The organism is Streptomyces sp. NPDC001536 (assembly GCF_042894505.1).
GTDB lineage: Bacteria > Actinomycetota > Actinomycetes > Streptomycetales > Streptomycetaceae > Streptomyces.
The window spans coordinates 57,286-281,027 of the sequence record NZ_JBIAVQ010000006.1 but is presented as its reverse complement, the minus strand read 5'-3'; the positions used below and the strand labels follow the sequence as shown (position 1 = coordinate 281,027).

Genomic DNA, 223,742 nt, shown 5'->3' with positions numbered 1-223,742 from the left:
AGGTCCCGCAGCGGTTCCCACTCCGCGTGCCAGGCCCCGGCCGGCCGTTCGTCCTCGGCGGCCAGCGACCCGTACAGCGTGGCCGCGAGCTGCGGCGCCCGCCGGGCCGCGGCCGCGATCAGTGTGGACCGTACGGGATTCGCCTTGTGCGGCATCGCCGACGAACCGCCGCCGCTGCCTTCGGCGACTTCGGCGATCTCGGTACGGGCCAGCGTGAGCACATCCGTGGCGACCTTCCCCAGCGCCCCGGCCGCGAAAGCCAGACATCCGGCGAGATCGGCGATCGGGGTGCGCAGGGTGTGCCAGGGGAGCTCGGGCGCCCGCAGGCCGAGTTCCCGCGCGTACGCCGCCGGCAGCGCGGTCGGATCGGTGGCCCCGTACGCGCCGAAGGCCGCCAAGGTCCCGGCCGCACCGCCGAGTTGGGCGGGCAGCGAGTTCCGTACGGCCGTGACCCGGTCCCGCGCGTCCAGCACCAGCGAGCGCCAGCCGGCGGCCTTCAGCCCGAAGGTCGTCGGCACGGCGTGCTGGGTCAGGGTCCGTCCGGGCATCGCGGTGTCCCGGTGCTCGGCGGCCAGCCGGGCCAGCGCCGCCTCCGTGCGCCCGAGGTCGGCGCGGACCAGGTCGAGGGTGCGCACGGCGACCAGCACCGTCGCCGTGTCCACGATGTCCTGGCTGGTCGCGCCCCGGTGGACGTACGGCCCGTACTCCCCGCCGACCGTCTTCGTGAGGTCGGCGACGAGCGGGATCACCGGGTTGCCGCCCGCACGCGCGCGTACGGCGATGTCCCGGGCGTCGAAGTCCCCGGACCGGGCCGCCGCGGTGACCGCCGTGGCGGCCTCCTCGGGAGCCAGGCCCAGCGCCGCCTGGGCGCGGGTCAGCGCGGCCTCCGCGTCGAGCAGGGCCCGCAGATACGCGGAGTCGCTCGTCGCGGAGGCGGCGGGGGAGCCGGCCCACCCGGGGGCGAGCAGACCGGCGTCGGGTTCGGCAGATGTCACTGGAACTCCAGGAAGACCGTCTCGCCTTCGCCCTGAAGGCGGATGTCGAAACGGTAGGTCCCCTTGCCGTCATCCGTGGCGACGAGCGTGTTCCGGCGCGCCTCGTCCACCTGGGAGAGCAGCGGGTCGGCGGCGAGCGCCGCGTCGTCGCCCGGCAGGTAGATCCGGGTGTAGAGGTGCACGAGCAGCCCGCGCGCGAAGACGCACACGCTGATGTACGGCGCGCTCCGCCCCCGGGCACCCGGCCGCAGCGTCCGCGCGGACCAGTGGCCGTTGGCGTCCGTCTGGACGCGCCCCCAGCCGGTGAACTCCACGCCGTTGCGCCCCAGGAAGCCGCCGCTCGCCGGGTCGCGCCGCATCGAGCCGTCGACCGTCGGTACGTTGCCGTCCGGGTCGGCGCCCCACAGCTCCACGAACGCGTCCGGCAGCGGGTTGCCCTCGCCGTCGTAGACGTAACCCTGGAGCGCGATGGTGTCGGGGTGGCCGACGGGGGCGATGTCGCCGCCCCCGGGGAAGGGGAGGGCGTGGCCGTAGAAGGGCCCGACCGTGTGCGACGGCGTGGGCAGCACCGTCTCGGGGCGGCTGGTGTCGATCTTCGTCATGGCAGGTCAGCGCCCTTCTTCGATCCAGGTGGCGTTCGGGCCGTCGAGCACGATGTCCCAGTGGTAGCCCATCGAGAACTCCGGCACCGACAGGTTGTGGTCGTACGTCGCGACGAGGCGCTGGCGGGCCGCGTCGTCCGTCACCGACTGGATGATCGGGTCGTACGGGAACAGCGGGTCGGCCGGGAAGTACATCTGTGTCACGAGCCGCTGCGTGAACGCCGTGCCGAAGAGCGAGAAGTGGATGTGCGCGGGGCGCCAGGCGTTGAGGTGCTGACGCCACGGGTACGGGCCCGGCTGGATCGTCGTGAAGTGGTAGTGCCCGTCGCCGTCGGTCAGGGTGCGGCCGACGCCCGTGAAGTTCGGGTCCAGCGGGGCGTCGTGCTGCTCGCGCTGATGGGCGTACCGGCCGGCCGAGTTGGACTGCCAGATCTCGACCAACTGGCCGCGCAACGGACGCCCGTTGCGGTCGAGCAGCCGCCCGGAGACGGTGATCCGCTCCCCGATCGGCTCACCGTTGTGCTGGCGGGTGAGGTCGTTGTCGATCTCGGTGATGTCCCGCTCCCCGAACGCGGGGGAGTGCAGCTCCACCAGCTCCGGGTCCTTGGACACGTCGATCGTGATCGGCGGCTGCTTGGGGTGGCGCAGGATCGAGGAGCGGTACGGCGCGTAGTCGCGACGAGGCTGATGCTCGACGGGGGCGCCGTCGGCGACCCGCTTCTCGTAGGCGGCGTGCTCGGCGGCGATTTCCTGGTCGATGTCGTGCTGGGTGAGAGTCATGAGGAGTCCCGTGGAGTCTTAACGTTCGAGGACGAGGGCGAGGCCCTGGCCGACGCCGATGCAGAGGGTGGCTACGCCGACTCCGCTGCCCTGGCGGGCGAGTTGGTGGGCGACGGTGCCGGCGAGACGGGCGCCGGAGGCGCCGAGCGGGTGGCCGAGGGCGATGGCGCCGCCCTGCGGGTTGAGGATCGCGGGGTCGAACTCGGGCCATTCGGCGACACATCCGAGGACCTGGGCGGCGAAGGCCTCGTTCAGTTCCAGGACTGACAGGTCCTCAAAACCCTTTCCTGCCTTGGCGAGTGCCCGGTTCACGGCCTCAACCGGGGCGAGCCCGAAGTAGTCCGGATCGACGGCGTTCACGCCGGTCGCGGAGACTCGGGCAAGAGGTTCCCGCCCCGTGGCCCGCAACCCCTCCTCGTCCACCAGCAGCAGTGCCGCCGCACCGTCGTTCAACGGCGAGGCGTTGCCCGCGGTGACCGTCCCCCCGTCCTTACGGAAGGACGGCTTCAGCTTCGCCATCGCGGCCAGCGAGGCGTCGGCCCGTACGCACTCGTCGGCACCGAAGACCACCGGCTCGCCCTTGCGCTGCGGGATCGACACGGGCGCGAGCTCGGCGTCGAAGAGCCCGGCCTCCTGCGCCTTGGCCGCCTTCCGGTGCGAGGCCAGCGCGAACTCGTCCTGCTGCTCACGCGTGATCTTGTGCTTGTCGGCGATCAGCTCGGCGGACTCGCCCAGCGGGATGGTCCACTGCGGGTCCATCTGCGGGTTGACCATGCGCCAGCCCAGCGTGGTCGAGTACAGCTCGGTGTGCCCGGCGGGGAAGGCCCGGTCGTTCTTGGGCAGGACGTACGGCGCCCGGGTCATCGACTCCACACCACCGGCCACGGCGACGGAGGCGTCCCCGGCCGCGATGGCACGGGCCGCCTGGATCACCGCCTCCAGGCCGGACGCGCAGAGGCGGTTGACGGTCACACCCGGGACGGACGTCGGCAGACCGGCCAGCAGCGCGCCCATGCGGGCGACGTTGCGGTTCTCCTCGCCGGCGCCGTTGGCGTTGCCGAAGTAGACGTCCTCGATGCGGGCGGGGTCCAGGTCCGGCGTACGGGCGACGAGTTCGCGGATGGCGTGGGCGGCCAGGTCGTCCGGGCGCACCGAGGACAGGCCGCCGTTGTAGCGGCCGACCGGGGTGCGGACCGCGTCGACGATGTAGACGGGCTTCACAGCAGTTCCTCCGCGACGGTCAGCTTGGCGTCGGTCTTGGCGATGACCTCGTCGACGAGGACTCCGGGGGCGACCTCGGTCAGCACGAGCCCCTCCGGCGTCACGTCGATCACGCCCAGATCGGTGATGACCCGGTTCACACACGCCTTGCCGGTCAGCGGCAGCGCGCACTCCTCCAGGATCTTGGCGGAGCCGTCCTTGGCGGTGTGGGTCATGACCACGATGACGGTGCGGGCGCCGTGGACGAGGTCCATCGCCCCGCCGATCCCGGTGATCATCTTGCCGGGGATGGCCCAGTTGGCGAGGTCGCCCTTGGCGGAGACCTGCATGGCGCCCAGGACGGCGACGTCGATGTGGCCGCCGCGGATCATCGAGAAGGACAGCGCCGAGTCGAAGAAGGAGGCGCCGGGCAGGACCGTGACGGTCTCCTTGCCGGCGTTGATCAGGTCCGGGTCGACCTGGTCGTCGGTGGGGTAGGGGCCGGTGCCCAGGATGCCGTTCTCGGACTCCAGGATCACCTCGACCCCGGACGGGAGGTAGTTGGGGATCAGCGTGGGCAGGCCGATGCCGAGGTTGACGTACTGCCCGTCCTCAAGCTCGCGCGCGGCCCGCGCGGCCATCTGCTCGCGTGTCCAGGCCATCAGTTGCTCACCGTCCGCTGCTCGATCCGCTTGTCGATGGCCTGCTCCGGAGTCAGGGCCACCACCCGCTGCACGAAGATCCCCGGCAGATGCACCGCGTCCGGGTCGATCTCGCCCGGCTCGACGAGCTCCTCGACCTCGGCGATCGTGATCCGCCCGGCCATCGCCGCGAGCGGGTTGAAGTTGCGGGTGGACTTGTTGAAGACGAGGTTGCCGTGCCGGTCGCCCCGGGCCGCCCGCACCAGCGCGAAGTCGGTGCGGATACCGCGCTCCAGCACGTACTCGGTGCCGTCGAACTCCCGCACCTCCTTCGGCGGTGAGGCGAGCGCGACGCCGCCCTCACCGTCGTAGCGCCACGGCAGTCCGCCCTCGGCGACCTGGGTGCCGACCCCGGCCGGGGTGAAGAAGGCGGGGATGCCCGCGCCGCCGGCGCGCAGCCGCTCGGCGAGCGTGCCCTGGGGGATCATCTCGACCTCCAGCTCGCCGGACAGGTACTGCCGTGCGAACTCCTTGTTGGCCCCGATGTAGGAGCCGGTCACCCGGGCGATACGGCCCGCGGCGAGCAGGACCGCGAGCCCGGACTCCATGGCCCCGCAGTTGTTGGAGACCACGCCGAGGCCGCTGACCTCACGCTCGTACAGCGCCTGGATCAGCACGTTGGGCACCCCGCTGAGCCCGAAGCCGCCGACGGCGAGTGTCGCGCCGTCCGGCACATCGGCCACCGCCTCGGCGGCGGTGGCGACCACCTTGTCCATGCGTGAAGCTCCATCTCGCTGATTAATCAGGGCACTGAGCATTTCCGTGAAGTTTCCTTCACGCTGCCACCGGACGGGGGCGACGTCAAGACCCAGGAGAAATGTGAGGTCAGGAGCGTGAGCGAGGTTGCAGACAGTCTGTGACTCGCCGGGTATCGTTCAGTGCACTTACGAATACGACCTCAGGAGCGCACATGGCCGCGGTGGATCTCACCACCCACCCCGGGCACCTGGCCCGGCGGCTCCAGCAGGCGCACTACCTGCTGTGGAACACGATGGTCTCGGAGGAGATCACCTCGCCGCAGTTCGCGGTCCTCAACGCGCTCGTCGCCGAGCCGGGTCTCGACCAGCGCACGGTGGGGGAGCGGGTGGGCCTGGACCGGTCCACCATCGCCGAGGTGATCAGCCGGCTGGGCCGCCGCGGACTGGTGGACAAGGTGCGCGACCCGCAGGACGGCCGGCGGTTCCTGCTGCGTCTGACCGAGGACGGGCTGCGCACCCACCGCAAGCTGACCGTGCGCACGGCCCGGATGAACCAGGTCTTCCTGGCCCCGCTCTCCGCCGAGGAGCAGTCCGTCTTCTTCGAGCTGATCCAGCGGGTCTCGGACGCGGCCGAGGGGCTCCGCAACCCCGCGGAACCCCTCGTCGCCCAGCGCTAGGCCTTGGCGAAGACCACCCAGACCTGCCCCTTGGCGAAGTTCACCGGGTCGCCGTCGCTCGTCGTGAACGTCGTACCGTCCGTCGCCTTCTCGCGCTTCCAGTCGACGCTGTACGCCTTTCCGTCGCGCAGCACCTTCGCCTTCCCGGAGCCCACCGTCTCGGTGTACGGCGTGTTGTTGCCGAGGAAGTCGTGGAAGTCGGACTTGCGGACCTTCACGTGCTGCACGACGACCGTCGCCGGGGCGAGCCGCTTGCCGGCGGTCGTCACGGAGGGTGTGCCGTCCATCGAGACCAGATAGCGGTCGCGGTCGGCGGACCAGGTGAACCGGAAGGTGGCCGCCGGGTAGCGCACGGTCTCCGAGGTGTCCTTCGTCCCGCCGGACGGGGCGGCGCCGTAGGTGAAGCCGGTCGTCAGGGCGTCCGCGCCCGGAACCGAGGGCATCAGGCGGTCCGGGCGCAGATAGAGGTTGTGCGGGGCGGACTTGCCGGTGCCCCGGTAGTAGGCGCCGGACGTCCTGCCGGGCGTCTGCGGGTTCAGCGGCGCCTTGTCGATCAGCGGCATCAGCTTGCCCTGGGCGCCGGAGAAGGCGAGCGTCGGGTGGTCGAACTGGCGCAGCAGCTCCAGATCCGACTCCCGGGCGCTGCGCACCGGTCCGATGACCTTGGGGAGCTTGGTCGCGTACACCGCCATCAGCCGGCTCAGTCCGCCCTCGACCTGCTCGGCGTAGATGATGTCCGCGGAGTCGGTGCCCGTGTGCGGACGCGCCGCCCGAACGTTGTCGATCTTCACGGCGAGCGCCGACTCACCGGTCAGCCCGCTCTGCGAGGGGTCCTGGTTCGGGGGCTGCGGGGTCTGGTCCTGTTCCGCTCCTCTTCCGTCGTCGACCGGGCCGGGCTGGTTGGTGCCCGTGCAGCCCGCCGCCAGGGAAACCGTCAGTGCGGCGGCCAGGAGCGCCGCCGTAGTCATGGCGCGTCGTGTGCGCGCCCCTCGTCCCATGCCCACCGTCGCCACCCAAGTCTCGTTTCACTGATTGTGCGCTTATGTGTTCATTGGTGGCCATACCCGGTCGGGTTTGATCGGTCGAGGTGAATAACTCTGAGGAGCGCGTCGCTACGCCGAGCGGCCCACAGCGCGGTTCGCGGGAGGCGCTCCGGGTACCCGGAGCGCCTCCGCAGAGGCCGAAGGGAGTGCCGTGATGAAGGCAGTGACCTGGCAGGGAAAGCGGGACGTACGGGTGGAGGACGTGCCCGATCCGGAGATCCAGGAACCGACGGACGCCGTCATCCGCATCACCTCCACCGGTCTGTGCGGCTCCGACCTGCATCTGTACGAGGTGCTCACCCCGTTCATGACGCCGGGCGACATCCTCGGACACGAACCGATGGGCATCGTCGAGAAGGTCGGCGCGGGTGTGCCGGATCTCAAGGCGGGCGACCGGGTCGTGGTGCCGTTCCAGATCGCCTGCGGCAACTGCTGGATGTGCCTCAACGCGTTGCCGACCCAGTGCGAGACCACACAGGTCACCAGCGAGGGCATGGGCGCCGCCCTGTTCGGCTACACCCGTCTCTACGGCGCGGTCCCCGGCGCCCAGGCCGAGTACCTGCGCGTCCCGCAGGCCCAGTACGGCCCCATCAAGGTGCCAGAGGGCCCGCCGGACGACCGCTTCGTCTACCTCTCGGACGTGCTGCCCACCGCCTGGCAGGCCGTCGCCTACGCGGACGTCCCCGAGGGCGGCAGCGTCGCCGTGCTCGGCCTCGGACCGATCGGCGACATGGCCTGCCGGATCGCCCAGGTGCGGGGCGCGGGACGGGTGTTCGGGGTGGACCTGGTGGACGAGCGACTGCGCCGGGCACGCGCGCGTGGTGTGGAGACGTACGACCTGAGGAGCTTCGACAGCGAGAAGGAGCTCGTCCAGGCCATCCGTGACGAGACCGACGGCCGGGGCCCCGACGCGGTGATCGACGCGGTGGGCACCGAGGCCCACGGCAGTGCCGCCGCCCGGCTGGCCCAGCAGGCTTCCGCCCTGCTGCCGCGCAGGATCAGCGGACCGTTCGCGGAACGGTTCAGCGTCGACCGGCTCGCCGCCCTGCACACGGCCATCGAGCTGGTACGCCGTGGCGGCACGATCTCCCTGTCCGGCGTCTACGGCGGCATGGCCGACCCGCTGCCCATGCTCACCATGTTCGACAAGCAGCTCCAGATCCGGATGGGCCAGGCCAATGTGCGGCGCTGGAGCGACGAGATCATCCCGTATCTGACCGACGAGGACCCGCTCGGCGTCGACGACTTCGCCACCCACCACGTGCCGCTGTCGGACGCCCCGCACGCGTACCAGATGTTCCAGAAGAAGCAGGACGGCGCGGTGAAGGTGCTGATGCGGCCCTAGGTCCAGGTGCGTCAGCCCAGGATCTCGTTCAGGTCGTACCTGACCGGCTCCTCCAGCTGCGCGTACGTGCAGCTCTCCGGCTCCCGGTCCGGGCGCCAGCGGCGGAAGCGGGCCGTGTGCCGGAACCGTACGCCGTTCTCCATGTGGTCGTACGCCACCTCGGCCACCCGTTCCGGCCGGATCGGCACCCACGACAGGTCCTTCTTGCCCGACCAGCGGCTCGGCGCCCCGGGCAGCCGGGCGCTCTCGTGGGCCGCCACGTCCGCCCAGGCCGCCCAGGGGTGCCCGGCGGCGTCCTCCATGCGCAGCGGCTCCAGCTCCGCCACCAGTTCGGCGCGCCGCTTCATCGGGAAGGCCGCCGACACGCCCACGTGCTGGAGGGTGCCGTCGTCGTCGTGGAGGCCGAGCAGCAGGGAACCGACGATCGGGCCGCTCTTGTGGAAGCGGTAGCCGGCGACGACCACGTCCGCCGTGCGCTCGTGCTTGACCTTGAACATCGCGCGGTCGTCCGGGAGATAGCGCAGGGTGAGCGGCTTGGCGATGACCCCGTCGAGGCCCGCCCCCTCGTACTGCTCGAACCACCGCTGGGCCACCTCGATGTCCGTGGTCGCCGGGGCCACGTGCACGGGGGCCGTCGTCCCGGCCAATGCCGTGGTCAGCAGCTGTCTGCGGTCGCTCAGCGGCACGTCCAGGAGCGACTCGTCCCGCAGGGCCAGCAGGTCGAACGCCACGAAGGAGGCCGGGGTCCGCTCGGCGAGCGTGCGGACCCGGGAGGCCGCCGGGTGGATGCGCTCGGTGAGCGCGTCGAAGTCCAGACGGCCGTCCCGCGCGATCACGATCTCCCCGTCCAGCACACAGCGCTCGGGGATCCGGTCCTGGAGTGCGGCCACCAGCTCGGGAAAATACCTGGTCAGCGACTTGCCGGTACGGCTCCCCAGCTCGACCTCGGCCCCGTCGCGGAACACGATCGCCCGGAACCCGTCCCACTTCGCCTCGTACTGCATGTCCGGCGGGATCCTCGCCACCGACTTGGCGAGCATCGGCTTCACGGGCGGCATCACCGGCAGATCCATGCTGTCGATTCTGCGCCCACACTGCCGTATACGCCCGGTGTGCGAGGTTTGCGAGGTGCGCCTACCGTGGCTCGCATGGGTGAAGCGGTGGAACTGGAGGTCGGCGGCCGGACCGTCCGCCTGTCCAGCCCGGACAAGATCTTCTTCCCGGAGCGCGGGTTCACCAAGCTCGACCTGGCCCGCTACTACCAGGCGGTCGCCCCCGGCATCCTGCGCGCCCTGCGCAACCGCCCCACCACCCTGGAGCGCTACCCGGACGGCGTGAGCGGCGAGTCCTTCTTCCAGAAGCGCGCGCCGAAGAACATGCCCGACTGGATCCCGACCGCCCACATCACCTTCCCGAGCGGCCGCAGCGCCGACGAGATGTGCCCCACCGAGGAGGCCGCCGTCCTGTGGGCCGCCCAGTACGGCACGCTCACCTTCCACCCCTGGCCGGTACGGCGCGACGACGTCGACCGGCCCGACGAACTCCGTATCGACCTCGACCCGCAGCCCGGCACGGACTACGACGACGCCGTGCGCGCCGCGGGTGAACTCCGGGGCGTGCTGGAGGAGTTCGGCGGACTGCGCGGCTGGCCGAAGACCTCCGGCGGACGGGGTCTGCATGTGTTCGTGCCGATCGAACCCCGCTGGACCTTCACGGAGGTCCGCAGGGCCGCGATCGCGGTGGGCCGGGAGATGGAACGGCGGATGCCGGACCAGGTGACGATCAAGTGGTGGAAGGAGGAGCGCGGCGAGCGCATCTTCATCGACTACAACCAGACCGCCCGGGACCGGACCATCGCCTCCGCCTACTCCGTACGACCCCGCCCGCACGCCCCCGTCTCCGCACCCCTGCGCTGGGACGAGGTCGGCGAGGCGCACCCCCAGGACTTCGACCTCGCGACCATGCCCGCGCGCTTCGCCGAACTCGGCGATGTGCACGCGGACATGGACGATCACGCCTTCTCGCTCGACGCGCTGCTGGAACTGGCCCGCCAGGACGAGCACGACCACGGTCTGGGCGACCTGCCGTATCCGCCCGAGTATCCGAAGATGCCGGGGGAGCCCAAGCGGGTGCAGCCGAGCCGGGCCAGACACGACGACACGTGACGGTGGGTCAGCCGCGGGCGGGCCGCTGGATAACAGGGTGCGGCCCACCGTCACCGCGGTGGGCCGCACCCCCTGGCCGTCACTGGAGAGGAGGGCTCACAACTCCTTGATCCGGATGTCCCGGTAAGAGACCACGTCCGTCGTGCCGTGCACCTGGAGTCCGAGGTAGCCGGAGGCGAACCGTCGCCCGTCCGTGCCCGGGTCGTCCGAGCGGGGCGGGGTGAAGTCCTGGCCGCCGATGTTGTCGAACTCGTTGATCAGCACACCGTTGCGGTAGACCGAGTAGTGCTGGTCGACCACCCGGATCTCGTAGTCGTTCCAGGTGCCCTTCTGGGTCACCCCCGCACCGGCCAGGCCCACGCGGTCGAAGCCGTAGACCGAGCCCGTCTTGTACATGTCGCCGTCGGGCCGGTCCAGGACCTGCACCTCGTGCCCGTACTTGATGGCGACCCACTCCGGCCGTGACTCCTCCGGATGGTCGTGGACCCACGGGAAGCGCACGAACACACCCGAGTTGGCGTTGCCGGTGCCCGGCGCGTCGTCCCGCCACTGGAGCCGCAGCGAGAAGTCGCCGTACTTGCGCTCCGGGAACCACAGCATGCCGAGCCCGGCCTTCGTGGTGCCGGAGGTGATCGAGCCGTCGCCGTTCAGTGCGAACGAACCGCCGCCCACCTGCTGCCACTTGGCGAACGACTCCGCGCTGCCGTCGAGGATCGTCCGGTAGCCCTCGGTCTGTCCGGGCTTGCCGATCCCGGACTGCCGGGCGGCCTTCTGGATGGCGTTGTACTCGCGCTGGTCGACGACCCCTTCCTTGAGGAGCTTGTCGAGGACCGTCTTCACGTGCTTGACGAACAGCGCGTGGGAGGTCCACTCCTTCTCGTCCTCGATCAACTCGTTGATACGGCAGCGGCTGTTGGTGAGCCGGTTGGGCACACCCGAGTCGATCTCGCCGACGATGACCGTCAACCGCTCGTCGAACTCCGGGCAGTTGGGGGCCGGGACCTGGCTGGACACGACGGTGAAGGTCACCGTGCGAGCGGCGGCGGTGTTGCCCGCCTTGTCGGTGGCGCGATACGCCAGGGTGTGGGTGCCCGCACGGTCGACGATCACCGGTGTGGTGTAGGCGATGTACGGTCCACCGTCGATCGAGTACTCGATCCGGTCGACACCGGACCCGCCGTGCTCGTCCGCGGCGCTCACGGTCACCTTGGCATTGCCGACATAGGCCCCGCTCGAATTCTTCGTGCCTTCGACCGTCACGCCCGTCACCGGCGGTGTGGTGTCCGGAGTCGGTGTCGCGACGACCGTGAACCGCACGCTCTTCTCGGCGGCGACGTTCCCCGCCTTGTCGGTGGCCCGGTAGCGCACGGTGTGGGTACCGACCTGGTGCACCATCACCGGTGCGGTGTACGCCTGCCAGGCCCCGTCGCCGACGGCGTACTCGATGGTGTTGACGCCGGAGCCGGTGTCCGAGGCGGACACGGTCACCGTCGCCATGTCGAGGTACGCCCCGTCGGCGTTCTGCTCGCCGGTCACCGTCGCCGAGGTGTCCGGGGCGGTGGTGTCGTCGGAGGCCGGCGGGACGACCGTGAACTGGACGCTCTTCTCGGCGGAGACATTGCCCGCCTTGTCGAGCGCCCGGTAGCGGATCCTGTGGCTGCCGACCTGGTCGACGACGACCGGGGTGGTGTACGGCAGCCAGTCGCCCGTGTCGCCGACCGCGTACTGGATACCGTCGACCCCCGACCCGCCCTCGTCGTCCGTCGCGCTGATCGCGACACTCGCCGAGCCGACGTACTCGCCCTGCGCGTTCTGTGTCCCGGTCACCTGCGCCGCCGCCGTGGGCGCGGTGGTGTCCTCGCCGGTGCCCTCGGTCACGACCAGGATGCCCTGCATCTGTCCGTGGCCCGGGATCGTGCAGTGGTAGAAGTAGCGGCCCGGGGTGAGGGTGGCCTCGGCGGTGTGGCGGCCGTTCATGTCGTCGTTCGGGTTGGCGAGGATGTTGAGTTCCACATCGCTGTTGAACTCGGGGTCGCTCGTCACGAACGTCAACGTGTGCGGCATTCCCGTGGTGTTGCCGGTCGCCACACTGTTCTCGAACACGATCGTCGCCTGACCCGCCACCGCGGTCGTCGGCGCCGACGTGTACTTGGTGATGTCGTCGCCGGCCGTCCAGGTGAGCGTCTGGGCGGCGGCCGCCCGCTCCCCGGGCTGCTGGGCCGAGACGGGCGCCGTCTGCAGCCCGAGCATGATCAGTACGGCGGCCAGCAGGGCGGTCCAGATTCTTCGTCGCTGCGTCACCGAGCGGCCCCCCTCGCCAGCTGACCGGCGGCCGGAGTGGGCCCGCCGCCCTTGTAAGTGACGTGCCACAGCGCCGACTTGGTGTCCGAGGTGAAGAAGCCGCGGCCGTAGTCGAGCACGTACAGCGAGCCGTCCGGACCGAATTTCCAGTCCATGAGGTTCCTGATGCCGTCGTTGCCGATGGGCACGATCTTCTTCAACGACTCGGAGTGCACCGGCAGTCCACCCTCCCCGTGCGTCTTCGGGTCGGTGATGACGGCGTTGCGCGGCTGGTCGGCGTCGTAGAAGTCACCGACGAACCACTTGCCGTCCCAGTACGCAGGCCACTTGACCTCGCTGGCGCTCGCCGTGTCGTAGCGGTAGACCGGCCCGTTCATCGCGGCCTGCCCGCCACCCTTGAGCCACGGCAGCAGATACGTGGACTCCTCCTGCTTGTAGGAGGGGATGCCGTTCGCGTCGCGCGGGAAGTCCGGTGCGCCGCCCTGGGGCGAGTACCAGATGTTGTTGCCGGTGACCGGCGGGAGGTTGACGAGGCCGTCGTTGTTCGGGGACTCGTTCTTCGGGTGGTCGCAGTCGTACCAGCCCAGCGGCTTCGTCGGGTCGGGGAGGTTGCGGTCGCGGTAGGGCTGCTTGTTGCCCATGCAGTACGGCCAACCCCGGTTGCTCGCCTTGGTGATGACGGCGAACGTGTCGTACTTGGCCGGACCCCACGTCGTCGACGGCGCGGAGGCGTCCGGGCCGACCCAGCCGGCGTACAGGATGTCGGTCTTGCGGTCGACGAAGATACGAGCCGGGTTCCTGACCCCCATCACATAGATCTCGCCGCGGGTCTTCCCGCCGCCCTCGTCGGTCTCCTGCCCGGTGAAGAGGTTCCCGGCGGGCAGGGTGTACGTCCCGTCCGGCTCCGGATGGATGCGCAGGATCTTGCCGTTGAGGTTGTTGGTGTTGCCGGCGGTGCGCCGCGCGTCGGCGAAGGAGACGCCCTTGAAGTTGGGCTCCGGGTTGTTGCCCGAGTAACCGTCGCTGAAGCGGCTGGAGTTGTTGTCACCGGTCGCGATGTACAGGTTGCCCTTCGAGTCCCAGGCCATCCCGCCACCCGCGTGGCAGCAACTGTGGATCTGCACCGGCCACTTGAGCAGCACCTTCTCACTGCCCAGGTCCAGCTTGTTGCCGGCGAGGTCGAGCGTGAACCGGGAGACCCGCCGCTCGGCCATCCGCGTCTCGCGGTTGATCTGCGAGTGCGGCGTGTAGTGCAGATACACCCACCCGTTCTCCTCGAACCGAGGATCGAGCTCGATGCCGAGCAGGCCCTCCTCGACCTTGACCAGCTCGTCGCCGCCGCCCTTGTTGCCGAAGACCGTCAACGCCCCCGCGAGGGTGACCTTCTTGGTCCTCGGGTCGTAGACGTGGATCTCGCCCCTGCCCTTGCCGATGTCGGGGTTGTTCCAGTCGGTGACCACCGGCTGGGAGGAGTCGGCGCCGCCCCGGCCGATGTAGAGCACCCGGCCGTCGGGCGCGGTGACCAGGCCGTGCGGCTCGCCGATCTGGTCGTTCTGCCCGGCCTGGTTGGGCTGGGTGAGACGCTCCGCCTTGTAGTTTCCGGTGATGGTCGCCTTGCAGTCGGCCTGCACCAGCCGCGAGGTCCACAGCAGCGCGCCGCGCAGATGCGTACGGAAGTCGGTCTCGTCGTACGACGACACCGTGCCGCCCATGCCGGTGTAGAAGGACCGGCCGCCGTCGTAGTCACGGCACCAACTCACCGGATGGTCCCAGCCGTTCCTGCTCGCTCCCGGCTGGTACGTCGACTCGCGGACCCGGGCCACGGTGTGGACCTCGCCCGACGGGTTCTTGGTCCAGTTGAACCACTGGTCGGGCCGCTTCCACTGCACCGGGAGGTCCTTGGTCGCCGGATGCTGACGGTCCCCGACCTCGACAACCGCCCGCTGTACGGCCGTTGGGCTGGAAGCCGCCGGCCGGGCGCCGACCAGACCCGTGAACCAGTCCGAGTACGGCTCCGCGCGGGCCGCGTCATGGACGCCGACGAAACCGCCGCCGGCCTCCATATAGGCCTCCAGGCCGGCCTCCTGCTCCGGATCGAGGATGTCACCGCCGCCGGTCAGGAAGACGATCGCGTTGTAGCGCCCGAGCTTCGTCTCGTCGGTGAACACCGAAGCGTCGTCGGTGGCCTCGGTCCTGAACCGCTGGTCCGTCGGCCCGGACAGGCCGATCTTCTCGATCGTCTCGATCCCCGCGTTCACGACCGGCGACTCCTCCCCGGCCGCCGCGGAACCATGGAAGACCAGCACACGTACATTGGCGCCGCCCGGCGGCGACTTCACGGACATCGTTGTCAGGGGTGGCTCGGGAGCCGGACGCGCGCTGGCGGCGGGACCCGACAGCAGTCCGGCGACGACGACCCCGGCGGTCACGCCCGCCACGCCGACCCGTCTTCTCGCGCTCAGTCCTCGTAAGTGCATGGGCACCTCCTCGGTCACAGCAACAGCGCGATGGAAGCTAGACCTCTTTGCGCAACTCGCCAATACCTATGACCGAGTTGGGGCCAACTTTGTCCTGAGCGTGGAAAAACAGCGGAACGGCCGGTACCGTCTCACAGGTTCATCACAGGTACGTCTCCGCAAGTTCCGTATCAGGGTGGGGAGTTCCGCATGGACCGACGCGGGTTCAACCGACGAGTACTGCTGGGTGGCGCCGCCGTCGTGGGCAGCGGGGCCGTCGCGACATCGTTGTCGCTGGCACCGGACGCCGCGAGCGCCGACGGACCGGCCAGAACCGCCCCGGCCGGGGGCGAGGTGAGACACATCAAGCTGTACGCCGAGAAGCTCGCCGACGGGCAGATGGGCTACGGCTTCGAGAAGGGCAAGGCGACGATCCCCGGCCCGCTCATCGAACTCAACGAGGGCGACACCCTGCACATCGAGTTCGAGAACACCATGGACGTCAGGGCGAGCCTCCACGTCCACGGCCTCGACTACGAGATCACCAGCGACGGCACCAAGTTGAACAAGAGCGACGTCGAACCCGGCGGCACCCGCACCTACACCTGGCGCACCCACGCCCCCGGCCGCCGCAAGGACGGCACCTGGCGCGCGGGCAGCGCGGGGTACTGGCACTACCACGACCACGTGGTGGGTACCGAGCACGGGACCGGCGGCATCCGCAAGGGCTTGTACGGCCCGGTGATCGTGCGCCGCAAGGGCGACGTCCTCCCGGACAAGACGCACACGATCGTCTTCAACGACATGCTCATCAACAACAAGCCGGCGCATTCGGGGCCCAACTTCGAGGCCACGGTGGGCGATCGCGTCGAGTTCGTGATGATCACCCACGGCGAGTACTACCACACCTTCCACATGCACGGTCACCGCTGGGCCGACAACCGCACCGGCATGCTCACCGGCCCCGACGACCCGAGCCAGGTCATCGACAACAAGATCGTGGGCCCCGCGGACTCCTTCGGCTTCCAGGTGATCGCGGGGGAGGGCGTCGGGGCGGGCGCGTGGATGTACCACTGCCATGTCCAGAGCCACTCCGACATGGGGATGGTGGGGCTGTTCCTGGTGAAGAAGACGGACGGGACCATCCCGGGGTACGAACCGCACGAGCACGATCACTGACGGGAGAGGTCGAACAGGGTCCATTCCGTGCCGGGTTGCTCCTGGACGTAGAGGCGGGAGCCGCGGCAGACGACGCGGCGACGGCCGAGGGGGGTGCCGTCCGGGCGGGTGAGGCGGGTCGTCGCCAAGGGGTCGACTGCGGTGTCGGTGAGTCGGCCGGTGACGAGTCGGTCGTGAGCGTCGAGGGAGCCGCCGAAGAAGGCGACGCGCTCGCCGTGGACGAGGATGCCGTGGGCGGACCTCACTGGTGAGGTGCGGACGCGGGTCGGTCGGCCGTCCCGGACCTCAAGGAGGGGGAAGTCCGTGTACGGGTACACCCAGGCGGCACGGCGGTCCACGTTGAGGGCGTAACAGTCGACGATGTGGCGAGCTCCCGGGCCCGGCGAGTACGTCCACAAAGGCTCTCCCGTGCTGCTCCACCGACGTACGCCCGGTGCGCTCAGGCGATCGCCCAGGACGCCTTCGTCGAAGTACCCGATCCAGAGGTCGCCCGACGCGTCGGTCAGCAGATGCTGGATGCCGTCGCCGACACGGAAGGCCGACGAAGGGCGCCCCAGCGCGTCGAAGACCTGTACCTGGTCGTCGCCCGTGTCGCTGCGCGCGTCGGCGAGGACGAAGCCGCCGGCCGGCAGGGCACCGATCATCGGGTGACGTGACCCCACCGCACTCAGACGGGTCTCGTCCGCGTAGTCGCCCTCCACGGTGACCACCAACGCGTCGTACGGCCCGTGCCGGCTCCGCGCGCCGCAGAGCAGCCAGTGCGCACGCCCGAAGGCATCCACGGTGCTGTGCAGTACGGTCCGGTCGCGGTACGCGCGGGGCAGGCGGGCGTAGGAGGCCAGGCGGCGGTCAGCGGCCATGGGCCTTTCTCGTGGTCATACGGCGATGATCCGATCGTCCTGATCTCGCGGGCAACCGGTTTTCGGTCCCCCGAGAGCGCTCTCACGCCCTCCCCGGCCAGGGCTATCCTGATCCGCAACCACGAGGAGGGCCCCGAAGTGACCGAGACAGCGCCGCGTCCCACGCTGGAGGCCGTGGCCGAGCGGGCCGGGGTCTCGCGGGCCACCGTGTCCCGGGTGGTGAACGGTGGGGACGGGGTGCGGGAGCCGCTCGTCGAGCGGGTCCGGCGGGCGGTGGAGGAGCTGGGGTACGTGCCGAACCAGGCCGCCCGCAGCCTGGTGACGCGCCGGCACGACGCGATCGCCGTCGTCGTCGCGGAGCCGGAGACCCGGGTCTTCGCCGACCCCTTCTTCGCCCTGCAACTCAGGGGCATCAGCAAGGAGTTGACGGCCCACGACAACCAGCTGGTCCTGCTGCTGACCGAGGGACGCGACGACCACGCCCGGGTCGGCCGCTATCTCGCCGGCGGCCATGTCGACGGGGCGCTCGTCTTCTCCCTGCACCTCGACGATCCGCTGCCCGGACTGATCCAACGGGCCGGTATCCCGACGGTGTTCGGCGGTCGGCCCGGGTGGAGCGACGGCAGCCGTGACGTGGTGTTCGTCGACAGCGACAACCGGGGCGGGGCGCGGGACGCCGTACGCCATCTCGTGGGCCTCGGCCGTAGGCGTATCGCGCACATCACCGGCGCCCTGGACCAGACGTCGGCGGTGGACCGGCTGGAGGGGTTCCGGGACGTCATGGGGGACACCGACCCGGAGCTGGTGGTCGAGGGGGACTTCACCCCGGGCGGTGGGGAGCGGGCGATGCGGGAGCTGCTGGAGCGGCGCCCGGACGTCGACGCCGTGTTCGCCGCGAACGACCTCATGGCGTCCGGGGCGCTGCGGGTGCTGCGGGAGCGGGGGCGGCGGGTGCCGGACGACGTGGCCGTGATCGGGTTCGACGACATGCTGCCGGTGGCGGAGCAGACCGATCCGCCGCTCACGACGATCCGTCAGGACATCGAGGAGATGGGGCGGTTGATGGCCCGGCTGTTGCTGGGGACGGACGGCGCCGCGTCCAGCGTCGTGCTGAGGACGACACTGGTGCGGCGGGCGTCCGCCTAGGCGTTGTAGGCGCGCGTCTTGTCCAGCGTCAGCTCCAGGAGGGCCGTCCGGAAGCCGGGCACCGTGTCGTCGCCGTCCTCGTGCTCGTTCGGCCGGTCGGGCCAGCCGTCCTGGCGCAGCCGCTCCAGCAGACGGGCCCACTGCGCGGTCACATCCTTCGACGGCTGCTTTCCGAGATCCAGGAAGAAGCCGACGGAGCTGATGAACCGGGCCTCGACATCGGGCCGTCGGAGCTCGGCCGTCAGCAGGTCGTACGCTCCGGGCTCGTTGCGGTGGATCGCCCCGTCCACGCTCGCCACGCGCAGACCCGGGTCGGCCGATCCGGCCTTGGCCGCGAGCGCCGCGGAGGCAGCACGGGTGTCGGCCTCCGCGCGGCAGGGAATCGTGGCGAGTGCGTACGCCGCCGAGCGCACGACCTCGACGTCCGGGTCGTGCTCCATGGCCTCGATCAGGGCGGCGACGGCCCGCGACTCCTCAGGCTGTCCGGGAGCGATGGTGTCCAGCCCGGCGGCGGCGTTCGCCCGCACCAGCGGGTCGGGGTGACCGAGCGCCGCGAGGAACATTTCCACCGGTGGGTCGTCCAGGCGCCGGTCGGCGTGGAGCGACGGGTAGCAGCTCAGGACCTCGCTGAAGGTGAACGGATCCTGGTCCGGTACGCAGAGATCGTCGAGCGCCTCGCGGATGGCATTGTGCAGGCACACGTCGTTGTGTTCGAGCATGATGGCGAGGCTCTCCACGCCGAGTGCCACGCGATCCGGTTCGGCGCTCCCGCACAGGTCGAGTGCCTCCCCGATGCGCAAGGCGGCCAGCTGCCGATCCGCCCAGGTCTCGTCAGCGGGCCGTTCACAGTGGGACACCAGCAGCGCGTAGCGGTCGTCGCTCCGCGCCGGGAGCGCGAGTGCCCGCTCCAGCGTCCCCCGGGTCGCGTGTCTCGCCCGTTCGATGTCGTCCGCGGGGAGGGGATCGTAGCGGCGTACGGCGTCATGAAGCAGCTCGACGGTGACGCCGAACGTGACCACGTAGGTGAGGGAATCCGGGTCCGTCCCGGACAGCTCATCGGGCTTCCCGCCCTGCTCACGCACCCGCCGCAGTCGAGCACCCACTTCGGCGGCCAACTCGTCGTCGACGGTGTCCAGCGCGGCACCGGCCCCGAACTCCGCCAGCAGGGCGGTCCAGGCACGCACCAGTTCGACCGGTTCATCGACATGGGTGGCGAACATCCGCTCCACGCGTTCCCGCAGCGCCCGGTCCCGGCACACGGCATCGCAGAACGGCCCGGCGACAGCGTCGAACCAGAGGGGAGACGGCTCCCGATCCATCGCCTGCGCCAGCTCCCGAATCGCCCAGGCCGTGTCCTTCACCTGGGCGATCTCACCGGCGGCAGCCGCCCGCACCTCCGGTTCGGACGACCTCAGCCGTGCGGACAGCTCACGCTGCCGCTCCTGTTCTTTCCGAGCCCGGCGCTCGGTGAACGTCCTGAACATCCGGACAGACTAAGGGCGCTCACCGACCGGGCCTCCGTCAGCCCTGCCCCGGCACGCTCTTGATCACCGCGAACCGCGCCCCGTAGGGATCGGCGAGCTTGGCCACCCGGCCGACGCCCTCCACGTCCGTGGCGGGCATCCGGACCGTGCCGCCGAGCTCCTGCGTCTTGGAGACCACCGCGTCCGGGTCGGTGACCTCGAAGTACGGCAGCCAGTACGGGTCCGTCTCCCCGGGCGCCTCGGCCAGGGGCACGATGCCGCCGAACATGGCGTCCTCGGAGGCGCCGGCGGGATTGATGGTGGTGTACGTGCCGCCGGGGAAGTCGACGCCGTAGGTCTCCAGACCGAGGGCGGCGTTGTAGAAGAACGCGGCCGCGGGCTGGTCCGGTGTGTACAGCTCCAGCCAGCACAGGGAGCCGGGCTCCTGCACGACGTCGAGGCCCTTGTTCACGGCGGGCTGCCAGATGCCGAAGGAGACGCCCGCCTTGTCGGCGAGGATGGCCATGCGGCCCTGGTCCATGACGTCCATGGGCGGCAGCAGCACCGCGCCGTGCGCCTGCTCGGCGGCCTTCGCCGTGGCATCCGCGTCCGGAGTCTGGAAGTACACCGTCCAGGAGGGCGGGCCCTGCTCCGGAGGATTCTGCATACCGGCCGCGGCCGTCCTGCCGTCGAGCTGGAAGAAGCCGTAACCGCCGGCCTCGGGCGGCCCCGGCTGGAACCGCCAGCCGAACAGCGCGCCGTAGAAGGAAGCGGCGCCGTCGATGTCGGGGGTGCCGAGATCGAGCCAGTTCGGGGCGCCGGTGACATAACGGGTGGTGAGCATCGTTGCCCTCCTCTGAAGGGTCCCGTCCACTGCACTGCCGAGTCTCGCACCGCCCACTGACAATCGCCCCGTGCAGTGACCATCCGTGACGGGCAGGCCTCTCCCAGTTTTCCCGCGATTCCGCGCGCCGCCGTGCGCCACGCCGAGCGGCGGAGGACCATCAAGGCGGCCGGGGGCCTGCGAACGCGGCGTTGATCCCGCGTTGATCGAACGTTTTTCGCCGCCCGGCACGATCCTGAACATGCTCATCGAAACGATCACCCCGCCCGGCCTGGACTGGCAGGACGAGGCGTTGTGCGCGCAGACCGGTGGAGACTTCTTCTTCCCCGAGCCGGGCAGCTCCGTACGCGAGGCGAAGCGGATCTGCGGCCTGTGCCCGATCCGCTCCGCCTGTCTGGAGTACGCCCTCGACAACGACGAACGCTTCGGTGTCTGGGGCGGCCTGTCGGAGAAGGAACGCCTGGAGATCAGGCGTACGTCACACTGAACCGCCACGTCCCCGCCGGCACCCGCACGTCCTGGCCCGTCACGGCGAGCTCCCGCCCGTTCGCCTCGGCCGAGCGCACCTCGCCGAACGCGCACGGATAGACGAACCGCACCCCCTCCGGCGCCTGCCTGATGTCCACGGTCACCGTCCGCGCGGCCGGGTCGTGGGCGAGCCGGTAGCCGAACGGCGAGCCGAAGAGCGTCGGCGCCGCGTCCACGGTGACCCGTTCGTCTCCCGGCACCCAGTGCGGTCGTACGCCGGGAGCGATGTACAGGTGCGGGTCGTGGTCCTCGTCCGCCTCGAAGAAGAGGATGTCGCGGATCAGCAGCAGATACTCGGCGGCCGCCCAGCCGTGCGGGATGTCACCCATGTACCAGCGGCCGAACGGGACTTCGGCGAAGTCGGACGCCACCGGGTAGGCGTGCTGCTCGTTCCAGGCGCCCAGTGCCGCCGCGCGTCCGGCCGGGTGCGGGAAGCCCGCGTCGAAGATCCAGCCGAGCAGTTCGTCCATCCGTCCCGGATCACCGGCGAGCAGATACGCGTGCGCCAACTGCGTGGTCAGGTAGGGCCCGTACGCGTACCAGGCGGCGTCGTGCCGGAAGCCGCCGGTGACGAAGTGCGCGTACATGGTGTCGAGCGTGCAGCGGGCCGCCCGGTCGATGTCGTCGCCCAACTTGCTGCCCATGTGCAGGCGCAGCGGGTGGAAGTAGGCGGCCGCGCCGATCATCGTCGAGTCGAGCCGGCCGACATCACCGGGCCCGGCCGGGATGTACGTCTCCCAGGCCCCGCGCGCCCGCTGCTCACCCAGCACCCAGCGGATCGACTCGGCCGTGGCCCGCTTCAAGTCGTCGAAGGCACCCCACAGTTCGCCGGCCTCCGGCGCCCCGATGCGCTCGGCGAGCCGGGCCGCCTCGTAGAGTCCGGCCAGGCCCCAGAAGTCGTCCCAGTAGTGCGGCTTGTCGCGCTCGCCGAGGTGCTCGGCGCTCCAGCCGCTGTGCAGCAGGCCGTACTGATCGCGGTTGTCCCGCAGCCAGCGGGCCGCGTCGCGCACATACGGGACGTACAACTTGGCCCCGAACGCCGCCCGTCGGCCGCTCGTGCGGTCGAACCGGCCGATCGCCCACAGGGCTTGGCCGTTGCTGTCCCACTCGCGGTCGTCCTTCTCGTGCGGCCCGCCGTAGAAGCCGTACTCGGCACACGGACCGATCCGGCCCGTCCCGTGGTTGAACCTGAGCGGGTAGTGGGTGCCCAACTGCCGTTCGGCCAGGGCCGAGTCGCCGACGAGCGAGCATGCCGTCGCCTCGACGGAGGAGTCGCGGATCCAGAAGGAGTCGTAGACGGTCGGGCCGGGATGGATCTCACCGTGGTCGGACAGGATCAGGAGCTGCGAACGCGCCTGCCGGAACTGGTCGGTGAGGTGCGCCACCGGACGCGGCAGCCCCGGCTGGAGGCCTTGCCCGAGGAGCTTCGCCGTCCAGAAGTCCCGGTTGGCCGCCTCCAGTTCGGCGGTCGGCGTGCCCCTGAGCTCGGCGAGGTCGGCGGAGCCGGAGAACTGGTCCACGGGCAGGCGTACATCGATCTCGAAGACCTCGTCCTCGGCGATCCGGAACGGCCACGCGAACACCGCGCTGCACAGACCCGCCACCTGGTCCTGTGCCTCCACGGCGCCGTTCAGCTTGCCGCCGACGGCCAGGTCGTGGAAGGCGCTGCGGGTGAGGTACGCGTCCGGGTCGAAGGAGAAGTCCGTGTTGCCGTAGACCCCGTACTGCTCCGGCGCGGTGTCGAAGACCGGGCCCCAGCCGGCGTTGGTCTCCACCCGCTGTTCGTCCGGCAGATGACGCAGGAACGTCAGCCGGCGGTCGGTGATCTGCCGTCCGTTGCGGTCGTGCCGCTGGAAGCCGCTCGGTCCGGACGGCAGCACCGCCGCGCACAGCAGACCGGTGCGCTCCCGTCCCGTCGGACTGCCCACGGTCACCCGGGTGACGACCAGGTCCCGTTGGCTCGCCCCGACGGTGGCGGCGAAGGTGCGCTGCACGAACTCCACGTCGTCCGTGGTGCGGAACGTCGTCAGCACGACCGGCAGATGCGGTGCCTCCAGCCGCTGCTCCACCCGTCCGCTGTCCGGGAGTTGGGGCAGCCATGAGGTGCCCGTTGTCGGATCGTGCAGGAAGAACGAGAGGCTGTACTTGTCGTAGACCGGTTCGATCTCACCCGCCTGGCCGATCAGGGACTCCTGACGGTGGTCCTTGACGCCGACCATGTGCCAGTACCGGTACAGGGCGTTGGAGGCGAAGGCCGCCTCCTTGGACTCGTAGGTGCCGGAGTCGAAGTCGTCGCTCCAGCGGCGGAAGGCCTGCTGCGCCCACCAGGGCACGGGGTACGGGACCTGTTCCCGACCCGCCCAGGCGCGCCACATGACCTCGTAGAACATCCACTCATGGGTCTGGGCCATGGTGTGTCACCCCCTCCGGGCACCGTTGCACCGACGGGGCGTCCCGTAAATCGGTGCGACCGGCCATCGGGGGTGCGGTTAGGATCCGGGGGCGCGTCCGGACGTAGCGCAGAGGCAGGCGCACCGCCTTGCTCAGGCGGCCACGCCGGTTCGAATCCGGTCGTCCGGATGCGTGCGCGGGGTCCCGTAGAGCAGAGGCAGACTCGCCGCCTTGTCAGGGCGGATACGCCGGTTCGAATCCGGTCGGGCCCGCGGTACGGCGGTGACGGGCGGGGACGGCACAGAGGCGGGGCGATCATGGAGGCGGGACTGTCCGCTTCGGGGCACGAGGCGGTCAGCGAGGCGGAACTGGCCGCCTTCCACCAGGTGGTGGGCAAGTTGCGGGCTCTGCCCGTCGACGACCCGGTGCGGTTGCGCGCCGAGCAGGTCGCCGCCTCCTTCGCCCGCGACGGACGGCTGCGGCGGCGCAAGACGCGGGGCGCCGAGGCCTCCGCCGCCGACGCGCGGGCCATGGCCGCGACCGCTACCGGCGCGCTGAGCCGCCGCGAGGACGCGCCCCTGGCCGGGTCCGGCGACTCGGGTGTCTTCCGCAAGCCCCGCACCTGTTATGTCTGCAAGTCGCCCTATCGACACGTCGATGCCTTCTACCACCGCCTCTGCCCCGACTGCGCCGCCGACAACACGGCCCGACGGGCGCTGAGCACCGACCTCAGCGGTCGCCGTGTGCTGCTCACCGGCGGCCGGGTGAAGATCGGTTTCCAGCTGGCGCTGATGATGCTGCGCGACGGCGCGGAGGTCCTCGTCACCTCGCGCTTCCCGCACGACACCGCGCGCCGCTTCCGCGCCGAGCCGGGCAGCGAGAAGTGGCTCGACCGGCTGACCGTGCTCGCCGTCGACCTGCGCGACCCACGCCAAGTGCTGGGGCTGTGTGAGGAGTTGCGGAAGGAGGGCGAGCCGCTGGACATCCTCGTCAACAACGCCGCGCAGACCGTACGGCGACCGCCGGAGTCGTACGCGCTGCTCGCCTCCGGGGAGTACGACGGTCTGCCCGAGGGCGCGCGGCGGGCCCCCGGCTTCACGCCGATGCGGATGCTGGAGAGCGGTGCCGCCTCCCTTCCCGTCGCCCTGCGCGAGGCCGACGAGGCGGGGCTGCTGCCCGACCCGTCCCCGGAGAACTCCTGGTCGGCCCGGCTCGGCGCCCTCGACCCGGCGGAAGTGCTGGAGACCCAGCTCGTCAACGCCCTCGCCCCGGCGCTGCTGTGCGACCGGCTGCTGCCCCTGCTGCTCGCCTCGCCGCACCCGCGTCGGTACGTCGTCAATGTGACCGCGGTGGAGGGCCGTTTCGCCGTCCGCAACAAGATGGCCGGGCATCCCCACACCAACATGGCCAAGGCCGCCCTGAACATGCTCACCCGCACCAGCGCCGCCGAACTCGCCGAGCAGGGCGTCCACATGTGCGCCGTGGACACCGGCTGGATCACCGACGAGAACCCGGCGCCGAAGAAGGCACGGATGGCCCAGGCCGGGTTCCGCACACCGCTGGACGTGGTGGACGGGGCGGCCCGGGTGTACGACCCGATCGTGCGGGGCGAGGCGGGGGACCCCGTGTCCGGGGTCTTCCTCAAGGACTATCGGGAGGCGGAGTGGTGACCGAGGGAACGAGTGGCTTCGCCGGTGTTCCCTCCGTAGTGCCGCGGCCGGTGGCCGAACTCGCCCCGCTCCTCGACTGGTTGCGGGCCGGGCGCCCGGCCGGTGAACGGCTGGACTTCCCCGCCGGTACCGCGCTGCCCGACGGGCGGCTCGACCTGTGCAAGCAGGAGCTGGGTGCGGAGGGTGCCGCCCTGGTCGCCGAGGCGCTGGCGCAAGGACCCTCGCCCGTACGGCATCTGCTGCTCGGCACGGACGGTCTCGGCGATGCCGGGGCCGCCGTCGTCGCCGGAGCGAGCGAGGACGTCGAGACGCTCTACCTCGGCTGCAACGGGATCACCGCGGGCGGCGCCTGCCGGATCGCCGACCAGCTGCGGGCCTCGCCACAGGTCGTCACGGGGGTATGGCTCAAACGCAACCCGCTGGGCACCGGGGGAGGTCGTGCGGCGGCCGAACTCATCGACTCCGCGCGGTCGTTGCGCACCCTCGACCTCGTCCAGACCGGCCTCGACGCGGCAGGCGCCGTCGTCCTCGCCGACGCGCTGCTGGCGGCCGCCGGCAACGGGCGCCGTATCGAGCGGCTCTTCGTCGGCGGCAACCCGCTGGGGGAGGCGGGGGCGGAGGCGCTCGGCGCGGTCGTGGCGGCCGGCGCGATCGACGAACTGTACGTGTCCGCCGCCCGGTTGGGGGACGCGGGAGCCCTCCGCCTGGCCGAGGCGCTGGAGCGGGCGCCGCACGGACGACTCACCCGGCTCGCCGTCGCCAGCAACGGCGTCGGACCGCGGGCCGCCGCCCGGCTGGTGACGGCGGCCACCGCGGCCGGGGTCACCCTGCTGGACCTCGGCCGGGTACGCGCGGCGGCGGTCCTGGGCGCGGCCGACAACCACATCGACCTGACGGCAGCCGAGACGATGTCCGAGACCCTGGCGGCCGCCGAGCACCGTCTGACCCACCTGGTCCTCACCCACACCGGCATGCGCAGCCGCGAGGCCCACCGCCTCCTCGACACCGCACCCCGCGCCGTCACCGCCACGCGCTTCGTCCTGGGCCAGGGCATCGCCGCCAGCGTCAGACGCCGCCTGAACGCGCTCAGCGCACACCTTCCGCCACCAGCGGTCCCCGCCGACGTGGCCGCCGTACGGAGCGTGCACAGGACGGCCCCGCCCGACGCCTGAGCCTCAGCGCTTCCGCATCCCCACGAACACCTCCGTCCAGAACCGCTGCTGCCGCTCCGAGGCGCCCACGAGATAAGTCGCCCGCAGCTTCGCCGGCAGCAGGGCGACCAGGCGGGTCACCACCGCGCGGTGCTTCTTCAACTGGGACAACTCGGCGTTGGCGAGGATCTGGTGGACGACGTCGCTGTCGTCGCCGCCCTCGTCGGTGTGGGCGGCCGCCCGGCGCAGTCGGGCCTCCCACGCGTCGGCGTCCCGAGCGAGCTCGCGCAGGCCCGTGACCTGGTGGCCCTTCAAGCGGTCCATGAGGGCCGTGAGCGGAACCGGCGCGTACTCGCCGTCGCCCAGATAGACCGTGCCCATCTCCAGCGGCAGCCCGCGCCGGTGCAGTTTGATGAGCCGCTCCAGCGTGCGCTTGGTGATCCAGGCACGGCCCTCATCGTCGATGTCGTGCTTCCACCACTCCAGGACCGTCTCCGCGTCGGAGCCGTAGCGGGCGAGCAGCCACTCGTTGGCCGGGATGTCCTCCGGTTCGACGGTCAGCGAGGCCGTGAAGCGTGTCGCCTGGGCGATGTTGTTCCGGGACACCAGCAGCTTGCGGCCGAGGTGGTACGGCGGGTTCTGGACGGCTATCTGGGCGCGCAGGTTCTCGATCCGCCGCCCGGCCAGCGACCACTCCTGCGTGATCTCCATGAGCTTGGCGAACGCGGCCTTGTCCTTGGGCCGGTTGTACTCGTCCCACACGATCGCCTTCGGCTCCGGACCGGTGAAGTGCGCGGCGAGCAGATTCTCCAGGGTGCCGTCCGCCGACGGGATCGGCGCGCACAGGTCCTCGACGTTGGTCACCGGCAGCGAGAAGTACAGCGCGTCCCGGCCGAGCCCCTCGCGCACCGTCTCCCGCACCAGCTCCGTCTTGCCGCACCCCGGCGGGCCCTGGAGCAGCACCGTCCAGCGGTTGCGCAGCGCGGCGCGCACGACCTGCCGTACCGGGTCGGGGATCGTCGCCGGGTTGGCCACGCCCACCGACTCGGCGATCCGGTCCAGGATCTCGTGCGTACGGTCCTGCCCGGGCTTGCCGTCCGGGCCCGGCTCGGCCAGCCGCAGCCGCTCGCCGTCGACCAGGGGCAGGCCCCAGCGCAGCGGGAAGCCCTCCTTCGCGTTGGCCAGGATGTGGTCGAGGGTGCGTGGGGAGAGCCGCTCGCGCAGGGCGGGGGAGAGGGACGCCCACAGCGAGAACACCGGACGCAGGTCCCACGGGCGGTACTTGGCCGCCAGGTGCCGGCGCCAGGACGTGTCGTTGGCCGTGATCCGCAGGGTGACCATGCGGTCCAGGAGCGCGAGGTCACCGCGCCTTGACGAGGTCTCCGCGAGCGACTCGTTGTCGGTCAGGAACACCCCGACGCACCCCAGGGCCCGCAGATCGTGCTCGCCCAGCGTCCAGTCGCAGGCGATCTGCATCAGCTGCGACTGGATGGTGTCGCCCGCCTGGAGCGAGTCGTCGATGAGCAGCACGAACGGGGTGCCGGGCTTCAGCTGGCTCATCACCAGCTGGCGCAGCACCAGTTCGCCGGTGTGCGGATCGCGCACGGGCGCGTTGACGAGCAGGTCGTCGGGCGTCAGGTTCGCCGCCGGGACGTACACCAGGGCGGTGTCCGGGTGGGCGCGGGCGAGGTGGGAGAAGAACGTCGCCGTCTTGCCGATGCCGTGCTCGCCGAAGATCTGGCCCGTCTGGCCCATGTCGATCATCGCGTCGATGAAGGACTCGAGCCGCGAGAGGGATCGCACGTCCGTCGACTGCTGTGTCTGCGTGGTCATTTACCGCGTTCCCCTGGTCATTACCGCGATCCCGTGCTGACGCGATGGCAGTCCATCGCGGGTGTGTGCGTCTCGGGCCATTCGTCGCCGCCCTCCGTGATCAGCCAGATCCATTTGTCCGGCTCGGCGGGCGTGATCGTCGGCGCGTATCCGTCGGTGAGCATCACGACGGCGTCCGGGGTCTCGTCGAAACGGCGCCCGTTCACCTCCGTACGGCCCTCCACGTAGTCCGCGACGGCCTGGAAGCTCGTACCGCCACCGCCGTAGACCCGCTCGCCCGGCACGAAGGGCATGACCACGGCGTCGAAGGACAGCCAGTGCGCCTGAACGCCGTCGATCCCGCCCACGAGTTCGGTGAGCCAGGTGATCACGTGGTGCGGCATCGAGCCCGAGGTGTCGTACGCGATGACCAGCACCTTGTCCCGCACCGGGCCGCGCCGTGCCAGCATCGGGTCCTGGCCGAGGGCCGCGAGCAGGGCGCCGCGCTTCTTCGGGTACACCAGCCGCTCGCCGTCGCGCAGTTTGGAGCCGAGGACGTCGACCAGCCAGCGCTGCCACCAGTCGACCGTGCGCGTGCGCGTGGTCTCGCCGCGCAGCATGCCCGCGCCCAGGTTGCCCCAGATCCGGGCCGCCCGGGCGCTGCCGTCCTGGGTGCGGTCCATGAGGTCGAGCAGCTCCCGCTCCGCGCCCGCGTGCCCGCGTCGTGCCGCCAGCAGGGAGTTGAGCAGCGCGGAGGACGTCACGGCGTCGACGGTCTCCTGGTCGGCCGGGACAGGGGCGCCGTCCGCCAGGTGCACGCAGAGCCGGCGCTCCGGGGCCGGTGGGCGGTGCATCCGCTTCAGCTCGCCGTAGACCCGCAGGTCCGTCTCGGTGAACGTCTCGTAGGGCACCGGCTCCAGTCCGTGGGCCGTGAGGTCCGCGCGGTAGTGCTCGTACACCGTGCGCGGGTCGACGCCCGTCGGCCGGCCGTCCAGCAGCGGCAGTTCGCGCCTGCCGAGCCGGACCAGCGCCACATGGTTGATGGACGCCTCGGCGGCCAGTTCGAAGACCGGGTCGTCGCGCAGTTCCGGGTCGGCGAACAGATGGCGGTGCACGAGGTGGCGGGCCTCGTGGAACAGGACGAACTTGACGCCGTCCAGGCCGAGTTCGACGAAGAAGTCCGGGTTGAACAGCAGCAGACAGGTGCCGTCGCCGGACGCCACCACGGCCGCCGTGTCGATCGCGGTCGTCGGGATCTGGTGGTGGCACTTGGCGTACAGCCAGGACGCCACCGCCGACTGCGTCAGCCCGAAGTCCAGCAGCGCGGCCTCCTTGAGCCGCCGCGCCTCCGCCACGACCCCCGGATCCGCCGGGCGGTACGCCTCCAGTGCCCTGCGGTCGGCGAGGTCCACCACCGGGGGACGCCGCCCCCGCTCTCCGTACGCCATGTCGTGCCCCCCGTACTGACAAGCCCCCGTGCCTCATTGGTACCAGGACCCACTGACATCGGGCCAAGGCATTACGATCTGGCGTCAAGGGCGGGGTCGTAGCGCAGAGGCAGGCGCACCGGTCTCCAAAACCAGAACACGCTGGTTCGAATCCAGCCGCCCCGCCCCCCTAGGCGATGGCGCCCGCGGTCACCACCAGCTCGGGCGCGTTGCCGTGGAAGGTCTCCATCAGCTGGGCCAGCACCGCCCACGCCTCCTCACGGTCGCCCAAGTGCTCCCGGACGAGCGGGCGGAGCGTGTCCTCGGCCTCCCGGACACGGGCCGGGAACAGCGCGTGCCCCAGCGCGAGCACCTCCAGGACGCGGACGGCAGGCCCCTCGGACGTCACGTACTCGGCGGGACCGTCGTACACGCCTGCCTGGCGCAGCCGGTGCGTGAACTTGGCGTGCGCGCCGAAGGATTCGCGCACCAGGGGCGGGCAGTCCGGGCGCACGGAGAGCGCCCAGCGCGCGTAACCCGGCAGCGGACGCTCGCGGTCCGCCTCGCCGACGGTCCACCAGTCGTCCGGAGTGAGCACCATGGACGCGGCGGCGCGTCCCGCGGCCATCGAGTCGACCTCGCGCAGACTGCCGACGAGGCCATGGCGGACGTAGCTCTCGGGGATCTCGGGCTCCGCCCCCGGGAGGGCGCGGTCGACCCGTATGGTCCCGGTGCGACCGGGCCCGAACGGCACACCGCGCGCGATGGCCCTGCGCAGTCCGGAGTCGGTCGGGATGTACCGCCACACGACGGCGTTGAGGCCGGGATCGTCGTTCTCCAGGATCCACAGCGCCACCGAGGCCGGCAGATGCGGCGCCCATGTCCATGCCCGCCGCAACCGTTCCGCGGTGGCCTCGGGCCGCTCGGGCGCGGGCAGCCCGGTCCGTGCCCGTACCCGCTCGGCGGTCTCCCCGTCGACCAGGCCGAGCAGAAAGCCGACCGCCTGTTCCACCCTGCTGTTCTGCCGCATGGCGGCATGATGCCGCAGGCAGAAGCAGGCCCGCGCGGAAAATTTCTCCGCGCGGGCCTGCTCAGGTGCTCTTGGGAGACGTCAGCCGGCGGCGCGCGCCGCCATCCGCGCCTTGCGCGTGGCCAGCTTCTCGTCGAACTTGGACGCCTCCGAGTCGAGACCGCCCATGTACAGGCCGATCTCCTCCTGCGCCTTCTGTCCCTCGGGGCCGAGACCGTCGATGTCCATGACCTTCAGGAACCGCAGCACCGGCTGGATGACGTCGTCGTGGTGGATGCGCAGGTTGTACACCTCGCCGATCGCCATCTGCGCCGCGAACCGCTCGAAGCCGGGCATGCCGTGGCCGGGCATCCGGAAGTTGACGAGCACGTCGCGCACGGCCTGCATGGTCAGGTCGGGGGCCAGCTCGAAGGCGGCCTTGAGGAGGTTGCGGTAGAAGACCATGTGGAGGTTCTCGTCGGTCGCGATGCGCGCCAGCATGCGGTCGCAGACCGGGTCGCCCGACTGGTGGCCGGTGTTGCGGTGCGAGACGCGGGTCGCGAGCTCCTGGAAGGCCACGTAGGCGACCGAGTGCAGCATCGAGTGCCGGTTGTCCGACTCGAAGCCCTCGCTCATGTGCTGCATGCGGAAGGCTTCCAGCTTGTCCGGGTCCACCGCGCGCGAGGCCAGGAGGTAGTCGCGCATCACGATGCCGTGGCGGCCCTCCTCGGCGGTCCAGCGGTGCACCCAGGTGCCCCAGGCGCCGTCGCGGCCGAACAGCGAGGCGATCTCGTGGTGGTAGCTGGGGAGGTTGTCCTCGGTCAGGAGGTTCACCACGAGCGCGATACGGCCGATCTCGGTGACCTTCGACTGCTCCTTGTCCCAGGCCTCGCCGTCCTCGAAGAAGCCCGGGAAGTTACGGCCGTCGCTCCAGGGCACGTACTCGTGCGGCATCCAGTCCTTGGTGACCTTGAGGTGCCGGTTCAGTTCCTTCTCGACCACTTCCTCGAGCGCGTACAGCAGCTTGGCGTCGGTCCAGACGGAAGGGCTGCCGAGGTGAGGGGTGGCGATCGTCACGGGAACTCCAGGGGGACGTGTGACAAAGCTGAACAAACCGGCGAGCGGTTGCCGGATCCAGTGGAACTTACGAAAGCGTAGGCTACGAATCCGTAGGTTACGAGACCGTAGGTTAAGGACGCTGTAAAGATCCCTGATCAGCCCATGTTCCCGGGCGTGCCCAAAAGGCCCCAGGACCGCAGGTCCCAGGGCCGAACGGGTGATCCGCTCACTCGGTCAGGCGTACAGCTCCCGCATCCGGACCGAGAGGCATGTCACACATCCCTCGAGCTTCTCGAACTCGCTGATGTCGACGACGACCGGCTCGTGGCCGAGGTCGGCGAGCAGCTCCGTCGTCTTCGGCGCGCTCGCCGAGATGAGCAGTTTGTGGCCGCCGAGCAGCACGACATGGCCGCCGGCCTCCTCCGGCACCGACAGGAAGCGCGGGAAGAGCGAGGGCCGGTCCACCTTCGGGATGTGCCCGATCACCGTCCCGTCGGGCAGCGCCGTGACCGCCGACTTCAGATGCAGCACCTTGCTCACCGGCACCGCGACGACCCGCGCCCCGAGCGGCTCGAAGGCGGCCCGCAGCTGCTGCACGCCGGCCGCGTTGGTACGGCCGCCGCGCCCGACGTAGATCGTGTCGCCGACCTTCAGGACATCGCCGCCCTCCAGTGTGCCCGGATCCCACACCCAGTTCACCGAGCAGCCGAGCGAGGCCACCGCCTCCTCGACCCCGGCGGTCTCCGGGCGGCGGGACTCGGCGCCGGGCCGGGTGATGAGCGCGACGTTCTTGTACATGACGACCGTGTCCTCGACGAACACGGAGTCCGGGCAGTCGTCGGCCGGATCCACCTCGACCGTGTCCCAGCCGTGCGCGCGCAGCGTCTCGACGTAGGCCTCCCACTGCTCGACCGCGAGATCGAGGTCGATCTTCTCGCGCTCGATGTGCGTCACCAGGCCTTCGGCGAGGCGCGGACTGGGGCGGCGGACGAGGGCCTTCTTGCTGGGCACGAGGAACTCCGTAACGGCGGCAGGGACGGCACCCCGGAAAAGCGGCACCGGTCAGCCATCATGCAGGGCGGGCCCGCGCGCACAAAACCCCTGGCGCCAGGCTGTGGCCCTCCTGAGATACGCGGCGGTAACCGAGCCCGGCGCCGTGAGGGGCTCCTTCGGCGGGTGCGCGGGCGCCCGGGGTGCCCTCCCGGAAGAAGGGCACCCGGACCGCCGCGTACCCGGTTACCCGACCGCCTCCGGGCTGGTCTCCCGCAGTTCGCCGTCCAGCAGCAGCCAGCGGGTGATGCCGATCGACTCCAGGAACGGCAGGTCGTGGCTGGCCACGATCAGCGCCCCCTCGTAGGACTCCAGCGCCGTCGTCAGCTGCCGCACGCTCGCCATGTCGAGGTTGTTCGTCGGCTCGTCCAGCATCAGCAGCTGCGGCGCCGGCTCGGCCAGCATCAGCGCGGCCAGCGCCGCCCGGAAGCGTTCGCCGCCGGACAGGGTCGCCGCCCGCTGGTCGGCGCGGGCGCCCCGGAACAGGAAGCGGGCGAGCCGGGCCCGCACCCGGTTGTTGCTCGCGCCCGGCGCGAACCGGGCCACGTTCTCGGCGACGCTGAGCTCGTCGTCGAGCACGTCGAGACGCTGCGGCAGGAAACGCAGCGGCACATGTGCCGTCGCCTCTCCCGCCACCGGCTCCAGCTCCCCGGCGATCGTCCGCAGCAGCGTCGTCTTGCCCGCGCCGTTGCGCCCGATCAGCGCGATCCGCTCGGGCCCGCGCAGATCGAAACCGCCCTTCACCCGGGCCCCGTACGCCAGCTCCAGATCCATGAGCGTCAGGACGTCGCGGCCCGGCGGGACGGCGGTGAACGGCAGCTCGACACGGATCTCGTCGTCGTCCCGTACGGCCTCCACCGCCTCGTCCAGCCGCTCCTTGGCCTCGGCGAGCTTCTCCTCGTGCATGATGCGGTGCTTGCCCGCGGACTCCTGCGCCGCGCGCTTGCGCGCCCCCATGACGATCTTCGGCTCGCGCTTCTGGTCCCACATCTTCTGCCCGTACCGCTTGCGGCGGGCCAACTTCATCTGGGCGTCCGACAGTTCGCGCTTCTGCTTCTTCAGATCCGCCTCGGCGACCCGCATCATCCGCTCCGCCGCCTCCTGTTCGACGGCGAGCGCCTCCTCGTAGGCGGAGAAGGTGCCGCCGTACCAGGTGACCTCGCCGGAGCGCAGATCGGCGATCTGGTCGACCAGGTCCAGGAGTTCACGGTCGTGGCTGACGACGACCATGACACCGGGCCAGGACGCGACGGCCGCGTACAGCCGCCGACGGGCGTACAGATCCAGGTTGTTCGTCGGCTCGTCCAGGAGCAGTACGTCCGGTCGGCGCAGCAGCAGCGCGGCCAGCCGCAGGAGCACCGACTCGCCGCCCGACACCTCGCCGATCGTGCGGTCCAACCCGATGTCGCCGAGGCCGAGTTCACCGAGCGTGGCCAGGGCGCGTTCCTCCACGTCCCAGTCGTCGCCGACGGTCTCGAAGTGCTTCTCGGCCACGTCGCCCGCCTCGATGGCGTGCAGCGCGGCGCGCCGGTCGGCGATGCCGAGCGCCTCGTCGACTCTCAGGCCGGTGTCGAGCGTGACGCTCTGCGGGAGGTACCCCACCTCGCCCGCGACGCGCACGGCGCCGTCGGCCGGGGTGAGTTCACCGGCGATCAGCTTCAACAGGGTGGACTTGCCCGAGCCGTTGACGCCGACCAGCCCGGTCCGGCCCGGGCCGACGGCGATGTCCAGGTCCTCGAAGACGGGGGTGCCGTCGGGCCAGGTGAAGGAGAGGGAGGTGCAGGTGATGGAAGTAGACATACGGGCCTCGCGGTTGCTCGGTGCGACAGGGGGCAAACGCGTATCGAGACACCTGTGACCAAGGGGGAGAGTCAGACTCCGCGGGCATGAGAAGAGCCCTGCACCGGAGGACGGCTCGAACGCCGAGGTCGCACGCAGCGCACCCACACCTGTGGTGGGTGACGCGGTGTCTCAGGACCTCAGACGAGCAACGTCCTTCTCCAATCGACGGCAACAGGACCGTCATACACCGTAGGAGAGGGCCTGAAGGCTGTCAACGAATTAACGTGAGACCCGATCGCACCACGAGGAGGCCCCGTGCCCAACGGCTCGCTGTCGCTGCCGGCCCGGCTGTATCTGCTGGCCTGGGACACCACGAGGAACGAGCTCGCCGGCACCGCCCACCTGGTGCGGGCCGGTGCCCTCACCGAGCTGGCCCAGCGCGGTCTGCTCGTCGACGACGACGGCATCGCCACCCCGGTCGACATGGACTCCCGCACCGGGGACGCCGTCCTCGACGGGCTCCTGGAGCTCGTACGCGAGTCCCGGCCGCACCGGTGGCGCAGCTGGGTGCCGCTGCACGCGCGCGTGACGGTGGACGCCGTACGGGAACAGCTCGCCGCCGAGGGGTACCTGCGGGCGGACAAACGCCGGGCCCTCGGACTGTTCCCGACCGTCGAGTACGCCCTGGAACGCGTCGCCGTCGTGGACGCGCTGCGCGAGGAGACGCGACAGGTCCTCGAAGGGCCCGTGCGGCCCGCGGACGTCTCCGAGCGGGACGCCGCCGTCGCCGTCCTGGCGGCCGCGGCCGGGGTGATCGCGCCGGCCGCCCGCAAGGAGCGCGGACCGTACCCGGAGCGGCTGGCTGAGCTGTGGGCACGCGGCGGGGCGGCGGCGCCGGGACTGCGGAAGGTCATGGACGAGCTGGGCACGGCACTGACGGCGACCGGCGCGCCTACGGGGGTCTGAGGGCGGCCACCGGGAGAGGTCGCCAGTTCTCGGCACCCTGAGCGCCTTCACATCTCACGTCCATGTCGGATTCCTGCCAGACCCACCCCGGCACCCGCTGCTTGGCTGGACGTCATGACGAACCAGACCTCGCTCCGTGACCGCGCCCTCGCTTTCCACGCCCTGCACGTGCCGGGACGGCCGCTCGTCCTGCCCAACGCCTGGGACACCGCGAGTGCGCGTGTCGTCGAGGACGCCGGTGCAGCCGCCGTGGCGACCACCAGTGCCGGGGTCGCCTGGGCGCTGGGCGCGGCGGACGGTGACCGGGTGGAGCGGGAGCGGGCGCTCGGTGTCGTCGCGGACATCGCGGCCGCCGTCGGCGTGCCCGTCAGCGCGGACATCGAGAGCGGCTACGCCGGGGATCCGGAGGGCGTCGGCGACACGGTCCGCGCGGTGCTCGCCGCGGGCGCGGTCGGCGTGAACATCGAGGACGCGCTGTACGAGGAGGGCGCCGGTCCGCTGCGGGACGTGGCCGAACAGGCCGAGCGGATCGCCGCCGCCCGCGAGGCCGCCGACGCCGAGGGGGTGCCGCTGTTCGTCAACGCCCGTATCGACACGTTCCTGCGGGGCTCCGGAGACGTGGACCTCACCCTGGAACGGGCCGCCGCCTTCCGGGCCGCGGGCGCCGACGGGATCTTCGTCCCCGGGGCCGTCGACCCGGGAACCGTGAAGCTGCTCGTCGACGGCATCGACGGCCCGCTGAACATCTTGGCCGGCCCGGGCGCCCCGCCGGTCGCGGAGCTGGCCGCGCTCGGCGTCGCGCGCGTGAGCGCCGGTTCAAGCATCGCGCAGGCCGTGCACGCCCTGGTGCACCGCGCCGCGAGGGAGCTGCTGGCGGCGGGCACGTACGACTCGCTGGCGGCCGGCCTCGACTACGGCGGGCTCAACCAGCTTCTGGGGGCGGTGCGCTAGACACGCCCCCCGCAGGGCGCTAGGCGTCCCGCATCAGCTCCGCCAGCTGCTCGTCCAGGTCCAGCTGGAGATGCTCCAGCCCCACCGGCACCAACTCGGCCGTGGCCTGAAGGAACCGGCGCACCTCCCCGGAGCGCACATGCACGACGGCCGTGCCCTCGGGCGCGTGGAACTCCAGAACGGTGCGGTCGTACCCGTACGGCCGCACCCGCACGTCGCCGTGCCCCTCGGCGGTCTCCAGTCCCGCCGTGAGGAGCTCGCGGGAGAAGGTCCAGCAGACCTCCACACCCTCCAGCGTGGCCGGAGCCGGGAAGGTCATGCGCACGGCGAACGGATCGCGCCGGTCGTAGTGCAGCGTGGCGGGGATACTCGGCATCCGCGGCGCGGCGGCGACGAGACGGGCCTCAACGGGCTGCTCGATGACAGTGGACAACGCGTTGCTCCCTCGTGACGGCTGAACTGACTTCCGGGCGGATCGGGCTGGCACTGTTAGAGACGACGGAATCGGCCAATCCGTGTACACGAAAGTCGAGTGACCTCGGTCACCGTTTTTCATGCACGGAAGTGGCGCATGCCACCTTCCGTGCCGCGAAGGGCACTTGTGGCGACCGCCGCCCCGTCCGACGGCGGTCTGGACGGCCACGGGCGCGTGGACTAGCTTCGCCCGCCATGAGGCGCATGGGGAGCACGCGACGCACGCGACACAGGGGACGTACGGCCAGACGGCTCGCCGCGGGGGTGGCGTGCGCGGCGGCACTGGCCGCGCTGACGGCCGTACCCGCACAGGCGCAGCCGCAGCACCGGGCGCCGCACTGGGAACTCAAGGAGAGCGGGACCCCGGAGGTGCGCTTCCGCGGACTGTCGGCCGTCAGCCGGACCACCGCCTGGGTCTCCGGCACCCAGGGCACCGTCCTGCGCACCACGGACGCCGGCGCGACCTGGCGGAACGTCTCGCCGCCCGGCGCCGGCGAGCTCCAGTTCCGGGACATCGAGGCGTTCGACGCGCGCCGGGCCGTCGTGCTGGCCATCGGTGAGGGCGAGGCGTCCCGGGTGTACCGGACCGAGGACGGCGGGGCCACCTGGACCGAGTCCTTCCGCAACACCGACGCCCGCGCCTTCTACGACTGCCTCACCTTCTTCGACCGCAAGCACGGCCTGGCGATGAGCGACCCGGTGGACGGGAAGTTCCGCATCCTGTCGACGAGCGACGGCGGTCGCTCCTGGAAGGTGCTGCCGGACGACGGCATGCCCGCCGCACAGGAGGGCGAGGCCGGGTTCGCGGCGAGCGGGCAGTGCCTGGTGAGCTCCGGTCCGAAGGACGTCTGGCTGGCCACCGGCGGAGCGGCACGCGCACGCGTGCTGCACTCCTCCGACCGCGGCCTGACCTGGAGCGCCACCGACACGCCGATCCCCGCGGGCGACCCCGCCAAGGGCGTCTTCGCGCTCGCCTTCCGTGACCGTACCCACGGCCTCGCCGTCGGCGGCGACTACCGCCCCGACCAGGCATCCCCCCAGGCAGGTGCCGTGACCCGGGACGGCGGCCGCACCTGGCAGCCCTCGGCGACACCCCCGCCCGCCTACCGCTCGGGCGTCGCCTGGCTCCCGTACAGCCGCACCGCCGCCCTCGCGGTCGGCCCCGCCGGGACCGATCTGACGACGGACGGCGGCCGCACCTGGCGCACGGTCGACACGGGCTCGTACGACACCGTGGACTGCACCGCCGACCTCGGCTGCTGGGCGGCCGGCGAGAAGGGGCGCGTGGCCCGGCTGGAGAGCTGATCCGGAATGTGGGTACCCGGTCGCCGAGTGCGGAAGGAGTGAGCCCACATGCCACGTGGTTCGAGCCCGAAGAGGGAACGCCAGTACGAGCACATCAAGGAGAGCGCCCAGGACCGGGGCGAGAGCAAGAAGCGCGCCGAGGAGATCGCCGCGCGGACGGTCAACAAGGAACGCGCCCGCTCCGGGGAGTCGAAGACCGCGAGCCGCACCTCGACCCAGGACATGTCGTCCGGCAAGAGGGGCGGTCAGCGGTCCGGGAAGGGCTCCCAGGGCCCGACCTACGACCAGCTCTACGAGGAGGCCAAGCGCCGCAACATCAGCGGTCGTTCGGACATGAACAAGAGCCAGTTGCAGCGGGCGCTCGGCAAGTGACGCCTCAGGAGGGCGACTCGCGGTACCGCTCCAGCTCCGGTGCGGTCTTCGTGGCCGCGAACTCGGTGACGCGGTAGGCGCAGACGCCGGCCGTGACGAACGGGTCGGTCGCCGCGATCTGCTCGATCCGCGCGCGGTCCTCCGCGACGGCGAGGATCACCCCGCCGTCGCGGGGGTTCTTGCGCCCGGAGGCCAGGAAGACACCCCGCTCGTACTGTGCGTCGAGCCACGCCACATGTGCCTCCAGCACGGCGTCGACCTGATCGAGCGGGGCGGTGTAGGTCAGCTCCAGAACGAACATGATCGTGAGCCTACGCCGACGTACGCTCGTCCCACCATGAGGACCGTAAGCATTCCCGCGGGCTGGCCCGCGACCGAGGAGCAAGCCCGCGCCGTCCAGGACGAGTTGCGCACGAAGGTGGTGCTCGACGAGCCCGGCCCGCCGCCCGGCACCGGGCACGTGACCGGAGTGGACGTGGCCTACGACGACGAGCGGGACGTCGTGGCGGCCGCCGCCGTCGTGCTGGACGCGGCGACCCTCGATGTGGTCGCCGAGGCCACGGCGGTCGGCCGGATCTCCTTCCCGTACGTCCCCGGCCTGCTCGCCTTCCGCGAGATCCCCACGGTCATGGCCGCGCTGGACGCCCTCCCGTGCCCGCCCGGCCTGGTCGTCTGCGACGGCTACGGCCTCGCCCACCCCCGCCGCTTCGGCCTCGCCAGTCACCTCGGCGTCCTCACCGGCCTCCCCACGATCGGCGTCGCCAAGAACCCCTTCACCTTCACCTACGACGACCCCGACGCCCCGCGCGGAAGCGCCTCCCCGCTCCTCGCCGGCACCGAGGAGGTCGGGCGTGCCCTCCGCACCCGCGAGACCGTCAAGCCGGTCTTCGTCTCGGTCGGCCACCGGGTGAGCCTGGACAACGCCTGCGCCCACACCCTGGCGTTGACCCCGCAGTTCCGTCTGCCGGAGACGACCCGCCGCGCGGACTCCCTGTGCCGCAAGGCGCTGAAGGAGGCCACGCATGTTCGGAACCCGCAGGCCGAGCGGGCGGCGGCGGATCCCGAACGGAGTTGGGGGCGCACGCTGTACGAGCGGCAGGCCGATCCGGTGACCTGGGCGGGCCGTGTCCTGGAGGCGGCGGCGCAGGAGTGGGGCCGGACGCCGGAGATCGACGCCGCCCTGGAGCTGGCGAGCGACCGTGAGCGGTGGCACCAGGGGAGAGAGGTGTTCGGCGTGGTCCGTGGGCGCCTGTTCACCGGTGAGGAACAGCTCTCCGCGGAGCGGGAGTTGCTGTTCCGCATCGCCGAGACCGTCGCCAAGATCGCCTACAACGCGGCCGGGCCGCCGCCGTACTACGACTACCACGCGGGGTGGCAGATCGGCCCGCTCGCCCGCCGCGTCGCCGAGGCCACGCGGGATCCCGGCGCCCGCGATCGGATCGAGGCGGCGCTCGGACCGGCCGTCTGAGTACCCGATCTGAGTATCCGTACGGATGTGAGCGCCCCCTCATGATCGGCAGGCTGGGCCCCATGACGACGCACCGTATGCCCCGCCACCGCTCCCCGAAGCCGCTCGCCGACCCGAACCGCCCCGTCGAGCGGGCCGTGATGGCCGCGCTCGTCCTGGCCGTGCTCGCGGGGCTCGCGTGGATTTGCGGGATGATCTACACCGTGGCGACCTGGCCGCTCTAGGGCGCCGGCACCCGCCCTGTCAGCGGCTCTTGGCCACCCGGAAGACGATCCCCGCGCGCTGGAGCCGTTCGGTGAGCGCGTCACCCATCGCCACCACCGTGGTCACCTGGCCGGATGTCGGCGGAAGGTCGTCGAAGGCCAGGGACAGGGCCGCCTCGGCGAAGATCTTCGCCGTCTCGTCGTAGCCCGGGTCGCCGCCCGCGACCTCGGTGAACACCTGGCGGCCGCCGCCCTCGCCGACGAAGCGGATCCTGAACCAGCTCTTGGCGCGCTTCTCGGCGCCCGGACCGTCGCCGGGCTTGAGCCGGTCGGACAACCAGCGTCGCGCGGGCGGCAGTTGGGCCGCGGCGAAGAGCGCGCTCACGGCCGCCACCCCGCCCACGGCCACCGGCAGTCGCCGTACGGCCGCGTAGTGGCGGTAGCGGAAGTCGGGGCCGTAACGTTCCAGCGCCCGTGCCGACCGCCCCACGATCTGCGCGTCGATGGTCGGCAGCGGCAGCGCCCAGGCGCCGACCTCCCCGGCGAACCGCGGGGCGCCGTTCGGAGTGGAGGCCCGCCGTCCCACGAGCCGCGGCTCGTGCCGGGCGCGGTCCCGCGCGGCGGCGATCATCTGCCGCCCGCGCGCGAACTGGTTCAGCGCCGAGGCGAACGTACCGCCCGAGAACGTCGCGTCCGCCGTCACGAACCCGTCCACCCGCAGCGGCACGCCCTCCGGCAGCTGCCGGACCGTGAAGTAGGCGCCGAGGTCGTGCGGCACCGAGTCGAACCCGCACGCGTGCACCAGCCGTGCACCCGTCTCACGCGCGCGTGCGTCGTGCCGGACGTACATCCGGTCCACGAACTCCGGCTCACCGGTGAGGTCGAGATAGTCCGCCCCGGTCTCCGCGCAGGCCGCGACCAGCTCCTCGCCGTAGGTCACATAGGGGCCCACCGTCGTGGCCACCACGCGCGCGTGCTCGGCGAGCGCCCGCAGCGAGGCCGGATCGGACACGTCCGCCCGCAGCACCCCGACCTCCGCGCCGCCCGGCAGCCGCTCCCGCAGCGCCTGGAGCTTCTCCTCGCTGCGACCGGCGACGGCCCAGCGCAGTCCCTCGGGCGCGTGCGCGGCGAGGTACTCCGCGGTGAGCGTCCCCACGAACCCGGTGGCTCCGAAGAGCACGATGTCGTACGGACGGTCCGCCCTGTTCAGCCTGCTCATGACACCCCTCGGTTCCGCAGCACGCGCCGTTGTCGGTGGCCGAGGCTAGCGTGAGGTGTGCGGAGCCCGACGACGAGGCCGGAGGTGTGCGGTGGCCGTGCCCAAGAATGCCCTGAAGAAGTGGGAAAAGGTGCGCGCCTTCTCCCTCGGGATGCCGGGCGCCGTGGAGGAGTTCCCCTGGGGCGAGTCCGTCGCCAAGGTCAACAAGAAGGTGTTCGTCTTCCTCGGTGTCGCGGACGGCAGCTATCCGCTCGGTGTCACGGTCAAGCTCACGGACGACGAGGCCCATGCGCACGCCCTGACCTGCCCCGGCGCCGAGCCTGCCGGGTACGGCCTGGGCAAGGCGGGATGGGTGCGCGTCCCGCTGGAGGAGAAGGGTGCCCCGGCCGCGGAGCTGCTGTGCGACTGGGTGGAGGAGAGCTATCGCGTGATCGCCCCGAAGCGGCTGACAGCGGAGTTGGACGGGCGGTGAGAGGCTGATTGCGGCTGATTGTCTAAGCGCTTGCTCGTTCAGGTCTTGTGCCCAGTGGAACAGGTTCTTAGCATCACTGGTGTTACATCGGTTGTGTCACGCCAATGGGGGCTGCATGACAACGGCAACGACGCCAGGGCAGGGCCCGCTGACCGGCGTACGCGTGCTCGAACTGGCCGGCATCGGACCGGGCCCGTTCGCCGCCATGCTCCTGGCCGACCTGGGCGCCGACGTCGTCCGCGTGGACCGGCCCGGCGGCCCCGGGCTCGCCATCAAGGCCGAGTACGACGTCACCAACCGCAACAAGCGCTCGGTGATCATCGACCTCAAGGCCCCGGACGGCGCCGCCCGCGTCCTCGACCTCGCCGAACGCGCCGACATCCTGATCGAGGGCTACCGCCCCGGCGTCGCCGAGCGCCTCGGCATCGGTCCCGAGGCCTGCCACGCCCGCAACCCGGGGCTCGTCTACGGCCGGATGACCGGCTGGGGCCAGGACGGCCCGCTGGCCCGGCGCGCCGGCCACGACATCGCGTACATCGCCCTCACCGGCACCCTCGGCATGATCGGCAGCCCCGACGCGCCCCCGCCCGCCCCCGCCAACCTCCTCGGCGACTACGCGGGCGGCTCCCTCTACCTCGTCGTGGGCGTCCTCGCCGCCCTCCACCACGCGCGCGTGACCGGCACGGGCCAGGTCGTCGACGCCGCGATCATCGACGGCACCGCCCACCTCTCGGCGATGATCCACGGCATGCTCGCCGCCGGCGGCTGGCAGGACCGGCGCGGCGCCAACCTCCTGGACGGCGGCTGCCCGTACTACGGCACCTATGAGACGGCCGACGGGAAGTACATGGCGGTCGGGCCGCTGGAGCCGCAGTTCTACGCCGAGTTCGTACGCCTCCTAGACCTGGAGGAGCACGCCGAGGCCCGCAAGGACTGGACCCGCTGGGGCGACCTGCGCGAGGCCGTCGCCGCGCGCTTCAAGTCCCGTACCAGGGACGCGTGGACGGCCGCCTTCGACGGCACGGACGCGTGCGTGGCCCCCGTCCTGTCGCTGCGCGAGGCCCCGCACCACCCCCACCTCGCCGCGCGCGGCACCTTCACCGACCACGGCGGCCTCACCCAGCCCGCGCCCGCCCCGCGGTTCTCCGCGACCCCCACCGCCGTCCGCACCGGCCCCGCCCGCCCCGGCGCGAACACCGAGGACGTGGCACACGACTGGGACGTACCCGATCTCCTGAAGGGCCTCGACCTGGACGGCCCCGCAACGAAGGGCCTCGACCTGGACGGCCCCGCAACCAAGGGCCCCGATCCGGACGCCCCCGCACCGAAGGGCCTCGCATGAAGCGGCAGATCTTCGCCCCCGAGCACGACGCCTTCCGCGAGACCGTGCGCGCCTTCCTGGCCAGAGAGGTGCGGCCGTACTACGCCCAGTGGGAGACGGACGGCATCGTCTCCCGCGACGCCTGGCGCGCGGCCGGCAAGCAGGGGCTGCTCGGGCTCGCCGTGGACGAGGAGTTCGGGGGCGGCGGCACCACCGACTTCCGCTACAGCGCCGTCCTCGCCGAGGAGTTCACACGCGCGGGCGCCTCGGGGCTCGCCCTCGGTCTGCACAACGACATCATCGGCCCGTATCTGACCGGCCTGGCCACCGAGGAGCAGCGGCGGCGCTGGCTGCCCGGCTTCTGCGACGGCACCCTGATCACCGCCATCGCCATGACCGAACCCGGCGCAGGATCAGACCTCCAAGGCATCCGCACCCACGCCGAGGACCGCGGCGACCACTGGGTTCTCAACGGCTCCAAGACCTTCATCTCCAACGGCATCCTCGCCGACCTCGTGATCGTCGTCGCCAAGACGACCCCCGAGGGCGGCGCGCACGGCCTGTCGCTGCTCGTCGTCGAGCGCGGCATGGAGGGCTTCGAGCGCGGCCGCAACCTCGACAAGATCGGCCAGAAGGCCCAGGACACCGCCGAGTTGTTCTTCCGTGACGTGCGCGTGCCCAAGGAGAACCTCCTCGGCGAGCTCAACGGCGCGTTCGTCCACCTGATGACGAACCTCGCGCAGGAGCGCCTGAGCATCGCCGTCTCCGCGATCGCCGCCGCCGAGCACCTGCTGGAGATCACCACGGAGTACGTCAAGGAGCGCGAGGCCTTCGGCCGGCCGCTCGCGACCAAGCAGCACATCCGTTTCGAGATAGCGGAGATGGCCACCGAGTGCGCCGTCACCCGCACGTTCCTCGACCGCTGCATCGAGGATCACTCGAACGGGCAACTCGACGCCGTCCACGCCTCCATGGCCAAGTGGTGGGCGACCGAGCTCCAGAAGCGGGTCGCCGACCGCTGTCTGCAACTGCACGGCGGCTACGGCTACATGAGCGAGTACCCCGTCGCCCGGGCCTTCACCGACGGCCGCATCCAGACCATCTACGGCGGGACGACCGAGATCATGAAGGAGATCATCGGGCGTTCCCTGCTCGGCTAACCCTCGTTGAAAGGCTTTCCAGTGAGCACCGAAGCGTATGTGTACGACGCGATCCGCACCCCGCGCGGTCGCGGCAAGGCGAACGGCGCCCTGCACGGCACCAAGCCCATCGACCTGGTCGTCGGACTCATCCACGAGATCCGCGACCGTTTCCCGGGCCTGGACCCGGCCGCCATCGACGACATCGTGCTCGGCGTGGTCGGCCCTGTCGGAGACCAGGGCTCCGACATCGCCCGGATCGCCGCCGTGGCCGCCGGACTGCCGGACACGGTCGCGGGCGTACAGGAGAACCGCTTCTGTGCGTCGGGTCTGGAGGCGGTCAACATGGCCGCCGCCAAGGTCCGTTCCGGCTGGGAGGACCTGGTTCTCGCGGGCGGCGTGGAGTCCATGTCCCGGGTGCCGATGGCCTCGGACGGCGGCGCCTGGTTCAACGACCCGATGACCAACCTGTCCGTGAACTTCGTGCCGCAGGGCATCGGCGCCGACCTCATCGCCACCATCGAGGGCTTCTCGCGGCGGGACGTGGACGAGTACGCAGCACTGTCGCAGGAGCGGGCGGCGACGGCCTGGAAGGAGGGCCGCTTCGACCGTTCCGTCGTGCCGGTGAAGGACCGCAGCGGCCTGGTGGTGCTGGACCACGACGAGTACATGCGCCCGGGCACCACCGCCGACTCGCTCGCCAAGCTCAAGCCGTCCTTCGCGGACATCGGCGACCTGGGCGGCTTCGACGCGGTCGCGCTCCAGAAGTACCACTGGGTCGAGAAGATCGACCACGTCCACCACGCCGGCAACTCCTCCGGCATCGTGGACGGCGCCTCGCTGGTCGCCATCGGCTCGCGCGAGGTCGGCGAGCGCTACGGCCTCACCCCGCGCGCGCGGATCATCTCCGCGGCCGTCTCCGGCTCCGAGCCCACCATCATGCTCACCGGCCCCGCCCCCGCGACCCGTAAGGCGCTCGCCAAGGCCGGGCTGACCATCGACGACATCGACCTCGTCGAGATCAACGAGGCCTTCGCGGCGGTCGTCCTGCGCTTCGTGAGGGACATGGGCCTCTCGCTGGACAAGGTCAACGTCAACGGCGGCGCCATCGCGCTGGGCCACCCGCTCGGCGCGACCGGCGCGATGATCCTCGGCTCGCTCGTCGACGAACTGGAGCGCCAGGACAAGCGGTACGGCCTCGCCACGCTCTGTGTGGGCGGCGGCATGGGCATCGCCACCATCGTCGAGCGCATCTGACCCCCCTCCCGACGGATCACACGGAGCATCTCCCCATGAGCACTGAGTCCACCACCATCCGCTGGGAACAGGACCGGTCCGGCGTCGTCACCCTCGTCCTCGACGACCCCGACCAGTCCGCGAACACCATGAACCAGGCGTTCCGCGACTCCCTCGCCGTCGTCACCGACCGCCTGGAGGCCGAGAAGGACTCCATCCGCGGCATCATCTTCACCTCCGCCAAGAAGACCTTCTTCGCGGGCGGCGACCTGCGCGACCTCATCCGGGTCACCCCGGAGACCGCGCAGGAGCTCTTCGACGGCGGCCTCGCGATCAAGCGCGACCTGCGCCGCATCGAGACCCTCGGCAAGCCGGTCGTCGCCGCGATGAACGGCGCGGCCCTCGGCGGCGGTTACGAGATCGCGCTGGCCTGCCACCACCGCATCGCCCTCGACGCCCCCGGCTCCAAGATCGGCTGCCCCGAGGTCACCCTCGGCCTCCTGCCGGGCGGCGGTGGCGTCGCCCGCACGGTCCGCCTCCTCGGCATCGCCGACGCGCTGCTGAAGGTGCTCCTCCAGGGCACCCAGTACAGCCCGCAGCGCGCCCTCCAGAACGGTCTGATCCACGAGGTGGCCGCCACCCAGGAGGAACTGCTCGCCAAGGCCCGCGCCTTCATCGAGGCCAACCCCGAGTCGCAGCAGCCCTGGGACAAGCCCGGCTACCGCATCCCCGGCGGCACACCCGCCAACCCCAAGTTCGCGGCCAACCTCCCCGCCTTCCCCGCCAACCTGCGCAAGCAGACCAACGGCGCCCCCTACCCGGCCCCGCGCAACATCCTCGCCGCCGCCGTCGAGGGCTCCCAGGTCGACTTCGAGACCGCACAGGTCATCGAGGCGCGCTACTTCGTGGAGCTGGCGGCGGGCCAGATCTCGAAGAACATGATCCAGGCGTTCTTCTTCGACCTCCAGGCCGTCAACTCCGGCGCCAACCGCCCCAAGGGCATCGAGCCGCGCAAGGTCCGCAAGGTCGCCGTCCTCGGCGCCGGGATGATGGGCGCCGGCATCGCGTACTCGTGCGCCCGCGCGGGCATCGACGTCGTGCTGAAGGACGTGTCGGCGGAAGCGGCGGCCAAGGGCAAGGCGTACTCCGAGAAGCTCTGCGCGAAGGCGGTCTCCCGCGGCCGTACGACGCAGGAGAAGGCGGACGCCCTGCTGGCCCGCATCACACCGACCTCCGACCCCGCCGACGTCGCCGGCTGTGACGCGGTCATCGAGGCCGTCTTCGAGAACCCCGAGCTCAAGCACAAGGTGTTCCAGGAGATCCAGCACCTCGTCGAGCCCGACGCGCTGCTGTGCTCCAACACCTCCACCCTGCCCATCACCGTGCTGGCGGAAGGCGTGGAACGCCAGGCGGACTTCATCGGACTGCACTTCTTCTCGCCGGTCGACAAGATGCCGCTCGTCGAGATCATCAAGGGCGAGCGGACGGGGGAGGAGGCCCTGGCCCGGGCCTTCGACCTGGTGCGGCAGATCAAGAAGACACCGATCGTCGTGAACGACTCGCGCGGCTTCTTCACCTCCCGGGTCATCGGCCACTTCATCAACGAGGGCGTCGCGATGGTCGGCGAGGGCATCGAGCCGGCGTCCATCGAGCAGGCGGCGGCACAGGCCGGCTACCCGGCGAAGGTGCTGTCCCTGATGGACGAGCTCACGCTGACGCTCCCGCGCAAGATCCGCAACGAGTCCAAGCGGGCTGTCGAGGAGGCGGGCGGGGTGTGGCCCACGCATCCCGCGGAGGCCGTCATCGACCGCATGGTCGACGAGTTCGGCCGTACCGGGCGCAGCGGCGGCGCCGGCTTCTACGAGTACGGCGAGGACGGCAGGCGCGCGCGGCTGTGGCCGGGCCTGCGCGAGCACTTCACCAAGCCCGGCCACGAGATCCCCTTCGAGGACATGCAGGAGCGCATGCTCTTCTCCGAGGCCCTCGACACGGTCAAGCTCCTGGAGGAGGGCGTCCTGACGTCCGTCGCCGACGCCAACATCGGCTCCATCTTCGGCATCGGCTTCCCGGGCTGGACCGGTGGCGTCCTCCAGTACATCAACGGCTACGAGGGCGGCCTCCCGGGCTTCGTGGCACGCGCACGTGAACTGGCCGAGCGCTACGGGGACCGCTTCACGCCGCCGGCGCTGCTGGTGGAGAAGGCGGAGAAGGGGGAGCGGTTCGGGGACGCGTGACGGGGGTGCCGGCGGGGGCGTGAATCCTCGGGCCCGCCCCCGCCCGTACCGCTGAGCGACACGCCCCGCTTGCTCCCGGGGTGCCGGACCGCCGACGCTGACCTGCGAACCGGTCCCCGTCCCCACCGAGGAGCCCCCATGGGAACCCGTCCCGCCCTCGCCTTCCTGGACATCCTCCGCGGCGAGGGCGTGGACCGGGTCTTCGGCAACCCCGGCACCACCGAACTCCCCTTCCTGGCCGCGCTCAAGGAGACCGAGGACGCCCCCGAGTACGTCCTCGGTGTGCACGAGGGCGCGGTCGTCTCGATGGCGGACGGTTACGCGCGCGCCACCGGCCGCCCCGCCTTCGTGAGCCTGCACGTCGCCGCGGGCCTCGCCAACGGCCTCATCGGCCTCCTCAACGCCCGCCGCTCCCGCACCCCCCTCGTCGTCACCGCAGGCCAGCAGGACCGCCGCCACCTCCAGCAGGACCCGATGCTCTCCGGCGACCTCGTCGCCCTCGCGAGGCCCGCGGTGAAGGCGGCGTACGACGTTCAGCACGCCCGCGACCTGCCGTTGGCGTTACGCCGCGCCTTCGCCCTCGCCGTACGACCGCCCGCGGGCCCGGTGTTCCTGTCCGTCCCCATGGACGTGTTCGCCGAGGACACCGAGGTCGAGGTCCCCGCCCCCACCCCGGCACCCCCACCCGGACCGGCCCCCGGCATCGAACGCGCAGCCGTCCTCCTCGGCGGCGCCGCCCGCCCCGCGATCGTCGCCGGGGACGGAGTCGGCCGCGAGGACGCCGTCGCCGCCCTGGTCCGCGTGGCGGAGGCCTGCGGCGCGACCGTGCACCACCAGCCCATGGCCGACTGCCTGAACTTCCCGACCACCCATCCCCTCTACGCCGGGATGCTGCCGCCCCGCCACGACGCCATCCGCGCCGCCCTCGCCCCGCACGACGTGCTGCTGATCGCCGGCGCCCACGCCTTCACCCCGCACCACTACACCCCGGGCCCCGCCCTGCCGCCCGGCCTCACCGTCGTCCAACTCGACTCCGACCCCGACGAGAGCGGCCGCAACTTCCCCGCCGAGGCCGGCCTGGTCGGCTCCCTCGCGCCCTCCCTGCACCGCCTCGCCGGCCTCCTGCGCGAACGCGTCCCCGCCCACACCGCCAAGGGCCGCGTCCTGCGCACCGGCGAACGCCACGCCGTGGACCGCGACCGCGCCGAGTCCGCCGCCCGCGCCGCGTACTCCCCGGCCCCGCTCGCCCCCTGGGCCGCCGCCCACGCCGTGGCCCGCGGTCTGCCGCCCGGCGCCGCGATCGTCGAAGAGGCCATCACCGTAGGGCTGTTGCTGCGTCGTCTCGTACGCCTGGACCGTCCCGGCAGCTACACCCACACCGTCGGCGGCGGCCTGGGCTGGGGCATCGGCGCCGCCGTCGGCCGCGCGCTCGCCGAGCCGGGACGGCCCGTGGTCGCCGTACTGGGCGACGGCAGCGCCCTGTTCGGCCTCCAGGGACTGTGGAGCGCCGCACGGCAGTCGGCCCCGGTCCTGTTCGTCGTGATGGGCAACGGCGCCTACCGCACCCTCCAGGACACCTACGAGGCGATGGGCGGCCAGGGCCTGTGCCCCGGCACCGAACTGGGCCCCCTGGACTTCACCCGGGCGGCCGCCTTCTTCGGCGTCGACGCGGTCCGTGCCGAGAGCGCCGGGCATCTGCGCGAACTGGTCGCCGGGGCAGGGCAGTCGAAGGGGCCGCTGCTGGTCGACGTACCGCTGAAGCAGTGAGACCCCTGGCGGGGGGAACGACATCCGCGACCGAGGCGATGATCCGCCACTCACAGCGTCGCGCACCTTGCCACCCGCACACCCAAGCATCACCATTCGGTCCATGACGGACGACGGTCCTCTGCCCAAGTCGGTGCTGGCCCGCGGAGTGACACTCCTGCGTGCTTGCGGGGACTCCGGGACCGCCCTCACCCTCGCCGAACTCGCCCTGCGCACCGGGTTGCCCAAGCCCACAGCGCACCGGCTGATCGGCGAACTGGTCCGGCTCGGCCTCGTCGAGCGGACCCGCGCCGGCAGCTACCGCATCGGGCTCGGCCTGTTCGTGCTCGGACAGTCCGCGCCGGCCGTGTGCGAACTGCGGGACGCCGCACTGCCGTACCTGGGCGACCTGCACGAGGCCACCCACGAGAACGTCCACCTCGCCGTCCCGGACGGCACCGACACCCTCTTCGTGGAGAAGGTCACCGGCCGCCGCGCCACCCCGATCGTCTCCCGCACCGGCGGCCGCCTCCCCGCCCACTGCACGGCCACCGGCAAGGTCTTCCTCGCCCAGGACCCCCGCCCACCCCACCGCACCCTGCTCCGGCTGACCCCGCGCACCCTGGTCCTCCCGGGCCAGCTGGCCCGGGACCTGGCCCTGACCCGCGCCCGGGGCTTCGGCGTCAACCTGGAGGAGGCCGAGATCGGCGTCTCGGCGGTGGCGGCCGCGGTCTACGCCCACGACCGCGACCCCCGCCCGATCGCGGCGATCTCGGTGACAGGCGGCACCCGCCGCCTGGACGTGGACCGGGTGGGCGCGAGGGTCTGCGCGGCGGCAAGGGCTCTGACCCGGGCACGCGCTCCCTGCACCTCTCCGGTCACCCGGCCCCTGACGAAGACCAGCACCCTGTCGCACACCTCCGTCAGCTCCGCCAGGTCCGTCGAAGCGATCAGGACCGCCGCACCGCCCGCCGCCAACTCGCCCACGATCCGGTGCATCTCGCCCCGTACGCCGAAGCGTGCCCAGCGTGACGATGCACGACGGCAGCGCGAGCAGGGTCGTCACCAGCGCGTTGAACGCCCCGAGCACGATCCCGGTGAGCAGCATCACCGGTACCGCCGCCCAGGGCGACCAGCCGTCCCGTACGAGAAGCGCCCCGACGACCAGCACCATCGCGTAGGTGCCGCCCACCGACAGGTCGACCTCGCGCATGGCGAGCGCGAAGACCATGCCGCGGGGTCGCCCCGCAGCGTCGGCCCAGGCGGCCGCAGCGGCAACACGGGCGTTCCAGCGAGTGGAATGCGCTCTTGCCGGGCGCCTGACGGGTCATCACACTCGCCCCATGGAGACGCGTACCGCCCTGGTGACCGGAGCGGCACAGGGCCTCGGGCAGGAGTTCGCCGTCGCGCTGGCCGGGCGCGGCTACCGGGTCGCGGGCCTCGACCTCGTCCCGCAGCCGCAGACCGCGGGCCGGATCCTCGACTATGTGGAACTGGTGGGAGACGTCACCGACGAGGAGGTCGTACGGGCCGAACTGGAGCGTGCGATCGACCGGTTCGGCACCCTGCACGTCGTCGTCAACAACGCCGGCGTCTACCCGTCGAAGCCCTTCGAGGAGACGACCGCCGAGGAGTGGCGGCGCGTCCTGCGCGTCAACCTGGAGGCCCCGTTCCTGGTGACACAGGCCGCGCTGCCCTATCTGAAGGCGGCCCGGTGGGGCCGTGTCGTCAACATCGCCTCCGCGGCCGTGTTCACCGCGCCGCCCACGATGGTCCCCTACGTCGCCTCGAAGATGGGCCTGATCGGCTTCACCCGCGCGCTCGCCGCCGCGCTCGCCCCGTACGGGATCACCGTCAACGCCATCGCGCCCACCATGGTCCGCACCGCCACCGCCGAACGGACGGTCGGCGCCGACGGCGGCTTCGCGTTCGTGCGCGACCGCCAGGCCGTCGCCCGCACCCAGGAGCCGGCCGACCTGGTCTCGACGCTGCTGTACGTGGTCGACGAGGGCAGCGGCTTCCTGACCGGTCAGACCCTCAACGTGTCAGGAGGATCAGCCTACTTGTGAGGGGCCGGACGAGGCCGGGACCCATTCGCTGAGCTCCTCCCTCAGCGACCGCTGGAAGGTGGTCAGCAGCGCCTGCACCACGATCGGATGCATATGGGCGGACAGCGACTTCACGTCCCGCGTGTCCCGCTCCGAGACCTCCCCCCGGAACAGCTCCGCCAACTCGTGCGCCGCGGCCCGCGCATGCTCGACGAGCACACCGCGCGCCGCGAGGATCGACTCCAAGGACAGGGGGACGTCGAGCAGTTGGACTCCGAGCCGCAGCAGCCCCGCGTCGAAGTGGTAGCGGTCGCCGTCCGGCCGTACGACGTTCATCGCGGCCAGCCGCTCCACGTCCGCGTCGCCGAGCGCCCGCCCCGCCCGCTGCTCCAGCTCCACGCGGGTCGCCGTCTCCGCGGTGTCCGGTGCCCAGGAGGCCACGACCGCACGGTGGATCGCGAGGTCGTGCGGGCTCAGGTCCGGCGGCAGCTGACGCAGATACCGCTCGATCGCCGCGAGCGTCATCCCCTGGTGCTGGAGCTCCTCGATCAGCGCGAGCCGCGACAGGTGCTCCTGCCCGTAGTGCCCCACCCGCCGCGGACCGATGACCGGCGGCGGCAGCAGCCCCTTGGTGCCGTAGAAGCGGACCGTGCGGACCGTGACGCCCGCCCGCGCGGCCAGCTCGTCGATCGTGAGGTCGGTCGCGTCGATCTCGGTGGGTTCGGTCGTCATGTGCAGCAGTATCGCTGTCTCACCAGTGCTGTGAAACCTCGCGGGCACCCCTGATGACCATGCTCGGCGATCATGTGAGATGTGCCGCCCTGTGAGGTCCGCCACCGCGTGAGGGGTGCGGGACGGGGGAAGGTGGCCCCTTGGTCTGTGCCTCCACCGAGCGCACAGGCCATACGTACGTCCGGACACCCGAGCGCGATCCGCTCGGGCGCACCAGAGAGCGGTACCACTCGTGAGCAAGGACGCCGTGGACACGGCACAGGCCGCCCACCCCACCCCGGCGGCCGGGACCCCCGCGGACGCGGGCGACGCCGGTTACAGCAAGGACCTCAAGGCCCGCCACGTCAACATGATCGCCATCGGCGGCGCGATCGGCACCGGCCTCTTCCTCGGCGCCGGAGGGCGCCTCCACAACGCGGGCCCGGCGCTCGCGATCGCCTACCTCGTCTGCGGGATCTTCGCCTTCTTCGTGGTGCGCGCCCTCGGCGAGCTCGTCCTCTACCGCCCGTCGTCCGGTTCCTTCGTGTCGTACGCGCGCGAGTTCCTCGGCGAGAAGGGCGCGTACGTCGCCGGCTGGATGTACTTCCTGAACTGGTCGACGACGGGCATCGCCGACATCACCGCGATCGCGCTCTACACGCACTACTGGAGCCTGTTCACCGACATCCCGCAGTGGACGCTGGCCCTGATCGCCCTGGCCGTGGTCCTGGCGGTGAACCTGATCTCGGTGAAGATCTTCGGCGAGATGGAGTTCTGGTTCGCGATCATCAAGGTCGCCACGCTGGTCGCCTTCATGTTCGTCGGTATCTTCCTGCTGGCCACGCGGCACGAGGTCGGCGGCCAGACCCCGGGCCTGAGCGTGATCAGCGACAACGGTGGCGTCCTTCCGCACGGCCTGATGCCCGTCGTCCTTGTCATGCAGGGCGTGATCTTCGCCTACGCCGCCCTGGAGCTGGTCGGCGTCGCCGCCGGCGAGACCGCCGAGCCGGAGAAGGTCGTCCCGCGCGCGGTGAACTCGATCATGTGGCGGGTGGGCCTGTTCTACGTCGGCTCGGTGGTCCTGCTGGCCCTTCTCCTCCCCGGCTCGGTCTACTCGGCCGACGAGAGCCCCTTCGTCACCGTCCTGTCGAAGATCGGCGTCCCGGCGGCGGGCGACGTGATGAACCTGGTGGTCCTGACGGCGGCGATGTCCTCGCTGAACTCGGGCCTGTACTCCACGGGCCGCATCCTCCGCTCGATGGCCATGGCGGGCTCGGCCCCGAAGTTCACGGCGAGGATGAACCGCAGCCAAGTCCCCTACGGCGGCATCCTGCTCACCTGCGCGGTCTGCGTCCTCGGTGTCGGCCTGAACTACCTCATGCCGAGCCAGGCCTTCGAGATCGTGCTCAACGTGGCCTCCCTGGGCATCATCTCGACCTGGGTGATCATCATGATCTGCCACCTGGCCTTCGTCCGACGCGCCAAGGCCGGCCTCCTCACCCGCCCGTCCTTCCGCCTCCCCGGCAGCCCGGTCACCGAGATCGCCACGATCGCCTTCCTCCTGGCCTGCCTGGGCATGATGGCGAACGACCCCGAGGTCGGCCGCAAGACCCTCCTCCTCATCCCGGTGATCGCCGCGATGCTGGTGGCCGGCTGGTACGCCGTCCGCCGCCGGGTCACCGAGACGGCGGACCAGGAGCTGACCCGCATCACCGGATGACCCGGAGGCCACTGTCAGTGGCAGCGCCTACGGTGGCGTCATGTCGGAGATCACTTACATCCGGGGTGACGCCACCGCGCCGTCGGTGAAGGGCGTCAAGGTGATCGCCCATGTCTGCAACGACATCGGGGGATGGGGCAAGGGCTTCGTGCTCGCGCTGTCGCGCCGCTGGCCGGAACCGGAGAAGGAGTTCCGCGCCTGGCACCGAGAACGCGCCGGGAACGACTTCGCGCTGGGCGCGGTCCAGTTCGTGCGGGTCGAGCCCTACGTGTGGGTGGCGAACATGGTTGGGCAGCGGGGCACCCGCACGGGCAGCAAGGGCGTGCCGGTGCGCTACGAGGCGATCGACGCGGCACTGGAGAAGCTCGCGGCGAAGGCCACGGAACTGGGCGCCTCCGTGCACATGCCACGGATAGGGTGCGGGCTGGCAGGGGGCAAGTGGTCCCGCGTCGAGCCGCTCATCACCGAGCGGCTGGTCGGGAAGGGGATCGCGGTCACGGTCTACGACCATGGGGAGAGCCGGAGTTGAGCAGGCACACCGACGTCCTGGTACTGGGCGGCGCGGGCGTCGACACGATCATCTACGTACCGGAGCTCCCGCTCCCGTACGCCGACAGCTACATGATCGACTCCGGGATCCGCACCCGCGCGGGCCAGACCGGGGACTTCGTCTCCGTCGCCCTCAGCTCGCTCGGCCTGCGCACCCATCACCTGGACATGCTCGGCGACGACCCCGAGGGCGACCTGGTCCGGGCGTTGCACCGGGACCGGGGCATCGCGCTCACCGCCGTCCCGCAGCCGGCCGGGACAAAGCGCGCGGTCAACCTCGTAGGACCCGACGGGCGCCGCCTCTCCCTGTACGACGTGAGCCGCTCCCACCCGGAGGACCGGCTGCCGGAGTCCACGGTCCGGGCACTGGCCGAGTCGAGCCGGCACGCGCATGTCTCGATCACCCAGCCGTGCGCGCACGCCCTGCCCGTCCTGCGCGACGCCGGGGTCACCCTCTCCACCGACCTGCACGACTGGGACGGCGAGAACCCGTACCACGAGCCGTTCGCGTACACGGCGGACGTGGTCTTCCTCTCCGCCACCGCCCTGACCGACCCCGAACGCACCATGCGCCGCATCGTCGAGCGCGGCCGCGCCGAGGTCGTCGTCGCCACCGCGGGCGCCGAGGGCGCGTATCTGCTGGCCGACGGCGAGCTGACCCGGATCCCCGCGGTCACCCCGCCCGCGCCGGTGGTGGACTCCAACGGAGCGGGCGACGCCTTCGCGGCCGCCTTCCTGTACGGCAGGCTGACCGGCGAGCCGCCGCACCGGTGCGCCCTGTACGGCGCGGTGGCCGGCGCCCACGCCTGCACGGTGCCGTCGACGGAGACGGACGCGATCGACCGGGACGCCCTCCACACCCGTGTGGCCGGTTTTTTGTCCGCGGAGGAATCGGGTACCCGAACCGTGTGAGAAAGGTGCCCTGGCTCGGCACGCTGATAGTCCTGTCCAGCTGCGGACTGGTTCTCGGCGGTTGCGACAGTGCCGGACAGCGGGACTCGGCGGCCTCCACCGCGGCAGCCGCATTCGAGCGCCTGCTCAGCTCCGATGACGCCAAAGGCCTGTGCGAGGCACTCGCGCCGGAGACCCGCGACGCGGTGGAGGAATCCGGGAAAGCGGATTGCGAGAAGGCGGTCGCCGCCCAGGAAATACCCCTCGGCGGTGACATCCGCGGCACGGACGTCTACGGCAGACAGGCCCGAGTCGTCCTCGAATCGGACACGCTGTTCCTTTCGCGGTTCGCGGACGGCTGGAAGGTCGTCGCCGCCGGATGCACCCCTCGTGAGGGCCGGCCCTACCAGTGCACGCTCCAGGGAGGCTGAGGGCGTATGCGGATCATGTTCACGCTCTGTCTGGTCCTCGTCCTCGGCGGACTCGTCTATTTCAGCGCCGTGGGGCTGATGAACCGATGACCACGAGAACGCGCGGATTCCTCCGCGACAACGGACTGGGCCTCGGATTCGGCATCGCATTCCTGCTGGCTCTCGTGGGACAGGCCATCGCGGGCCACGCGGAGTTCAACAACCAACTGGCCACCGACGGACTGGCCCAGGTCGGATTCGGCGAATACCTCATGTCGTCCGACTTCGCCGTCGACGTGACGGAGAACTGGCAGTCGGAGTATCTCCAGTTCTTCCTCTACATCACCGCGACCGTGTGGCTCCTCCAACGGGGTTCGCCCGAATCGAAGGAAATGGACAAAGCCGGAACGGAGTCCGACAAGGCCCAGCAGGTGGGCAGATACGCCCACCGGTACTCACCGCGCTGGGCCCATGGGCGCGGACTGCGGCTGCACGTCTACTCGCACTCCCTCGGTCTGGTGATGGGCACGCTGTTCGCCCTGTCCTGGCTGTCCCAGTCGATCACCGGTGTCGCCGCCTACAACGAGGAACAGCTCCGGCAGCTCCAGGCGCCCATGAGCTGGGCCGACTACGCCGGTTCCGCGGACTTCTGGAGCCGCACCCTGCAGAACTGGCAGTCCGAGTTCCTCGCCGTGGCGTCCATGGCCATCCTGTCCGTCTACCTCCGCCAGCGCGGCTCGCCGGAGTCCAAGCCGGTCGGGGCGGCCCACACCTCGACCGGAGTCGAGGGCTGAGACGGACCGCCCCGCCATACTCGGGACCTAGTGCTCGTGCACGTCGTTCGTCGCGGCGATCTTCTTCCACGACTTCGGCTGCGCGGGGACCGCCCCGTCCGCAGCCGACCGGGCGATGGACGCGCCCGCGCCCGCCGCAGCGGGAGCCCCCGGCTTCGACGGCTGGAACAGCCAGGTGTCGAAGAGCGCCGACAGCGACTGCCCCGACACCTCCTCGGCGTACGTCCGGAAGTCGGCGACCGTGGCGTTGCCGTACGCGTACTTCTGCGGCCAGCCCTTCAGGACCGCGAAGAAGGCGTCGTCCCCGATCTCGTTGCGCAGCGCCTGAAGGGCCAGCGCGCCCCGGTCGTAGACGGCGATGTCGAACTGGTGCTCCGGGCCCGGGTCGCCCGGCTTCACCGTCCAGAACGGGTCGTCGGCCGGGTGCGAGGCGTACACGTAGTCCGCGATCTCCTGCGCCGTGCCCTCGTCCTCGTGCTCGGACCACAGCCACTGCGCGTACCGCGCGAAGCCCTCGTTGATCCAGATGTCCTTCCAGCCGGCGACGGAGACGAGGTCGCCGTACCACTGGTGGGCCAGCTCGTGCACGACCACGGAGGTGTTCGAACCGTTGGCGAACTGGCGCGGGCTGTAGAAGGGCCGGGTCTGGGTCTCCAGCGCGTACCCGGTGTTGGTGTTCGGCACATACCCGCCGAGCGCGTTGAAGGGGTACGGCCCGAAGTACCCGCTCAGCCAGTCGGCGACCTCCCCGGTCCGCTCGATGCTGGCCCGCGCCGCGCCGGCGTTGTCGCCGAGGTCCTTGCTGTAGGCGTTGACGACCGGGATCCCGCTGTCGGTCCGGCCCGTCGTGATGTCGAACTTCCCGACGGCCAGCGTCGCCAGATAGGTGGCCTGCGGCTTGTTGGACCGCCAGTTGAAGCGGGTCCAGCCGGCGCGTGAACTCGTCGACTGGAGCGTGCCGTTGGAGATGGCCTGGGTGCCGTCCGGGACCAGCACGGACACGTCGTAGGTGGCCTTGTCGAGCGGGTGGTCGTTGCTGGGGAACCACCACCAGGCGGCCTCGGGCTCGTTGGCGCCGACCCCGCCGTCCGGCGTGCGGTGCCAGCTGGTGAAGCCGTACGCCTGCTTCGACGACGGCACCCCGCTGTAGCGCACGACGACGGTGACGGCCGTGCCCTTCGCCAGCGGCGTCCTCGGCGTGATCTCCAGCTCGTGCTCGCCCGACGTGGTGAACGACGCCTTCGCGCCGTTGACCCGCACCTCGGCGACGTCCAGCAGAAAGTCCAGGTTGAAGCGCGACAGATCCTGGGTGGTACGGGCCAGGAGGGTCGCCGTGCCCTCCAGTTCGTCCGTCGCCGGCTGGTACTTCAGCCGCAGGTCGTAGTGCGAGACGTCGTATCCGCCGTTGCCGTAGGCCGGGTAATAGGGGTCGCCGATGCCCGGAGCGCCGGGGGAGAGGCTCGCGGCCGACGCCGGGATCGCCAGCAGGACGGACGCGGTGGCCAGTGCGCCGGGCGCGATGATTCTGCGGTGCACGAAAGCTCCAAGTCGTAGGGGCACGAAGTCTGTTCGGAGCCTATTCATCACCTGTGGGCGCAGTCGTGTCCACAGCCACCCCTGTCACACGATCGCCATTCGGCCGACATGAGCGAACCTCTCCCACGCACCTTTCCAGCCACTTCCCGCCTGCCCCGATCGGCCCTCTTTTGCACGGGAGTTGACCGCTGTACCGTCCGCGCCATGCCGATAAGCACGCGCTTCACGATCTGGAGACCGCTCGCGACCGCGGCCACCGCCGCCCTGCTGGCCACGTTCCTCACGCCGGCCGCCGCACACGGCGCCCCGCGAGAGAGCAAGCCCGTCTACTCGTACGAGAACGCGGTCCGTGAGGCCGTCTGGGTGGACACCGGACTCGACGGGGACGGCGACGGGAAGAACGACCGCGTGGCCGTCGACATCGTCCGCCCCCGCGAACTCGCCCAGCAAGGCCGCAAGGTGCCGGTCGTCATGGTCGCCAGCCCGTACTACTCCTGCTGCGGGCGCGGCAACGAGGGCCAGCGGAAGACGTACGACGCGAACGGCAACGTCGTCCAGATGCCGCTGTTCTACGACAACTACTTCGTGCCGCGCGGCTACGCCTTCGTCGGCGTCGACCTCGCCGGCACCAGCCGCTCCGACGGCTGCGAGGACGTCGGCGGCCGCGAGGAGGTCCAGTCGGCCAAGGCGGTGGTCGACTGGCTGAACGGCCGCGCCACCGCCTACACGAGCCGCACCGGAAGCGCCAAGGCCAAGGCCGGCTGGTCCAACGGGAAGACCGGCATGATCGGCAAGAGCTGGGACGGCACCGTCGCCAACGGCGTCGCCGCCACCGGCGTCAAGGGACTGAAGACGATCGTCCCGATCAGCGCCATCTCCTCCTGGTACGACTACTACTTCCAGCAGGGCGCCCCGCTCTACGACTCCGGCCCCGACTGGCTGGCCACCTACGTCAACAGCCCCGAGGCCGAGGCCAAGTGCGGAGCCGTCCAGCAGCAGCTCGTCGACGGCGCCCCGCGCACCGGCGACCGGACCCGCCTGTGGACCGAGCGGGACTACCTCAAGGACGCCTCCAAGGTGAAGGCGAGCGTCTTCGCGATCCACGGCCAGCAGGACCTCAACGTCCGTATGCGGCACCTCGGTCAGTGGTGGGACGCCCTCGGCAGGAACGGCGTCGAGCGCAAGCTCTGGCTCTCCCAGACCGGCCACGTCGACCCCTTCGACTTCCGTCGCGCCGAGTGGGTCGACACCCTGCACCGCTGGTTCGACCACGAACTCCTCGGCTACGACAACGGCATCGACCGCGAGCCGATGGCCGACATCGAACGCCACCCCGACCAGTGGGTCACCTCCAAGGTCTGGCCCCCGCGCGGCACGAGCACCGCGACCCTGCGCCCCGCCGACGGAACCCAGCCCGGCGTCGGCACCCTCGGACTGACCCGCGACCGCGGCACCGAGACCTTCACCGACGACCCGGCGCTGAGCGAGACCGACTGGGCCGCCCGGATCGACACGTCCACCCCCGAGAAGGCGGGCTTCACCACCGGCGCCCTCACCGAGGACCTGCGTCTGGCCGGCTCCTCGAAGGTCACCGTCACCGCCACCCCGACCACCTCGACGGCCCATCTCTCCGCCGTCCTCGTGGACCTGGGCCCCGCCACCATTCGCGACTACGCGAGTGCCGGCGAGGGCATCACCACGCTCACCGACCGCACCTGCTGGGGTGCGAGCACCGCCGGTGACAGCGCCTGCTTCAAGGAGACCCGGGCCAAGACCGCCGACGTCGACTACACCGTCGTCAGCCGCGGCTGGGCCGACCTCGGCACCTACGCCAACCCCGGCAAGGGCGTCCCGCTCACCCCGGGCAAGGCGTACACCATCACCCTCGACCTGGCCGCCACCGACCATGTCGTCCCGGCAGGCCACCGCCTCGCCCTGATCGTCGCGGGCACCGACAAAGACCTGATCGACCCGCCGTCGACCACCCCGACGCTCACGATCGACCTGTCCCGCACCTCGGCCCGCGTCCCGTTCGTCGGCGGCGCCTCGGCGTTCGCCCACGCCACGCAGGGCGCCGCCACCGCCGTACCGCAGACCGCGCCGCTCGACGGCGTGACGGCACCGCGGACCCTCCAGCGCGTACCGGGGGCGGGCCGATGATCCGAGCCCTGACCCTCACCACGGCAGCGCTTGCCGCGTCCCTGGTCGCCGTGCCGGCCCACGCGACCGAGGCCCCACCGCGCACCGGCTTCGAACAGTCCGACGGCGCCCGCTGGACCGGCGAGACGGAGGAGCGGGAATTCCTGGCGGCCGTCGACGCGGCGAGCGACCGGGTCTCCCTCGCCCGCATCGGCACGACGAAGCAGGGCCGCCCCCTCCACCTGGTCCGCCTCGGCAGGCAGGGCGCCCAGAACAAGGTGCTCCTCGTGTGCAGCCAGCACGGCGACGAGCCGTCCGGCCGTGAGGCCTGTCTCTCCAAGGTCCGCGACCTGGCGTACGCGAAGGACGCCGGTACCCGGCGCTTCCTGGACCGCACCACCCTGCTCGTCGTGCCCACCGCCAACCCCGACGGCCGGGCCGCCGACACCCGCGGCAACAGCGACGGCGTCGACATCAACCGCGACCACCTCGCGCTCCGGACGGCCGAGGGACGGGCCCTGGCCGCCGTGATCCGCGACCGACAGCCCGATGTCATCTACGACCTGCACGAGTACGGAGCCACGCCCCCGTACTACGACAAGGACCTCTTCGACCTCTGGCCCCGCAACCTGAACACGGACGAGGCGGTCCACGACGAGGCCGAGACCCTGTCCCGGGCGTACGTCCGCCCCGCCGCCCAGCACGCCGGGTACACCACCGGCACGTACGGCATCTGGACCGACCCCGTCACGGGCGATCCGATCAGACAGACCGCCGGTGACGGCCAGGAACGCATCCTGCGGAACATGTCCGGCATCAAGCACGCGGTCGGTCTGCTCATCGAGAGCCGCGTCGACGCGCTCGCGGACGTCGACGAGGCGACGAACAACCGGCGCCGGGTCGACTCCCAACTGGCCGCGCTGAAAGGCCTGTTCGGCTTCGCTGACGAGCGACGTGGCCGGATCGAGGCGGCGACCGGCAGAGCCCGCGTCGAGGGCTGGGCCGACACCGGACCCGTCTACGTCGGCGGCGCCGACAACGATCCGGCCGAACCCGCCGAGGTGATCCAGGACCCGCCCTGCGGCTACCGGCTCACCGACGCCCAGTACACGGAGGTCAAGGACGAACTCGCCCTGCACGGAGTGAGGACCAAGGGCACCTACGTCTCCCTTCGCCAGCCCCTGCGCGCCCTCGTCCCGCTGCTCCTCGACGCACGCGCCCCGTACCACCTCACGGCGGGGGAGCCCGACACCGACTGCTGAAGCGGCATCGATCACCGGCACCTGTGGTACTCCGTACCCATGGTTTTCGGGAAAAGGTGCCGCAAATGACGGAAGACTTGAAGAAGAGGGGCGGCCGGGAAGGTCCCTCGGACGTTCCCGGCCCCCACAGCACCGACCGCGTGGTGTTCGGCGTCACCGCCGTCATCACCGTGGCCTTCGTGATCTGGGGCTCGACGGCGACGGACTCGCTGGAGAGCGTCTCCACGAAGATGCTCAACGGCCTGATCCACAACGGCGGTTGGGCCTTCATGCTGGCGGCCTCCTGCTTCGTCGTCTTCGCCCTGTGGCTCGCGATCAGCCGCTACGGCCGCATCCACCTCGGCGCCGAGGGCGAGGAACCCGAGTTCAAGACCGTCTCCTGGGTCGCGATGATGTTCAGCGCCGGCATGGGTATCGGTCTGATGTTCTACGGCGTGAGCGAACCCCTCTCGCACTACACGACCCCGCCACCAGGCACCGACCCGGCCAACTCCGGCGAACGCATGGAGACGGCCATGGCCACCACCCTCTTCCACTGGACGCTGCACCCCTGGGCGATCTACGCGGTGGTCGGCCTCGGCATCGCCTACAGCACCTACCGCAAACGCCGCCGCCAGACCATCAGCGCGGTCTTCACCCCGCTCATCGGCGAGAAGCACGCCAACGGCACCGGGGGCCGGGTGATCGACATCCTCGCGATCATCGCCACCGTCTTCGGCTCGGCCGCCTCACTGGGCCTGGGCGCGCTCCAGATCGGCTCCGGATTCCAGGAGCTGGACTGGATGGACGACGTGAGCGAGGGCCTGCTCGTCGCCATCATCGCCGTGCTGACCCTGGCCTTCGTGGCCTCCGCGGTCTCCGGTGTGGAGAAGGGCATCCAGTGGCTGTCCAACACCAACATGGTGCTCGCGCTGATCCTCGCGGTGTTCGTGTTCATCGCGGGCCCCACGATCATCGTCCTCGACCTGCTGCCCACCTCGATCTTCGCCTACCTCGGCGACCTGCCCCAGCTCGCCGGCCGCACCGAGGCCAGCGGCGGCGAGGGCGTCGCCGACTGGCTCGGCAGCTGGACCGTCTTCTACTGGGCCTGGTGGATCTCCTGGACGCCGTTCGTCGGCATGTTCATCGCCCGCATCAGCCGCGGCCGCACCATCCGGCAGTTCGTCGGCGGCGTCATCCTCGTGCCCAGCACCGTCAGCCTGGTCTGGTTCGCCGTCTTCGGCGGTACGGCGATGAAGCTGAAGGAGGGCGGCGCGCTGCGCGGGGCCGACACGCCTGAGGGCCAACTCTTCGGAGTCCTCCAGGAGTTCCCCATCGCGACCGCCACCAGTCTGCTCGTGATGATCCTGGTCGGCATCTTCTTCGTCTCGGGCGCCGACGCCGCCTCCATCGTCATGGGCACGCTCTCCCAGCGGGGCGCGCTCGAACCGGGCCGCTTCGTCGTCGTGTTCTGGGGCGTCGTCACCGGCGCCGTCGCCGCCATCATGCTGCTCGTCGGCAGCGGCCAGGGCGACGCGCTCACCGGTCTGCAGAACCTCACGATCCTGGCCGCCGCGCCCTTCGTCCTCGTGATGATCGGCATGTGCGTCGCCCTCATGCGCGACCTGCGCCGCGACCCGGTCATCGTGCGCGGCGAGATGGGCTCCGAGGCCGTGGCACTCGCCGTGATCGAGGGCCACAAGAGGTACGACGGCGACTTCGAGATCAGGGTCGGCCCGGGCGCCGGCACGGAGACGGAGGGCGACCCGCTGGGCCACGACCACGGGTAGCTCCGCTGGGAGAGCGGTGATCAAGCCGCAGGCTGGTGGGGGCTGGTCGCGCAGTTCCCCGCGCCCCTTTGGGGCGCGGTGCCGCACCGGGATTCATCAGGACCGCTTGGACGGATTCAGGAGGAGGCGAGCGTCGCCGCCTCCTCCGCGCAGCCCCAGGCCACCGTCACCCCGGCCCCGCCGTGCCCGTAGTTGTGCACCAACACCCTTCCGCCCGGAAGTGTTTCGCGCTCCAGACGTACCGCGTCCCGCGCCGGCCGCAGCCCCACCCGGTGCCCCAGCACCCGCGCCCCCGCGATCTCCGGCCGCAGCGCCGCGCACCGCCGTACGATCGCCTCGGCCACCGCGGGATCCGGCTCCGTCGACCAGACACCGTCCTCCGCCGTGCCACCCAGCAGCAGCCGGTCCGTATGCGGGAAGAAGTACGCCATCTCCCCGTCGGCGCCGGTCGACACGACCCACGTCCGGATACCGGGATTCGCCACCACGACCAACTGCCCCCGCACCGGCTCCACGGAGACGTCCGGCACCAGCTCCCGCGCGCCGAGCCCGGTGCAGTTGACCACCACCGGTGCCCCGACCGACCCGAGATCGGACACCGTACGCGTCTCGATCGTCCCGCCCGCGTCCAGCAACCGCCGCCGCAGCCAGGGCAGATGGGCCGCCATGTCCACCAGCGGCAGCCGCGCCCACAGCCCCGCCCCGGCGTACTCCTCGGCCGTGGCCGCGCGCAGACCCGGCAGCCGCTCGCCCGCCCAGGCCCTGGCCTTGTCCAGATCCGCCTCGCCGAGTACTCCTTCGACCACGCGTACGCCGGTGCGCTCCGGGTCCGCCGCGAGCGCCTCGTACACCTCCAGCGAGCGCAGCGCCCACGCACGGGCCGAGGCGACCGGCTCGATCCGGTACGGCCACCACAGCGCCCCCGCAACCCACGAGGTGGTGCGCTCGACCGGATCCCGTGTCCACACCCGCACCCGCCTGCCACGCTCGGCGAGGACCACGGCCGTCGTCAGCCCGATCACCCCGCCACCGACCACCACGACCTCACCGCTCGGCTCACTGTCCACGCCGGGACGTTAGCGGAATGTCGCATGCCGTGCGCAGAGCGCGCTTGCTGCGGGAATACTCGCAGCATGTCTGCCGAATACGCGACCTTCGGCCTGGCACCGGCGATGCGTGCCGGTGGAGTCCTCGTCAACGGTGACTACCAAGTCCACCGGGACTTCGTGGACTTCATCGTCGACGGACGACCGCTGCTCTTCCAACTCTCCGACCTCGACGCCGTCTCCCCCCTGGCCTCCGACGTACCACCCTCGATCTTCACCGCCCAGGTCCGCAGCCTCCTGCTGGAGACGGACGCCCCGCTTCCGGACGGGCGCTTCGTCATATACGGCTGTCCCGAGTGCGAGGACCTCGGATGCGGTGCCGTCACCGCCGTCATCGAGAAGGAGCACGGCGACTTCATCTGGCGGGACTTCGCCTGGCAGACCGACGACCACGCCGACCTGGAGCTCAACGGCTACCACGGCATCGGCCCCTTCCGCTTCCGCGGTCCCGAGTACCGGCAGGCCCTGGACTCCCTGCTCGGCCCCGACTCCGCGAGCCCGCGCCGCCGCGTCCTGCTGATCGGCGCCCGCGTCGCCCTCCTCGCCAAGCTCGCCGCCGCCCTGCGTACCATCGGCATCGGCGCCGACATCACCCAGGACGCCGAGGGCGTGCCCGCCGACGAACTCCGCGCCTACGGCGCCGTCGCCTTCGGCCGTGCGGTGAGCCAGCAGGAACGTGCCGCCGTACGCCGTTCCTTCGAGCGCGCCGGCGTAGAGGTGGCGTACGTCGACGGCCTCGCCCCGATCGTCCCGCTCCTGGTCGCCCAGATCGAGCACGCCCTCGACCGGCGCCCGCAGGAACAGCGCCGGCTGACCCGGCTGGTCGCCGCCGACGGCGAGGCGGGCGTCGAGGTCACCTCGCCGTGCCGGGTGCGCCTCACGGCGTACCGCCTCGACCGGCTCCTGCGCACCCACGCCCAGGAGGTCTTCGACGGGGTCCTGGAAGCGGGCCGCCACCGCATCGCGCTGGACGCGAGGGCGGTGAAGGGGGAGTCCTTCGTGGTGGCGCGGACCTCGGGGAGCGTGCTGGTCGAGGCGATGGCGCACTGAGGGCCCCCGCCGCGACGGGGGCCCGGGGCGCTCAGGAGAACAGCAGGCGCCAGGTCAGCGGACCGGGGTTGCCGTCGGCGTCGCCGCGCAGCTCCTTGCGCGACTTCTGGAAGGCCCGCACGTTGAGCTGGTCCGCCTCACCCCACGTCGTGCTGGGGCCGACCTTGTAGTGGTCGCCGAACCCCTTCTTCACCAGCTGCTTGCCGAGCTGGAGCACGTACTTGTTCGAGGCGCCGCTCACGAAGTACTTGCGTCCCGGGAACGCGGGGACCTTGGGCTTGGCGGGCGTGGTGGTCGCGGGGGTGTCGTCGTCCACGTCCAGCTCGGCCTTGGCGTACTTGAGGAGCGCGGCGAAGTCGATCGCCCCCGGGTCGCCGTGGAGGTTCTCGACCACGTGGAGGTGCCCGCAGATCCCCTTGAACCCGTTCCACTCCGCGGCGGACATCCGGGCCCCGTTGCCCTTGCCGTACGAGCTCGGGTACGCGGGCCACTCCTTCGGCCCCGACAGCGGCACGCCGTGCTGCTCGTGCATCCAGGCCAGGAAGCCGGCGACGGCCTGGAGCGCCCAGTCCGGGGCCTCCGGCCAGTAGATGTGCTGCTGGCCCGCGGCCGCCCACTTCTTGTGCGTCTTGGGGTCGCAGGTGCCGACCAGCTCGACCTGGCACACGTTCGCGGTGTTGGTCTCCGCGCCGCCCCGCAGATTGACCAGCGCCCTGGACGAGGTCTCGATGTCGAAGTGCTGGAACCACTTCAGCTTCTTGGCGCCGAAGTCCGGCACCGCCGTCAGGTTCGGAGCGGAGCCACCGCCGCCGTAGCCGGGCAGGGTCCGGCCCTCGGTGGTGTGCAGGACGACGACGTTGACCTCCATCGGGTCGCCGCCGAAGTCGTCCTGGTACCAGTTCGCCCGGCTCGCGCCCGGGTAGCGCTGGGGACCCGTCTTCGTACTCATCGCAGAACTCCTGAAAAGGGTGACGTCGGTCTGGCGACCATGCGGTGCAAGGAAGTTGACCGTAAAAGTACGACCAACGGGGGGAGATCGGTGGGTGTTGCCGTTGCTTCGCTGTTGTCGCTTTGTTGTCCCGCCGGGCCGGGTGCGCGGTCCCGGCCCGATATCCGCGGGAAGCCCCCTCGGGCACCTCGCTAGGATCGGTCCCCTCATGACTGCAACCCTCGTCGCCAAGAATCTCGCCGCCGGCCACGGCGACCGCTCCCTGTTCGCCGGGCTCGACCTCGTCGTCGCGCCCGGTGACGTCATCGGGCTGGTCGGAGCCAACGGCGCGGGCAAGTCCACCCTGCTCAAGCTGCTCGCCGGGCTGACCACGCCGGAGGAGGGCGAGCTCCGTCTCTCCCCGCCGACGGCGAGCGTCGGCCACCTCCCGCAGGAGCCGGAGCGCCGCCCCGGCGAGACGGTCCGCGAGTTCCTGGCCCGCCGCACCGGTGTCACCGAGGCCCAGCGGATCATGGACGAGGCGACCCAGGCCCTGGTCGACGGGGCACCGGGCGCGGACGACGCGTACGCCACGAGCCTGGAGCGCTGGCTCGCCCTCGGCGGCGCGGACCTCGACGAGCGCGCCGAGGAGGTCACCGACTCACTGGGCCTGGCGGTGGACCTGGACCAGCCGATGACGTCCCTGTCCGGCGGCCAGGCGGCCCGGGCGGGGCTCGCGTCCCTGCTGCTCTCCCGCTACGACGTCTTCCTCCTCGACGAGCCGACCAACGACCTCGACCTGGACGGCCTGGAGCGCCTGGAACGCTTCGTGAGCGGCCTGCGCGCCGGCACGGTCGTCGTCAGCCACGACCGCGAGTTCCTCACCCGCACCGTCACCAAGGTCCTCGAACTCGACCTCGCGCAGGGACAGATCAATCTCTACGGCGGCGGCTACGAGGCCTATCTGGAGGAGCGCGAGGTGTCCCGCCGGCACGCGCGCGACGACTTCGAGGAGTACGCCGACAAGAAGGCGGCCCTCCAGGACCGGGCGCAGACCCAGCGCTCCTGGATGGACAAGGGCGTCAAGAACGCGCGCCGCAAAGCGGGCAACGACAACGACAAGATCGGCCGCAAGTTCCGCAGCGAGGCCAGCGAGAAGCAGGCCGCGAAGGCCCGGCAGACCCAGCGCATGATCGAACGCCTGGAGGTCGTCGAGGAGCCGCGCAAGGAGTGGGAACTGCGCATGGAGATCGCCTCGGCGCCGCGCTCGGGGTCGGTGGTGGCGACCCTGAGGGAGGCGGAGGTCCGCCGCGGCGACTTCGTGCTCGGCCCGGTGACCCTCCAGATCGACTGGGCGGACCGGGTGGCGGTCACCGGCGCGAACGGCGCCGGCAAGTCGACCCTCCTCGGCGCCCTGCTGGGCCGCGTCCCGGTCGACGCGGGCACCGCCTCCCTGGGCTCCGGCGTCCTGGTCGGCGAGGTCGACCAGGCCCGCAAGCTGTTCCACGGCACCGAGTCACTCCTGGACGCCTTCTGCGCCGCGGTCCCCGACACCGAACCGGCCGAGGTCCGCACCCTGCTGGCCAAGTTCGGCCTCAAGGCCCACCACGTCCTGCGCCCGGCGGCCACACTCTCCCCGGGCGAACGCACGAGGTCCGCCCTGGCCCTGCTCCAGGGCCGGGGCGTCAACCTCCTGGTCCTCGACGAACCGACCAACCACCTCGACCTCCCGGCCATCGAGCAGCTGGAGTCGGCGCTCGACGCCTACGAGGGCACGCTGCTCCTGGTCACCCACGACCGCCGCATGCTGGACGCGGTCCATGTGACCCGCCGCCTGGAGGTCGCGGACGGCAAGGTGACCGAACGCTAGGACCGGTGGCGCAGCAGCGCGCAGACGAAGTTCTCCTGCACGGCGCGCATCTTGCGCAGCAGGTCGGGCTTCTGGGCCTGGTTGATCTGGGTGGTCACCGAGAACGTCAGTGACCTCTGGCCGTCCGGCGTGGCCGCGATCAGCTGGGTGTAGCCGAGGGTGTTGCCGGTGTGCCCCAGCACCACGCCGCAGCGGGTGGTGTACCGGAAGACGGCGAGCCCCGCGTCGTTGCGCCCGGGCCCCTTGGGCTCGGAGTTGCCGGGGATCCAGTCGCGCTGCTGCTCCACGACATCGGGGCCGTACAGCCGCCCTCCCGCGTAACCGCGGATGAAGCGCGTCATGTCGGCGGGCGTGGAGACGATCCCGCCCGAGGCCCACACTCCGGACATGCCCAGGACCTCGCTCACGTCCTCGGGCGGGTCGGGCGGGCTCACGTCGTAGCCGTGCAGATACGGCTCCGGCATGCGGTAGCCCTGCGGCAGGCTGGTGTCGCGCAGGCCCAGCGGCCGGTACACCAGCTTGTGCAGCAGTTGTTCGTACGGGATGCGGGTGGCCGCCTCCGCCATCAGGGCCACGGCGATGTTGTCCGAGTTGGAGTACTCGTAACGGGAGCCCGGCGCGAACCGCAGGGGTTCGTCGGCGATGAAGTCGAGCAGCCTGCGGGAGTCGAAGCGGTGCCGGGGGTCGGCGAGGACGATCTCCAGGAACCCCTCGCTCCGCGAGTAGTCGGGCAGACCGCTGGTGTGGTGCAGCAGCTGGCGCAGTGTCACGGCGTGCCAGGCCTCGGGCAGGTGGGGCAGCCGCTGACCGATGGTCTCGTCGAGATCCAGGGTGTTCCAGTCGACGAGGGAGAGCGCGACCGCGCCGCTGAAGGCCTTGGCCGTACTGGCGATCCGCATGTGGTCGTGGGGCGCGGGCCGGCGACCGGTGTCGAGATCGGCGACTCCGGCCGTGATGACCCGGCTGTTCCTGCCGTCACGGAGCACGGCGATCGCACCGGGCGGACCGCCGGGCTCGTCGACCAGGTCCTCGAGCTGCTCCTGGAGCCCGGCGTCGGAGTGCGGTCCGGGAGGCGGGGCGGCGTCGGCGGCGGTCGGCAGCAGCGCGGCCAGACAGGCCGCGATCAGGCCGATCGCCACCTGGCGGCGACGGGTTCTCAGTGGTCGTACAGGCATGGGCTCTCCCGGACGGGGTCGGACGGACCCGCCCAGCTTCGCCCCGCCCGGATCGAGGGAGCCGCTTGAGCTACTGCACCTGGCGCAATGGGAAGGGGCGCGAAGCGCCCCTTCCCAGGGGCGCGGGGCTGTATCGACATGCGGCTCCGCCGCGCGAGCGCGACCAGCCACGACGGACCCGCAGCTTCCCCACAACCCGATCGGCGAAGCCGTCAGCGCTTGCCCTTCTTCGGATCGAGCAGCCCGGCCTTGCGCAGAGCATCCGCCATCGCACTGTTCGCCGGCGGCGCCGCCTGCCGCGACCCACCGCCCTGACCACCACGGCCACCACCCTGCCGCTGCTGGCCCTGCTGCCGCTGCTGAGGAGGACGCCCGCCCCGCTGCCGGCGCTCGCCCCCGCCATCCTGCTGACCCTGCGGAGCCGTCTCGTCGTCCAGCCGCAGCGTCAGCGAGATCCGCTTGCGCGGGATGTCGATGTCGAGGACCTTCACCTTGACGATGTCACCCGGCTTCACCACGTCCCGCGGGTCCTTCACGAAGGTCTTCGACAGCGCCGAGACATGCGCGAGACCGTCCTGGTGGACACCGACGTCGATGAACGCCCCGAAGGCCGCCACATTGGTGACGACGCCCTCCAGCACCATCCCGGACGTCAGGTCGGAGATCTTCTCGACGCCCTCCTTGAAGGTGGCCGTCTTGAACGCGGGCCGCGGGTCGCGCCCCGGCTTCTCCAGCTCCTTGAGGATGTCGCTGACCGTCGGAAGACCGAACGTCTCGTCGACGAAGTCCTGCGGTCGCAGCGACCGCAGCACACCCGTGTTCCCGATGAGCGCGGCGACCTCCTGGCCCGCCGTCTTCACGATGCGCCGGACCACGGGATACGCCTCGGGGTGCACGCTGGACGCGTCCAGCGGGTCGTCGCCGCCGCGGATCCGCAGGAAGCCCGCGCACTGCTCGTAGGCCTTCGGACCCAGCCGGGCCACCTTCTTGAGCTCGGTGCGCGCCTTGAACGGCCCGTTGGCGTCGCGGTGCGCCACGATGTTCTCGGCGAGGCCGGAGGTGATGCCGGAGACGCGGGCGAGCAGCGGGGCGGACGCCGTGTTGACGTCCACTCCCACGCCGTTCACACAGTCCTCCACGACCGCGTCCAGTGAGCGCGACAGCTTCACCTCGGACAGGTCGTGCTGGTACTGGCCGACACCGATGGACTTCGGGTCGATCTTCACCAGTTCGGCCAGCGGGTCCTGGAGACGGCGGGCGATCGACACCGCGCCGCGCAGCGACACGTCCATGTCCGGCAGCTCCTGCGAGGCGAAGGCCGACGCCGAGTACACGGACGCGCCCGCCTCGGACACCATCACCTTGGTGAGCTTCAACTCCGGGTGCTTGGTGATGAGTTCACCGGCGAGCTTGTCGGTCTCGCGGGACGCCGTGCCGTTGCCGATCGCGACCAGGTCGACCGCGTGCTCCTTGGCGAGCCGGGCCAGCTTGGCGATCGCCTCGTCCCACTTGTTGGCCGGGACGTGGGGGTAGATGACGTCGGTGGCGACGACCTTGCCGGTGGCGTCGACGACGGCGACCTTCACACCCGTACGGAAGCCAGGGTCCAGGCCCAGGGTCGCGCGCGTGCCGGCGGGGGCGGCGAGGAGCAGGTCGCGGAGGTTCGCCGCGAACACGTTCACCGCCTCGTCCTCGGCGGCGGTGCGCAGCCGCAGCCGCAGGTCGATGCCGAGGTGCACCAGGATGCGGGTGCGCCAGGCCCAACGGACGGTGTCCTTGAGCCACTTGTCGCCGGGGCGTCCGCGGTCGGCGATCTGGAACCTGTGGGCGACGATCCCCTCGTACGAGGAAGGACCCTCGGTCGCCTCCTCGGGCTCCAGGACGAGGTCGAGGACCTCCTCCTTCTCGCCGCGCAGCATCGCCAGGACGCGGTGCGAGGGCAGGTCCTTGAAGGGCTCGGCGAAGTCGAAGTAGTCGGCGAACTTGGCGCCCGCCTCCTCCTTGCCGTCCTTCACCTTGGCGGCGAGGCGCCCGCGCACCCACATGCGCTCGCGCAGCTCGCCGATCAGGTCGGCGTCCTCGGAGAACCGCTCGGTGAGGATCGCCCGGGCGCCGTCGAGCGCGGCCTGCGGGTCGGCGACGCCCTTGTCGGCGTCGACGAACGCCGCGGCGGCGGCCAGCGGTTCGACGGTCGGGTCCCCGAGCAGCCCCTCGGCGAGCGGCTCCAGACCGGCCTCCCGGGCGATCTGCGCCTTGGTCCTGCGCTTCGGCTTGTACGGGAGGTAGATGTCCTCCAGGCGCGCCTTGGTGTCCGCGCCGCGGATCTGCGCCTCCAGCTCCTCGGTGAGCTTGCCCTGCTCGCGCACCGACTCCAGGATCGCCGTCCGCCGCTCCTCCAGCTCCCGCAGATAGCGCAGCCGCTCCTCGATCGTGCGCAGCTGCGCGTCGTCGAGCATCTCGGTCGCTTCCTTGCGGTAGCGAGCGATGAAGGGCACCGTCGAACCGCCGTCGAGCAGTTCCACGGCGGCCCTGACCTGCCGCTCCCGAACGCCGAGCTCCTCGGCGATCCTTCCTTCGATGGATGCCACGAGGGGTGTCGTCACGATGCCGTACCGCCTTCTCACTGAGGTTGCGCGGCAATTGTGGCAGGTGGCACCGACAGCCGGGGATCAGGGCGCGGACATCAGGCCCGCCGACTCCGCGTGGAGCCCGAGGCACCGCCGAACAGCCGGGCCAGCGCCCGGAAGGGCAGCGTCACGACGGTGGCTATGGCGCCGCCGATCTGCCGGAGTACGTCTGCGATCGCTCGGAACACGAACTTCCCCTTTCATCGCCCGGCCACGTGACCGGGGGACTCCGGGTACCTCGCTGCCGTCCCGCCATGCATCCGGTTGCACAGGAGCGCCGCCCTCGGACCGCCGCACCCCCTGCCCGACGCTCACCCCTTGCCGATCAGATCCACCGGATACGCCCCCGCCGCCAACGCCGCCCGCGCGAATCCCGCCCCGAGTTCCGTCAGCCGTGCGACACCCGTGGCGCCGAGGTGTTCGTACGGTGCCCGGTCCAGGCGGTCCGTCTCGTCCTCGATCTCCTCGCGCAGCGCGGCGCCCCGCTCGGTCAGCTCACCGGCCTCGTCCAGCAGCCCGCGGTCCCGGAGGCGCGCGACCGCCTCGTCCCATTCGGCCTGGCTCCAGCCGCGCGTGGCGAGCACCCACTTGGGGCTCGTGCCCTTGCCGGTCGCCGCGTGGACCACCATGGCCTCCAGGCCGTCCAGCTCCGCCGCCGTCAGCACGGCGAGATGGCCGTCGCCCCGGTGCTCGCGCAGCAGGGTCGCGGCGTGGAAGTACGCCAGGTGCGGCTCCTCGGGCACCGGCAGGTCCGCGTGCGCCGAGTACAGCGGACGCGCACCGCGCGAACAGGCCTCGGTCGCGCCCAGCGCCAGCTTCGCTGCCTCCGCCATCTCCGGCGACGCCAGGGTCTGCGCACCGAGCAGCCGCCGCAGCGCCGCGTCGACGCCACGCACGCGTGCCGCGAGGACGTCCTCGGGCGAGGCCGTGGCCCAGACGGCGGGAACGTACCGGGCCACGAGCTCGTGCTTGTAGTTGGAGAACGTCGCCGTCACCGTCCCGGCGCCCACCGCCCCCATGGCGGCGGCCCGCACCGCGAAGTTCGCGGCCCTGGGGTGCGTGATCCCGATCCCGGCCAGCTCCTCGCCCAGCTCGGGCGCGAAGTAGGAGGTGGCGTGGAGGGAGTTGAGCACATTCGCGCAGCGGCGGACGGCCCGGAGCTCGAGGGGGGCGGTAGTCATGCCCGGCAGGTTACCAACCGCTTGGTATGCCCCTCTACGGCCGGGAAGGACGTGGCAGGAAAGGTGGGGTACTCGTCATTGCGGCCGTCGAAGGGCCCGCCCAGAATCGAGTGCATGACGCAGCGAACCGTCCTCGTCGTCCTCTTCGACGGGGTGCAGAGCCTTGATGTCACCGGCCCCCTGGAGGTGTTCGCCGGGGCCGAGACCCACACTCCGGGCACGTACCGCATCCGTACGGCCTCCCTGGACGGCGCCCCCGTGCGTACCTCCAGCGGCCTGACCCTCGTACCGGACCTGGCTCTCACGGACGCGTCCACCCCGCACACCCTCCTGGTCCCGGGCGGTCAGGGCACCCGCCGCCCCGACCCGTCCCTGATCGACTGGCTGCGCGGGAACGGACCGCGCGCCGAGCGCCTCGTCTCGGTCTGCACCGGCGCGATCCTGCTCGCCGCGGCGGGCCTGCTCGACGGTCGTCGCGTCACGACCCACTGGGCGTACTGCGACACGCTCGCCCGCGACCACCCGGCGATCGACGTCGAAGCCGACCCGATCTACATCAGGGACGGACCGGTCGCCACCTCCGCCGGTGTCACCTCCGGGATCGACCTCGCCCTCGCACTGGTCGAGGAGGACCTGGACCGGGACGTCGCCCTGACCGTCGCCCGCTATCTGGTGGTCTTCCTGCGCAGACCCGGCAACCAGGCCCAGTTCAGCGCCCAGCTGGCCGCGCAGACCGCGCAGCGCGAGCCGCTGCGGGAGGTCCAGCAGTGGATCACCGAGCATCCGGACGGCGACCTGAACGTCGAGTCGCTCGCCGCCCGCGCCCGGCTCTCACCCCGCCACTTCGCCCGCGCCTTCCAGGCGGAGACGGGCATGACCCCCGGCCGCTACGTCGACCGGGTCCGCCTCGAACACGCCCGCCGCCTCCTGGAGGACACCGCCGACGGCGTCGAGGAGATCTCCCGCGCCAGCGGCTACGGCACCTCCGAGACCATGCGCCGCGCCTTCGTGAGGGCCCTGGGCACACCCCCCGCTGAATACCGCCGCCGCTTCCACCCGGCAAGGGCTCATTGAGCCTCCCACTCCCCGCACCCCTTGAGACCGGTTCACTGCACGCGCCCAAGGGGCGCGGGGAACTGCGCGAACAACCACGAACCACCCGCAGTCGCCCGCGAAACAGAACCTCTCGAGCTCTTAGGCGTCCGTCCCCTCCGCCCACCGAAAGGCCCCCGATGCAGATCGCCATCGTCCTCTTCGACCGCTTCACCGCCCTGGACGCCGTGGGCCCCTACGAGACCCTCGGCCGCCTCCCCGACGCGGACCTGGTTTTCGTCGCCGAGCGGACCGGCCCCGTCCGCACCGACACCGGAACGCTCGCCATCACTGCCGACAAGCCCCTCGCCGAGGTGCCGGACCCGGACATCGTGATCGTTCCCGGCGGCCCCGGCCAGACCCCGCAGATGGAGAACGAGACCCTCCTGGACTGGCTGCGCGCCGCCGACGCAACCAGCACCTGGACGACGTCCGTGTGCACCGGCTCCCTGCTGCTGGCCGCCGCCGGACTCCTCGACGGCCGCCGCGCGACCTCGCACTGGCTCGCCCTGGACTACCTGAAGCGGTTCGGGGCCGAGCCCACGGGGGAGCGGGTCGTCTTCGACGGCAAGTACGTCACCGCGGCCGGCGTCTCCTCCGGCATCGACATGGGGCTCACCCTGCTCGGCCGGATCGCCGGCGACGAACACGCCCAGGCCGTACAGTTGTTGACGGAGTACGACCCGCAGCCGCCCTACGACGCCGGCTCGCCGGAGAAGGCCCCGGCGCACCTCGTCGAGGAGTTCCGCTCCAAGAGCCGGTTCAGCCTGACGTAGTCCAGGTGAAGCGCGGCTGCCTGCGCTCCAGGAACGCGGCGACGCCCTCCGCGGTGTCGCCGTTGCCGCGCGCCTGCTCGGCCCAGTGGCCGTCCCGGTCCGTGACCCCGCCCGCGAACTCCTTCGCCGCGGCCTGCGTCAACTGCGAACGGGACGCCAGGATCCGGGTGAACTCCACGACCCGCTTGTCCAGTTCGCCCTCCGCCAGCACCTCGTCGACCAGCCCGGTGCGCAGCGCCCGTTCGGCGTCGATCAACTCACCCGAGAACAGCAGGTACTTGGTGGTGGCCGGACCCACCAGCGCCACCAACCGCCTGGTGGAGGAGGCCGGATACACGATCCCCAGCTTGGCCGGGGTCACCCCGAACAGCGAGCCTTCCTGCGCGAACCGCAGATCGCAGGCGGCAGCGAGTTGCGAACCGCCGCCCACGCAGTGCCCGCGGATCGCCGCCAGCGTCGGCTTCGGGAAGGCCGCGAGGGCCTCCTCGGCCGCCCCCGCGAGCCCCTGCGCCTCGTCCGGCGACCCCCGCAGCGTGGAGATGTCGGCCCCGGCGCAGAACGTCCCGCCCTCGCCGGTCAGCACCAGGGCCCGTACGTCCGGGTCGGCGGCGAGGGTGTCGAGGAGCGGCGGCAGCGACCGCCACATCGCGGCCGTCATCGCGTTGCGCTTGGCCGGGTGGTGGATGACGACGGTGGCGACCGAATCGGTCACGCTGTACAGCAGCTGGGGCTCCATGGCCGGATGCTAACCGGTCGTCGTCCGCCGTCCCGAGGCGGCGCCCGAGGGCGACACACGGAGCGAAAAGGACGAGGCGGTCGCCAAACCCGTACAACCCGAATAGTTCGCGAACGCGGCACAAGTGGGACAGGAGCAGTCCCCTATTCGACCTTGTCATGCGGGGGCGATCACAAACGCTCGATATCTGCTGACTTCTGTTCAGTCATCCGGCGCGGAGCGACGCGTTACCAACACTCGACGTGTGGTGACAATCGAGCGCGAGGGTGGCGACCGGACGATGGACAACCATGGGCGCGGGTCCGGCCCACGCCCAGCAGCCGGTGAGGTCGAGGAGCCGGCGCCCGGCCCGCCCGGGCCACTGCCGTACGAAGGCGTCTGGCGGTTCACCGCCCCCGCCGTCGACGCCTCGGTGCCGCAGGCGCGGCACGCCGTGCGGGATCTGCTGCTGCGCCAGGGCGTACCGGTCTCGGACGACCTGGTGCAGGGACTCCTGCTGATCGTCTCCGAACTGGTCACCAACGCGGTGCGGCACGCGGCCCTGCTGTCGCCGATGCTCGCCGTGGAGGTCGCCGTCGGCGCCGAGTGGGTGCGGGTGTCGGTGGAGGACAACCACCCCTACCGTCCGACCGCCCTGGAGACCGACCACAGTGGTGAGGGCGGCCGAGGGCTGCTCCTGGTGCGCGAGGTCACCCGGGAGGCGGGCGGTGTCTGCGATGTCGAGCACACGGCGAACGGCGGCAAGGTGATCTGGGCCGCCCTGCCGCTCGCGCCCGTGCGGGTGTCGTAGGAGAAGCCGCCGTCACCAGCCCGCGGACGGGCCCGTCAGCTCCCTGACCGCGGGACGGGCCGCGTCCAGCACCGTCATGAACCAGGACGAGAAGGTGTCCTTGGCGTGCCGCTCCGCCAGCTCGGCGGGCGTCACGAAGACCGTCTCGCCGACCTCCTCCGGGTCCGGGCGCAGGGGTGCCTGCAACAGGCCGACGAAGAGGTGGTTGTACTCCTGCTCCACCAGGCCCGAGTCCGGGTCCGGGTGGTTGTAGCGGACCGTGCCCGCCTCGGCGAGCAGCGACGGGGAGGCGCCCAGCTCCTCGTACGTGCGCCGGGCCGCCGCCGCGAACGGCGCCTCACCCGGATAGGGGTGGCCGCAGCAGGTGTTGGACCACACGCCGGGGGAGTGGTACTTGCCCAGCGCGCGCTGCTGGAGCAGCAGCCGGCCCCGCTCGTCGAAGAGGAACACGGAGAAGGCGCGGTGCAGCTGCCCCGGCGCCTGATGGGCGGCGAGCTTCTCCGCGGTGCCGATCGTGACGCCGTCCTCGTCGACCAGTTCCAGCAGAATCGCGTCAGCTGTGCCGTTCGACGGACTGTGCGTCGCGGTGGCAGGTGTGATCGGCATACCCATCCTTCGCATCGGTTTTTCGCGCCCCAAGTCTGCCGCACAAATACGGCACTCCCGACAGTTGATCGTGCCCGGCGCGGCGGACGGGGAACCGTCCGGGGTGGCGCTGTGCGATGGAGGACGCGACCGGACACCGGATCGCTGCATTCCGCCGGAAACGCGCTTACGGGACTTTCCGCCGCGCCACAGGGCTCTCAGTGGCAGAGCTTCGCCTCGTGCTCCGCGTGCCCGACCGGCTCCAGCTGGAAGGTGCAGTGCTCCACGTCGAAGTGGTCGCCGAGGCAGCCCTGGAGCTCGTGGAGCATCTTCTCGTGACCGATCGCACTCAGCACGTCCGAGCGCACCACCACGTGCGCGGACAGCACCGGCATCCCGGAGGTGATCGTCCAGGCGTGCAGGTCGTGGACGTCCTGGACACCGTCGAGGGCCAGTATGTGGGCCCGTACGTCGTCCATGTCGACGTTCTTCGGGGCCGCCTCCAGCAGGACGTCGAGGGTCTCCCGCAGCAGCTTCCAGGTGCGCGGCACGATCATCAGGCCGATCACGAGGGAGGCGATCGGGTCGGCGGCCTGCCAGCCGGTGGTCAGGATCACCACCGCGGAGACGATCACCGCGAGCGAGCCCAGCGCGTCCGCCGCGACCTCCAGGAAGGCACCCCGCACGTTCAGGCTCTCCGCCTGTCCGCGCACCAGCAGCGACAGCGAGATCATGTTCGCGACCAGGCCGATGGCGCCGAACACGATGGTCAGCCCGCCCTCGGTGCCGGCGGGCGTGATGAACCGCTGGATCGCCTCGTAGAGGACATAGCCGCCGACGCCGAGCAGCAGCAGACAGTTGGCGAGGGCGGCGAGGATCTCCGCGCGGGCGTAACCGAAGGTGCGCTTCCCGCTCGGCGGGAGGCTCGCGAAGTGGATCGCCATCAGGGCCATGCCGAGGCCGAGCGCGTCCGTCGCCATGTGCGCCGCGTCCGCGACCAGGGCGAGGGAGTCGGCCATGACACCACCGACGATCTCGACCACCATGACGGCGAGCGTGATCGACAGCGCGACCCGCAGCCTGCCGCGGTACGCCGCGGTCGCCGTACCGCCGGCCGGCGCATGCGCATGCGCGTGATCGTGCCCAGCCCCCATGGAAGCCGCCTCCTACGTGTTGACCCGGAGCAGCCCGCCCGGGATCACAGTGAACTACGGGTGGGGGGTATGGGGCAACGCGGCACTGAACACCGTTGTCATGTGCCCTGACCTGCGGAAACGATCCGCAGGTCAGAACACTCCCGGTTCACTTGGCGTGGTGCAGCCGCCAGCCCTGCCACGCCGACTCGATCATCTCGCGCACCCCGCGGCGCGCGGTCCAGCCGAGCTCCTCGGCGGCCCGGGCGGCCGAGGCCACCGAGACCGGGGCGTCGCCGGGGCGCCGGGGCTCCACGACGGCGGGCCGCCGGTCGCCGGTGACCTCGCCGATGACGGTGACCATCTCGCGCACGGAGACGCCCTCGCCGCGGCCGATGTTGACGGTCAGGTCCCCGCTGCGGTCCCCGAGCCGTCGCGCGGCCGCCAGATGCGCCTCCGCCAGGTCGGCGACATGGATGTAGTCACGGATGCAGGTGCCGTCCGGCGTCGGATAGTCGTCGCCGAAGATCCGCGGGGCCTCGTCGCGGGTGAGCCGGTCGAAGACCATCGGCACGATGTTGAAGACACCGGTGTCCGCCAGCTCCGGCGTGGCCGCGCCCGCCACGTTGAAGTAGCGCAGGCACACCGTCGAGATGCCGTGCGCCTGCCCCGCCGCCCGCACCAGCCACTCGCCGGTGAGCTTCGTCTCGCCGTAGGGGTTCACCGGACCGCACGGAGTGTCCTCTGTGATCAGCTCCACATCGGGGTTGCCGTAGACGGCGGCGGACGAGGAGAAGAGGAAGCGCTCGATCCCGGCCTCGGCGACGGCTTCGAGGAGGGTGGCCAGTCCGCCGACGTTCTCCTGGTAGTAGCGCGTCGGCTGGGCCACGGACTCGGCGACCTGCTTGCGCGCCGCCAGGTGCACCACCCCGGTCACCTCGTGCTCGGCGAACACCCGCTTCAGCAGAGCGGCGTCCAGTGACGAACCCCGCACCAGCGGCACGTCGGCCGGCAGTCGTGCGGGGAACCCGGCCGACAGATCGTCCAGCGCCAGGACGCGCTCCCCGGCGTCCGTCATGGCCCGCGCCACGTGGGCCCCTATGTATCCCGCTCCGCCTGTGATCAGCCATGTCATGGTCGCCCACCCTATGCCGAGGCGAGGGTGGGCCCCGCAATGTCCCAGATGCCCGGTCCGCCGGCCCGCGGTTTGTGGGCGAGGGCCGTGATCACCCATGATGATCGCGGCAAAGGCCGGGGGAGACGGCGTTGATCAGCCCGTTAACGGGCGGTGAACGCGGGCTTCCCGGCATCCGATAGCCTCTGCCGACATGCCGCCCGGGCGCGCCGAGCCACGCCGAGGGGCGCCCCCACCATGCAGATGACCGGCGCCCCGCGTCGGCACCCAGGGAGTGAGTTCGGTTGTCGACCGCCATCCTCACCGGTCAGCCGGTCCCCGGATCGTCGATCGAGGGCGATCTGCGGTCGCTCGGCTTCGACGTCCGGGTCGCCTCGGACGCCGCCGACACCGAGACGCTCCTCGCCCAGGTCCCGGCCGACCAGCGGGTCGCCGTGGTCGACGCCCGCTTCGTGGGCCATCCGCACGCCCTGCGCCTCGGCCTCACCGACCCCCGCTTCGAGCTCGCCGCGATCCCCGGCGCGGTCACCGCCCAGCCGGCCGGACGTCAGGCCCTGACCCGTGCGATGGCCCGGGAGAGCAGCGCCGTCGGCGGGACGACGGGTGGGGGTGCCCCGGCGCGAGCGAAGTCGAGCGTGGGGGACGTCGACAGCCTCGCCGACCGCATCGTCACCGCGCTGGACACCGAGCAGGCCGGTGTCCACCACCCGGAGCTCGGCAGCCTGGTCGCCGTCGTGCCCGCCGACCCGCAGGCCCGCAACGAGGCACGGCAGGCCGTCGCGGACGTCGACGACGAAGCCGTACGCCTGAAGTCGGCCGTGAAGTCCCGTGACGGCTTCTTCACCACGCACTTCATCAGCCCCTACTCCCGCTACATCGCCCGCTGGTGCGCCCGCCGGGGCCTGACCCCGAACCAGGTCACCACCGCCTCCCTGCTGACCGCCCTGATCGCGGCGGGCAGCGCGGCCACCGGCACCCGGGCCGGCTTCATCGCCGCCGGCGTCCTGCTGATCGCGTCCTTCGTCCTGGACTGCGTCGACGGCCAGATCGCCCGCTACTCCCTTCAGTACTCCACGCTCGGCGCCTGGCTCGACGCCACCTTCGACCGGGCCAAGGAGTACGCCTACTACGCCGGTCTCGCGCTGGGCGCGGCCCGCGGCGGCGACGACGTCTGGGCGCTGGCGCTCGGCGCGATGGTCCTGCAGACCTGCCGGCACGTCGTCGACTTCTCCTTCAACGAGGCGAACCACGACGCCACCGCCAACACCAGCCCCACGGCGGCCCTTTCGGACAAGCTGGACAGCGTCGGCTGGACGGTGTGGGTGCGGCGGATGATCGTGCTGCCGATCGGTGAGCGCTGGGCGATGATCGCGATCCTCACGGCGGCCACGACTCCTCGTATCACCTTCTACGCGCTGCTCATCGGCTGCGCCTTCGCGGCGACCTACACCACCGCGGGCCGGGTGCTGCGGTCGCTGACCCGCAAGGCCCAGCGCACGGACCGGGCGGCACAGGCCCTGGCGGACCTGACCGACAGCGGGGCGCTCGCCCAGGTGTTCGCGCGCGTTCTGCCGGGCCGGCTCCCAGCACCGGCGCCGCTCCTCGCCGCCATCGGTGCCGTATGTCTCGTGCTGGCGGCCTGGCTCGACGGGCCGGGCTGGTCGGTCGTCGTGTGCGCCGCCGTGTACGTCCTGCTGTCCGCCGACGCCGTCTCGCACCCCCTCAAGGGCGCCCTCGACTGGCTGATCCCGCCGATCTTCCGGGCCGCCGAATACGGCACCGTCCTGATCCTCGCGGCCGAATCGGACGTGAACGGAGCCCTTCCTGCGGCTTTCGGGCTGGTGGCCGCGGTCGCCTACCATCACTACGACACGGTGTACCGCATCCGCGGCAACGCCGGCGCGTCCCCGGCCTGGCTGGTGCGCGCCATCGGGGGGCACGAAGGGCGGACGCTGCTCGTCACCGTCCTGGCCGCCGCGCTCACCGCCTCGCAGTTCACGGTCGCGCTCACGGCTCTCGCCGTGGCCGTGGCCCTGGTGGTGCTCGTCGAGAGCATCCGCTTCTGGGTGTCCTCCGGGGCGCCCGCCGTACACGATGAAGGAGAACCCGCATGATCGGCCTCGTGCTGGCGGCCGGCGCCGGACGGCGTCTGCGCCCCTACACCGACAGCCTTCCCAAGGCTCTGGTGCCGGTGGGCCCCGCGGGCATAGAAGGCGAACCCACGGTTCTCGACCTCACCCTCGGCAACTTCGCCGAGATCGGGCTGACCGAGGTCGCGATCATCGTCGGCTACCGCAAGGAAGCCGTGTACGAGCGCAAGGCGGCGCTGGAGGCGAAGTACGGCCTCAAGCTCACCCTCATCGACAACGACAAGGCCGAGGAGTGGAACAACGCCTACTCCCTGTGGTGCGGACGTGACGCCCTCAAGGACGGCGTGATCCTCGCCAACGGCGACACCGTGCACCCGGTCTCCGTCGAGAAGACGCTCCTTGCTGCTCGTGGCGAGGGCAAGAAGATCATCCTCGCCCTGGACGCCGTGAAGTCCCTCGCGGACGAGGAGATGAAGGTCGTCGTGGACCCCGACGAGGGCGTCCAGAAGATCACCAAGCTGATGGACCCCGCCGAGGCCACCGGTGAGTACATCGGTGTCACCCTGATCGAGGGCGACGCCGCCGCCGACCTGGCCGACGCGCTGAAGACGGTCTGGGAGACCGACCCCCAGCAGTTCTACGAGCACGGCTACCAGGAGCTCGTGAACCGCGGCTTCCGGATCGACGTGGCGCCGATCGGCGACGTCAAGTGGGTCGAGATCGACAACCACGACGATCTCGCCCGTGGACGGGAGATCGCGTGCCTCTACTGACCCGGCTCATCCCCGCTCCGGTCGTCGTCGACATCCGCCCGGGTGCCCTCGACGACCTGGTGGGCGTCCTCGCCGACGAGCGCATCTCGCACTCCGGCAGGCTCGCCGTCGCCGTCAGCGGCGGCTCCGGCGCCAAGCTGCGCAAGCGGCTCGAACCCTCGCTGCCCGGCGCCACCTGGTACGAGGTCGGCGGCGGCACCCTCGACGACGCGGTCCGGCTGGCCGGCGACATAAAGGCCGGCCACTACGATGCGGTCGTGGGCCTCGGCGGCGGCAAGATCATCGACTGCGCCAAGTTCGCCGCGGCGCGCGTCGGTCTGCCGCTGGTCGCCGTACCGACGAACCTCGCGCACGACGGCCTGTGCTCCCCGGTCGCGACGCTCGACAACGACGCGGGCCGCGGCTCCTACGGTGTGCCGAACCCGATCGCGGTCGTCATCGACCTCGACGTCATCCACGAGGCCCCAGCGCGTTTCGTGCGCGCCGGCATCGGTGACGCCGTCTCCAACGTCTCCGCGATCGCGGACTGGGAGCTGGCCAACCGCGTCAAGGGCGAGAAGATCGACGGTCTGGCCGCCGCGATCGCCCGCCAGGCCGGCGAGGCCGTCCTCCGGCATCCCGGCGGCATAGGGGACACCGACTTCCTCCAGGTGCTCGCCGAGGCGCTCGTGCTCAGCGGTATCGCCATGTCGGTCTCGGGCGACTCCCGCCCGTCCTCCGGTGCCTGCCACGAGATCAACCACGCCTTCGACCTGCTGTTCCCCAAGCGCGCCGCCGCCCACGGCGAGCAGTGCGGCCTGGGCGCGGCCTTCGCGATGTTCCTGCGGGGTGCCCACGAGGAGTCGGCGTACATGGCCTCGGTGCTGCGCCGGCACGGACTGCCGGTGCTGCCGGAGGAGATCGGCTTCACCGTGGACGAGTTCGTCCGCGCGGTGGAGTTCGCTCCGGAGACCCGGCCCGGCCGGTACACGATCCTCGAACACCTCGACCTCAAGCCCGACCAGATCAAGGATCTCTACGTCGACTATGTCAAGACCATCGGTAGCTGAACTCCGTCCGGTCGTGCACCCCGCAGGGGTCAAGGACCGGCGCAGCGGTGAGCACTGGATGGGGCGCCTCTACATGCGCGAGGTGTCCCTGCGGGTGGACCGCTACCTGGTCAACACCAGGGTCACGCCCAACCAGCTCACGTACCTGATGACCGTCTTCGGCGTCCTGGCGGCCCCGGCACTTCTCGTGCCGGGGATCCCGGGGGCCGTGCTCGGTGTGGTCTGTGTGCAGATGTATCTGCTGCTGGACTGCGTCGACGGCGAGATCGCCCGCTGGAAGAAGCAGTACTCGCTCAACGGCGTCTACCTGGACCGGGTCGGCGCCTACCTCACCGATGCCGCCGTGCTCGTCGGCTTCGGTCTGCGCGCCGCCGACCTGTGGGGCACCGGCCGGATCGACTGGCTGTGGGCCTTCCTGGGCACCCTGGCCGCGCTCGGCGCCATCCTGATCAAGGCGGAGACCGACCTCGTCGGTGTCGCCCGGCACCAGGCCGGCAAGCCGCCGGTCCAGGAGTCGGCGTCCGAGATGCGCTCCTCCGGCATGGCGCTGGCCCGCAAGGCCGCCGCGCTGCTGAAGTTCCACCGGCTGATCCTCGGCATCGAGGCGTCCCTGCTGATCCTGGTCCTGGCGATCGTCGACCAGATGCGCGGCGACCTCTTCTGGTCCCGGCTCGGCGTCGCGGTCCTGGCCGGTATCGCGCTGCTCCAGACCCTGCTGCACCTCGTGTCCATCCTCGCCTCCAGCAGGCTGAAGTGAGCGGCATGAAGGTCGGCGCGGTCATCATCACCATGGGCAACCGCCCCGACGAGCTGCGGGCTCTGCTCGACTCGGTCGCCAAGCAGGACGGCGACCGCGTCGAGGTGGCCGTCGTCGGCAACGGCTCGCCCGTCCCCGAGGTCCCCGAGGGCGTCCGCACGGTCGAGCTGCCCGAGAACCTCGGCATCCCCGGCGGCCGCAACGTCGGCATCGAGGCCTTCGGCCCCAGCGGCCGCGATGTCGACATATTGCTCTTCCTCGACGACGACGGCCTGCTCGCCAACCACGACACCGCAGAGCTGTGCCGCCAGGCCTTCGAGGCCGACCCCGAGCTCGGCATCATCAGCTTCCGCATCGCCGACCCGGACACCGGTCAGACCCAGCGCCGCCACGTCCCCCGACTGCGCGCCGCCGACCCGATGCGCTCCTCCCGGGTCACCACCTTCCTCGGCGGCGCCAACGCCGTACGGACGAAGGTCTTCGCCGAAGTCGGCGGGCTCCCGGACGAATTCTTCTACGCCCATGAGGAAACCGACCTGGCATGGCGGGCTCTCGACGCGGGCTGGATGATCGACTACCGGTCCGACATGGTGCTGTACCACCCCACGACCGCGCCCTCACGGCACGCGGTCTACCACCGCATGGTCGCCCGCAACCGGGTCTGGCTCGCCCGCCGCAACCTCCCCGCCCTCCTGGTCCCGGTCTACCTCGGGGTCTGGATGCTGCTCACGCTGGCGCGCCGCCCCTCGCGGCCCGCGCTGAAGGCGTGGTTCGGCGGGTTCCGGGAGGGCTGGAGCACCGCGTGCGGCCCCCGCCGGCCGATGAAGTGGCGTACGGTGTGGCGGCTGACCCGACTGGGCCGGCCCCCGGTCATCTGACAAGCTCGAAACCGAGCGCACCACCGGGCCCGACCCAGGACCCCGGTTCATGCCCCCAGCCCGCACAGGCTGCGCATCTCGAGGACGAAAGTTTCCACTGGTGAGTGAGACAACGCATGACGGCGGAGTCACGGTGACCGCGCCTCCGTCGCCCGACGAGGGCCTCACGGCGGCACAGCTCGCCGACAAGTACGGGCTGTCCGTGAGCGGCGCCCGCCCCTCGCTCGTCGAGTACGTCCGCCAGCTCTGGGACCGCCGTCACTTCATCCTCGCGTTCTCGCGGGCGAAGCTGACCGCCCAGTACAGCCAGGCCAAGCTCGGCCAGCTGTGGCAGGTGGCCACGCCGCTGCTCAACGCGCTGGTGTACTTCTTCATCTTCGGTCTGCTGCTGGGCGCCCGGAAGGGCATCCCGCACGACATCTACGTGCCGTTCCTGGTCACGGGCGTCTTCGTCTTCACCTTCACGCAGAGCTCGGTCCTCGCCGGCGTCCGTGCCATCTCCGGCAACCTCGGCCTGGTCCGCGCCCTGCACTTCCCGCGCGCCTCGCTGCCGATCTCCTTCGCCCTCCAGCAGCTCCAGCAGCTGCTGTACTCGATGATCGTGCTGGTCGTGGTCATGGTGGCGTTCGGCAGCTACCCCAGCCTGTCCTGGCTGCTGGTGCTGCCCGCGCTGTTCCTGCACTTCGTCTTCAACACCGGGCTCGCGCTGATCTTCGCCCGCATGGGCAGCAAGACCCCCGACCTGGCCCAGCTGATGCCGTTCGTGCTGCGTACCTGGATGTACGCCTCGGGCGTCATGTTCAGCATCCCGGCGATGCTCGCCGACAAGGACATGCCGGGCTGGGTCACCGAGGTCCTGCAGTGGAACCCCGCCGCGATCTACATGGACCTGGTCCGCTTCGCGATGATCGACGGATACGGCTCCGAGTACCTGCCCCCGCACGTGTGGCTCTTCGCCCTCGGCTGGGCGCTGCTCGCCGGCGCGTTCGGGTTCGTCTACTTCTGGAAGGCCGAAGAGAGGTACGGCCGTGGCTGAGCAGCAGCGGGACCCCCGCCCCACCGTCATCGCGGACGACCTCCACATCGTCTACCGCGTGAACGGCGCCAAGTCCGGCAAGGGCAGCGCCACCGCCGCCCTGAGCCGCATCGTCAAGCGTGGCGAGGAGCGAGGCGTGCGCAAGGTGCACGCGGTGCGCGGTGTCTCCTTCGTCGCCTACCGCGGTGAGGCCATCGGCCTGATCGGCTCCAACGGCTCCGGCAAGTCGACCCTGCTGCGCGCGATCGCCGGGCTGCTGCCCGCCGAGAGCGGCAAGGTCTACACCGACGGCCAGCCCTCGCTGCTCGGCGTCAACGCGGCCCTGATGAACGACCTCACGGGTGAGCGGAACGTCATATTGGGCGGGCTCGCCATGGGCATGTCCCGGGAGCAGATCAAGGAGCGCTACCAGGAGATCGTCGACTTCTCCGGCATCAACGAGAAGGGCGACTTCATCACCCTCCCGATGCGCACCTACTCCTCCGGTATGGCGGCCCGTCTGCGCTTCTCCATCGCCGCGGCCAAGGACCACGACGTCCTGATGATCGACGAGGCGCTGGCCACCGGCGACCGCAAGTTCCAGAAGCGCTCCGAGGCGCGCATCCGCGAACTGCGCAAGGAAGCCGGCACGGTCTTCCTGGTCAGCCACAACAACAAGTCGATCCGTGACACCTGCGACCGGGTCCTGTGGCTGGAGCGCGGCGAGCTGCGCATGGACGGCCCGACCGAAGAGGTCCTCAAGGAGTACGAGAAGTTCACGGGCAAGTAGTCCACCCCGGCCTGGACGCTCCGGGCCACGACGCTTCGCAGGGCCCCGCCGGAACTGCTCCGGCGGGGCCCCGCGTCTGCAAAGGAAACGTCAACTTCGGTACGGCGTAGGAATCTTGAAGCCAATCGGTGTGTTGTTGTGATGTCCAGGACACCCAGACTCACCGCGTTGAGTTGTACAACGTAAGCTGTACCGGTCCCGAATCGCGGCAAGTGGGGCGATAATGCCCGACACCTTCCATCAGGACTGCTGCGCGGAAGGCCGGGCGGCGTGTCCGAAATAGTGTGTATTGGGTCGGCGGTGTAGAACGGGAGATGTGACGGCTATGGCTACGGAAACTCCCCAGCTCAACGCTTGTGCCGTCCTTGCTCCGGGCGGTCCGCGGTGACGGGAACCGACACGGCGCGCGTCCCGGATCCGGAGCGCGGCACGCTGGACAAGGCCGCGGGTGAGAACTTCCCCGTGGCCCCCTTCTTCCTGCCCCGGGCCTGGCGCGCCGATCTCATGGCGGTGTACGGCTTCGCCCGCCTTGTCGACGACATCGGCGACGGCGACCTCGCCCCCGGCGGCGCCGACGCCCGCCTGCTGGGCGTGCAGCCGGAGGACGCCGAGGACCGCCTGCTCCTGCTGGACGCCTTCGAGGCCGACCTGGAGCGGGTCTTCTCCGGAGAGCCCCGCCACCCCCTGCTGCGCCGCCTCCAGCCGACGGTCCGCCGCTGCTCGCTCACCCCCGAGCCCTTCCTCGGCCTGATCGCCGCCAACCGCCAGGACCAGCTGGTCAAGCGGTACGAGACGTACGACGATCTGCTCGCCTACTGCGAGCTGTCGGCCAACCCCGTGGGGCGTCTGGTCCTCGGGGTCACCGGCACCTCGACCCCCGAGCGGATCCGGCTGTCGGACGCGATCTGCACGGCCCTCCAGATCGTCGAACACCTCCAGGACGTCGCCGAGGACCTCGGCCGCGACCGCATCTACCTGCCCGCCGAGGACATGAAGCGGTTCCATGTCCAGGAGGCGGATCTCGCCACGAAGACCGCGGGCGCATCGGTGCGCGCACTGGTCGCGTACGAAGCACAACGCGCCCGCGGTCTCCTGAATGAAGGCGCCCCCCTGGTGGGTAGCGTCCACGGCAGGCTGAAGCTGCTGCTCGCGGGGTTCGTGGCGGGGGGAAGGGCGGCCATCCACGCGATCGCCGCCGCCGAATACGACGTACTTCCCGGCCCGCCCAAGCCCGGCAAGCTCCAGTTGCTGCGCGAAGTGGGCGTGACTCTGCGAGGAGAGGGGTGATCCGGACCGTGGAGGCCGAACCACACGTGTCCGCACCGGTACTCGCCGCCTACAGCTATTGCGAGGCCGTCACCGGACAGCAGGCCCGTAACTTCGCGTACGGCATCAGGCTCCTGCCGATGTCCAAGCGCCGTGCGATGTCCGCGCTCTACGCGTTCTCGCGCCGCGTGGACGACATCGGCGACGGCGCGCTGGACGACGACGTGAAGGCCGTCAGACTCGAGGACACCCGGGCGATGCTGGCCCGGGTCCGCGAGGGCGCGGTCGACGAGGACGACACCGACCCGGTCGCGGTCGCCCTCGCCCATGCCGCCGAGACCTTCCCGATCCCCCTGGGGGGCCTGGACGAGCTCATCGACGGCGTCCTGATGGACGTACGCGGCGAGACCTATGAGACCTGGGACGACCTGAAGGTCTACTGCCGCTGTGTCGCCGGCGCCATCGGGCGGCTCTCGCTCGGTGTGTTCGGTACGGAACCGGGGGCGCGCGGTGTCGAGCGCGCGCCGGAGTATGCCGACACGCTCGGTCTCGCGCTCCAGCTCACCAACATCCTGCGGGACGTCCGGGAGGACGCCGAGGGCGGGCGCATCTATCTGCCGGCCGACGATCTCGCGAAGTTCGGCTGCTCGGCCGGGTTCAGCGGGCCGATGCCACCGGAGGGCTCCGACTTCGCGGGTCTCGTGCACTTCGAGGTGCGCCGGGCCCGCGCCCTTTTCGCCGAGGGCTACCGGCTGCTCCCCATGCTCGACCGGCGCAGCGGCGCCTGTGTCGCCGCCATGGCCGGCATCTACCGCCGGCTCCTCGACCGCATCGAGCGCGACCCCCAGGCGGTGCTGCGCGGCCGGGTCTCGCTGCCCGGACGCGAGAAGGCGTACGTCGCCGTGCGCGGCCTCTCCGGCCTCGACGCCCGGCATGTGACGCGGCGGACCGTCAGGAGGCGCGCCTGATGGACAATTCGGTCCAAGGTGATGCCACCGGAGAAAAGTGGCACGCAACCCTCCGCTCAGGGAGCGCGTCCCTGACTGCAACGGTCGGCCGTGCACCGTTCACACACCACGGCGACCGGGCAGGGGAGGGCGCACGATGACCGACGGCAATCAGTCGGGGCGGGACGCGGTCGTGATCGGCGGCGGACTCGCCGGCATCACCGCGGCGCTCGCCCTCGCCGACGCGGGTGTCCGCGTCACCCTGCTCGAAGGCCGGCCGCGCCTGGGCGGGCTCGCCTTCTCCTTCCAGCGCGGCGAGCTGACCGTCGACAACGGACAGCACGTCTATCTGCGCTGCTGCACCGCCTACCGCTGGTTCCTCGACCGGATCGACGGGGCCGCGCTGGCGCCCCTGCAGAACCGTCTCGACGTGCCCGTGGTCGACGTCGACAAGCCCGAGGGACGGCGGCTCGGCAGGCTGCGGCGCGACGCGCTGCCGGTGCCCCTGCATCTGGGGCGCAGCCTCGCCACGTATCCGCATCTCTCGCTCGCCGAACGGGCGGGGGTGGGCCGGGCCGCGCTCGCGCTCAAGGGGCTCGACCTCGCCGATCCGGACCTGGACGCACAGAGCTTCGGCAGCTGGCTGACCGCGCACGGTCAGTCGGCGCGTGCCGTCGAGGCCCTGTGGGACCTGGTCGGGGTCGCCACCCTCAACGCGGTCGCGGGCGACGCCTCGCTGGGGCTCGCCGCGATGGTGTTCAAGACCGGTCTGCTGTCCGACCCGGGCGCGGCCGACATCGGATGGGCGCGCGTCCCGCTGGGTGAACTGCACGACCGGCTGGCCCGCAAGGCGCTCGACTCCGCGGGCGTGCGTACCGAGGTCCGTACACGCGTCACCTCCATCTCTACTGACGAGAACGGGACTTGGAGCGTTCAGGTTCCCGGCGAGACGCTGCGCGCGGACGCCGTCGTCCTCGCCGTACCCCAGCGCGAGACCTACGACCTGCTGCCGGACGGCGCCCTCGACGCCCCCGAGCAACTCCTCGCGATCGGCACCGCGCCGATCCTCAACGTGCACGTCGTGTACGACCGCAAGGTGCTGAACCGTCCCTTCTTCACCGCCCTCGGCACCCCGGTGCAGTGGGTGTTCGACCGCACCGACGCCTCCGGGCTCAAGGAAGGGCAGTACCTGGCCCTGTCCCAGTCCGCCGCGCAGGACGAGATCGACGAGCCGGTCGCCGTGCTGCGCGAGCGCTATCTGCCGGAGCTGGAGCGGCTGCTGCCCGGCGCGCGCGGTGCCGAGGTGCGGGACTTCTTCGTGACCAGGGAGCGGACGGCGACGTTCGATCCCGCCCCCGGCGTCGGACGACTGCGGCCCGGCGCCCGCACCAGAGCCCCCGGCCTGTACCTGGCCGGTGCGTGGACCGCCACAGGGTGGCCCGCGACCATGGAGAGTGCGGTCCGCAGTGGTGTGAGCGCGGCGGACGCCGCGCTGAGCGCCCTGGGCCGGCCCCGCCCCAGCCACCTCTTCGACGTAGAGGAGGCGGCCTGATGCTCGATCAGCACGCGGCAGGCCCCCGCACCCCCGGTACCGCAACAAGAGGAGAGACTGTGCCCACTGTGCCCCCGGCCTCGACGGCTGCCGAGGCGGTGGACGTGACCGCGCTGCTGGAGCGTGGCCGGACCCTGGCCACTCCGGTGCTGCGGGCGGCGATCGACCGCCTGGCCGCGCCCATGGACACCGTTTCCGCCTACCACTTCGGCTGGATCGACGCCGAGGGCAACCCGACGGCCGGCGACGGCGGCAAGGCCGTGCGCCCCGCGCTCGCCGTGCTGTCCGCCGAGGTCACCGGTGCCGCGCCCGAGGTCGGTATCCCCGGCGCCGTCGCCGTGGAACTGGTCCACAACTTCTCGCTGCTGCACGACGACCTGATGGACGGCGACGAGCAGCGCCGCCACCGCGACACGGTCTGGAAGGTGCACGGCCCCGCCCAGGCCATCCTCGTCGGCGACGCCCTGTTCGCGCTGGCCAACGAGGTGCTCCTCGAACTCGGCACCGTCGAGGCGGGCCGCGCCACCCGGCGCCTGACCGCCGCCACCCGCGCCCTCATCGACGGACAGGCCCAGGACATCTCCTACGAGCACCGCGACCGCGTCAGCGTCGAGGAGTGCCTGGAGATGGAGGGCAACAAGACCGGCGCCCTGCTGGCCTGCGCCAGCTCCATCGGCGCCGTGCTCGGCGGCGCGGACGACCGCACCGCCGACACCCTGGAGCGCTACGGCTACCACCTCGGCCTCGCCTTCCAGGCCGTCGACGACCTGCTCGGCATCTGGGGCGACCCGGTCTCCACCGGCAAGCAGACCTGGAGCGATCTGCGCCAGCGCAAGAAGTCCCTGCCGGTGGTGGCCGCGCTCGCGGCGGGCGGCTCCGCCTCCGACCGGCTCGGCGAGATCCTCGCCGCGGACGCCAAGAGCAGCGACTTCGAGAACTTCTCCGAGGAGGAGTTCGCGGCCCGCGCCGCCCTCATCGAGGAGGCCGGCGGCCGGGACTGGACGGCCGGAGAGGCCCGCCGACAGCACACCATCGCCGTCGAGGCGCTCGACGCCGTCGACATGCCCGACCGGGTGCGGGCCCAGTTCACCGCGCTCGCCGACTTCGTCGTCGTACGAAAGAGATGATCACTATCGGTCGAATAGCCCTCGCGTAGTCGCCGGCCGGTGTCGCGGGAAACCGAGCACCGGCCGACGGCGGACCCACAGCAGAGCACCACATGCACACTGCACGAAGGGGAAGCCATGACAGCGACGACCGACGGAAGCACCGGGGCCCTGCCGCCCCGCGCTGCCGCGGCCAGCGAAACCGACATCGAGACCCCCGCGGCGGCCGGGGTACAAGAAGCCGCCGTACGCGCCGTGCAACGCGCCACGGAGTACCTGCTCGCACGGCAGGACGCACAGGGTTGGTGGAAGGGCGACCTGGAGACCAACGTCACCATGGACGCCGAGGACCTGCTGCTCCGCCAGTTCCTGGGAATCCGCGACGAGGCCACCACCCGCGCGGCCGGCCTCTTCATCCGCGGCGAGCAGCGCGAGGACGGCACCTGGGCCTCCTTCTACGGCGGACCCGGCGAACTCTCCACCACCATCGAGGCGTACGTCGCCCTCCGCCTGGCCGGTGACGCACCCGACGCGCCGCACATGGCGAGGGCGTCGGAGTGGATCCGCGCACAGGGCGGTATCGCCGCCGCCCGCGTCTTCACCCGGATCTGGCTCGCCCTGTTCGGCTGGTGGAAGTGGGAGGACCTGCCCGAACTCCCGCCCGAGCTGATCTACTTCCCGACGTGGGTGCCGCTCAACATCTACGACTTCGGCTGCTGGGCCCGGCAGACCATCGTCCCGCTGACGATCGTCTCCGCGAAGCGGCCGGTACGGCCCGCGCCCTTCCCGCTCGACGAGCTGCACACCGACCCGGCGAACCCCAACCCGGCCAAGCCCCTCGCCCCGGCGGTGAGTTGGGACGGGGCCTTCCAGCGTCTGGACAAGGCGCTGCACCAGGTGCGCAAGGTCGTGCCGCGCCGGCTGCGCAAGGCGGCCATGAACACCGCCGCCCGCTGGATCATCGAGCGGCAGGAGAACGACGGCTGCTGGGGCGGTATCCAGCCGCCGGCCGTCTACTCGGTCATCGCCCTCCATCTGGTCGGCTACGACCTCGAACACCCGGTCATCCGGGCGGGGCTGGAGTCGCTGGACCGTTTCGCCGTATGGCGCGAGGACGGGGCCCGGATGATCGAGGCCTGCCAGTCGCCGGTGTGGGACACCTGTCTCGCCACCATCGCGCTCGCCGACGCCGGAGTGCCCGCCGACCATCCGCAGCTCGTCAAGGCCGCGGACTGGATGCTCGGCGAGGAGGTCGTCCGGCCCGGGGACTGGGCCGTCAAGCGGCCCCAACTGCCGCCGGGCGGCTGGGCGTTCGAGTTCCACAACGACAACTACCCCGACATCGACGACACCGCGGAGGTCGTCCTCGCCCTGCGCCGCGTCCGGCACCACGACCCGGACCGGGTGGAGAACGCGATCGGGCGCGGGGTGCGCTGGAACCTCGGCATGCAGTCGAAGAACGGCGCCTGGGGCGCCTTCGACGTCGACAACACCAGCCCGTTCCCCAACCGGCTGCCGTTCTGCGACTTCGGTGAGGTCATCGACCCGCCGTCCGCCGACGTCACCGCGCATGTGGTGGAGATGCTGGCCGTCGAGGGGCTCGCGCACGACCCGCGCACCCGGCGCGGCATCGAGTGGCTGCTCGCCGAACAGGAGCAGGACGGCTCGTGGTTCGGGCGCTGGGGCGTCAACTACGTCTACGGCACCGGGTCGGTGGTGCCCGCGCTCACCGCCGCCGGCATCCCCGCCGCGCACCCGGCCATCCGCAGGGCCGTGCGCTGGCTGGAGTCCGTCCAGAACGACGACGGAGGCTGGGGCGAGGACCTGCGCTCCTACAAGGAGGCCAAGACCTGGAGCGGCCGCGGGGCCTCGACCGCCTCGCAGACGGCCTGGGCGCTCATGGCACTGCTGGCCGCCGGCGAGAAGGACTCCAAGGCGGTCGAGCGGGGCATCGAGTGGCTCGCGGCCACCCAGCGGGAGGACGGCTCCTGGGACGAGCCCTACTTCACCGGCACCGGCTTCCCGTGGGACTTCTCCATCAACTACCACCTCTACCGGCAGGTCTTCCCGCTCACGGCACTGGGCCGGTACGTCCACGGAGAGCCGTTCGCCAAGGCGGGGGAGGCGTGAGATGACCACCCGGCCGGCCTCCGCACCGCTGCTGATCGCCTGCGCGCTCGGCATCGAGCACCTCGCCCTGCGCAGCGGCGACCGCTCCGGCGCCGACGGGCCGGTCACCATGCTCCGTACCGGCATGGGCCCCAAGGCGGCCGAGCGGGCCGTCACCCGCGCCCTCATCGATCCCGCGCTCGCCGACGCCGCGGTACTGGCCACCGGCTTCTGCGCGGGCCTCGCCCCCGGCATGCACCCCGGCGATCTCGTCGTCGCCGAGGAGACCCGGGATCCGGACGGAACCGTTCCCTGCGTCGGGACCGACCTACTCGTCAAGGAGCTCGTCAGGGCGGTCCCCGGAAGCACCGTCCACACCGGACCGCTCACCGGCTCCGATCACGTCGTCCGCGGTCACGAACGCTCCGACCTCCTCGCGACCGGCGCGATCGCGGTCGACATGGAATCCGCGGCCACGCTCCACAGCGCCGTGCGTGGCGGAGCACGCCCCGTTGCGGCCGTCCGGGTGGTCGTGGACGCTCCAGAACATGAACTCGTCCGGATCGGCACGGTGCGCGGTGGAATATCAGCTTTCCGCGTCCTTCGTTCCGTCCTTCCCGCTTTCTATGAATGGCACCGTTCCTTGCTGCTCCCCAGGAGGTGAGCCAGATGGCCATGCCGCTGCGTCAGTCCATCAAGGTCGCTACATACTTGGCCGAACAGAAGCTCCGCAAGCGGGACAAGTTCCCGCTCATCGTGGAACTGGAACCCCTCTTCGCGTGCAACCTCAAGTGCGAGGGCTGCGGCAAGATCCAGCACCCGGCAGGCGTGCTGAAGCAGCGTATGCCGGTGGCGCAGGCCGTCGGAGCGGTGCTGGAGTCCGGTGCTCCGATGGTGTCCATCGCCGGCGGTGAGCCGCTGATGCATCCTCAGATCGACGAGATCGTGCGGCAGTTGGTGGCGAAGAAGAAGTACGTCTTCCTCTGTACCAACGCCATGCTGCTGCGCAAGAAGATCGACAAGTTCAAGCCCTCGCCCTACTTCGCCTTCGCCGTGCACATCGACGGACTGCGCGAGCGGCACGACGAGTCGGTGGCGAAGGAGGGGGTGTTCGACGAGGCCGTCGAGGCGATCAAGGAGGCCAAGAAGCGCGGCTTCCGGGTCACCACCAACTCGACCTTCTTCAACACCGACACCCCGCAGACCATCATCGAGGTGCTCAACTTCCTCAACGACGACCTCAAGGTCGACGAGATGATGATCTCGCCCGCCTACGCCTACGAGAAGGCGCCCGACCAGGAGCACTTCCTGGGCGTGGAGCAGACCCGCGAGCTGTTCAAGAAGGCCTTCGCCGGCGGGAACCGCCGCAAGTGGCGGCTCAACCACTCACCGCTCTTCCTGGACTTCCTGGAGGGCAAGGTCGACTTCCCGTGCACCGCCTGGGCGATCCCCAACTACTCCCTGTTCGGCTGGCAGCGGCCCTGCTACCTGATGAGCGACGGCTACGTGCCGACGTACCGCGAACTCATCGAGGAGACCGACTGGGACAAGTACGGCCGCGGCAAGGACCCGCGCTGCGCCAACTGCATGGCGCACTGCGGCTACGAGCCCACCGCCGTCCTCGCCACCATGGGCTCGCTGAAGGAGTCGCTGCGCGCGATGCGCGAGACGGTCTCCGGAAACCGGGAGTGAGGACATGACCGCCGTCTCCTTGGGAGTCCCCGAGGTACCGGTCCGGCCGATCGCCGAGCGGCGTGTGTCGCGGCGGATCCAGGTCGGGCCGGTGGCGGTCGGGGGCGGGGCACCGGTGTCGGTGCAGTCGATGACGACGACCCGTACGTCCGACATCGGCGCCACCCTGCAGCAGATCGCGGAACTCACCGCGTCCGGCTGCCAGATCGTCCGCGTCGCCTGCCCCACGCAGGACGACGCGGACGCCCTCGCGACCATCGCCCGCAAGTCGCAGATCCCGGTGATCGCGGACATCCACTTCCAGCCCAAGTACGTGTTCGCGGCGATCGAGGCCGGCTGCGCCGCCGTACGCGTGAATCCCGGCAACATCAAGCAGTTCGACGACAAGGTGAAGGAGATCGCGCGGGCCGCGAAGGACCACGGCACGCCGATCCGGATCGGGGTCAACGCCGGGTCGCTGGACCGGCGGCTGCTCCAGAAGTACGGGAAGGCGACTCCGGAGGCGCTCGTGGAGAGCGCCCTGTGGGAGGCGTCCCTCTTCGAGGAGCACGGCTTCCGGGACATCAAGATCTCCGTCAAGCACAACGATCCCGTGGTGATGGTGGGGGCCTACACCCTGCTCGCCGAGCAGTGCGACTATCCGTTGCATCTGGGGGTCACGGAGGCCGGTCCCGCCTTCCAGGGCACGATCAAGTCGGCGGTGGCCTTCGGGGCGCTCCTCAGCAGGGGCATCGGCGACACGATCAGGGTCTCGCTGTCCGCGCCGCCCGCCGAGGAGGTCAAGGTCGGCATCCAGATCCTGGAGTCGCTGAACCTCAGGCAGCGGCGCCTGGAGATCGTGTCGTGTCCGTCCTGCGGGCGCGCCCAGGTCGACGTCTACAAGCTGGCCGACGAGGTCACGGCGGGCCTGGAGGGCATGGAAGTGCCCCTGCGGGTCGCGGTGATGGGATGTGTGGTCAACGGTCCCGGCGAGGCACGGGAGGCCGACCTCGGGGTCGCCTCCGGCAACGGCAAGGGCCAGATCTTCGTCAAGGGCGAGGTCGTCAAGACCGTCCCCGAGTCGAAGATCGTGGAGACCCTCATCGAGGAGGCGATGAAGATCGCCGAACAGATGGAGCAGGACGGCGTCGCGTCGGGGGAGCCGGCCGTCACCGTGAGTTGAACAGCACGGACCGAAGGGGGCCCGACGTGACGATTCTGGAGAACATCCGGGGACCACGTGACCTGAAGGCGCTGTCCGAGACGGAACTCGGTGAACTGTCCGAAGAGATAAGGGAGTTCCTGGTGCATGCGGTCGCCAGGACCGGCGGACACCTCGGGCCCAATCTGGGGGTGGTGGAACTCTCCATCGCCCTCCACCGGGTCTTCGAGTCGCCGGTCGACCGCATTGTGTGGGACACCGGTCATCAGAGCTATGTGCACAAGATCTTGACGGGACGTCAGGACTTCTCGAAGCTGCGTGGCAAGGGCGGTCTGTCCGGCTACCCGTCGCGTGAGGAGTCCGAGCACGACATCGTGGAGAACAGCCACGCCTCCACCGCGCTCGGCTGGGCCGACGGGCTCGCCAAGGCCCGCCAGGTCCAGGGCGACAAGGGGCACGTGGTCGCCGTCATCGGCGACGGCGCCCTCACCGGCGGGATGGCCTGGGAGGCGCTGAACAACATCGCGGCCGCCAAGGACCGGCCTTTGATCATCGTCGTCAACGACAACGAGCGCTCGTACTCGCCGACCATCGGGGGCCTCGCCAACCACCTGGCCACCCTGCGCACGACCGACAGCTACGAGAAGGTCCTGGCCTGGGGGAAGGACGTACTGCTGCGGACCCCGGTCGTGGGCAACACGATCTACGAGTCCCTGCACGGCGCCAAGAAGGGCTTCAAGGACGCCTTCGCGCCGCAGGGCATGTTCGAGGACCTCGGCCTCAAGTACGTCGGCCCGATCGACGGGCACGACATCGGGGCCGTCGAGTCGGCGCTGCGGCGCGCGAAACGCTTCCACGGGCCGGTCCTCGTCCACTGTCTGACGGAGAAGGGCCGCGGTTACGAGCCCGCCCTCGCCCATGAGGAGGACCACTTCCACACCGTCGGGGTGATGGACCCGCTCACCTGCGAGCCGCTCGCACCCTCCAACGGGCCGTCCTGGACCTCGGTGTTCGGGGACGAGATCGTCGCGATCGGGGAGGAGCGCGAGGACGTCGTGGCGATCACGGCGGCCATGCTGCACCCGGTGGGGCTCGGCAAGTTCGCCGCGCGGTTCCCGGACCGGGTGTGGGACGTCGGCATCGCCGAGCAGCACGCGGCGGTCTCCGCGGCCGGGCTCGCCACCGGCGGGCTGCATCCTGTGGTCGCCGTGTACGCGACCTTCCTCAACCGTGCCTTCGACCAGCTCCTGATGGACGTCGCGCTGCACCGGTGCGGGGTGACGTTCGTGCTGGACCGGGCCGGAGTCACGGGTGTGGACGGGGCCTCGCACAACGGCATGTGGGACATGTCGATCCTCCAGGTCGTACCCGGCCTGCGGATCGCCGCGCCCCGCGACGCCGACCAGCTGCGCTCGCAGCTGCGGGAGGCGGTGGCGGTGGACGACGCGCCGACGCTCGTCCGCTTCCCGAAGGAGTCGGTGGGCCCGCGGATCCCCGCGGTGGACCGGGTGGGCGGCATGGACGTGCTGCACCGCGCGGAGCGGCCCGAGGTGCTTCTGGTGGCCGTCGGTGTGATGGCGCCCGTCTGTCTCCAGGCCGCCGAGCTGCTGGAGGCCCGCGAGATCGGCTGCACGGTCGTGGACCCCCGCTGGATCAAGCCCGTCGACCCGGCGCTGCCCGGCCTCGCCGCCGCGCACCGGCTGGTCGCCGTCGTCGAGGACAACAGCCGTGCGGCCGGGGTCGGTTCCGCGGTGGCGCTCGCCCTGGGCGATGCCGAGGTCGACGTACCGGTGCGGCGGTTCGGGATTCCGGAGCAGTTCCTCGCGCACGCCAAGCGCGGTGAGGTGCTCGCCGACATCGGGCTCACACCGGTGGAGGTCGCCGGACGCATCAGCGCGAGCCTGGCGGTCAAGGAGGCCGAGGCGACGCTGGCCGCCAAGGAGGCCGAGGGAACGTCGGCCGTCGGCGAGCAGGCCGGCGGCCCCGTCAGGGAGAAGGCTGAATGACCACCGAGTTCGACCTCGGCAGACTCCTCGCCGAGCGCGGAGCCGAGCGCTACGAGCTGCACACGAAGTACCTGAACCACCAGCTCCCGCGCATGCTGCACACCATCGGCTTCGACAAGGTCTACGAGCGGGGCGAGGGCGCCTACTTCTGGGACGCGGACGGCAACGACTACCTGGACATGCTCGCCGGGTTCGGGGTGATGGGCCTGGGCCGCCATCACCCCGTCGTCCGCAAGGCGCTGCACGACGTCCTCGACGCCGGACTCGCCGACCTCACCCGCTTCGACTGCCAGCCGCTGCCCGGGCTGCTGGCCGAGAAGCTCCTCGCGCACAGCCCGCACCTGGACCGGGTGTTCTTCGGCAACAGCGGTACCGAGGCCGTGGAGACCGCGCTGAAGTTCGCCCGGCGCGCCACCGGCAAGCCGCGGATCCTGTACTGCGACCACGCCTTCCACGGTCTGACCACGGGCTCGCTGTCGGTCAACGGAGAGGACGGCTTCCGGGACGGCTTCGCCCCGCTGCTGCCCGACACGGCCGTGCCCCTCGGCGATCTCGACGCGCTGGCCAGGGAGTTGAAGCAGGGCGATGTGGCCGCTCTCATCGTCGAGCCGATCCAGGGCAAGGGCGTCCACGAGGCCCCGCCCGGCTATCTGCGGGCCGCCCAGGAGTTGCTGCACCGGCACAAGGCGCTGCTCATCGCGGACGAGGTGCAGACGGGACTCGGGCGGACCGGCGACTTCTACGCCTACCAGCACGAGGACGGGGTCGAGCCGGACCTCGTCTGTGTGGCCAAGGCGCTCTCCGGCGGCTATGTGCCGGTCGGCGCCACGCTCGGCAAGGACTGGATCTTCAAGAAGGTCTTCTCGTCCATCGACCGCGTCCTGGTCCACTCGGCGAGCTTCGGGTCCAACGCGCAGGCCATGGCGGCCGGGCTGGCCGTGCTGTCCGTCATGGAGAACGAGCAGATCACCGCGAACGCCCGCGCCACCGGTGAACTGCTCAAGAACCGGCTCGCGGCCCTGGTCGACAAGTACGAGCTGCTCGCCGACGTCCGCGGCCGGGGTCTGATGGTCGGCATCGAGTTCGGCCGGCCCAAGTCCCTCGGTCTGCGCAGCCGTTGGACCATGCTCCAGGCCGCCCGCAAGGGGCTGTTCGCGCAGATGGTCGTCGTACCGCTGCTCCAGCGGCACCGGATCCTCACCCAGGTCTCTGGCGACCACCTGGAGGTGATCAAGCTGATCCCGCCGCTGACCGTCGGGGAGCGCGAGGTGGACCGGTTCGTCGACGCCTTCACGGACGTCATGGACGACGCGCACGGCGGGGGCGGGCTGATGTGGGACTTCGGGAAGACGCTGGTCAAGCAGGCGGTGGCCAACCGGTAGCCGGTGCGGTTCGCCTGCGGATTGCCTGCGGTTTGCCTCTGAGGCAAGAAAATTGCCCCGGAGGCAAATCTCCGGCTGAATGGAGAGCATGAGCTCTCCGGAAACCGAGCCGGCCGACGGTCTGCCCGTCGTCGCGCCGCAGCTGCGCGCGCTGCGGCGCCGCGCCTCCCTCACCCTGGAGGCCGCGGCCCGTGCCGCCGGGCTGTCGCCCGCCCATCTGTCCCGGCTGGAGACCGGGCAGCGCCAGCCCTCGCTGCCGATGCTGCTCGCGCTCGCCCGCATCTACGGTACGACCGTCTCGGAACTGCTGGGCGAGACGGTCACCGAACGCGACGCCGTCGTGCGCGCCGCCGACATGGAACCGACCGCCGCCGGCGGCTGGACCTACTGGCAGGCCGGATCGCCGGGGCGTGGCATGCAGGCGCTGCGTGTGCACGTCCCGCACGGCTCGCAGGGCGACATCGTGCGGATCCACCCCGGCGAGGAGTGGCTGTACGTCCTCGGCGGACGGCTGCGGCTGCGCCTCGGGGACAGCACCCACCTGCTCGCCGCGGGCGACAGCGCGCACTTCGACTCGCTGACCCCGCACCGCATCGCGGCCCAGGACCCCGACGGGGTCGAGCTGCTCTTCGTCCACACCCTGTTGCAGAGCCCCACGGCCACGCTGTGCCTGGGCCCCACCCCTGGAGAGACGCCATGAAGGACATGGAGGAGAAGTTCCCGCGCGGCATCTGGGTGCGGCTGATCATCTACATCGCGGTGGGGCACCTCTTCGCGGCCTTCATCTACCTGCTGTTCGAGCTCGGCGCCCAGCAGTAGACCCGGCGGGCCCTCAGTCCAGGAGCCGCTCGCGCAGCCGCTCCCGGAGCTCCGGGGTGAGACCCAGCCCCTGCTCCAGATAGGCGTCGACGCTGCCCCAGGTCTCCTCGATCGTCTCGAACGCGGCCTGGAGATACTCGGCACGCGCGTCGAAGAGGGGGCCGAGCAGCTCCATCACCTCGGGGGAGTAGGCGGCGGTGGACTTGCTGCTGCGGTGCACCTTGTAGCGGCGGTGCTTGGCGTTCGACTCCAGGTAGTCCGCGAGGATCGCCTCCCGCTCCACGCCGAGGGCGAGCAGCGTCACGGCGATGGACAGGCCCGCACGGTCCTTGCCCGCGGCGCAGTGCATCAGCGCGGGGACGCTCTCCTCGGCGAGGGAGTGCAGGACGCGGGAGTGCTCGGCGGTGCGCTCCTTCACGATCTTGCGGTACGAGGCGATCATCCGGTTCGCCGCCTTGTCGTCGCCGAGGATCTCGCGCAGCTGCTCTATCTCGCCGTCCCGGACCATCTTCCAGAACTCCGAGCCGTCCGCCGGGTCGCTCAGCGGGAGGTTCACATTGCGCACGCCCGGCAGCTCGACGTCGGGGCCCTCCAGCTTCTGGTCCGACGTGTTGCGGAAGTCGAAGATCGTGTGCAGCCCGAGGGAGGAGAGGAACGCCGCGTCCTCGTCGGTCGCGTGCGCCAGGTGACCGCTGCGGAACAGCACCCCGTACCGCACCCGCCGTCCGTCCACCGTCGGCAGACCGCCGACGTCCCGGAAGTTGCGGACACCGACCAGCTCTGGCTCGGTCGACGGGATCTGCTGCGTCACGGGGGCTCCTCCCGGCCGGTCCCGCCGCCACGGCTCGTCGGCGGGCACTTCCTCGACGATACGACATCGGTTCCTGGGGCAATCAGTTGTCCACAGGCGTTGCACCCAGGGCTCGTGGCCATTGATGATGTTGGCACTTGAGCGCACCTGTTTGTATCTGTGAGGATTTGATGCTGGAGATCTCCGAAACCGGCCGTACCTGGCTTCTCTCCGGGCCTGCCAGCAGTTATGCCGTCCACCTGACCGGGGACGACGTCCTGCTGCATCTCCACTGGGGCGCGAGAATCGAGCTCGCCGACGCCGAGGAACTCGCCGCTCGTCCCCTGCCCGCCGAACGCGGCTTCGAGTCGCCGCTCGACGGCCGCGAGGAGTATCCCGTCGAGGGCGGCCCCCGCTTCGTACGGCCCGCACTGTCGGTGCGGACCGGCGAGCGGCGCGGTACCGAGTGGAACTTCGAGTCGTACGAGACCGCCGGCGACCCGGAGGGCGAGGAGCTGCGGCTCCGGTTCCGTGACGGCGGGCTGGCGATCACGCTGCACTACCGGATGCGCGGCGACGTGGTGGAGCGCTGGGTGGCCCTGGACAACCAGGGGCCCGAGGCCATGGAACTCCTGCGCGCCGACTCCGCCACCTGGACCCTGCCCGACCGCGAGGACTGGCGGCTGTCCCATCTGCACGGCCGCTGGGCCGCCGAGTCCCGGCTGACCAGCGCGCCGCTCACCTACGGCGAGAAGGTCATCGGCAGCCGCCGCGGGCACACCGGGCACCAGTACCTGCCGTGGGTGGCGCTGGACACGGACGCCACCGAGGAGCGCGGCGAGGTCTACGGCTGCGCCCTCGGCTGGTCCGGCTCCTGGCGCATCGCCGTGGCCCAACTCTCCGACGCGCGCGTGCAGATCACCGGCGGGGTCGGGCACGACGAGTCGGGCCTGCTGCGGCTGGCGGCGGGGGAGTCCTTCACCACGCCCGTCTTCGCCGGCCTGTGGAGCGACGGCGGCTTCGGCGGGGCGAGCCGGGCCTGGCACGCCTACCAGCGGGCGTACGTCATCCCGGGCGCCGACCAGGACCGGCCCGTGCTGTTCAACTCCTGGGAGGCCACCGAGTTCGACATCTCCGAGGAGCAGCAGGGCGCCCTCGCCCGGCGGGCCGCGGCGATCGGCGTCGAGCTGTTCGTGGTCGACGACGGCTGGTTCGGCGCCCGCACCAGCGATCGCGCGGGCCTCGGCGACTGGACGCCCAACCGCGACCGCTTCCCGGGCGGCCTGAAGCCCCTCGCCGACCACGTGCACGAGCTCGGCATGCAGTTCGGCATCTGGGTCGAGCCCGAGATGGTCAACGCGGACAGCGAGCTGTACCGGGCGCACCCGGACTGGGTGCAGTACCAACCTGGACGAAAGCGGACGGAGTTCCGTAATCAGCTCGTACTGAACCTCGCGCGCGAGGACGTCCAGGAGTACCTCTGGGGTCACCTCGACGCGCTCCTGACCAGCGCCCCGATCGACTATGTGAAGTGGGACTTCAACCGCAGCTTCACCGACGCGGGCTGGCCCGGCGACCCCTACCCGCAGCGGCTCTGGATCGACCATGTGCACGCCTTCTACGCCCTGTTGGACCGGCTGCGCGCCGCCCACCCGGGCGTCGCCTTCGAGTCCTGCTCGGGCGGGGGCGGCCGGATCGACCTCGGGGTCATGAGCCGTACGGACCAGGTGTGGACCTCCGACAACACCGACCCGCTGGACCGGCTCGCCATCCAGCACGGCTTCGGTCAGATCCACCCCGCGCGCGTGATGGCCGCCTGGGTGACCGACAGCCCGAACGCCATGCTCAACGGCCGGGTCAGCTCGCTGCGCTTCCGGTTCGTCAGCGCCATGGCCGGGGTGCTCGGCGTGGGCGGCGACCTCACGCGGTGGAGCGAGGCGGAGCTCGCCGAGGCCCGCCAGTGGGTGGATCTCTACAAGGGGATCCGGCCCGTGGTGCAGCGCGGTGACCTCCACCGGCTGCGGCCGCCGCGGGGCGGGCTCAGCGCCGTCCAGTACGTCCTCGGGGACGAGACCGTCGTCCTCGCCTGGCTCCAGGCGCAGAGCTACGGCGAGCCCGTACCGGCGCTGCGGCTGCGCGGGCTCGACCCGACAGCGTCGTACGAATGCCTCGAAACGGGCGAAGTTCACAGGGGTGCTGTATTGCTGCATCACGGACTTCACGTCGGATTGCGCGGCGACCTGGATGCGGCAGTTCTCCGGCTGCGCCGCATCTGAGTCGTCTGTCCGAATTGGCGCGTTCCTCATCCTTCATTCCAACTCGCTCTGGAATAAAGGACGCTGTGAATGTGCCACGTGAGGAGCGTCATAGCCGTGACCGTGCGTCGCCCGTCATGTTCACGTAATTCCCGTTCTTTTCCTGGGGTTTTGCATGGCGGGAGGCGTGCGTAATTCACGCAGGGTGACCGGTAATTCTCACAGCGGATCAAGAGGAACGCATTCAGGTGGAACCTCTCGCTTGTCCCTTTGCGTCTTGCTCGCTTACGTTCGCCATCAATCCGGACGGACGCCCAATCCTGCCGCCGCCCGGGGACCGCACAACTCACCCGTGAACGGCAGGAGCGGGGGACCCACAGGTACAACCGCCTGTTCCGGTCTCCGGAACGGCTAGGGGTTAAGTCGCATTTCGGTGCGGCCGGGCATCTCCAGCCCGAACCCGACAGCTCACCTCGTAGGCGCCGGAGAGGAATTCGCCATGCCCGCGAAGGGTAAGCACCGCCGTCCGAAGGCCCAGCGCCTCACTCGTTCGATCGCCGTCGCCGGCACGGGTGGCGCCGCACTCGCCCTCCCGCTGATGGGTGCCGCAGGCGCCCACGCGGCCACCCCGCAGTCCGTTTCGGAAAAGGCCGTCCAGTCCCTTCCGGTCGCCGAGAAGACGGCCACCGAGAAGAAGGCCGCGGAGAAGAAGAGCGCCGCGAACACCGCGACCGTGCGCACCTATTCGGTGCGGTCCGGTGACTATCTCTCGAAGATCGCCGACGAGCAGAACGTCACCGGCGGCTGGAAGAAGCTCTACTCGGACAACCGTGAGGCCGTCGGCTCCGACCCGTCGCTGATCCACCCCGGTCTGAAGCTCACCATCGGCAAGAAGGCCGCGGCGAGCACGGAGAAGTCCGCGAGCGCGGAGCAGCCGGCGGAGAAGCAGAAGTCGGCGGAGAAGCAGAAGTCCTCTTCGTCCGACTCGTCCGCCTCCACCGAGTCCTCCAAGTCGTCCTCGTCGAACACGACGGCGGCGACGCAGAGCAGCGAGACGGCCAGCGCCGGCGGCTTCACTCTCCCCGTGGCCGGCGCCACCGTCGGCACCCCGTACCGGATGTCCGGCAGCATGTGGTCCAGCGGCTACCACACGGGTGTCGACTTCGTCGTCCCGACCGGTACCTCGCTCAAGGCCGTCGGCGCGGGCACGGTCGTCTCGGCCGGCTGGGGCGGCGCGTACGGCAACCAGGTCGTCATCAAGCTCGCCGACGGCTACTACGCCCAGTACGCCCACCTCTCCTCGCTCTCGGTGTCCTCCGGCCAGACCGTCACCGAGGGCCAGCAGGTCGGCCTCTCCGGCGCGACCGGCAATGTGACCGGCCCGCACCTCCACTTCGAGATCCGCACCACGCCGGACTACGGCTCGGACGTGGACCCGGTCGCCTACCTCCGCGCGAAGGGCGTCTCCGTCAGCTGACGCCGCCCTCCCTCTGTGCCACCGAAGGCCGGATCCCGATCCCCGGGTCCGGCCTTCGGTGTCTTCGCTGTCCGGTCTTGCGGGTTCATGATCACCGTGTTGCGTTCTTGTGGCACGGCTGTCCAAAGCGTCGACAGTGAGGGGAGGGTGGGGACACAGTGATCTCCGTAGCGATGCAAGCGCTTTCTGTCCGCATCATCCGGAGGTCCCCGTGCCCGGCGTCGACCGACGCACCGTCATCAAAGGCGCCGCAACCGCGGCCGCCGCGACCCAGTTCTCCTGGGCCCTGTCCCGCACCGCCGCAGCGGCCGACGCGGACGACACCGAACTCCACTGGCTGGAGGGCTCGACGCCCGAGGTCCACGCCGGTACCACCTGGGGCGTGCCGTGGGCGCGCGGGACGTACCGGCCGGAGCAGGACTTCCGGCTGACGACCGCCGCCGGCGACGACGTCCCCGTCCAGAGCTGGGTCACCGGTCACTGGCCCGACGGCTCGGTGAAGTGGACCGCGCACGCGATCGCCCCCGGCGCCCCGAAGGCCTCCGCCTACAAGCTCGCGGCGGGCAGCCCGGCCGCGCCCGAGCAGAAGGTCACCGTCACCCGTACCGGGGGCCGGGTCGAGGTGTCGACCGGTGTGATCACGGCCGTGTTCGGCGCCAAGGGCTCCGACACCGTCGTACGCAGTGTGCGGCGCGGGTCGGCCGAGATCGCGCGGGACGGGAAGCTGGTCGCCCTGCGACAGGAGTCCGTGCGGGAGGGGGCGGACGTCTCGCGCTTCCTCGGCCGGGTCGAGAAGGTCGAGGTCGAGCAGGACGGTCCGGTCCGGGCCGTGGTCCGCGTCGAGGGCAGGCACCGCAGCGGCGGCCGCGGCTGGTTGCCGTACACCCTGCGCTTCTCCTTCTTCGCCGGTGGCGAGTCCTTCCGCCTCGTGCACACCTTCGTCTGGGACGGCGAGCAGAAGCCCGGCTCCGACCAGGGGGACTTCCTGCGCGGCCTCGGCGTCCGCTTCACCGTGCCGCTGAGCGACGAGCCCTACGACCGGCACATACGCTTCGCCGACTCCGACGGCGGACTGTTCAGCGAGGCCGTCCAGGGCATCACCGGGCTCCGCCGCGACCCCGGCGCGGCGGTGCGAAGCGCCCAGATCGCCGGCTCGCGACTGCCGGACACCTCGACCTGGGACACCCGCGTCTCCAGCCGTCTCGCCTACATCCCGACCTGGGGCGACTACACCCTCACCCAGCCCAACGCCGACGGCTACACCGTCCGCAAGCGCACCAAGGCGGGCTACGGCTGGATCCACGCGGCGGCCGGTCGGCGCGCCGGCGGCCTCGGCTACGTCGGCGGCGCGAGCGGCGGACTCTCCTTCGGCCTCAGGGACTTCTGGCAGCGGCACCCCGCCCAGCTCGACGTACGCGGGGCCGCGGGGGAGGCCGCCGAGGCCACCGTGTGGCTGTACTCGCCCGAGGCACAGCCGCTCGACCTGCGCTTCTACCACGACGGCCTGGGGCAGGGCACGTACGAGAAGCAGTCCGACGGCGGTCTGGAGATCACGTACGAGGACTACGAGCCCGGCTTCGGCACGCCGTACGGCATCGCGCGGACCAGTGAACTGACCTTCTGGGCAACGGAGAAGACACCTTCCGCCGCAGTCCTCGCCGCCCAGGCCACCGCCACCGCGACCCCGCCGCTCCTGACCGCCACCCCCCAACGGCTGCACTCCGCCGGGGTGTTCGGGGACTGGGCGCCCGTCGACCGTTCCGACAAGGCCCGGTCGGCCGTCGAGGATCGCCTGGACGCGCTGTTCGCCTACTACGTCGGCCAGCGCGAGCAGCACCGCTGGTACGGCTTCCTGGACTACGGCGACGTCCAGCACACCTACGACAACGACCGGCACGTCTGGCGCTACGACGTCGGCGGATTCGCCTGGGACAACTCGGAGTTGGGCACCGACCTCTGGCTCTGGTACCACTTCCTGCGCACCGGCTCCGCCGAGGTCTTCCGGTTCGCGGAGGCCATGACCCGGCACACCGGCGAGGTCGACGTCTACCACCTCGGCAAGTGGGCGGGTCTCGGCACCCGGCACGGCGTGCAGCACTGGGCCGACAGCGCCAAGCAGGTCCGTATCTCCACGGCCGCCAACCGCCGCTTCTACTACTTCCTCACCGGCGACGAGCGCACCGGCGACCTGCTGAGCGAACTCGTCGACGTGGAACTGACGTTCCTGGAGGTCGACCCGCAGCGCAAGGTCCGCACCGACGGCTACACGCCCGGCGACCGGCACGCGCTGTCGGTCGGCTTCGGCACCGACTGGGGCGGCATCTCGGCGGCCTGGCTCACCGAGTGGGAGCGGCAGGGCCCGAACGCCGCGAAGGCGAAGGCCAAGCTGGTCAACTCGGTGCGGACGATCGCCGCCCAGCCGAACGGGTTCTTCACCGGGACGGGGCTGCTCGACGCGGACACCGGCAGGTTCGCCGTCACCACCAGCACGGCCGTGAGCGTGTCGCATCTGAGCGCCGTCTTCGGGCTCGTCGAGACCAACAGCGAACTCGTGTCGCTGTTCGGCGACGAGGAGCCCGAGTTCCGTACCGCGTGGCTGAACTACGCGCGGTACTACAACGGCACGGACGCCCAGAAGCGCCAACTCACCGGTTCCACCTGGAAGTCGGCGCTGCCCGCCGCCCACTCCCGGATCACCGCCTACGCGGCGCACCACCAGGACGATGCCACGCTCGCCAAGCGGGCGTGGAACGAGTTCTACACCGGCAGCGACACCTACTTCCCCTCCAACGACTGGAACCCGGTCACCGTCAAGACGCCGGCCGTCCTGCGCACCACCGAGGAGATCCCGTGGATCTCCACCAACTCCTCGGCCCAGTGGGCCCTCGCCGCGATCCAGAACCTGGCCCTGATCGGAGACCGGATCCCGTCATGAGACGTGCCTTCCTGACCGTGGCGGTGGCCGCGGGGCTGGTCGTCGGGGCGGTGCCGCCCGTCATGGCGTCCGACGACTCGAACGTCGTACGGCCCGATGACCGGCGCCTCGCCTACGAGGGGCACTGGGGCCGTACCTCCGAGGCGGCGATCACCGTCAACTCCGGGTCCCGGCTGGGTTTCCGCTTCACCGGCGACAGCGTCCACGTCCTCTTCGACGTCTCGTCGATCACCGTGCCCGCGCAGATCTACGTGTCGGTCGACGGCGGCCCGAAGCGGCTGTACGCCGTCGACCGCGGCGACATCGAGATCGAGGCCTTCGGACGGGGGCCGCACACCGTCGAGCTGTCCGTGAAGGACGTCTTCTCACGGGTCAACCGGTGGACGCCACCGCTGGAGACCGGCGTGGTGCTCACCGGAGTCCAGGGGCATCTGCTGCCTCAACACGCCCGGCACAGCAAGACGTTCACGTTCTACGGCGACTCCATCACCCAGGGCGTCATGGCCCTGTGCGACGTGAACACCTCCGACTGCGCCGACGGCACCGCCGCTTACCCCACCCTGGTCGCCGACGCTCTGCACGCCTCCCTGACCCAGGTCGGGTTCGGGCGGCAGGGCGTGCTCCAGACCGGTAACGGGGGAGTGCCGACGGCGTCGGACGCCTACGGCTGGAACTACGCGGGGTCCAGGGCGGATCTGGACCGCAGGGCCGATGTGATCGTGGTGAACCAGGGCACCAACGACACCGCGTGGGGCCCGGACGAGTTCCGTGCCGCCTACCGCGCCTATCTCGACAGGCTACGGACCGCGGCACCGCATGCGCGCATCCTCGCGCTGCGCCCCTTCAACGGCACCCACGCCAAGGACATCGCCGCCGTCGTGGCCGAACTGTCCGACGCCCGGACCGAGTTCGTCGACACGACCGACTGGATCTCCGCGGCCGACGGCGACTTCAACGGAGCCGTCCATCCCAGCGTCCAGGGTCACCGCAAGGTGGCCGAGCGACTGATCACCCTTCTCGCAAAGGAGCACTAGTGCGCCGCCTGCACCGCCGAAGAACCGTCGCCGTCGCCGCGGCGGCCCTGCTGGCCGGATTGTTCTCCGCGCCCGCCGGACACGCCTCCGCTGACGACGCCCCGCGCCGGGTGGTCGAGAACCTCGACCGCGGACTCGTCGCCGTACCCTCCGGCTCGGGCGAGGGCACCTTCCTGAGCTGGCGCCTGCTCGGTACCGAGTACGCCCGGTACGGGAACGCCATCGCCTTCAACGTGTACAAGAACGGGCGGCGGCTGAACCGTACGCCGGTCACCAAGTCGACGACCTACCAGGACAACACGCCCGGCAAGGGCACCTACACCGTGCGGGCCGTCGTCAACGGGCATGAGCAGAAGCGGAGTTCGGCCGCCCTCGACTTCGCGCAGGGCTACGCCGAGATCCCGCTCGCGACCGCCGACGGCTACACCGTGCAGCACGCCTGGCCCGGCGACCTCGACGGCGACGGACGGTACGAGATCGTCGTCAGCCGGCTGTCCGGGACCCGTGACAGGCCCGACCTGCTGGAGGCGTACACGCTGACCGGTGAGCGGCTGTGGCGCGTGGACCAGGGGCCCGGCTCGTACACACAGGTCGGCGGGAACGGCGCCAACGACCCGGCGCCCGCGGCGATCAGCGGCTCCACGGCGATCGGCGGCTACCGCAACGACGACAACGTCACGGTGTTCGACCTGGACGGTGACGGCAGGGCCGAGGTGCTGGTGCACACGGCCGACGGGACCACCTTCGCGGACGGCTCCCGGGTCACCGCGGCCTCGCCCGCGAACCAGTTCGTCTCCGTCATCGACGGCCTGACCGGCACCGAGCGCACCCGGCAGCCCGTCCCCGCCGACTTCGTCGCCGATGGACCCTCCGGCGGCCACTTCGGCATCGCCTACCTCGACGGTGAACACCCCAGCCTGGTCACCAAGTTGGTCACCAGAGTCGGCGCCAGGCGCGGTACCTTCCGGCTCCTCTTCCAGACCTGGGACTTCGACGGCACCGACCTGACACCGCGTTGGAAGTACGTCGTCCCCTCCACCAGTGGCGCGACCAGCTTCCACCAGATCCGCACCGTCGACGTCGACCTCGACGGCAAGGACGAGATCGCCGACGGCAACTACGTCGTCAACAGCGACGGCACGCTCCGGTACGTCGTCGACGGCGCCGGGCACGGCGACCGCTTCCACATCGCCGACCTGGACCCCGACCGGCCAGGGCTGGAGGGATTCGCCATCCAGCAGGCCGAGTTGGGCGTCGTCCCGAACTTCCCCTGGTACTACTACGACGCCGACACCGGCGAGCGACTGGTCACCGGACAGCACCCGGCGGACTGGGTCAACGACACGGACATCGACGTCGGCCGCGGCAGCACCGGCGACATCGACCCGAACCATCCCGGCTACGAGTACTGGACCTCCACCGCCGACGTCACCGCCCCCGGCGCGGGCGTCCGCAACGTCCAGGACGGCAAGGTCTCCACGACCACGCCCAGCGTCAACTTCCGCATCTGGTGGGACGGCGACAAGGCCTCGGAGAACCTCGACTACACGCACGTGGAGAAGTGGGACCCGGCGACCGAGACGACCACGAAGATCTTCGAGCCGACCGGAGTCGTCTCCGGCGCCCGCAACGCCACCCCGTTCTACGGCGACCTCCTCGGCGACTGGCGCGAGGAGATCCTCGCCGAGACCGCCGACCACACCGCCCTGCGGCTCTACACCACCACCGAGCCGACGAAGACACGCATCTACACACTCGCGCAGAACGCCGAGTACCGCCTCGGCTGGACCGTGCGCGGCTATCTCCAGTCCACGTACACCGACTACTACCTCGGCACCGAGACCCGCCGGGTGCCGAAGCCCTCCATCACCCTCCCGGAAGGAGCCGTCCGAAGTGACGACCACGCGTAGAGCATTCGGAGCCCTGGCGGCCGGCACCGCCCTGGCCGCCCTCGCCCCCGCCGGCGTCGCGAGCGCCCACTCCGCGCACCGCCGCGGCCGTCTGATCGCCCACGACGACTTCCGCCACGGCCTCGGCCAGTGGGCCGTCGAACTGGAGAAGGGCGGCACCGTCACCGCCGCCCGCGGCACCCTGGAGGTCGAGGTACCGGCCGGCGCGACGATCTGGTTCAAGAAGCGGCTCGAAGGCCCCTACGTCATCGAGTACACGGCCACGCCCGTGTCCGAGGGCGGCGTCAACGACCGGGTCTCCGACCTCAACAACTTCTGGAACGCGGTCGACGCCCGGTCCCCCGAGGACCTCTTCGCCACGCCGCGGTACGGAGCGCTGGCCGAGTACGACAACCTCAGGACGTATTACGTCGGTTACGGAGCCAACACCAACACCACGACCCGACTGCGCCGGTACGTCGGCGAGCCCGGGGTCCGTCCGCTGGTCTACGACTACACCGAGCCGCTGCTCGTGGCGAACGAACCTCACCGGGTGCGGATCGTCTCCGACGGCTCCACCCAGCGGTGGTGGAACAACGGGCGGCTCGTCTTCGACTACACCGACCCGGAGCCGTACACCAGTGGGCATTTCGCCTTCCGGACCACGTGGAGCCACTTCCGTCTGAACGACTTCCGAGTGTGGCGGCTGAGCCCTCAACATCGCTGATCGGAGAGGTATTCCGGGCTTGGTCAACACTTTAGGAGTGGCTTATCTCACCGCCCGTCAACCCTTCCTTACGGTCGCGTAGGTCACATTCGAAGGGGAATCATGCCGGGTGTGGCAGACGATTCGAAGAGTGACAGCAGAACAGTGATCGGGTCGTACGTTGCGGTGGGGGACAGCTTCACCGAAGGCGTCGGCGACCCCGGCCCCGACGGGGCGTTCGTCGGCTGGGCCGACCGGTTCGCGGTACTTCTCGCGGACCGGCGGCCCGAGGGCGCCTTCACGTACGCCAACCTCGCCGTTCGTGGCAAGCTGCTCGACCAGATCGTGGCGGACCAGCTTCCCAAGGCCGTGGAGATCGGCCCGGACCTGGTCTCCTTCTGCGCCGGCGGCAATGACATCCTCCGACCAGGAACCGACCCCGACGAGGTCGCCGAGCGCTTCGAGCGGGCCATCGCCCGGCTCACCGAGGCGTGCGGCACCGTGATGGTGACGACCGGGTTCGACACCCGTGGCGTGCCCGTGCTCAAGCATCTGCGCGGCAAGATCGCCACGTACAACGGACATGTGCGGGCGGTCGCCGACCGCTACGGCTGTCCCGTCCTCGACCTGTGGTCCCTGAAGACCATCCAGGACCGCAGGGCCTGGGACGGCGACCGGCTCCATCTCTCCGCCGACGGGCACACACGCGTGGCGCTGCGCGCGGGTCAGGTGCTCGGCCTGGAGGTTCCGGCCGACCCCGACCAGCCGTGGCCCCCGCTGCCGCCGCGCGGCACGCTCGACGTGCGGCGCGACAACGTGCACTGGGCGCGCGAGTACCTGGTGCCGTGGATCGGGCGGCGGCTGCGCGGGGAGTCCTCGGGCGACCATGTGACGGCCAAGGGCGCGCTGTCGCCGGACGACATCAAGATGCGGATCGCCTCGGTGGCGTGAGGTCCGTGCGGGGGCGCGTGCGGGCGGCTCGACCAGTGAGGTGACCGCGCGGGAGTGGTGCGCGGTCCGGTCCCGGAGCCGGTGTTGGGATGACGCACATCGTCCCCCGACCCCGGAAGGACCGGACGCGCATGCCCGTTCCCCGTACGACCGTCATGGCGATCGCCGTCACCCTCCTGGCCCTCGGCCTGTCCGTCGCCGCCGCACCGGGGGCCGCCGCCGCGCGCGGTGCCGTTCCCGCGGTGCGTGTCGCGGCGGCGCCCGCCACCGTCACCGTGACCGGCGAGGGCAGCGCCGTCGCGGAGCCCGACATCGCCGTCGTCGGCGCCGGGGTGGAGGCCACCGCCAAGACCACCCGGGCCGCGCTGGACGCGCAGAACGAGGCGGCCGACGCACTGCTGAAGGCGGTGCGTGCCCAGGGGATCGCCGACCGGGACATCCGTACCGAGAACGTCTCCCTCAGCCCCGTCCACGACTACCAGGACGGCGTGTCGACGCTGACGGGCTACCGGGCCGCACAGTCCTTCTCGGTCAAGGTGCGCACGATGGCGAACACCGGCGCGCTGCTCACGGCCGTCACCGAGGCCACGGGCGACGCGGGGCGCATCAACTCCGTCGTCTTCGACCTCGACGACCGCCGCCCGCTCCAGGCCCGCGCCCGCAAGGCCGCGTACCAGGACGCCCACGCCAAGGCCGCACAGTACGCCGAGCTCGGCGGCCACCGCCTCGGCCGTCTCGTCTCCCTCAGCGAGGGCGGCACCGGATACGTCCTCCCGATGCCACCGGTCTCCGGGGACGCGCCGGGGGAAGCCATCGGCGCGGTGCCGCTCGCTCCTGGGGAGATCAGGGCGACGGCCTCGGTCACGGCGGTGTACGAACTGGACTGAGGACCGTCCCCGCGCGGACGGACCCCGGGGCGGCTACGCCCGTATCCACCGCCGCAGTGTCTCGACCGTGTTCTCCGGCGACGAGTTGAAGCACAGCCGGATCCCGGGCACCTCCTCGGTGAGCACATTGACCAGCCGTTCGAACAGCACGGTGTTCTCCGGCGCCATCCGTACGCCGCCCCCGATCATCGCCAAGCCGAACGTGTCCGCTCGCAGCCGTTCCCGCACGGCCGCTTCGGAGCGGTCCGGATCGGTGTCGATCAGACAGGGCACCACATCGAATCCCGCCTCGCGCAGGGCGGTGTGCGCCGCCTCGATCCGGGCGGTGAAGGTCACCTCGTCGACGCCTTCGGGCATCCGGCTGTAGTCGAGCACCCGCGGGTGCAGTCCGACGGACAGCACCTTCGTCGTGCCGGGCAGGGGAGGTGGGGCCGTCGGTAAGGCCACGGGCGGGTCCCTCTCTGTGGACGATCTGCCGTTGCGGGGCGCCGATCCGTGCCCGAGGCCGGTGCGGCCCCCTCAGCGCTCCTGTGCGCTCAACGTCCCGGCTCCCAGGCCGAGTTCCCGCGCCAGGGCCTCGTCCACCCACTCCTGCGCGCGGGACCGGGACACGGCGCCCGGGTAGGACGTCAGCTGTACGGCGAGACCGTCGAGCAGGGCGGTCAGGCGCAGGGCCGCGCCGTCCGGGTCGGGGCAGTGGAACTCGCCCGCGGCCGTGCCCTCCCTGACGACCTCGGCGATCGCCGCCTTCCACTGTCTGTCGAGGCCCCGGGTGACCTCCTGCAACGCGGGCTCGCGCAGTGCCGCCGCCCAGCCCTCGATCCACAGCCGCCAGCCCTTGGCCTGGCCGGTCGGGGCGTACCAGCGCACGGCGGACCGCAGCCGGCGCAGCGCGGTCGTGCGGCGGCCGAGCAGCTTGCGCAGCTGTGCGAGGTCCTCCTCGGCGGCGTGGGCGAACGCGGCGGCGACCAGCTTCTCCTTGGTCGAGAAGTGGTACAGCACCAGCGCGTTGCTGACCCCGAGCGCCGAGGCCACGTCGGCGATCCTGACCGCCGCCACGCCCCGCGCCTCGATCTGCTCGACGGCGGCCCGCAGCAACTCCTCGCGCCGCTCGGCCACGCTCAACCGCACTCTCGCCACGCGGCCACCCTATCCAGGGCGGCCCTCGGACCGCCGAGCGGCAGCTGTCACCGGCAGAGGCGGGTACGGGCACGGGCCGAACCGCCGACGGCGCCCGTCACCGGTACCACCCGAACCGCTCCGCGATCACCGGCAGCCGGTCCGCGACGATCGCGTGCGCGGCGGCCCGCGGTGACGTCCCGTCGGCCTCCGCGCGGGCCAGCATCAGCTCGACGAGGGCTCGCATGGCGCGCCGGGTGTGCGCGAACGCCTCCTCCGCGTCGGCGCCGATGTCGCCGAACAGGGTCCACCACCACCAGGCGTTCGTCCCGGAGTTCACGACCACGTCGGGCAGCACGGTGACGCCCCGCGCGGCCAGCAGCGCCTCCGCCGCGGGCAGGACGGGCATGTTCGCGGCCTCGACGATCCAGCGGGCGGTGATCCGTCCCTGGTTCGCGGCGTCGATCGCGTACGACACCGCCGCGGGTACCAGCACCTCCGCGTCCGCGGACAGCCAGGCGTCGCCCGGCAGTTCACGGTCGCCGGGGCGCAGCACGGCACGGTCCACGGTGCCGTACGCGTCCCGCGCGGCGAGCAGCGCCTCGACGTCGAGCCCTGCGGGGTTGGCGATGGTGCCCTTGATGTCGGCGACGGCCACGACGTGCAGTCCCGCGCGCGCGAGGAACCGTGCCGTGGCTCCGCCCATCGTGCCGAGCCCCTGCACCGCGACCCGCGTCCCGGCGCAGGGCACCCCGGCCCGGTCCAGGGCCGTGAGCACCGACTCGGCGACTCCGCAGCCACCGGCCAGCTCGTCGAGCCCGATGCCGTCCACCTCGACGGCGAACGCCTCCGCGAGCCGCCGCCGGGCCGCCGTCTCGTCGTCGAGCAGCGGGTACACGGCCTGGATCGAGGAGACGAGCCCCGCCTCGGCCGCCGCCCGGTCCACGAGGTCCTGGGTGAGACCGAGGTCCTCGCCCGTGGTCCAGAAACTCTCGACGTACGGTCGCATCGCGCGCAGGAAACGCACGAGGATCCCGTACGCCGCCGGGTCCTGGGGATCGCAGTCGATGCCGCCCTTCGCGCCACCCAGGGGGATGTAGCGGCCCTCGGGGTCGTAGTGCAGCGCTTCCTTCATCGTCATGCCGCGGGCCAGCCCGGTGACCTCGTCCAGGGTGCAGCCCTCGCGCATGCGCAGCCCGCCGCTGGACACGCCGCGTACCAGCCGGTCGACGACCAGGAAGCCCTGGCGGCCGGTGACGTGGTCGGTCCAGGTGAGCGACATCAGGGGGGTGGTCATAGAGGGCTTCTCCTGGTCGATTACTGAATGGTGAGTCAGTATTGGGAAGCGGTCGGGGCGCTGTCAACGCGGAACGAAACCGGTTGACGGGCCCGGAGCCGGGGCTGTTACGTTCCCTTTGGGAACGTACTGGTCGACGGAGGGGGGCGGGGCGTGGCGAACGTCGTCGAGTTGTCGTACTACCCGGTCAAGGGATGCGCCGGGATCTCGGCGAGCGAGGCGCTGGTGACACCGGCCGGACTCGCCCACGACCGCGCCTTCATGGTCGTGAGCGACGAAGGCGTGTTCCGGACCCAGCGGCGCGACCCGCGGCTCGCGCTGATCCTGCCCGGCATCGACGCCGCCGGCGAGCGGCTCACGCTGCGCGCGCCGGACCATGGCGAAGTGGCCGTCGACGTCGACACCACCGGAGCGCGCCGGCCCGTCGAGCTGTTCGGGAAGCCGTTCCGGGGCATCGACCAGGGCGACTCGGTGGCGCGGTGGCTCACCGACGTGCTCGGCGTCCCGAGCAGGCTCGTCCGGGTACCGCCCGAGCACGACCGGGTGACCGACGGCAGGACACCGGGCACCGCCGGCTGGGCCGACAGCGGCGCCCTGCACGTGCTGTCGCGGTCCAGCCTCGACCTGCTCAACGAGAAGATCGCCGAGCGCGGCGGCGAATCCCTGTCGATGAACCGCTTCCGCCCCAACATCGTGATCGGCGGCTGGGACACCCCGCACACCGAGGACCGCGCCCACCGCGTGCTGATCGGCGACACCGAGCTCGCCTACGCCAAGCTCGCCGTCCGCTGTGCCGTCACCCTCGTCGACCAGGAGCGCGGCGCCAAGGGCGGCCCGGAACCCATCCGCACACTGGCCGGCTACCGCCGCGGCGCCGCCGGCACCGTGTTCGGGGTGAAGTTCTCCGTGCTGCGGCAGGGGAAGCTGGCGGTCGGTGACGAGGTCGACGTCACGGCGTGGGGGGACTCCGAGGTGTAGTTCACGCGGCCGTGACCAGGGCGATCCCGGTTTGTCGGAGAGGGCGACCATAATGGAATGCCTCACCGACTCCACCTGGAGGTACCGTGTCCGGTTTCCGTTCCCTGAGCTCCGGGCTCCGCGCGTTGCAGCCCGCGGCCTTCGGCGTGGACCCGAGCGGTGAGCGCCTCGCGCGCATCCGTAGATCGCCGCACTTCAAGGACGGGGTCTTCCAGAACCCGGGCGGCACCGCCCGCATCCGGCCCTCCGGCTCGACGGTGGAACTCGCGAAGGTCTTCTTCGACAAGGACGAGCGGCCCCGCCGCGCCCCCGGCGGCCGCATCCCCGTGCACCCCACCACCCTCGCCGACATCGCCCGGCCGCCCGCCACCGGACTGCGGCTGACCTGGATGGGGCACTCCAGCGTGCTCGCGGAGATCGACGGACAGCGGGTGCTCTTCGACCCGGTGTGGGGCGAGCGCTGCTCCCCGTTCCCCTTCGCGGGGCCCAAACGCCTCCACCCCGTCCCCCTGCCGCTGGCCGCGCTCGGCCCGGTCGACGTGGTCGTCATCTCGCACGACCACTACGACCACCTGGACATGCCCTCCATCAAGGCACTGGCCGGCACCGACACCCTGTTCGCGGTGCCGCTCGGCGTCGGCGCCCACCTGGAGCACTGGGGCGTCTCCGCCGACCGCCTGCGCGAGCTGGACTGGCACGAGGCGACAAAGGTCGGCGGCCTCACCCTGACCGCCACCCCGGCCCGCCACTTCTGCGGCCGCGGTCTGCGCAACACCCAGCACACCCTCTGGGCCTCCTGGGTCGTCGCCGGCGAGCGGCACCGGGTCTTCCACAGCGGTGACACCGGCTACTTCGAGGGCTTCAAGGACATCGGCGCCGAGCACGGCCCGTTCGACGCCACGATGATCCAGATCGGCGCGTACAGCGACTTCTGGCCCGACATCCACATGACGCCCGACGAGGGCATGCGCGCCCACCTCGACCTCCAGGGCGGACCGTCGGCCGGACCGATGCTGCCGATCCACTGGGCCACCTTCAACCTCGCCACGCACGCGTGGGCGGACCCGGGCGAGGGCACGCTCGCAGCCGCCCGCAGGGAAGGGGCCTCGGTCGCCCTGCCCCGGCCGGGCGAGCCCTTCGAGCCCACCGCCGAGACCGTGCCCGGCGAGCCGTGGTGGCGCGGGGTCGCGTCGGCGCCGGCGGGCGGGTGGCCCGCGGACGGCGTGGGCACCGAGGCGGGTCCGGCGACCGACACGGCCCGTGACCTTCCCCGTGCCGCGACCGAGGGCACCGGCGAGCCCGAGACCGTGCCCGCGGGCTGATCCCAGGCCGGAGGACGACTGACGGCGAGGGCCGGAGAGCATCACGCTCTCCGGCCCTCGCCGTCTGCGCATGACCGCTTCTGACCAGGTTCGATCGAAGTCCGGTCGTTCCGGAACGGACTGCTGAGGAGCCTATCGGGCTGTCGTACGAGACCTCATACCAGAGCGGGACCCTCTCCGTACGAGTTTGTCAACTGCCCACCGCACATGATGCGTTGCCGACTACTGTGAGTGTCCGTCGGGCGACGCAGGGCCGATCTTTTTCGGCGCTCTCGACCGACGCAGCGATGGCGCAGCCGGAGGAGGGAGTCGACGCGATGGGGATCCCCCCAGCTCGACCGCGACCGGGCACCGGGGGACACCGGTGACCGACGACCGCGTCGGAGTGCGCTCCGCCCGCAGCGAGCGCACCAGGGAACCGGCGGGAGCGCGCACCGGACCACGGGAGCCCGGCCGCGGCCGGCCGAGCCCGCCCGCCGACCAGGCCCGACGGACCACCAGTACGAGGACACCGATGGCTCAGCTCCGCGCACCGGCGACCCGCGCAGACCGCCGCGAAGGCGGCCGGCACGGAAGGCCGGCCGCCCGGCCCGTACCCGCGCTGCCCGAGACGCACATACGGCCACAGCTGCTGCGGCTCGCCGTGCTGCCGCCCATCGCGGTCGCCCTCAGCGCCTCGGCAGCCGTCCTCTTCACGGTCCGCTCCACCGGCGCACAGCCCGGTCTCACCCTGTGGGGCGTGCTCGCCGGCGCCTTCTCGGTCACCCTCGCCGCCGTCCTCATCGCCGCCGTGGCCGCCGACCGCGCGGCCACGGCGGTCAGCGACCGCATCGGCGCCCTGCGCCGCACCAGCGCGCGCGGCGAGGCGGACCTGCGCGCCCTCGTCGAGGCGCTGCGCCGCGGCGACGGACCGCCCCAGCGCAAGCCGCGCGGCGGTCCCCCCGAGGACGCCGACGACTTCGAACTGCTCGCCGCCGACCTGTCCCGCGCCCACGAAGGGGCCGTCACCGCGGTCGTCCAGGCCGCCCAGCTGTCCAGCCAGGCGGGCAGCGAGCAGAAGCTGGAGGTCTTCCTCAACCTCGCCCGGCGCCTCCAGTCCCTGGTGCACCGGGAGATCTCCATCCTCGACGAGCTGGAGAACGAGATCGAGGACCCCGACCTGCTCAAGGGCCTCTTCCACGTCGACCACCTCGCCACCCGCATCCGGCGGCACGCCGAGAACCTCGCCGTGCTCGGCGGGGCCGTCTCCCGCCGGCAGTGGAGCCACCCCGTCTCCATGACGGAGGTGCTGCGCTCCGCCATCGCCGAGGTCGAGCAGTACTCCCGGGTCAAGCTCGTGCCGCCCATCGACGGCACCCTGCGCGGGCACGCCGTCGCCGACGTCATCCACCTGCTCGCCGAACTGGTCGAGAACGCGACGGTGTTCTCCGCCCCGCACACCCAGGTCCTGCTGCGCGCCAACCTCGTCACCTCCGGGCTCGCCGTCGAGGTCGAGGACCGCGGGCTCGGCATGCCCGTCGGCGAGCAGAACAAGATGAACGCCCTGCTCGCCGACCCCGACCAGGTCAACGTGGGCAGCCTCCTCGCGGACGGCCGGATCGGCCTGTTCGTGGTCTCGCAGCTCGCCCGGCGGCACGGCATCAACGTCCGGCTCCAGACCAACATCTACGGCGGCGTACAGGCCGTACTCGTCGTACCGCAGGGGCTGTTGGGCACGGACCCGGACGCCCCGGGCGCCATGCCGCGGTCACCTGGCGGGACGGGAGCGCCCGGTCCGGGAACGGGTCGGCCCCCGGCGCCCATGACGGGCCCGGGCATGCCGGGTCCGCCCGCGCCGCCGCAGGGGGGAACGGATCGGCCGCGGACCTCCGTACCACCGCAGCAGTACCCGTACGCCGGAGCCGGTGCTGACGGCGGTGCCGTCGCCGACACCGGGGCCCAGCGCGTCGTACCCTTCGCGCCGCGCCGCCAGCCCGACGCTCCGCGAGCCGCCGCCCCGGCGCCCGACACCGGCGCGGCCGTACCGCTGCCCGTGCGCGGCACCCACCAGGAGCGGCCCAACCCCGCGGAAGCCGTCCCCGGCATCCGCCCCGACGACCGGCAGCGCGTCGCCGAACGCACCGTCGGACCGCCCACCCCGCGCACCGGCACCGTCCGCGGCACCATGGGCAAGCCCCAACTGCCCCGCCGCCGCGCCCAGGAACACATCGCACCCCAGCTGCGCGACGGCCCGGCGGCACCGCGTCCCGAGCCGGACCACCTCGCCGGTCACGACCCGGGTCTGATGGCGGCCTTCCAGCGCGGCATCGGCCTCGCCGAGGCACAGCAGCACCTGGAGGCCGAGCACACCGGGGCGCCCCACCCCGACGCGGGCCACCCGGAGGCCCCGCACATGGAGGCCGTGCGCTTCGACACGGACGGGACGGGGTCCACGTACCTCGGCGTACCGCACCCCGCCCCCGCACCCCTGGACCTCGCGCACCCGGACGCCCCCCACCGGGACATGTCGCCCCAGGACGTCCCCGCCATGGACCCGGGCCGGATAGCCGAGGTGCGCGGCGCGCACGACGGCGGGTCCGCGGCCCGCCCCGACCACACCCCCACCCGGCACGACGGGAGCGCAACAGCCGGATGACCACCCCCGTTTCCACCCCACCCCCCAGCGCTCCCGCAGACCTTCGTACCTCAAGGAGTCGATCCACCATGGCGAGCGAAGCGCCGACCGGCCATGTATCCGATCTCGACTGGCTGATGAGCGGCCTCGTGCAGCGCGTGCCGCACACCACCAGCGCGGTACTCCTGTCCTGCGACGGGCTCGTGAAGTCGGTCCACGGTCTCGACACCGACAGCGCCGACCACATGGCCGCCCTGGCCTCCGGCCTGTACTCCCTCGGCCGCAGCGCCGGGGTCCGCTTCGGGGACGGCGGAGACGTCCGCCAGGTGGTCGTCGAACTGGACTCGACCCTGCTGTTCGTGACCACCGCGGGGTCCGGCACCTGTCTCGCCGTGCTCGCGGGGCGCGAGGCCGACGCCGCCGTCCTCGGCTACGAGATGGCGATGCTGGTCAAGAGCGTGCGCCCCTATCTGGTGACCGCACCCCGGCAGCACGCAGGCGAACCGACGGCGATGAGGCCTTGAGCGTGGCGGCGGCCGGCGACGGGCCCTGGCTCGACGACGCGGCCGGACGCCTGGTGCGCCCCTTCACGGTCAGCAACGGCCGCACCAGGCCCACCATCGCGCTCGACCTGCTCTCCCAGGTGATGGTCACCGGAGCCACCCCCCTCGGCTATCTCGGCCTCGAACACACGCAGGCGCTCGACCTGTGCCGGGCGCCCGTCTCGGTCGCCGAGGTCGCCGCCCATCTGAAGCTGCCGGCGGCCGTCACCAAGGTGCTGCTGTCCGACCTCGTCGACTGCGGGGCGCTCACCACCAAGCCCCCCGAGTTCACCCACAACCCGACTGACCGGGCCCTTCTGGAGGCAGTGCTCGATGGACTACGACGACAGCTCTGACCCCTTCCCCACCGCACTCAAGATCCTGGTGGCGGGAGGGTTCGGAGTAGGCAAGACGACCTTCGTGGGCGCGGTCAGCGAGATCGCGCCGCTCAGCACCGAGGAGCTGCTCACCACGGTCAGCGCCGCGACCGACAACCTCGACGGGGTCGAGAACAAGGTCGAGACGACCGTGGCCATGGACTTCGGCCGGATCACCCTCGACCCGGAACATGTGCTGTACCTGTTCGGCACGCCCGGGCAGGAGCGGTTCTGGTTCATGTGGGACGAACTCTCCGAGGGTGCGCTCGGCGCGGTCATCCTCGCCGACACCCGAAGGCTGGAGGACTGCTTCGCCGCCGTCGACTTCTTCGAACAGCGCGGTCTCGGCTTCATCGTCGCGATCAACGAGTTCGACGGCTCGTACCGCTATGACCCGGAGGAGGTCCGCACCGCCATCGACCTCGCCCCGGAGATCCCGATCGTCCGCTGCGACGCCCGGATCTCCAGCTCCGGTGTCCAGACCCTGCTGACCCTCGTACGGCATCTCATCGCCCACGCTCCGGCACCCGCGTCGAGCCACGGCGCCCACATGTGATCCCCGCACCCGACGCCACGGAGCCGCATATGACCCACACCCACAGCGACGGAACCCGCCGATGAGCTACGACCCGGTGCGTCCCGCCGGTCGTCTGCTGCTCACCCCCGAGGACAAGGAGGCGCCCGCACGGGCCGCGCGCCTGCACGGGCTGGGTCTGGGCGAGCGCCCGGAACCGGCCCTCGACGCCTTCGCGGACCGGCTCGCCGGGCTGACCGGGGCGCCGTACGCGATGGTCAACTTCATCGACGAGAACCGGCAGTTCTTCGCCGGCCTGCACACCCCGGACGCCCGGCCGGTGGTGCCCGCCGACGAGACCAAGCCGGAGCTCGGCCGCCATCTGGAGCGCGACCACGGCTTCTGCCCGCATGTCGTCGTCCGCCGCAAGGCCCTGGTCCTGGAGGACGTCTGCGACTATCCGCGGTTCGCCGGCAACCCGGTCGTCGACGAGTTCGGCATCCGCTCCTACCTGGGCGCACCCCTCATCGACAGAACCGGGATGGTCCTCGGCACGGTGTGCGTCGTCGATGTGGAGCCGCGGCCCTGGGGGAGGCCCGGCCTGGAGACCATCAAGTCGTCGGCGGCGGAACTCGTCGCGAGACTGGAGCGGATGGAGGCGGACGGCCTTCCGCTCTGAATCCCTCGCCGTGAGCCGTGAGCCGTGAGCCGTGAGCCGTGAGCCGTGAGCCGTGAGCCGTGAGCCGTGGGCTCAGACCCCGCCCCGCCAGATGTTGTCGAACGCGGAGCTCTCTATCGCCCGTCGCTGGCGTACGCCCTCCAGTTCCATCACCGCGTCCCCGACGGCCGCCAGCACGGCCGTGACCGTGTCGTCGGTCAGGTCCTCAAGGGTTTCCGGCTGCTCGTCCTGGAGCCCGGCGGCGGTGGCCAGCGCGGCGAAGACGGGCTCGGCCGAAGCCCGGCGCTCCTCGGCGCGGGTCCGCTCAGGGGAGTCGAGCACTACGGTTCGCCCGGTGCGCACCGGGATGCGGCGCGCCTGTGTCCGAGTCGCCAAGCCGTCCGACTCCAGGGCGGCGAAGTAGGCCGCGGACAGCCCCTCGCCCCGCCGCCACAGCCAGTCCTCGACCGACTCGTACGGCTCCTGTCGTACGAACGTCGCGGCGGCCTCGTCCAGCAGGCGGTCCCCGGTCTCCGGCGGCGCCCCGGGCACGATGCGGTCGGAGTCGACGGCGAGCGCTCCGGCCTCGACGAGATCCAGCAGTTCGGCACCCGCGAGGGCGAGCGAGACATCGCCCTGCTCGACCGGGGCGTCGGACGACGCGGCCAGAGCGAGTACAGCGAGATCACGTGCGGTGTTCATGTGCGGCTCCCCGTCGGTGCGGTGCGTCCCTGCGGGTACCAACGGGCATCCCGGGTCCGGTGTTCCCGCCGAGAACGGCGGGCGTGAAGCGGAGCTGCGGCGCGGGTTAAGAAAACCTCGATGGACCCGGGGCGGTGCCGTACGGCAGATTGCTACGCGATCCCACCCCTCTCCCCGGACGCGGGCTTCCTCGGTATGCCCGCGCACGGGGATCGCACCCACAGGAGCCGTAGCGTTGAAGGCGCTGGTCAAGGAGAAGGCGGAACCCGGGCTGTGGCTCGCGGACGTCCCGGAGCCCGCCGTCGGACCCGGCGACGTGCTGATCAAGGTGCTGCGCACCGGCATCTGCGGCACCGATCTGCACATCCGCTCCTGGGACGGCTGGGCGCGGCAGACGATCCGTACGCCGCTGGTGCTCGGGCACGAGTTCGTGGGCGAGGTCGTCGGAACCGGGCGGGACGTCACCGACATCGCCGTCGGCGACCGGGTCAGCGGCGAGGGCCACCTGGTGTGCGGCAAGTGCCGCAACTGTCTCGCCGGGCGCCGCCACCTGTGCCGGGCCACGGTCGGGCTGGGCGTCGGACGCGACGGCGCCTTCGCGGAGTACGTCGCCCTGCCCGCCGCCAACGTCTGGGTGCACCGCGTCCCCGTCGACCTCGACGTCGCCGCGATCTTCGACCCGTTCGGCAACGCCGTGCACACCGCGCTGTCGTTCCCGCTGGTCGGCGAGGACGTCATCATCACGGGGGCCGGTCCCATCGGACTGATGGCCGCCGCGGTCGCCCGGCACGCGGGTGCCCGCAACGTCGTGATCACCGACGTCAGCGAGGAGCGGCTGGAGCTGGCCCGCAAGATCGGTGTGAGCCTCGCGCTCAATGTGGCGGATCATCAGATCGCCGACGGACAGCGGGAGTTGGGGCTGCGCGAGGGCTTCGACATCGGCCTGGAGATGTCCGGCCGGCCCGAGGCGATGCGCGACATGATCGCCAACATGACGCACGGCGGCCGGATCGCCATGCTCGGCCTGCCCTCGCAGGAGTTCCCGGTCGACTGGGCGCGGATCGTCACCTCGATGATCACCATCAAGGGCATCTACGGCCGTGAGATGTTCGAGACCTGGTACGCGATGTCGGTGCTCCTGGAGGGCGGCCTCGACCTCGCCCCCGTGATCACCGGCCGGTACGGCTACCGCGACTTCGAGGCGGCCTTCGCCGACGCGGCGAGCGGCCGCGGCGGCAAGGTCATCCTCGACTGGAACGCGTAACTCCCATACAGCTTCAGGAGCTTCTGTCATGTTCGACTCCGTGCGCGACGACCTGCGCGCCACCCTCGACGAGATCCGCGCCGCCGGTCTGCACAAGCCCGAGCGCGTCATCGGGACGCCGCAGTCCAGGGCCGTCGCCGTCACCGCGGGCGGCCGGCCCGGTGAGGTCCTCAACTTCTGCGCCAACAACTACCTCGGTCTCGCCGACCACCCCGAGGTGGTCGCCGCCGCCCACGAGGCCCTGGACCGCTGGGGCTACGGCATGGCGTCCGTGCGCTTCATCTGCGGGACGCAGGAGGTGCACAAGGAGCTGGAGGCGCGGCTGTCGGCGTTCCTCGGCCAGGAGGACACGATCCTCTACTCGTCCTGCTTCGACGCCAACGGCGGTGTCTTCGAGACGCTCCTCGGCCCCGAGGACGCGGTGATCTCCGACGCCCTCAACCACGCCTCGATCATCGACGGCATCCGTCTGTCCAAGGCCCGCCGCTTTCGCTACGCCAACCGTGACCTGGCCGACCTGGAAGACCGGTTGAAGGACGCGTCCGACGCGCGCCGCCGGCTGATCGTCACCGACGGCGTGTTCTCGATGGACGGCTATGTGGCGCCGCTGCGCGAGATCTGCGACCTCGCGGACCGCTACGACGCCATGGTCATGGTCGACGACTCCCATGCCGTCGGCTTCGTCGGTCCCGGCGGCCGCGGCACCCCCGAGCTGCACGGGGTGATGGACCGCGTGGACATCATCACCGGCACGCTCGGCAAGGCGCTCGGCGGGGCGTCCGGCGGCTATGTGGCGGCCCGCGCGGAGATCGTCGCCCTGCTGCGCCAGCGCTCCCGCCCGTACCTGTTCTCGAACACCCTCGCCCCGGTGATCGCCGCCGCCTCGTTGAAGGTGCTCGACCTCCTGGAGTCGGCGGACGACCTGCGCGTTCGGCTCACCGAGAACACCGCGCTGTTCCGCCGCCGGATGACCGAGGAAGGCTTCGACATCCTGCCCGGCGACCACGCCATCGCCCCGGTGATGATCGGGGACGCGGGCAAGGCGGGGCGCCTGGCGGAGCTGCTGCTGGAGCGCGGCGTGTACGTGATCGGCTTCTCGTACCCGGTCGTACCGCAGGGACAGGCGCGCATCCGCGTCCAGCTGTCGGCGGCGCACTCCACGGACGACGTGAACCGGGCCGTGGACGCCTTCGTCGCCGCCCGGGCGGAGCTGGAGGGCTGAGCCGGAGCACACGGGGGCATTTGAGACAATCGATCTCATGATCGAAGCGCGGCGGCTCCACATCCTCCGTGCGGTGGCCGACCACCGCACGGTGACGGCGGCTGCCGCCGCGCTGTACCTCACCCCCTCGGCGGTCTCCCAGCAGCTCACGGCGCTGGAGCAGGAGACCGGGCACCGCCTGGTCGAGCGCGGCGCGAAGGGCGTACGGCTCACTCCGGCCGGCGAGATCCTGCTCAGCCACACCAACGCCGTCCTCGCCCAGCTGGAGCGGGCCGAGGCCGAGCTCGCCGCGTACGGCTCCGGCGAGGCCGGCACGGTCACCGTCGCCTCCTTCGCGACCGGCATCGCCCTGGTCGTCGCCCCTGCCGTGGCCCGGCTCGCCGACACCGCGCCCGGCATCCGGATCCGCGTCCAGGACGCCGAGGGCGACGCCAGTCTGCCGATGGTGCTGGACCGCCAGGTCGATGTCGCGGTGGCGGTGGAGTACCGCGGGGCGCCGCCCGCCGACGACCCCCGACTGTCCCATGTCCCGCTGTACGCCGAGCCGTTCGACGCGGTCGTGCCGGTCGGTCATCGCCTGGCGGACGCGGAGGAGGTCCCTCTGGCGGAGCTGGAGAAGGATCCGTGGATCGGCCCGTACCCGGGAAATCCGTGTCACGACGTGGTGGTGCTGGCCTGTGAGAGCGCGGGGTTCCAGCCCCGCCTGGAACACTCCTCGGACGACTTCCGGGCAGTGGTCGCCCTCGCCTCCGCCGGTGCCGGGGTGGCGTTGGTGCCGAGATCGGCGCTGATCGGTATGGATTTCACCGGCGTGGTCGTACGGCCCGTCGACGGGGTCGCGCCCACCCGCCGGGTCTTCGCGGCCGTACGGCGCGGCGCGGAAGGGCACCCGCTGATCCGCCCGGTGCTGGAAGCGCTCGGAGAGGCGTCCCAGCCGTAGGGAACCGGCCACCGGCCGGAAGCAGTCTGGGCTGTCATGCGTGTGACGATGATCCTCCCGGCCCTGACCGAGGCGACCAGCCCGCTGTTCCGGCCCATCAAGTACTCGCTGTTCCCGCCCCTGGGCCTGGCGACCCTGGCCGGCTATCTGGACCCCGACGACGAGATCACCCTCTATGACGAACACGTGGAGCGGATCGATCTCGAAGCCCTCGACACCCCGGACCTCCTGGTCGTCCAGCCGTACATCACCTCGGCCGGACGCGGCTACGAGATAGCCGACCACTTCCGCGCCCGGGGCGTCCACGTCGCCATGGGCGGCCTGCACGTCACCTCACTGCCCGAGGAGGCGGCGGCCCACGCCGACACTGTCTTCACCGGCCCCGGTGAGGACACCTGGCCCCTGTTCCTGAAGGACTTCCGCGACGGAGTCCCCGCCCGCCGCTACGACTCGACCCTGCGGACACTGGCCGGACTGCCGCCCATCCGACGCGACCTGATCAAGCGTCACCTCTATCTCGTCCCCAACTCGATCGTGGTGTCGCGCGGTTGCCCCCACCACTGCGACTTCTGCTACAAGGACGCATTCTTCGAGGGCGGCAAGTCCTTCTACACCCAGACCGTCGACGACGCCCTCGCGGAGATCGACCGGCTGCCGGGCCGCCACCTCTACTTCCTCGACGACCATCTGCTGGGCAACCGGCGCTTCGCGGAAGCCCTGTTCGACGGGATGAAGGGCATGGGGCGGCTGTGGCAGGCGGCGGGCACGGTCAACTCCGTACTGAGACCGGACCTGTTGGAGAAGGCCGTGGAGGCGGGCCTGCGCAGCCTGTTCGTCGGCTTCGAGACCGTCAACGACGCCAACCTCGCCGAGCGCCGCAAGAACCAGAACATCGGCGCCGACTACGCGGCCGCGGTGCGGCGCCTGCACGACGCCGGGGTCATGGTCAACGCCAGCTTCGTCTTCGGGCTCGACCAGGACGGCCCCGACGTCTTCGACCGCACCGTCGCCTGGGCGGTCGAGCAGGGCATCGAGACGGCGACCTTCCACATCATGACGCCCTATCCGTCGACGGGGCTGTGGAAGCAGATGGAGGCCGAGGACCGGATCGTCCACCGCGACTGGGACCTGTACGACACCCGCCATGTCGTCTACCGGCCCAAGGGGATGACACCGCGTCAGCTGGAGGACGGCTACTGGCGCGCGTACCGCGACTTCTACCGCTGGTCCAACATCTGGCGCGGCTCGGCGGCCCAGCCGGGCCGTCATGAGCGGCTGCGGCACCTCGCCTACTCGGGCGGCTGGAAGAAGTTCGAGCCCGCGTGGGACCTGCTGATCCGCTCGAAACGGGTGGTGCGGGCGATGCCGGCGCTGGAGCGCACGCTGGCGGCGTTCGGCGGACGGGAGTGAGCGGGGTCACGATGAACGGCGTCCCATATCCGGGATAGCATCCCGGATATGAAACAGGATGTCGTCGTCGAGACCGGGCCCGACCCCGTCGACGCCCGGCTCGGCGCCCGCCTCGCCGAGCTGCGGGCCGAACGCGGCTGGTCGCTGGGGGAGTTGGCGGAGCGCAGCGGAGTGAGCAGGTCGACTCTGTCGCGGGCCGAGCGGGCGGAGATCAGCCCGACCGCCTCACTGCTGAACCGGCTGTGCGGGGTCTACGGGCGGACCATGTCCCAGCTGCTCAGCGAGGTCGAGGCCGAGCCCGCGCTGCTGGTGCGGGCCGCCGAGCAGCAGGTGTGGGAGGACCGGGCCTCCGGGTTCCTACGGCGGTCCGTGTCGCCGCCGCACACCGGACTGCGCGGCGAACTCGTCGAGGGGCGGCTCGCCCCGGGCGCCGACATCGCGTACGACCGGCCGCCCGTACCCGGCCTCGAACAGCACATCTGGGTCCTGGAGGGGGCGCTCGACGTGACCGCGCAGGACGTCGAGCACCATCTCGACGCCGGGGACTGTCTGCGGCTGCGGGTGTGGGGGCCGACGCGGTTCCGGTGCGCCGGGTCCGAGCCGGTGCGCTATGTCCTGGCGGTGGTGCTGCCGTGAGCGTGACGCGCCTGGACGAGAGTGAAGTCCTGGACCGGCTGGACGCGTTGGCCGATCTGATGGTCGACACCGTGGACGGGGGCGCCTCGATCGGCTTCCTCGGACCGCTCGACCACGCCGAGGCCACCGCCTGGTGGAAGGAGCGGGCCGCCGGTGTGGCCGCCGGGTCGCTCGCGATCTGGGCCGCCCACGACGGGGAGCGGGTGGTCGGCACGGTCAGCCTGGCCTTCCCCGACAAGCCCAACAGCCGCCACCGCGCCGAACTGGTGAAACTGATGGTGCACCGGGACGCCCGGGGCCGGGGCCTCGGTCGCAGGCTCCTGACCACGGCCGAGGAGGCGGCCGCCGCGGCCGGCATCACCCTCCTCCACCTCGACACCGAGACCGACAGCCCCGCGGAGCACCTCTACACGACGGCCGGCTGGACCCGGGCCGGTGTGATCCCGGACTACGCGGCCGACCCGGCCGGGGTGCTCCGGCCGACCACCGTCTACTTCAAGCAACTGGGAGCAGCCGCTCCCACCAGGTGATTGTCAGTGGGAGCCGCTACGGTGCCTGCCATGCCGGATGCCGAAGACGTACGCCGTATCGCCCTGTCCCTGCCGGACACCACGGAGAGGATCGCCTGGAGCATGCCCACGTTCCGGGTCGCGGGCAAGATGTTCGCCACGCTGCCCGAGGAGGAGACCTCCATCGCGGTGCGCTGCCCCAAGGAGGAGCGGGACGAACTGGTGCTGGCCGAGCCCGAGAAGTTCTGGATCGCCGAGCACGAGGCGCAGTTCGCCTGGGTGCGGGCCAGGCTCGCCGCGCTGGAGGACGAGGACGAACTGCGGGACATCCTCGCCGACTCCTGGCGCCAGGCCGCCCCGACCCGACTCCTGGAGAGCCACCCCGAGTTGGGGAGACCGGCCGCGGACTGAAATTCCCTCGGCCGCCGTCGGGCCGCGTGGCATGATCCGGAACCGTGAGAGCTGTGAGAGCCCAGGCGCCGGGCGTCCCGGTCATCGCGGGCGCGTGTGCGGCTCACGGGGCCGGTTCCGGAGCGAGGCGCACGCGGACCGGCAAGGGAGGGCGTGAGCGGTGACCGGGACCTCGTCGCCCGCCGAACGCGTAGTCGGTGACCAGGGGAGAAAGCCGTCGAGCCCCGCCGTCTGGTCGCGGGACTTCGCCCTGTTCTTCGCCGCGCGGGCCGTCGCCGGACTCGGCGACACCATGCTGCCGGTCGCGCTCGCCGCCGGCCTGCTCCAGCACGGGTACGGGGCGGGTGCGGTCGGTCTCGCCATGGCCGCCACCGCCGCCGCCTTCGCCGGGCTCGTCGTCTTCGGCGGGGTCATCGCGGACCGCTTCGACACCCGCAGGCTGATGATCGGCGCCGACCTGGTCCGCGTGGGCACCCAGGCCCTGGCCGCCACGCTTTTCTTCTCCGGGCACGTGGTGCTCTGGCAGATCTGCGCCATCGGATTCACCAACGGCGTGGCCGGCGCCCTGTTCCAGCCCGGCGTCGCGAGCACGGTGCGCCGCCTTGCCACCGACGTCCAGGGCGCGAACGGCGCGATACGCGTCGCCGAGGCCTGCGCCCAGCTGGCCGGCCCCGCCGTCGCAGGCGTGCTCGTCGGCTTCGCCTCACCCGGCGGCGTCTTCGCGACCCACGCCACCACCTACGCCGTGAGCGCCCTGTGCCTCCTCCTGCTCCGCCTGCCCCCGCGCGCCCCTGACGACGGCCCCACCCCGCAGCGGACCAGCACCTTCGGAGCCGATCTGGTCGAGGGCTGGCGGGAATTCCGGTCCCGCACCTGGCTCTGGGGCGTGATCGCCATCTGGGGCCTCTACATGATCGCCGTCTCGGGCCCGACCGTCCCGCTGGTCGCGACCGAGGTGGTCCAGGAGCACGGCCCGCGCGCCTACGGCCTGGTGAACTCCGCCCTCGGCGCCGGCACGGTGATCGGCGGACTGCTCGCGCTGCGCCTGCGCCCCCGCCGCATGCTCCGCGCCGGGGCCATCGCCCTGGTCGGCTTCGGCGCCTTCCCGGCGAGCGTCGGCGCCGGCCTCGACGTACCGGCCATGGCGGCCGGCGCCGCGGTCGCCGGGGTGGGTATGGCGTTCTGGAGCGTGATGTGGTCGACCAGCGTCCAGACCCAGGTCCCGGCGGACGCACTCAACCGCATCCACGCCTATGACGTGGCGGGCTCCCTCGCCCTGATGCCCGTCGGCCAGGCCCTCGCCGGCCCCTCCGCCGCGCTCCTCGGCGCCGACCACGTGCTCCTCGTCGCCGGTGCGACCAGCCTCGTCGTCTGCGCCGCCCTGCTGTCGGTCCCCGCGATACGCGACCTCGTGCGCGCCGACGCCCGCCCCCGGACCGTCGGCCCCGAATAAACGGGTGCGCGACCACCGACCCGAGTGCGGTATTGTTTCCCTGCACGTTCGGCCGGGGGAAAGCCCAGGTCAGACGGACACCGGGACGTGGCGCAGCTTGGTAGCGCACTTGACTGGGGGTCAAGGGGTCGCAGGTTCAAATCCTGTCGTCCCGACGGTGTGAAGGGTCTTCACAGGCGAGAGCCTGTGGAGACCCTTTCTCGTTCCCTGACGTGATCGCATTGTCAGTGCCCCCTGCCATCATCCCGCCATGCTCTACGACACCTTGGTGGCCGAGGCCCGCAGGAACGACCCGTTCGACGACGTGCGGGCGGGCGCGCTCGCCCGTGCGCGGTGGCTCGTCGATCTTCTGGAACGGCAGCGAGCCGAGTTCGCGGCGGGGCTGCACGGTGCGTACACGCCCGAGCAGTCCCATGCGCGGGACGCGGGGATACAGGCCCAGATCGACGCGGGCCTCGCCGCCTGCGGGGACGAGGAGGGCCGGGCCGCGGTCCTGAGCCTGCTGCTGGCCGCGAGCTTCGGCGACTCGCTGTGGCACTACAGCTCCGAGATCGACTCCCTGGTCTCGCGGGTGCGCGGGTGGACGCCCGCCGAGGTCGCGGTGATGCTGCTGCGCTCCGCCGAGTACGAGATGGGCTTCTGGTTCGCCGGCGCACTCGAGTCCGCCCTGACCGCCGCGGAGGGGCTCGACGCCGAGGACCTCCGTGCGCTCGCGCCCTGGCTGCGGTGGGCGCACACGGAGCTCCTGGACACGGAGATCGGATCAGGAGCAGCCGCCCTCGCCCGCCGGCTGCGCACCCTGCTGGCGCTCGTGGACGGCGCGGAGATCCCCGACGGCCTCATCCCCGCACAGGCGCCCTGGGCCGCCCCGCTCCGCGCCCGTGCGACCGAGGCTCCCACCGCCGAACTGGCCGTACTCGTACGCCACTTGGCGAGCCTGACGGGACCGCGTCCCACCCAGCGCTGGCGCCGCGCATGCCTCACGGCGGTCGAGGCGGCAGGGGCAGCGGGCACGGTCGCCGAAACCCTGCGGGCGCTGGCCGAGGGCGAGCCGCTGTGCAGCAGGGAGCACGGAAACCTCGTGTGGACGTACGGCGACCGTCACCACCACTACGTCGTCCACCAGAACCACGGCGACCTCGCGCGCGGCACCGTCTGGGCCGCCGCCCTGACCACCGGCCCGGCCGCGGTGCCGAACCTCGACGCCCTGGCGCTGCGCACCGGCGGCACCCGGTCGACCGGAGTCGTCGAGGACCTCAGGCTCGCGGGCGCCGCGATCAACGCGCTGGCCGAGATCGACGACCAGGCCGCCCTGGAGTCACTGTGGCGGCTCCGGTCCCGGATCCGGCACCGGGGTCTGCGCAAGCAGCTCGACACCGCGCTCACGACGGCCGCCGGACGGCAGGGCATCACCCCGGAGCAACTTGTCGAGCGCAGCGTGCCCGACCACGGCCTGGCGGCGGACGGCTCGCTGGAACGCGAGGTGGGGGGCCACCGGGTCCGGGTGGAGATCGAGGACGCCACGACCGTACGGATCGGCTTCACCGCCCCCGACGGGCGGACGTCCCGCACGGCGCCCGCAGCGCTGAAGGACGGCTTCCCCGACGCGCTCAAGGAGCTGAAGGCCCTGGTCAGAGAGGTGCGCGGCACGCTGGCGGGGGAGCGGGGCCGGGTCGAGGCCCTGATGTCGGCGGCGCGGGAATGGCCGTACGACACATGGTGTCGCCACTACCGCGACCACCCGGTCACGGGGGTGCTCGTCCGGGGGCTGATCTGGGAGTTCCAGGGCGCGGACGGCACGTGGCGGGCCGTGTCGCCCGGTGAGACCGGGACGGAGGCCGGTGGGGAGCCCGTGCGCGTGCGGCTGTGGCACCCCATCCGGGCCTCGGTGGACGAGATCAGGGCGTGGCGGGAGCGGATCGTCGGCGAACGGCTGCGGCAGCCGTTCAAGCAGGCCTTCCGGGAGCTCTATCTGCTCACCCCGGCCGAGGAGGAGACCGGCGTCTACTCCAACCGGTTCGCCGGGCACATCGTCCACTACCGGCAGCTCTACGCGCTGTTCAAGGAGCGCGGCTGGCAGACCAACTTCCTCGGGCGCTACGACGGCGGTCACGACGGGGAGGCCCGGGCCGAGTTCGCCGACGGCCGGTGGCGGGTCTGCTTCCACCACGAACCCGAGGACGACGGGGGCTACGACGTCGAGCGCGCCGCCACCGACCAGGTGCGCTTCGAGAGACGGGACGGCCGGCGCTGGCGCGAGACCCCGCTGGCCGAGGTGCCACCGCTGGTGTTCAGCGAGGCGATGCGCGACGTCGACCTGTTCGTGGGCGTCACCTCCATCGCGGCGGACCCCGAGTGGAGCGACCGGGGCGAGAGCCGGCACGCCGCCTACTGGCGCAGAGCCGGCTTCGGCGACCTGACGGCGAGCGCCGAGGTCCGCCGGGAGGCGCTGGAACGGATCCTGCCGCGCCTCAAGATCGCCGACCGGTGCACCCTCGGCGGCCGCTTCCTGGTGGTCCGGGGCGACCTGCGGACGTACCGGATCCATCTCGGCTCGGCGAACATCCTGATGGAGCCGGACGACTCCTACCTGTGCATCGTCCCGGCGCGCCGCAGGACCGAGGGCAAGGTGTTCCTGCCGTTCGAGGACGACCGGCTCTCGCTGATTCTCAGCAAGGCCCACCTCCTCGCCGCCGACACGAAGATCAGCGACGAGACGATCCTGCGGCAAATAAAGAGAGGTGGCTGAGGACCGCTACTGGCGGGCCTTGCGGCGTCGCACGACCAGCACGGCACCGGTTCCGACGGCGACGGCCGCGGCCGCCGCCCCCGCGAGGGGCAGCGTCGAGGACGATCCGGTGCTCGCCAGGTCGCCGTCGACGGTGGAGGAGCCGCCCGTGCCGGAGCCGCCAGTGGAGGACGTGGAACCGCCGTCGTCGGTGGCGCCGGCGCTCGGCGTGGCCGTGGAGCCTCCGCCGCCCGTGGACCCGCCCCCGTTCGCGGAGCCGCCCCCGCCCGTCGATCCGCCGCTGCCGGCGACGTCGAGCTGGATGGCGGCGGTGTCGTTCGCCGTGTTCTCGTCGAACGGCCTGGGCTCACCGGCCAGCTTCACCGAACCCTTGGCCCCGGCCACCGCCTTGTCGATCCGCAGCTTGAAGTCGTAGCGCTCGCCGGCACCCGGGTCGACCCAGGCCTGGCTGGTGCCGCACTCGTACGTACGGGACGCGATCTTGTCGCAGAAGCCGTGCGCCTTGGTCACGGTCGTCCCCGCGGGCACCCGCACCACGACCTTGGTCGCCCCGGTGCCGGACTCCCTGCGCACCCACGCGGGTCCGGCGTTGGTGAACTTCACCTCGAAGGACAGGGTTTCGCCGACCTTTCCCTTCAACTGCGCCCCGGACACCTGGAAGTCGGCCGTGTTGACCGCCTGCACCGGCACGTCGGCGGCGTCCCAGCCCTCGTGCTCGCCGGAGCCCGGGGCGGCCGGGGTGGCGTCGGGCTGCTCGACCAGCTTGATGGCGGGGCCGGTCCCGGGCACCGGCCCCTCGTCGACGCCCTCCGTGGGCGCGGGGTCGTCCGCGGACACGACGGCGCGGAGTTCATCGGTGTAGGCCTTGGCGAGGGCCTTGAACTCCTGTGACTTCTCGGGCGCGTAGACGACCCCGGGCTCCACGGTCTGGTCGAACTCACAGACCGCGTCGGAGTAACTGGGCGCCTCGTCGAAGGAACCGACCTCGTAGCGCACGCAGTTGGAGGGAAGGTCGGTGTGGCTCAGCCCCTGGGTGAGGGAGTACGACACCCAGACCTTGGCGAGCGCCTCGGTGCCCGTGTTCGTGAAGGAGACCGGAACGTCGAAGGAGGTGCCCGGCTTCAGCCCCGTCACGGGCGCGATCTCCCCCAGCACCAGTTCGGGCGCGGCGTCGTCGGCGACGGCGGGCGCGGCGCCCAGGGCCATCAGCGCGAGGGCGCCGAGCGCACCGGTGGTCTGTCGGAGCGTACGAGAGCCGGGAACGGCCTGGAACATGCGGGTCCCTCTGGGTGAATCGGCGGTGGCGGACGGTCGAACTGCGGGGAACGCCAGTTCCCGGGAGTGAGACGTCAACGGTCGCCGAATGGTTGTACTCCTCAGGGATTCGTGAGGTCTCGGTTTGCTCGGGTGAAACGCTTGAGCACCCGACGGCCCCGGAATCCACAGCGTGCGGCGCCGGACGGCCGGACGCGGCGCGCATCCACCAAGGACGAACTGGTCGTCGAGTGACAGCGGGACACGGGCGAGCCGAGCACGACCCGGCGCAACGCCGAGTGGCGCCGGTCGGTCAGACCGCGCAGCCCAGATGTGCCAGCGCCTGCTTCAGCAGCACCCCGTGCCCGCCGGGCATCTCGCTCTGCACCGCCTCCGACACGGCGTCCTGGGGGCTGAACCAGACCAGGTCCAGGGCGTCCTGGCGGGGACGGCAGTCGCCGGTCACCGGGACGACGTAGGCCAGCGACACCGCGTGCTGACGGGGGTCGTGGTACGGCGTGATGCCCTGCGTCGGGAAGTACTCGGCCACCGTGAAGGGCTGCGGGGCCGCCGGGATACGGGGCAGCGCCACCGGGCCGAGGTCCTTCTCCAGGTTCCGCATGAGGGCGTCGCGGACACGCTCATGGTGCAGCACGCGGCCGGAGACCAGCGTCCGGCTGACCGTCCCGTCGGGGCCGATACGCAGCAGCAGGCCGACGCTGGTGACCTCGCCGCTGTCGTCGACGCGCACGGGCACAGCCTCGACGTACAGGATCGGCATACGGGCGCGGGCCTGCTCGAGGTCGTCCGTAGTCAGCCAGCCGGGCGTGGTTTCGGTCATGTCAGACATTGCTTGATCATACTTTCAGGAGGGGCCGGAAAGGCCGTAGACCCGACGGGCATTGTGTGCTCCCGCCCACTCTGCGAGCCGCAGCGCGTCGGACAGGCTCAGCTCGTCCTCGTCCACCCGGTCCTGGAGCAGCTCACCCAGGCCCTTGCGGAAGGACAGCGCGCCGAGCGCGTAGAACTCGGACAGACCGTACGCGTCGGAGCTGTACAGCAGTTTGCGGAACGGTGTGATCTCCAGCGCCTCCTCCAGTACCGCCCGCGCCCGGGCCGGGCCGACATGGTGCAGGGTCAGGCCCACATCCAGGTACACCTGCTCGAAGACCGCCGCCAGATAGCCGGCCTGCCGCTGGTAGGGCCAGCAGTGCAGGAGCAGTACCGGGATCGTACCGGCGGTCAGATGCAGCCAGTCCGTGAGGTGCGTGGGGTCCACCCGGTGCAGCCGGATGTCGTTGTCGCCGAACCCCGTGTGCAGCTGGAGCGGGAGGCCCAGGTCGACGGCCGTCCACAGCAGGTTCCGCACCAGGACCGGGTCCTCCAGGCGGCCGCCCACCGCCAGCCGCCGCCGCGCCGCCCGCTCGACCTCCGCCGCCGACGGACGCGCCGGATCCAGGTCGAAGCCCGTCCGGTAGGCCGCCACGGACTTCACCGCCACCACGCCCGGCCGCCCCACCGCCTTCCGCGCGGCCGCGAGGAAGGCCCCCGCGTACGCGTCGGGCTCCACGCCCTCGGCCGCCATCGCCTCCTCGACGCTCTCCAGCCGGACGACCTCGTACACGTCGTCCGCGGCCAGCTCGGTCGGACCGTACCCGGTGTCCACGCAGTAGGTGCCGGTGCCCGCGGCGGCCAGGAAGCGGCGGTTCACCTCCTGCCGGCCCAGTTCCGTCCGCCGTGCCAGGTACTCCTGCGGCGGGGCGTGGCGGTCCAGGTCCAGCAGCGGTGCGCAGTGGCGGCGTACGGCCACGCCCACCGGGGTGTCGAAGGGCGAACTGCCCGGCCAGCGGTCGCCCTCGGTCAGCAGCGACTCGAAGCCGGGCCGGTCCAGGTCGGTGGTCATGACACCGTGGCAGTGGTGGTCGACCAGGCTCAGGGCGGCGAGCGCCTCGTGGACCGCGCCCATGTCAGTACTTCCAGCGGTACGCCGCCGCGACCCGCTCGTCGTCCAGCCCGGCCACGGCCGCGATCTCGCCTTCCCGTACGGCGATCACGGCGTCGGCGAGGACCGGGCCCAGGGCGCCGCGCAGCGCCTGGTCCTCGCGGAACTCCGCCACCGCCTCGGACAGCGTCGTCGGTAGCCGCCGTACGTCGCGTGACTTCGCCTCGTCGGCGCTGAGCCGAGCAGGGTCTCCAGTGGTCTCCTGGGGCAGCTTCGACGCCCGCCGGATGCCCTCCAGGCCCGCCGTGATCACCGCGCCGAGGGCGAGATACGGGTTGGCGGCCAGGTCGACCGGTTTGACCTCCAGATTGGCCGCCTGGTCGTGCAGGCCCAGGGTGCCGGTGACGATCCGTACCGCCGCCTCGCGGGTCTCGCGGCCCCAGGCGGTGAACACCCCGGCCCACTGGGAGGGTTTGAGGCGCAGATAGCTGGCCGGGCTCGGGGCGGTGACCGCGGTCAGGGCCGGCAGGTGACTGAGGATCCCCGCCGCGAAGGACTCCGCCTCCGCCGTCATGCCGTACCGGCCGTCGCCGCCGGAGTGCAGGTTCGTACCGTCCCGCCATGCGGAGAGGTGGAGGTGTCCGCCGTTGCCGACGCCCTCGGCGAAGACCGCGGGGGCGAACGACACCACCAGGCCGTGCCGTTGGGCCACCGCGCGGATCGTCTGCCGCACCAGCACGCTCCGGTCGGCCGCCGCCACCGGGTCCAGGGCGCCCACCGAGACCTCGAACTGTCCTGCCGCGTACTCGGGATGGAGCTGGTCGACGTCGATGCCCTGTGCCGCGAGGGCGGCCAGCAGGTCGGCGGTGCAGTCGCTGAGCTCGACCTGGCGGATCGCGCCGTACGCCGGACCCGACAGGGCCGGGACGAACTTCCCGTCGGCCGACGGGCCTTGGCCGACCGCCCACTCGATCTCGACGGCCGCCTTGAAGGTGATGCCGTGCCTTTGCTCCGCGTCCGCGACGATCCGGCGCAGGAAGGTGCGGGTGCAGCCCGGGTGCCGCTCGCCCTCCTGGGTGACGCGGTCGACCGGCGCCCAGGCCCAGCCGGGTTGCCCGGCGAGGACCACGAGGTGGTCGAGGTCGGGGTAGAGGCGCAGGTCGCCGTCCGGGGAGCCGAGGACGTCGGTGGTGACGATGGAGTCGTTCGCCAGGAAGGTGTCGAAGACCGGCGACATACCGACGCCCCAGGCCGCGGCGGACGCCAGCTTGGCCGTCGGGATCGTCTTCACCCGGCCGACGCCCGCGGTGTCGACGTAGGACAGCACGATCCCGTGCACACCTCTCCCGGACAGCTCGCCGCCCAGGGCGGTGGCACGGTCGACGTCACCGGGACGTCCGCCGGGTACGGGGTCGGCAAGGGTGCTCATACGTCCTCCACGACGGGCCGGGCCTGCGCGTCAGGGTTTCACGGCCACCGCGCCGAACTGCGGTACCGCGCCCGGGGAGTCGGAGTCCGCGCGCCACTGCGAGCACGACACCAGCCCCGGCTCCAGGAGCTCCAGGCCGTCGAAGAACGCGGCGATGTCGGTGCCGCTGCGGGCGGTGATCGGCGGGGTGGCGTTCTCGTTCCAGAACTTCATGGCCGGGATCTGGCCGGCGCCGCCGAGGGCGTCGTCGAAGGTGGGGTGGGTCAGCACCAGATAGCTGCCCGAGGGGACCTCGGCCAGGACCCGGCGGACGATGTCCCGGGCCTTGTCGTAGTCGAGCACGAAGTTGAGGATGCCCAGCATCATCACCGCGACGGGCTGGGTGAAGTCCAGGGTGCGCGCCGCGCGTTCGAGGATCGCCTCCGGCTCGTGGACGTCGGAGTCGATGTAGTCGGTGACGCCCTCGTGGGTGCTGGTGAGCAGGGTGCGGGCGTGGGCGAGGACGATGGGGTCGTTGTCGACGTAGACGATCCGCGCGTCCGGGGCGATGCGCTGGGCGATCTCGTGGGTGTTGTCCACCGTCGGCAGGCCGGTGCCGATGTCCAGGAACTGCCTCACCCCGCGCTCGGCGGCGAGATACCGCACGGCCCGGCCGAGGAAGTCGCGGTCGGCACGGGCGATGGCCCGGATGATCGGGAACATCCCGGCGACATGCTCGCCGACCCGCTGGTCGACCTCGTAGTTGTCCTTGCCGCCGATCCAGTAGTTCCACACACGCGCGTTGTGCGCGACACCGGTGTTCAGCCTCGACGGCACGTCCGGGCTGTCACTCACGTCTCGTCCTCTCCTCGCCCCGACGACCGCGGCGGCGGGCCGTCCTCGCCATTGTGCCGCCGGATGATCAAGCTGTCCCGGAATCGGCTCAAGTGGGCGGCGGGAAAGAGGGGTTGTCCTAGCTCAGTACGTCGTCGAGGCGCTTCGTGCCCGCGCGCACCGCGTCCTCGACCGAGTCGTCCTCGTCGCCGTCGAGGCCACCGGCCGTCACCGTGATCGCGTCCGTGCCGACGCGTACGGCGGCGACGTCCAGGGTGAGGGTGGCCGGGTCGCCGCCGGACGTGCCCTGGACGGTCACCCGCAGCCCCTGCCGCGCGTCGCCCTCCTCGGGCACCGAGGCCTCGGTGACCTGGACCGTGCGCCGGTCGCCCGCCGAGTCGACCGCGGTGAACTGGTCGCACTTGGCCGGCAGGGACTTCAGCCAGGCCAGGGAGGCGTCGAGGCCCGCCCGCTGGTAGGCGCCCACCTGGTAGAGCAGCCGGGAGTCCCCCTCCTCGAAGCCGGTGAGCGCGGAGGCGCCGGACGGCTCGCCCAGCAGGGTGTCGCTGTAGAGGCCGTCGAGGAGCTTCTGGCAGTCGGCGGCGTCCGCCTTGGCGGTGAGGAAGTCGGCCACGTCGACCTTGCCGATGAGCAGGCTGTCGCGCCAGGTCGCGGCGTCGTCGACCTTCGTCCAGTCGTCCTCCAGGTCGGTCTCGGTGATGAGGGCCTGGCGTGCCGTGGCCTCGGTGAGGCGGGGCGCGGCGGAGGCGGTCGGGGAGTCGGCGGCCAGGGGGGAGGCGCCGATGGCCGAGTCGCGGGAGTCCTTGTCGTCGTCCGAGCAGGCCGCACAGGTCAGCAGCACGGTCGCGGCCAGGGCCGGGGCGAGGACGCGGGCGGGTCGGGACGGACGACGGGTCATCGCGGATGCCTCCTGGGGGCGTGGGTGTGCCTCCAGCGCATCACCGGCCCGTGCGGCTCACCAGCTCAGTCGGACCGTTCGGGTGAGCGGTGGGGGAGATGCAGGCGGTGCTCGTGGCGGGCACGGGGCTCGTGTTCCGCGCGCCGGGCGCGTTCGGCGAGCCCGGCCTCCAGGACGTGCACCTTGCGGCCGCCGCATCGGGGGCAGACCGCGTCCGCGAGGGGTGACCTCATGGCCCTGCCCGCCTCGTCGACGTACTCCTGTGTGGTCAGGCCGGAGGCGTCCAGCGGGTCGGTGAAGAACATGACCTGGAAGGTGGCCTCCCAGGTGTGGCCGCAGTCTCCGCAGGTGAACGCGAAGGTCTCCGGCACCGATCGGGGCTCCTCCGTCATGGGTCCTCCGTCGCGTGAGGGCGTCGGCCCCAGCAGATGACGGCGTGCGGGGTACGGCAACTCGAACGACCCGCCCGGCATGCCCGCCCGTGCGCCGCCGCCGACACTGGCTCCAAGTGCCCGCGCCCGAAGGAGTCGCCATGCTGCCCGGATTCCTGACCAGGGCCGTCGGGTTGCTGCTGGGCCGGGAAGGGCGCTCGCTCCATCTGAAGGCGGCGGGCGGGGCCACGGCCGTCCTCGTGGTGGTGATGCTGCTCGGTTCGTGGGCGGTGGTGGCCGCCGAGGACGGGGCGCGGGGCGCCAATCTCACGTCGTACCCGAAGGCGCTGTGGTGGTCGATCGAGACGGCGACGACCGTCGGATACGGCGACTTCTACCCGGTGACGCCGTGGGGCCGGGTCGTCGGCTCGGTGGTGATGGTCGTCGGTATCACCACGTACGGCATGGTCACCGCGGCCCTGGCCACCTGGTTCGTCGGCAAGGAGCAGAAGCGCCGCCACCGCCTCGGCCACGAGACGGTCCAGGCCCTGCACGAACGCTTCGACAGACTGGAGCAGTTGGTGACCGGAAAAGGCGAACGGCACTGATCGCTACCGGGCAGTACCCCGGCACTTGACGCCCGTCACGCCTCGGGTAGGGTCCCGTGCGGTCTGTCATGGGCGGGTGCCGAAGGGGGAGACGGGACGATGGAGTTCCATGTGGTCGACGAGGAGGAGTCCACGTCGGACGGGGCACGGCTGGAGGACCTGGCTCCCGAACCCCTGCTGACCCGGGACTACGAGACGCGCCCCGCGCTCGTCTACGAACGGCTGCGCGAGCGTCACGGTCCGGTCGCGCCGGTCGACCTGCTGGGCGTGCCCGCCTGGCTCGTGCTCGGCTACCGCGAGTCGCTCCAGGTCCTCCAGGACGACGCCGGCTGGCCGAAGGGACTGGAGAACTGGCGGGCCCGCACCGAGGGGCGGGTGCCCGCCGACTGGCCGCTCGGGCCCTCCCTGGAGGTCAACCACGTACTGATCCAGGGCGGTCCCGGCTACCCCCGGCTCCGCGGCGCCTGGGACGCGGCCCTGCGGCCCTTCCAGGACCCGCGCCACCCACAGGCCAAGCGGCTCAAGGCCGCCGTCACGGGCTACGCCGACGAACTGATCGGCCTGCTCGCGCAGGGCGGCCGTACGGGGCTCGCCGATCTGTCGGCGCAGTTCTCCCGCCCGCTGCCGCTGATGGCGGCGAGCCATCTGCTCGGCTTCCCCGGTTCGCAGGGCGACGACGCCCTGATGGACATGTGGCGGGTGCTGGACGCAGGCCCGGACGCCGAACCCGCCCTGGCGCGGCTGCTGGTGACGCTGTCGGAGCTGGCCGCCGCGAAGAAGGAGAAGCCGGGGGACGACTTCCCCTCCCATCTGCTCGCCGCCCACCCGGACCTCACGGTCGACGAACTGGCCCGCGAGCTGTTCATGCTGCTCGGCATGACCTCCGACCACGTCGGCATCCTCATCTCCAACACCGTCGTCGAGGTCATCTCCGGGGAGGGCGACGGCGGGGTGCGCCAGACGCTGTCCGCCGGCATGGTCCGCGAGACCATGAACCGGGTGGTCATGCGCAAGCCGCCGCTGGTCAACTTCGTGCCGCGGTTCGCGGCCGCGGACACCCCGCTTGGCGACTACACCATCCGCGCCGGCGACCCGGTGTGGGTCTCCTCCGCCGCCGCGCACGCCGACCCGCTGTTCGCCGGGCAGATGGCACCGGGCTCCTCCAGCATCAGCAGCCGCGCGCACCTGGCATGGGGCGCTGGCCCGCGTCAGTGTCCGGCCCGGGAGCTGGCGTCGACGATCGCGGCGGCCGGGGTGAGCCGCATCGTGGAACGGTTCGGGCATCTGGAGCTCGCCCTGCCGGTGGACCAACTGCCGTGGCGTTCCTCGCCGTTCATGCGGGGGCTGCGGTCCCTGCCGGTGCGCTACGAGCTCTCGAGCACGTTCGTGCCGGAGCCGGTACCGGCCGCGGAGCCCGCCACCGACGTACCGGAGGCACAGGACCCGGCGGTCAAGCGGCGCTCGTCGCTGTGGCGGTACCTGACCGGGCTCATCCGCTCGGGAGACTAGGCGCCCGGCGTGACCTGTCCGTGCTGCCAGGCCCACGCGGCGATCTCCACGCGGTTCCGGGCCCGGAGTTTCAGCTGGACGCTGGACAGGTGCGTTTTGACCGTGGACAGGGAGACGTACAGCTCGGCGGCGATCTCGGCGTTGGTGCGGCCGAGGGCGACCAGGCGGACGACGTCGAGTTCGCGCTCCGTGAGCTGCTCGGTCAGGGGCGCGGGGCGGGTGGGGGCGGCCGGCTGCGGGGCGTCGGTCACGTGCTTCAGCAGACGGACGGTGACCGAGGGGGAGACCAGCGAGTCGCCGGCCGCGGCGGCCCGGACCGCCTCCGCGAGAAGGGCGGGACCGGAGTCCTTCAGGAGGAAGCCGCAGGCGCCGCCGCGCAGCGCGCCGTACACGTACTCGTCGAGGTCGAAGGTGGTGACCACGACCACCCGCAGCGGGTCGGCGACCTCCGGCCCGGCCAGCAGCCGGGTGGCCGCCAGACCGTCCAGCTTCGGCATCCGGATGTCCAGCAGACACACGTCCGGGCGCAGTTCACGGGCCAGCGCCACCGCCTCCTCCCCGTCGGCGGCCTCGGCGACGACGGTCATGTCGGGCTGCGCGTTGAGGAAGAAACGGAAGCCGGTGCGGACCATGTCCTGGTCGTCGGCGATGAGCACCCGGATGGGGCTGCCGGGGGCGCCGGTCGGGCTGGGGGCGGTCATGGCTCGATCATGCCTCACGGACACGGCTGGCCGGACGGCCCGCCGCTGTCGTGGCGGCGGGCCGTGCGGGGTGGTCGGCTCGGTGCACGGTCTGTGCCGAGGTGGCCGGACAGCTCGCCGCTGTTGTGGCGGCGGGCCCGGCGCGGGTGGTCGGTTCAGTCCGCGGTCTGCGCCGGATCGGCGGTCACCCTCCGCAGCAGGGGACGGCTGGTGCTGATCGCGGCGAACATCGCCAGTGCGCCCAGCACCGTGCAGGCGGCCAGTTGCAGGAGGCCGGTGGTGTTGATCGTGGTGCCGAACGCCTCGTTGAGCTTGCTGGAGCCGTACATGCCCATCGCGGTGGTGCCGCCCGCCAGGATCACCAGCGGGACGACCGTCTCGCGGACCCTGGCCCGGTCCAGCACCTTCAGCGGGGTGCCGGCCAGCCGGAGCAGGCCGTACACGCGGCGCCGGTCCAGGACGTTCGCCGCGGCGGTCAGTCCCGCCGAGGCGGTCGCCACGACGAAGCTCAGGGCCAGGGTCGCGATGCTGACCTCGGCGATCCGCCCGGTGGCGATGCTGTCGTTCGCCCCGGCGTAGTCACCGGAGTACGGCGGTGTGCCCGGGGCGAGCGGGCTGAGCACGGTGACGGCGGTGTCGATACGGTCCGTGCCGCCGGAGACATGCGCGATCACACCCGGGGTACCGCCCAGCACGGTGTCGAAGTCGTCCTCCCGCCCGACGGTGACCGTGGCGGTGACACCGGCCCGGTGCAGCAGCGTACGAGCCTGTGCGGCCGCATGCCGGGCGGTGCCGGCGTCGGTGGTGACCACGGCGACCTGGTCCCGGTACTGCCCGGTGTCGGTGCCCAGCATGCTGACGGAGAAGAACCCGGCCGCGAACCCGGCCAGCACCAGACCGCTGACGGTCCGCCAGGCGCTCCGCGGATCGTCGCTGAGCCGGCGCGCGGCCAGCAGGGTCGCCGGACGGCGGGCGAAGCGGCCCAGCAGTCGGCCCAGCCGGTCCACGACCCACGGGCCGAACAGCCAGAACGTGCCGTAGAACAGCAGCAGAAGGGTCAGGAGCTGCCGCTTGTTCAGCTGGCCGCCACCGCTGGACGTCGCCCAGATGTAGCCGAGGGCGCCCACGAACAGCAGAAGACGGATCATCCGGGTGCGCCTCGGATGCGACTGCTGCGCCACGCCGAGCGGTGAGGTCGCCACCTGGCGCAGCATCGACACCGCGCTGACGGTGAGCAGGGCGGTGACACCCAGCACGACGGCCGCGAACCAGCCGGTGCCGACCCAGAGCTGGCCGGTGTACCAGCTGCCGATGCCGTACGGGATCCGTGCGAGGGCGGGCAGCAGGGCCGTGTAGGCGAGCGCGCCGGCGAGGGCTCCGGCCAGGCCGACGGCGGCCGCCTCCAGAGCGGTCATCGCGATGATCTGGCGCGGCGTCGCCCCGGCCAACCGCAGCGCGGCGAGCCGCTGTTCGCGCCGGGCCGCGCCGAGCCGCCCGGCGGCGGAGGCCAGCACGACCACGGGCATCGCCAGGAGCACGACCCCGAGCAGGGCCGCCGCCTGGTCGGAGTCGGTGAACATACTCCGCCGGGTGCCGGAGAACCCGGAGATCTCGGCGCGCGCGGTCTGCCCGGTGTCGTACGCGGTGGCGCCGCCCTCGGCGGCAGAGGACACGGCGGCCGCGCCCGGTGCCCGCCCGACCACGGCGACCAGCTCGTCCGGGGAGGCGAGACCGGCGGCGCCGATCGTGCCGTAGGACGCCGACTTCGGGAAACGGTCGGCGAGTTGGTTCGCCGGCAGCTTGTGCAGCAGGTCGGCGAGGGCGGGGGAGACATACACCTCGCCCTGCTTCGGGAAGGCCTTGAGGCCGGGCGGGGCGGGGGTCCGCGCGCGGTCGGGCAGCTGGGCCAGCGAGACGACCGTGACGGGCTCGTGGCGGACGTACGTCGTGGCGAGCGCCTGGACGGCGGTGCCGTGCCTGACGGGGTCGGGCGTGCGCCAGGCCGTGCGGTCGGCGCGGACGGCGGAACCGGTCGTGGCGGCGATCATCACCAGCATGACGAACGCGCCGACGGCGGCGGCACCGGCCGCGAGCAGCTGGCTCTGCAGGCCGCGGCGGCCGGAGGACCGGGCGAGATGCCAGGTCAGGGGCAGGACGGGGGAGCGCATCACATCTCCGGGGCTCAGGCGACCGTGAACTGGCTGTAGGTGCTGATCCGGCCGTCGCGGACGTGCAGGACCCGGTCGCAGTGGGCGGCGACATCGGCGTCGTGGGTGACCATGACGAGGGCGGCGCCCTGCTCGCGGGTGACGGAGGTGAGCAGCCGGATCACCTCGGTGCTGGTGGTCTGGTCGAGGGCGCCCGTCGGCTCGTCGGCGAAGACCACGTCCGGTTCGACGGCCAGGGCACGGGCGATGGCGACGCGCTGGGCCTGTCCGCCGGACAGCTGGCCGGGCCTGCGGTGCTCCAGGCCGTCGAGGCCGAGCGGGGCGAACCAGCGGCGGGCGCGGTCCACGGCCTGCCTGCGGGGGGTGCCCTCCAGCATCAGCGGCAGGGCGACGTTCTCGTCGGCGGGCAGTTCCGGCAGCAGCTGGCCGAACTGGAAGACGAAGCCGAACCGCTTGCGGCGCAGGGCGCTGAGCCGGTTCTCGCCCAGCTTGTCGATCCTCCCCCAGCCTTCGGCCGGGGGGACCCCCATCTCGCTTCGCTCGCCGCGCAGCAGGACCTGGCCGCCGTCGGGGCGGACGATCCCGGCGAGGGTGTGCAGCAAGGTGGACTTGCCGGAGCCCGACGGGCCCATGATGGCGAGGGAGTCCCGCTCACCGACCTCCACGTCGACGCCCGCGAGGGCGGTGGTGGAGCCGTACTTCTTCACGAGGCCGAGACCGGCCAGAACAGTGCTCATGAGCGGTCGAACTTCCATGCGACGGAGTCGCTCGTGGTCTTGACCACGGAGACGGGGATGTCGATGGCCGTGCCGCCCTGGGTCCTGCCGGTGCAGGTGACGGTGGCGCCCGCGACCGCCTTCAGAGCGGTGGGGCAGGTGACGCCGGTGACCTTCTCGCCGACCCACGGCAGCGGGTGGTACTTGCTCTGGGTGCGGCCCGCGACGATCTGCGCCGACAGCGCCTTGTGACCGTCGACGGTCGCCGAGCTGGAGCTGTCGAGGCCGGTCGTCGACTCCGTGCCGGAGAGCAGATAGGTGCCGAGCCCGCCGACGGCTACGACCGCGGTGGCGCCCCCGATGGCACCGATGAGGAACTTGCTGCGCTGCATCGTGAACTCCTGCGGATGGAGGGGAGGAAGTGGCTCCAGCCTCGCCCGCGGGCCCGGGCGCGCGCCTCGGCCATACGGCCATGGCCGCGGCGGGCGGGGGTCGGCCTTTCGGCCGAGCCGACCGTCCGGAGCTGTCACGACGTGCTCCATGCCCGGTCGGCCCCCGGCGCGAGCCCTTCCGTCGCCCTCACCTGCGGCGCTGGCCGTGCGGTGGGCTACGGATGTTCAATGGGGCTGCACATGCCCGCCCGGGGAGAGGAGTCGGCCGTGTCCCCTGTCGCCGTGCCGCCCGTCGGGGCGCGCATCCGGCGGGCGCGCCTGGAGAGCGGGCTCAGTCTGCGGGCCCTGGCGCGTGAGGTCGGGGTCTCCGCGAGCCTGGTGTCGCAGATCGAGACCGGCAAGAGCCAGCCGTCGGTGAGCACGCTGTACGCGATCACGACGGCACTCGGCATCTCCGTCGAGTCGCTCTTCGAGGGGCGGGAGTCCGCCACGGCGACGGTCGGATCCGCCGCGCTGCACGCCATGGCCGCCTTCGCCGCCGACCCCGGCCGACGCATAGGACCCCTGGTCACCCCCGGTGAGCGGGAGGTCCTGGAGCTGGACTCGGGCGTCGTGTGGGAGCGGCTGGGACACGTCCCCGGCACGGACGCCGACTTCCTGCTGGTGACCTACCGGCCCGGCGGTTCCTCCGCCTCCTCGGGCGGTCTGATGCGGCACGCGGGCACGGAGTACGGCTATCTCACCTCCGGTGAGCTCGTCCTCACCCTCGGTTTCGAGGAACGCGTCCTGCGCCCCGGCGACGCCGTGTGCTTCGAGTCGACGACCCCGCACCGCTACCGCAACGACGGCGCCGAACCGGCCGTGGGGGTCTGGTTCGTCGTCGGCCGGAGTGTTCAGTAGCACTTGACACTTCCGGGTCACGGTCGTTGACTCGAAGGTGGGGGTGGTCGCCATGGCGATCCGCACTTTCGGACCCAACGCCGTCGACTGGGAAGAGCGCGTCGACCTGGACCGGCTCCGCAAACAGCGGCTGGCCCGGCTGCACGAGACCCTGAACCGCTCCTCCCTCGGCGCGGTGCTCAGCTTCGACTTCGCCAACATCCGCTACATGACCGCCACACACATCGGCACCTGGGCGATGGACAAGCTGATCCGCTTCGCCCTGCTGACACGCGGCGGCGAACCGGTCGTCTGGGACTTCGGCTCCGCGGCCCGCCACCACCAGCTGTACAACCCCTGGCTCGACTACAGCGACGGCAAGGGCGGCCCGCCCACCGGCGCCCGCGCCGGTATCTCCACCCTGCGCGGCGCCTTCCATCCGGACGCCGGGATCGCCGAGGACGTCGCCGCGAAGATCGCCGCCGAGCTGCGCGAACACGGCCTGGCGGACCAGCCGTTGGGGATCGACGTCGCCGAGATGCCGATCCTCTCCGCCCTGCGCGCCGAGGGCATCGATGTCGTGGACGGCCAGCAGGTCTTCCTGGAGGCCCGCCGCATCAAGACCCGCGACGAGATCTCCCTGCTCGCCCAGGCCTGCGCGATGGTGGACGCCGCGTACGAGGAGCTGTACGGCTTTCTGCGGCCCGGCGTACGCGAGAACGAGTGCGTGGGGCTGGTGAGCAAGGTCCTGTACGGCCTCGGCAGCGAGTACGTCGAGGGCGTCAACGCCATCTCCGGGGAACGCTGTTCACCCCACCCGCACGTCTACAGCGACCGCCTCATCCGCCCCGGCGACCCCGCCTTCTTCGACATCCTGCACAGCCACCTCGGCTACCGCACCTGCTACTACCGCACCTTCGCCGTGGGCAGCGCGTCCGGCGCCCAGCGGGACGCGTACGTCCGCTGCCGGGAGTACATGGACGAGGCGATCGCCCTCGTCCGCCCCGGCGCCACCACCGCCGACATCGTCCGGGTCTGGCCGCGCGCCGAGGAGTTCGGCTTCGCCGACGAGACCGCCGCCTTCGCGCTCCAGTACGGCCATGGAGTCGGGCTGTCCATCTGGGAGAAGCCCATCTTCAGCCGGCTGGTCTCCCTCGACCACCCCGAAGTCCTCGAAGAGGGCATGGTGTTCGCCCTGGAGACCTACTGGCCGGCCGCCGACGGCTGGTCCGCGGCCCGGATCGAGGAGGAGCTCGTCGTCACCGCCGACGGCTGCGAGGTCATCACCAAGTTCCCGGCCGAGGAACTGCTGGTGGCGGGCCGCAAGTACTGGACGGTCGGCGGCGAGCTCAACACCCGGCGGGAGTCGCAGTCCCATCTCAACCGGGGTGACTCCCATGGTGGATAGCGCCGAACTCCTCGCCCTGTACGAGCAGATGGTCCTCATCCGCCGTACCGAGAAGGCCGCCCACGACCTGTTCCTCCAGGGCCTCGTCAAGGGCACCACCCACCTCGCCGCCGGACACGAGGCGATCGCCGTCGGCGCGAGCGCCGCCCTGCGCGCCGACGACTACGTCTTCGCCACCTACCGCGGCCACCATCACGCCATGGCCCGGGGCGCCACCCCCGAGGAGTGCCTGGCCGAACTCATGAGCCGGGCCACGGGGTTGTGCGGAGCCAAGGGCGGCTCCATGCACCTGACCAAGGCGGCCACGGGCATGCTCGGCTCCTACGCCATCGTCGGCGCCCATCTCCCGATGGCGGCCGGCGCGGCCTGGTCGGCGCGGCTGCGTGGCACCGACCAGGTCGCGGTGGCCTTCTTCGGCGACGGCGCGACCAACATCGGCGCCTTCCACGAGGCACTGAACCTGGCCGCCGTATGGAAGCTGCCGGTGCTGTTCGTCTGCGAGAACAACCTGTACATGGAGTACACGCCGATCGCCGACGTCACCGCGGTCGCCCGGCCCGCCGCCGACCGGGCGCCCGCCTACGGCATCCCGGGCGAGACCGTCGACGGCAACGACGTCGTCGCGGTCCGGGACGCCGTCGCCGCCCTGGCAGGTCGGGCCCGGGCAGGAGACGGGCCCGCCCTGCTGGAGGCCGCGACCTACCGGCACTTCGGCCACAGCCGGTCCGACCCGGCGACCTACCGTCCGGCCGAGGAGGTCGAACGCTGGCTCAAACACGACCCGTTGGACATCGCGAGGGGACGGCTGACCGAGCTGGGGGTGCCCGAGGAGACGGTCAGCGCGGCCGACGAGCGCGCCCTGGACGTCGTACGGAAGGCGGTCGAGGCGGCGAAGAACGCGCCCGCGCCCGATCCGGAGCAGGCGCTGACCGACGTATGGGCCGACGGGGGTGCCGTATGGCGGACGTGATCACCTACCGGGAGGCGGTCGCCGAGGGCATCGCGCGGGAGATGCGCCGGGACCCGGCGGTCGTGTGCCTGGGGGAGGACATCGGCGAGGCCGGCGGGGTGTTCAAGACGACCGCCGGGCTGTTCAAGGAGTTCGGGCCGGCGCGGGTGTGGGACACACCGATCTCCGAACAGGCCATCGTGGGCGCGGCGATGGGGGCCGCGATGACCGGGATGCGGCCCGTCGCGGAGATCATGTTCTCGGACTTTTTGGCCTGTTGTTGGGACTACCTCGCCAACGAGATACCCAAGGTGCGTTACATGACGGGCGGTCAGGTCACCGTGCCCCTCGTCGTTCGCACCGCCAACGGCGGCGGGCTCGGTTTCGGCGCCCAGCACTCACAGGCCACCGAGAACTGGGCGCTCACCGTACCCGGCCTGAAGATCGCGGCCCCGGCGACACCCGCCGACGTGATCGGCATGATGGCGGCGGCGATCCGCAGCGACGACCCCGTCGTCTTCTTCGAGCACAAGGGCCTGCTGGCGTCGAAGGGTTCGCCGCCGCCCCCGGACCACGTCGTCGAGCTGGGCCGTGCCGCCGTGGTCCGGGACGGCACCGACGTGACCCTCGTCGCCCTCGCCGCGATGGTCCCGCTGGCGCTGCGGGCCGCCGCCCGGCTCGCCGAGGACGGCATCGAGGCGGAGGTCGTCGACCTGCGCTGCCTGGTGCCGCTGGACATGAGCACCGTGCTCGCCTCGCTCGCCCGGACCTCGCGGCTCGTCACCGTCGAGGAGAACCCGTATCAGGGCGGCTGGGGCGCCACCGTCGTCTCCGTCGTCGCCGACGAGGGGTTCGGCCTGCTCGACGCGCCCGTGCGGAGAGTGGCGGGGGAGTGCGTCCCGCTGCCGTTCGCCGACGCGCTGGAGGAACGGGTCATCCCCACCGTCGACAAGGTCGTGACGACCGTCCGCGACCTCACCGCGTACTGAACACCCCGAAGGAGGAAGGGCGATGACCGTTCGGACACTCCTGCGCGCAGGTCACGTGATCTCGATGGACCCCGACATCGGGGACCTTCCCCGAGGGGACGTCCTCATCGAGGACGGGAGGATCGTGGCCGTACAGCCCGAGATCAACGCCGACGCCGAAGTCCTGGACATGACCGGGCGGATCGTGATCCCCGGCTTCGTCGACACCCACCGCCACACGTGGGAGGCCTCGATCCGCGGGGTCGCGCCGGACGCCACGCTCGACGACTACTTCGTCGACATCCTCGACACCTTCGCACCGCTCTACACCCCTCAGGACGTGTACGCGGCCAACCTGGCCGGCGCCCTGGAGTGCCTCAACGCGGGCATCACCACGCTCGTCGACTGGTCGCACATCAACAACACCCCCGAGCACCCGGACGCCGCGATCCGGGCGCTCGCCGAGACCGGTATCCGCGCGCAGTACGCGTACGGCAGCGCCAACACCTCCCTCGCCGACTACTGGTTCGAGAGCAAGATCGCGATCCCGGGCGACGACGTACGACGGATCCGCGGCACGTACTTCGCCTCCGACGACTCCCTGCTCACCATGGCCCTCGCCACCCGCGGCCCCGGCTTCTGTGTGAACGACGTCGTCACCGCGGAGTGGGGTCTGGCCCGGGAACTGGACATCCCGATCACCCTCCATGCCGGCATGGGGCGGCTGGCCGGCCGTTTCGGCATGGTCAAGCAGCTTCACGACCTGGGGCTCCTCGGTGCGGACACCACCTACATCCACTGCTGCTACTTCAGCGAGGAGGAGTGGCGGATGGTCGCCGACAGCGGCGGTACGGTGTCCATCGCGCCGCAGGTCGAGACGCAGATGGGGCACGGCTGGCCGCCGGTCATGAAGGCGATCGAGCACGGACTGCGGCCCTCCTTGAGCATCGACGTCGTCACCACCGTCCCCGGCGACATGTTCACCCAGATCCGCGCGGCCTTCGGCGCCGAGCGCGCCCGTGTCAACGCGGAGTGCTGGCAGGCCGATGTCCCGGTCCCCGACACGATGCTGACGGCCCGTCGGATGCTGGAGATCGCCACGGTGAACGGCGCGCATGTCGCCGGTCTTGAGGACCGCACCGGTTCGCTCACCCCCGGCAAGCGGGCCGACGTCGTCGCGATCGACGCCACCGCGCTGAACGTGGCGCCGGTGCACGACGCGGCGGCCGCGGTGACCCTGTCCGCCGATGTCTCCAACGTGGACACCGTGATCGTGGACGGTGTGATCCGCAAGCGGGACGGGAAGCTGACCGCCGACGTGGACCGCGCCCGGCGCCTCGTCGAGGAGTCCCGCGACCGCCTCCTGGCCGCGAAGGCCGCCCGGTGACCGCTCACCTGGTGCGCCGCGCCACCGACGTACCGCCGCCGGAGTACGACGAACACGGCCACCGGCGGCGGGAGTTGGTCGGCGAGGACGACGGCAGCGTCCATACCGGCTTCGGTGTCTGCGAGTTGCTTCCGGACGGGGCGGTCGGGCCCCATGTCCACTCGTACGAGGAGACCTTCTGCGTGCTCGACGGGACCGTCGTCCTCGACGTGCCCGAAGGGTCGTACCTCCTCGAAGAGGGCGACTACGGACTGCTGCCGACCGGTGTCCCGCACGCCTGGCGGGGCGCCGGGGACACCGCCGCACGCTGGGCGGACATGCTCGCGCCCGTGCCGCGCGCCCGCTACGGCCACGACACCCAGACGGTGCCCGCGCTGCCCCGCCGCACCCCTGTCCGCCTCGACGTCCGCGACCCGCGCACCCGCTCCTTCGGGCACTTCGAGCCCGTGCAGATGGAACCCGGCAAGCAGTCCCAGGATCTGCTCGCGGTGTCGGCGAGCATGCGCACCGCGCTCCTCGTCTACAGCGGGATCACGGTGAAGATGATGGTCGACGGCGACCTGGGCGCCGTCGCCTCCACGATGTTCATGGTGCAGTACGCCCCGGACGGCGTCGCGGGCACCCACGACCACCCCTTCGAGGAGACGTATCTGATCCTCGAAGGGGCCGTGGACGCCACCTTCGACGGCACGGTGTACCGGCTCGGGCCCGGCGACGTGGCCTGGGCGGGCGCCGGTTGTGTGCACGGGTTCACCAACGCCGGTGCGGGACCGGTGCGTTGGCTGGAGACCCAGGCACCGCAGCCGCCGACCCGTCATGCGTACCGGTTCACGCGGGACTGGGAGTACCTGAGGGAGGCCCTGGAGTCATGAGCAGTGTGCTCGTCGTCGGCGGTACGTCCGGGATCGGCCGCGAGTTCGCCCGCTTCCGTGCGGGGCGGGGGGACGAGGTGGTCCTCACCGGCAGGGACGCCCACCGTGCCGACACGGCGGCCAAGGAGATCGGCGCGCTGCGAGGCATCGCCCTCGACCTGTCACGGCCACGGGAGATCGCGGCGGCGCTGAGGGACATCGGGCCACTGGACCATCTGGTCCTCAGCGGTGTCACCCGCGACGACAACCGGGTGAGCGCGTACGACATCGAGGCCGCCCTCAACCTGGTGACGCTGAAGCTCGTCGGCTACACCGAGGTCGTGCACGCGCTGCGGGACCGGCTGCACGACGACAGTGCGATCGTGGTGTTCGGCGGGCAGGCCAAGGAGCGACCCTACCCGGGCGCGACGACCGTGGCGACCGTCAACGCGGGCGTGCGCGGACTGGTGAACGCCCTCGCCGTCGAACTGGCCCCCGTCCGCGTCAACGCCCTCCATCCCGGAGTCGTCGGGGACAGCCCGTACTGGCTGGCCAAACCGGGGGAGGTGCTCACCGGACTGCGCGCCAGGACACCCACCGGGCGGCTCGCCACGATGGCGGACGTGGTGGACGCCGCGGACTTCCTGCTGCGCAACCGGTCCGTCAACGCCGTCGAACTCGCCGTGGACGGAGGGTGGTTGCTGGGCTAGGGCTTGATCCCGACGGCCCCGTACAGCGACACCGGCCCCTCCGCGGAGTCCGGCGTCTCGTCCACCGCGAGTTCGGGACGCCAGTCCTTCACCGACACGATGCCCGGTTCCAGGACGTCGAGTCCCTTGAAGAACCGGCCGAACTGGTCCCGTGTACGGGCCACCAGCGTCACCCCGCCCGCCGCGTAGGCCTCGATGCCCCGCCGTACGTTCTCCGGCTCGAAGTCGGCGGTCATCGCGGACAGCACCAGGGCACTGCCCGGAGCCAGCGCGCCGACCAGGGTGTCCACCACGTCGTAGGCGCCGTCCTCGTCGGCGACGAAGTGCATGAGCGCGATGAGCGACAGGGCGACGGGCCGGTCGAAGTCGAGGATCCGGCCCGCCTGTTCGAGGATCCTGTGCGGCTCACGCGCGTCGGCCTCGATGTACTCCGTCACGCCCTCCTCGGTGCCGCGCAGCAGTGCGCCGGCGTGGGCGAGGACGATCGGGTCGTTGTCGACGTAGACGACGCGGGCGTCCGGGGCGACCTTCTGGGCGATCTGGTGGAGATTGGGTTCGGTGGGGATGCCGGTGCCGACGTCCAGGAACTGGCGGATGCCCGCCGTCCCGGACAGCTCGCGGATGGCCCGGTTCATGAACCAGCGGTTGGCGCGCGCGGCCCGCGGGGCGTCGCCGCTGAGTGAGGCGATCTGGCGGCCGAGGGCCTCGTCGACCGGGTAGTTGTCCTTGCCGCCGAGGTACCAGTCGTAGACGCGGGCCGGGTGCGGCTTGGTCGTGTCGATCCGCTGGACGGCGGCCGGCTCGGTCCCGGTCACGTGTGGCTCCTCTGCTCGCCCGTCAAGGTTGCGAGCAGTCTCGCACGATCATCCGGGCCCGGCGGAGTCGGTCTTCGGCCACCTGCTTCAGGTCAACTCCGGCGCCGCTCCTACGGTTTGAGCGGATCGTGGCCCAGCGTCATCAGCCGGTGCCGACGCCGGGTCTGCTCGGCCGCCGGCTCGTTCTCCGGGTCCGCCTCCGCCGACACGCTGTCCACCACCTCGTACATGACCTCGACGTCGTCGTCGGTGAGATCCGTGCGCCGCTTCTGGAGGATGGCGAGAACGTGCTGCCCGGTGGGCGATCCGGCGTGCTCCGGCAGCGGTTCGGTGTCCTCGTCGGCGTCACTGACCCGCAGCCAGGCCGCCAGTTCCTGCGAGGTCATGTTCACCGCGCGGTGGAAGTCCTCCCACAGCGCGTCGAGTTCGAGGGCGTCGGTCATCGGGTGCCCCTTCTGTCTGTGCGTACGTGCGGGTGGCGGTCAGTCGCGCGGCCAGTTCTCCGCGTCGAACATCCAGCGCTGCTTCTCCAGGTCCGCCGTGATGCCGATCAGCAGGTCCTGGGTGACCGGATCCGCCTTCTCCGTCGCGTCGATGCGCTCGCGCAGCCGGCCGATCGCCGCCTCCAGGGTCTCCATCATCAGAGCGACGACCTCGTTGTCCCGCTGCCAGCCGTCCTTCGGGCTGGACAGGGTGTACGCGCTGGCGATCGTCTCCGGGCGGCCGTCGGGCGGCAGCCCGAGCGCCGCGGCGCGCTCCGCGACCGTGTCGGAGTACGCGCGGGCGGCGTCCACGACCTCGTCCAGCTGGAGGTGGATGGAGCGGAAGCGCGGGCCGACGATGTTCCAGTGCGCCTGCTTGCCGACCAGCGACAGCCCGAGCAGATCCACGAGCGTGCTCTGCAGGGCGTCCCCGGCGATCCGGCGGGCGTCCTCGGGGAGGGTGCTCCTCACCATGGTCATACCGTGCTCCTCCTTGTGACATCGTGCGTCTCGGTACGGAGCGGTGCGACGCGTCAGTCGGGGGCCTCTCCCATGCGGGCAGCCCGCCGCGACCACTCCATGGGGGCGCGAGTGCCCAGGGCGAACCGGTGCAAACGCGGCAGGATCAGGCGTCGAGCACACCGTCCAGGAAACGGGTGAGGTCGGCGAACACTTCTGCCCGGTTCGTCTCGTTGAACACCTCGTGCCGGGCGCCCGGATAGATCCGCTGGGTCAGGACACCCCCGCTGAGCTGCTCGACCCCGGTGCGGCTGCCGACGAGCGGCACCAGCCGGTCGTCGTCGCCGTGCAGCCACAGCAGGGGGAGCCGGCCGATGTCACCGCCCTTGGCCACGGCCTCCAGCGTGCGCAGGAACGACTCGACCGTCGGCCGCTTCATCGGCCCGTGCCAGACCAGCGGATCGGCCCCGTACGCCGCTCCGACCGAGGGATCGCGGGAGAGCGAGGACGGGCTGATGGGCGTGTCCGGGATCTCGTCCAGGGCGATCAGTCGCCTGGGCAGCTCCCAGTCGCCGATGACCGGTCCGGACAGGACGAGCGCGGTGAGTTCGCCGCCGTGGCGCTGCGCGAAGCGGGCGGAGATCAGGCCGCCCATGGAGTGCCCGATCGTGGTCGGGCCCGAAGACGGCCGCGCCGTGCCGGTGGAGAACCTCGGCGAGCTCCTCGTACCGCCCGATGTGCTCGCCGTACCCGTGCACCACGAGCGCGAGGCAGCGCGGCCGGGCGTGCGGCCACTCGCGTACGACGATGCGGTCGAGGGTGTGCTCGCGGGCTTCGGTCATGTCTCCTCCAGCTGCGTCGGTGAAGGTCCCCGGAGATCTTCCCAGGGTGCGTGGGAGCGGTCTACACTCCGAAACTAGCAGTGCTAATTAATTCGACCGGGGAGTCCAGTCGTGCGTCCCGTCCACTTCGCGGCCGCCCGCCGCACCCCCATCGGCAAACTGCGCGGAGCACTGTCCTCCGTGCGCCCCGACGACCTCGCCGCGGCCGTCGTCCGAGGGCTCGTCGCCGATGTGCCCGCGCTCGACCCCGCCCGCATCGACGACGTCTACTGGGGCGCCGCCAACCAGGCCGGCGAGGACAACCGCAACGTCGCGCGCATGGCGGCGCTGCTCGCCGGCCTGCCCGAGACCGTGCCGGGCGCCACGGTGAACCGGCTGTGCGCCTCGGGCCTTGAAGCGGTGACGACGGCCGCCCGCACCATCGCCGCGGGCGAGGCCGACATCGTGCTCGCCGGCGGTTCCGAGTCGATGAGCCGCGCCCCCTTCGTCCTGCCCCGCCCCGACGAGGCCCTGCCGCACCGCCTCGAGACGGTCGACACCCGGCTCGGCTGGCGACTGGTCAACCCGGGGATGGGGGAACTGCACGGACTGCTCTCCATGGGCGAGACGGCCGAAGAGGTCGCCTCGCGCCACGGAGTCTCCCGGGAACGCCAGGACGAGTTCGCCCTGCGCAGCCACCAACTCGCCGCTCTGGCCCGCAAGAACGGCCACTTCGACGACGAACTCCTGCCCGTGGAGCGGCCGGACGGCGTGGTCGTCGGCGCCGACGAGTGCATCCGTGAGGACACCTCGTACGAGAAGCTGTCCCGTCTGAAGCCGGTGTTCCGACAGGGCGGGAGCGTCACGGCGGGCAACGCCTCACCCATGAACGACGGCGCGGCAGGCCTCCTCCTGGCCAGCGAGGAGGCCTTGAACGACCTCGGCCTGGAGTCGCTCGGCCGCTATGTCGCCGGGGCCTCGGCCGGCGTCCACCCCGATGTGATGGGCATCGGCCCCGTCCCCGCCACACAGAAGGCGCTCGCCCGCGCCGACTGGACCGTCGGCGACATCCAGGAGGCCGAGTTCAACGAGGCCTTCGCCGCCCAGGCCCTCGCCTGCGTGGACCGCCTCGGCATCGACCCGGACCTCGTCAACCCGAGCGGCGGAGCGATCGCGCTCGGCCATCCGCTGGGCTGCTCGGGGGCCCGCATCCTCACGACACTGCTGCACCGCATGCGGCGGACCGGGGCGGCACGGGGCCTCGCGACGATGTGCGTGGGCGTGGGACAGGGGAGCGCGGTGCTGGTGCGGCGGGACTAGGCACGGGACGGGGCCATCAGGCGAGACGCTCCTTACGCCGCCGATTAGATGCGCATAGCATCGGGTTCCGCATGAACACGATGACGCTCTGGCACATGACCGGCTGGGAGTTCGCCGCCCTGGCCTTCGCGGCCCTCCTCGTCGGCTTCTCGAAGACCGCCGTGAGCGGGGCCAACACGGTCAGCCTCGCCATTTTCGCCGCGGTCCTGCCCGCCCGCGCCTCGACCGGCGTCCTGCTGCCGATCCTGATCGCCGGTGACGTGCTCGCCGTCCTCACCTACCGGCGCCACGCCCACTGGCCGACGCTGTGGAAGCTGTTCCCCGCGGTCGCGGCGGGCGTGGTCGCCGGCACGCTGTTCCTGATGTGGGCCGACGACGAGATCGTCCGGACATCGATCGGCGCCATCCTGCTGCTGATGGCGGCCGTGACGGTATGGCGCCGCCGCGCCGCCGACCGGACCGACGAACCGGACTCGGTCACCACGAGAACGGGCCGGATCAAAGCGCGTTCCTACGGCGTCCTCGGCGGCTTCACCACCATGGTCGCCAACGCCGGGGGCCCGGTGATGTCCATGTACCTGCTGTCGGCGGGCTTCCGGAAGCTCGGCTTCCTGGGCACCTCCGCCTTCTTCTTCCTGATCGTCAACACGTCCAAGGTGCCCTTCAGCGTGGGCCTCGGCCTGATCGACGGTCACTCGCTGCTGCTCGACGCCGCACTCGTGGCGTTCGTCGTGCCCGGCGCGTTCATCGGCAAGTGGGCCGTGAACAGGATCAACCAGCGGCTCTTCGAACAGCTCGTGATCGCGGCGACGATCGTCGGCGGCCTCCAGCTACTGCTCCGCTGACCACGCCCGGAGCAACGCGGGCAGCTCCGCGAACGAGGCGATCACATGGTCCGGGGTGCCGCTCGCGTCCCGATGCGTCTGCGGCAGATACTTGCCCGTCCGCACCAGCACGCCCGTGACCCCGGCGGCCTGCGCCACCAGCACGTCCGACTCGATGTCGTCCCCCACCATCACCGCCTCGTCCGCACCGGCCCCCAGCCGGGCCAGCGCCGAGGCGAAGAACGCGCGCGACGGCTTCCCCGTCACCACGGCCTCGGTACGGGCCGCCTTCTCCAGCCCCGCCAGGAACGCCCCCGCGTCCAGCTGAAGCCCGTCCGAGGTACGCCAGTACAGATTCCGGTGCATCGCCACCAGCCGCGCGCCGCGCTGGAGATGCCCGAACGCCCGGTTCAGCGCCGCGTAGTCGAACTCGGGCCCCGCACCCCCGACGATCACGACGTCCGGGACGGCTCCGGTGTCCCCGGCGCCGATCACGTCCACGTCCCCCAGGTCCTCCCCGATGTCCCCGCTGTTCAGCAGGGCACAGCGCGCCCCCGGGAAATGCTCGGCGACATACGCGGCGGTGACGGCGGGCGCGGTCAGGATGTCCTGTGCCGTCACCGGGAACCCCGCCTCCGCCAGCGTCCCGGCGAGCGACGCCCGGGTCCGGGACGTGGTGTTGGTGACCAGCGCGACGGCGAGCCCGGCCTCGCGGATCTCCCGCAACGCCTCGACCGCCCCCGGCAACGGCTCCCACGAGACGGTGAGAACCCCGTCGATGTCGATCAGTACGGCGCGCACGGAGTCCATGGCAGGACGATAGCGATCCGTGCGGGGCGAGGGGCGATCCGGACTCCGGCGACACGGGTCAGGGGGTGGCGGACGGGCTCGCGGGAGCAGGGCTCTGCGGGGCGGGGACCGGTGGGGCCTCGGCCGGACCGGACTGGAGCATCGCCACGGTCGCCGCACCGGCCAGGGCGGTCGCGATCGTGGTGGCCACGGCCACGATCACCGTGGCGGCGGGTGCGGTGACGGTGAAGGAAGTCCCTGCACCGACGAAGTGCAGCGGCGGCCCTGTCGGACCGTATAGACAGCGGAAATCGAACGAACCCCCGTGCCCGCTCTCCCGCACGCCCTTCGTACGCTCTACCCCATGGCCCCCCACGTCCTGATCCTCGGCGGCACCACCGAGGCCCGTGAACTCGCCGCCGCGCTCACCGTGCTTCCCGGCGTCCGTGTCACCACCTCCCTCGCGGGCCGTGTGACGCGACCGGGAGCCGTCACCGGGGACATACGCATCGGGGGGTTCGGCGGTGCGGAGGGCCTCGCCGACTGGCTGCGGGAGCAGAAGGCCGACGCCCTCGTCGACGCCACGCATCCCTTCGCCGAGACGATCACCGCCCACGCGGCCAGGGCCGCCGCCGCGACCGGAGTACCGGCGGTGGTGCTGCGCCGCCCGGGCTGGCGGCCGGGTCCCGAGGACCGCTGGTACCCGGTCGGTTCACTGGCCGAGGCCGCCGGTCTGCTGCCACTGCTCGGCCCCCGCGTCTTCCTCACCACCGGCCGCCTGGGTCTGGCGGCCTTCGCGCATCTGACCGAACTCCACTTCGTCGTACGCTCGGTGGAACTGCCCGAGCCGCCGATGCCGCCGCGCACCGAAGTCCTGCTGGCACGCGGCCCGTTCACCGAGGACGACGAGTGCGCGCTGCTGTCCACGCACTGCGTCGACGTCGTGGTGACGAAGGACAGCGGGGGAGCGGCGACAGTCGCCAAACTCACGGCCGCGCGCCGACTTGCCCTGCCCGTCGTGGTCGTACGACGTCCTCCGCTGCCCGCCGACGTGACGGCGGTGCCCGATGTCGCCGGGGTACTGGAGCGGCTGGGCCTCAGCCGGAGATGACCGAGGTCCGCATACGGTCGATGGCGCGCAGCACCTCGGTGCGGTTCTTGGCGCTCTTGATCCACGCGGGCAGCCGGCCGATGTACGTCATCTTGCGCCCGTGCTCGTACCAGGGGTCCCGCTCGCGCAGGTCCGCCGCCACGAACCGCCTGAGCAGGTCGAGGTGTTCGAGGTTGTACGCCGACACCTCGCCGTGCCTCGTCCTGGTCCGCAGCCACAGCTTCGGCCGGCCGCACCGCTCGACCGGCCGGCACAGGCCGCAGGACCGGCAGATCACCCGAGGCTCCGGCGGGGCGCTCCGTTCGAAGTGCGCGATCCGGTCGCAGCGCGGGCAGCGGACGAGGACCGAGCCGCTGAAGTGGTGCGCGTCGAGGCCGGGATCGTGGAAGCGGACGGGTGGCATGCCGAGAGTATGACGACCTCCCGGCCTGCCGCGCACGTGGATTCTCAGTGGGCGGAGGCAAGTTCCTTGGATCGTTGCGGCAGCACGTTGCTCAGGTCTTCCACCAGCAGACGCTTGGAGATCGTGTCGACCGCGGCCCGCAGATCCGTGCCCGCCGGGCGGCCGATGTCCTCCTGGACTCGCGCCTCCAGCCAGGTGGCCCAGGCCTGGCCGATGACGTCGGCCTCGCGGGCGCCCGCGTCGGTGTGGGAGAAGAGGTTGCCGTCGCGGGTCAGATAGCCCTCGTCGACCATCCGGTCGAAGACCGGCAGCAGCACCTCGGGCGGCATGTGACGGCGGGCGGCCATCAGGCCCAGGCTGGCGTGGCCGGTCATCCGTGTGAACAGCTCCACCTGCATCACCGCCCAGGCACCGGCGATGTCCAGCCGGGTGTCGGACTCCGCCACGATACGGCGCGCGTCCTCCAGCCTCGCGGTGCCGATGATCTTCCCGACCGCCGTTTCCAGCACCCGCTGCGAGTCCGCCCCGGACGGCTGGCCGAAGCCCTCGCCCATGTCGGTCGAGCCCGCCCGCGCGCTGTCGCGCAGCTGGACCTGCTTGAGGAACAGCGCCACCACGAAACCCAGGGCCGCCACCGGCACCGTCCACAGGAACACGGTCTGGATGGTGTCGGCGTAGGCGTCGATGATCGGGGAGGCCACCGCCGCGGGCAGGTCGTGCACCCCCTCCGGGCTGGTCGCCGCCTTGGCGATGGCCGCCGGGTCCAGGCCGCTGCCGGTCTGCGCGGCCCGCGCGATCCCGTCCTCCAGGTTGGGCTTCAGCGAGTTGGCGTAGATGGTGCCGAAGACGGCCGTGCCGAACGAACTGCCCAGCGTGCGGAAGAAGGTGACACCGGAGGTCGCGGTGCCGAGGTCGGTGTAGTCGACGGTGTTCTGCACGGCGATCGTCAGCACCTGCATGCACAGGCCGATCCCGGTGCCGAGCACGAACATGTACAGCGACTCCAGCCAGGCCCCCGTGCCCGGCCCCATCAGGGACATCAGATACAGCCCGACCCCCATCACCAGGGAGCCGACGATCGGGAAGATCCGGTACTGCCCGGTCTTGCTGACCACATTGCCGCTCGCGACGGACGCGATGAGCAGGCCGATGACCATGGGCAGGGTGCGGACGCCGGAGACCGTGGCGGAGTCGCCGTCGACGTACTGGAGATAGCTCGGCAGATACGTCATCGCGCCGAGCATCGCGAAGCCGACGATGAAGCTGAGGATCGAGCAGACCGTGAACACCGGGTTGCTGAACAGCCGCATCGGCAGCATCGGTTCCCGCGCCCGGGTCTCGGCCCAGCAGAACAGACCGAGCGCGATCGCACCGCCGACGAACAGGCCGATGATGACGCCCGAACCCCACGCGTACTCGTTGCCGCCCCAACTGGTCGCCAGGATCAGGGCGCTGGCGCCCGCCGCGACGAAGGCGATGCCCAGATAGTCGATGACGGGCCGGGACGCCGACTTCACCACGGGGATGGTGCGGGCCGCGGCGAACACGACGACGATCGCGATGGGGACGTTGACGTAGAACGCCCAGCGCCAGGTCAGATGGTCGGTGAACAGACCACCGAGCAGCGGCCCGATGACCGTGGCCACACCGAAGACGGCACCGATCGCGCCCTGGTACTTGCCGCGCTCCCGCAGGGGGATGACGTCGGCGATGAGCGCCATGGACGTCACCATCAGCCCGCCCGCGCCGACGCCCTGCATGGCCCGCCAGACGATCAGGAGGGTCATGTTGCCGGCGAGACCGCACAGGAACGAGCCGGTGATGAACACGATCGCCGAGACCTGGAAGACCACCTTGCGGCCGAACAGGTCGCCGAACTTGCCCACCAGGACCGTCGAGACGGTCTCCGCCAACAGGTAGGAGGTGACGACCCACGACATGTGCTCGGCGCCGCCCAGATCCGACACGATCGTCGGCAGGGCCGTGCCCACGATCGTCTGGTCCAGCGCGGCCAGCAGCATGCCCAGCATGATCGTCACGAAGACGACGTTGCGACGACGCTTGTCCAGCACCGGCGGCTCTGCGGAGGGCGGCGCGGTTTCCTCGGTGACGGTCACGAGGCCACGGTCACACCGGTGGCCCAGTGCCGCATGCGGGACGGGACCGCTCGGGTGGCCTACCGCTCCCCGGGATTGCGGCGCAGCAGATACGTGTCCATGATCCAGCCCTTGCGCTCCCGGGCCTCGGCCCGCAGCCGCTCGATCCGGGGCGCGGCCTCGGCGATCGGACCCGACGCGAGGATCTCGTCCGGGGTACCGATGTAGGCGCCCCAGTAGATGTCGATGTCCTCGTCCGCGTACTGCCGGAAGGTCTGGTGGGCGTCGAGCATCACGACCACGTCGTCGACGCCCTCGGGGAACCCCTCGGCGAGCCGCCGTCCGGTGGTGATCTGCACGGGCCGGGCGACCCGGTTCAGACCGGTCCGGTGCCGGGCGACGAGGGCGGAGACACTGCTGATGCCGGGCACGACGTCGTACTCGAAGCCGACGGTCCCCCGCTCCAGGATCTCCTCCAGGATCCCGAGCGTGCTGTCGTACAGCGCGGGGTCGCCCCACACCAGGAACGCGCCGCTCTCGTCCTCGCCCAGCTCCTCGGTGATCAGCCGCTCGTAGATCCCGGCACGGGCGCTGCGCCAGTCCCCGACGGCGGGCGAGTAGGCCGCGCCGCCCGCCGTGCGGTCCCGCTCCGGATCCCGCGCCTCGACGACGCGGTACGTCCCCTCGGGTATGTGCGCCTCCAGCATGTCCCGGCGCAGATCCGTCAGGTCGCTCTTCACCTCGCCCTTGTCCAGGACGAAGAACACGTCCGTGCTCCGCAGCGCCCTGACCGCCTGGAGGGTGAGCTGGTCGGGGTCGCCCGCGCCGATACCGATGACATGAATCTTTCGCACGCCTCGAGTCTGCCGTACGCCACTGACAGTGACGGCACCGCGTCCGGGGTGGGCCCCTGACCGGGGAGCGAGGGCCCGGACGGGCCCCAGCACCGGAGGCGCTCAGAGGGCCCCGACCGGCGTCACCGCCGCAGACGCGGCGCCCTGCCCCCCGCGTCCACCGGCTCGCCGCCGCGCTCCACGTCCTCCGCCAGCTCCCTCGCCCACTGCGCGAGCCCGGCCAGATCCATCCCGTACGGCTGCTTCCTATCCGCACCGGACGCCCACTCCTCGACCGCCCCGGCCCCGCGCCGCAGCAGCCGCGCCCCGCCCGTGACATTGCCCCGGGCGGCGTGCGTGAGCCCCACCGCGAGCTGGGCCAGGCCCCGCCACAGGGTGCGCTCCTCCTCGGGACCGGACTTCCAGGCGTCCTCGAAGACCTCGTGCGCGTGGAAGGGCTTGCCCGCGTCCAGCAGCTCCTGCGCCTCCGCGACGCTGCGCTCGGGGGTGCGGACAACGCCCTCGGGCTGCCGCTCCACCCCGTCCGTGCCGTACGGCAGCGGCCGCCCGAGCCCGTCCCGGGGCCGGGCGTTGCGGGCCCGCCCCTCGTCGTCGCGGTCCCGAGCATCCGCCTGTCGTCCTGAAGCTGCACTGCCCATGTACCGATTGTCCCGCGCCGCCCGGACCGTCTTCGAAGCGGCCCGGCGTGTGGGGTAAAGTGCTGTTCGCGCGATCACGCGGTTCACCGCGCGAAACGCACCGGGACGTGGCGCAGCTTGGTAGCGCACTTGACTGGGGGTCAAGGGGTCGCAGGTTCAAATCCTGTCGTCCCGACGGTGTTCACCGGCGGATCTGCCTGAGGCAGGTCCGCCGGTCGCGTTTCAGCGGTCTCCGCGCGCCGCCCCGCCCCGGTAGCGCGCGGCGACATCCCCCAGATACCCCCGCAGCATGACCTTCGCCTCGTCCAGCAGCGCCGCGTCCCCCGCCCTGTCCCGCCGGAACGCCTCCTGCGCCAGCGCGTCGGCGGCCAGCATCGCAGCGTGGCAGGTGCGGGCCAGCGCCTCGTCGTCCTCGGCGAGATCGAGGGCGAGGAGGATACGGCGGATGCCGTCGGCCATACGGCGCTTGTGCTCGCGGTCGGCCGCGCGGGTCTGCTCGGTGAGGCCGCTGCCGAACCACAGGGCGCGGAAGCCGTGTTCGGTGCGGTAGATGGAGGCGAACGCGTCGATGAGGACGCCGACCGGGTCGTCCCAGCGCTGGGCGGCCGCCGCGTCGACCAGGTCGTCCATCGCGGCTTCCAGCTTCGCGAAGTACCCGGCCGCGAGGGCCTCGATGATCGCGCCCCGGTCCGGCAGGTACTGGTACAGCGAGCCGACCGACACCCTCGCCTCGGCCGCGATCCGGGTCGTGGTGAGCGCCTCGACGCCCTCCTCGACCAGCACCCGCTCGGCGGTCTCCAGGACCCGGGCGAGCCGGGCCTTGCTGCGGGCCTGCTGGGGCGTGCGACGCAGCGAGGCGACACCCGCCGCCCAGTCGGTGTCCACGATGGGATCGGCCACGCGACAACCTCCGAACGTGAACGTGACTTTGTTTCACGTTTAGGTTAGCGTCGCGCGCATGACCGACTCAAGCGCGGCGTGGCGCGAGGAGCGGGCCGCCGTCGCGGAGGCCTGCCGTCGTCTGGGGGCCGAGGGGCTGCTCATCGGGACGGCCGGGAACGTCAGCGTGCGCACGGACGACCGGGTCGCGATCACCGCCACCGGCGCGGTCCTCGCCGACCTCACCCCGGACCAGGTGACCGTCGTCGACCTCGACGGAACGATCGTGTCCGGCACTCTCCGGCCGACCTCGGAACTGGACCTGCACCTCGGTGTCTACCACCGCTACGGCACCGGCGCCGTCGTCCACACCCACGCGCCCATGGCCACCGCGCTCTCCCTCGTCCTCGACGAACTGCCCTGCATCCACTACCAGTTGCTGACCCTAGGCGGAACGGTACGCGTGGCACCGTACGCCACCTTCGGCACCCCGGAGCTCGCCGAGTCGGTGCTCACCGCGTTGGAAGGCCGCAGCGGGGCTCTGATGGCCAACCACGGAGCCGTGACCCACGCGCCGACGCTCGACAAGGCCGTCGAGAACGCCCTGTTGCTGGAGTGGGCCTGCGGGGTCTACCAGCACGCGGCGGCCATCGGCACCCCCCGCGTCCTTGACGAACAGCAGCAACTCGCGGTCATCGAGGCCGCCATCGCACGCAACTACGGCAGCACACAACCCGCGTCACCCGAGCAGTCATCCGTGCAGGAGGGGAACCGATGAAGGTCGTCACGATGGGCGTGCACGTCCTGGACGTGCTGGTACGGCCGGTGGAGGCCATACCCGAGGGCCAGGGCGCCACCCTGGTCGAGGACATCCGCATGACCGCCGCCGGTACGGCCGCCGGCACCGCCCTCACCCTCGCCAAGCTCGGCGCGCGGGTGCGCACCGCCGGAGCGATCGGCACCGACCCGACGGGCGACCTGCTGGTGCAGCTGCTCGACAGGGCCGGTATCGACACCGCGTTGCTCGTCCGCCGTATCGACACCTCCACCTCCGCGAGCGTCCTGCCCATCCGCCCCAACGGCGACCGCCCCTCCCTCCACCTTCTCGGCGCCAACATCACCTACGGCCTCGACGACGTCCCCTGGGACGCGGTCGCCGAGGCGACCCATCTCCACCTGGGCGGACCGGAGTTGATCGGCGCCGAGGTCGCCGCGCGCATCCTGGCGCACGCCAAGGAACATGACGTCGTCACCTCCGTGGACCTGCTCGCCCCCGGTGAGCTCGGCACCTTCGACCAGATCGAGCCGCTGCTCCCGTACGTCGACTACCTGCTGCCCAACGACGACCAGGTCCTCGGCTTCAGCGGCGAGGAGGACCTCCTGACCGGCGCGAGGAAGCTGGTCGCCGCCGGGGCCGGGCTCGTCGCCGTCACCCGCGGCGGTGAGGGCGCGCTGCTGGTGACCGCCGAGGGCACCGAGACCGTTCCCGCCTTCGAGATCGACGTCGTCGACACGACCGGCTGCGGCGACGCCTTCTCCGCAGGCTTCCTGCGCGGCATCAGCCTCGACCGTACGCCGCGTGAGGCCGCCGTTCTGGGCAGCGCGGCGGCGGCGCTGGTGGCGCAGGGACTCGGCAGCGACCACGGGGACTTCGACCTGGCCGAGGCCGACGAGTTCTCCATGACCAGCAAGGTCCGAGGGTGAGGTGAGGGCGGGCCGGCACCACGGAGCGCGGGGCGCCCCCCCGTGGTGCCGGAGCGGCCCTGACGTTCCGCGCACGGAACGGCGGGGCTTCCCGGGGTGATAGACAGCGGTCATGACCAACTCGCACTTCCGTCCGGACGACGCCCGATGACCGCCGGCATCGACACCCCCGACCGCCGAGGCCGCACCGGCCTCGACCGCACCGGCCTCGATCTGACCGGCAACCCCCGCGTCAAGGTCCGCGACGTGAAACTCCTGTCCAGCCACTGGTACGTCGAGCGGGCCACCACCTTCGACCTCCAGCTCGCCGACGGCAGCTGGAGCACCCAGCAGCGCGAGACCCACGACCGCGGCAACGGCGCCACCATGCTGCTCTACGACGCCGAACGCGAAACCGTCCTGCTCACCCGGCAGTTCCGCTTCCCCGTCTACGTCAACGGCCACCCCGACGGCATGCTGATCGAGACGCCGGGTGGGCTGCTCGACGACGATGACGAGCACCCGGAGATCGCGGTACGCCGCGAGGTGATCGAGGAGACCGGGCACACCATCGGCGCGGTCCGGCACGTCTTCGACGTCTACATGAGCCCGGGGTCCGTGACCGAACGGGTCAGCTTCTACGCCGCCGAGTACGGCCCCTCGACCCACACCCACGAGGGCGGCGGCCTGGACGAGGAGGGCGAGGACATCGAGATCCTCGAACTCCCCTTCCGCCGGGCCCTGGAGATGATCCGCGCGGGGGAGATCGCCGACGCGAAGACCATCATGCTGCTGCAATGGGCGGCCCTCGAAGGGCCCTTCTCGCGCGAACCCTCTTGACTTGAAGAGCACTTCAAGCTGAAGACTCCCGTTCGCGAGCCCCGGACGCGGGCCGCGAACGGGAGGGACCACCATGAAGTACCGCACCATCGGCACCGACCCGAAGACCCGCCGCGAGGTCAGTGTGCTCGCCCTCGGCGCGATGCTGTTCGGCTCGCGCACGGACGAGAAGACCGCCTTCGCCGTGCTCGACCGCTACGTCGAGGCAGGCGGCAACTTCATCGACACCTCCGACAACTACGCCTTCTGGACCGACGGCGGCCTGGGCGGCCAGAGCGAGGAACTGCTCGGCCGCTGGCGGCGCAGCCGCGGCATCGGCGACGAGATCGTGATCGCCACCAAACTCGGCGCCCGCCCGCTCGCCCCCGGCACCAGCTATGTCGACAACGCCGAGGGCCTGTCCGCGAAGGTGATCCGCGAGGCCGCCGAACGCAGCCGCGAACGGCTCGGCGTGGACAGGCTGGACCTGCTCTACGCCCACATCGAGGACCACGCGGTGCCGCTGCGGGAGACCGTGGAGGGCTTCGCCGGACTGGTCGCCGAGGGCACGGTCGGCCTCCTCGGGGTCAGCAACCACGCCGTGTGGCGGGTCGAGCGCGCCCTGTCGCTCGCCGCCGCGGCCGGACTGCCCGGCTACGAGGTGCTCCAGTACGCCCACAGCCATCTGCGGCCGCGCTACGACGTCCCGGACGACCTCTTCCCCGACGGCAGCCTCGGCCACGCGGGACCCGACCTGCTCGGCTACCTGCGCGAGGAGCCCGGCCTGACCCTGGTCGCCTACTCACCCCTGCTCAAGGGCGCCTACACGCACCCGGACCGGCTCCCCGCCGACTTCGACCACCCGGGCACCCCGGCCCGCCTCCAGGTTCTGCGCGAGGTGGCCCGGGAGACCGGGGCGACCGTCAACCAGGTCGTCCTGGCCTGGCAGATCGGCGGCACCCTGCCGATCCTCCCGCTGGCCGGCGTCTCCTCGGTCGCCCAGCTGGAGGAGAACCTCGCCGCGGTCGACCTGGAGCTGACCGACGAGCAGCGGGCCCGGCTGGACGCGGCCCATTAGGCTCGGGAGGGAGCCGAAGGAGTGCCGGTCATGACCTCACATCCGTTCGCGAAGACCATCCGTTCCACGCCGGAAGGCCTGCTCTGGGAGCCCGGAGAACGCTGGGTGCGCGGCTACAAACGCGATGTCGCCGTCGTCGACAGCCGCCGGCCGGTCCTCGTCTGGGAGCCCGGCGTCCCCGTCCCGTGCTACGCGTTCCCCCGCGAGGAGGTCCGCACGGACCTCCTGCGCCCGGCGAAGAACCCGCGCACGGGTGCCCACACCGGATCCCGGACCTTCTACGACCTCGAGGTCGACGGCGAGCTCGTGGAGAACGCGGCGTGGACGTTCCCGGCCGACGATCTCGCCGGGCACATCGCCTTCGAGTGGTTCCGGCACTGGGACAGCGGCCTGGACCACTGGTACGAGGAGGAGGAAGAGATCTTCATCCACCCCCGTGACCCGCACAAACGGGTGGACGCCCTGCCCAGCAGCCGCCATGTCGTGGTCGAGATCGCCGGCCACGTCGTCGCCGACACCCGCCGACCGGTGCTGCTCTTCGAGACCTCGCTGCCCACGCGGTACTACCTCCCCCGCGAGGACGTCCGTCTCGATCTGTTCACCCCGACCGACCACCACACCGGCTGCCCGTACAAGGGCACGGCGGAGTACTGGAGTTGGCGCGGCGAGGAGGACGTCCCCCGCAACATCCTGTGGAGCTACCCGGAGCCGCTGCTCGCGGTGGCCCCGGTCAAGGGACTCCTCGCCTTCTACAACGAGGCCGTCGACATCACCGTGGACGGCGAACGCAAGGAGCGGCCGGTCACGCCGTTCACCGCGGGCCTCAAGACCTGACCAGCAGTTGGAAGTCGAACGCGTACCGGGACGCACGGTAGATGTGCGTCCCGTACTCGACCGGCCGGCCCGTGTCGTCGTACGCCGTGCGCTGCATCGTCAGCAGCGCGGCCCCGGCCTTCTCGTCCAGGCGTGCCGCCTCCTCGGCGGTGGCGCAGCGGGCCCCGATGGTCTGGCGGGCACTGTGCAGGGTGATGCCCGCCGAGCGCATCAGCCGGTACAGGCCCGTCGACTCCAGCCGGGCGGAGTCGAGTTCGAGGAGTGTCGCGGGCAGGTAGTTGCACAGGATCGCGACCGGCTGGCCGTGTGTGGCGCGCAGCCGCTCCAGGACCACGACGTCGCCGCCCTCCGCGACACCGAGCGCGGCGGCCACGTCGGCGGACGCCGGGACGTGTTCGTTGCGCACCACCTCGGTGGTCGGCCCCTGGCCGGCGGCCTCCAGGTCGTCGTAGAGGCTGCTCAGTTCGAGGCCGCGTTTGACCTGGCTGTGCACCACCTGCGTGCCCACCCCGCGCCGTCGCACCAGCAGTCCCTTGTCGACGAGGGACTGGATCGCCTGCCTGACCGTCGGCCGGGACAGGCCGAGGCGCACGGACAGGTCTATCTCGTTGCCCAGGAGGTTGCCCGGGGCGAGGGCCCCGTGCTCGATCGCCGCTTCCAGCTGCTGGGCGAGCTGGTAGTAGAGCGGTACCGGACTGCCCCGGTCCAGGGCGAAGTCCAGGGAATCGAGCGCGGGTGCGGTAGCGGCACGTGGGGAGCCGCCGGTCTTCGCCATGGAATGTCCCTCCCTTCTGAGGAAGTGTCAGGAGTGGCTGGGGAGCCCGAGGTTGCCGTCGATCCAGCGGGTGAGGGTCTTCATGGTGGGGGGCCTTTCCTGAGCGGTGGTTCAGAGGTGGCGGCGGCGGTCGGCGACCTGGCGGTCGTACTCCTCGCGGGCCTGGACGGCCGACTCGCGGGAGGCGACCTCGGCGACCGGCACGTCCCACCAGGCCTCGGTCGGGGGAGCGGCCGGGTTGGCGGTGTCGGTCTCGACGTACACACAGGTCGGGCGGTCCGAGGCGCGGGCCGTCGCCAGCGCCTCGCGCAGCTCGCGGACCGTCTTGGCGCGCAGCACGTCCATGCCGAGGCTGGCCGCGTTGGCGGCGAGGTCGACGGGGAGCGGGGCGCCGGAGAAGGTGCCGTCGGCGGCCCGGTAGCGGTAGGCCGTGCCGAAGCGCTCGCCGCCGACCGTCTCGGAGAGGCCGCCGATGGAGGCGTAGCCGTGGTTCTGGATGAGGACCAGGTTGATCGGCAGGCCCTCCTGGACGGCCGTGACGATCTCGGTCGGCATCATCAGATAGGTGCCGTCGCCGACCAGCGCCCACACGGGGGTGCCGGGGCTCGCCTGCTGGACGCCGATCGCGGCCGGGATCTCGTAGCCCATGCAGGAGTAGCCGTACTCCAGGTGGTACTGGCGGGGGCTGCGGGCCCGCCAGAGCTTGTGCAGGTCGCCGGGGAGCGAGCCCGCCGCGTTGATCACCACGTCCTCGTCGCCGACGGCCGCGTCGAGGGCGCCGAGGAGCTGGGTCTGGGTCGGGACGGCGTTCTCGTCGGAGGCGGCGAAAGCCGCGTCGACCACCTGGTCCCAGCGCTCCTTGCCGGCGCGGTACTCCGACTCGTAGGCCGAGCTCACCCGGTGACCGGACAGCGCCTCAGTCAACGCCGTGAGCCCCGCCCGGGCGTCGCAGACCAGTGTCCGCGCCGCCAGCTTGTGGGCGTCGAAGCCGGTGATGTTGAGGTTGAGGAACCGCACGTCGGGGTCGCGGAAGAGCGTGCCCGAGGCGGTGGTGAAGTCGGTGTACCGCGTCCCCACTCCGATCACCAGATCCGCGGTGCGGGCCAGGTCGTCGCTGACCGCCGTGCCGGTGTGGCCGATGCCGCCGAGGTCGGCGGGGTGGTCGTGGCGCAGGGAGCCCTTGCCGGCCTGTGTCGAGGCGACCGGGATGCCGGTGGCGTCCACGAGTGCCTTGAGTGCCTCTTCCGCCTTGCTGTGGTGGATGCCGCCGCCCGCGACGATCAGCGGGCGGGCGGCGGACCGTACGGCCCGTACCGCCTCGGCCAGTTCGACGGGATCGGGAGCGGGACGCCGTACGCGCCAGACGCGCTCGGCGAAGAACTCCTCAGGCCAGTCGTACGCCTCCGCCTGCACGTCCTGCGGGAGGGCGAGGGTGACCGCGCCGGTCTCCGCGGGGTCGGCGAGGATCCGCATGGCGTTGAGGGCCGAGGGGATCAGGGCTTCTGGGCGGGTGACGCGGTCGAAGTACCGGGAGACCGGGCGCAGGGTGTCGTTCACCGACACGTCCGCCTCGGTCGGGTGCTCCAGCTGCTGGAGGAGCGGGTCGGCGGTGCGGGTGGCGAAGTAGTCGCCGGGCAGGAGCAGGACCGGGATGCGGTTGATCGTCGCCAGGGCGGCTCCCGTGACCAGGTTCGTGGCGCCCGGGCCGATGGACGTCGTCACGGCCTGTGCGGAGAGCCGGTCGAGGTGGCGGGCGTGGCCGACGGCCGCGTGCACCATGGACTGCTCGTTGCGGCCCTGGTGGAACGGCATGACGTCCTGACCGGCCTCCAGCAGCGCCTGTCCCAGCCCCGCCACGTTCCCGTGGCCGAAGATGCCCCAGGTCCCGGCGATCAGCCGGTGCCGTTCACCGTCGCGCTCGGTGTACTGGACGGACAGGAAGCGCACCAGGGCTTGGGCGACGGTCAGGCGACGGGTGGGCGTGCTCATCAGGACTTCTCCGGTGCCGTGTAGAGGGGGAGTCGGGGGTCGACGGGCTGGTCGGGCCAGGTGTCGCGGATGCCGGCGTGATCGGGGTGGTCGCAGATCAGCCAGACGCGCTCGGGCCCGGGGCCCGCCATGACGTTCAGGTAGTAGAGGTGGTGGCCGGGCACGGCCATGGAGGGTCCGTGCCAGCCGTCCGGGATCAACACGACGTCGCCGCCGCGCACTTCGGCCAGGACGTCGGTGTTGCGGCCGCGGCCGGACGGTGAAACGCGCTGGTAGCCGCAGCCGCCCGGGCCGTCGATCTCGAAGTAGTAGATCTCTTCCAGCACCGACTCCTCGCCCGGGCGGTGCTCGTCGTGCTTGTGCGGTGGGAAGGACGACCAGTTGCCGCCGGGAGTCAGCACTTCGACGGCGATGAGCTTGTCGCACTCGAACACGCCTGCCGCACCGAAGTTGTTGACCTGCCGGGAGCAGTTGCCCGTGCCGCGCAGCTCCACCGGCACCTTCGAGGCCGGTCCGTAGCGGGCGGGCAGCCGCCTGGTGCAGCGCGCCCCGGTGAGCGCGAACCGTCCGCCGCCCGCCGCCGAGATCGTCGTACGGGAATCGCGTGGGACGTACGCGAAGTCGCTGACGCCCGTGAACACGCTCTCGCGGCCGTGGAGTGGGAACGTGTCACCGCCGAACTCGTCGGCCGTGGTGACCGTGCAGCCGCCTGCCAGGGGGAGGACGATCCACTCGCTCTCGCCGGTGTCGAAGGTGTGGGTGCCGCCGGGCGGCAGCTCCAGGACGCGGAGGGCGGAGTAGCCCCAGCCGGCCGACTCGGGGGACACGTCGACCAGGTAGGGGCCGCCGAGGGCCTTGCCTGCGGGAAGGTGATACGTCATCGGTGCCTCCGTGTCTTCGCGTGCCTCTCGTGTCACAGCAGCCCGACGGCCGTGTCGACCGCCGTCTCCACGCTGCCCTCGGCCGGGTAGAGGAGGGAGCGGCCCACGACCATGCCCTGGACCGTCGGCAGCCTCAGGGCCTTGCGCCAGCGTTCGTAGGCGGCCTCCTGGTCGTCGACCTCGCCGCCCAGCAGCACCGCGGGCAGGGTGGAGGTCTCCAGGACCTCCGCCATGTCGTCCGGGTCGCGGGTCACGGGCAGCTTCAGCCAGGTGTACGCGGAGGTGCCGCCGAGGCCCGAGGCGATGGCGATCGACCTGGTGACGGCCGCGGGGGAGAGGTCGTTGACGACCCTGCCGCCGAGCCGCCGGGAGATGAACGGTTCCACGAACAGGGGGAGCCGGTGGGCCGTCATGTCGTCGATCGCGCGGGCCGTCGACTCCAACGTCGTCAACGAGCCCGGGTCGTCGTAGTCGATGCGCAGCAGCAGCTTGCCCGCGTCGAAGCGGAGCCGGGTGAGGTCCCGGGCGCGGTGGCCGGTGAAGCGGTCGTCCAGCTCGAAGGCGGCGCCCGCGAGGCCGCCGCGGTTCATCGAGCCCATGACGACCTTGTTCTCCAGCACGCCGAGCAGGAGCAGGTCCTCCAGGATGTCCGCGGTGGCCAGCACCCCGTCCACGCCTGGTCGGGACAGCGCGACGCAGAGGCGTTCCAGCAGGTCGGCGCGGTCGGCCATGGCGAGTGCGCGGTCGCCGACGCCGAGGGCGCCACGGGCGGGGTGGTCGGCGGCCACGATCATCAGGCGGCCGCTGTCGCCCAGCAGCGGGCGCCGCACGCGGCGGGCGGCCGCCTCGGCGATCGCCTCCGGGTGCCGGGCCCTGAGGGAGACGAGGTCGGAGACGCTGGTGGTCACGACGGGACTCCGTTCAGCAGGCCCTCGACCTCGGCCGCCGTCGGCATCGCCGAGGAGCAGGCGAGACGGGAGGCGACGAGGGCGCCGGCCGCGTTGGCGTACCGCATGATCCGTTCCAGCTCCCAGCCGGACAGCAGACCGTGGCAGAGCGAGCCGCCGAACGCGTCTCCGGCGCCGAGGCCGTTGACCACCTCGACGGGGACCGGCGGGACCTCGGCGGTCGTGCCGTCGCGGTGGACGGCGAGCACACCCTTGGGGCCCTGTTTGACGACGGCCAGCTCGACCCCCGCCGCCAGCAGGGCCTCCGCGCAGGCGCGGGGTTCGCGGACGCCGGTGGCGATCTCGCACTCGTCGAGGTTGCCGACCGCGACCGTCGCGTGCCGCAGGGCTTCCGCGTAGTAGGGGCGGGCCTCCTCCGGGTCACGCCAGAACACCGGCCGCCAGTCCAGGTCGAAGACGGTGGTCCCCGCCCTGTCGCGGGCCTTCATCGCGGCGAACGTGGCCGAGCGGCTGGGCTCCTCGCTCAGACCGGTGCCGGTGATCCAGAAGATCCGGGCCCCGCGGATCGCGAAGTAGTCCAGCTCGTCGGTGTGGATCTCCAGGTCGGGGGCCTTGGGCTGCCGGTAGAAGTACAGCGGGAAGTCGTCCGGCGGGAAGATCTCGCAGAACGTCAGCGGCGTCGGGTACGCGGCCACCGGTGTCACCCAGCGGTCGTCGACGCCGAACTCCTTGAGCGCGGTGTGGAGGTAGGTGCCGAAGGGGTCGTCGCCGGTGCGGGTGATCACGGCGGCGGAGCGGCCGAGGCGGGCGGCCGCGACCGAAACGTTGGCCGCCGAACCGCCCAGAAACCTTCCGAACTTCTGCACATCGCTCAGTGGCACGCCAGTCTGGAGTGGGTAAAGATCAACTCCTATGCGGCCGATCGTGATCAAGTCGAAGGGCTGGGATGATTCGGCCATGGGTGACGCTCCTCAAGTCCCAGGGGGCCTGTCGCCTCCCAGATGTAGGACCCGAAGGGCAGCCCTGTCAAGACTTTGTACTTACATTCGGACCTGATTGTGAAATGATGTCTTAACAAAGTATTGACAGCGGGCTCCGGAAGGGATGGAATCCCGTCCCAGTGCAACAGCCGTATTTGCGGCTCGCGACCCGGACATGCCAAGATCCCGGGCCTCGGAATCCCCCGAGATCACTCTCCCTTTCCCCCGTAAGCACAGTGAGGTGCAGGAAAGATGGACCGCTCTTCGCACTCCCGTTCCCGTCGATTCGCCCCTGTTGTGGCGATCGCCGCGGCGGCTGCCCTGACCCTTGCCGGCTGCTCCAGCAGCTCCGGGGGCAAGAAGTCCGAGGAGAGCGCAGACGGCGCCTCAGCGGGCAAGGCCTCCACTCCGCGCATGACCGTCGCGCTGGTGACGCACCAGTCCGCCGGTGACACCTTCTGGGACATCGTCCGCAAGGGTGCCGAGGCCGCCGCCGCCAAGGACAACGTCAAGCTGATCTACTCCAACGACCCCAGCGCGGCCAACCAGGCCAACCTCATCCAGAACGCCATCGACCAGAAGGTCGACGGCATCGCGGTCACCCTCGCCAAGCCGGACGCCCTCAAGGACGTCATCGGCAAGGCCAAGACGGCCGGCATCCCCGTGGTCGGCCTCAACTCCGGCGTCAGCGAGTGGCAGAAGCTCGGTCTGATGGAGTTCTTCGGCCAGGACGAGACCGTCGCCGGTGAGGCCCTCGGCAAGCGGCTGAACGAGGCCGGCGCCAAGAACGCCGTCTGTGTCGTCCAGGAGCAGGGCAACATCGGCCTGACCCAGCGCTGCGACGGCGTCGACAAGACCTTCGACGGCAAGCTCCAGACGCTGAACGTCAACGGCACCGACATGCCGTCCGTGAAGTCGACGATCACCGCCAAGCTCAGCCAGGACAAGTCCATCGACTACGTCGTCACCCTCGGCGCCCCGTTCGCGCTGACCGCGGTGCAGTCGGTGTCCGACGCGGGCAGCAAGGCGAAGATCGCCACCTTCGACCTCAACAAGGACCTGACGGGCGCCATCAGCGACGGCACCATCGAGTTCGCGGTCGACCAGCAGCCGTACCTCCAGGGCTACCTCGCGATCGACTCGCTGTGGCTCTACAAGAACAACGGCAACTACATGGGCGGTGGCGAGCAGCCGGTGCTGACCGGCCCGGCCTTCGTCGACAAGACCAACGTCGACAAGGTGGCGGCGTTCGCCGCGAAGGGCACCCGGTGATGGGTATGACCCAGCATGCCGAGCCGGCGGTGACCACACCGCCGGCCCCCGGCCCGAAGGAGACCGACGGCCGGACCGCTCAACGATCCCTGGCGCTGCGCCTGTTGGGCCGCCCCGATGTCGGAGTCTTCCTCGGTGCCGTGGCGGTGTGGGTGTTCTTCCTCATCACCGCCCCGCCGGTGCGCGACGGCAGTTCGATGGCCAACATCCTCTACCAGTCGTCCACCATCGGGATCATGGCCCTCCCGGTCGCGCTGCTGATGATCGGCGGCGAGTTCGACCTCTCCTCCGGCGTCGCGGTCATCACCTCCGCGCTCACCGCCAGCATGCTCGCCTACCAGCTCACCTTGAACGTGTGGGCGGGCGTCATCGCCGCGCTGATCGTGTCGCTGGCCATCGGGTTCCTCAACGGCTGGCTGGTGGTCAAGACCGGCCTGCCCAGCTTCCTGATCACCCTGGGCACGTTCCTGATCCTCCAGGGCGTCAACCTCGCGGTCACCAAGCTGGTCACCGGCAACGTGGCCACCGACGACATCAGCAACATGGACGGCTTCGCCGGCGCGAAGAAGGTCTTCGCCTCCTCCTTCGAGGTCGGCGGCGTCCAGATCAAGATCACCATCGTCTACTGGCTGGTCTTCGCCGCGATCGCCACCTGGGTGCTGCTGCGCACCAAGTACGGCAACTGGATCTTCGCCGTCGGCGGCAACAAGGACTCCGCGCGGGCCGTCGGTGTCCCGGTGACCTTCACGAAGATCTCCCTGTTCATGCTGGTCGGCTTCGGAGCCTGGTTCGTCGGCATGCACAACCTGTTCTCCTTCAACACCGTGCAGTCCGGCGAGGGTGTGGGCCAGGAGCTCATCTACATCTCCGCCGCGGTGATCGGCGGCTGTCTGCTGACCGGCGGCGCCGGCTCCGCGATCGGCCCGGTCTTCGGTGCGTTCATGTTCGGCATGGTGCAGCAGGGCATCGTCTACGCCGGCTGGAACCCGGACTGGTTCAAGGCCTTCCTCGGCGTGATGCTGCTCGGCGCCGTCCTGATCAATCTGTGGGTCAGCCGTACGGCGACCCGGAGGTGACCGCAATGACATCCAGCAACGAAGCCGGCACCCACGGCGCCGTCCTCGCCGACGACGCCCCCGCCACCGACGGGGCGATCGTCGAACTCCGCAACGCCGGCAAGTCGTACGGCAACATCCGTGCCCTGCACGGTGTCGACCTGAAGGTCTTCCCCAATCAGGTCACCTGCGTCCTCGGGGACAACGGCGCCGGCAAGTCCACCCTCATCAAGATCATTTCCGGGCTGCATCAGCACACCGAGGGCGAGTTCCTCGTCGACGGCTCCCCGGTCCGCTTCACCACCCCGCGCGAAGCGTTGGACAAGGGCATCGCGACCGTCTACCAGGACCTCGCCGTCGTCCCGCTGATGCCGGTGTGGCGCAACTTCTTCCTCGGCTCCGAGATGACCAAGGGCCCCTGGCCGCTGCGTCGCCTCGACATCGAGCAGATGAAGAAGACCGCCGACGAGGAACTGCGCAACATGGGCATCGTCCTGGACAACCTGGACCAGCCCATCGGCACCCTCTCCGGCGGCCAGCGCCAGTGCGTGGCCATCGCCCGCGCCGTCTACTTCGGCGCCCGCGTCCTCATCCTGGACGAGCCCACCGCCGCCCTCGGCGTCAAGCAGTCCGGCGTGGTCCTGAAGTACATCGCCGCCGCCCGCGACCGCGGCCTCGGCGTCATCTTCATCACCCACAACCCCCACCACGCCTACATGGTCGGCGACCACTTCAGCGTCCTGCGCCTCGGCACCATGGAACTCAACGCCTCCCGCGACGAGGTCAGCCTCGAAGAACTCACCAACCACATGGCCGGCGGCTCCGAACTCGCCGCGCTCAAGCACGAGTTGTCCCAGGTCCGCGGCGTCGACGTCGAGGAACTCCCCGAGGAGCAGGACCTCAAGGCGCCGGTGGCGACGAGCAAGGACGACGCGTCGTGACCGCCCTGGACCGTATCCGGGTCGGCTCCGCCCCGGACTCCTGGGGCGTCTGGTTCCCCGACGACCCCCAGCAGGTCCCCTGGGAACGCTTCCTGGACGAGGTCGCCGAAGCGGGCTACTCCTGGATCGAGTTGGGTCCCTACGGCTATCTGCCCACCGACCCGGCCAGGCTCACGGACGAGGTGGCGAAGCGGGACCTCAAGGTGTCGGCCGGCACCGTCTTCACCGGTCTGCATCGCGGGCCCTCCGTGTGGGAGTCGACCTGGGAGCACGTCAGCCAGGTCGCCGCGCTCACCCAGGCGATGGGCGCCCGGCACCTCGTCGTCATCCCGTCGTTCTGGCGCGACGACAAGACCGCCGAGATCCTCGAACCCCCGGAGTTGACCCACGAGCAGTGGGCCCACCTCACCAAGGGCATGGAGCGGCTCGGCCACGAGGTGAAGGAGGCGTACGGCCTCGACATCGTCGTGCACCCGCACGCCGACACCCACCTCGACACCGAGGACCACGTCGAGCACTTCCTCGACTCGACCGACTCCGAACTCGTCAACCTCTGCCTGGACACCGGCCATTACGCCTACTGCGGCGGCGACAGCGTCAAGCTGATCGAGACGTACGGCGAACGCATCGGCTACCTCCACCTCAAGCAGGTGGACCCGGCGATCCTCGCCGACGTGCGGGCGAACGAGGTCCCGTTCGGTCCCGCGGTGCAGCGCGGAGTGATGTGCGAACCGCCGTCCGGTGTCCCGGAGTTGGAGCCGGTGCTGGTGGCGGCCCAGAAGCTCGGCGTGGAGTTGTTCGCGATCGTCGAGCAGGACATGTACCCGTGCGAGCCGGACAAGCCGCTGCCCATCGCGGTGCGCACCCGTAAGTTCCTGAGGTCCTGCGGAGCCTGAGAGGACGGCCATGACCCAGCGTGCCACGCTCGGAGTCGCAGTCATCGGTACGGGAAAGATGGGCGCCGACCATGTGCGCCGGATCGAAGAGGTCATCAGCGGCGCACGGGTGAGCGCCGTCGTGGACGTCGACGCGGAGCGGGCCAAGGCCGTCGCGGCCCGCGTCGACGGCTGCACCGCCTACACCGACGCCGCGACAGCGTTGGCGGCGCCCGACGTCGACGCCGTACTGATCGCCTCGTCGGGGCCGGCCCACGAGGCGGCACTGCTCGCGGCCCTCGCACGCGACCTCCCGGTGCTGTGCGAGAAGCCGCTCACCCCGGACTCGGCGTCGGCGCTGCGAGTGCTGGAAGCCGAGCGGAAGCTGGGCCACCGCCGCATCCAGGTCGGCTTCATGCGGCGCTACGACACCGAGTACATGAAGCTCAAGTCGCTGCTGGAGACAGGTCAGTTGGGCCGCCCGCTGATGGTGCACAACCGGCATCGCAACGCGGCCAGCCCGCCCTTCTTCACCAGCGACATGCTCGTCAGCGACTCGGTGGCGCACGAGACGGACGTGACCCGCTGGCTGCTCGGCCAGGAGATCACCGCCGTGACCGTGCTGCGGCCGAGAGCCACGGCGAGCGCGCCGGAGGGACTCCAGGACCCGCAGTTCGTGGTGTTCGAGACGGACGGCGGCGCGGTCGTCGACGTGGAGATCTTCGTCAACTGCGGCTTCGGCTACCAGGTCCAGGCCGAGGTGGTCTGCGAACGCGGCACCGCCCGCATCGGCGACGGCCACGCCATGGTCACCAACATGGCCGGGCGATGGGGCGGCACCATCTCCCAGGACTTCATCGACCGCTTCGCCGACGCCTACGACCGTGAGCTCCAGGTGTGGGTCGACGCGACCCGGCGGGGCGCGGTGACCGGGCCGAGCACCTGGGACGGCTATGCGGCCGCCGCCGTGTGCGAGGCGGGCGTGCGCGCCCTGAACGAAGGCGGCCGTGTGGAGGTGGAGCTGGTGGAGCGGCCGTCCCTGTACTGATCCACTTCCTCGCGACTGGACTTGGCCGGACGGCGACCGGCGTCGTTAGCGTCCGCCCATGCTCCCCCTTCACATCGTCGACGCCTTCACCGACCGCCCGTTCGCCGGAAACCCGGCGGGTGTGTGTCTGCTGCCCGCCGGGGACTGGCCCGACGAGGCGTGGATGCAGAGGGTGGCTGCCGAACTGTGCCACTCGGAGACCGCGTTCGCCCTTCCGCTGCCCGCCGGTGCCGAGGCGGACTGGGCCATCCGCTGGTTCACGCCCACCGTCGAGGCCAAACTGTGCGGTCACGCCACCCTGGCCACGGCCCACATCCTGCGCACCACCCGGGGGTCGCGCGGCGCGATCCGTTTCCGCAGCCGTCTGCACGGCACGCTCGTCGCCCACCTGGACGACACCGGCGCCGTCACCCTGGACTTCCCCGCCGCGCCCGCCGCCCAGGTCCCGGTACCACCTGACCTGTCCGCGGCGCTCGGTACGGCGCCCGAGGCCACGCACCGGACTCGCTGGGTCGGCGATCTGCTGGTCGTCCTGCCGGACGAGGCCGCCGTGCGGGCCTTGCTCCCCGACATGGACGCGGTGGCCGCGCTCACGGACCGCGAGGGGCTGCGCGCCGTCATCGTCACCGCGTCGGCGGACAGGCCCGGTGGTCCGTACGACTTCGTCTCGCGCTTCTTCGCCCCCGCGAACGGCATCCCCGAGGACCCGGTCACGGGCAGCGCCCACACCGGCCTCGCGCCCTACTGGTCGGGACGCCTGGGCCGCGAACGGCTGGTCGGCCTCCAGGCGTCCGCACGGACGGGCCTGGTCCGCACCGAGGTACGCGGCGACCGGGTCCTTCTGACCGGGGACGCGGTCACGGTGCTGCGGGGAGAGCTCGTGTGAAGACGACCATCGGCCGGCCGGGCCCGTTGTACTCCTCCTCGACACGCGCGTCGAAACCGAGGCTGCGGTGGAAGGCGATCGAGCCCTCGTTGGTGACCGACGTGATCGCCTTCAGACGGACGGCCCCCTGCTCGCGGGCGGCCTCGACGAACGCGGCGTACAGGTCGCGGCCGACTCCGGTGCCGCGGGTGTCGTCGCGGGTGGCGATCAGATGGACGTACCCCGTGCCGTCGGGTGTGACGAAGCCGATGAGGTAGCCGCGGATGCCGTCGTCGGCGCGGGCGACCAGACAGGTCGAGCCGAACTCCTGCACCAGGGCGAGGAGATGGAGGGAACGGAGGTCGCGGTCGCCCCAGTAGCGGGGGTGGTCCGCCAAAACCTGGTGGATGTCGGTGACTTGGGCGGGGACGATGTGCACGGCCATGGGGTCGATCATGGCAGGGGTGCAACCGGGGCGCCCTTGCGGCTGTCCTTTGTGTGAGGGCGACGGAGGTGCGCATGAGGGTCCTGCTGCCGCTGGCGCGTGGACTGGCCAGGCTGGCGCCCGGGGTGGGCGAGCCGCTGCTCGGGGCCTTGCTGCTGCGCTGTCTCACCCCCGGCTGGGCACTGCTGCGACCCGGTCCGCCCGCGCGCCTGCTCGCCTGGGCCGAGGAGGCGGTCGCCGTGCTGGATCGCGCCCACCCGCGCCGCCCGGGCCACCTGGCCCGTGCGCTGGCCCTGCACGCGTTCGCGCTGGACGCGATGGAACGGCACGAGGAGGCGTGCGCGGTGGCGGCCGTCGCGGACGCCGTACCGGGGGCGCTGCCCTCACCGGCGCAGACCGCGTACCTGCTGCACGTCCGGGCGCGGGCCCTGCTGGGAAGCGGCAGAGCCGAGGAGGCGCTGGAGGCGGCCCGAAGCTGCGTCGAGGCGTACCGTCGCGGCCCGGCTCGGGTCGGCCGGGACCGCTCCCTAGGCTCCCTGCCGAGCGCCCTGCGCACCTACGCGCTGGTGCTCGGCGTCCTCGGGCACACGGAACAGTCCGTGCTCGTGTACGAGGAGTGCGCCGGGCTGCTGCGGTCCATGTCGTTGCGGGAGTCCAGCAGGGTTCTCCTCGTCACCTCGCGCGTCTTCGTGGAACTCGTCGGCGGGCTGAGAGCTCTCGGGCGGTACGAGGAGGCGCTGGCGCTCGGTCCCGAGGCGAGGGAGTCACTGGGCGGCGGGGTCGCCTTCGCGTACCCCGGGACCATCCCGCTCCTGCGGGTACGGCTGCTCGTCGACCTGGCCGGCTGTCACCGTGCCACGGGGGAGCGGGAGGCGGCCCGCACCACGGCCGAGGAGGCGGTGGCCGCGGCACGGCGACCGTCCGGCGCGGCAGGGCTGACCCTCGCGTTGCAGGGTCTCGCCGAGGCGCTCGCCGAAGTGGACGCGCCCGACGAGGAGTTGAACACGCTGCGGGAACTGGCCGACCTGTACGCCGACCAGTCGTGCGATCCGCTGCTCGCCACGACCCTGGACGCCCTCGCCCGCTGCCATGCACGGACCGGTGCCCACGCCGAAGCCGTCGCGGCGACGGAGCGCGGTGTGACCGCCTACCGGCGTGCCGCAGCCCTCGACGCGGTACACGAGCCCGAACTGGGTCGGCTGTTGCACAACTTGAGCATCCGTCAGGACGACGCGGGCGACCCGGAGTCGGCCGTGACGAGCGCCCGCGAGGCGCTCACCCTCACCCGGAGGCTGGCCGAGTCCGACTGGGAGACGTACCACCCGCTCACCGCCCGCCGCCTCCACGTCCTCGGCCAGGCCCTCCAGAGCACCGACGACCTCAGGGGAACCGTGTCCTGCTACGAGGAGGCGGAGGCCGTCCTCCAGGAACACCGCGACCGGCCGGACACCGAGGCCGAGCTCGCCACGATCCGTGACGTACTCGCCGACGCGCTGCTCGCCAAGGCCGTGGCGGGCGACCTCGGCGAGAAGGTCACCGACCTGCGCGCCCTCCTCGACCTCGCCCACCGCGCGGATGCCGACTACGTCCACGCCAGGTGCTTCAGGGCCTTCGATCTGGTCCGGTCCGACGAGGTGGCACGCGCCTGGGAGAGCGCGACGGGGGTGCCGTACCCGGGATTCGCCTACCCCTTCATGACCGACCGCGGCCGCGGCGCGAACCCCGCCGCCCGGTAGCTCTCGTCGATCAGCGTCATCGTCGCCACCGCGTCGTCCGCGTCCAGCGGCACCGGCGTACCCTCACGAACCCGTGCCGCGAACGCCTCCAGCTGGTAGGTGTACGACGACCGCGTGCCGAGCCGCTCGGTCCGCTCGCCCTGGTCCGTGCGCACCACGACCCGGTCGTCCAGGTGCGGCAGCACGAAGTTCGGCGCGCTCACCTCGCCCCGGCTCCCGATGATCCGGATGCTCATGTCCAGCCCGTCGTACGCCATGTGACAGCGCGCGGACCCGGTGGCCCCGCCGGGGAACTCCAGCTCGGCGTCCAGCCATTCGTCCACGCCCGGCGCGCTCGCGCGCTCCCCGCCCCGCGCGGAGACGAGCCGTGGGGCGCCGCCCGCGAAGGGGGCGAGCACGCGCAGCGCGTGCAGGCTGTAGCAGCCCAGGTCCATCACGGCGCCGCCGGCCAGCGGCAGGGACCAGCGCGGGTCGGTGTCGGGCGGCGCGGCGATCGCGACCATGGCCTCCACCCGCTCCAGGTCGCCGATCTCGCCGCTCGCGAGGATCTCGTGCAGGCGTCGGGTGACCGGGTGGAAGAGGTAGTGGAAGGCCTCCATGAAGACGGTTCCGGACTTCGCCGCCGCCTCCCGTACCTCGGCGGCCTCCTCGGCGTTGCTCGCCGACGGCTTCTCGCTCAGTACGTGCTTGCCCGCCGCGAGGGCGGCGAGGTTCCACGGCCCGTGCAGACCGTTGGCGAGGGGGTTGTAGACGACGTCGACCTCGGGGTCGGCGAGCAGGTCGGCGTAGGAGTCCACGACCCGCTCCACGCCGTGCTCGTCCGCGAAGGCCTCGGCGCGGGACCGGTCGCGGGCGGCCACCGCGACGAGGCGGTGGCCGGTGATGCGGGCCGGGTCGACGAGGGAGCTCTTGGTGATGCGTGCGGCGCCCAGTACTCCGATGCGCAGGTGTTCCCGGCCCGGCTCGCTCATGCCTGCCGTACCTCCTCGATGGTGACAGGACGGTGCTCGTGCAGGGACAGTGTGCACGCCTCGGCGATCCAGCCGGCCTCCAGGGCGTCCTCGACCGTGCACGGGGAGGTGCGGCTGCCCGCCACGACCTCGGTGAACGCGGTGAGTTCGGCGCGGTAGGCCTCGGTGAAGCGGTCCATGAAGAAGTCGTGCGGCGTCCCGGCCGGGAAGGTCACGCCGGGCTCGACCGAGCGCAGCGGCAGCTTGTCCTCCAGGCCGACCGCGATGGAGTCGGTGAAGCCGTGGATCTCCATGCGGACGTCGTAACCCCGGGCGTTGTGGCGGGAGTTGGAGATCACCGCGATGGTGCCGTCGTCGAGGGTGAGGAGCGCGCCGGTGGTGTCGGCGTCGCCCGCCTCCTTGATGTAGTCCGCGCCCCGGTTGCCGCCGACGGCGTACACCTCGACGACCTCACGGCCGGTCACCCAGCGGATGATGTCGAAGTCGTGCACCGAACAGTCGCGGAAGATGCCACCGGAGGCGGCGACGTACGCCGCCGGCGGCGGCGCCGGGTCCAGCGTGGTCGACCGCACGGTGTGCAGCTTGCCGAGCTCACCGGACTGCACGGCGGCCCGCGCGGCGACGAACCCGGCGTCGAAGCGGCGGTTGTAGCCGATCTGGATCGGCACGTCCTTGCCCTGGATCGCCTTGAGGACCTCGACGCCCTCGCTCATGTGCTTGGCGACGGGCTTCTCGCAGAAGACGGGGATGCCGGCCTCGACACCGGCCAGGATCAGCGCGGGGTGGGCGTCGGTCGCGGCCGCGACGACGATGCCGTCCACGCCGGCGGCCAGCAGGGCCTCGGGCGAGTCCACGACCTCACCGCCGAACTTCTCCGCGGCGGCCTTGGCGGCGTCCGCGAACGGGTCGGTGAGCACGAGCGACTCGACCACGTCGAGTCCGGAGAGGGTCTCGGCGTGGAAGGCGCCGATGCGGCCGAGGCCGAGGATTCCGATGCGCATGGGGGTTGCAGCTCCTTGAGGGTTCTTACGAAAACGGTGGTACTTGTCCCGCTAGTCCAGTCCGCCCAGCACGTTCTGGTCCCAGTCGATCACTGAACCGGTGACCACGCCCGACCGGTCCGACAGCAGCAGCACCACGAAGTCGGCGATCTCGTCAGGTTGACCGAGCTTGCCCATCGGCAACTTCTCGGCGGCCTGCTCCAGCCAGTCGTCCCCGGCGCCGTGGAACGCCTTCTGCGTCGCGTCCTCACCCTCCGTCGCGGTCCAGCCGATGTTCAGCCCGTTGATCCGCACCCGGTCCCAGCGATGGGCGTGCGCGGCATTGCGGGTCAGCCCGATCAGCCCGGCCTTCGCGGCGACGTAGGGCGCGAGGAACGGCTGTCCGCCGTGTGCCGAGGACGTGATGATGTTGACGATCGTGCCGGGGGCCTTGCGGCCCACCATGTCGGCGACCGCGGCCTGCATCGAGAAGAACGGGGCCTTGAGGTTGATCGCGATGTGCTGGTCGAACAGCTCGGGCGTGGTGTCCAGGAGCGTGCCCCGGGAGGTCAGCCCCGCCGAGTTCACCAGGCAGTCGATCCGGCCGTACGCGGCGACCACCTCGGCCACCGACGCCTTGGCCTGCTCGGCGTCCGCGAGGTCGGCGCGCACGAACAGCGCCTTGCCCCCGGCCTCCGTCAGCTCGGCGACCAGCGCCTCGCCCGGCTCCGGGCGCCGCCCGGACACGGCGACCACCGCGCCCTCACGCACCGCGGCCCGCGCGATCGCGGCCCCCACGCCCTGACTGCCGCCGTTGACGAGGACGACTTTGTCGTCGAGAAGTCCCATGAGACCAAAGCCCTTTCAGCTCTCGCGCCGCTCGGCGCCCGCCCGCAGCTCGTCCCGCAGAGTCCGCGGCGTCCAGCGCTTCCGCAGCGCCCGCCGCACCAGGTCCGCCTGTGAGGGCGGGGCCAGACCGTCGACGGGCGGATCGCTGTCGAGGTTGGTGGGGAAGGGGTAGCCCTCGGCGCTCGCGGCGATCACGTTCTCCAGCCACTCCTCGCCGACGCCCTCCGCCGCGCGCCGCAGCAGCACGGGGTAGACCGCGTTGGCCACCGTCTCCCGGTCCACGGTCTCCATGGCGCGCCCGAAGGCCGAGGACACCTGGAGCAGGTTGGCCATGCGGCGCACATCCGTGGTGCGGTTGGTGCCGGCGGCGTGGAACAGCGCCGGGTTGAAGAAGACGGCGTCGCCCTGGGCGAGCGGGAGCTGGACGTGGTGCTTCTTGAAGTACTTCTGGAACTCAGGGCGCCGCCAGGCCAGATAACCCGGCTCGTACGCCTGCGAGAACGGCAGGTACAGCGTCGGCCCCGACTCCACCGGCATGTCGCAGTGCGCGACCGCGCCCTGGAGGGTGAGCACGGGGGAGAGCCGGTGCACATGCGCCGGATAGGCCGCGGCGACCTCGTCGGAGAGGAAGCCGAGGTGGTAGTCGCGGTGCACGGTCTGGGCGAGGCCGCCCGGGTTGACCACGTTGATCTGGGAGGTCACCTGGTAGCCGGGGCCGAGCCAGGCCTCGGAGACGAGCGCGAGGACGGGGTTGGCGTAGTAGTCGGCGAAGGTCGACGGGTCGTAGAGGGCCGCCTTCTCCAGCGCGTTCCACACCCGCTCGTTCGCGCCGGGCTTGGCGAAGTGGTCGCCGGCCGTGGCGCCCGCCGCGTCCTGCTCGCGGATCAGTGAGTCGAACACCTTGGTGGCGCGGTCCACGACCTCGGGATCACGGAAGGCGCCCTGGAAGACCACCACCCCGGGCCCGTCGGAGAGGGCTCTGACGAGCTCCTCCTGGACGTCCCGGCGGTGCCCGGCGCCCAGGAGGCGCTCGGTGTCGTACAGCAGGACGTTCCGCTCCACGCCGGCGGCGTGCGGGTAGTCGGCGGGGTCGACGGTCCGCTCGACGAGCGCGCGGAAGGAGTCGAGGTCGCAGTCCTGCGCGGACAGCCAGGCACGGTGTTGTACGGCGGTGAAGGACATCTGTGTCCTCTCGGTGACAGGGGCGACTCAGCGCTGCCATTCTTGTCAGTACAAACCCGTCGAACAACCAGCAGGCGGCCATCAAAAACCCCTCAAGGAGCCACCCCATGGGGCACCCCTTCCCGATCCGGGAGATCGCACGTCAGGCGGGCCTGAGCGAGGCCACGGTCGACCGGGTCCTGAACGACAGGGGAGGAGTCCGCGAGAGCACCGTCCGTGAGGTCCAGCAGGCCATCGCCGATCTGGACCGGCAGCGCACCCAGGTCAGGCTGGTCGGCCGCACCTTCATGATCGACATAGTGATGCAGGCGCCCGAGCGCTTCTCCACCGCCGTCCGAGCGGCCCTGGAGGCGGAACTGCCCGCCCTGCACCCGGCGGTCGTGCGCTCCCGCTTCCACTTCCGCGAGACCGGCCCGGCCCAGGAACAGGTCAGGATCCTGGACCGGATAGCCCGCCGCGGCTCACAGGGAGTGATCCTCAAGGCGCCGGACGTCCCCGAGGTCGCCGCCGCCGTCGGCCGTCTCGCCCAGGCCGGCATCCCCGTGGTCACCCTGGTCACCGACCTGCCCGCCACCCCGCGCCTCGGCTATGTCGGCATCGACAACCGCGCCGCCGGCGCGACCGCCGCCTACCTCATGGGCCAGTGGCTCGGCGACCGCCCCGGCAACGTCCTCACCAGCCTCAGCAGTGGCTTCTTCCGCAACGAGGAGGAGCGCGAGATGGGCTTCCGCAGCGCCATGCGCGCCCGCCACCCCGACCGCACGCTCGTCGAGATCGCCGAGGGACAGGGCCTGGACGCCACCCAGTACGACCTCGTCCGGGCCGCCCTGGAACGCGACCCGGACATCCGCGCGGTCTACTCGATCGGCGGCGGCAACATCGCCACGCTAAAGGCCTTCGAGGACCTCGGCCGCACGTGCGCGGTGTTCATCGCCCACGACCTCGACCACGACAACGACCGGCTGCTGCGCGAGCACCGCCTGTCCGCCGTCCTCCACCACGACCTGCGCCAGGACCTGCGCGAGGCCTGCCACCTGGTCATGCGCGAGCACGGCGCGCTGCCGCCCGCGGGTCCGACGGTGCCGTCCGCGATACAGGTCGTGACGCCCTACAACATGCCGACCGTGCTCACAGGCTGACCCACGCGCCGGTCTCCGCCGACCGCGCCATCGCATCCAGTACGACGGCACTGCGCACGGCGTCCGCCAGCGTGGCCCCGTAGGACGTCCCCTCCGCGATCGAGCGCAGGAAGCGATGAGCCTCGACCACCTTGAGGTCGTCGTAGCCCATGGCGTTGGCGGCACCCGGCTGGAACGCCCCGAACTCGCCGTCGCCCGGGCCGACGTAGACCGTGCTGACGGGCTGGTCCTGGTAGCCGGTGCCGCGGCTGACCCCGAGCTCGTTCATCCGGCGGAAGTCCCAGAACACCGCGCCCTGGGTGCCGTGCACCTCGAAGCCGTAGTTGTTCTGCTCGCCGACCGAGACCCGGCAGGCCTCCAGGACACCGCGGGCGCCGGAGGCGAAGCGCAGCAGGCAGTTGACGTAGTCCTCGTTCTCCACCGGGCCCAACTCCCCGCCGGACGCCCGGGAATGACCCGCGGTGGCACCGGTCGGACGGGCCCGCTCCGGGACGAAGATGGCGGTGTCGGCGGTCAACGACGCGATGTCCCCGAGCAGATACCGCGCCAGGTCCGCCCCGTGCGAGGCCAGGTCGCCCAGCACCCCGCTGCCGCCCCGCTCCTTCTCGTACCGCCAGGTCAGGGCGCCCTCGGGATGCGCCGCGTAGTCGCTGAAGAGCCGGATGCGGACATGCGTGACCGTGCCGATGTCACCGGAGGCGATCAGCGCGCGGGCCGCCTCGACGGCGGGCGCGTTGCGGTAGTTGAAGCCGACCGCGCTGTGCACCCCCGCCTTTTCGACTGCGTCCGCCACGGCCCGGGCGTCCTCGGCGCTCAGCCCCACCGGCTTCTCGATCCAGAGATGCTTGCCGGCCTCCGCCATCGCGACCCCGATCTCCCGGTGCAGGAAGTTCGGCGCGGTGACGCTGACGGCCCGCACCCGCGGATCGGCGGCCACGTCCCGCCAGTCGCGGGTCGTCGAGGCGAACCCGAACTGCGCGGCGGCCTCCTCGGCCCGCCCCGGCACCTCCTCGGCGACGGTCACGAGCTCCGGACGCAGGCCCAGGTGCGGGTAGTGGTGCAGGACACGGGCGTACGCCTGGGTGTGCACCCGGCCCATCCAGCCGAACCCGACGACGGCGACCCCGAGCGAATCCACCATGACAGCCCCTCTTTGGACCGGTCCACAATCTGTCCAGGCCACCCTGAGTCGCATTCCCGGAGGTGTCAACCCTTTGACAGGACAATGGCCCTCATGGAACGGTCCAGAGCATGAGACCTCCGACGATCCGTGACGTCGCCGACCGGGCGGGCGTCTCCAAGTCCCTGGTCTCCCTGGTGCTGCGCGGCTCCGAGCAGGTGCGCGAGGAGAAGCGGGAAGCCGTCCTGAAGGCCGTGCGCGAGCTCGGCTACCGGCCCAACGCCGCCGCCCGCAGCCTCAGCGAGCAGCGCACCCGCACGGTCGGAGTGCTCCTCAACGATCTGCGCAACCCCTGGTTCGTGGACCTGCTCGACGGCCTCAACTCACTGCTGCACGACAACGGCCTGCACATGCTGATGGCCGACACCCGCCTCAACCGCCGCACCGGCCAGGACGTGACAGGACCCTTCCTCGACCTGCGCGCCGACGGCCTGGTCGTCGTCGGCACCCTGCCCGACCCGGCCGCGCTGGGGGCGATCGCCGAGCGCATCCCGGTCGTCCTCGCGGGCGCCCGTGAGCCGGTCCTGCCGGGCGTGGACATGGTCGCCAACGACGACGAACTGGGCGCCCGCCTGGTCACCGAGCACCTCATCGGCCTGGGCCACCGGAGGATCGCGCACATCGCGGGGTACGGCGCCGTGGGCGAGCTGCGCCGGCGCAGCTTCGAGGCGGCCATGCGGGCGCACGGCCTGGAGGGGGTGGTGGAGGCCAGCGACATGACGGAGGAGGGCGGCTACCGCACCACCGTCCGGCTGCTGAGCCGCCCCGACCGGCCCACCGCCGTCTTCGCCGTCAACGACATCGCCTCGGTCGGCGTCCTGTCGGCGGCCGAGGAGCTGGGCCTGCGCGTCCCGCGCGACCTGTCCGTCGTCGGCTACGACAACACCCGTATCGCGAGCCTGCGTCACGTCTGGCTCACCACCGTCGACAGCGCCAACCACGAGGTGGGCCGGCGTGCCGCACGCTGCCTCCTGGACCGCTTCGAGGGCGGCGGGGGAGCGGGCCGGGTGCACCTGGCGGCCCCCACGCTGGAGATCCGCGGCACGACGGCGGCGCCTTTCAGAGAGTGATGGCGTAAGCCTTCCGCAGCGTCTCGTGCACCGTCCACGTCGTACGGTCGCCCTCCCGCAGTACGGCCATGTCGCCCGGCCCGACCTCCAGCGTCGGCCCGCCCTCGACCTCGACGGTCGCCGACCCGCTGATCACCACGAACAGCTCGTCCGCCTCGGTGTCGGTGACCACGCCGGGCGTGATCTGCCAGATCCCGCGGATCTGCCTGCCGTCCTCGGACTCCCAGACCACCTTCCCGGTCACCTCGGGCGTGCCGGAGACGATCTGCTCGGGCGCGAGGGGCTCGGGTTCGAGCTCGGCGTCGGGGATGTGGACAACGAAGCTGTGGGTCATGGGACGACCCTAGCCGCGCCGAACCGATCGCCGTCGTGGACAGGATGTGCGGTATCGGCCCAGGTGGGAGGACACACCGTCGGGGGCAGGCGGACTGGCGGGGTGCCCGGCCCCGGGTGATCGTGGAGGGCATGGCGGACACCCGGGCTGCTGCGGCGGCGGAGCGGCACGCGCACGACACACGCGAGAGTCTCCTGTTCGGCGGTGTCTACGGCGCGGTCCTGGCCTGCTCGATGGTCGCCGCGCTCACCCAGTACGGCCACACCGACCAGGAGACCCGCCGCTACGACGCCGTCTGGCTCGTGGTCACCGCCCTGGCCTCCGCCCTCGCCCACGGCTACGCCCACTACATCGCCGAACGCACCCCGCACCGCCGCGGCGACGCCCTGCGCACCCTCGTCAACGAGTGGCCCCTGGTCACCGCGGTCCTGCCCACGGTGTTCATCCTGGCGGGCGCCGGCTGGGGATGGTGGCCCGCGAAGGGCGTGGAGTACCCGGCGTTCACCCTGAACATCGCCCTGCTGTTCGCCCTGGGTGTCGTGACGGCCCGCTGGTCGCACCGCTCCTGGCCCTACGCCCTGCTGATCGGGTTCGTGGACGCGTTGCTCGGTGTGGGTGTCGTGGTGGCCAACGCGGTCATCAAGTGACGGGGCGGGGAAGAGCACCGGCATGACCCCCGTCACCGAAGAGGCGATCCACAGCCTGCGCGCCACCGCCGACCCCCGCCTCCGCGAACTGCTCACGGCCCTCGTCCGCCATCTGCACGCCTTCGCGCACGAGACCCGGCTCACCCAGGACGAGTGGGAAGCCGCGATCCGCTTCCTCACGGCGACCGGACAGTCCTGCACCGACACCCGCCAGGAGTTCATCCTCCTGTCGGACGTGCTCGGACTGTCGATGCTCGTCGAGACGATCCACAGCGAAGGCCACGGCACCGAGAGCACGGTCCTGGGCCCCTTCCACATGACCGAGTCACCGGCGCGTGAACTCGGGGCGGACATCGACCTCATGGGCGGCGGCGAGCCGTGCGTGGTGAGCGGCCGGGTGCTCTCGACGGACGGAACCCCGCTGCCCGGCGCGGTGGTCGACGTCTGGCAGGCGAACGACCAGGGCTACTACGACGTCCAGCAGCCACAGGTCCAGCCGGCGGGCAACGGCCGCGGCCTGTTCACCACGGACACCGAGGGCGCCTTCCGCTTCCGCACCTGCGTCCCGAGCTCGTACCCGATCCCCACGGACGGCCCGGTCGGCGACCTTCTGCGCGCCACCGGCCGTCACCCCTACCGCCCCGCGCACATCCACTTCATCGCCTCGGCCGCCGGACACGAGCCCGTCACCACGCACATCTTCGTGGCCGGCGACCCCTACCTGGCGTCCGACGCGGTGTTCGCCGTCAAACAGAGCCTCATCCGCGACTTCACTCCGACCGACGACCCTTCCCTGGCCAAGGAGTTCGGCGTCCCGAACCCCTTCCGGCACGCGCGCGTCGACCTCGTACTGGAGCGCTCATGACGGAGTTCGTCCACGAGTCCCCGCCCATGAGGGTCGTGCTGCGCCCCGGCGCCGCCACGACGGCGACCTCTGACGAGGCCCAACGCCTCGGCCTGCGGCGGCTGTTGGTCGTCTCCGGCACGCGCGGTGCGGACACGGCCCAGACGGTCGCCGACGCCCTCGGCCCGGCCTGCGCGGGCCTGCACACCGGGGCCCGGATGCACGTCCCCGTCGAAGTCGCCGACCGGGCCGTCGAGGCGGCGCGGACCGCGGGCGCCGACGGCTGCGTCGCGGTCGGCGGCGGCTCGTCCATCGGCCTCGGCAAGGCGATCGCCCTGCGCACCGGCCTGCCGCTGATCGCCGTACCCACCACCTACTCCGGCTCCGAGGCGACCCCCGTCTGGGGCCTGACCGAGCACGGCGCCAAACGCACCGGCCGCGACCCCGCCGTCCTGCCCCGCAGCATCGTCTACGACCCCGAACTGACCCTCTCCCTGCCCGTACCGCTCTCCGTGACCAGCGGCGTCAACGCCCTCGCACACGGCGTCGAGGCGCTGTACGCCCCGGACGCCTCGCCCCTGATCGCGCTGATGGCGGAAGAGGGCGTACGGGCGATGGCCCGCGCGCTCCCCGACGTGGCCGACGATCCGGTGTCCCTCGACGCCCGAGGCCGCGCCCTGTACGGCGCCTGGCTCTGCGGTTCGTGCCTGGGCGCCACGACCATGGGCCTGCATCACAAGCTGTGCCATGTCCTGGGCGGCACCTTCGGCCTGCCGCACTCGGAGACCCACACGGTGGTCCTGCCGTACGCCCTCGCGTACAACGCGCCCGCGGTCCCGGACGCGGTGGCCGCCGTAGCCCGGGCCCTGGACGCGGACGAGGCCCCGACTGCCCTGTGGCAGCTGGCCGGGAGCCTCGGCGCACCGCGGTCGCTCGCCGAACTCGGCCTGAAGGAGGCGGACTTGGCGGTGGCGGCCGAACAGGTGGCGGGCCAGGCGTACGCCAACCCCAGGGAGGTCACGGTGGACGGGGCGCTCGCGGTGCTGCGGGCGGCGTACGAAGGCGGGGCGCCCTGACCGTCGTAACCGGGCATGGGGCGGCCCCCGGAGTGCGGAACTCCGGGGGCCGCCCCATGCCGGCGAGGTCTCTCAGGCCTTGGCGCCCGTGACCTCGGCCGCCTCCGACGGGCTGTCGTCCGGCGTCTCCACCGCGACGGCGTCACGCTTCTTCGGGATGAAGGAGGCGATGGCGAAGGCGAGGAGAGCCGCTCCGGCGCCGATCGCCATGACGACCTTGAAGCCGTTCTCGGAGGGCAGGGCGTAGCCGCCGAAGTCGGTGGTCATCTGGGCCAGGATCACACCGGCGATGGCGCTGGCGAAGGACGTGCCGAGTGAGCGCATCAGGGTGTTGAGGCTGTTGGCCGCGGCCGTCTCGGACTCCGGGACGGCGCCCATGATCAGGGCGGGCATCGCGCCGTAGGTGAAGCCGACGCCGCCGCCGATGATGCAGGAGACCAGGACGAGGTGCCAGACCTCGCTCATCAGGACGATGTTGAGCGCGTAGCCGGCGGCGACGATCAGCGCGCCGATCATCAGCGTGACCTTGGGGCCCTTCGCCTTGGTGATGGCGGCGGACACGGCGGACATGGCCATCATCACCAGGCCCTGCGGGGCGAGCACCAGACCGACGGTGAGCATGGACTTGCCGAGGCCGTAGCCGGTCTGCTCGGGCAGCTGGAGCAGCTGCGGCAGGACCAGGGACATCGCGAACATCGAGAAGCCGAGCGCGATCGAGGCGAGGTTGGTGAACAGCACCTGCGGGCGGGCGGTGGTGCGCAGGTCGACCAGCGGCTGCTTGGCCTTCAGCTCCCAGAAGCCCCAGGCCAGCAGGATCACGACGGCGGCGACGCCGAGGCCCAGCGTGGTGCCGGAGGTCCAGCCCCAGTCGGCGCCCTTGGAGACGGTCAGCAGCAGGGAGACCAGTCCGGCGGACAGACCGAGCGAGCCGACGAGGTCGAAGCGGCCGCCGGTGCGGACCTTGGACTCCGGGATGATCAGCGTGACCAGCAGGAAGGCCACGGCGCCCAGGACGGCCGAGGTCCAGAACAGGATGTGCCAGTCCCAGTTGTCCGCGATGAACGCGGCGGCGGGCAGACCCAGGGCACCGCCGACCCCGAGCGAGGCGCTCATCAGGGCGGTGGACCCGGCGAGCCGCTCCGCGGGCAGCACGTCCCGCATGATGCTGATGCCGAGCGGCACGACGGCGGCGGCCAGGCCCTGGAGCGCACGGCCGATGATCATCGGGACCAGGGAGTCGGCCAGGGCGCAGACCAGGGAGCCGGACACCAGCAGCACGATGCTGAGCAGCAGCATGCGGCGCTTGCCGAACATGTCGCCGAGGCGTCCGACGACCGGGGTGGCGACCGCGGCGGCGAGCAGCGTGGCGGTGACGGCCCAGGCGGTGTCGGAGGCCGGGGCGTCTAGGAGCCTGGGCAGCTCGGGGACGATCGGGATGACCAGCGTCTGCATCAGCGAGACGACGATTCCGGCCAGAGCCAGCACCGCCACCACGGCATTCGGCTTCGGCGAGGATGTCCCCGCCTCGGCGGGTCGGGCAAGGGCGTCGGACATGGCAGGGCCTCCGTGGACAGGAAGGATCGCTTGACTTGGGTGAATGGGTTGGTGAGGCCGTTATGCCTCGTCGTCGAAGGTGACGACGACCTTCTCCGCGGCGCCCGGTGTGAGGGCCAGCTCGAAGGCCCGGTCGACCTCGGCGAACGGGACGCGGTGGCTGATCAGCTTGGCGAACCGCTCCCTGTGCTCCACGAGTTCGGCGGTGACCTCGAAGATCTCCTCGGGGTAGCCCATCGAGGAGACGAGGGTGAGCTCGCTGCGGAGCATCCCGCCGAGGTCGATCGCGTCGGACTTCTTCTGCACGGCGACCATGACCAGCTTGGCGTGCCACTTCGCGTTGTCGATGACGGCCTGGAAGACGGCCGGGGCGCCTGCGGCGTCGAGGTAGATGTCGGTGCCGACACGGGGCTGGCCCAGCGCGTTGGCGGCCGCGCCGTGCAGCTCGGTCAGTCGGGCGGTGAGATCTTCGGTGGCGGAGTTGACGACGGCGTCGGCGCCGACCGCCAGCGCCGTCTCCAGGCGCCCGGCGATGACGTCGACCACGGTCACGTGCTGCACCCCGCGCAGCTTGAACCAGATGGCGGCGGCCAGTCCGATGGGCCCGGCGCCGAACACGACCACCTTGTCGGTGGGCCCGGCCTCGGAGCGGTTGACGGCGCGCCGGGCGACGGCCAGGGGCTCGTTGAGGGCGGCGACGTCGAAGGGCATGTCGTCCGGGACCACGGCGACGCTCTCGCCGACTTCGGCGTTCTCGATGAGCAGGTACTCGTTCATGCCGCCGAGCGGGCCGCCGCAGCCGATGATCCCGGAGGGCGCGGCCGGCGGGTTGACGACCACACGGTTGCCGACCTTGAGGTCCGTGACCTCGGCGCCCACCTCGACGACCTCGCCGGCCGGTTCGTGGCCGAGGGGAATGGCCCGCATCGAGCCGTCCAGGCCGGCCGGCATCCCGCCCATGTGCAGGAAGTGGGTGTCCGTGCCGCAGATGCCGCAGGCGCGGATCCGTACGAGGGCGTCCTTGGGGCCCGGCACGGGCCGCTCGACGTCCACCACGTCGACCTTGTTCCTGGCGGTCAGGACGGACTTCATCGTGGCCATGGGTGTCTCGCTTTCTGGAGGTGGGTCATCTGTCCGGTGGCACCGGGCCCGGCGGTGGGCGGGGGGAGTGTTGCCCGGCCGCCGGGCCCGGTGATCGCGCCGCACCCCGTCCCCACGGGCTGGGCGCGAGGGGGCCGCATCCGCTCAATGCGGCCCCGGTCTGTGCCGGAGGGGTGACGGGCACCTCCGCCGGACGCGAACCGTTTTGCTTGAGTTAGGCAAGCATAGATGAGTTACTTAAGTCAAGCAAGCAAATCGCATTGCTTAAGTTAGGCAAGCACCTCTAGGGTGGTGTCATGACCGCAGAAGCGCCGCCCTCGGCGCCCCTGGCAGAGATAGAGCGAGTCCTCAGCCGGGTCACCTACCTGGCCGGGCGGAGCCGGCGGCACGAGCGCCTCATGGCCATGGCCGGAGTGCCGCTCGACCGCGCGGCGGTGGGGATCCTGCGGCACATCGCGGAGAGCGAGCCGCTGCGCCCCGGGGTGCTGGCGGTCCGGCTCTCCGTGGAGGCCTCCCATGTCACCCGTCAGCTGCGGCAGTTGGAGCGGGGCGGCTACGTGATCCGCATCGCGGACCCCGAGGACCGCCGCGCCCAGCGCGTCCAGATCACCGAGGAGGGCCTGGCCGCGGTCGGCCGGGTCCGCGAGGTCGGCCGCCGCTACCTCGAACAGGCCCTGGGCGGCTGGTCCGACGACGACCTGCGCCAGCTGGCCGCCCTCTTCCACCGGCTCGTCGACGACTTCGCCGACCATGCCGAGGACCGTGTCGACCCACCGCTCTCCGTCTGACCGTACCGCCGTCCGGACCCCACGATTGGTCTTGCCATGTACGCGCATCTCCTGGAGAAACCGTCACCACCCCGCGGCGACGGACAGCACGTCCTGGTCGTCGTGGCCGACCCCGGCGACGCCGAACTGCTCACCACCACCCTGGAGTTGGCCGGCTACCAGGTCGGCACCGCGGACAGCGGCGCCGAGGGCATGGCACGGCTCACCCGGCAGCGGTTCGACCTGGTGGTCCTGGACGCCGGTCTGCCCGACCTGCCGGACCTCGCCCGGGGCCGGCGGATGGCCCCCGCGGACCGGCCACCACTGCTCTTCCTGGCCTCCTGCGACTCCCTGCACCGGCTGCTGCCCGAACTCGGCCTGGGCGAGGAGGACTACGTCATCAAGCCCGTCCGCGTCGCCGAGGTGCTGGCCCGGGCGCAGGTCCTGCTGCGCCGCCGATGTCCCGGGCCGCGTCCCGGGATGCCCGGACACGGCGATCTGGTCCTGGACGACACGACGTGCCGCGCTCGCCGGGGCCCCCGGCCGCTCGACCTCACGCCCGCCGAGTACCGGCTGCTGCGCCATCTGCTCGCCAACGCGGGGCGGGTGCTGTCGAAGGAGCAGATCAGCCGGCATGTGTGGGGGGAGTTCCGAGGGCACCAGGCGATCGAGAAGCTCGTCTCCCGGCTGCGGCACAAGGTGGACGGGGAGGGGCCGGCGCTGATCCACACGCGCCGGGGGTTCGGGTACTGGCTCGGCGGCTAGGGGGCTTTGCGGATCGGGGCGGCCGCAGGAAGCGACGCGTCTCGACGAGCCAGGCGTCGGCGATGGGTTACCTGTTCCCGCACGAGGATCTGCGGCGATCCAGAAGGCGTCCCTAGGCCTTTCGCCGGGACGTGCCGATGCTCAGCGCGTTCGCGGCGACGACGGCTGCGATGCCGGCCCACTCCGGCCACCCCAGCCGCTGCCCGAGGACGATCCACCCGACCACGGCCGCCAGGACCGGGTTGACGCTCATGAACAGGCCGAACGCCGGGGCCGGCACCCGGCGCAGCGTGAACAGGTCGGCGAGATAGGGCACCGCCGAGGACAGCACACCGGCGGCCACCGCGCAGCCGACCGCCCCCACCGTCGGCGGATGCCGTACGGCGACGGCGAATCCGACCGGCAGGAACATCAGGGCCGACAGCGCAGCCGCGGCGCCCGAGCCCTGCGCTCCGGGGACCCGGCGGCCGACGGCGCGGTTGAGGAGGATGTACGCCGCCCAGCACCCGGCGGCCAGCAGGCCCAGGCCCATGCCGACATAGTCGGCGGAGGGCTGCGGGCGCATCAGCGTGACGACACCCGCCACCGCCAGCAGCGCACAGCACACGTCCACCCGCCGCCGGGTGGCCGCCAGGGCGATGGCCAGCGGGCCGAGGAACTCCAGGGTCACCGCGAGCCCCAGGCCGACGCGGTCGACGGCCGTGTACAGGGAGAGGTTCATCGTCCCGAACACCACGGCCAGCGCCAGCACCGGCCACCATTGACCCCAGGTGAACGACCGCAACCGGGGCCGGCCGACGGCGAGGAGGACGGCCGCCGCGACGTACTGGCGGACCGCGACGACCCCGACGGGGCCGATGACGGGGAAGGCGAGCGAACCGATCGCGGCACCGACCTGGTTGGACAGGCCGCTGCCCACCATGGTGGCCACCCCGGTCGCGCTCGTCCGGGACGGCCCGGCGGTGGGCAGGGGAGTGGCCGCGGGGCGTGCGGGTGCCTCGTGCATGGGCCGATGGTGCGCGCGCCCGGCGCTTGCACAAAATGCATGGCCCGAGCGATCTATACGCTTGCGTCATGGATGTGGACCTCCGGCAACTGCGCTGTCTCGTCGCGATCGTCGACGAGGGCACCTTCACCGACGCCGCCCTGGCTCTGGGCGTCTCCCAGGCGGCCGTCTCCCGCACCCTGGCCTCTTTCGAACGGGCCCTGGGGGTACGGCTGTTGAGGCGCACCTCGCGCGAGGTGACCCCGACCCCGACCGGACTGCGGGTCGCCGCACACGCCCGGCGGGTGCTCGCCGAGGTCGACGACCTGGTCCGGGACGCCACCTCGGGCCACGCCCAACTGCGCATCGGCTACGCCTGGTCGGCGCTCGGCCGCCACACCCTCGCCTTCCAGCGGCGCTGGGGCCAGGAGCGGCCGGAGACCGACCTGCACCTGGTGCGGGTCAACTCCGCCACGGCCGGTCTCGCGGAGGGTGCCTGCGACCTGGCCGTCGTACGCCGTCCCGTGGACGAGAGGCGGTTCGAGTCGGCCATCGTCGGGCTGGAGCGGCGGCTGTGCGCGATGGCCGCCGACGATCCGCTGGCCCGGCGCCGCTCCGTCCGGCTGGCCGACCTCGCGGGGCGCGTCCTCCTCGTCGACCGCCGTACCGGCACCGCGACGCCCGACCTGTGGCCACCGGAGGCCCGCCCGGCCACCGAGGAGACCCATGACGTGGACGACTGGCTGAACGTCATCGCCACCGGACGCTGTGTCGGCATGGCGCCGGAATCGACGGCCAACCAGTACCCGCGGCCGGGTGTCGTCTACCGGCCGGTGCGCGACGGCGAGCCGATCGCCGTGCGGCTGGCGTGGTGGCGGGACGACCCGCATCCCGCCACCCAGGCCGTGATGGAACTGCTCACATCGCTGTATCGCGAGGGCTGAGCTGCGACATGGAGGACAAGCATGCCCGCAATACGGCAGACAAAATTGTTGACAATCTTGTCTGGCTAGATTTAGGTTCGACAGGCACTCACTCAGGGAGGGCGCGATGCCGAAAGAAGCCCGTCCGAGCACCGGGGAGCAGGCCAAGCAGCATGCGCTCGCGCAGCTGCGGCAGGCGATCCTGCACGGCGAGATGGCACCGGCGCAGCGGCTGGTGGAGAACGAGCTCGCCGAGCAGTTCGGTGTGACGCGGGCCAGCATCCGCGCGGCACTCATCGATCTCGAGTCCCAGGGGCTCGTGGAGCGGATCCGCAACCGTGGTTCACGGGTGCGGGTGGTGACCGTGGACGAAGCGGTCGCCATCACCGAGTGCCGCATGGTCCTCGAAGGACTGTGCGCGGCGAAGGCGTCGGTCGCGGCGAGCGACGAGCAGCTGATCGAACTCACCGACCTCGGTACGGCCATGTCCAAGGCCGTCGCCGACGGCGAGCCGGTCACCTACTCCGAGCTCAACCACGAACTGCACGTCCGTATCCGGGAGTTCTCCGGTCAGGAGACCGCACAGCAGCTGCTGGAGCGGCTCAACGCCCAACTGGTGCGTCACCGTTTCCAGTTGGCACTGCGCCCGGGGCGTCCGCAGCAATCCCTGAACGAGCATCTGACCATGATCGAGGCGATCAGGGCCAGGGACCCGCAGGCGGCCGAGGCGGCCGTCCGCGCCCACCTCACCAGCGTGATCGAGGCGCTGCGCGACTGATCACGGTGGTACGGGGCGGGCGCACACCTGTCACCGAGGAGACTTCAGCATGACCCAGGCCAACGTGCCCGCCGGCCCACGATCGACACTCGTCATCACCGCGCACGCCGGCGACTTCGTGTGGCGTGCGGGCGGCGCCATCGCTCTGGCCGCGTCCCGCGGCGAGAAGGTCACCATCGCCTGTCTGACCTTCGGTGAGCGCGGTGAGTCCGCCAAGGCGTGGCGTGAGGGCAGGAAGCTGGACGAGATCAAGGCGATACGCCGGGACGAGGCCGAGCGGGCCGCCGCCACCCTCGGCGCCGAGGTCCGCTTCTTCGACGCCGGCGACTATCCGCTCCTCGTCACCCCCGAACTGACCGACCGGCTCGTCGAGGTCTACCGCGACACCCAGCCCGACGTCGTGCTCACCCACCCCACTGAGGACCCCTACAACGGCGACCACCCGGCCGCCAACCGCATGGCCCTCGAGGCCCGCGTCCTCGCGCAGGCCATCGGCTACCCCGGCCCCGGCGAGATCATCGGCGCCCCGCCGGTCTTCTTCTTCGAGCCGCACCAGCCCGAGATGAGCGGCTTCAAGCCCGAGGTCCTCCTCGACATCACCGAGGTCTGGGACACCAAGCGCAAGGCCATGGAGTGCCTCGGCGCCCAGCAGCACCTGTGGGACTACTACACCGACCTCGCCGTCCGCCGCGGCGTCCAGCTCAAGCGCAACGCGGGCCCGAACCTGGGCCTGGCGCACAAGACCATGGCCGAGGCGTACATGCGCCCCTACCCGCAGATCGCGAAGGAGCTGGCGTGAGCGGCGTCATCGTCACCGACCCGCCGAAGGCGGAGCTGAAGGACGTCGACGCGCTGGCCGGCTACGGCGTGGCGACGGTGAGCGAGGCGATGGGCCGAACCGGCCTGCTGGGCCCGGAAGTCCGCCCGATCCAGCAGGGCGTACGCGTCGCGGGTACGGCCGTCACGGTGCTCAGCTGGCCCGGCGACAACCTCATGATCCACGCCGCCGTCGAGCAGTGCGGCGAGGGCGACATCCTGGTCGTCACCACCACCTCCCCGTGCACGGACGGCCTGTTCGGCGAGCTGTTCGCAACTGCCCTTCAGCAGCGCGGCGTTCGTGGCGTCGTGATGAACACCGGCATCCGCGACACCCAGGAACTGCGCGACATGGGCTTCGCCGCCTGGTCCCGCGCGGTCTCCTCGCAGGGCACGGTCAAGGCCACCGGTGGCTCGGTCAACGTGCCGATCGCCATCGACGGCCAGGTGATCCGCCCCGGCGACGTGATCCTCGCCGACGACGACGGTGTCGTGGTCGTCCCCAGGGAGCGCGCCCGGGAGACGGTCGAGAAGTCCGAGGCCCGCGAGGCCAAGGAGGCCGCCACCCGCGCCGCCTTCATCGACGGCCAACTCGGCCTGGACCGCTACGGACTGAGGGACACCCTCAAGCGCCTCGGCGTCGAGTACCGGACGTACGAGGAGTACGCGGGGGAGTCGTCGTGACCTCCGTGCCCGAGGAGGTGCGCTGTCTGCTGATGCGGGGCGGCACCTCCAAGGGTGCCTACTTCCTCGCCCACGACCTCCCCGCCGAACCAGCCCTGCGCGACGCCCTGTTGCTGCGCATCATGGGCAGTCCCGACGAGCGGCAGATCGACGGTCTGGGCGGCGCGCACCCGCTCACCAGCAAGGTGGCCGTCATCTCCCCGTCCGCCGATCCGCAGGCCGACGTCGACTACCTCTTCCTCCAAGTCGTCGTGGACCGGCCTGAGGTGAGCGACCGTCAGAACTGCGGGAACATCCTCGCCGGCGTCGGCCCGTTCGCCGTGGAGCGCGGACTGGTCCCGGCGGGGGAGGAGCGCACCTCCGTCCGGATCCGCATGGTCAACAGCGGTGACTACGCCACGTCAACCTTTCCCACTCCAGGCGGCAGGGTCGACTACACCGGCGACGCCGAGATCTCCGGAGTGCCAGGCAGGGCCGCTCCCGTGGTGCTCGAATTCCCGGCGGGCGCGGGGGAGTTGCTGCCCACGGGAAGCGTCCGCGACGAGATCGACGGCGTCCAGGTGACGTGCGTGGACAACGGCATGCCGACCGTGCTGATCGCCGCCACCTCGCTGAAGGTCACCGGGTACGAGTCGCCCAAGGACCTGGAGGAGGACCTGACGCTCGCCGGCCGGCTGCACCGGATCCGCCTGGGGGCGGGCCGGCTGATGGGCCTCGGCGATGTCGCGGACACCACCGTCCCCAAGCTCACCCTCCTCGCCCCGCCCCGCGACGGCGGCGCGGTCAGCACCCGCACCTTCATACCGGTGCGCTGCCACACCTCGATCGGTGTGCTCGGCGCGGCCGGCGTGGCCGCCGGGTTGCGGATCGACGGCAGCGTGGGGGCCGATCTGGCGGAGCTTTCTCCGGACACTGGCCGAATTCGCATAGAACATCCCACCGGATTCCTCGACATCGAAAGCAGCCTCCGGACCACCCCCGACGGCCTCCCCACCGCCCGCCGCACGGCCGTGGTCCGTACGGCCCGCAAGATCTTCGACGGCACCGTCTTCCCCCGGGCTGCCGTACGACCCCGAGGAGGTCACCGATGACTCCGCCGCTCGGCGACATCGCGCACATCGGCCACGCCCAGCTGTTCACCCCGGATTTGGACGCCAGCGTCGGCTTCTTCACCGACTACCTGGGCCTCACGGTCGACGGACAGGTCGGCGACACCGTCTATCTGCGGACCTTCGACGACTACGAGCACCACAGCCTGGTCCTCACGGCCCGCGAACAGCCCGGCCTCGGCCGCCTCGCCCTGCGCACCTCCAGCGAGGAGGCCCTCCATCGCCGTATCGAAGCGATCGAGGCGGCGGGAGGCACCGGCAAGTGGGTCGAGGACGAACCGGGAATCGGCCGCCTCTACGTCACGACCGACCCGGACGGCCATGACCACGCCCTGTACTGGGAGAGCGAGCACTATCAGGCCCCCGAGGAGCTCAGGCCCGCGCTGAAGAACCAGCCGCAGGCCAAACCCAACCGGGGCGTGGGCGTACGGCGCCTGGACCACGTCAACTTCCTCGCCGCCGATGTGCTCGCCAACGCCGAGTTCCAGCGACACGTCCTCGGCGCCCGGCCCACCGAGCAGATCCGGCTGGACAGCGGGAAGATCGCGGCGCGCTGGCTGACGTACACGAACAAGTCGTACGACGTCGTCTACACCTCGGACTGGACCGGCAGCGCCGGACGGCTGCACCACATCGCCTTCGCGACCGACACCCGTGAGGACATCCTGCGGGCGGCCGATCTCGCCATCGACAGCGGTGTGTTCATCGAGACGGGGCCGCACAAGCACGCCATCCAGCAGACCTTCTTCCTCTACGTCTACGAGCCGGGCGGCAACCGCATCGAGCTGTGCAACCCGCTCACGCGGCTCGTTCTCGCGCCTGACTGGCCGCTGATCACGTGGACCGAGGAGGAGCGCAAGAAGGGGCAGGCCTGGGGGCTTCAGACCATTGAGTCGTTCCACACCCACGGGACGCCACCAGTGGCCTGAGCCCGGTGCTGCCGCACCTGCTGGAGACGAAGATCGGCGCGCTGAGAACCGTGCCGCCGGCGTCGGCCGGACCTCGGGCATGGGCCGCTTCGGCGCCGTCTTCGGCCCGTGGCTCGGCGGCCGGCTGCTCGCCTCCGGCAACGGCGAGTTCGGCTTCACCGGCGGCCCTTTCGTCCTCAGGCGACGGCTTCGCGTAGGTGCCGGGCGATCAGCGCGTACGTCTCCCGCGCCTTCACGTCGTCCTTGCCGTCGTAGCCGTGGTCGGCTCCGGCCACGTCGTGGTGCCCCACCAGCGCGCCCGCGGTCCGCAGCCGGTCGGCGTAGCTCTGCGCCTCCGCCCGGAGGATGTCGTACTCGGCCGTGACGATCAGCGCCGGGGCGATGCCCTTCAGGCCGGCGGTGTCCGACGGGTGCGCGGGGGAGGCGAGGCGGTCGTGGCGCAGCCGTACGTCAGGGATGTACGAGGTGTCGAAGACGTCACCCATCCAGGGCCGCAGCATCGGCCGGGCGATGGCCGCCCGCTTGTTCCGGATGCCGGTATCGCCAGGTCGAGCGGCGGGTAGTGCAGCACCTGGAGGGCGATCTCGGGCCCGGCCTCCTCCAGTGCCTGCCGGGCCACGGCCGCCGCGAGCCCGCCGCCGGCGCTCTGCCCGCCCACGCTGAGCCGGGCCCCGTCCCAGCCCTGCTCGGCACCGTGCCCGGCGACCCAGCGGACCACCTCGTAGGCCTGCCGGGGTGGTGCCGGGAACGGGTGCTGCGGGGCGACCACGTAGTCCACGTTGACCACGACCACGCCCGCCTCCGCGGCCAGGAACCGGCACAGCGGGTCGTCCAGCTCGGTCAGCGTCATGACGTATCCGCCACCGTGGAAGTTGACGTGCACCGGAGGTGCCGCGCCTTCCGGGACGGCGGGTAGGTAGACCGTGGCCCGGGCCGGAGCCACCGACGTCGGGATCGTCAACTCCCGTACCTGGCGCGGGAATTCGGGGAAGCGGGCGTACGAGGAGGTGGCCAGGCGACCGCCGGCCAGCCGGGTCGCTCGCTGCATCGCCCTGGCCACGAGGGCGGCGATCGAAGGACGAGCCAAGAGGGGCATGGGGTCGAACTTACTTGAGTCAGGCAAGGAGAAGCTAGACCTTGGTGCGAACGCCGTCCAGGGCGATCGACAGGACCCGCTTGCGCTGCTCGGCGGAGTCGAAGGCCGTCGCCGTGATGCCCGCGACCATGCGCAGCAGATCGATGAAGTCCATGTCGGTGCGCGCCTCACCCGCCCGCTGGGCCCGTTCGAGCAGGGGGGTGCCGGCGCCGTACATCGACTCGCGGCAGGCGGCGAAGATCTCCGTCTCGTCGTTGAGCGCCTCGCGGACGGCGCGCTTGGTCACCATGTAGTCCGCGAACCGGTCGAGCCAGGCGGTCAGGGCGTCCCAGGGCTCCCGGTCGGCGACCTCCTCGGCGACCTGCACCAGCGTGTTCACCTCGTCCGCGTACACGGTCTCGAAGAGATGGCGCCTGGTGGGGAAGTTCCGGTACAGCGTGCCGATGCCGACGCCCGCCCGCCGTGCGATGTCCTCCAGCGAGGCCTCCGCCCCGTGCTCCGCGAAGGCCTCGCGGGCCGCGGCCAGCAGGGCGTCGTAGTTGCGGGCGGCGTCCTTCCGGGTGGGCCGGCGGGTCGCGACGATCTCGCTGACGGGGAACGGCTGGGCGGTCACGGACGCCTCCCGGGGCTGAAACGGAGGTGCACCTCCGTTCCGGGTTGAAGCGGAGGTATGCCTCCGCTAGAGTGGAGGCGTGCCTCCACTTTATCAGTCGAGGCGTTTCCCTGCCCTTTCCGCGACCGCTTCCCACAAGGCCCCGGCCGCACTCTGTGTTCGGAGAGGCTCTCCATGCCCCGCAAGTCCACCCGTCTCACCTTCGCGGTCCTCGCGACCGGTGCCGGCGTGTTCGCCATGTTGCAGTCGCTGATCGCGCCGGCCCTGCCGACCGTCCAGCACGCGCTGCACACCTCGCAGTCCACCGCGACCTGGGTGATGACGGCGTATCTGCTGTCCGCCTCGGTCTTCACCCCGATCCTCGGCCGCGTCGGCGACCTGATCGGCAAGAAGCGCACCCTCGTCGCCGTCCTGCTCGTCGTCCTGGCCGGCTGTCTGCTCGCGGCCCTGGCGCCGAACATCGGCATGCTGATCGTCGCCCGGGTCGTCCAGGGCGTCGGCGGCGCCCTGTTCCCGCTCTCCTTCGGCATCATCCGCGACGAGTTCGCCCCGTCCGAGGTCCCCGGCAGCATCAGCAACCTGTCCGCCGTGATCGCCGCGGGCGGTGGCGTCGGCATCGTCGCGGCCGGGCCCATCGTGTCCGCGCTCGACTACCGCTGGCTGTTCTGGATCCCCGTCGCCGTCGTCGCGGTCACCACGCTCATCGCGCTGCGCTATGTGCCGGAGTCGCCCAACCGGGCCGAGGGCAAGGTCAGTTGGCTCGGTGCCGTGCTGCTGTCGGCGTGGCTGGTGGCCCTGCTGCTGCCGCTGAGCCAGGCGGTCCAGTGGGGCTGGGGCTCGGCCCGGGTGCTCGGCCTGTTCGCGCTGGCCGTCGTCCTGTTCGTGCTGTGGCTGCTGGCCGAGGCCCGCTCCCGCTCCCCGCTGATCGACCTGCGGGTCATGCGACTGCCCGCGGTGTGGACCACCAACACCGTCGCGCTGCTCTTCGGCGCGGGCATGTACGCGCTCTGGTCCTTCCTGCCGGCCTTCGTGCAGACCCCGAGCTCGGCCGGTTACGGCTTCGGCGCGAGCGTCACGACCTCCGGACTGCTGATGCTGCCGATGCTGCTCGCGATGTTCTGCTCCGGCATCCTGAGCGGCCGACTGGCACCCGTGGTCGGCGCGAAGGCGCTGCTCACGACCGGCGCCGCGCTCGGCGCGCTGGCTCTTGGCTTCCTCGCCCTCTGGCACGCGGCCCAGTGGCAGATCGCCGTCGTCGCGGGAGTGTTCGGCCTGGGCATCGGACTGGCCTTCGCCTCGATGGCCAACCTGATCGTCGGCAGCGTGCCGCCCGAGCAGACCGGCGCCGCCACCGGCATGAACGCCAACATCCGCACCATCGGCGGCTCCATCGGCGCCGCCGTGACGAGCGTCCTGGTCACCGGCCGGCTCCAGCCCTCCGGTCTGCCCTACGGCTCCGGCTACACCCACGGCTTCACCCTGCTCGCGGTCCTGTGCCTGGCCGCCGCCCTGGCCGCCCTGCTGGTACCGGTGCGGCGGGCGGTCCGTGCGACCGGGACGGCGCCGGCGACAGGCGAACTGTCGCAGGCCGACCGGCCGACCGCCGTACGCGGCTGACGTCCGCCGCCGTCACGTCCATGCGGTAGGGTTTACCTGCGTGTTCCCGCGGTTCGCCCGGGGGAGACGCGACCGGGACGTGGCGCAGCTTGGTAGCGCACTTGACTGGGGGTCAAGGGGTCGCAGGTTCAAATCCTGTCGTCCCGACGGTGTTCATCAGCGGGTCTGCCGACTACGGCAGACCCGCTGAATGCGTTCAGACGATGCGGATGACGTCCCCCGCCCGCCGGAATCCCGACGCGCTGTAGTAGCGCGTCACCGTGCCGTCGGGAGCGGTCCTGCGGCTGTAGTGCCGCAGGAAGTCCCACAGCAGCGGTGTCTCCTCGGGTGTGGTGTTGTGCGAACGGTAGTTGTTCTTCGTGAGCCCGAGGACCGGGACGTCCGAGCCGGGGGCGTTCCACGTCCAGGTCCGGAAGCGGTCGTGCCAACCACTGAGGACACCGTCGGCGTCGCCCAGGGCCAGGCCGTCGACCTCCAGGTGGTAGCGCGCCCACGCGTCGAGCTGGTTGTCGATGTCGTCCCAGAGAGTGCCTTCGAGGAAGGCGAGGTCGCCGTAGCCGTAGATCTGGTACGTGGGGACGAGCCGACGGGCGGCGGGGTGGGCGACGCCGTCGAGGGTGATCGTGCCTGCCGCGTCGGGGGCCACGGTGAACGACGTCGAGGCGACCGCGGCGAAGTACTCCGGGAAGGCGATGGCGAAGGTCTGTGTCACCGCGCTGCCCGCAGACTGGCCGGTGGAGTAGAAGCGGGTCGGGTCCACGGGGTACTCGTCCAGCAGCACCTCGCGCAGCTGCTGGAAGAACGCGCGAGAGTCCCGGTGGCTGACCGAGACCGACGTGTTGCTGTACTGCTCGCAGACGATGACGACGATGACGCCTTCGCGCTCGGCGACGTCCCACCACTGGGCCGCGTCCATGAACACCTTGTCCGTCTGGCTGTTGCCGGGCCAGACGAAGACCACGGGGGCCTTGCCGCGCCAGATGCGGTGGGCCGAGCGGGGGACATGGACCAGGTACTCACGGACGTACCCCCCGACCGTCATCGTGCGGACCTCCACTCCGAGGCGGCGGTAGTCGGCGCGGTCGTAGAGCTGGTTGCCGTAGGCGAAGAAGTTCTCGTAGCGGGTGTAACGGGTGAGGAAGGCGACGATCCGGTCGGTCGTGACCGGGCGCCTTTGGACCGCGACCGCCGAGATCGGGCCCGCGTGCGAGGTCATCCACCGGCCGGATCCGCGGCGTTGCCGGTAGACCGTGCCGAGTGCGCCGTCCCGCTCGCCGGTGGCCACGGTGTCGTTCGCGTGCTTCCAGTACGACAGACTCGCGCCGACGGACCTCTCGTCCGGGCGGACGTACCAGGTCGGCAGCACCACTTCGTCGTGGCGGATGAGCCGGAAACCCTCGGGGAAGACCACGGTGGTGTAGGTGGGCGCGGTGGTGCCGTCGAACTCGACACCGGCGTAGGAGTCCAGATAAGTGCCGGGAAGGCCAGGGGAGTTCAGGTACACCTGGGCGATGACCCGCAGCGGGTGGGCGACCGCCCAGGCTTCGAGGGCGGGGGCGCCGGTGCCGTAGCCGACGACATAGTGCTCGCCGAAGATCGAGAAATAGCGGTTGGACTCGAAGAAGGCCATCGCCGCCTCGACGTAGGCGAGTTCGGACTCCGCGTCCGACCAGCCGCCGGCACCCGGTTCGAGGACGTACAGGGCCTCCTCGCGTTCGTCGGCGATGTCGCGCCAGCCCGAACGCCGGAGGAAATCACCGGTGTTGACGCCGTCGGGAACCGCGATCACCGTGAAGTAGGAGCGGATCGGGGTCTCGGGAGAGAGGTAGACCTTTGCGGTGCGGGGCGTGCCGCCGATGTCGAAGGTCTTCTCCCAGTAACCGGTCATCTCCCGGGGAAGTTTGTTCGCGCGGCTGTAGTCGTACGCGGGGAACGGTCGGCCGTCGAGGGGCCGGGCCTGTTCCGGTTCCGCTCCGACGGCGGGTGTCGCCATGCCCAAGGTCATCGCGGACGCGGCCGCGCCGCACAGGAGTTGGCGTCTGGTAGCGGTCATGAAGGCGGCCTCCTTGCCTGCCCATGTACCTACTGATCAGCGGGGGATGCTCGAGTTCGCGGCCGTGTTGACGGCGGCGTCGCCGTCTTCCGGCGTCAGCCATCGCTCACGGACGAGGCGCTGTGTCTCCTGCATGAACGCCCGGGCGTAGTACCCGTGGTCGGGGTACAGGGCGGTCAACTGCCCGGTGGTGAACGGCACTCGATGACCTTGCAGTCGGCAGGAGTCCGGGGTGGTGGTGGGGTGGTAGGTGGCGATCGGCACGTCCAGCCAGGGTGAGCGGACTCCGCCGAGGGCGTTGCCGTGCTCGTCGACGACCGTCCTGCCGTCGCCGTCCACCTGGATGCGCGGCGCGTGCGGGGGCGCGGTGCCGTGCCGGGCCCAGGCGTCGAGGTTCACCTGCATGGCGTTGAAGAGGTAGTGCTCGGGGAAGTCCGTGCTCAGGCCGGGGCCGGTGCAGCTGTTGTAGTAGTTGGCGGTGAACCCGGCCTTCTTCAGGTCCTCGGGCGACGGCTGGAAGCTCGCCGTGTACGAGTACGAGTGCGCGCTGCCGGGGACCTCGTAGAGCCGGTACCTGTCCTCCCGCGTGTCCGCGTCGGGGCGTCGGGAGTAGCCGCCGTCCCAGAAGAAGTCGGTCTCCGTCTGGACCCGGATCACCGGCTCCCGGGTCGGCCGCGGGATGTTGCGGGGATCGGCGAGCGGGATCTCGGCGGAGCACTTGCCGAGCGGGCGGGGCGGGATCACGGCGGCGACGAGGAAACCGTCGTAGACCCTCGCTTTGGGGTGGATCGCGTTGAGGTAGCGCACGAGATAACTGCCGGACTGCGAATAGCCGGTGGCGTACACCTTCTCGACGTCCAGGCCGCGCAGGGGGTTGTCGCGGCCGTGGCTCTTCAGGGCGGCGCCGACCTGGCTGAAGATGTCCCAGATCAGGCCGCCGTCGGTGGCCGCCGAGGAGTTCAGCGCGGTGCCGGTGCAGCGCTCGGCGGCGGGGCGGGGGTCGGCCCAGGAGAGGTCGGCGTAGCGCTGCGGGTCGTAACGCTTCAGTGCCTCGACGGTGTTGGGGGCGCTGGTGACACCGACGTAGGCGTCGCCGTCGCGCAGGTACTGGTCGTGCGAGGTGAACCACATGCGGTTCAGGTCCCAGCCGCTGGTCATGTTGAGGATCTCGGTGACCACGCTGCCGCTGAACTTCTTCGGATCGGCGGGGCGGCGGACGACGATGCGGTTCGTGTACGGCGCGTTCGACGCGGTCACGACGACGTTGCCGTTCGCGTCGTAGTCGTACAGGTTCGCCGTGCCCTTCAGGAAGAACTCCTGCTCCACGTAGCCGTGTGCGGCCAGGTCCACCGGGGTCGCGTCGAACGGTCGTGAGGACGCCGTGACCGGGAGGGGGCCGGTCAGTGACGGTACGGGGACCCTCGGGGCGGCGGGGGCGGCCGACGACTGCTGGAACGCGACGCTGCTGGACGCCAGCAGCAGGGTCAGGAGGAGCGTGCGGATACGGCGTGGGGCCGTGAGCCGTCTGTGGGCCATGGCGCTCCCCTGTCTGTCCTGAGGCGGCGGGCGGACGAGCGGCGGACGAACGCAAGTTATGTACGTACTAGATGGTTAATTAGGGATGCTGTGTGAAGCCTGTGGCTCTGTCAAGGGGTTGGCCGGCCGCGGTCATCGCCAGGTGGCTGCGGCCGGCCAACTCCCCGGGAGCTACGCGGCGGTGCCGCCCGCGTAGTCGCCGGCGAACGTGGTCTCGATGGTGGTGGCCACGGGCTGGGCCACCCCGGTGCCCGTGAGGATGATGCCCAACTCCCGGTTGTTGCTCAGTGAGTTGCTGCTGATGTTCATGGAGCCCGCCTCCACCGCCTGGGTGGACAGCCCGTAGTCGGCGACCATCGCCTTGGCGTGGATGTAGAAGCCGTTGGGGTCGGAGTATCCGACGACGGTGCCGCCCGCCGCCTTGATCGCGGAGACTTGGGTGGCGTAGCCGGACGGGCTCTCCAGGACGACCCGGACGGCCACGCCCGCCTGCGCCCTGGCCACCAGGGCGTCGACCACCGCGCTGTCGCTCAGTTCCAGCTCCTCGACGTCCAGGGTCTTGGTGGCGCCGTCGATCAGGGACAGCAGTCGGTTGCGGGAGTCGGTCGGCGACCACAGGAGGTGGTCGCCGTCGGTGGGGGTGATCGCGGTACCGGCGTAGTCCGCGGCGAACACCTTCTCGATCGCGGCGACGTCACGGCTGTCGTCGTCGAACACGCCGTAGTCACGGCCGGTCGCGTAGTACTGCGAGGTGAGGTTGCCCGTGAGGATGAGCGACTTGGTGCCGTCCACGGTGATCGTCTTCTGGTGGGTGTAGACGAACGAGGAGGACGACCACACGACTCCCGCGCCCGCGGCCGTCAGGGCGTCGTACGCCGACTGGTTGGCCGACTTGTGCGCGCCGTCCAGCACCACCCGTACGGTGACGCCCTTGTTCTCCAGGGCTATGAGGTCGTCGACGGCCGTGGTGTCCTCCAGCTCGTACATCGTCATGTCGAGGGAGGTGGCGGCCGAGTTGATGAAGTCGTAGATGGCGGGCTGGGTGCCGCTCCGGGAGAAGGCGAAGGCGGAGTAGCTCGCGGCGTTCGCGGGGACGGCCGTGGCGACGACCGCGGCGCCGGCGGTCAGGGTGACACCCGCGCGGCAGAGGAACTTCCACAACATGCGTGACTCCTGGTCGAGTTGGTGCCCAGGTGGGGGAGTGGGCGGATGCAGGACACCACGCGCGTAGAACGTCGAGGAAGAGAAGGCCGGTAAACGCGGGGTTACCGGCCCGTCGTACAGCTGGGCAAAGGGGACTTCGCCCAGGTGGGAGGGGGTTCATGTACTTCCCGTGAGATCGCAAAGACTTCGTAGGCGCCAAGTTGCGCAGGTGCCTCAGCGCATCCCCAGCCGTTCCCGATGGCGCGGCAGCGGCCCTGCGTTCGCCAGCACGGCGGCGCAGCCGGCGTCGGCCGCGCAGGCGCTCTCCGGACTCTGCGGCGACAGCAGGGTGTTGTCGGTGAACTCGAGGTCGTGCGGGTCCCCGCAGCCCTCGTCGGGGTGCTCCTTGTCGGCCGGGGGCCAGGCTCCGGGGAAGTCCCGCCGCTCCAGCCATGAGGGCACCGCGTCGTCCCAGAAGTTGCCGCGGTAGCGGACGTTGCGCACCGGGCGGTCGCCCCACTCCTCGCTGCATCCGCCGATGGCGGCGACATAGTCGTAGACCGCGTTGCCGTCCACGGTGGTCCAGTTGGTGCTGTCGTCGGTGTAGATGCCGACGTTCCACTCGCCGTACCTGCTGCTCGTCACCGCGTTGCCGCTGATGACGGCGCCGTCGGCGAATGAGGTGCCCTGTTCGCCCCGAAGGTAGATGCCGCCGCCGTCGGCCAGGAGCCGGTTCGTCGCGAAGACGCGGTTGTTCAGGATGCGATTGCCGTGCATGATGCCGCGCAGGTCGTCGGCGGGGCCGGACAGGATGCCGGTGTAGGGCACGTGGTCGACCTGGTTGTGCGCGATGGTGGTGTCCTGGGTGGCGGTGTCCCAGACGGCGGAGGCGGAGTGGTACTCCGCGCCGACGTGGTGGATCCAGTTGTTGGTGATCCGGTTGCCGCGGTTGGTGCCCGTCTGGTCCGGCGGGACCACTCCCAGCAGGATGCCGCCGTCGGAGACGTCGGCGATGACGTTTCCGTCGACGGTGTTGTACGAGCTGTTCCGCGACAACTCCACTGCCTGGGCGCCGAGATGGGTGAACCGGTTGCCCTCCAGGGTGATCCGCTCGGCGGTACGGAAGGCGACCGTGCCGGGCACCGTGAGCAGCTTCGCGTCCTCGCCCTTGCCGGGCCGCAGATACATGCTCCACGCGGAGGGGAACCCCGCGGGCTCGCTGGGCGTCAGCCAGGTGGCGTACGCGAAGGTCAGGCCCCGGAAGCCGATGTCGTGCAGGGGGCGGCCCGGTCGGCCGGTGCCGGTGACCAGGTTCTCCAGGACCGGGGCGATCGCCTCGGCGCGGCCCATGTCCTGACCGGGACGCGGGAAGTAGAGCAGCTCGTGGTGACCGGGGCGGGAGCGGTCGAGGTACCAGCTGCCGGGCTCGGCCTCGAAGCTGGGGGAGTTCTCGACGGCCGTCGGTGACGTGAGCAACTCCGGTCCTCCGTACAGGGCTTGGGCCAGATCCCAGCACGGCTGGTCCATCGTGATGGCGGTGCCGGAGACGCCGGCGACTCCGCAGCGGCCCTCGACATAGCCGCCGCGGTACACGAACTCGATGTCGGCGGGGTTCTTCCAGCTCCGCGGAACGGTGCTCGTGGTGACGTAGCCGCTCTTCGTCACCTTCAACGTGCCCTCGAAGCCGGCGCCCTCACGGGTGAGCCGCTCGGCGCGGCGCCCGTCGACGTAGAACTGCCGGGTCTCCAGACCGCCCACGTCCGCGCGCCAGAACCCGCGCAGCCGAGGGTCCGGCCGCCAGCCGGAGATCCGCCGGCCGCCGCTGAGGGTGACCCGCTCCTGCCGAGCGGTCCCGTAGCCGTACGCCTGGTAGATCACCCCGGAGTCGCCCGCGGCCTCCGACAGCCGCAGCGGCTCCTTGAGGGTGTACGTCCCTCCGCGCAGGTTCACCACCAGGCCGGACGTCCGCTCCGGCGCCCGGGCGCGTGCGGCCTGTTGGGCGCGTGCCGGGGTGGCGAAGGGGCGGTCCAGGGTGCCGGGCCAGGAGTCCTTGCCCCATGGGGCGACGTACAACTGCGGTACGGGTGCGGGCTGTTCGGCCGACGCCGTGACCGGCAGGGCCGTCATCGCCAGTGCCACCGCGGTCAGTGCGACCGCGTTCCTCCGATTGCGCGAGATCACCATGCTTCCCCCTGGGTGGTCGGGTGTCTCCACCCTGGGGGAAGCAGGAGATGGCGGGCATCGGGCGATCGTCGACGGAACCGCCATCCTCGGACGGACGGGTGGCTACCAAAGTAGGCAGACCCCGGCCACGCCTGTCAGGCGTACGGGTCGAACGCGATGCCCGACGGCTTCGAGGCGGCGAGGTGGTACGGGAAGTCGCCGTCGTCGATCTTGAGCGTCGCGGAGCCGAAGTCCGCGCCGATCAGCTTGTCGCGGTAGCCGGCCGGATAGCCGTTCCAGCCGACGAGCCGGGGGAAGAACCAGTTGCCGGTGGCGTTCTCCGCCGGTTCGTCGTTGCCGTTGGCGAAGCGGAAGCAGTGGGTCGAGACACCGTCCTTGTGGTAGACGATCTTCGGGTGGGTGCCGTCGAAACGGATCGCCGAGCGGGCGGCCACCTGGTAGCTGTTGTGCTGGGACACCGACACGTACTGGACCTGGTCGTTGTTGATCCACACCACGACGTGCTCCCAGTCGTGCCGGTGCCCGATGGCCGCCGGGCCGAGCGTCGCCTGGTCCTTCTCGAAGTAGCTGGCGTACATGACGGCGCACCAGCCGTTGTTGCACTTCGCCCGCGAGTAGGTGTTGGCGTTGGCCAGCTGGGCGGGGTCGTGGCACTTGCCGTTGACGGCGCCGCCGAGCTTGAGGCCGGGGTTGAGGGTGCCGTCGGCGCCGATCGCCGCGGTGGCGTAGCAGCCGTCGCCGTCGTAGTCGTACGCGGGTGAGAAGGTCTGCTCCAGTCCGTCGGCGTTCTGCGGCAGCAGGGTCAGGACGTCCGCGTGGGCGGTCGCCGGGACCGCCATGACGAGCGTCAGCGCGCCGACAGCGCCGAGGAGCGCTTGTGCGAGGGATGTCGACTTGGGCATCGGGCCGCCTTGTCAGCAGTAGAGGTTGGCGCCCGGCGTGACGCCGAGGATCGAGGTGAACCGGTTGTAGGCGTCGACGCGGCTCTGCACCTGCGCCGGGTTCCTGCCGTCGCACTCCAGGGAGCCGTTGATGCTGCGGATCGTCTGTCCGAAGCCGGCCTGGTTGACCATGGCGTTGTGCGGGGTCATCGTGCCGGGGCCGGACTGGGTGTTCCAGTACCACAGGCCCGTCTTCCAGGCCACGGTCGAGTCGTTCTGCACCAGCCAGGGGTTGCCCAGCAGATCGATGCCGAGTGCGTCGCCCGCGGCCTTGTAGTTGAAGTTCCAGCTGAGCTGGATCGGTCCGCGGCCGTAGTAGGCGGCCTGGCCGGCCGGGCAGCCGTACGGGCGGCTCCAGTCGCAGTACGTCGGGTAGTTGGCGGTGTTCTGCTCGACGATGTGGACCAGCCCGCCGGTCTCGTGGTTGACGTTGGCCAGGAACGCGGCGGCCTCCTGCTTCTTCACCGTGTCGCTGCCGGTGCCCGCGAAGCCGGGGTAGGCGCTGAGGGCCGCGGTCAGGCCGCCGTAGGTGTAGAAGGAATTCCGGTTCGGGAACATCTGGTTGAACTGGGCCTCGGAGACGACGAACCCGGACGGGTTGGTGCCGCCGCCGCTCGCGGGCGCGTTCCACTTCTGGTTCGCGCCGCCGGAGCAGGTCCAGATCTGGAGCCGGGTGCCGTTGGCGCTGTTGTTCTCCCGGACGTCCAGGCACTTGTTCGCGGCCGGATTGACGATGTCACGCGCCGCGGTGACCACCCACTGCTGGTTGGCGCCGCCCGAGCAGTCCCACAGCTGGACCGCCGCGCCGTCGGCGGTGCCGCGGTCGACGACGTCCAGACACTTGCCGAGCGCGCGCAGGGTTCCGTCACCGGAGTTGGACCAGATCTGGGCACCTGTTCCGTTGCAGTCGTAGAGCTGTACGGCGGTGCCGTTGGCGCTGCTCGCGCCCGCGACGTCGACGCACTTGCCCGCGAGGCCGGATATCGAGCCGGAGGCGGCCTGGGCGGGAGTCGCGGTGAGCAGGGCGGTGAGGACGGCGGAGAGTGCGGCGAGGACCGTGAGCCGGGTACGGGACCGTATGCGGTCGGAGAAGGGCATGGCTGAGGACGCTCCTGGAGTGTGTCGGGGGGTGAGTGCGTCACACGTGGCGTTGCTGACCCGTGAAGCTAAAGGTATGGACCACGCCCGTCAAGGGTTGAAGTAAGTATTGAAGTAAGCGAGTTGGAGCTTCTGGCCAGGCGGTGTACCCGACGTTCGTCCCGTGTTGGCGCCCCCGCCATAGAATGTCCCTACTGTGCGCGCCATGAGAAGACTTTCGATCATGGTCACCGCCGCGGCGCTGACCATGGGCCTTGCCTCGCCCGCGGTGGCCGACCGGGAGCACACCGGGTTCGGACAGGCCACGCTGACCGGTTTCGCCGCCCTGCCGGCCCAGACCTTCGTGCCCGGCAGCGAGCCGTCCGGCTCCGCCATCGGCGCGGGCCCGTTCAACGGCATCACACCGCCCTTCGCCGACCAGCCCGTGCAGGGCTTCAGCGGGGTCGTGAACCGGCACGACGGCACCTTCGACGCGCTGTCCGACAACGGCTACGGGAACAAGGCCAACAGCGCCGACTTCCTGCTCCGCGTCCACCGGATCAAGCCGGACACCCGCACCGGGAAGGTCACCGTCGTCGGCGGGTTCAACCTCAGCGACCCGGACCACCATGTGCCGTTCGCGCTGACGCGGGCCGACCGGGTGCTCACCGGTGCGGACTTCGACGTCGAGTCGATCGTGCGGGCTGCCGACGGGACGCTGTGGCTGGGCGACGAGTTCGGCCCGTACCTGCTGCACTTCTCCGCCAAGGGCCGCCTGCTGGAGGCCCCGATCGCGCTCGACGGCGTGCGGGCCCCCGAGTACTCCGCCCAGCCCACGATCGCGAGCAGCAAGGGCTTCGAGGGCATGGTCCGCGGCGTCGACGGCCGCCACCTCTACCCGCTCCTGGAAGGCACGGTGACCGGCGACACCCCCGGCGACCTGCGCTTCAGCGAGTTCGACCTGCGTAAGCGCGCCTACACCGGCAAGCGCTTCGTCTACCGCCTGGAGTCCACCGCCAACGCCATCGGCGACGCCATCGCCGTCGACAAGCACCGCTTCCTGGTCGTGGAGCGCGACGGCGGGCAGGGCGACACCGCCAAGTTCAAGAGGGTCTACCTCGTCGACACCCGGGACCGCGACGGCGACGGGCTGGTCGACAAGACCCTGGTGGCCGACCTGCTGGACCTCGCCAACCCCAAGGGCCTGGGCGGCTTCGGTACGACGTTCCGCTTCCCGTTCCAGACGATCGAGGACCTGTCCCTCCTCGACGACCGGACGCTGGCCGTGCTCAACGACAACAACTTCCCGTTCTCCTCGGGCCGTACGGCAGGCCAGGCGGACAACAACGAGTTCATCACCATCCGCCTCACCTCGCCGCTGCACGCCGACAAGCGGGCCTTCCACTGACCGGTCAGGTGAGTTTCCGGCAGTAGAGCGCGTCCGGCGTACGGGACGAGCCCACCCGGCCCGTGTACGCGATCCCGGCCGCGTACTCGTCGTCCGCGCACTGGCCCTTGTACCGGCCGTACGCGAAGTCGCCGCCCCTGGGCCCCGTGCCCCTGTTGTCGCCCCGGTCGAACCAGACGGTACGACCGCTCGTACCGAGCCTCCCGGCCGGGGCGGCCGCGCACAGTGCCGCGGAGACGGCGGCACCGCGGACGCTGTACCCGGTCAGGAACTGCCCCTCGGCGCACTGGAGTTTGGTGTACCCGGACGCCCAGTCCCGGCCCGGCACCACATGCCGCTCGTCCACGACCACCTCGTGTCCGCCCGCCGGATCCCACAAGGCACCGGCGGACACGTCCGAGCACAGCCCGCGGTTGCCGGTGTGGCTCAGCCCGAGCAGTCGCTGTCCGTCGGGGCAGGCGGCCTTGCGGGCGCCGGAGTCCCAGTCGGGCAGCGCCCGCATCCGCCGTGACGCGACGAAGTCGCCGTGGTCGGGGCTGAGTTGGGACCAGTCCGGTACGGGGGCCACCGCCCCGGTCCGGCCGTCGGCCTCGATGAGCCGGGTCCAGGCGGCGGCCCGCCAGTCGTCACCGTCGTACACGCCCATACGGCGGCCCGCCGCGTCCCAGTGCAGCAGGGCCCAGCCGTTGCCCTCGCGGCCCTCGTGCCGGCCGACCAGCGGCCAGTAGGCGAAGTCGGCGTCGGTGCGCACGAGTTGGTCGACGAAGTTCTCGAACCAGGCCCGCTGCTTCGCGCCGGTCTCGTCGCGTCCGCCGACGCCGAACTCGCTGATCCAGACGGGGGCGGTGAAGTGCCGGTCCTGCTCCGCCGTCACGAAGAAGGCCTGGCGGTTCAGGGTGTCGATCAGTTCGGCGGGACTCAGGTCGCGGTAGCGGGGGTCGGTGGTCTCGCCCGTGCCGGTGGCGCCGCTGTGGTTCGGGCCGGTGTAGTCGTAGAAGTGCGCCGAGTACACGAGCTTGCCGGAGTCGACGAGCGTGTGCGACAGCCTGCGCGCCGGCTCCAGGGTGGGGCGTTCGTGGGCGAATCCGTCGACGGGGATGCCGGTCCAGTTGATGCCCTCGACGATGATCAGGAGGTCCGGATTCGCCTCCGTGAGGATGCGGTCGCCCACGCGCTGCGAGGCGGCGAACCAGTCGTGGTCGTCACCGAGGCCCCAGTTGGGGTCGTCCCAGACATTGCGACGGACCTCGTTGTAGAGATCGGCGCCGACGACCCGCTCGTTGTCCCGGTAGCGGCGGGCCATGAACAGCCAGTCGCTCTCCCAGGCCGCGGTGGACTGACTCGCGTTCCAGCGTTCGTTGCCGTCGACGCCGCAGCACCAACGGGTCGTGTTGGTGTGGTTGTTGAGGATCACGGCGAGGCCGGACGCGGTGAGTTCGGCCACCACGGCGTCGTAGACCTGGAGCGGTGTGCTGCCGCGCAGGGCGGGGTTGGCGGCGACGGACCCGTCCGTGACCGGGCGGGTGTCGTGGATCATCTCGTTGGAGAAGGGCAGGCGGACGCTGTTGATCCCGATCTCCTGGAAACCGGCGATGATCTCGGCCATGGGCGCGCGGTCCAGGCCGAGCGGCATCCGGCCGGAGTTCTCCCCGGCGTGGTGGTTCGCGTCGTCCTCCGTGCTGCCCGATCCGTTCCACGTGCCGCTGGCGCCGTGCCAGTTGCCCGAGCGCAGCTTGAAGCGGTCGCCGTCGGCGTCCACGATCCAGCGGCCCCGGGTGCTCAGGGGAGCGGTCCACCCCGGTGTGGCCGCCGCTGCCTCGGGGGCGGTCGTCAGCGGTGTCACCAGGAGCGCGGCGGCCAGTGCGGCCCTGACGAGGAATCCGAGCATGGCCACCATCCCGAGGAACGTAGTGACGCCGGTATTGTCATGGCAGCGTCATCATGGAGGGTGGGGTGGCATTGGTCCAGTCCTGGAGCGCCGCCGGTCGCCGCCCCGGTGGGTTCCGGCCGGTTGGCGTGTGCGCACCCATGCCGCAAGCGCGGCTTACGAGGGCATGATGGCGTCGACCGTGCTCCCCATGAACGGAGGCACACATGGACATCGGAATCGGCCTGCCCAACACGGTGCCCGGCACCGATCCCCAGCCCCTTCTCGACTGGGCCCGGCGGGCGGAAGAGGCCGGATTCAGCACCCTCGGCACCATCGGACGGCTGGTGTACGGCGGTTACGAGGAACTGATCGCCCTCACCGCCGCGGCCGCGGTGACCAGCCGGATACGGCTCACCACCAGTGTGCTGCTGGCGCCGCTCTACACGAACTCCGCGCTGCTCGCGAAGCAGGCCGCCTCGCTGGAGCGGATATCCGGCGGCCGCTTCGTCCTCGGCGTGGGGCTCGGCGGCCGGGACGACGACTACGCGGCCAGTGGCGTGTCCACCAAGGGCAGAGGCCGGCGCCTGGACGAGCAGCTCACCGAGATGAAGCGCGTCTGGGCCGGCGAGGAGTACGGATTCGCCGGGGCGATCGGGCCACGCCCCGGGCGCGAGGGCGGCCCCGAACTCATTCTGGGCGGCTCCACGGAGGCGAGCTTCCGGCGCGTCGCCGAGTTCGCCGACGGCTGGATCATGGGCGGGGGTTCGCCGGACACGTTCGCCCAGGCCGCGGCCGGGGTCGACGCCGCCTGGCAGAAGGCCGGGCGCGCGGGCACGCCGCGCAAGCTGTCGCTGGCCTACTTCGGGCTGGGCCCGGACGCCCGAGCCCAGGCGGACGCCTATCTGCTCGACTACTACGGCTTCCTCGGCGACTTCGCCCAGCAGATCGCGGGCAGCGCCGCGGTGAGCGCGCAGATGGTGAGGTCCTACGTCGACGCGTTCGCGGCCGGCGGCTGCGACGAACTCATCTTCGTCCCCACCGGCTCGGGGCTCGACCAGATCGACCTGCTCGCCGAGGCGGTCGCCTGAGTCAGAGCAGGACGGTCATCCGCACGGACACGTCGTCGCCGGCCGCGATGCTCTGCGGCTTGCGCACGGCGTTCTTGAGCGGCAGCAGATAGCAGCCGTCCTTGGGGAAGAGCGAGGTCGTGAAGGTGGTCGCGCCGATGCGCGCCTCGACGGGGATCACTCCCCAGCCGTAGGTGGCCATCGCGGCCACCTCGCGGATGTCCGCGGACTCCTCGTCCGGTACGGGGAGGAAGTAGTAGGGCGCCGGACCACGCCATTCGACGACGCGGCTGGTGAAGGAGAGCTCCATGCGGTCATTGTCCGCTCTGGAGTTCTCGGTGCAGCCGCCGCGTCCAGGGGTGGTCCCCGCCGAACACGCGCGTGAAGACGGGCAGGAGCCCGGCGAGTCGGGTGTCCCCGGCCGGCGCGTCCCGGTGGTGCCGGGTCAGCCGGCCCACGTGGAAGGCGTTGAGAAGGGTGTGCGGGTGTTCGTGCCCCAGGGCGGCGGTGCGGTCCTCAAGGAGGGTGGTGAACTGGCGCAGCGATTCCCGGGGTTCGCCCTCGGCCTCGGTCCAGCCCGCGATGTTGTGGCGTACGGCGAGGGTGTGCGGATGGGCCGGACCGTTGACCCGGTGCTCGTCGTCGAGGAGGGCGCGGCACTCGGCCAGGGCTCGGGCGCGGGCACCCTGGGCCGCCGTCCAGTAGGCCGTGTTGTGGCGGGTCAGGAGGGTTTCCGAAGCCTGCGGGCCCACAATCCGTTCGGTGTCGTGGTGGAGCTCGGCGTACCGCCGCGCCGCGTCCTGGGCGTCGCCCGTCTCTCCGGTCCAGCGGGCGAGGTCGTCGCGCAGCAGGCGCAGGGCCCGGTGGTCGTGGTCGTCCAGCCGCTCCCGGTACACGTCCAGCAGGTCCTGGGTCTGCTGTCTGGCCTGCGGTGCCCGGCCGCACACGCCCGTCCAGTACGCGACACCGTGCCGTACGACGAGGGTGAACCAGGCGTCGTCCCCGAGCCGGGTGCGGCAGTCCGCCTCCAGCCCGGTGAGCAGCCGTAACGCGGCGGCGGCGTTGCCCGTGGCGCCGATCGTGGACGCGTTCAGATGGCGCTCGCGCAGCAATGCCATGGAGCCCGCCCCCGCCTGGATCGTCGGCCGCGCTCCCAGAGTAGCCAGCGTCGCCGCACCCCAGAAGACGGACGTCCGTACCGGCATCGGTGACCGCCTCGTGGACGCCCTCTTGACGTCGATGCGCGGCCGATCGACACTCCAGATGGGAATCCTAGTGAACAGGTAGGGAAACATGGGGCGCCTTGAGTCGGCAGTGGGCCGAGTGAGCCGTACCTCTCGGCTGTCGCCTCTTCTGACCTCCCGCCGCCACATCGACCTGCAGCGCGTCTGCAGCGCGATCCGCCGGCTCGGCTGAGCCCGCCCGTCCCCGCGCCCCTGCCGCCGCGCACCGGCGCACCCCCCTGTCCTGGCCCGACGTCGCTTCCGCCGCGCGTACGTCCGCGCGCCCACACCCGGGGAGATCCATGTCCGTCACACCGCTCGCTCCTGCCGCGACCGCGCAGTCCACCGCCGCGTTCCGGGGCCGGATCGGCCGGGACGCGCGCAGCGGGCACTACGCCGTGCCGCGCCGCTACCGGCTGCATCTGTCACCCGCCTGTCCCGACGGACTGCGCATCGCCGTCGTCCACGGGCTGCTCGGCCTCGACGACGCCTGTCCCGTGACGTTCCTCGACGCGATCCCCGACTGTCCCGACGGGGGCCACAGCGCGCTGCGCCCGCTCTACGAGGCCAGCGCGCACCGCTACACGGGCGCCGCCGTCGGGCCGGTGCTCAGCGACGACTGGTCGGGCCGCATCGTCAGCACCCATGCCCCGGACATCACGCGCGACCTCGCCCGGCGCTTCGGCGGCGACCGTGCGGCGCTGTACCCGTGCGGCGCGGAGTCGGAGACCGAGGCGGTGGAGCGGCTGTGCGCCCAGGGCATCGAGCAGGCCGCACAGGAGGCGGGCACGGCGGGCACCGACCCGGACGCGCGTGCCGCGGCGCTGGACAAGCTGCTGGAGACGCTGGCCTCGCTGGAGCGCTGGCTCGACGGACGCGAGTATCTGATCCGGGATCAGATCACCGCCGCAGACGTCGAGTTGTGGGTCACGCTGGTCCAACTCGACACCGTGCACCGCCACCACCTGGACGCCTCCGCCGTGCAGCGGATCGCCGCCCACCCCGCCCTGTGGGCGTACGCCCGCCGGCTGGCCGCGCACCCCGCCTTCGGCGCGCACCTCGACCTCGACGGCATCGCCCGTCGCCACCATGCCCACTGCCGCGGCCTGGAGGCCG

208 protein-coding genes, 6 tRNA genes, 5 pseudogenes and 1 riboswitch (2 of these 220 only partly in view) are annotated in these 223,742 nt (G+C 71.2%); of the genes and pseudogenes, 128 read left to right on the top strand and 91 right to left on the bottom strand.

Translation table 11 applies throughout. From position 1 onward, the window contains the following. The 6 genes in view from pcaB to ACFY0U_RS19160 are tightly spaced (at most 18 nt apart) and all read right to left on the bottom strand, a layout consistent with a single transcriptional unit that may run on beyond the window. On the bottom strand, nt 1-995 hold the 5' portion of the coding sequence (gene pcaB, locus ACFY0U_RS19185; protein WP_388636792.1) for a 3-carboxy-cis,cis-muconate cycloisomerase. 337 nt of this gene lie to the left of the window's left edge; the window shows 995 of its 1,332 coding nt (coding positions 1-995); its start codon is at nt 993-995; its stop codon lies off the left edge, out of view. After that, nucleotides 992-1,597, bottom strand: coding sequence for a protocatechuate 3,4-dioxygenase subunit alpha (gene pcaG / locus ACFY0U_RS19180; protein ID WP_388636789.1), 606 nt, complete (start codon nt 1,595-1,597; stop codon nt 992-994). Before pcaG ends, pcaB begins: the two co-directional genes overlap by 4 nt. A 6-nt stretch (nt 1,598-1,603) precedes the next feature. Then, a complete protein-coding gene (gene pcaH / locus ACFY0U_RS19175) occupies nt 1,604-2,377 on the bottom strand; it encodes a protocatechuate 3,4-dioxygenase subunit beta (RefSeq protein WP_388636786.1) in 774 nt (257 codons plus the stop codon). An 18-nt stretch (nt 2,378-2,395) separates the two neighbouring features. Then, nucleotides 2,396-3,598, bottom strand: coding sequence for a thiolase family protein (locus ACFY0U_RS19170; RefSeq protein WP_388636783.1), 1,203 nt, complete (start codon nt 3,596-3,598; stop codon nt 2,396-2,398). Beyond that, complete coding sequence (locus ACFY0U_RS19165; RefSeq protein WP_388636780.1) at nt 3,595-4,239, bottom strand: CoA transferase subunit B; 645 nt, start codon at nt 4,237-4,239, stop codon at nt 3,595-3,597. Before ACFY0U_RS19165 ends, ACFY0U_RS19170 begins: the two co-directional genes overlap by 4 nt. Further along, nucleotides 4,239-4,994, bottom strand: a complete 756-nt coding sequence (locus tag ACFY0U_RS19160; protein ID WP_388636778.1) for a CoA transferase subunit A — start codon at nt 4,992-4,994, stop codon at nt 4,239-4,241. The genes ACFY0U_RS19165 and ACFY0U_RS19160 overlap by 1 nt, the downstream gene beginning before the upstream one ends. A gap of 194 nt (nt 4,995-5,188) precedes the next feature. On the opposite strand from ACFY0U_RS19160, the gene ACFY0U_RS19155 reads away from it, so the two are divergent. Beyond that, nucleotides 5,189-5,653: a MarR family winged helix-turn-helix transcriptional regulator gene (locus ACFY0U_RS19155; protein ID WP_388636775.1), complete on the top strand. Its 465-nt coding sequence runs from the start codon at nt 5,189-5,191 to the stop codon at nt 5,651-5,653. On the opposite strand, the gene ACFY0U_RS19150 is transcribed toward ACFY0U_RS19155, so the two are convergent. Further along, complete coding sequence (locus tag ACFY0U_RS19150) at nt 5,650-6,621, bottom strand: DUF3048 domain-containing protein (protein WP_388636772.1); 972 nt, start codon at nt 6,619-6,621, stop codon at nt 5,650-5,652. The two genes, ACFY0U_RS19155 and ACFY0U_RS19150, sit on opposite strands and share 4 nt — an antisense overlap. Before the next feature lie 229 nt (nt 6,622-6,850). Between ACFY0U_RS19150 and ACFY0U_RS19145 the strand changes: the two genes are divergently transcribed. After that, on the top strand, nt 6,851-8,041 hold the full coding sequence (locus tag ACFY0U_RS19145; protein ID WP_388636769.1) for a zinc-dependent alcohol dehydrogenase: 1,191 nt from the start codon (nt 6,851-6,853) through the stop codon (nt 8,039-8,041). A gap of 11 nt (nt 8,042-8,052) precedes the next feature. Here the strand turns inward: ACFY0U_RS19145 and ACFY0U_RS19140 are convergent, their stop codons facing one another. Beyond that, the gene (locus ACFY0U_RS19140; RefSeq protein WP_388636766.1) at nt 8,053-9,114 is read right to left on the bottom strand and encodes an ATP-dependent DNA ligase; all 1,062 of its coding nucleotides are present in this window, start codon (nt 9,112-9,114) and stop codon (nt 8,053-8,055) included. Nucleotides 9,115-9,189: 75 nt separating this feature from the next. Here ACFY0U_RS19140 and ligD point away from each other — a divergent pair, with 75 nt between their 5' ends. Further along, the gene (gene ligD, locus ACFY0U_RS19135; RefSeq protein WP_388636763.1) at nt 9,190-10,206 is read left to right on the top strand and encodes a non-homologous end-joining DNA ligase; all 1,017 of its coding nucleotides are present in this window, start codon (nt 9,190-9,192) and stop codon (nt 10,204-10,206) included. Between the two features lie 96 nt (nt 10,207-10,302). On the opposite strand, the gene ACFY0U_RS19130 is transcribed toward ligD, so the two are convergent. Beyond that, nucleotides 10,303-12,456, bottom strand: a complete 2,154-nt coding sequence (locus ACFY0U_RS19130; RefSeq protein WP_388637202.1) for an OmpL47-type beta-barrel domain-containing protein — start codon at nt 12,454-12,456, stop codon at nt 10,303-10,305. A 47-nt stretch (nt 12,457-12,503) separates the two neighbouring features. Continuing rightward, nucleotides 12,504-14,984, bottom strand: coding sequence for a ThuA domain-containing protein (locus tag ACFY0U_RS19125; protein ID WP_388636761.1), 2,481 nt, complete (start codon nt 14,982-14,984; stop codon nt 12,504-12,506). A gap of 189 nt (nt 14,985-15,173) precedes the next feature. Here ACFY0U_RS19125 and ACFY0U_RS19120 point away from each other — a divergent pair, with 189 nt between their 5' ends. Next, complete coding sequence (locus ACFY0U_RS19120; RefSeq protein WP_388636758.1) at nt 15,174-16,142, top strand: multicopper oxidase domain-containing protein; 969 nt, start codon at nt 15,174-15,176, stop codon at nt 16,140-16,142. Here ACFY0U_RS19120 and ACFY0U_RS19115 read toward each other — a convergent pair. Continuing rightward, nucleotides 16,136-17,002 (bottom strand): hypothetical protein, encoded by an 867-nt coding sequence (locus tag ACFY0U_RS19115; RefSeq protein WP_388636755.1) that lies wholly within the window; start codon nt 17,000-17,002, stop codon nt 16,136-16,138. The two genes, ACFY0U_RS19120 and ACFY0U_RS19115, sit on opposite strands and share 7 nt — an antisense overlap. Before the next feature lie 138 nt (nt 17,003-17,140). On the opposite strand from ACFY0U_RS19115, the gene ACFY0U_RS19110 reads away from it, so the two are divergent. After that, complete coding sequence (locus tag ACFY0U_RS19110) at nt 17,141-18,148, top strand: LacI family DNA-binding transcriptional regulator (RefSeq protein WP_388636752.1); 1,008 nt, start codon at nt 17,141-17,143, stop codon at nt 18,146-18,148. On the opposite strand, the gene ACFY0U_RS19105 is transcribed toward ACFY0U_RS19110, so the two are convergent. Both ACFY0U_RS19105 and ACFY0U_RS19100 read right to left on the bottom strand, forming a co-directional pair. Beyond that, on the bottom strand, nt 18,145-19,632 hold the full coding sequence (locus ACFY0U_RS19105; protein ID WP_388636749.1) for a HEAT repeat domain-containing protein: 1,488 nt from the start codon (nt 19,630-19,632) through the stop codon (nt 18,145-18,147). The two genes, ACFY0U_RS19110 and ACFY0U_RS19105, sit on opposite strands and share 4 nt — an antisense overlap. Nucleotides 19,633-19,669: 37 nt before the next feature. Beyond that, on the bottom strand, nt 19,670-20,455 hold the full coding sequence (locus ACFY0U_RS19100; protein WP_388636746.1) for a VOC family protein: 786 nt from the start codon (nt 20,453-20,455) through the stop codon (nt 19,670-19,672). Between the two features lie 241 nt (nt 20,456-20,696). Between ACFY0U_RS19100 and ACFY0U_RS19095 the strand changes: the two genes are divergently transcribed. Further along, the gene (locus tag ACFY0U_RS19095; RefSeq protein ID WP_199924482.1) at nt 20,697-20,942 is read left to right on the top strand and encodes a WhiB family transcriptional regulator; all 246 of its coding nucleotides are present in this window, start codon (nt 20,697-20,699) and stop codon (nt 20,940-20,942) included. Here the strand turns inward: ACFY0U_RS19095 and ACFY0U_RS19090 are convergent. Continuing rightward, on the bottom strand, nt 20,923-23,394 hold the full coding sequence (locus ACFY0U_RS19090) for a hypothetical protein (protein ID WP_388636743.1): 2,472 nt from the start codon (nt 23,392-23,394) through the stop codon (nt 20,923-20,925). The two genes, ACFY0U_RS19095 and ACFY0U_RS19090, sit on opposite strands and share 20 nt — an antisense overlap. 97 nt (nt 23,395-23,491) lie before the next feature. Here ACFY0U_RS19090 and ACFY0U_RS19085 point away from each other — a divergent pair. From ACFY0U_RS19085 to ACFY0U_RS19070, 4 genes are all read left to right on the top strand, one after another. Next, nucleotides 23,492-23,563: transfer RNA gene (locus ACFY0U_RS19085), tRNA-Ser, on the top strand. Between the two features lie 10 nt (nt 23,564-23,573). After that, nucleotides 23,574-23,646, top strand: a tRNA-Asp gene (locus tag ACFY0U_RS19080). 45 nt (nt 23,647-23,691) lie between these two features. Further along, nucleotides 23,692-25,044: an SDR family NAD(P)-dependent oxidoreductase gene (locus ACFY0U_RS19075; RefSeq protein ID WP_388636740.1), complete on the top strand. Its 1,353-nt coding sequence runs from the start codon at nt 23,692-23,694 to the stop codon at nt 25,042-25,044. After that, nucleotides 25,041-26,216, top strand: a complete 1,176-nt coding sequence (locus ACFY0U_RS19070; RefSeq protein ID WP_388636737.1) for a ribonuclease inhibitor — start codon at nt 25,041-25,043, stop codon at nt 26,214-26,216. Before ACFY0U_RS19075 ends, ACFY0U_RS19070 begins: the two co-directional genes overlap by 4 nt. A gap of 3 nt (nt 26,217-26,219) precedes the next feature. On the opposite strand, the gene ACFY0U_RS19065 is transcribed toward ACFY0U_RS19070, so the two are convergent. Together ACFY0U_RS19065 and ACFY0U_RS19060 are read right to left on the bottom strand one after the other, a co-directional pair. Continuing rightward, nucleotides 26,220-28,028 carry an AAA family ATPase gene (locus ACFY0U_RS19065; RefSeq protein ID WP_388636735.1) on the bottom strand — a complete coding sequence of 603 codons (1,809 nt, stop codon included), beginning with the start codon at nt 28,026-28,028 and terminating at the stop codon, nt 26,220-26,222. A 20-nt stretch (nt 28,029-28,048) separates the two neighbouring features. Continuing rightward, nucleotides 28,049-29,455: a hypothetical protein gene (locus tag ACFY0U_RS19060; protein WP_388636732.1), complete on the bottom strand. Its 1,407-nt coding sequence runs from the start codon at nt 29,453-29,455 to the stop codon at nt 28,049-28,051. A 90-nt stretch (nt 29,456-29,545) separates the two neighbouring features. Between ACFY0U_RS19060 and ACFY0U_RS19055 the strand changes: the two genes are divergently transcribed. Next, nucleotides 29,546-29,621: transfer RNA gene (locus tag ACFY0U_RS19055), tRNA-Trp, on the top strand. Nucleotides 29,622-29,624: 3 nt separating this feature from the next. Here the strand turns inward: ACFY0U_RS19055 and ACFY0U_RS19050 are convergent. The 4 genes from ACFY0U_RS19050 to ACFY0U_RS19035 form a co-directional block, all read right to left on the bottom strand. After that, complete coding sequence (locus ACFY0U_RS19050; RefSeq protein ID WP_388636729.1) at nt 29,625-30,464, bottom strand: hypothetical protein; 840 nt, start codon at nt 30,462-30,464, stop codon at nt 29,625-29,627. A gap of 81 nt (nt 30,465-30,545) precedes the next feature. Beyond that, nucleotides 30,546-31,520, bottom strand: a complete 975-nt coding sequence (locus ACFY0U_RS19045; RefSeq protein WP_388636726.1) for an acyl-ACP desaturase — start codon at nt 31,518-31,520, stop codon at nt 30,546-30,548. A gap of 216 nt (nt 31,521-31,736) precedes the next feature. Further along, nucleotides 31,737-32,513, bottom strand: coding sequence for a dimethylargininase (gene ddaH / locus ACFY0U_RS19040; protein WP_388636723.1), 777 nt, complete (start codon nt 32,511-32,513; stop codon nt 31,737-31,739). 225 nt (nt 32,514-32,738) lie between these two features. Next, nucleotides 32,739-34,352 (bottom strand): ABC-F family ATP-binding cassette domain-containing protein, encoded by a 1,614-nt coding sequence (locus ACFY0U_RS19035; protein WP_388636720.1) that lies wholly within the window; start codon nt 34,350-34,352, stop codon nt 32,739-32,741. Between the two features lie 297 nt (nt 34,353-34,649). Here ACFY0U_RS19035 and ACFY0U_RS19030 point away from each other — a divergent pair, with 297 nt between their 5' ends. Both ACFY0U_RS19030 and ACFY0U_RS19025 read left to right on the top strand, forming a co-directional pair. Next, nucleotides 34,650-35,300: a GPP34 family phosphoprotein gene (locus ACFY0U_RS19030; RefSeq protein WP_388636717.1), complete on the top strand. Its 651-nt coding sequence runs from the start codon at nt 34,650-34,652 to the stop codon at nt 35,298-35,300. A 114-nt stretch (nt 35,301-35,414) separates the two neighbouring features. Then, nucleotides 35,415-36,251, top strand: a complete 837-nt coding sequence (locus ACFY0U_RS19025) for an isocitrate lyase/phosphoenolpyruvate mutase family protein (protein ID WP_388636714.1) — start codon at nt 35,415-35,417, stop codon at nt 36,249-36,251. A 19-nt stretch (nt 36,252-36,270) separates the two neighbouring features. Here the strand turns inward: ACFY0U_RS19025 and ACFY0U_RS19020 are convergent, their stop codons facing one another. Continuing rightward, on the bottom strand, nt 36,271-36,684 hold the full coding sequence (locus ACFY0U_RS19020; protein WP_046256307.1) for an SsgA family sporulation/cell division regulator: 414 nt from the start codon (nt 36,682-36,684) through the stop codon (nt 36,271-36,273). A 245-nt stretch (nt 36,685-36,929) separates the two neighbouring features. On the opposite strand from ACFY0U_RS19020, the gene ACFY0U_RS19015 reads away from it, so the two are divergent. Together ACFY0U_RS19015 and ACFY0U_RS19010 are read left to right on the top strand one after the other, a co-directional pair. Continuing rightward, nucleotides 36,930-38,030, top strand: a complete 1,101-nt coding sequence (locus ACFY0U_RS19015; RefSeq protein WP_388636711.1) for a WD40/YVTN/BNR-like repeat-containing protein — start codon at nt 36,930-36,932, stop codon at nt 38,028-38,030. 48 nt (nt 38,031-38,078) lie between these two features. Then, a complete protein-coding gene (locus ACFY0U_RS19010) occupies nt 38,079-38,402 on the top strand; it encodes a plasmid stabilization protein (RefSeq protein WP_046256309.1) in 324 nt (107 codons plus the stop codon). 4 nt (nt 38,403-38,406) lie between these two features. Here ACFY0U_RS19010 and ACFY0U_RS19005 read toward each other — a convergent pair whose 3' ends face one another. Continuing rightward, nucleotides 38,407-38,703, bottom strand: a complete 297-nt coding sequence (locus ACFY0U_RS19005; RefSeq protein WP_388636708.1) for a YciI family protein — start codon at nt 38,701-38,703, stop codon at nt 38,407-38,409. Nucleotides 38,704-38,739: 36 nt separating this feature from the next. On the opposite strand from ACFY0U_RS19005, the pseudogene ACFY0U_RS19000 reads away from it, so the two are divergent. Together ACFY0U_RS19000 and mmpA are read left to right on the top strand one after the other, a co-directional pair. Continuing rightward, nucleotides 38,740-39,423, top strand: a pseudogene (locus tag ACFY0U_RS19000) (endonuclease V); the annotation flags it as partial. Between the two features lie 524 nt (nt 39,424-39,947). Beyond that, the gene (gene mmpA, locus ACFY0U_RS18995; protein WP_387768479.1) at nt 39,948-40,094 is read left to right on the top strand and encodes a morphogenic membrane protein MmpA; all 147 of its coding nucleotides are present in this window, start codon (nt 39,948-39,950) and stop codon (nt 40,092-40,094) included. Nucleotides 40,095-40,113: 19 nt separating this feature from the next. Here mmpA and ACFY0U_RS18990 read toward each other — a convergent pair whose 3' ends face one another. Continuing rightward, a complete protein-coding gene (locus tag ACFY0U_RS18990) occupies nt 40,114-41,292 on the bottom strand; it encodes a saccharopine dehydrogenase family protein (protein WP_388636706.1) in 1,179 nt (392 codons plus the stop codon). Between the two features lie 91 nt (nt 41,293-41,383). Here ACFY0U_RS18990 and ACFY0U_RS18985 point away from each other — a divergent pair, with 91 nt between their 5' ends. The 7 genes and pseudogenes from ACFY0U_RS18985 to ACFY0U_RS18955 all read left to right on the top strand — a co-directional run. After that, the gene (locus ACFY0U_RS18985; protein ID WP_388636703.1) at nt 41,384-41,764 is read left to right on the top strand and encodes an MmcQ/YjbR family DNA-binding protein; all 381 of its coding nucleotides are present in this window, start codon (nt 41,384-41,386) and stop codon (nt 41,762-41,764) included. 115 nt (nt 41,765-41,879) lie between these two features. Next, entirely contained in the window at nt 41,880-43,106 is a 1,227-nt protein-coding gene (locus tag ACFY0U_RS18980) for a CaiB/BaiF CoA transferase family protein (protein WP_388636700.1), read from the top strand. After that, nucleotides 43,103-44,245 carry an acyl-CoA dehydrogenase family protein gene (locus tag ACFY0U_RS18975; RefSeq protein ID WP_388636697.1) on the top strand — a complete coding sequence of 381 codons (1,143 nt, stop codon included), beginning with the start codon at nt 43,103-43,105 and terminating at the stop codon, nt 44,243-44,245. Before ACFY0U_RS18980 ends, ACFY0U_RS18975 begins: the two co-directional genes overlap by 4 nt. A gap of 21 nt (nt 44,246-44,266) precedes the next feature. Further along, nucleotides 44,267-45,481, top strand: a complete 1,215-nt coding sequence (locus ACFY0U_RS18970; RefSeq protein WP_388636695.1) for an acetyl-CoA C-acetyltransferase — start codon at nt 44,267-44,269, stop codon at nt 45,479-45,481. A gap of 35 nt (nt 45,482-45,516) precedes the next feature. Continuing rightward, entirely contained in the window at nt 45,517-47,694 is a 2,178-nt protein-coding gene (locus ACFY0U_RS18965) for a 3-hydroxyacyl-CoA dehydrogenase NAD-binding domain-containing protein (RefSeq protein WP_388636693.1), read from the top strand. A 138-nt stretch (nt 47,695-47,832) separates the two neighbouring features. Next, a complete protein-coding gene (locus ACFY0U_RS18960; RefSeq protein WP_388636690.1) occupies nt 47,833-49,461 on the top strand; it encodes a thiamine pyrophosphate-binding protein in 1,629 nt (542 codons plus the stop codon). Between the two features lie 103 nt (nt 49,462-49,564). Further along, nucleotides 49,565-50,227 (top strand): annotated as a pseudogene (locus tag ACFY0U_RS18955) (IclR family transcriptional regulator); the annotation flags it as partial. Here ACFY0U_RS18955 and ACFY0U_RS18950 read toward each other — a convergent pair. Then, a complete protein-coding gene (locus ACFY0U_RS18950; protein WP_388637220.1) occupies nt 50,173-50,439 on the bottom strand; it encodes a hypothetical protein in 267 nt (88 codons plus the stop codon). The pseudogene ACFY0U_RS18955 and the gene ACFY0U_RS18950 overlap by 55 nt on opposite strands. A gap of 79 nt (nt 50,440-50,518) precedes the next feature. Beyond that, a pseudogene (locus tag ACFY0U_RS18945) lies at nt 50,519-50,614 on the bottom strand (hypothetical protein); the annotation flags it as partial. Nucleotides 50,615-50,783: 169 nt separating this feature from the next. On the opposite strand from ACFY0U_RS18945, the gene ACFY0U_RS18940 reads away from it, so the two are divergent. Further along, nucleotides 50,784-51,509, top strand: coding sequence for an SDR family NAD(P)-dependent oxidoreductase (locus tag ACFY0U_RS18940; protein ID WP_388636687.1), 726 nt, complete (start codon nt 50,784-50,786; stop codon nt 51,507-51,509). On the opposite strand, the gene ACFY0U_RS18935 is transcribed toward ACFY0U_RS18940, so the two are convergent. Then, nucleotides 51,495-52,220: a MerR family transcriptional regulator gene (locus ACFY0U_RS18935; protein ID WP_388636684.1), complete on the bottom strand. Its 726-nt coding sequence runs from the start codon at nt 52,218-52,220 to the stop codon at nt 51,495-51,497. The genes ACFY0U_RS18940 and ACFY0U_RS18935 overlap by 15 nt on opposite strands. Nucleotides 52,221-52,452: 232 nt before the next feature. Here ACFY0U_RS18935 and ACFY0U_RS18930 point away from each other — a divergent pair, with 232 nt between their 5' ends. The 5 genes from ACFY0U_RS18930 (at nt 52,453) to ACFY0U_RS18910 (ending at nt 56,563) form a co-directional block, all read left to right on the top strand. Then, nucleotides 52,453-53,919 (top strand): amino acid permease, encoded by a 1,467-nt coding sequence (locus tag ACFY0U_RS18930; protein WP_388636681.1) that lies wholly within the window; start codon nt 52,453-52,455, stop codon nt 53,917-53,919. A 40-nt stretch (nt 53,920-53,959) separates the two neighbouring features. Next, a complete protein-coding gene (locus ACFY0U_RS18925; RefSeq protein WP_388636678.1) occupies nt 53,960-54,448 on the top strand; it encodes a macro domain-containing protein in 489 nt (162 codons plus the stop codon). Beyond that, nucleotides 54,445-55,380 carry a PfkB family carbohydrate kinase gene (locus tag ACFY0U_RS18920; protein ID WP_388636675.1) on the top strand — a complete coding sequence of 312 codons (936 nt, stop codon included), beginning with the start codon at nt 54,445-54,447 and terminating at the stop codon, nt 55,378-55,380. The genes ACFY0U_RS18925 and ACFY0U_RS18920 overlap by 4 nt, the downstream gene beginning before the upstream one ends. Further along, nucleotides 55,377-55,790, top strand: coding sequence for a hypothetical protein (locus tag ACFY0U_RS18915; protein ID WP_388636672.1), 414 nt, complete (start codon nt 55,377-55,379; stop codon nt 55,788-55,790). The genes ACFY0U_RS18920 and ACFY0U_RS18915 overlap by 4 nt, the downstream gene beginning before the upstream one ends. Nucleotides 55,791-55,876: 86 nt before the next feature. Beyond that, nucleotides 55,877-56,563: a DUF6766 family protein gene (locus ACFY0U_RS18910; protein ID WP_388636669.1), complete on the top strand. Its 687-nt coding sequence runs from the start codon at nt 55,877-55,879 to the stop codon at nt 56,561-56,563. Nucleotides 56,564-56,590: 27 nt separating this feature from the next. Here ACFY0U_RS18910 and ACFY0U_RS18905 read toward each other — a convergent pair whose 3' ends face one another. Further along, the gene (locus ACFY0U_RS18905) at nt 56,591-58,099 is read right to left on the bottom strand and encodes a M1 family metallopeptidase (RefSeq protein ID WP_388636666.1); all 1,509 of its coding nucleotides are present in this window, start codon (nt 58,097-58,099) and stop codon (nt 56,591-56,593) included. A 204-nt stretch (nt 58,100-58,303) separates the two neighbouring features. On the opposite strand from ACFY0U_RS18905, the gene ACFY0U_RS18900 reads away from it, so the two are divergent. The 3 genes from ACFY0U_RS18900 (at nt 58,304) to ACFY0U_RS18890 (ending at nt 63,269) form a co-directional block, all read left to right on the top strand. Then, nucleotides 58,304-60,259, top strand: a complete 1,956-nt coding sequence (locus tag ACFY0U_RS18900) for a Xaa-Pro dipeptidyl-peptidase (RefSeq protein ID WP_388636663.1) — start codon at nt 58,304-58,306, stop codon at nt 60,257-60,259. Continuing rightward, complete coding sequence (locus tag ACFY0U_RS18895; protein ID WP_388636661.1) at nt 60,256-61,500, top strand: M14 family metallocarboxypeptidase; 1,245 nt, start codon at nt 60,256-60,258, stop codon at nt 61,498-61,500. Before ACFY0U_RS18900 ends, ACFY0U_RS18895 begins: the two co-directional genes overlap by 4 nt. 65 nt (nt 61,501-61,565) lie before the next feature. Next, a complete protein-coding gene (locus ACFY0U_RS18890) occupies nt 61,566-63,269 on the top strand; it encodes a BCCT family transporter (protein WP_388636658.1) in 1,704 nt (567 codons plus the stop codon). Nucleotides 63,270-63,385: 116 nt separating this feature from the next. Here ACFY0U_RS18890 and ACFY0U_RS18885 read toward each other — a convergent pair whose 3' ends face one another. Further along, on the bottom strand, nt 63,386-64,336 hold the full coding sequence (locus tag ACFY0U_RS18885) for an FAD-dependent oxidoreductase (protein WP_388636655.1): 951 nt from the start codon (nt 64,334-64,336) through the stop codon (nt 63,386-63,388). 66 nt (nt 64,337-64,402) lie between these two features. On the opposite strand from ACFY0U_RS18885, the gene ACFY0U_RS18880 reads away from it, so the two are divergent. Beyond that, on the top strand, nt 64,403-65,425 hold the full coding sequence (locus tag ACFY0U_RS18880) for an oxidoreductase (RefSeq protein WP_388636653.1): 1,023 nt from the start codon (nt 64,403-64,405) through the stop codon (nt 65,423-65,425). A gap of 31 nt (nt 65,426-65,456) precedes the next feature. On the opposite strand, the gene ACFY0U_RS18875 is transcribed toward ACFY0U_RS18880, so the two are convergent. After that, on the bottom strand, nt 65,457-66,374 hold the full coding sequence (locus ACFY0U_RS18875) for a peptidoglycan-binding protein (protein ID WP_388636651.1): 918 nt from the start codon (nt 66,372-66,374) through the stop codon (nt 65,457-65,459). Nucleotides 66,375-66,582: 208 nt separating this feature from the next. On the opposite strand from ACFY0U_RS18875, the gene ACFY0U_RS18870 reads away from it, so the two are divergent. Then, nucleotides 66,583-68,223 carry an ABC-F family ATP-binding cassette domain-containing protein gene (locus tag ACFY0U_RS18870; protein ID WP_388636649.1) on the top strand — a complete coding sequence of 547 codons (1,641 nt, stop codon included), beginning with the start codon at nt 66,583-66,585 and terminating at the stop codon, nt 68,221-68,223. On the opposite strand, the gene ACFY0U_RS18865 is transcribed toward ACFY0U_RS18870, so the two are convergent. The 4 genes from ACFY0U_RS18865 to ACFY0U_RS18850 form a co-directional block, all read right to left on the bottom strand. Continuing rightward, nucleotides 68,220-69,398 (bottom strand): serine hydrolase domain-containing protein, encoded by a 1,179-nt coding sequence (locus ACFY0U_RS18865; protein ID WP_388636647.1) that lies wholly within the window; start codon nt 69,396-69,398, stop codon nt 68,220-68,222. The genes ACFY0U_RS18870 and ACFY0U_RS18865 overlap by 4 nt on opposite strands. 212 nt (nt 69,399-69,610) lie before the next feature. Continuing rightward, nucleotides 69,611-72,001, bottom strand: a complete 2,391-nt coding sequence (locus tag ACFY0U_RS18860; protein ID WP_388636645.1) for a Tex family protein — start codon at nt 71,999-72,001, stop codon at nt 69,611-69,613. Nucleotides 72,002-72,081: 80 nt separating this feature from the next. After that, nucleotides 72,082-72,213 (bottom strand): LPFR motif small protein, encoded by a 132-nt coding sequence (locus tag ACFY0U_RS18855; protein WP_252100555.1) that lies wholly within the window; start codon nt 72,211-72,213, stop codon nt 72,082-72,084. Between the two features lie 123 nt (nt 72,214-72,336). Beyond that, nucleotides 72,337-73,206 carry a hypothetical protein gene (locus ACFY0U_RS18850; RefSeq protein ID WP_388636642.1) on the bottom strand — a complete coding sequence of 290 codons (870 nt, stop codon included), beginning with the start codon at nt 73,204-73,206 and terminating at the stop codon, nt 72,337-72,339. Between the two features lie 114 nt (nt 73,207-73,320). Here ACFY0U_RS18850 and ACFY0U_RS18845 point away from each other — a divergent pair, with 114 nt between their 5' ends. Both ACFY0U_RS18845 and ACFY0U_RS18840 read left to right on the top strand, forming a co-directional pair. Beyond that, nucleotides 73,321-74,280: a GlxA family transcriptional regulator gene (locus ACFY0U_RS18845; RefSeq protein ID WP_388636640.1), complete on the top strand. Its 960-nt coding sequence runs from the start codon at nt 73,321-73,323 to the stop codon at nt 74,278-74,280. 158 nt (nt 74,281-74,438) lie between these two features. Next, nucleotides 74,439-75,074, top strand: coding sequence for a DJ-1/PfpI family protein (locus ACFY0U_RS18840; RefSeq protein ID WP_388636638.1), 636 nt, complete (start codon nt 74,439-74,441; stop codon nt 75,072-75,074). Here ACFY0U_RS18840 and ACFY0U_RS18835 read toward each other — a convergent pair. Further along, on the bottom strand, nt 75,061-75,810 hold the full coding sequence (locus tag ACFY0U_RS18835) for an enoyl-CoA hydratase/isomerase family protein (protein WP_388636636.1): 750 nt from the start codon (nt 75,808-75,810) through the stop codon (nt 75,061-75,063). The genes ACFY0U_RS18840 and ACFY0U_RS18835 overlap by 14 nt on opposite strands. 280 nt (nt 75,811-76,090) lie before the next feature. Here ACFY0U_RS18835 and ACFY0U_RS18830 point away from each other — a divergent pair, with 280 nt between their 5' ends. Then, on the top strand, nt 76,091-76,600 hold the full coding sequence (locus ACFY0U_RS18830) for an ATP-binding protein (protein ID WP_388637199.1): 510 nt from the start codon (nt 76,091-76,093) through the stop codon (nt 76,598-76,600). Between the two features lie 12 nt (nt 76,601-76,612). Here ACFY0U_RS18830 and idi read toward each other — a convergent pair whose 3' ends face one another. The 3 genes from idi to galE all read right to left on the bottom strand — a co-directional run bounded on the left by idi (nt 76,613) and on the right by galE (nt 79,453). Then, nucleotides 76,613-77,206 carry an isopentenyl-diphosphate Delta-isomerase gene (gene idi, locus ACFY0U_RS18825; protein WP_388636634.1) on the bottom strand — a complete coding sequence of 198 codons (594 nt, stop codon included), beginning with the start codon at nt 77,204-77,206 and terminating at the stop codon, nt 76,613-76,615. A gap of 197 nt (nt 77,207-77,403) precedes the next feature. Beyond that, nucleotides 77,404-78,339, bottom strand: a complete 936-nt coding sequence (locus tag ACFY0U_RS18820; protein ID WP_388636632.1) for a cation diffusion facilitator family transporter — start codon at nt 78,337-78,339, stop codon at nt 77,404-77,406. Nucleotides 78,340-78,487: 148 nt separating this feature from the next. Further along, nucleotides 78,488-79,453: a UDP-glucose 4-epimerase GalE gene (gene galE, locus ACFY0U_RS18815; protein WP_388636630.1), complete on the bottom strand. Its 966-nt coding sequence runs from the start codon at nt 79,451-79,453 to the stop codon at nt 78,488-78,490. 284 nt (nt 79,454-79,737) lie between these two features. On the opposite strand from galE, the gene ACFY0U_RS18810 reads away from it, so the two are divergent. From ACFY0U_RS18810 to ACFY0U_RS18715, 20 genes are all read left to right on the top strand, one after another. Next, complete coding sequence (locus tag ACFY0U_RS18810) at nt 79,738-81,567, top strand: DUF5941 domain-containing protein (protein ID WP_388636628.1); 1,830 nt, start codon at nt 79,738-79,740, stop codon at nt 81,565-81,567. Next, nucleotides 81,564-82,316, top strand: coding sequence for a sugar phosphate nucleotidyltransferase (locus ACFY0U_RS18805; protein WP_388636626.1), 753 nt, complete (start codon nt 81,564-81,566; stop codon nt 82,314-82,316). The genes ACFY0U_RS18810 and ACFY0U_RS18805 overlap by 4 nt, the downstream gene beginning before the upstream one ends. After that, a complete protein-coding gene (locus ACFY0U_RS18800; RefSeq protein ID WP_388636624.1) occupies nt 82,304-83,365 on the top strand; it encodes an iron-containing alcohol dehydrogenase family protein in 1,062 nt (353 codons plus the stop codon). The genes ACFY0U_RS18805 and ACFY0U_RS18800 overlap by 13 nt, the downstream gene beginning before the upstream one ends. Continuing rightward, a complete protein-coding gene (locus tag ACFY0U_RS18795; RefSeq protein WP_388636622.1) occupies nt 83,343-84,122 on the top strand; it encodes a CDP-alcohol phosphatidyltransferase family protein in 780 nt (259 codons plus the stop codon). Before ACFY0U_RS18800 ends, ACFY0U_RS18795 begins: the two co-directional genes overlap by 23 nt. A gap of 5 nt (nt 84,123-84,127) precedes the next feature. Continuing rightward, nucleotides 84,128-85,000, top strand: a complete 873-nt coding sequence (locus tag ACFY0U_RS18790) for a glycosyltransferase family 2 protein (protein ID WP_388637196.1) — start codon at nt 84,128-84,130, stop codon at nt 84,998-85,000. 100 nt (nt 85,001-85,100) lie between these two features. After that, the gene (locus tag ACFY0U_RS18785; RefSeq protein ID WP_388636620.1) at nt 85,101-86,036 is read left to right on the top strand and encodes an ABC transporter permease; all 936 of its coding nucleotides are present in this window, start codon (nt 85,101-85,103) and stop codon (nt 86,034-86,036) included. Next, nucleotides 86,029-86,805, top strand: a complete 777-nt coding sequence (locus tag ACFY0U_RS18780; protein WP_353691367.1) for an ABC transporter ATP-binding protein — start codon at nt 86,029-86,031, stop codon at nt 86,803-86,805. Before ACFY0U_RS18785 ends, ACFY0U_RS18780 begins: the two co-directional genes overlap by 8 nt. Nucleotides 86,806-87,189: 384 nt before the next feature. Continuing rightward, complete coding sequence (gene hpnC, locus ACFY0U_RS18775; protein ID WP_388636618.1) at nt 87,190-88,092, top strand: squalene synthase HpnC; 903 nt, start codon at nt 87,190-87,192, stop codon at nt 88,090-88,092. Beyond that, nucleotides 88,089-89,039 carry a presqualene diphosphate synthase HpnD gene (hpnD, locus tag ACFY0U_RS18770; protein ID WP_388636616.1) on the top strand — a complete coding sequence of 317 codons (951 nt, stop codon included), beginning with the start codon at nt 88,089-88,091 and terminating at the stop codon, nt 89,037-89,039. Before hpnC ends, hpnD begins: the two co-directional genes overlap by 4 nt. Continuing rightward, nucleotides 89,039-89,179, top strand: a complete 141-nt coding sequence (locus ACFY0U_RS18765; RefSeq protein ID WP_388636614.1) for a DUF6380 family protein — start codon at nt 89,039-89,041, stop codon at nt 89,177-89,179. Before hpnD ends, ACFY0U_RS18765 begins: the two co-directional genes overlap by 1 nt. Beyond that, nucleotides 89,176-90,570 carry a hydroxysqualene dehydroxylase HpnE gene (hpnE, locus tag ACFY0U_RS18760; RefSeq protein ID WP_388636612.1) on the top strand — a complete coding sequence of 465 codons (1,395 nt, stop codon included), beginning with the start codon at nt 89,176-89,178 and terminating at the stop codon, nt 90,568-90,570. Before ACFY0U_RS18765 ends, hpnE begins: the two co-directional genes overlap by 4 nt. After that, nucleotides 90,570-91,697 carry a polyprenyl synthetase family protein gene (locus tag ACFY0U_RS18755; RefSeq protein ID WP_388636610.1) on the top strand — a complete coding sequence of 376 codons (1,128 nt, stop codon included), beginning with the start codon at nt 90,570-90,572 and terminating at the stop codon, nt 91,695-91,697. The genes hpnE and ACFY0U_RS18755 overlap by 1 nt, the downstream gene beginning before the upstream one ends. 117 nt (nt 91,698-91,814) lie before the next feature. Beyond that, a complete protein-coding gene (shc, locus tag ACFY0U_RS18750; protein WP_388636608.1) occupies nt 91,815-93,806 on the top strand; it encodes a squalene--hopene cyclase in 1,992 nt (663 codons plus the stop codon). A gap of 1 nt (nt 93,807) precedes the next feature. Beyond that, a complete protein-coding gene (locus ACFY0U_RS18745) occupies nt 93,808-94,449 on the top strand; it encodes a 1-hydroxy-2-methyl-2-butenyl 4-diphosphate reductase (protein ID WP_388636606.1) in 642 nt (213 codons plus the stop codon). Nucleotides 94,450-94,454: 5 nt separating this feature from the next. After that, entirely contained in the window at nt 94,455-95,477 is a 1,023-nt protein-coding gene (gene hpnH, locus ACFY0U_RS18740; RefSeq protein ID WP_388636604.1) for an adenosyl-hopene transferase HpnH, read from the top strand. Nucleotides 95,478-95,481: 4 nt separating this feature from the next. Further along, on the top strand, nt 95,482-96,639 hold the full coding sequence (gene ispG, locus ACFY0U_RS18735) for a flavodoxin-dependent (E)-4-hydroxy-3-methylbut-2-enyl-diphosphate synthase (RefSeq protein ID WP_388636602.1): 1,158 nt from the start codon (nt 95,482-95,484) through the stop codon (nt 96,637-96,639). Between the two features lie 26 nt (nt 96,640-96,665). Next, nucleotides 96,666-98,624 carry a 1-deoxy-D-xylulose-5-phosphate synthase gene (gene dxs, locus ACFY0U_RS18730; RefSeq protein ID WP_388636600.1) on the top strand — a complete coding sequence of 653 codons (1,959 nt, stop codon included), beginning with the start codon at nt 96,666-96,668 and terminating at the stop codon, nt 98,622-98,624. Beyond that, entirely contained in the window at nt 98,621-100,006 is a 1,386-nt protein-coding gene (locus ACFY0U_RS18725) for an aspartate aminotransferase family protein (RefSeq protein ID WP_388636598.1), read from the top strand. Before dxs ends, ACFY0U_RS18725 begins: the two co-directional genes overlap by 4 nt. Before the next feature lie 88 nt (nt 100,007-100,094). Beyond that, nucleotides 100,095-100,706, top strand: coding sequence for a helix-turn-helix domain-containing protein (locus tag ACFY0U_RS18720; protein ID WP_388636596.1), 612 nt, complete (start codon nt 100,095-100,097; stop codon nt 100,704-100,706). Further along, on the top strand, nt 100,703-100,825 hold the full coding sequence (locus tag ACFY0U_RS18715; RefSeq protein ID WP_388636594.1) for a DUF6126 family protein: 123 nt from the start codon (nt 100,703-100,705) through the stop codon (nt 100,823-100,825). The genes ACFY0U_RS18720 and ACFY0U_RS18715 overlap by 4 nt, the downstream gene beginning before the upstream one ends. A gap of 13 nt (nt 100,826-100,838) precedes the next feature. Here the strand turns inward: ACFY0U_RS18715 and ACFY0U_RS18710 are convergent, their stop codons facing one another. Beyond that, nucleotides 100,839-101,636: a tyrosine-protein phosphatase gene (locus tag ACFY0U_RS18710; RefSeq protein WP_388636592.1), complete on the bottom strand. Its 798-nt coding sequence runs from the start codon at nt 101,634-101,636 to the stop codon at nt 100,839-100,841. Nucleotides 101,637-101,806: 170 nt separating this feature from the next. On the opposite strand from ACFY0U_RS18710, the gene ACFY0U_RS18705 reads away from it, so the two are divergent. The 8 genes from ACFY0U_RS18705 to ACFY0U_RS18670 all read left to right on the top strand — a co-directional run bounded on the left by ACFY0U_RS18705 (nt 101,807) and on the right by ACFY0U_RS18670 (nt 113,749). After that, nucleotides 101,807-103,891 (top strand): alpha-galactosidase, encoded by a 2,085-nt coding sequence (locus tag ACFY0U_RS18705; protein WP_388636590.1) that lies wholly within the window; start codon nt 101,807-101,809, stop codon nt 103,889-103,891. A gap of 290 nt (nt 103,892-104,181) precedes the next feature. After that, nucleotides 104,182-104,365: riboswitch (cyclic di-AMP (ydaO/yuaA leader) on the top strand. A gap of 4 nt (nt 104,366-104,369) precedes the next feature. Continuing rightward, nucleotides 104,370-105,347 carry a peptidoglycan DD-metalloendopeptidase family protein gene (locus ACFY0U_RS18700; protein ID WP_388636588.1) on the top strand — a complete coding sequence of 326 codons (978 nt, stop codon included), beginning with the start codon at nt 104,370-104,372 and terminating at the stop codon, nt 105,345-105,347. A 211-nt stretch (nt 105,348-105,558) separates the two neighbouring features. Then, nucleotides 105,559-108,282, top strand: coding sequence for a Tat pathway signal sequence domain protein (locus tag ACFY0U_RS18695; RefSeq protein WP_388636586.1), 2,724 nt, complete (start codon nt 105,559-105,561; stop codon nt 108,280-108,282). Next, entirely contained in the window at nt 108,279-109,316 is a 1,038-nt protein-coding gene (locus tag ACFY0U_RS18690; protein WP_388636584.1) for a GDSL-type esterase/lipase family protein, read from the top strand. The genes ACFY0U_RS18695 and ACFY0U_RS18690 overlap by 4 nt, the downstream gene beginning before the upstream one ends. After that, complete coding sequence (locus ACFY0U_RS18685) at nt 109,316-111,226, top strand: hypothetical protein (protein ID WP_388636582.1); 1,911 nt, start codon at nt 109,316-109,318, stop codon at nt 111,224-111,226. Before ACFY0U_RS18690 ends, ACFY0U_RS18685 begins: the two co-directional genes overlap by 1 nt. Next, the gene (locus ACFY0U_RS18680) at nt 111,210-111,932 is read left to right on the top strand and encodes a DUF6250 domain-containing protein (RefSeq protein WP_388636580.1); all 723 of its coding nucleotides are present in this window, start codon (nt 111,210-111,212) and stop codon (nt 111,930-111,932) included. Before ACFY0U_RS18685 ends, ACFY0U_RS18680 begins: the two co-directional genes overlap by 17 nt. A 144-nt stretch (nt 111,933-112,076) precedes the next feature. Further along, on the top strand, nt 112,077-112,862 hold the full coding sequence (locus tag ACFY0U_RS18675) for an SGNH/GDSL hydrolase family protein (RefSeq protein ID WP_388637193.1): 786 nt from the start codon (nt 112,077-112,079) through the stop codon (nt 112,860-112,862). A gap of 131 nt (nt 112,863-112,993) precedes the next feature. Continuing rightward, nucleotides 112,994-113,749, top strand: a complete 756-nt coding sequence (locus ACFY0U_RS18670; RefSeq protein ID WP_388636578.1) for an SIMPL domain-containing protein — start codon at nt 112,994-112,996, stop codon at nt 113,747-113,749. Between the two features lie 33 nt (nt 113,750-113,782). Here ACFY0U_RS18670 and ACFY0U_RS18665 read toward each other — a convergent pair whose 3' ends face one another. The 3 genes from ACFY0U_RS18665 to ACFY0U_RS18655 all read right to left on the bottom strand — a co-directional run bounded on the left by ACFY0U_RS18665 (nt 113,783) and on the right by ACFY0U_RS18655 (nt 116,165). After that, the gene (locus ACFY0U_RS18665) at nt 113,783-114,196 is read right to left on the bottom strand and encodes a hypothetical protein (RefSeq protein WP_388636576.1); all 414 of its coding nucleotides are present in this window, start codon (nt 114,194-114,196) and stop codon (nt 113,783-113,785) included. Nucleotides 114,197-114,268: 72 nt separating this feature from the next. Beyond that, the gene (locus tag ACFY0U_RS18660; RefSeq protein WP_388636574.1) at nt 114,269-114,889 is read right to left on the bottom strand and encodes a TetR/AcrR family transcriptional regulator; all 621 of its coding nucleotides are present in this window, start codon (nt 114,887-114,889) and stop codon (nt 114,269-114,271) included. Between the two features lie 97 nt (nt 114,890-114,986). Further along, nucleotides 114,987-116,165 (bottom strand): Glu/Leu/Phe/Val dehydrogenase dimerization domain-containing protein, encoded by a 1,179-nt coding sequence (locus ACFY0U_RS18655; RefSeq protein ID WP_388636572.1) that lies wholly within the window; start codon nt 116,163-116,165, stop codon nt 114,987-114,989. A 153-nt stretch (nt 116,166-116,318) separates the two neighbouring features. On the opposite strand from ACFY0U_RS18655, the gene ACFY0U_RS18650 reads away from it, so the two are divergent. The 7 genes from ACFY0U_RS18650 to ACFY0U_RS18620 all read left to right on the top strand — a co-directional run bounded on the left by ACFY0U_RS18650 (nt 116,319) and on the right by ACFY0U_RS18620 (nt 123,191). Next, nucleotides 116,319-117,143, top strand: coding sequence for an MOSC domain-containing protein (locus tag ACFY0U_RS18650; protein ID WP_388636570.1), 825 nt, complete (start codon nt 116,319-116,321; stop codon nt 117,141-117,143). Nucleotides 117,144-117,229: 86 nt separating this feature from the next. Further along, nucleotides 117,230-118,465, top strand: a complete 1,236-nt coding sequence (locus ACFY0U_RS18645; protein ID WP_388636568.1) for an MBL fold metallo-hydrolase — start codon at nt 117,230-117,232, stop codon at nt 118,463-118,465. Between the two features lie 514 nt (nt 118,466-118,979). Further along, the gene (locus ACFY0U_RS18640; RefSeq protein WP_388637191.1) at nt 118,980-121,100 is read left to right on the top strand and encodes a sensor histidine kinase; all 2,121 of its coding nucleotides are present in this window, start codon (nt 118,980-118,982) and stop codon (nt 121,098-121,100) included. A gap of 68 nt (nt 121,101-121,168) precedes the next feature. Beyond that, nucleotides 121,169-121,603 carry a roadblock/LC7 domain-containing protein gene (locus ACFY0U_RS18635; RefSeq protein WP_046257445.1) on the top strand — a complete coding sequence of 145 codons (435 nt, stop codon included), beginning with the start codon at nt 121,169-121,171 and terminating at the stop codon, nt 121,601-121,603. A gap of 2 nt (nt 121,604-121,605) precedes the next feature. Continuing rightward, nucleotides 121,606-121,977 (top strand): DUF742 domain-containing protein, encoded by a 372-nt coding sequence (locus ACFY0U_RS18630; RefSeq protein ID WP_353691341.1) that lies wholly within the window; start codon nt 121,606-121,608, stop codon nt 121,975-121,977. Beyond that, on the top strand, nt 121,955-122,554 hold the full coding sequence (locus tag ACFY0U_RS18625; RefSeq protein WP_388636565.1) for an ATP/GTP-binding protein: 600 nt from the start codon (nt 121,955-121,957) through the stop codon (nt 122,552-122,554). The genes ACFY0U_RS18630 and ACFY0U_RS18625 overlap by 23 nt, the downstream gene beginning before the upstream one ends. Nucleotides 122,555-122,615: 61 nt before the next feature. Next, on the top strand, nt 122,616-123,191 hold the full coding sequence (locus ACFY0U_RS18620) for a GAF domain-containing protein (protein WP_388636563.1): 576 nt from the start codon (nt 122,616-122,618) through the stop codon (nt 123,189-123,191). A gap of 72 nt (nt 123,192-123,263) precedes the next feature. Here ACFY0U_RS18620 and ACFY0U_RS18615 read toward each other — a convergent pair whose 3' ends face one another. Beyond that, nucleotides 123,264-123,872 (bottom strand): GPP34 family phosphoprotein, encoded by a 609-nt coding sequence (locus ACFY0U_RS18615; RefSeq protein ID WP_388636561.1) that lies wholly within the window; start codon nt 123,870-123,872, stop codon nt 123,264-123,266. A 235-nt stretch (nt 123,873-124,107) separates the two neighbouring features. On the opposite strand from ACFY0U_RS18615, the gene tdh reads away from it, so the two are divergent. The 10 genes from tdh to ACFY0U_RS18565 all read left to right on the top strand — a co-directional run bounded on the left by tdh (nt 124,108) and on the right by ACFY0U_RS18565 (nt 134,466). Beyond that, complete coding sequence (gene tdh, locus ACFY0U_RS18610) at nt 124,108-125,136, top strand: L-threonine 3-dehydrogenase (protein WP_388636559.1); 1,029 nt, start codon at nt 124,108-124,110, stop codon at nt 125,134-125,136. A 28-nt stretch (nt 125,137-125,164) separates the two neighbouring features. Continuing rightward, nucleotides 125,165-126,358, top strand: a complete 1,194-nt coding sequence (locus ACFY0U_RS18605) for a glycine C-acetyltransferase (protein ID WP_388636557.1) — start codon at nt 125,165-125,167, stop codon at nt 126,356-126,358. A gap of 37 nt (nt 126,359-126,395) precedes the next feature. Continuing rightward, the gene (locus ACFY0U_RS18600; protein ID WP_388636555.1) at nt 126,396-127,298 is read left to right on the top strand and encodes a LysR family transcriptional regulator; all 903 of its coding nucleotides are present in this window, start codon (nt 126,396-126,398) and stop codon (nt 127,296-127,298) included. 36 nt (nt 127,299-127,334) lie between these two features. Then, nucleotides 127,335-128,708 carry a B12-binding domain-containing radical SAM protein gene (locus ACFY0U_RS18595; protein WP_388636553.1) on the top strand — a complete coding sequence of 458 codons (1,374 nt, stop codon included), beginning with the start codon at nt 127,335-127,337 and terminating at the stop codon, nt 128,706-128,708. 48 nt (nt 128,709-128,756) lie between these two features. Further along, complete coding sequence (locus ACFY0U_RS18590; RefSeq protein ID WP_388636551.1) at nt 128,757-129,344, top strand: helix-turn-helix domain-containing protein; 588 nt, start codon at nt 128,757-128,759, stop codon at nt 129,342-129,344. Continuing rightward, nucleotides 129,341-129,874: a GNAT family N-acetyltransferase gene (locus ACFY0U_RS18585; RefSeq protein ID WP_388636549.1), complete on the top strand. Its 534-nt coding sequence runs from the start codon at nt 129,341-129,343 to the stop codon at nt 129,872-129,874. The genes ACFY0U_RS18590 and ACFY0U_RS18585 overlap by 4 nt, the downstream gene beginning before the upstream one ends. 30 nt (nt 129,875-129,904) lie before the next feature. Then, nucleotides 129,905-130,264, top strand: coding sequence for an MmcQ/YjbR family DNA-binding protein (locus ACFY0U_RS18580; RefSeq protein ID WP_388636547.1), 360 nt, complete (start codon nt 129,905-129,907; stop codon nt 130,262-130,264). A gap of 160 nt (nt 130,265-130,424) precedes the next feature. Continuing rightward, on the top strand, nt 130,425-131,717 hold the full coding sequence (locus ACFY0U_RS18575) for an MFS transporter (protein ID WP_388636545.1): 1,293 nt from the start codon (nt 130,425-130,427) through the stop codon (nt 131,715-131,717). Nucleotides 131,718-131,798: 81 nt separating this feature from the next. Continuing rightward, nucleotides 131,799-131,872 (top strand) — tRNA-Pro (locus ACFY0U_RS18570). 95 nt (nt 131,873-131,967) lie between these two features. After that, on the top strand, nt 131,968-134,466 hold the full coding sequence (locus ACFY0U_RS18565; protein ID WP_388636543.1) for a DUF4132 domain-containing protein: 2,499 nt from the start codon (nt 131,968-131,970) through the stop codon (nt 134,464-134,466). A gap of 6 nt (nt 134,467-134,472) precedes the next feature. Here ACFY0U_RS18565 and ACFY0U_RS18560 read toward each other — a convergent pair whose 3' ends face one another. The 7 genes from ACFY0U_RS18560 to ACFY0U_RS18530 all read right to left on the bottom strand — a co-directional run bounded on the left by ACFY0U_RS18560 (nt 134,473) and on the right by ACFY0U_RS18530 (nt 141,215). Beyond that, a complete protein-coding gene (locus ACFY0U_RS18560) occupies nt 134,473-135,741 on the bottom strand; it encodes an LPXTG cell wall anchor domain-containing protein (RefSeq protein ID WP_388636541.1) in 1,269 nt (422 codons plus the stop codon). 292 nt (nt 135,742-136,033) lie between these two features. Further along, entirely contained in the window at nt 136,034-136,570 is a 537-nt protein-coding gene (locus ACFY0U_RS18555; protein WP_388636539.1) for an NUDIX hydrolase family protein, read from the bottom strand. A gap of 15 nt (nt 136,571-136,585) precedes the next feature. After that, entirely contained in the window at nt 136,586-137,686 is a 1,101-nt protein-coding gene (locus ACFY0U_RS18550; RefSeq protein WP_388636537.1) for an amidohydrolase family protein, read from the bottom strand. A gap of 1 nt (nt 137,687) precedes the next feature. Beyond that, nucleotides 137,688-139,091: a glutamine synthetase family protein gene (locus ACFY0U_RS18545; protein WP_388636535.1), complete on the bottom strand. Its 1,404-nt coding sequence runs from the start codon at nt 139,089-139,091 to the stop codon at nt 137,688-137,690. Between the two features lie 30 nt (nt 139,092-139,121). Beyond that, nucleotides 139,122-139,925, bottom strand: a complete 804-nt coding sequence (locus tag ACFY0U_RS18540; protein WP_388636533.1) for an SAM-dependent methyltransferase — start codon at nt 139,923-139,925, stop codon at nt 139,122-139,124. A 118-nt stretch (nt 139,926-140,043) separates the two neighbouring features. Beyond that, complete coding sequence (locus ACFY0U_RS18535; RefSeq protein WP_388636531.1) at nt 140,044-140,823, bottom strand: hypothetical protein; 780 nt, start codon at nt 140,821-140,823, stop codon at nt 140,044-140,046. A 65-nt stretch (nt 140,824-140,888) separates the two neighbouring features. Further along, the gene (locus ACFY0U_RS18530; RefSeq protein ID WP_388636529.1) at nt 140,889-141,215 is read right to left on the bottom strand and encodes a hypothetical protein; all 327 of its coding nucleotides are present in this window, start codon (nt 141,213-141,215) and stop codon (nt 140,889-140,891) included. Between the two features lie 140 nt (nt 141,216-141,355). Here ACFY0U_RS18530 and ACFY0U_RS18525 point away from each other — a divergent pair, with 140 nt between their 5' ends. After that, a complete protein-coding gene (locus ACFY0U_RS18525) occupies nt 141,356-141,802 on the top strand; it encodes a potassium channel family protein (RefSeq protein WP_388636527.1) in 447 nt (148 codons plus the stop codon). 99 nt (nt 141,803-141,901) lie between these two features. Beyond that, the gene (locus ACFY0U_RS18520; RefSeq protein WP_388636524.1) at nt 141,902-143,311 is read left to right on the top strand and encodes a cytochrome P450; all 1,410 of its coding nucleotides are present in this window, start codon (nt 141,902-141,904) and stop codon (nt 143,309-143,311) included. Here the strand turns inward: ACFY0U_RS18520 and ACFY0U_RS18515 are convergent. From ACFY0U_RS18515 to ACFY0U_RS18500, 4 genes are all read right to left on the bottom strand, one after another. Beyond that, nucleotides 143,308-144,012 (bottom strand): response regulator, encoded by a 705-nt coding sequence (locus tag ACFY0U_RS18515; protein ID WP_388636522.1) that lies wholly within the window; start codon nt 144,010-144,012, stop codon nt 143,308-143,310. The genes ACFY0U_RS18520 and ACFY0U_RS18515 overlap by 4 nt on opposite strands. A gap of 155 nt (nt 144,013-144,167) precedes the next feature. Next, the gene (locus ACFY0U_RS18510; RefSeq protein WP_388636520.1) at nt 144,168-146,180 is read right to left on the bottom strand and encodes an FtsX-like permease family protein; all 2,013 of its coding nucleotides are present in this window, start codon (nt 146,178-146,180) and stop codon (nt 144,168-144,170) included. A 14-nt stretch (nt 146,181-146,194) separates the two neighbouring features. Next, the gene (locus tag ACFY0U_RS18505; RefSeq protein WP_388636518.1) at nt 146,195-146,917 is read right to left on the bottom strand and encodes an ABC transporter ATP-binding protein; all 723 of its coding nucleotides are present in this window, start codon (nt 146,915-146,917) and stop codon (nt 146,195-146,197) included. Then, nucleotides 146,914-147,288 (bottom strand): DUF4333 domain-containing protein, encoded by a 375-nt coding sequence (locus ACFY0U_RS18500; RefSeq protein WP_388636516.1) that lies wholly within the window; start codon nt 147,286-147,288, stop codon nt 146,914-146,916. The genes ACFY0U_RS18505 and ACFY0U_RS18500 overlap by 4 nt, the downstream gene beginning before the upstream one ends. 267 nt (nt 147,289-147,555) lie before the next feature. On the opposite strand from ACFY0U_RS18500, the gene ACFY0U_RS18495 reads away from it, so the two are divergent. Genes ACFY0U_RS18495 through ACFY0U_RS18465 form a run of 7 tightly spaced genes read left to right on the top strand, consistent with a single transcriptional unit; the run spans nt 147,556 to nt 154,440 of the window. Beyond that, nucleotides 147,556-148,188 carry a helix-turn-helix domain-containing protein gene (locus ACFY0U_RS18495; protein ID WP_388636514.1) on the top strand — a complete coding sequence of 211 codons (633 nt, stop codon included), beginning with the start codon at nt 147,556-147,558 and terminating at the stop codon, nt 148,186-148,188. 52 nt (nt 148,189-148,240) lie between these two features. Then, the gene (locus ACFY0U_RS18490; RefSeq protein WP_388636512.1) at nt 148,241-149,575 is read left to right on the top strand and encodes a M24 family metallopeptidase; all 1,335 of its coding nucleotides are present in this window, start codon (nt 148,241-148,243) and stop codon (nt 149,573-149,575) included. Beyond that, on the top strand, nt 149,568-150,545 hold the full coding sequence (locus tag ACFY0U_RS18485; protein WP_388637188.1) for a thiamine pyrophosphate-dependent dehydrogenase E1 component subunit alpha: 978 nt from the start codon (nt 149,568-149,570) through the stop codon (nt 150,543-150,545). Before ACFY0U_RS18490 ends, ACFY0U_RS18485 begins: the two co-directional genes overlap by 8 nt. Next, nucleotides 150,533-151,513, top strand: coding sequence for an alpha-ketoacid dehydrogenase subunit beta (locus ACFY0U_RS18480; protein ID WP_388636510.1), 981 nt, complete (start codon nt 150,533-150,535; stop codon nt 151,511-151,513). The genes ACFY0U_RS18485 and ACFY0U_RS18480 overlap by 13 nt, the downstream gene beginning before the upstream one ends. A gap of 22 nt (nt 151,514-151,535) precedes the next feature. Continuing rightward, on the top strand, nt 151,536-152,879 hold the full coding sequence (locus ACFY0U_RS18475; RefSeq protein WP_388636508.1) for an amidohydrolase family protein: 1,344 nt from the start codon (nt 151,536-151,538) through the stop codon (nt 152,877-152,879). Continuing rightward, a complete protein-coding gene (locus ACFY0U_RS18470; RefSeq protein WP_388636506.1) occupies nt 152,876-153,751 on the top strand; it encodes a cupin domain-containing protein in 876 nt (291 codons plus the stop codon). Before ACFY0U_RS18475 ends, ACFY0U_RS18470 begins: the two co-directional genes overlap by 4 nt. Next, complete coding sequence (locus tag ACFY0U_RS18465) at nt 153,748-154,440, top strand: SDR family oxidoreductase (protein ID WP_388636504.1); 693 nt, start codon at nt 153,748-153,750, stop codon at nt 154,438-154,440. Before ACFY0U_RS18470 ends, ACFY0U_RS18465 begins: the two co-directional genes overlap by 4 nt. Here the strand turns inward: ACFY0U_RS18465 and ACFY0U_RS18460 are convergent. The 4 genes and pseudogenes from ACFY0U_RS18460 to ACFY0U_RS18445 all read right to left on the bottom strand — a co-directional run bounded on the left by ACFY0U_RS18460 (nt 154,437) and on the right by ACFY0U_RS18445 (nt 157,038). Beyond that, nucleotides 154,437-155,255 carry an SAM-dependent methyltransferase gene (locus tag ACFY0U_RS18460; RefSeq protein WP_388636502.1) on the bottom strand — a complete coding sequence of 273 codons (819 nt, stop codon included), beginning with the start codon at nt 155,253-155,255 and terminating at the stop codon, nt 154,437-154,439. The two genes, ACFY0U_RS18465 and ACFY0U_RS18460, sit on opposite strands and share 4 nt — an antisense overlap. Nucleotides 155,256-155,365: 110 nt before the next feature. Next, nucleotides 155,366-155,698 carry a DUF3140 domain-containing protein gene (locus ACFY0U_RS18455; RefSeq protein ID WP_388636500.1) on the bottom strand — a complete coding sequence of 111 codons (333 nt, stop codon included), beginning with the start codon at nt 155,696-155,698 and terminating at the stop codon, nt 155,366-155,368. Nucleotides 155,699-155,737: 39 nt separating this feature from the next. Continuing rightward, a complete protein-coding gene (locus ACFY0U_RS18450; RefSeq protein ID WP_388636498.1) occupies nt 155,738-156,217 on the bottom strand; it encodes a Dps family protein in 480 nt (159 codons plus the stop codon). Between the two features lie 145 nt (nt 156,218-156,362). Then, a pseudogene (locus tag ACFY0U_RS18445) lies at nt 156,363-157,038 on the bottom strand (alpha/beta fold hydrolase). A 111-nt stretch (nt 157,039-157,149) separates the two neighbouring features. Between ACFY0U_RS18445 and ACFY0U_RS18440 the strand changes: the two are divergent. Together ACFY0U_RS18440 and ACFY0U_RS18435 are read left to right on the top strand one after the other, a co-directional pair. Continuing rightward, a complete protein-coding gene (locus ACFY0U_RS18440; protein ID WP_388636496.1) occupies nt 157,150-158,337 on the top strand; it encodes a thiolase family protein in 1,188 nt (395 codons plus the stop codon). 71 nt (nt 158,338-158,408) lie between these two features. After that, the gene (locus ACFY0U_RS18435) at nt 158,409-159,182 is read left to right on the top strand and encodes a sulfite exporter TauE/SafE family protein (protein WP_388636494.1); all 774 of its coding nucleotides are present in this window, start codon (nt 158,409-158,411) and stop codon (nt 159,180-159,182) included. On the opposite strand, the gene ACFY0U_RS18430 is transcribed toward ACFY0U_RS18435, so the two are convergent. Together ACFY0U_RS18430 and ACFY0U_RS18425 are read right to left on the bottom strand one after the other, a co-directional pair. Beyond that, the gene (locus ACFY0U_RS18430) at nt 159,168-159,971 is read right to left on the bottom strand and encodes an HAD-IIA family hydrolase (protein ID WP_388636492.1); all 804 of its coding nucleotides are present in this window, start codon (nt 159,969-159,971) and stop codon (nt 159,168-159,170) included. The genes ACFY0U_RS18435 and ACFY0U_RS18430 overlap by 15 nt on opposite strands. 58 nt (nt 159,972-160,029) lie before the next feature. Continuing rightward, a complete protein-coding gene (locus ACFY0U_RS18425; protein ID WP_388636490.1) occupies nt 160,030-160,161 on the bottom strand; it encodes a hypothetical protein in 132 nt (43 codons plus the stop codon). A 153-nt stretch (nt 160,162-160,314) separates the two neighbouring features. Here ACFY0U_RS18425 and ACFY0U_RS18420 point away from each other — a divergent pair, with 153 nt between their 5' ends. After that, nucleotides 160,315-161,061 carry a cobalt-precorrin-6A reductase gene (locus ACFY0U_RS18420; protein WP_388636488.1) on the top strand — a complete coding sequence of 249 codons (747 nt, stop codon included), beginning with the start codon at nt 160,315-160,317 and terminating at the stop codon, nt 161,059-161,061. Here the strand turns inward: ACFY0U_RS18420 and ACFY0U_RS18415 are convergent. The 4 genes from ACFY0U_RS18415 to ACFY0U_RS18400 all read right to left on the bottom strand — a co-directional run bounded on the left by ACFY0U_RS18415 (nt 161,048) and on the right by ACFY0U_RS18400 (nt 165,052). Further along, nucleotides 161,048-161,464, bottom strand: coding sequence for a hypothetical protein (locus tag ACFY0U_RS18415; RefSeq protein ID WP_388636486.1), 417 nt, complete (start codon nt 161,462-161,464; stop codon nt 161,048-161,050). The genes ACFY0U_RS18420 and ACFY0U_RS18415 overlap by 14 nt on opposite strands. Nucleotides 161,465-161,508: 44 nt before the next feature. Further along, the gene (locus ACFY0U_RS18410) at nt 161,509-163,581 is read right to left on the bottom strand and encodes an MDR family MFS transporter (RefSeq protein WP_388636484.1); all 2,073 of its coding nucleotides are present in this window, start codon (nt 163,579-163,581) and stop codon (nt 161,509-161,511) included. A 59-nt stretch (nt 163,582-163,640) separates the two neighbouring features. After that, entirely contained in the window at nt 163,641-164,414 is a 774-nt protein-coding gene (gene cobF, locus ACFY0U_RS18405) for a precorrin-6A synthase (deacetylating) (RefSeq protein WP_388636482.1), read from the bottom strand. A 122-nt stretch (nt 164,415-164,536) separates the two neighbouring features. Further along, nucleotides 164,537-165,052, bottom strand: coding sequence for a DUF309 domain-containing protein (locus ACFY0U_RS18400; RefSeq protein WP_388636480.1), 516 nt, complete (start codon nt 165,050-165,052; stop codon nt 164,537-164,539). A gap of 101 nt (nt 165,053-165,153) precedes the next feature. Between ACFY0U_RS18400 and ACFY0U_RS18395 the strand changes: the two genes are divergently transcribed. Continuing rightward, a tRNA-Pro gene (locus ACFY0U_RS18395) sits at nt 165,154-165,227 on the top strand. A gap of 47 nt (nt 165,228-165,274) precedes the next feature. Here ACFY0U_RS18395 and ACFY0U_RS18390 read toward each other — a convergent pair. Next, nucleotides 165,275-165,952 carry a TetR family transcriptional regulator gene (locus ACFY0U_RS18390; protein ID WP_388636478.1) on the bottom strand — a complete coding sequence of 226 codons (678 nt, stop codon included), beginning with the start codon at nt 165,950-165,952 and terminating at the stop codon, nt 165,275-165,277. A gap of 58 nt (nt 165,953-166,010) precedes the next feature. On the opposite strand from ACFY0U_RS18390, the gene ACFY0U_RS18385 reads away from it, so the two are divergent. From ACFY0U_RS18385 to ACFY0U_RS18365, 5 genes are all read left to right on the top strand, one after another. Further along, nucleotides 166,011-166,709, top strand: a complete 699-nt coding sequence (locus tag ACFY0U_RS18385; protein ID WP_388636476.1) for a class II aldolase/adducin family protein — start codon at nt 166,011-166,013, stop codon at nt 166,707-166,709. Further along, the gene (locus tag ACFY0U_RS18380) at nt 166,706-167,635 is read left to right on the top strand and encodes a carbohydrate kinase family protein (protein WP_388636474.1); all 930 of its coding nucleotides are present in this window, start codon (nt 166,706-166,708) and stop codon (nt 167,633-167,635) included. The genes ACFY0U_RS18385 and ACFY0U_RS18380 overlap by 4 nt, the downstream gene beginning before the upstream one ends. Before the next feature lie 147 nt (nt 167,636-167,782). Then, on the top strand, nt 167,783-168,454 hold the full coding sequence (locus tag ACFY0U_RS18375; RefSeq protein ID WP_388636472.1) for an NUDIX domain-containing protein: 672 nt from the start codon (nt 167,783-167,785) through the stop codon (nt 168,452-168,454). A 73-nt stretch (nt 168,455-168,527) separates the two neighbouring features. Then, complete coding sequence (locus ACFY0U_RS18370) at nt 168,528-169,511, top strand: aldo/keto reductase (protein WP_388636470.1); 984 nt, start codon at nt 168,528-168,530, stop codon at nt 169,509-169,511. 30 nt (nt 169,512-169,541) lie between these two features. Then, a complete protein-coding gene (locus ACFY0U_RS18365) occupies nt 169,542-170,345 on the top strand; it encodes a DUF427 domain-containing protein (RefSeq protein WP_388636468.1) in 804 nt (267 codons plus the stop codon). Here the strand turns inward: ACFY0U_RS18365 and ACFY0U_RS18360 are convergent. From ACFY0U_RS18360 to iolC, 5 genes are all read right to left on the bottom strand, one after another. Further along, nucleotides 170,335-171,120 (bottom strand): GntR family transcriptional regulator, encoded by a 786-nt coding sequence (locus tag ACFY0U_RS18360; RefSeq protein ID WP_388636466.1) that lies wholly within the window; start codon nt 171,118-171,120, stop codon nt 170,335-170,337. The genes ACFY0U_RS18365 and ACFY0U_RS18360 overlap by 11 nt on opposite strands. A 111-nt stretch (nt 171,121-171,231) precedes the next feature. Beyond that, nucleotides 171,232-173,109 (bottom strand): 3D-(3,5/4)-trihydroxycyclohexane-1,2-dione acylhydrolase (decyclizing), encoded by a 1,878-nt coding sequence (iolD, locus tag ACFY0U_RS18355; RefSeq protein ID WP_388636464.1) that lies wholly within the window; start codon nt 173,107-173,109, stop codon nt 171,232-171,234. Then, nucleotides 173,109-173,990, bottom strand: coding sequence for a 5-deoxy-glucuronate isomerase (iolB, locus tag ACFY0U_RS18350; RefSeq protein ID WP_388636462.1), 882 nt, complete (start codon nt 173,988-173,990; stop codon nt 173,109-173,111). The genes iolD and iolB overlap by 1 nt, the downstream gene beginning before the upstream one ends. A 32-nt stretch (nt 173,991-174,022) precedes the next feature. Continuing rightward, complete coding sequence (locus ACFY0U_RS18345) at nt 174,023-174,898, bottom strand: deoxyribose-phosphate aldolase (RefSeq protein ID WP_388636460.1); 876 nt, start codon at nt 174,896-174,898, stop codon at nt 174,023-174,025. After that, nucleotides 174,895-175,857 (bottom strand): 5-dehydro-2-deoxygluconokinase, encoded by a 963-nt coding sequence (gene iolC, locus ACFY0U_RS18340; RefSeq protein ID WP_388636458.1) that lies wholly within the window; start codon nt 175,855-175,857, stop codon nt 174,895-174,897. Before iolC ends, ACFY0U_RS18345 begins: the two co-directional genes overlap by 4 nt. Before the next feature lie 273 nt (nt 175,858-176,130). Between iolC and ACFY0U_RS18335 the strand changes: the two genes are divergently transcribed. From ACFY0U_RS18335 to ACFY0U_RS18310, 6 genes are read left to right on the top strand one after another with little or no spacing between them, the layout of a single operon-like run. Continuing rightward, nucleotides 176,131-177,150 (top strand): sugar ABC transporter substrate-binding protein, encoded by a 1,020-nt coding sequence (locus tag ACFY0U_RS18335; RefSeq protein ID WP_388636456.1) that lies wholly within the window; start codon nt 176,131-176,133, stop codon nt 177,148-177,150. Next, nucleotides 177,150-178,226, top strand: a complete 1,077-nt coding sequence (locus ACFY0U_RS18330) for an ABC transporter permease (RefSeq protein ID WP_388636454.1) — start codon at nt 177,150-177,152, stop codon at nt 178,224-178,226. The genes ACFY0U_RS18335 and ACFY0U_RS18330 overlap by 1 nt, the downstream gene beginning before the upstream one ends. A gap of 5 nt (nt 178,227-178,231) precedes the next feature. Beyond that, nucleotides 178,232-179,146 carry an ATP-binding cassette domain-containing protein gene (locus tag ACFY0U_RS18325; protein ID WP_388636452.1) on the top strand — a complete coding sequence of 305 codons (915 nt, stop codon included), beginning with the start codon at nt 178,232-178,234 and terminating at the stop codon, nt 179,144-179,146. Beyond that, entirely contained in the window at nt 179,143-180,042 is a 900-nt protein-coding gene (locus tag ACFY0U_RS18320) for a sugar phosphate isomerase/epimerase family protein (protein ID WP_388636450.1), read from the top strand. The genes ACFY0U_RS18325 and ACFY0U_RS18320 overlap by 4 nt, the downstream gene beginning before the upstream one ends. A gap of 10 nt (nt 180,043-180,052) precedes the next feature. Continuing rightward, nucleotides 180,053-181,069 carry a Gfo/Idh/MocA family protein gene (locus ACFY0U_RS18315; protein WP_388636448.1) on the top strand — a complete coding sequence of 339 codons (1,017 nt, stop codon included), beginning with the start codon at nt 180,053-180,055 and terminating at the stop codon, nt 181,067-181,069. 58 nt (nt 181,070-181,127) lie between these two features. Then, complete coding sequence (locus tag ACFY0U_RS18310) at nt 181,128-181,955, top strand: PhzF family phenazine biosynthesis protein (protein ID WP_388636446.1); 828 nt, start codon at nt 181,128-181,130, stop codon at nt 181,953-181,955. Here ACFY0U_RS18310 and ACFY0U_RS18305 read toward each other — a convergent pair. Continuing rightward, nucleotides 181,927-182,379, bottom strand: coding sequence for a GNAT family N-acetyltransferase (locus tag ACFY0U_RS18305; RefSeq protein ID WP_388636444.1), 453 nt, complete (start codon nt 182,377-182,379; stop codon nt 181,927-181,929). The genes ACFY0U_RS18310 and ACFY0U_RS18305 overlap by 29 nt on opposite strands. A 74-nt stretch (nt 182,380-182,453) precedes the next feature. Between ACFY0U_RS18305 and ACFY0U_RS18300 the strand changes: the two genes are divergently transcribed. Then, nucleotides 182,454-184,115, top strand: a complete 1,662-nt coding sequence (locus ACFY0U_RS18300) for a hypothetical protein (protein WP_388636442.1) — start codon at nt 182,454-182,456, stop codon at nt 184,113-184,115. Here the strand turns inward: ACFY0U_RS18300 and ACFY0U_RS18295 are convergent. The 4 genes from ACFY0U_RS18295 to ACFY0U_RS18280 are packed head-to-tail and all read right to left on the bottom strand — an operon-like array spanning nt 184,064 to nt 188,097. Further along, the gene (locus ACFY0U_RS18295; protein ID WP_388636440.1) at nt 184,064-185,086 is read right to left on the bottom strand and encodes a Gfo/Idh/MocA family protein; all 1,023 of its coding nucleotides are present in this window, start codon (nt 185,084-185,086) and stop codon (nt 184,064-184,066) included. The two genes, ACFY0U_RS18300 and ACFY0U_RS18295, sit on opposite strands and share 52 nt — an antisense overlap. After that, nucleotides 185,083-186,087 carry a Gfo/Idh/MocA family oxidoreductase gene (locus ACFY0U_RS18290; protein WP_388636438.1) on the bottom strand — a complete coding sequence of 335 codons (1,005 nt, stop codon included), beginning with the start codon at nt 186,085-186,087 and terminating at the stop codon, nt 185,083-185,085. The genes ACFY0U_RS18295 and ACFY0U_RS18290 overlap by 4 nt, the downstream gene beginning before the upstream one ends. Before the next feature lie 51 nt (nt 186,088-186,138). Further along, nucleotides 186,139-186,915, bottom strand: coding sequence for an SDR family oxidoreductase (locus tag ACFY0U_RS18285; RefSeq protein ID WP_388636436.1), 777 nt, complete (start codon nt 186,913-186,915; stop codon nt 186,139-186,141). Nucleotides 186,916-186,930: 15 nt separating this feature from the next. Next, complete coding sequence (locus ACFY0U_RS18280) at nt 186,931-188,097, bottom strand: phytanoyl-CoA dioxygenase family protein (protein ID WP_388636434.1); 1,167 nt, start codon at nt 188,095-188,097, stop codon at nt 186,931-186,933. A gap of 107 nt (nt 188,098-188,204) precedes the next feature. Here ACFY0U_RS18280 and ACFY0U_RS18275 point away from each other — a divergent pair, with 107 nt between their 5' ends. Next, nucleotides 188,205-189,236, top strand: a complete 1,032-nt coding sequence (locus ACFY0U_RS18275) for a LacI family DNA-binding transcriptional regulator (protein WP_388636432.1) — start codon at nt 188,205-188,207, stop codon at nt 189,234-189,236. On the opposite strand, the gene ACFY0U_RS18270 is transcribed toward ACFY0U_RS18275, so the two are convergent. Next, nucleotides 189,226-190,377, bottom strand: coding sequence for a Gfo/Idh/MocA family protein (locus ACFY0U_RS18270; protein ID WP_388636429.1), 1,152 nt, complete (start codon nt 190,375-190,377; stop codon nt 189,226-189,228). The two genes, ACFY0U_RS18275 and ACFY0U_RS18270, sit on opposite strands and share 11 nt — an antisense overlap. Nucleotides 190,378-190,487: 110 nt before the next feature. Between ACFY0U_RS18270 and ACFY0U_RS18265 the strand changes: the two genes are divergently transcribed. Then, a complete protein-coding gene (locus ACFY0U_RS18265) occupies nt 190,488-191,486 on the top strand; it encodes a LacI family DNA-binding transcriptional regulator (protein ID WP_388636427.1) in 999 nt (332 codons plus the stop codon). Here ACFY0U_RS18265 and ACFY0U_RS18260 read toward each other — a convergent pair. Beyond that, entirely contained in the window at nt 191,476-191,820 is a 345-nt protein-coding gene (locus ACFY0U_RS18260; protein ID WP_388636425.1) for a cupin domain-containing protein, read from the bottom strand. The genes ACFY0U_RS18265 and ACFY0U_RS18260 overlap by 11 nt on opposite strands. A gap of 131 nt (nt 191,821-191,951) precedes the next feature. Here ACFY0U_RS18260 and ACFY0U_RS18255 point away from each other — a divergent pair, with 131 nt between their 5' ends. Genes ACFY0U_RS18255 through ACFY0U_RS18245 form a run of 3 tightly spaced genes read left to right on the top strand, consistent with a single transcriptional unit; the run spans nt 191,952 to nt 194,387 of the window. Then, complete coding sequence (locus tag ACFY0U_RS18255) at nt 191,952-192,467, top strand: hypothetical protein (RefSeq protein ID WP_388636423.1); 516 nt, start codon at nt 191,952-191,954, stop codon at nt 192,465-192,467. 22 nt (nt 192,468-192,489) lie between these two features. Beyond that, nucleotides 192,490-193,332 carry a dioxygenase gene (locus tag ACFY0U_RS18250; protein ID WP_388636421.1) on the top strand — a complete coding sequence of 281 codons (843 nt, stop codon included), beginning with the start codon at nt 192,490-192,492 and terminating at the stop codon, nt 193,330-193,332. Next, entirely contained in the window at nt 193,329-194,387 is a 1,059-nt protein-coding gene (locus ACFY0U_RS18245) for a maleylacetate reductase (RefSeq protein ID WP_388636419.1), read from the top strand. Before ACFY0U_RS18250 ends, ACFY0U_RS18245 begins: the two co-directional genes overlap by 4 nt. A 72-nt stretch (nt 194,388-194,459) precedes the next feature. On the opposite strand, the gene ACFY0U_RS18240 is transcribed toward ACFY0U_RS18245, so the two are convergent. Then, the gene (locus ACFY0U_RS18240; protein ID WP_388636416.1) at nt 194,460-195,941 is read right to left on the bottom strand and encodes an MFS transporter; all 1,482 of its coding nucleotides are present in this window, start codon (nt 195,939-195,941) and stop codon (nt 194,460-194,462) included. A gap of 60 nt (nt 195,942-196,001) precedes the next feature. Beyond that, nucleotides 196,002-197,042, bottom strand: a complete 1,041-nt coding sequence (locus tag ACFY0U_RS18235) for a zinc-binding dehydrogenase (RefSeq protein ID WP_388636414.1) — start codon at nt 197,040-197,042, stop codon at nt 196,002-196,004. Nucleotides 197,043-197,338: 296 nt separating this feature from the next. Here ACFY0U_RS18235 and ACFY0U_RS18230 point away from each other — a divergent pair, with 296 nt between their 5' ends. Then, complete coding sequence (locus ACFY0U_RS18230) at nt 197,339-197,830, top strand: MarR family winged helix-turn-helix transcriptional regulator (protein WP_388636412.1); 492 nt, start codon at nt 197,339-197,341, stop codon at nt 197,828-197,830. Between the two features lie 36 nt (nt 197,831-197,866). Next, entirely contained in the window at nt 197,867-198,574 is a 708-nt protein-coding gene (locus tag ACFY0U_RS18225) for a response regulator transcription factor (protein ID WP_388636410.1), read from the top strand. Between the two features lie 112 nt (nt 198,575-198,686). Here ACFY0U_RS18225 and ACFY0U_RS18220 read toward each other — a convergent pair whose 3' ends face one another. Then, on the bottom strand, nt 198,687-199,580 hold the full coding sequence (locus tag ACFY0U_RS18220; RefSeq protein WP_388636408.1) for a DMT family transporter: 894 nt from the start codon (nt 199,578-199,580) through the stop codon (nt 198,687-198,689). Nucleotides 199,581-199,648: 68 nt separating this feature from the next. Here ACFY0U_RS18220 and ACFY0U_RS18215 point away from each other — a divergent pair, with 68 nt between their 5' ends. From ACFY0U_RS18215 to ACFY0U_RS18185, 7 genes and pseudogenes are all read left to right on the top strand, one after another. After that, on the top strand, nt 199,649-200,503 hold the full coding sequence (locus ACFY0U_RS18215; protein ID WP_388636406.1) for a LysR family transcriptional regulator: 855 nt from the start codon (nt 199,649-199,651) through the stop codon (nt 200,501-200,503). Between the two features lie 106 nt (nt 200,504-200,609). Then, nucleotides 200,610-201,260, top strand: coding sequence for a GntR family transcriptional regulator (locus ACFY0U_RS18210; protein WP_388636404.1), 651 nt, complete (start codon nt 200,610-200,612; stop codon nt 201,258-201,260). A 49-nt stretch (nt 201,261-201,309) separates the two neighbouring features. Next, nucleotides 201,310-202,059: a PIG-L deacetylase family protein gene (locus ACFY0U_RS18205; protein WP_388636402.1), complete on the top strand. Its 750-nt coding sequence runs from the start codon at nt 201,310-201,312 to the stop codon at nt 202,057-202,059. Then, entirely contained in the window at nt 202,056-202,760 is a 705-nt protein-coding gene (locus ACFY0U_RS18200; protein WP_388636400.1) for a 4-carboxy-4-hydroxy-2-oxoadipate aldolase/oxaloacetate decarboxylase, read from the top strand. Before ACFY0U_RS18205 ends, ACFY0U_RS18200 begins: the two co-directional genes overlap by 4 nt. 32 nt (nt 202,761-202,792) lie before the next feature. Then, the gene (locus ACFY0U_RS18195) at nt 202,793-203,851 is read left to right on the top strand and encodes a 4-oxalomesaconate tautomerase (protein WP_388637185.1); all 1,059 of its coding nucleotides are present in this window, start codon (nt 202,793-202,795) and stop codon (nt 203,849-203,851) included. Then, nucleotides 203,848-204,798 (top strand): catechol 2,3-dioxygenase, encoded by a 951-nt coding sequence (locus ACFY0U_RS18190; protein WP_388636398.1) that lies wholly within the window; start codon nt 203,848-203,850, stop codon nt 204,796-204,798. Before ACFY0U_RS18195 ends, ACFY0U_RS18190 begins: the two co-directional genes overlap by 4 nt. 43 nt (nt 204,799-204,841) lie before the next feature. Next, nucleotides 204,842-204,958: pseudogene (locus ACFY0U_RS18185) on the top strand (MFS transporter); the annotation flags it as partial. Nucleotides 204,959-204,974: 16 nt separating this feature from the next. Here the strand turns inward: ACFY0U_RS18185 and ACFY0U_RS18180 are convergent. The 3 genes from ACFY0U_RS18180 to ACFY0U_RS18170 are packed head-to-tail and all read right to left on the bottom strand — an operon-like array spanning nt 204,975 to nt 206,507. Beyond that, nucleotides 204,975-205,283 carry an alpha/beta hydrolase fold domain-containing protein gene (locus ACFY0U_RS18180; protein WP_388636396.1) on the bottom strand — a complete coding sequence of 103 codons (309 nt, stop codon included), beginning with the start codon at nt 205,281-205,283 and terminating at the stop codon, nt 204,975-204,977. Beyond that, nucleotides 205,187-205,894, bottom strand: coding sequence for an alpha/beta hydrolase (locus ACFY0U_RS18175; RefSeq protein WP_388636394.1), 708 nt, complete (start codon nt 205,892-205,894; stop codon nt 205,187-205,189). The genes ACFY0U_RS18180 and ACFY0U_RS18175 overlap by 97 nt, the downstream gene beginning before the upstream one ends. A 34-nt stretch (nt 205,895-205,928) precedes the next feature. Beyond that, nucleotides 205,929-206,507 (bottom strand): TetR/AcrR family transcriptional regulator, encoded by a 579-nt coding sequence (locus ACFY0U_RS18170; RefSeq protein WP_388636392.1) that lies wholly within the window; start codon nt 206,505-206,507, stop codon nt 205,929-205,931. 174 nt (nt 206,508-206,681) lie between these two features. On the opposite strand from ACFY0U_RS18170, the gene ACFY0U_RS18165 reads away from it, so the two are divergent. Then, nucleotides 206,682-208,124, top strand: a complete 1,443-nt coding sequence (locus tag ACFY0U_RS18165; RefSeq protein ID WP_388636390.1) for an MFS transporter — start codon at nt 206,682-206,684, stop codon at nt 208,122-208,124. 73 nt (nt 208,125-208,197) lie between these two features. Continuing rightward, nucleotides 208,198-208,271: transfer RNA gene (locus ACFY0U_RS18160), tRNA-Pro, on the top strand. Nucleotides 208,272-208,320: 49 nt separating this feature from the next. On the opposite strand, the gene ACFY0U_RS18155 is transcribed toward ACFY0U_RS18160, so the two are convergent. The 6 genes from ACFY0U_RS18155 to ACFY0U_RS18130 form a co-directional block, all read right to left on the bottom strand. After that, nucleotides 208,321-210,177, bottom strand: coding sequence for a hypothetical protein (locus tag ACFY0U_RS18155; protein ID WP_388636388.1), 1,857 nt, complete (start codon nt 210,175-210,177; stop codon nt 208,321-208,323). Nucleotides 210,178-210,213: 36 nt separating this feature from the next. Then, nucleotides 210,214-211,713, bottom strand: a complete 1,500-nt coding sequence (locus tag ACFY0U_RS18150) for an alpha/beta hydrolase domain-containing protein (protein WP_388636386.1) — start codon at nt 211,711-211,713, stop codon at nt 210,214-210,216. Nucleotides 211,714-211,884: 171 nt separating this feature from the next. Beyond that, nucleotides 211,885-212,877 (bottom strand): phospholipase D-like domain-containing protein, encoded by a 993-nt coding sequence (locus ACFY0U_RS18145; RefSeq protein WP_388636384.1) that lies wholly within the window; start codon nt 212,875-212,877, stop codon nt 211,885-211,887. 213 nt (nt 212,878-213,090) lie between these two features. Beyond that, nucleotides 213,091-215,040 carry a right-handed parallel beta-helix repeat-containing protein gene (locus ACFY0U_RS18140; protein WP_388636382.1) on the bottom strand — a complete coding sequence of 650 codons (1,950 nt, stop codon included), beginning with the start codon at nt 215,038-215,040 and terminating at the stop codon, nt 213,091-213,093. Between the two features lie 134 nt (nt 215,041-215,174). After that, a complete protein-coding gene (locus ACFY0U_RS18135) occupies nt 215,175-215,942 on the bottom strand; it encodes an NPP1 family protein (protein ID WP_388636380.1) in 768 nt (255 codons plus the stop codon). Nucleotides 215,943-215,954: 12 nt separating this feature from the next. Then, on the bottom strand, nt 215,955-217,079 hold the full coding sequence (locus ACFY0U_RS18130; RefSeq protein WP_388636378.1) for a glycoside hydrolase family 19 protein: 1,125 nt from the start codon (nt 217,077-217,079) through the stop codon (nt 215,955-215,957). A gap of 205 nt (nt 217,080-217,284) precedes the next feature. Between ACFY0U_RS18130 and ACFY0U_RS18125 the strand changes: the two genes are divergently transcribed. Next, nucleotides 217,285-218,466 carry an esterase-like activity of phytase family protein gene (locus ACFY0U_RS18125; RefSeq protein WP_388636376.1) on the top strand — a complete coding sequence of 394 codons (1,182 nt, stop codon included), beginning with the start codon at nt 217,285-217,287 and terminating at the stop codon, nt 218,464-218,466. A 4-nt stretch (nt 218,467-218,470) separates the two neighbouring features. Here the strand turns inward: ACFY0U_RS18125 and ACFY0U_RS18120 are convergent, their stop codons facing one another. Then, a complete protein-coding gene (locus ACFY0U_RS18120) occupies nt 218,471-220,354 on the bottom strand; it encodes a glycoside hydrolase family 5 protein (protein WP_388637183.1) in 1,884 nt (627 codons plus the stop codon). Between the two features lie 206 nt (nt 220,355-220,560). On the opposite strand from ACFY0U_RS18120, the gene ACFY0U_RS18115 reads away from it, so the two are divergent. Beyond that, nucleotides 220,561-221,424: an LLM class flavin-dependent oxidoreductase gene (locus tag ACFY0U_RS18115; protein ID WP_388636374.1), complete on the top strand. Its 864-nt coding sequence runs from the start codon at nt 220,561-220,563 to the stop codon at nt 221,422-221,424. A gap of 1 nt (nt 221,425) precedes the next feature. Here the strand turns inward: ACFY0U_RS18115 and ACFY0U_RS18110 are convergent, their stop codons facing one another. Beyond that, nucleotides 221,426-221,713 carry a DUF1905 domain-containing protein gene (locus ACFY0U_RS18110; RefSeq protein ID WP_388636372.1) on the bottom strand — a complete coding sequence of 96 codons (288 nt, stop codon included), beginning with the start codon at nt 221,711-221,713 and terminating at the stop codon, nt 221,426-221,428. A 4-nt stretch (nt 221,714-221,717) separates the two neighbouring features. Next, complete coding sequence (locus tag ACFY0U_RS18105) at nt 221,718-222,608, bottom strand: hypothetical protein (RefSeq protein ID WP_388636370.1); 891 nt, start codon at nt 222,606-222,608, stop codon at nt 221,718-221,720. Nucleotides 222,609-222,696: 88 nt separating this feature from the next. Here ACFY0U_RS18105 and ACFY0U_RS18100 point away from each other — a divergent pair, with 88 nt between their 5' ends. Together ACFY0U_RS18100 and ACFY0U_RS18095 are read left to right on the top strand one after the other, a co-directional pair. Continuing rightward, nucleotides 222,697-222,819 carry a putative leader peptide gene (locus ACFY0U_RS18100; protein WP_388636368.1) on the top strand — a complete coding sequence of 41 codons (123 nt, stop codon included), beginning with the start codon at nt 222,697-222,699 and terminating at the stop codon, nt 222,817-222,819. Nucleotides 222,820-222,928: 109 nt separating this feature from the next. Next, a protein-coding gene (locus ACFY0U_RS18095; protein ID WP_388636366.1) for a glutathione S-transferase C-terminal domain-containing protein crosses the window boundary here: on the top strand, nt 222,929-223,742 show its 5' portion. Its footprint extends 65 nt past the window's final position; the window shows 814 of its 879 coding nt (coding positions 1-814); it begins with the start codon at nt 222,929-222,931; its stop codon lies beyond the right edge, outside the window.

Excerpts from the sequence above, each read along its gene's own strand:
- pcaG (WP_388636789.1), bottom strand. The coding sequence starts at position 1,597 with ATGACGAAGATCGACACCAGCCGCCCCGAGACGGTGCTGCCCACGCCG.
- pcaH (WP_388636786.1), bottom strand. The coding sequence starts at position 2,377 with ATGACTCTCACCCAGCACGACATCGACCAGGAAATCGCCGCCGAGCAC.
- ACFY0U_RS19165 (WP_388636780.1), bottom strand. The coding sequence starts at position 4,239 with ATGGCCTGGACACGCGAGCAGATGGCCGCGCGGGCCGCGCGCGAGCTT.
- ACFY0U_RS19160 (WP_388636778.1), bottom strand. The coding sequence starts at position 4,994 with ATGGACAAGGTGGTCGCCACCGCCGCCGAGGCGGTGGCCGATGTGCCG.
- ACFY0U_RS19155 (WP_388636775.1), top strand. The coding sequence starts at position 5,189 with ATGGCCGCGGTGGATCTCACCACCCACCCCGGGCACCTGGCCCGGCGG.
- ACFY0U_RS19150 (WP_388636772.1), bottom strand. The coding sequence starts at position 6,621 with ATGACTACGGCGGCGCTCCTGGCCGCCGCACTGACGGTTTCCCTGGCG.
- ACFY0U_RS19145 (WP_388636769.1), top strand. The coding sequence starts at position 6,851 with ATGAAGGCAGTGACCTGGCAGGGAAAGCGGGACGTACGGGTGGAGGAC.
- ACFY0U_RS19140 (WP_388636766.1), bottom strand. The coding sequence starts at position 9,114 with ATGGATCTGCCGGTGATGCCGCCCGTGAAGCCGATGCTCGCCAAGTCG.
- ligD (WP_388636763.1), top strand. The coding sequence starts at position 9,190 with ATGGGTGAAGCGGTGGAACTGGAGGTCGGCGGCCGGACCGTCCGCCTG.
- ACFY0U_RS19130 (WP_388637202.1), bottom strand. The coding sequence starts at position 12,456 with ATGCTCGGGCTGCAGACGGCGCCCGTCTCGGCCCAGCAGCCCGGGGAG.
- ACFY0U_RS19125 (WP_388636761.1), bottom strand. The coding sequence starts at position 14,984 with ATGCACTTACGAGGACTGAGCGCGAGAAGACGGGTCGGCGTGGCGGGC.
- ACFY0U_RS19120 (WP_388636758.1), top strand. The coding sequence starts at position 15,174 with ATGGACCGACGCGGGTTCAACCGACGAGTACTGCTGGGTGGCGCCGCC.
- ACFY0U_RS19115 (WP_388636755.1), bottom strand. The coding sequence starts at position 17,002 with ATGGCCGCTGACCGCCGCCTGGCCTCCTACGCCCGCCTGCCCCGCGCG.
- ACFY0U_RS19105 (WP_388636749.1), bottom strand. The coding sequence starts at position 19,632 with ATGTTCAGGACGTTCACCGAGCGCCGGGCTCGGAAAGAACAGGAGCGG.
- ACFY0U_RS19100 (WP_388636746.1), bottom strand. The coding sequence starts at position 20,455 with ATGCTCACCACCCGTTATGTCACCGGCGCCCCGAACTGGCTCGATCTC.
- ACFY0U_RS19095 (WP_199924482.1), top strand. The coding sequence starts at position 20,697 with ATGCTCATCGAAACGATCACCCCGCCCGGCCTGGACTGGCAGGACGAG.
- ACFY0U_RS19090 (WP_388636743.1), bottom strand. The coding sequence starts at position 23,394 with ATGGCCCAGACCCATGAGTGGATGTTCTACGAGGTCATGTGGCGCGCC.
- ACFY0U_RS19075 (WP_388636740.1), top strand. The coding sequence starts at position 23,692 with ATGGAGGCGGGACTGTCCGCTTCGGGGCACGAGGCGGTCAGCGAGGCG.
- ACFY0U_RS19065 (WP_388636735.1), bottom strand. The coding sequence starts at position 28,028 with ATGACCACGCAGACACAGCAGTCGACGGACGTGCGATCCCTCTCGCGG.
- ACFY0U_RS19060 (WP_388636732.1), bottom strand. The coding sequence starts at position 29,455 with ATGGCGTACGGAGAGCGGGGGCGGCGTCCCCCGGTGGTGGACCTCGCC.
- ACFY0U_RS19050 (WP_388636729.1), bottom strand. The coding sequence starts at position 30,464 with ATGCGGCAGAACAGCAGGGTGGAACAGGCGGTCGGCTTTCTGCTCGGC.
- ACFY0U_RS19035 (WP_388636720.1), bottom strand. The coding sequence starts at position 34,352 with ATGTCTACTTCCATCACCTGCACCTCCCTCTCCTTCACCTGGCCCGAC.
- ACFY0U_RS19025 (WP_388636714.1), top strand. The coding sequence starts at position 35,415 with ATGACGAACCAGACCTCGCTCCGTGACCGCGCCCTCGCTTTCCACGCC.
- ACFY0U_RS19015 (WP_388636711.1), top strand. The coding sequence starts at position 36,930 with ATGGGGAGCACGCGACGCACGCGACACAGGGGACGTACGGCCAGACGG.
- ACFY0U_RS19010 (WP_046256309.1), top strand. The coding sequence starts at position 38,079 with ATGCCACGTGGTTCGAGCCCGAAGAGGGAACGCCAGTACGAGCACATC.
- ACFY0U_RS19005 (WP_388636708.1), bottom strand. The coding sequence starts at position 38,703 with ATGTTCGTTCTGGAGCTGACCTACACCGCCCCGCTCGATCAGGTCGAC.
- mmpA (WP_387768479.1), top strand. The coding sequence starts at position 39,948 with ATGCCCCGCCACCGCTCCCCGAAGCCGCTCGCCGACCCGAACCGCCCC.
- ACFY0U_RS18990 (WP_388636706.1), bottom strand. The coding sequence starts at position 41,292 with ATGAGCAGGCTGAACAGGGCGGACCGTCCGTACGACATCGTGCTCTTC.
- ACFY0U_RS18980 (WP_388636700.1), top strand. The coding sequence starts at position 41,880 with ATGACAACGGCAACGACGCCAGGGCAGGGCCCGCTGACCGGCGTACGC.
- ACFY0U_RS18975 (WP_388636697.1), top strand. The coding sequence starts at position 43,103 with ATGAAGCGGCAGATCTTCGCCCCCGAGCACGACGCCTTCCGCGAGACC.
- ACFY0U_RS18965 (WP_388636693.1), top strand. The coding sequence starts at position 45,517 with ATGAGCACTGAGTCCACCACCATCCGCTGGGAACAGGACCGGTCCGGC.
- ACFY0U_RS18960 (WP_388636690.1), top strand. The coding sequence starts at position 47,833 with ATGGGAACCCGTCCCGCCCTCGCCTTCCTGGACATCCTCCGCGGCGAG.
- ACFY0U_RS18950 (WP_388637220.1), bottom strand. The coding sequence starts at position 50,439 with ATGCACCGGATCGTGGGCGAGTTGGCGGCGGGCGGTGCGGCGGTCCTG.
- ACFY0U_RS18940 (WP_388636687.1), top strand. The coding sequence starts at position 50,784 with ATGGAGACGCGTACCGCCCTGGTGACCGGAGCGGCACAGGGCCTCGGG.
- ACFY0U_RS18935 (WP_388636684.1), bottom strand. The coding sequence starts at position 52,220 with ATGACGACCGAACCCACCGAGATCGACGCGACCGACCTCACGATCGAC.
- ACFY0U_RS18925 (WP_388636678.1), top strand. The coding sequence starts at position 53,960 with ATGTCGGAGATCACTTACATCCGGGGTGACGCCACCGCGCCGTCGGTG.
- ACFY0U_RS18910 (WP_388636669.1), top strand. The coding sequence starts at position 55,877 with ATGACCACGAGAACGCGCGGATTCCTCCGCGACAACGGACTGGGCCTC.
- ACFY0U_RS18900 (WP_388636663.1), top strand. The coding sequence starts at position 58,304 with ATGCCGATAAGCACGCGCTTCACGATCTGGAGACCGCTCGCGACCGCG.
- ACFY0U_RS18895 (WP_388636661.1), top strand. The coding sequence starts at position 60,256 with ATGATCCGAGCCCTGACCCTCACCACGGCAGCGCTTGCCGCGTCCCTG.
- ACFY0U_RS18890 (WP_388636658.1), top strand. The coding sequence starts at position 61,566 with ATGACGGAAGACTTGAAGAAGAGGGGCGGCCGGGAAGGTCCCTCGGAC.
- ACFY0U_RS18880 (WP_388636653.1), top strand. The coding sequence starts at position 64,403 with ATGTCTGCCGAATACGCGACCTTCGGCCTGGCACCGGCGATGCGTGCC.
- ACFY0U_RS18875 (WP_388636651.1), bottom strand. The coding sequence starts at position 66,374 with ATGAGTACGAAGACGGGTCCCCAGCGCTACCCGGGCGCGAGCCGGGCG.
- ACFY0U_RS18870 (WP_388636649.1), top strand. The coding sequence starts at position 66,583 with ATGACTGCAACCCTCGTCGCCAAGAATCTCGCCGCCGGCCACGGCGAC.
- ACFY0U_RS18865 (WP_388636647.1), bottom strand. The coding sequence starts at position 69,398 with ATGCCTGTACGACCACTGAGAACCCGTCGCCGCCAGGTGGCGATCGGC.
- ACFY0U_RS18850 (WP_388636642.1), bottom strand. The coding sequence starts at position 73,206 with ATGACTACCGCCCCCCTCGAGCTCCGGGCCGTCCGCCGCTGCGCGAAT.
- ACFY0U_RS18845 (WP_388636640.1), top strand. The coding sequence starts at position 73,321 with ATGACGCAGCGAACCGTCCTCGTCGTCCTCTTCGACGGGGTGCAGAGC.
- ACFY0U_RS18840 (WP_388636638.1), top strand. The coding sequence starts at position 74,439 with ATGCAGATCGCCATCGTCCTCTTCGACCGCTTCACCGCCCTGGACGCC.
- ACFY0U_RS18835 (WP_388636636.1), bottom strand. The coding sequence starts at position 75,810 with ATGGAGCCCCAGCTGCTGTACAGCGTGACCGATTCGGTCGCCACCGTC.
- ACFY0U_RS18830 (WP_388637199.1), top strand. The coding sequence starts at position 76,091 with ATGGACAACCATGGGCGCGGGTCCGGCCCACGCCCAGCAGCCGGTGAG.
- idi (WP_388636634.1), bottom strand. The coding sequence starts at position 77,206 with ATGCCGATCACACCTGCCACCGCGACGCACAGTCCGTCGAACGGCACA.
- ACFY0U_RS18820 (WP_388636632.1), bottom strand. The coding sequence starts at position 78,339 with ATGGGGGCTGGGCACGATCACGCGCATGCGCATGCGCCGGCCGGCGGT.
- galE (WP_388636630.1), bottom strand. The coding sequence starts at position 79,453 with ATGACATGGCTGATCACAGGCGGAGCGGGATACATAGGGGCCCACGTG.
- ACFY0U_RS18805 (WP_388636626.1), top strand. The coding sequence starts at position 81,564 with ATGATCGGCCTCGTGCTGGCGGCCGGCGCCGGACGGCGTCTGCGCCCC.
- ACFY0U_RS18795 (WP_388636622.1), top strand. The coding sequence starts at position 83,343 with ATGTCAAGACCATCGGTAGCTGAACTCCGTCCGGTCGTGCACCCCGCA.
- ACFY0U_RS18790 (WP_388637196.1), top strand. The coding sequence starts at position 84,128 with ATGAAGGTCGGCGCGGTCATCATCACCATGGGCAACCGCCCCGACGAG.
- ACFY0U_RS18765 (WP_388636614.1), top strand. The coding sequence starts at position 89,039 with ATGGACAATTCGGTCCAAGGTGATGCCACCGGAGAAAAGTGGCACGCA.
- hpnE (WP_388636612.1), top strand. The coding sequence starts at position 89,176 with ATGACCGACGGCAATCAGTCGGGGCGGGACGCGGTCGTGATCGGCGGC.
- ACFY0U_RS18755 (WP_388636610.1), top strand. The coding sequence starts at position 90,570 with ATGCTCGATCAGCACGCGGCAGGCCCCCGCACCCCCGGTACCGCAACA.
- shc (WP_388636608.1), top strand. The coding sequence starts at position 91,815 with ATGACAGCGACGACCGACGGAAGCACCGGGGCCCTGCCGCCCCGCGCT.
- ACFY0U_RS18745 (WP_388636606.1), top strand. The coding sequence starts at position 93,808 with ATGACCACCCGGCCGGCCTCCGCACCGCTGCTGATCGCCTGCGCGCTC.
- hpnH (WP_388636604.1), top strand. The coding sequence starts at position 94,455 with ATGGCCATGCCGCTGCGTCAGTCCATCAAGGTCGCTACATACTTGGCC.
- ispG (WP_388636602.1), top strand. The coding sequence starts at position 95,482 with ATGACCGCCGTCTCCTTGGGAGTCCCCGAGGTACCGGTCCGGCCGATC.
- ACFY0U_RS18725 (WP_388636598.1), top strand. The coding sequence starts at position 98,621 with ATGACCACCGAGTTCGACCTCGGCAGACTCCTCGCCGAGCGCGGAGCC.
- ACFY0U_RS18720 (WP_388636596.1), top strand. The coding sequence starts at position 100,095 with ATGAGCTCTCCGGAAACCGAGCCGGCCGACGGTCTGCCCGTCGTCGCG.
- ACFY0U_RS18715 (WP_388636594.1), top strand. The coding sequence starts at position 100,703 with ATGAAGGACATGGAGGAGAAGTTCCCGCGCGGCATCTGGGTGCGGCTG.
- ACFY0U_RS18705 (WP_388636590.1), top strand. The coding sequence starts at position 101,807 with ATGCTGGAGATCTCCGAAACCGGCCGTACCTGGCTTCTCTCCGGGCCT.
- ACFY0U_RS18700 (WP_388636588.1), top strand. The coding sequence starts at position 104,370 with ATGCCCGCGAAGGGTAAGCACCGCCGTCCGAAGGCCCAGCGCCTCACT.
- ACFY0U_RS18690 (WP_388636584.1), top strand. The coding sequence starts at position 108,279 with ATGAGACGTGCCTTCCTGACCGTGGCGGTGGCCGCGGGGCTGGTCGTC.
- ACFY0U_RS18670 (WP_388636578.1), top strand. The coding sequence starts at position 112,994 with ATGCCCGTTCCCCGTACGACCGTCATGGCGATCGCCGTCACCCTCCTG.
- ACFY0U_RS18655 (WP_388636572.1), bottom strand. The coding sequence starts at position 116,165 with ATGACCACCCCCCTGATGTCGCTCACCTGGACCGACCACGTCACCGGC.
- ACFY0U_RS18640 (WP_388637191.1), top strand. The coding sequence starts at position 118,980 with ATGGCTCAGCTCCGCGCACCGGCGACCCGCGCAGACCGCCGCGAAGGC.
- ACFY0U_RS18635 (WP_046257445.1), top strand. The coding sequence starts at position 121,169 with ATGGCGAGCGAAGCGCCGACCGGCCATGTATCCGATCTCGACTGGCTG.
- ACFY0U_RS18625 (WP_388636565.1), top strand. The coding sequence starts at position 121,955 with ATGGACTACGACGACAGCTCTGACCCCTTCCCCACCGCACTCAAGATC.
- ACFY0U_RS18620 (WP_388636563.1), top strand. The coding sequence starts at position 122,616 with ATGAGCTACGACCCGGTGCGTCCCGCCGGTCGTCTGCTGCTCACCCCC.
- ACFY0U_RS18615 (WP_388636561.1), bottom strand. The coding sequence starts at position 123,872 with ATGAACACCGCACGTGATCTCGCTGTACTCGCTCTGGCCGCGTCGTCC.
- ACFY0U_RS18605 (WP_388636557.1), top strand. The coding sequence starts at position 125,165 with ATGTTCGACTCCGTGCGCGACGACCTGCGCGCCACCCTCGACGAGATC.
- ACFY0U_RS18600 (WP_388636555.1), top strand. The coding sequence starts at position 126,396 with ATGATCGAAGCGCGGCGGCTCCACATCCTCCGTGCGGTGGCCGACCAC.
- ACFY0U_RS18595 (WP_388636553.1), top strand. The coding sequence starts at position 127,335 with ATGCGTGTGACGATGATCCTCCCGGCCCTGACCGAGGCGACCAGCCCG.
- ACFY0U_RS18590 (WP_388636551.1), top strand. The coding sequence starts at position 128,757 with ATGAAACAGGATGTCGTCGTCGAGACCGGGCCCGACCCCGTCGACGCC.
- ACFY0U_RS18580 (WP_388636547.1), top strand. The coding sequence starts at position 129,905 with ATGCCGGATGCCGAAGACGTACGCCGTATCGCCCTGTCCCTGCCGGAC.
- ACFY0U_RS18565 (WP_388636543.1), top strand. The coding sequence starts at position 131,968 with ATGCTCTACGACACCTTGGTGGCCGAGGCCCGCAGGAACGACCCGTTC.
- ACFY0U_RS18560 (WP_388636541.1), bottom strand. The coding sequence starts at position 135,741 with ATGTTCCAGGCCGTTCCCGGCTCTCGTACGCTCCGACAGACCACCGGT.
- ACFY0U_RS18555 (WP_388636539.1), bottom strand. The coding sequence starts at position 136,570 with ATGTCTGACATGACCGAAACCACGCCCGGCTGGCTGACTACGGACGAC.
- ACFY0U_RS18550 (WP_388636537.1), bottom strand. The coding sequence starts at position 137,686 with ATGGGCGCGGTCCACGAGGCGCTCGCCGCCCTGAGCCTGGTCGACCAC.
- ACFY0U_RS18545 (WP_388636535.1), bottom strand. The coding sequence starts at position 139,091 with ATGAGCACCCTTGCCGACCCCGTACCCGGCGGACGTCCCGGTGACGTC.
- ACFY0U_RS18535 (WP_388636531.1), bottom strand. The coding sequence starts at position 140,823 with ATGACCCGTCGTCCGTCCCGACCCGCCCGCGTCCTCGCCCCGGCCCTG.
- ACFY0U_RS18530 (WP_388636529.1), bottom strand. The coding sequence starts at position 141,215 with ATGACGGAGGAGCCCCGATCGGTGCCGGAGACCTTCGCGTTCACCTGC.
- ACFY0U_RS18525 (WP_388636527.1), top strand. The coding sequence starts at position 141,356 with ATGCTGCCCGGATTCCTGACCAGGGCCGTCGGGTTGCTGCTGGGCCGG.
- ACFY0U_RS18520 (WP_388636524.1), top strand. The coding sequence starts at position 141,902 with ATGGAGTTCCATGTGGTCGACGAGGAGGAGTCCACGTCGGACGGGGCA.
- ACFY0U_RS18515 (WP_388636522.1), bottom strand. The coding sequence starts at position 144,012 with ATGACCGCCCCCAGCCCGACCGGCGCCCCCGGCAGCCCCATCCGGGTG.
- ACFY0U_RS18510 (WP_388636520.1), bottom strand. The coding sequence starts at position 146,180 with ATGCGCTCCCCCGTCCTGCCCCTGACCTGGCATCTCGCCCGGTCCTCC.
- ACFY0U_RS18505 (WP_388636518.1), bottom strand. The coding sequence starts at position 146,917 with ATGAGCACTGTTCTGGCCGGTCTCGGCCTCGTGAAGAAGTACGGCTCC.
- ACFY0U_RS18500 (WP_388636516.1), bottom strand. The coding sequence starts at position 147,288 with ATGCAGCGCAGCAAGTTCCTCATCGGTGCCATCGGGGGCGCCACCGCG.
- ACFY0U_RS18490 (WP_388636512.1), top strand. The coding sequence starts at position 148,241 with ATGGCGATCCGCACTTTCGGACCCAACGCCGTCGACTGGGAAGAGCGC.
- ACFY0U_RS18480 (WP_388636510.1), top strand. The coding sequence starts at position 150,533 with ATGGCGGACGTGATCACCTACCGGGAGGCGGTCGCCGAGGGCATCGCG.
- ACFY0U_RS18475 (WP_388636508.1), top strand. The coding sequence starts at position 151,536 with ATGACCGTTCGGACACTCCTGCGCGCAGGTCACGTGATCTCGATGGAC.
- ACFY0U_RS18465 (WP_388636504.1), top strand. The coding sequence starts at position 153,748 with ATGAGCAGTGTGCTCGTCGTCGGCGGTACGTCCGGGATCGGCCGCGAG.
- ACFY0U_RS18455 (WP_388636500.1), bottom strand. The coding sequence starts at position 155,698 with ATGACCGACGCCCTCGAACTCGACGCGCTGTGGGAGGACTTCCACCGC.
- ACFY0U_RS18450 (WP_388636498.1), bottom strand. The coding sequence starts at position 156,217 with ATGACCATGGTGAGGAGCACCCTCCCCGAGGACGCCCGCCGGATCGCC.
- ACFY0U_RS18435 (WP_388636494.1), top strand. The coding sequence starts at position 158,409 with ATGAACACGATGACGCTCTGGCACATGACCGGCTGGGAGTTCGCCGCC.
- ACFY0U_RS18430 (WP_388636492.1), bottom strand. The coding sequence starts at position 159,971 with ATGGACTCCGTGCGCGCCGTACTGATCGACATCGACGGGGTTCTCACC.
- ACFY0U_RS18420 (WP_388636488.1), top strand. The coding sequence starts at position 160,315 with ATGGCCCCCCACGTCCTGATCCTCGGCGGCACCACCGAGGCCCGTGAA.
- ACFY0U_RS18415 (WP_388636486.1), bottom strand. The coding sequence starts at position 161,464 with ATGCCACCCGTCCGCTTCCACGATCCCGGCCTCGACGCGCACCACTTC.
- ACFY0U_RS18400 (WP_388636480.1), bottom strand. The coding sequence starts at position 165,052 with ATGGGCAGTGCAGCTTCAGGACGACAGGCGGATGCTCGGGACCGCGAC.
- ACFY0U_RS18385 (WP_388636476.1), top strand. The coding sequence starts at position 166,011 with ATGACCGACTCAAGCGCGGCGTGGCGCGAGGAGCGGGCCGCCGTCGCG.
- ACFY0U_RS18380 (WP_388636474.1), top strand. The coding sequence starts at position 166,706 with ATGAAGGTCGTCACGATGGGCGTGCACGTCCTGGACGTGCTGGTACGG.
- ACFY0U_RS18375 (WP_388636472.1), top strand. The coding sequence starts at position 167,783 with ATGACCGCCGGCATCGACACCCCCGACCGCCGAGGCCGCACCGGCCTC.
- ACFY0U_RS18370 (WP_388636470.1), top strand. The coding sequence starts at position 168,528 with ATGAAGTACCGCACCATCGGCACCGACCCGAAGACCCGCCGCGAGGTC.
- ACFY0U_RS18365 (WP_388636468.1), top strand. The coding sequence starts at position 169,542 with ATGACCTCACATCCGTTCGCGAAGACCATCCGTTCCACGCCGGAAGGC.
- ACFY0U_RS18360 (WP_388636466.1), bottom strand. The coding sequence starts at position 171,120 with ATGGCGAAGACCGGCGGCTCCCCACGTGCCGCTACCGCACCCGCGCTC.
- iolD (WP_388636464.1), bottom strand. The coding sequence starts at position 173,109 with ATGAGCACGCCCACCCGTCGCCTGACCGTCGCCCAAGCCCTGGTGCGC.
- iolB (WP_388636462.1), bottom strand. The coding sequence starts at position 173,990 with ATGACGTATCACCTTCCCGCAGGCAAGGCCCTCGGCGGCCCCTACCTG.
- iolC (WP_388636458.1), bottom strand. The coding sequence starts at position 175,857 with ATGGCCGAATCATCCCAGCCCTTCGACTTGATCACGATCGGCCGCATA.
- ACFY0U_RS18335 (WP_388636456.1), top strand. The coding sequence starts at position 176,131 with ATGGACCGCTCTTCGCACTCCCGTTCCCGTCGATTCGCCCCTGTTGTG.
- ACFY0U_RS18330 (WP_388636454.1), top strand. The coding sequence starts at position 177,150 with ATGGGTATGACCCAGCATGCCGAGCCGGCGGTGACCACACCGCCGGCC.
- ACFY0U_RS18325 (WP_388636452.1), top strand. The coding sequence starts at position 178,232 with ATGACATCCAGCAACGAAGCCGGCACCCACGGCGCCGTCCTCGCCGAC.
- ACFY0U_RS18315 (WP_388636448.1), top strand. The coding sequence starts at position 180,053 with ATGACCCAGCGTGCCACGCTCGGAGTCGCAGTCATCGGTACGGGAAAG.
- ACFY0U_RS18310 (WP_388636446.1), top strand. The coding sequence starts at position 181,128 with ATGCTCCCCCTTCACATCGTCGACGCCTTCACCGACCGCCCGTTCGCC.
- ACFY0U_RS18305 (WP_388636444.1), bottom strand. The coding sequence starts at position 182,379 with ATGGCCGTGCACATCGTCCCCGCCCAAGTCACCGACATCCACCAGGTT.
- ACFY0U_RS18300 (WP_388636442.1), top strand. The coding sequence starts at position 182,454 with ATGAGGGTCCTGCTGCCGCTGGCGCGTGGACTGGCCAGGCTGGCGCCC.
- ACFY0U_RS18295 (WP_388636440.1), bottom strand. The coding sequence starts at position 185,086 with ATGAGCGAGCCGGGCCGGGAACACCTGCGCATCGGAGTACTGGGCGCC.
- ACFY0U_RS18290 (WP_388636438.1), bottom strand. The coding sequence starts at position 186,087 with ATGCGCATCGGAATCCTCGGCCTCGGCCGCATCGGCGCCTTCCACGCC.
- ACFY0U_RS18285 (WP_388636436.1), bottom strand. The coding sequence starts at position 186,915 with ATGGGACTTCTCGACGACAAAGTCGTCCTCGTCAACGGCGGCAGTCAG.
- ACFY0U_RS18280 (WP_388636434.1), bottom strand. The coding sequence starts at position 188,097 with ATGTCCTTCACCGCCGTACAACACCGTGCCTGGCTGTCCGCGCAGGAC.
- ACFY0U_RS18275 (WP_388636432.1), top strand. The coding sequence starts at position 188,205 with ATGGGGCACCCCTTCCCGATCCGGGAGATCGCACGTCAGGCGGGCCTG.
- ACFY0U_RS18270 (WP_388636429.1), bottom strand. The coding sequence starts at position 190,377 with ATGGTGGATTCGCTCGGGGTCGCCGTCGTCGGGTTCGGCTGGATGGGC.
- ACFY0U_RS18265 (WP_388636427.1), top strand. The coding sequence starts at position 190,488 with ATGAGACCTCCGACGATCCGTGACGTCGCCGACCGGGCGGGCGTCTCC.
- ACFY0U_RS18260 (WP_388636425.1), bottom strand. The coding sequence starts at position 191,820 with ATGACCCACAGCTTCGTTGTCCACATCCCCGACGCCGAGCTCGAACCC.
- ACFY0U_RS18255 (WP_388636423.1), top strand. The coding sequence starts at position 191,952 with ATGGCGGACACCCGGGCTGCTGCGGCGGCGGAGCGGCACGCGCACGAC.
- ACFY0U_RS18250 (WP_388636421.1), top strand. The coding sequence starts at position 192,490 with ATGACCCCCGTCACCGAAGAGGCGATCCACAGCCTGCGCGCCACCGCC.
- ACFY0U_RS18245 (WP_388636419.1), top strand. The coding sequence starts at position 193,329 with ATGACGGAGTTCGTCCACGAGTCCCCGCCCATGAGGGTCGTGCTGCGC.
- ACFY0U_RS18240 (WP_388636416.1), bottom strand. The coding sequence starts at position 195,941 with ATGTCCGACGCCCTTGCCCGACCCGCCGAGGCGGGGACATCCTCGCCG.
- ACFY0U_RS18235 (WP_388636414.1), bottom strand. The coding sequence starts at position 197,042 with ATGGCCACGATGAAGTCCGTCCTGACCGCCAGGAACAAGGTCGACGTG.
- ACFY0U_RS18230 (WP_388636412.1), top strand. The coding sequence starts at position 197,339 with ATGACCGCAGAAGCGCCGCCCTCGGCGCCCCTGGCAGAGATAGAGCGA.
- ACFY0U_RS18225 (WP_388636410.1), top strand. The coding sequence starts at position 197,867 with ATGTACGCGCATCTCCTGGAGAAACCGTCACCACCCCGCGGCGACGGA.
- ACFY0U_RS18220 (WP_388636408.1), bottom strand. The coding sequence starts at position 199,580 with ATGCACGAGGCACCCGCACGCCCCGCGGCCACTCCCCTGCCCACCGCC.
- ACFY0U_RS18215 (WP_388636406.1), top strand. The coding sequence starts at position 199,649 with ATGGATGTGGACCTCCGGCAACTGCGCTGTCTCGTCGCGATCGTCGAC.
- ACFY0U_RS18210 (WP_388636404.1), top strand. The coding sequence starts at position 200,610 with ATGCCGAAAGAAGCCCGTCCGAGCACCGGGGAGCAGGCCAAGCAGCAT.
- ACFY0U_RS18205 (WP_388636402.1), top strand. The coding sequence starts at position 201,310 with ATGACCCAGGCCAACGTGCCCGCCGGCCCACGATCGACACTCGTCATC.
- ACFY0U_RS18195 (WP_388637185.1), top strand. The coding sequence starts at position 202,793 with ATGCGGGGCGGCACCTCCAAGGGTGCCTACTTCCTCGCCCACGACCTC.
- ACFY0U_RS18190 (WP_388636398.1), top strand. The coding sequence starts at position 203,848 with ATGACTCCGCCGCTCGGCGACATCGCGCACATCGGCCACGCCCAGCTG.
- ACFY0U_RS18180 (WP_388636396.1), bottom strand. The coding sequence starts at position 205,283 with ATGGGTGACGTCTTCGACACCTCGTACATCCCTGACGTACGGCTGCGC.
- ACFY0U_RS18175 (WP_388636394.1), bottom strand. The coding sequence starts at position 205,894 with ATGCCCCTCTTGGCTCGTCCTTCGATCGCCGCCCTCGTGGCCAGGGCG.
- ACFY0U_RS18165 (WP_388636390.1), top strand. The coding sequence starts at position 206,682 with ATGCCCCGCAAGTCCACCCGTCTCACCTTCGCGGTCCTCGCGACCGGT.
- ACFY0U_RS18155 (WP_388636388.1), bottom strand. The coding sequence starts at position 210,177 with ATGACCGCTACCAGACGCCAACTCCTGTGCGGCGCGGCCGCGTCCGCG.
- ACFY0U_RS18150 (WP_388636386.1), bottom strand. The coding sequence starts at position 211,713 with ATGGCCCACAGACGGCTCACGGCCCCACGCCGTATCCGCACGCTCCTC.
- ACFY0U_RS18145 (WP_388636384.1), bottom strand. The coding sequence starts at position 212,877 with ATGTTGTGGAAGTTCCTCTGCCGCGCGGGTGTCACCCTGACCGCCGGC.
- ACFY0U_RS18140 (WP_388636382.1), bottom strand. The coding sequence starts at position 215,040 with ATGGTGATCTCGCGCAATCGGAGGAACGCGGTCGCACTGACCGCGGTG.
- ACFY0U_RS18135 (WP_388636380.1), bottom strand. The coding sequence starts at position 215,942 with ATGCCCAAGTCGACATCCCTCGCACAAGCGCTCCTCGGCGCTGTCGGC.
- ACFY0U_RS18130 (WP_388636378.1), bottom strand. The coding sequence starts at position 217,079 with ATGCCCTTCTCCGACCGCATACGGTCCCGTACCCGGCTCACGGTCCTC.
- ACFY0U_RS18125 (WP_388636376.1), top strand. The coding sequence starts at position 217,285 with ATGAGAAGACTTTCGATCATGGTCACCGCCGCGGCGCTGACCATGGGC.
- ACFY0U_RS18120 (WP_388637183.1), bottom strand. The coding sequence starts at position 220,354 with ATGCTCGGATTCCTCGTCAGGGCCGCACTGGCCGCCGCGCTCCTGGTG.
- ACFY0U_RS18115 (WP_388636374.1), top strand. The coding sequence starts at position 220,561 with ATGGACATCGGAATCGGCCTGCCCAACACGGTGCCCGGCACCGATCCC.
- ACFY0U_RS18110 (WP_388636372.1), bottom strand. The coding sequence starts at position 221,713 with ATGGAGCTCTCCTTCACCAGCCGCGTCGTCGAATGGCGTGGTCCGGCG.
- ACFY0U_RS18105 (WP_388636370.1), bottom strand. The coding sequence starts at position 222,608 with ATGCCGGTACGGACGTCCGTCTTCTGGGGTGCGGCGACGCTGGCTACT.
- ACFY0U_RS18100 (WP_388636368.1), top strand. The coding sequence starts at position 222,697 with ATGGGGCGCCTTGAGTCGGCAGTGGGCCGAGTGAGCCGTACCTCTCGG.